Origin of the sequence: Catenulispora sp. EB89 (genome assembly GCF_041261445.1) — a bacterium.
Lineage (GTDB): Bacteria > Actinomycetota > Actinomycetes > Streptomycetales > Catenulisporaceae > Catenulispora.
In genome coordinates this window covers 1-230,686 of the sequence record NZ_JBGCCU010000010.1, presented here as the reverse complement: position 1 = coordinate 230,686, position 230,686 = coordinate 1, and the positions used below count along the sequence as shown (strand labels likewise).

At 70.5% G+C, this 230,686-nt stretch carries 185 protein-coding genes, 7 pseudogenes and 1 riboswitch (1 of these 193 cut by a window edge); of the genes and pseudogenes, 75 read left to right on the top strand and 117 right to left on the bottom strand.

Annotation, left to right across the window (positions count from 1 at the left end; translation table 11 throughout):
* Positions 1 to 237, top strand: the 3' end of a protein-coding gene (locus ABH920_RS23070; RefSeq protein ID WP_370351154.1) for a beta-galactosidase. It extends 1,917 nt beyond the left edge of the window; the window shows 237 of its 2,154 coding nt (coding positions 1,918-2,154); its start codon lies beyond the left edge, outside the window; it ends in the stop codon at positions 235 to 237.
* Positions 234 to 548: a glyoxalase/bleomycin resistance/dioxygenase family protein gene (locus ABH920_RS23065; protein WP_370351153.1), complete on the top strand. Its 315-nt coding sequence runs from the start codon at positions 234 to 236 to the stop codon at positions 546 to 548. Before ABH920_RS23070 ends, ABH920_RS23065 begins: the two co-directional genes overlap by 4 nt.
* A 26-nt stretch (positions 549 to 574) precedes the next feature.
* Here the strand turns inward: ABH920_RS23065 and ABH920_RS23060 are convergent, their stop codons facing one another.
* Both ABH920_RS23060 and ABH920_RS23055 read right to left on the bottom strand, forming a co-directional pair.
* Positions 575 to 721, bottom strand: coding sequence for an alpha-L-fucosidase (locus ABH920_RS23060; RefSeq protein ID WP_370351152.1), 147 nt, complete (start codon positions 719 to 721; stop codon positions 575 to 577).
* Positions 722 to 729: 8 nt separating this feature from the next.
* The gene (locus ABH920_RS23055; RefSeq protein WP_370351151.1) at positions 730 to 2,220 is read right to left on the bottom strand and encodes a glycoside hydrolase family 43 protein; all 1,491 of its coding nucleotides are present in this window, start codon (positions 2,218 to 2,220) and stop codon (positions 730 to 732) included.
* 390 nt (positions 2,221 to 2,610) lie between these two features.
* Here ABH920_RS23055 and ABH920_RS23050 point away from each other — a divergent pair, with 390 nt between their 5' ends.
* The 3 genes and pseudogenes from ABH920_RS23050 to ABH920_RS23040 all read left to right on the top strand — a co-directional run bounded on the left by ABH920_RS23050 (position 2,611) and on the right by ABH920_RS23040 (position 7,770).
* Positions 2,611 to 3,627, top strand: a complete 1,017-nt coding sequence (locus ABH920_RS23050) for a LacI family DNA-binding transcriptional regulator (RefSeq protein WP_370351150.1) — start codon at positions 2,611 to 2,613, stop codon at positions 3,625 to 3,627.
* Between the two features lie 107 nt (positions 3,628 to 3,734).
* Positions 3,735 to 5,413, top strand: a pseudogene (locus tag ABH920_RS23045) (TIM-barrel domain-containing protein); the annotation flags it as partial.
* A 32-nt stretch (positions 5,414 to 5,445) separates the two neighbouring features.
* A complete protein-coding gene (locus tag ABH920_RS23040) occupies positions 5,446 to 7,770 on the top strand; it encodes a prolyl oligopeptidase family serine peptidase (protein WP_370351149.1) in 2,325 nt (774 codons plus the stop codon).
* A 43-nt stretch (positions 7,771 to 7,813) separates the two neighbouring features.
* Here ABH920_RS23040 and ABH920_RS23035 read toward each other — a convergent pair whose 3' ends face one another.
* From ABH920_RS23035 to ABH920_RS23015, 5 genes are all read right to left on the bottom strand, one after another.
* Positions 7,814 to 8,386: a hypothetical protein gene (locus ABH920_RS23035; protein ID WP_370351148.1), complete on the bottom strand. Its 573-nt coding sequence runs from the start codon at positions 8,384 to 8,386 to the stop codon at positions 7,814 to 7,816.
* A 32-nt stretch (positions 8,387 to 8,418) separates the two neighbouring features.
* Positions 8,419 to 10,338: a beta-galactosidase gene (locus ABH920_RS23030; protein ID WP_370351147.1), complete on the bottom strand. Its 1,920-nt coding sequence runs from the start codon at positions 10,336 to 10,338 to the stop codon at positions 8,419 to 8,421.
* 47 nt (positions 10,339 to 10,385) lie between these two features.
* Positions 10,386 to 11,366, bottom strand: coding sequence for a carbohydrate ABC transporter permease (locus tag ABH920_RS23025; protein WP_370351146.1), 981 nt, complete (start codon positions 11,364 to 11,366; stop codon positions 10,386 to 10,388).
* Complete coding sequence (locus ABH920_RS23020) at positions 11,363 to 12,379, bottom strand: ABC transporter permease (RefSeq protein ID WP_370351145.1); 1,017 nt, start codon at positions 12,377 to 12,379, stop codon at positions 11,363 to 11,365. The genes ABH920_RS23025 and ABH920_RS23020 overlap by 4 nt, the downstream gene beginning before the upstream one ends.
* Before the next feature lie 104 nt (positions 12,380 to 12,483).
* On the bottom strand, positions 12,484 to 14,160 hold the full coding sequence (locus ABH920_RS23015; protein WP_370351144.1) for a hypothetical protein: 1,677 nt from the start codon (positions 14,158 to 14,160) through the stop codon (positions 12,484 to 12,486).
* Between the two features lie 504 nt (positions 14,161 to 14,664).
* Here ABH920_RS23015 and ABH920_RS23010 point away from each other — a divergent pair.
* Positions 14,665 to 17,145, top strand: a complete 2,481-nt coding sequence (locus ABH920_RS23010) for a glycoside hydrolase family 3 C-terminal domain-containing protein (protein WP_370351143.1) — start codon at positions 14,665 to 14,667, stop codon at positions 17,143 to 17,145.
* A gap of 54 nt (positions 17,146 to 17,199) precedes the next feature.
* Here ABH920_RS23010 and ABH920_RS23005 read toward each other — a convergent pair whose 3' ends face one another.
* The 5 genes and pseudogenes from ABH920_RS23005 to ABH920_RS22985 all read right to left on the bottom strand — a co-directional run.
* Complete coding sequence (locus tag ABH920_RS23005; protein ID WP_370351142.1) at positions 17,200 to 19,350, bottom strand: cellulose binding domain-containing protein; 2,151 nt, start codon at positions 19,348 to 19,350, stop codon at positions 17,200 to 17,202.
* Between the two features lie 268 nt (positions 19,351 to 19,618).
* Positions 19,619 to 19,915, bottom strand: a complete 297-nt coding sequence (locus tag ABH920_RS23000; protein WP_370351141.1) for a hypothetical protein — start codon at positions 19,913 to 19,915, stop codon at positions 19,619 to 19,621.
* 19 nt (positions 19,916 to 19,934) lie between these two features.
* Positions 19,935 to 20,855 (bottom strand): NADP-dependent oxidoreductase, encoded by a 921-nt coding sequence (locus ABH920_RS22995; RefSeq protein WP_370351140.1) that lies wholly within the window; start codon positions 20,853 to 20,855, stop codon positions 19,935 to 19,937.
* A gap of 120 nt (positions 20,856 to 20,975) precedes the next feature.
* Positions 20,976 to 21,374 (bottom strand): annotated as a pseudogene (locus ABH920_RS22990) (RICIN domain-containing protein); the annotation flags it as partial.
* Between the two features lie 176 nt (positions 21,375 to 21,550).
* A pseudogene (locus ABH920_RS22985) lies at positions 21,551 to 21,874 on the bottom strand (cellulose binding domain-containing protein); the annotation flags it as partial.
* A 19-nt stretch (positions 21,875 to 21,893) separates the two neighbouring features.
* Here ABH920_RS22985 and ABH920_RS22980 point away from each other — a divergent pair.
* Positions 21,894 to 22,202, top strand: coding sequence for a hypothetical protein (locus ABH920_RS22980; RefSeq protein WP_370351139.1), 309 nt, complete (start codon positions 21,894 to 21,896; stop codon positions 22,200 to 22,202).
* 43 nt (positions 22,203 to 22,245) lie between these two features.
* Entirely contained in the window at positions 22,246 to 24,141 is a 1,896-nt protein-coding gene (locus ABH920_RS22975; protein ID WP_370351138.1) for a cellulose-binding protein, read from the top strand.
* A gap of 69 nt (positions 24,142 to 24,210) precedes the next feature.
* Here the strand turns inward: ABH920_RS22975 and ABH920_RS22970 are convergent, their stop codons facing one another.
* The 11 genes from ABH920_RS22970 to ABH920_RS22920 form a co-directional block, all read right to left on the bottom strand.
* On the bottom strand, positions 24,211 to 25,416 hold the full coding sequence (locus ABH920_RS22970; protein ID WP_370351137.1) for an alpha/beta hydrolase family protein: 1,206 nt from the start codon (positions 25,414 to 25,416) through the stop codon (positions 24,211 to 24,213).
* A 171-nt stretch (positions 25,417 to 25,587) separates the two neighbouring features.
* Positions 25,588 to 26,373: a hypothetical protein gene (locus ABH920_RS22965; protein WP_370351136.1), complete on the bottom strand. Its 786-nt coding sequence runs from the start codon at positions 26,371 to 26,373 to the stop codon at positions 25,588 to 25,590.
* Positions 26,336 to 26,896, bottom strand: coding sequence for a SigE family RNA polymerase sigma factor (locus ABH920_RS22960; RefSeq protein ID WP_370351135.1), 561 nt, complete (start codon positions 26,894 to 26,896; stop codon positions 26,336 to 26,338). Before ABH920_RS22960 ends, ABH920_RS22965 begins: the two co-directional genes overlap by 38 nt.
* Before the next feature lie 173 nt (positions 26,897 to 27,069).
* Complete coding sequence (locus ABH920_RS22955) at positions 27,070 to 28,446, bottom strand: cellulose binding domain-containing protein (RefSeq protein ID WP_370351134.1); 1,377 nt, start codon at positions 28,444 to 28,446, stop codon at positions 27,070 to 27,072.
* Positions 28,447 to 28,612: 166 nt separating this feature from the next.
* Positions 28,613 to 30,346: an amylo-alpha-1,6-glucosidase gene (locus ABH920_RS22950; RefSeq protein ID WP_370351133.1), complete on the bottom strand. Its 1,734-nt coding sequence runs from the start codon at positions 30,344 to 30,346 to the stop codon at positions 28,613 to 28,615.
* A 63-nt stretch (positions 30,347 to 30,409) separates the two neighbouring features.
* Positions 30,410 to 31,240, bottom strand: a complete 831-nt coding sequence (locus tag ABH920_RS22945; RefSeq protein ID WP_370351132.1) for a carbohydrate ABC transporter permease — start codon at positions 31,238 to 31,240, stop codon at positions 30,410 to 30,412.
* Positions 31,240 to 32,253 (bottom strand): carbohydrate ABC transporter permease, encoded by a 1,014-nt coding sequence (locus ABH920_RS22940; protein ID WP_370351131.1) that lies wholly within the window; start codon positions 32,251 to 32,253, stop codon positions 31,240 to 31,242. Before ABH920_RS22940 ends, ABH920_RS22945 begins: the two co-directional genes overlap by 1 nt.
* A gap of 25 nt (positions 32,254 to 32,278) precedes the next feature.
* Positions 32,279 to 33,559 (bottom strand): extracellular solute-binding protein, encoded by a 1,281-nt coding sequence (locus tag ABH920_RS22935; RefSeq protein ID WP_370351130.1) that lies wholly within the window; start codon positions 33,557 to 33,559, stop codon positions 32,279 to 32,281.
* Positions 33,560 to 33,721: 162 nt separating this feature from the next.
* On the bottom strand, positions 33,722 to 34,741 hold the full coding sequence (locus ABH920_RS22930; RefSeq protein WP_370351129.1) for a LacI family DNA-binding transcriptional regulator: 1,020 nt from the start codon (positions 34,739 to 34,741) through the stop codon (positions 33,722 to 33,724).
* A 373-nt stretch (positions 34,742 to 35,114) separates the two neighbouring features.
* Positions 35,115 to 37,025, bottom strand: coding sequence for a molecular chaperone HtpG (gene htpG, locus ABH920_RS22925; protein ID WP_370351128.1), 1,911 nt, complete (start codon positions 37,023 to 37,025; stop codon positions 35,115 to 35,117).
* A 58-nt stretch (positions 37,026 to 37,083) separates the two neighbouring features.
* The gene (locus ABH920_RS22920) at positions 37,084 to 37,749 is read right to left on the bottom strand and encodes an HSP18 transcriptional regulator (RefSeq protein WP_370351127.1); all 666 of its coding nucleotides are present in this window, start codon (positions 37,747 to 37,749) and stop codon (positions 37,084 to 37,086) included.
* A 98-nt stretch (positions 37,750 to 37,847) separates the two neighbouring features.
* Between ABH920_RS22920 and ABH920_RS22915 the strand changes: the two genes are divergently transcribed.
* On the top strand, positions 37,848 to 38,375 hold the full coding sequence (locus tag ABH920_RS22915; RefSeq protein ID WP_370351126.1) for a hypothetical protein: 528 nt from the start codon (positions 37,848 to 37,850) through the stop codon (positions 38,373 to 38,375).
* Positions 38,376 to 38,388: 13 nt separating this feature from the next.
* Here the strand turns inward: ABH920_RS22915 and ABH920_RS22910 are convergent, their stop codons facing one another.
* Positions 38,389 to 38,805, bottom strand: a complete 417-nt coding sequence (locus ABH920_RS22910; protein WP_370351125.1) for an ArsR/SmtB family transcription factor — start codon at positions 38,803 to 38,805, stop codon at positions 38,389 to 38,391.
* 85 nt (positions 38,806 to 38,890) lie between these two features.
* Here ABH920_RS22910 and ABH920_RS22905 point away from each other — a divergent pair, with 85 nt between their 5' ends.
* Positions 38,891 to 40,171 carry an MFS transporter gene (locus tag ABH920_RS22905; RefSeq protein ID WP_370351124.1) on the top strand — a complete coding sequence of 427 codons (1,281 nt, stop codon included), beginning with the start codon at positions 38,891 to 38,893 and terminating at the stop codon, positions 40,169 to 40,171.
* Between the two features lie 360 nt (positions 40,172 to 40,531).
* Here the strand turns inward: ABH920_RS22905 and ABH920_RS22900 are convergent, their stop codons facing one another.
* A complete protein-coding gene (locus ABH920_RS22900) occupies positions 40,532 to 42,247 on the bottom strand; it encodes a cellulase family glycosylhydrolase (RefSeq protein WP_370351123.1) in 1,716 nt (571 codons plus the stop codon).
* Positions 42,248 to 42,432: 185 nt separating this feature from the next.
* On the opposite strand from ABH920_RS22900, the gene ABH920_RS22895 reads away from it, so the two are divergent.
* Positions 42,433 to 44,115, top strand: coding sequence for an alpha-L-fucosidase (locus ABH920_RS22895; RefSeq protein ID WP_370351122.1), 1,683 nt, complete (start codon positions 42,433 to 42,435; stop codon positions 44,113 to 44,115).
* Between the two features lie 13 nt (positions 44,116 to 44,128).
* On the opposite strand, the gene ABH920_RS22890 is transcribed toward ABH920_RS22895, so the two are convergent.
* The 8 genes and pseudogenes from ABH920_RS22890 to ABH920_RS22855 all read right to left on the bottom strand — a co-directional run bounded on the left by ABH920_RS22890 (position 44,129) and on the right by ABH920_RS22855 (position 52,045).
* Positions 44,129 to 44,908: a maleylpyruvate isomerase N-terminal domain-containing protein gene (locus ABH920_RS22890; protein ID WP_370351121.1), complete on the bottom strand. Its 780-nt coding sequence runs from the start codon at positions 44,906 to 44,908 to the stop codon at positions 44,129 to 44,131.
* A 127-nt stretch (positions 44,909 to 45,035) separates the two neighbouring features.
* Positions 45,036 to 45,131 (bottom strand): annotated as a pseudogene (locus ABH920_RS22885) (2-deoxy-D-gluconate 3-dehydrogenase); the annotation flags it as partial.
* Positions 45,132 to 45,145: 14 nt separating this feature from the next.
* Positions 45,146 to 46,222, bottom strand: a complete 1,077-nt coding sequence (locus ABH920_RS22880; protein ID WP_370351120.1) for a zinc-binding dehydrogenase — start codon at positions 46,220 to 46,222, stop codon at positions 45,146 to 45,148.
* 167 nt (positions 46,223 to 46,389) lie between these two features.
* Complete coding sequence (locus ABH920_RS22875) at positions 46,390 to 46,731, bottom strand: L-rhamnose mutarotase (protein WP_370351119.1); 342 nt, start codon at positions 46,729 to 46,731, stop codon at positions 46,390 to 46,392.
* Between the two features lie 136 nt (positions 46,732 to 46,867).
* Positions 46,868 to 48,805, bottom strand: coding sequence for a hypothetical protein (locus ABH920_RS22870; protein WP_370351118.1), 1,938 nt, complete (start codon positions 48,803 to 48,805; stop codon positions 46,868 to 46,870).
* A 33-nt stretch (positions 48,806 to 48,838) separates the two neighbouring features.
* Complete coding sequence (locus tag ABH920_RS22865; protein ID WP_370351117.1) at positions 48,839 to 49,801, bottom strand: carbohydrate ABC transporter permease; 963 nt, start codon at positions 49,799 to 49,801, stop codon at positions 48,839 to 48,841.
* Positions 49,791 to 50,660, bottom strand: coding sequence for a carbohydrate ABC transporter permease (locus ABH920_RS22860; RefSeq protein ID WP_370351238.1), 870 nt, complete (start codon positions 50,658 to 50,660; stop codon positions 49,791 to 49,793). The genes ABH920_RS22865 and ABH920_RS22860 overlap by 11 nt, the downstream gene beginning before the upstream one ends.
* 44 nt (positions 50,661 to 50,704) lie before the next feature.
* Complete coding sequence (locus ABH920_RS22855; protein WP_370351116.1) at positions 50,705 to 52,045, bottom strand: ABC transporter substrate-binding protein; 1,341 nt, start codon at positions 52,043 to 52,045, stop codon at positions 50,705 to 50,707.
* Positions 52,046 to 52,472: 427 nt separating this feature from the next.
* Between ABH920_RS22855 and ABH920_RS22850 the strand changes: the two genes are divergently transcribed.
* Positions 52,473 to 53,201, top strand: coding sequence for a FadR/GntR family transcriptional regulator (locus tag ABH920_RS22850; protein ID WP_370351237.1), 729 nt, complete (start codon positions 52,473 to 52,475; stop codon positions 53,199 to 53,201).
* A 31-nt stretch (positions 53,202 to 53,232) separates the two neighbouring features.
* Here the strand turns inward: ABH920_RS22850 and ABH920_RS22845 are convergent, their stop codons facing one another.
* The 3 genes from ABH920_RS22845 to ABH920_RS22835 all read right to left on the bottom strand — a co-directional run bounded on the left by ABH920_RS22845 (position 53,233) and on the right by ABH920_RS22835 (position 56,167).
* On the bottom strand, positions 53,233 to 54,261 hold the full coding sequence (locus tag ABH920_RS22845; protein ID WP_370351115.1) for a methyltransferase: 1,029 nt from the start codon (positions 54,259 to 54,261) through the stop codon (positions 53,233 to 53,235).
* 230 nt (positions 54,262 to 54,491) lie between these two features.
* A complete protein-coding gene (locus tag ABH920_RS22840) occupies positions 54,492 to 54,956 on the bottom strand; it encodes a winged helix-turn-helix transcriptional regulator (protein WP_370351114.1) in 465 nt (154 codons plus the stop codon).
* A 65-nt stretch (positions 54,957 to 55,021) separates the two neighbouring features.
* Positions 55,022 to 56,167 carry an FAD-dependent oxidoreductase gene (locus ABH920_RS22835; protein ID WP_370351113.1) on the bottom strand — a complete coding sequence of 382 codons (1,146 nt, stop codon included), beginning with the start codon at positions 56,165 to 56,167 and terminating at the stop codon, positions 55,022 to 55,024.
* A gap of 108 nt (positions 56,168 to 56,275) precedes the next feature.
* Between ABH920_RS22835 and ABH920_RS22830 the strand changes: the two genes are divergently transcribed.
* Positions 56,276 to 56,950 (top strand): TetR/AcrR family transcriptional regulator, encoded by a 675-nt coding sequence (locus tag ABH920_RS22830; protein ID WP_370351112.1) that lies wholly within the window; start codon positions 56,276 to 56,278, stop codon positions 56,948 to 56,950.
* A 106-nt stretch (positions 56,951 to 57,056) separates the two neighbouring features.
* On the opposite strand, the gene ABH920_RS22825 is transcribed toward ABH920_RS22830, so the two are convergent.
* The 12 genes and pseudogenes from ABH920_RS22825 to ABH920_RS22770 all read right to left on the bottom strand — a co-directional run bounded on the left by ABH920_RS22825 (position 57,057) and on the right by ABH920_RS22770 (position 72,682).
* A complete protein-coding gene (locus ABH920_RS22825) occupies positions 57,057 to 59,693 on the bottom strand; it encodes a glycoside hydrolase family 48 protein (RefSeq protein WP_370351111.1) in 2,637 nt (878 codons plus the stop codon).
* Positions 59,694 to 59,986: 293 nt separating this feature from the next.
* Complete coding sequence (locus tag ABH920_RS22820; RefSeq protein WP_370351110.1) at positions 59,987 to 60,613, bottom strand: hypothetical protein; 627 nt, start codon at positions 60,611 to 60,613, stop codon at positions 59,987 to 59,989.
* Between the two features lie 65 nt (positions 60,614 to 60,678).
* Positions 60,679 to 62,760 (bottom strand): cellulose binding domain-containing protein, encoded by a 2,082-nt coding sequence (locus tag ABH920_RS22815; RefSeq protein ID WP_370351109.1) that lies wholly within the window; start codon positions 62,758 to 62,760, stop codon positions 60,679 to 60,681.
* A 36-nt stretch (positions 62,761 to 62,796) separates the two neighbouring features.
* On the bottom strand, positions 62,797 to 64,443 hold the full coding sequence (locus ABH920_RS22810) for a PHB depolymerase family esterase (RefSeq protein ID WP_370351108.1): 1,647 nt from the start codon (positions 64,441 to 64,443) through the stop codon (positions 62,797 to 62,799).
* A 234-nt stretch (positions 64,444 to 64,677) separates the two neighbouring features.
* Positions 64,678 to 65,241 carry a dihydrofolate reductase family protein gene (locus ABH920_RS22805; protein ID WP_370351236.1) on the bottom strand — a complete coding sequence of 188 codons (564 nt, stop codon included), beginning with the start codon at positions 65,239 to 65,241 and terminating at the stop codon, positions 64,678 to 64,680.
* A 75-nt stretch (positions 65,242 to 65,316) separates the two neighbouring features.
* Positions 65,317 to 65,706: pseudogene (locus tag ABH920_RS22800) on the bottom strand (SRPBCC domain-containing protein); the annotation flags it as partial.
* Complete coding sequence (locus ABH920_RS22795) at positions 65,703 to 66,092, bottom strand: ArsR/SmtB family transcription factor (protein ID WP_370351107.1); 390 nt, start codon at positions 66,090 to 66,092, stop codon at positions 65,703 to 65,705. The pseudogene ABH920_RS22800 and the gene ABH920_RS22795, both read right to left, overlap by 4 nt.
* Before the next feature lie 55 nt (positions 66,093 to 66,147).
* The gene (locus ABH920_RS22790) at positions 66,148 to 68,730 is read right to left on the bottom strand and encodes a GH32 C-terminal domain-containing protein (RefSeq protein ID WP_370351106.1); all 2,583 of its coding nucleotides are present in this window, start codon (positions 68,728 to 68,730) and stop codon (positions 66,148 to 66,150) included.
* A 32-nt stretch (positions 68,731 to 68,762) separates the two neighbouring features.
* On the bottom strand, positions 68,763 to 69,791 hold the full coding sequence (locus ABH920_RS22785) for a carbohydrate kinase (RefSeq protein ID WP_370351105.1): 1,029 nt from the start codon (positions 69,789 to 69,791) through the stop codon (positions 68,763 to 68,765).
* On the bottom strand, positions 69,791 to 70,549 hold the full coding sequence (locus ABH920_RS22780; protein WP_370351235.1) for an ATP-binding cassette domain-containing protein: 759 nt from the start codon (positions 70,547 to 70,549) through the stop codon (positions 69,791 to 69,793). Before ABH920_RS22780 ends, ABH920_RS22785 begins: the two co-directional genes overlap by 1 nt.
* Positions 70,550 to 70,611: 62 nt before the next feature.
* On the bottom strand, positions 70,612 to 71,634 hold the full coding sequence (locus ABH920_RS22775; protein ID WP_370351104.1) for an ABC transporter permease: 1,023 nt from the start codon (positions 71,632 to 71,634) through the stop codon (positions 70,612 to 70,614).
* Positions 71,635 to 71,641: 7 nt separating this feature from the next.
* Complete coding sequence (locus tag ABH920_RS22770) at positions 71,642 to 72,682, bottom strand: substrate-binding domain-containing protein (RefSeq protein ID WP_370351234.1); 1,041 nt, start codon at positions 72,680 to 72,682, stop codon at positions 71,642 to 71,644.
* A 274-nt stretch (positions 72,683 to 72,956) separates the two neighbouring features.
* Here ABH920_RS22770 and ABH920_RS22765 point away from each other — a divergent pair, with 274 nt between their 5' ends.
* On the top strand, positions 72,957 to 74,027 hold the full coding sequence (locus tag ABH920_RS22765; RefSeq protein ID WP_370351103.1) for a LacI family DNA-binding transcriptional regulator: 1,071 nt from the start codon (positions 72,957 to 72,959) through the stop codon (positions 74,025 to 74,027).
* Positions 74,028 to 74,758: 731 nt separating this feature from the next.
* Here ABH920_RS22765 and ABH920_RS22760 read toward each other — a convergent pair.
* The 5 genes from ABH920_RS22760 to ABH920_RS22740 form a co-directional block, all read right to left on the bottom strand.
* A protein-coding gene (locus ABH920_RS22760) for an IS3 family transposase (protein ID WP_370351102.1) occupies positions 74,759 to 76,002 on the bottom strand; the annotation gives its coding sequence in 2 pieces (ribosomal slippage) (positions 74,759 to 75,720 and positions 75,720 to 76,002; 1,245 coding nt in all).
* Between the two features lie 190 nt (positions 76,003 to 76,192).
* Positions 76,193 to 77,707: an alpha-N-arabinofuranosidase gene (locus ABH920_RS22755; protein WP_370351101.1), complete on the bottom strand. Its 1,515-nt coding sequence runs from the start codon at positions 77,705 to 77,707 to the stop codon at positions 76,193 to 76,195.
* Between the two features lie 4 nt (positions 77,708 to 77,711).
* Positions 77,712 to 78,611, bottom strand: coding sequence for a carbohydrate ABC transporter permease (locus tag ABH920_RS22750; RefSeq protein ID WP_370351100.1), 900 nt, complete (start codon positions 78,609 to 78,611; stop codon positions 77,712 to 77,714).
* Positions 78,611 to 79,645 carry a carbohydrate ABC transporter permease gene (locus tag ABH920_RS22745; RefSeq protein ID WP_370351099.1) on the bottom strand — a complete coding sequence of 345 codons (1,035 nt, stop codon included), beginning with the start codon at positions 79,643 to 79,645 and terminating at the stop codon, positions 78,611 to 78,613. The genes ABH920_RS22750 and ABH920_RS22745 overlap by 1 nt, the downstream gene beginning before the upstream one ends.
* A gap of 11 nt (positions 79,646 to 79,656) precedes the next feature.
* Positions 79,657 to 80,964: an extracellular solute-binding protein gene (locus ABH920_RS22740; protein WP_370351098.1), complete on the bottom strand. Its 1,308-nt coding sequence runs from the start codon at positions 80,962 to 80,964 to the stop codon at positions 79,657 to 79,659.
* A gap of 176 nt (positions 80,965 to 81,140) precedes the next feature.
* Here ABH920_RS22740 and ABH920_RS22735 point away from each other — a divergent pair, with 176 nt between their 5' ends.
* Both ABH920_RS22735 and ABH920_RS22730 read left to right on the top strand, forming a co-directional pair.
* Positions 81,141 to 82,142, top strand: coding sequence for a LacI family DNA-binding transcriptional regulator (locus ABH920_RS22735; protein WP_370351097.1), 1,002 nt, complete (start codon positions 81,141 to 81,143; stop codon positions 82,140 to 82,142).
* Positions 82,143 to 82,192: 50 nt separating this feature from the next.
* On the top strand, positions 82,193 to 84,625 hold the full coding sequence (locus ABH920_RS22730; RefSeq protein ID WP_370351096.1) for a beta-glucosidase: 2,433 nt from the start codon (positions 82,193 to 82,195) through the stop codon (positions 84,623 to 84,625).
* Positions 84,626 to 84,692: 67 nt separating this feature from the next.
* Here the strand turns inward: ABH920_RS22730 and ABH920_RS22725 are convergent, their stop codons facing one another.
* Positions 84,693 to 85,679 (bottom strand): expansin EXLX1 family cellulose-binding protein, encoded by a 987-nt coding sequence (locus ABH920_RS22725; RefSeq protein ID WP_370351095.1) that lies wholly within the window; start codon positions 85,677 to 85,679, stop codon positions 84,693 to 84,695.
* A 496-nt stretch (positions 85,680 to 86,175) separates the two neighbouring features.
* On the opposite strand from ABH920_RS22725, the gene ABH920_RS22720 reads away from it, so the two are divergent.
* Entirely contained in the window at positions 86,176 to 87,330 is a 1,155-nt protein-coding gene (locus tag ABH920_RS22720) for a condensation domain-containing protein (protein ID WP_370351094.1), read from the top strand.
* Entirely contained in the window at positions 87,323 to 88,426 is a 1,104-nt protein-coding gene (locus ABH920_RS22715) for a glycoside hydrolase family 99-like domain-containing protein (RefSeq protein ID WP_370351093.1), read from the top strand. Before ABH920_RS22720 ends, ABH920_RS22715 begins: the two co-directional genes overlap by 8 nt.
* Before the next feature lie 25 nt (positions 88,427 to 88,451).
* Here the strand turns inward: ABH920_RS22715 and ABH920_RS22710 are convergent, their stop codons facing one another.
* The 3 genes and pseudogenes from ABH920_RS22710 to ABH920_RS22700 form a co-directional block, all read right to left on the bottom strand.
* Positions 88,452 to 89,603, bottom strand: coding sequence for a BBE domain-containing protein (locus tag ABH920_RS22710; RefSeq protein WP_370351233.1), 1,152 nt, complete (start codon positions 89,601 to 89,603; stop codon positions 88,452 to 88,454).
* A gap of 18 nt (positions 89,604 to 89,621) precedes the next feature.
* Positions 89,622 to 90,044, bottom strand: a pseudogene (locus ABH920_RS22705) (FAD-binding protein); the annotation flags it as partial.
* Between the two features lie 14 nt (positions 90,045 to 90,058).
* Positions 90,059 to 92,476, bottom strand: a complete 2,418-nt coding sequence (locus tag ABH920_RS22700) for a SpoIIE family protein phosphatase (RefSeq protein ID WP_370351092.1) — start codon at positions 92,474 to 92,476, stop codon at positions 90,059 to 90,061.
* A 161-nt stretch (positions 92,477 to 92,637) separates the two neighbouring features.
* Here ABH920_RS22700 and ABH920_RS22695 point away from each other — a divergent pair, with 161 nt between their 5' ends.
* Entirely contained in the window at positions 92,638 to 94,494 is a 1,857-nt protein-coding gene (locus tag ABH920_RS22695) for a sigma-70 family RNA polymerase sigma factor (RefSeq protein WP_370351091.1), read from the top strand.
* A 52-nt stretch (positions 94,495 to 94,546) separates the two neighbouring features.
* Here ABH920_RS22695 and ABH920_RS22690 read toward each other — a convergent pair whose 3' ends face one another.
* The 6 genes from ABH920_RS22690 to ABH920_RS22665 form a co-directional block, all read right to left on the bottom strand.
* Positions 94,547 to 94,948 carry a DUF1003 domain-containing protein gene (locus tag ABH920_RS22690; protein ID WP_370351090.1) on the bottom strand — a complete coding sequence of 134 codons (402 nt, stop codon included), beginning with the start codon at positions 94,946 to 94,948 and terminating at the stop codon, positions 94,547 to 94,549.
* Positions 94,949 to 95,072: 124 nt separating this feature from the next.
* Positions 95,073 to 95,786 (bottom strand): SigB/SigF/SigG family RNA polymerase sigma factor, encoded by a 714-nt coding sequence (locus ABH920_RS22685; RefSeq protein ID WP_370351089.1) that lies wholly within the window; start codon positions 95,784 to 95,786, stop codon positions 95,073 to 95,075.
* 447 nt (positions 95,787 to 96,233) lie between these two features.
* A complete protein-coding gene (locus tag ABH920_RS22680; protein WP_370351088.1) occupies positions 96,234 to 96,758 on the bottom strand; it encodes a hypothetical protein in 525 nt (174 codons plus the stop codon).
* Positions 96,755 to 97,336, bottom strand: coding sequence for a hypothetical protein (locus ABH920_RS22675; protein ID WP_370351087.1), 582 nt, complete (start codon positions 97,334 to 97,336; stop codon positions 96,755 to 96,757). The genes ABH920_RS22680 and ABH920_RS22675 overlap by 4 nt, the downstream gene beginning before the upstream one ends.
* Before the next feature lie 122 nt (positions 97,337 to 97,458).
* Positions 97,459 to 99,099, bottom strand: a complete 1,641-nt coding sequence (gene atpA / locus ABH920_RS22670; protein ID WP_370351086.1) for a F0F1 ATP synthase subunit alpha — start codon at positions 99,097 to 99,099, stop codon at positions 97,459 to 97,461.
* Between the two features lie 224 nt (positions 99,100 to 99,323).
* Positions 99,324 to 99,758 (bottom strand): hypothetical protein, encoded by a 435-nt coding sequence (locus ABH920_RS22665; RefSeq protein ID WP_370351085.1) that lies wholly within the window; start codon positions 99,756 to 99,758, stop codon positions 99,324 to 99,326.
* Between the two features lie 315 nt (positions 99,759 to 100,073).
* Between ABH920_RS22665 and ABH920_RS22660 the strand changes: the two genes are divergently transcribed.
* Together ABH920_RS22660 and ABH920_RS22655 are read left to right on the top strand one after the other, a co-directional pair.
* Complete coding sequence (locus tag ABH920_RS22660; RefSeq protein ID WP_370351084.1) at positions 100,074 to 101,234, top strand: glycosyltransferase; 1,161 nt, start codon at positions 100,074 to 100,076, stop codon at positions 101,232 to 101,234.
* Positions 101,231 to 102,769, top strand: a complete 1,539-nt coding sequence (locus ABH920_RS22655) for a glycoside hydrolase family 130 protein (protein ID WP_370351083.1) — start codon at positions 101,231 to 101,233, stop codon at positions 102,767 to 102,769. The genes ABH920_RS22660 and ABH920_RS22655 overlap by 4 nt, the downstream gene beginning before the upstream one ends.
* A gap of 52 nt (positions 102,770 to 102,821) precedes the next feature.
* On the opposite strand, the gene ABH920_RS22650 is transcribed toward ABH920_RS22655, so the two are convergent.
* Positions 102,822 to 103,799: a YihY/virulence factor BrkB family protein gene (locus ABH920_RS22650; protein ID WP_370351082.1), complete on the bottom strand. Its 978-nt coding sequence runs from the start codon at positions 103,797 to 103,799 to the stop codon at positions 102,822 to 102,824.
* A gap of 13 nt (positions 103,800 to 103,812) precedes the next feature.
* Positions 103,813 to 104,103: a hypothetical protein gene (locus tag ABH920_RS22645; protein ID WP_370351081.1), complete on the bottom strand. Its 291-nt coding sequence runs from the start codon at positions 104,101 to 104,103 to the stop codon at positions 103,813 to 103,815.
* Between the two features lie 169 nt (positions 104,104 to 104,272).
* Here ABH920_RS22645 and ABH920_RS22640 point away from each other — a divergent pair, with 169 nt between their 5' ends.
* Together ABH920_RS22640 and ABH920_RS22635 are read left to right on the top strand one after the other, a co-directional pair.
* The gene (locus tag ABH920_RS22640) at positions 104,273 to 105,139 is read left to right on the top strand and encodes a patatin-like phospholipase family protein (protein WP_370351080.1); all 867 of its coding nucleotides are present in this window, start codon (positions 104,273 to 104,275) and stop codon (positions 105,137 to 105,139) included.
* 290 nt (positions 105,140 to 105,429) lie between these two features.
* The gene (locus tag ABH920_RS22635) at positions 105,430 to 105,903 is read left to right on the top strand and encodes an Hsp20/alpha crystallin family protein (RefSeq protein WP_370351079.1); all 474 of its coding nucleotides are present in this window, start codon (positions 105,430 to 105,432) and stop codon (positions 105,901 to 105,903) included.
* 157 nt (positions 105,904 to 106,060) lie between these two features.
* Here ABH920_RS22635 and ABH920_RS22630 read toward each other — a convergent pair whose 3' ends face one another.
* Positions 106,061 to 106,825 carry a class I SAM-dependent methyltransferase gene (locus ABH920_RS22630; RefSeq protein ID WP_370351078.1) on the bottom strand — a complete coding sequence of 255 codons (765 nt, stop codon included), beginning with the start codon at positions 106,823 to 106,825 and terminating at the stop codon, positions 106,061 to 106,063.
* 58 nt (positions 106,826 to 106,883) lie between these two features.
* Positions 106,884 to 107,855 carry a phosphotransferase family protein gene (locus tag ABH920_RS22625; protein WP_370351077.1) on the bottom strand — a complete coding sequence of 324 codons (972 nt, stop codon included), beginning with the start codon at positions 107,853 to 107,855 and terminating at the stop codon, positions 106,884 to 106,886.
* A gap of 335 nt (positions 107,856 to 108,190) precedes the next feature.
* On the opposite strand from ABH920_RS22625, the gene ABH920_RS22620 reads away from it, so the two are divergent.
* The 8 genes from ABH920_RS22620 (at position 108,191) to ABH920_RS22585 (ending at position 118,853) form a co-directional block, all read left to right on the top strand.
* Positions 108,191 to 109,777 carry an ABC transporter substrate-binding protein gene (locus ABH920_RS22620; protein WP_370351076.1) on the top strand — a complete coding sequence of 529 codons (1,587 nt, stop codon included), beginning with the start codon at positions 108,191 to 108,193 and terminating at the stop codon, positions 109,775 to 109,777.
* 86 nt (positions 109,778 to 109,863) lie between these two features.
* A complete protein-coding gene (locus ABH920_RS22615; protein ID WP_370351075.1) occupies positions 109,864 to 110,820 on the top strand; it encodes an ABC transporter permease in 957 nt (318 codons plus the stop codon).
* A gap of 32 nt (positions 110,821 to 110,852) precedes the next feature.
* A complete protein-coding gene (locus ABH920_RS22610; protein WP_370351074.1) occupies positions 110,853 to 111,656 on the top strand; it encodes an ABC transporter permease in 804 nt (267 codons plus the stop codon).
* Positions 111,653 to 113,530 (top strand): ABC transporter ATP-binding protein, encoded by a 1,878-nt coding sequence (locus ABH920_RS22605; protein WP_370351073.1) that lies wholly within the window; start codon positions 111,653 to 111,655, stop codon positions 113,528 to 113,530. Before ABH920_RS22610 ends, ABH920_RS22605 begins: the two co-directional genes overlap by 4 nt.
* Before the next feature lie 8 nt (positions 113,531 to 113,538).
* A complete protein-coding gene (locus ABH920_RS22600; protein ID WP_370351072.1) occupies positions 113,539 to 114,465 on the top strand; it encodes an alpha/beta fold hydrolase in 927 nt (308 codons plus the stop codon).
* The gene (locus ABH920_RS22595) at positions 114,462 to 115,616 is read left to right on the top strand and encodes an aromatic ring-hydroxylating dioxygenase subunit alpha (RefSeq protein WP_370351071.1); all 1,155 of its coding nucleotides are present in this window, start codon (positions 114,462 to 114,464) and stop codon (positions 115,614 to 115,616) included. Before ABH920_RS22600 ends, ABH920_RS22595 begins: the two co-directional genes overlap by 4 nt.
* Before the next feature lie 52 nt (positions 115,617 to 115,668).
* Positions 115,669 to 116,904: an NAD(P)/FAD-dependent oxidoreductase gene (locus tag ABH920_RS22590; RefSeq protein ID WP_370351070.1), complete on the top strand. Its 1,236-nt coding sequence runs from the start codon at positions 115,669 to 115,671 to the stop codon at positions 116,902 to 116,904.
* Between the two features lie 14 nt (positions 116,905 to 116,918).
* Entirely contained in the window at positions 116,919 to 118,853 is a 1,935-nt protein-coding gene (locus ABH920_RS22585; RefSeq protein ID WP_370351069.1) for a prolyl oligopeptidase family serine peptidase, read from the top strand.
* A 45-nt stretch (positions 118,854 to 118,898) separates the two neighbouring features.
* Here ABH920_RS22585 and ABH920_RS22580 read toward each other — a convergent pair whose 3' ends face one another.
* Entirely contained in the window at positions 118,899 to 119,543 is a 645-nt protein-coding gene (locus tag ABH920_RS22580) for a hypothetical protein (RefSeq protein WP_370351068.1), read from the bottom strand.
* A gap of 21 nt (positions 119,544 to 119,564) precedes the next feature.
* Positions 119,565 to 120,089, bottom strand: coding sequence for a TetR/AcrR family transcriptional regulator (locus ABH920_RS22575; protein ID WP_370351232.1), 525 nt, complete (start codon positions 120,087 to 120,089; stop codon positions 119,565 to 119,567).
* A 14-nt stretch (positions 120,090 to 120,103) separates the two neighbouring features.
* Between ABH920_RS22575 and ABH920_RS22570 the strand changes: the two genes are divergently transcribed.
* Positions 120,104 to 120,256 carry a hypothetical protein gene (locus ABH920_RS22570; protein ID WP_370351067.1) on the top strand — a complete coding sequence of 51 codons (153 nt, stop codon included), beginning with the start codon at positions 120,104 to 120,106 and terminating at the stop codon, positions 120,254 to 120,256.
* A 9-nt stretch (positions 120,257 to 120,265) separates the two neighbouring features.
* On the opposite strand, the gene solA is transcribed toward ABH920_RS22570, so the two are convergent.
* Positions 120,266 to 121,447 carry an N-methyl-L-tryptophan oxidase gene (gene solA, locus ABH920_RS22565; RefSeq protein ID WP_370351066.1) on the bottom strand — a complete coding sequence of 394 codons (1,182 nt, stop codon included), beginning with the start codon at positions 121,445 to 121,447 and terminating at the stop codon, positions 120,266 to 120,268.
* A gap of 155 nt (positions 121,448 to 121,602) precedes the next feature.
* Here solA and ABH920_RS22560 point away from each other — a divergent pair, with 155 nt between their 5' ends.
* Positions 121,603 to 122,826, top strand: coding sequence for a PucR family transcriptional regulator (locus ABH920_RS22560; RefSeq protein ID WP_370351065.1), 1,224 nt, complete (start codon positions 121,603 to 121,605; stop codon positions 122,824 to 122,826).
* On the opposite strand, the gene ABH920_RS22555 is transcribed toward ABH920_RS22560, so the two are convergent.
* The 14 genes from ABH920_RS22555 to ABH920_RS22490 form a co-directional block, all read right to left on the bottom strand.
* Positions 122,816 to 124,102 carry a M24 family metallopeptidase gene (locus tag ABH920_RS22555; protein WP_370351064.1) on the bottom strand — a complete coding sequence of 429 codons (1,287 nt, stop codon included), beginning with the start codon at positions 124,100 to 124,102 and terminating at the stop codon, positions 122,816 to 122,818. The two genes, ABH920_RS22560 and ABH920_RS22555, sit on opposite strands and share 11 nt — an antisense overlap.
* 168 nt (positions 124,103 to 124,270) lie before the next feature.
* Positions 124,271 to 126,673 carry a carbohydrate binding domain-containing protein gene (locus ABH920_RS22550; protein ID WP_370351063.1) on the bottom strand — a complete coding sequence of 801 codons (2,403 nt, stop codon included), beginning with the start codon at positions 126,671 to 126,673 and terminating at the stop codon, positions 124,271 to 124,273.
* A 92-nt stretch (positions 126,674 to 126,765) separates the two neighbouring features.
* Positions 126,766 to 128,436: a beta-1,3-glucanase family protein gene (locus ABH920_RS22545; RefSeq protein ID WP_370351062.1), complete on the bottom strand. Its 1,671-nt coding sequence runs from the start codon at positions 128,434 to 128,436 to the stop codon at positions 126,766 to 126,768.
* Positions 128,437 to 128,889: 453 nt separating this feature from the next.
* Positions 128,890 to 129,969, bottom strand: coding sequence for a Zn-dependent alcohol dehydrogenase (locus ABH920_RS22540; protein WP_370351061.1), 1,080 nt, complete (start codon positions 129,967 to 129,969; stop codon positions 128,890 to 128,892).
* Between the two features lie 317 nt (positions 129,970 to 130,286).
* Positions 130,287 to 131,060 (bottom strand): hypothetical protein, encoded by a 774-nt coding sequence (locus ABH920_RS22535; protein ID WP_370351060.1) that lies wholly within the window; start codon positions 131,058 to 131,060, stop codon positions 130,287 to 130,289.
* Positions 131,061 to 131,063: 3 nt separating this feature from the next.
* Positions 131,064 to 131,609: a SigE family RNA polymerase sigma factor gene (locus ABH920_RS22530; RefSeq protein ID WP_370351059.1), complete on the bottom strand. Its 546-nt coding sequence runs from the start codon at positions 131,607 to 131,609 to the stop codon at positions 131,064 to 131,066.
* Positions 131,610 to 131,807: 198 nt separating this feature from the next.
* Positions 131,808 to 132,986 carry a peptidase S8 gene (locus ABH920_RS22525; RefSeq protein WP_370351058.1) on the bottom strand — a complete coding sequence of 393 codons (1,179 nt, stop codon included), beginning with the start codon at positions 132,984 to 132,986 and terminating at the stop codon, positions 131,808 to 131,810.
* A 600-nt stretch (positions 132,987 to 133,586) separates the two neighbouring features.
* On the bottom strand, positions 133,587 to 134,471 hold the full coding sequence (locus ABH920_RS22520) for a hypothetical protein (RefSeq protein ID WP_370351057.1): 885 nt from the start codon (positions 134,469 to 134,471) through the stop codon (positions 133,587 to 133,589).
* A gap of 143 nt (positions 134,472 to 134,614) precedes the next feature.
* Positions 134,615 to 136,411, bottom strand: a complete 1,797-nt coding sequence (locus ABH920_RS22515) for a methyltransferase (RefSeq protein WP_370351056.1) — start codon at positions 136,409 to 136,411, stop codon at positions 134,615 to 134,617.
* 87 nt (positions 136,412 to 136,498) lie between these two features.
* Complete coding sequence (locus tag ABH920_RS22510) at positions 136,499 to 137,689, bottom strand: 4-hydroxybenzoate 3-monooxygenase (protein WP_370351055.1); 1,191 nt, start codon at positions 137,687 to 137,689, stop codon at positions 136,499 to 136,501.
* A 484-nt stretch (positions 137,690 to 138,173) separates the two neighbouring features.
* Entirely contained in the window at positions 138,174 to 140,708 is a 2,535-nt protein-coding gene (locus ABH920_RS22505; RefSeq protein WP_370351054.1) for an NlpC/P60 family protein, read from the bottom strand.
* 165 nt (positions 140,709 to 140,873) lie between these two features.
* The gene (locus ABH920_RS22500) at positions 140,874 to 143,807 is read right to left on the bottom strand and encodes a BTAD domain-containing putative transcriptional regulator (protein WP_370351053.1); all 2,934 of its coding nucleotides are present in this window, start codon (positions 143,805 to 143,807) and stop codon (positions 140,874 to 140,876) included.
* A 122-nt stretch (positions 143,808 to 143,929) separates the two neighbouring features.
* A complete protein-coding gene (locus ABH920_RS22495; protein ID WP_370351051.1) occupies positions 143,930 to 144,532 on the bottom strand; it encodes a hypothetical protein in 603 nt (200 codons plus the stop codon).
* 176 nt (positions 144,533 to 144,708) lie between these two features.
* The gene (locus ABH920_RS22490) at positions 144,709 to 145,695 is read right to left on the bottom strand and encodes a LacI family DNA-binding transcriptional regulator (RefSeq protein ID WP_370351231.1); all 987 of its coding nucleotides are present in this window, start codon (positions 145,693 to 145,695) and stop codon (positions 144,709 to 144,711) included.
* A gap of 303 nt (positions 145,696 to 145,998) precedes the next feature.
* Between ABH920_RS22490 and ABH920_RS22485 the strand changes: the two genes are divergently transcribed.
* Positions 145,999 to 150,129, top strand: coding sequence for a discoidin domain-containing protein (locus ABH920_RS22485; RefSeq protein WP_370351049.1), 4,131 nt, complete (start codon positions 145,999 to 146,001; stop codon positions 150,127 to 150,129).
* A gap of 109 nt (positions 150,130 to 150,238) precedes the next feature.
* On the opposite strand, the gene ABH920_RS22480 is transcribed toward ABH920_RS22485, so the two are convergent.
* A complete protein-coding gene (locus ABH920_RS22480; RefSeq protein WP_370351048.1) occupies positions 150,239 to 150,973 on the bottom strand; it encodes an SDR family NAD(P)-dependent oxidoreductase in 735 nt (244 codons plus the stop codon).
* Positions 150,974 to 151,112: 139 nt separating this feature from the next.
* Between ABH920_RS22480 and ABH920_RS22475 the strand changes: the two genes are divergently transcribed.
* On the top strand, positions 151,113 to 151,754 hold the full coding sequence (locus ABH920_RS22475) for a TetR/AcrR family transcriptional regulator (protein ID WP_370351047.1): 642 nt from the start codon (positions 151,113 to 151,115) through the stop codon (positions 151,752 to 151,754).
* Positions 151,755 to 151,785: 31 nt separating this feature from the next.
* On the opposite strand, the gene ABH920_RS22470 is transcribed toward ABH920_RS22475, so the two are convergent.
* The gene (locus ABH920_RS22470) at positions 151,786 to 152,742 is read right to left on the bottom strand and encodes a helix-turn-helix transcriptional regulator (RefSeq protein WP_370351046.1); all 957 of its coding nucleotides are present in this window, start codon (positions 152,740 to 152,742) and stop codon (positions 151,786 to 151,788) included.
* 91 nt (positions 152,743 to 152,833) lie between these two features.
* Between ABH920_RS22470 and ABH920_RS22465 the strand changes: the two genes are divergently transcribed.
* The gene (locus ABH920_RS22465) at positions 152,834 to 153,406 is read left to right on the top strand and encodes a DUF664 domain-containing protein (protein ID WP_370351045.1); all 573 of its coding nucleotides are present in this window, start codon (positions 152,834 to 152,836) and stop codon (positions 153,404 to 153,406) included.
* Positions 153,407 to 154,054: 648 nt separating this feature from the next.
* Here the strand turns inward: ABH920_RS22465 and ABH920_RS22460 are convergent.
* Positions 154,055 to 154,927 carry a hypothetical protein gene (locus tag ABH920_RS22460; RefSeq protein WP_370351044.1) on the bottom strand — a complete coding sequence of 291 codons (873 nt, stop codon included), beginning with the start codon at positions 154,925 to 154,927 and terminating at the stop codon, positions 154,055 to 154,057.
* Positions 154,928 to 155,183: 256 nt separating this feature from the next.
* Here ABH920_RS22460 and ABH920_RS22455 point away from each other — a divergent pair, with 256 nt between their 5' ends.
* On the top strand, positions 155,184 to 156,974 hold the full coding sequence (locus tag ABH920_RS22455) for a hypothetical protein (protein ID WP_370351043.1): 1,791 nt from the start codon (positions 155,184 to 155,186) through the stop codon (positions 156,972 to 156,974).
* Positions 156,975 to 157,029: 55 nt separating this feature from the next.
* On the opposite strand, the gene ABH920_RS22450 is transcribed toward ABH920_RS22455, so the two are convergent.
* The 6 genes from ABH920_RS22450 to ABH920_RS22425 all read right to left on the bottom strand — a co-directional run bounded on the left by ABH920_RS22450 (position 157,030) and on the right by ABH920_RS22425 (position 162,777).
* Positions 157,030 to 157,428, bottom strand: a complete 399-nt coding sequence (locus ABH920_RS22450; RefSeq protein WP_370351042.1) for a hypothetical protein — start codon at positions 157,426 to 157,428, stop codon at positions 157,030 to 157,032.
* Positions 157,429 to 157,432: 4 nt separating this feature from the next.
* Complete coding sequence (locus ABH920_RS22445) at positions 157,433 to 157,594, bottom strand: hypothetical protein (protein WP_194915845.1); 162 nt, start codon at positions 157,592 to 157,594, stop codon at positions 157,433 to 157,435.
* Between the two features lie 96 nt (positions 157,595 to 157,690).
* Positions 157,691 to 159,019, bottom strand: coding sequence for a PQQ-binding-like beta-propeller repeat protein (locus tag ABH920_RS22440; RefSeq protein WP_370351041.1), 1,329 nt, complete (start codon positions 159,017 to 159,019; stop codon positions 157,691 to 157,693).
* Between the two features lie 142 nt (positions 159,020 to 159,161).
* Positions 159,162 to 160,622: a catalase gene (locus ABH920_RS22435; RefSeq protein ID WP_370351040.1), complete on the bottom strand. Its 1,461-nt coding sequence runs from the start codon at positions 160,620 to 160,622 to the stop codon at positions 159,162 to 159,164.
* 113 nt (positions 160,623 to 160,735) lie between these two features.
* Entirely contained in the window at positions 160,736 to 161,920 is a 1,185-nt protein-coding gene (locus ABH920_RS22430; protein WP_370351039.1) for a Gfo/Idh/MocA family protein, read from the bottom strand.
* Positions 161,917 to 162,777, bottom strand: a complete 861-nt coding sequence (locus tag ABH920_RS22425; protein ID WP_370351038.1) for an aldo/keto reductase — start codon at positions 162,775 to 162,777, stop codon at positions 161,917 to 161,919. Before ABH920_RS22425 ends, ABH920_RS22430 begins: the two co-directional genes overlap by 4 nt.
* A gap of 198 nt (positions 162,778 to 162,975) precedes the next feature.
* Here ABH920_RS22425 and ABH920_RS22420 point away from each other — a divergent pair, with 198 nt between their 5' ends.
* On the top strand, positions 162,976 to 163,863 hold the full coding sequence (locus ABH920_RS22420; RefSeq protein ID WP_370351037.1) for a LysR family transcriptional regulator: 888 nt from the start codon (positions 162,976 to 162,978) through the stop codon (positions 163,861 to 163,863).
* Here ABH920_RS22420 and ABH920_RS22415 read toward each other — a convergent pair.
* Together ABH920_RS22415 and ABH920_RS22410 are read right to left on the bottom strand one after the other, a co-directional pair.
* The gene (locus ABH920_RS22415; RefSeq protein WP_370351036.1) at positions 163,840 to 164,091 is read right to left on the bottom strand and encodes a hypothetical protein; all 252 of its coding nucleotides are present in this window, start codon (positions 164,089 to 164,091) and stop codon (positions 163,840 to 163,842) included. The genes ABH920_RS22420 and ABH920_RS22415 overlap by 24 nt on opposite strands.
* A 17-nt stretch (positions 164,092 to 164,108) precedes the next feature.
* A riboswitch (guanidine-III (ykkC-III) riboswitch) is annotated at positions 164,109 to 164,182 on the bottom strand.
* 18 nt (positions 164,183 to 164,200) lie between these two features.
* Positions 164,201 to 164,719, bottom strand: a pseudogene (locus ABH920_RS22410) (NAD(P)H-dependent flavin oxidoreductase); the annotation flags it as partial.
* 124 nt (positions 164,720 to 164,843) lie between these two features.
* Here ABH920_RS22410 and ABH920_RS22405 point away from each other — a divergent pair.
* Complete coding sequence (locus ABH920_RS22405; protein ID WP_370351035.1) at positions 164,844 to 165,143, top strand: hypothetical protein; 300 nt, start codon at positions 164,844 to 164,846, stop codon at positions 165,141 to 165,143.
* 197 nt (positions 165,144 to 165,340) lie between these two features.
* Here the strand turns inward: ABH920_RS22405 and ABH920_RS22400 are convergent, their stop codons facing one another.
* Positions 165,341 to 165,757, bottom strand: a complete 417-nt coding sequence (locus ABH920_RS22400) for a cold-shock protein (protein ID WP_370351034.1) — start codon at positions 165,755 to 165,757, stop codon at positions 165,341 to 165,343.
* A 223-nt stretch (positions 165,758 to 165,980) separates the two neighbouring features.
* Between ABH920_RS22400 and ABH920_RS22395 the strand changes: the two genes are divergently transcribed.
* Positions 165,981 to 166,208: a DUF5999 family protein gene (locus tag ABH920_RS22395; RefSeq protein ID WP_370351033.1), complete on the top strand. Its 228-nt coding sequence runs from the start codon at positions 165,981 to 165,983 to the stop codon at positions 166,206 to 166,208.
* Positions 166,209 to 166,258: 50 nt separating this feature from the next.
* Here the strand turns inward: ABH920_RS22395 and ABH920_RS22390 are convergent, their stop codons facing one another.
* A complete protein-coding gene (locus ABH920_RS22390) occupies positions 166,259 to 166,897 on the bottom strand; it encodes an ABATE domain-containing protein (RefSeq protein ID WP_370351032.1) in 639 nt (212 codons plus the stop codon).
* A gap of 383 nt (positions 166,898 to 167,280) precedes the next feature.
* Here ABH920_RS22390 and ABH920_RS22385 point away from each other — a divergent pair, with 383 nt between their 5' ends.
* The 8 genes from ABH920_RS22385 to ABH920_RS22350 all read left to right on the top strand — a co-directional run bounded on the left by ABH920_RS22385 (position 167,281) and on the right by ABH920_RS22350 (position 173,832).
* Positions 167,281 to 168,201, top strand: a complete 921-nt coding sequence (locus ABH920_RS22385; protein ID WP_370351031.1) for an ABC transporter permease — start codon at positions 167,281 to 167,283, stop codon at positions 168,199 to 168,201.
* A 116-nt stretch (positions 168,202 to 168,317) separates the two neighbouring features.
* Positions 168,318 to 169,007, top strand: coding sequence for an ABC transporter ATP-binding protein (locus ABH920_RS22380; RefSeq protein ID WP_370351230.1), 690 nt, complete (start codon positions 168,318 to 168,320; stop codon positions 169,005 to 169,007).
* 29 nt (positions 169,008 to 169,036) lie between these two features.
* A complete protein-coding gene (locus tag ABH920_RS22375; protein WP_370351030.1) occupies positions 169,037 to 170,134 on the top strand; it encodes an LLM class flavin-dependent oxidoreductase in 1,098 nt (365 codons plus the stop codon).
* Between the two features lie 63 nt (positions 170,135 to 170,197).
* Positions 170,198 to 171,271 (top strand): ABC transporter substrate-binding protein, encoded by a 1,074-nt coding sequence (locus ABH920_RS22370; RefSeq protein WP_370351029.1) that lies wholly within the window; start codon positions 170,198 to 170,200, stop codon positions 171,269 to 171,271.
* Positions 171,268 to 171,780, top strand: a complete 513-nt coding sequence (locus tag ABH920_RS22365) for a hypothetical protein (protein WP_370351028.1) — start codon at positions 171,268 to 171,270, stop codon at positions 171,778 to 171,780. Before ABH920_RS22370 ends, ABH920_RS22365 begins: the two co-directional genes overlap by 4 nt.
* Positions 171,777 to 172,307 (top strand): acyl-CoA dehydrogenase family protein, encoded by a 531-nt coding sequence (locus ABH920_RS22360; protein WP_370351027.1) that lies wholly within the window; start codon positions 171,777 to 171,779, stop codon positions 172,305 to 172,307. Before ABH920_RS22365 ends, ABH920_RS22360 begins: the two co-directional genes overlap by 4 nt.
* Before the next feature lie 232 nt (positions 172,308 to 172,539).
* Entirely contained in the window at positions 172,540 to 173,073 is a 534-nt protein-coding gene (locus ABH920_RS22355; protein WP_370351026.1) for a ricin-type beta-trefoil lectin domain protein, read from the top strand.
* A gap of 159 nt (positions 173,074 to 173,232) precedes the next feature.
* Complete coding sequence (locus tag ABH920_RS22350) at positions 173,233 to 173,832, top strand: RICIN domain-containing protein (RefSeq protein ID WP_370351025.1); 600 nt, start codon at positions 173,233 to 173,235, stop codon at positions 173,830 to 173,832.
* Positions 173,833 to 173,925: 93 nt separating this feature from the next.
* Here ABH920_RS22350 and ABH920_RS22345 read toward each other — a convergent pair whose 3' ends face one another.
* The 3 genes from ABH920_RS22345 to ABH920_RS22335 all read right to left on the bottom strand — a co-directional run bounded on the left by ABH920_RS22345 (position 173,926) and on the right by ABH920_RS22335 (position 177,207).
* The gene (locus ABH920_RS22345) at positions 173,926 to 174,996 is read right to left on the bottom strand and encodes a beta-propeller fold lactonase family protein (protein ID WP_370351024.1); all 1,071 of its coding nucleotides are present in this window, start codon (positions 174,994 to 174,996) and stop codon (positions 173,926 to 173,928) included.
* 143 nt (positions 174,997 to 175,139) lie between these two features.
* Positions 175,140 to 176,579, bottom strand: coding sequence for an alkaline phosphatase family protein (locus ABH920_RS22340; RefSeq protein WP_370351023.1), 1,440 nt, complete (start codon positions 176,577 to 176,579; stop codon positions 175,140 to 175,142).
* 154 nt (positions 176,580 to 176,733) lie between these two features.
* Positions 176,734 to 177,207 carry a MarR family winged helix-turn-helix transcriptional regulator gene (locus ABH920_RS22335; RefSeq protein ID WP_370351022.1) on the bottom strand — a complete coding sequence of 158 codons (474 nt, stop codon included), beginning with the start codon at positions 177,205 to 177,207 and terminating at the stop codon, positions 176,734 to 176,736.
* A 144-nt stretch (positions 177,208 to 177,351) separates the two neighbouring features.
* Between ABH920_RS22335 and ABH920_RS22330 the strand changes: the two genes are divergently transcribed.
* Both ABH920_RS22330 and ABH920_RS22325 read left to right on the top strand, forming a co-directional pair.
* On the top strand, positions 177,352 to 178,230 hold the full coding sequence (locus tag ABH920_RS22330) for a class III extradiol ring-cleavage dioxygenase (protein WP_370351021.1): 879 nt from the start codon (positions 177,352 to 177,354) through the stop codon (positions 178,228 to 178,230).
* Positions 178,231 to 178,280: 50 nt separating this feature from the next.
* Positions 178,281 to 179,216 carry an NADP-dependent oxidoreductase gene (locus tag ABH920_RS22325; RefSeq protein WP_370351020.1) on the top strand — a complete coding sequence of 312 codons (936 nt, stop codon included), beginning with the start codon at positions 178,281 to 178,283 and terminating at the stop codon, positions 179,214 to 179,216.
* Positions 179,217 to 179,284: 68 nt separating this feature from the next.
* Here ABH920_RS22325 and ABH920_RS22320 read toward each other — a convergent pair whose 3' ends face one another.
* The 6 genes from ABH920_RS22320 to ABH920_RS22295 all read right to left on the bottom strand — a co-directional run bounded on the left by ABH920_RS22320 (position 179,285) and on the right by ABH920_RS22295 (position 186,562).
* Positions 179,285 to 179,842, bottom strand: coding sequence for a cysteine hydrolase family protein (locus ABH920_RS22320; RefSeq protein WP_370351229.1), 558 nt, complete (start codon positions 179,840 to 179,842; stop codon positions 179,285 to 179,287).
* A 151-nt stretch (positions 179,843 to 179,993) separates the two neighbouring features.
* Entirely contained in the window at positions 179,994 to 181,661 is a 1,668-nt protein-coding gene (locus ABH920_RS22315; protein WP_370351228.1) for an MFS transporter, read from the bottom strand.
* A 110-nt stretch (positions 181,662 to 181,771) separates the two neighbouring features.
* Complete coding sequence (locus tag ABH920_RS22310) at positions 181,772 to 182,221, bottom strand: MarR family winged helix-turn-helix transcriptional regulator (protein ID WP_370351019.1); 450 nt, start codon at positions 182,219 to 182,221, stop codon at positions 181,772 to 181,774.
* A 41-nt stretch (positions 182,222 to 182,262) separates the two neighbouring features.
* Positions 182,263 to 183,714: a sensor histidine kinase gene (locus tag ABH920_RS22305; protein ID WP_370351018.1), complete on the bottom strand. Its 1,452-nt coding sequence runs from the start codon at positions 183,712 to 183,714 to the stop codon at positions 182,263 to 182,265.
* Positions 183,695 to 184,372, bottom strand: coding sequence for a response regulator transcription factor (locus tag ABH920_RS22300; RefSeq protein WP_370351017.1), 678 nt, complete (start codon positions 184,370 to 184,372; stop codon positions 183,695 to 183,697). The genes ABH920_RS22305 and ABH920_RS22300 overlap by 20 nt, the downstream gene beginning before the upstream one ends.
* 3 nt (positions 184,373 to 184,375) lie before the next feature.
* Entirely contained in the window at positions 184,376 to 186,562 is a 2,187-nt protein-coding gene (locus ABH920_RS22295) for an MMPL family transporter (protein ID WP_370351016.1), read from the bottom strand.
* A gap of 253 nt (positions 186,563 to 186,815) precedes the next feature.
* On the opposite strand from ABH920_RS22295, the gene ABH920_RS22290 reads away from it, so the two are divergent.
* The 6 genes from ABH920_RS22290 (at position 186,816) to ABH920_RS22265 (ending at position 193,357) form a co-directional block, all read left to right on the top strand.
* Positions 186,816 to 187,958 (top strand): extracellular solute-binding protein, encoded by a 1,143-nt coding sequence (locus tag ABH920_RS22290; protein WP_370351015.1) that lies wholly within the window; start codon positions 186,816 to 186,818, stop codon positions 187,956 to 187,958.
* 16 nt (positions 187,959 to 187,974) lie between these two features.
* The gene (locus tag ABH920_RS22285) at positions 187,975 to 189,729 is read left to right on the top strand and encodes an ABC transporter permease (RefSeq protein ID WP_370351014.1); all 1,755 of its coding nucleotides are present in this window, start codon (positions 187,975 to 187,977) and stop codon (positions 189,727 to 189,729) included.
* Entirely contained in the window at positions 189,722 to 190,843 is a 1,122-nt protein-coding gene (locus ABH920_RS22280) for an ABC transporter ATP-binding protein (RefSeq protein WP_370351013.1), read from the top strand. Before ABH920_RS22285 ends, ABH920_RS22280 begins: the two co-directional genes overlap by 8 nt.
* Positions 190,844 to 190,847: 4 nt before the next feature.
* Positions 190,848 to 191,555: a GntR family transcriptional regulator gene (locus ABH920_RS22275; RefSeq protein WP_370351012.1), complete on the top strand. Its 708-nt coding sequence runs from the start codon at positions 190,848 to 190,850 to the stop codon at positions 191,553 to 191,555.
* Between the two features lie 90 nt (positions 191,556 to 191,645).
* Entirely contained in the window at positions 191,646 to 193,016 is a 1,371-nt protein-coding gene (locus ABH920_RS22270; protein WP_370351011.1) for an acyclic terpene utilization AtuA family protein, read from the top strand.
* The gene (locus ABH920_RS22265) at positions 193,016 to 193,357 is read left to right on the top strand and encodes a DUF4387 domain-containing protein (RefSeq protein WP_370351010.1); all 342 of its coding nucleotides are present in this window, start codon (positions 193,016 to 193,018) and stop codon (positions 193,355 to 193,357) included. The genes ABH920_RS22270 and ABH920_RS22265 overlap by 1 nt, the downstream gene beginning before the upstream one ends.
* Before the next feature lie 42 nt (positions 193,358 to 193,399).
* On the opposite strand, the gene ABH920_RS22260 is transcribed toward ABH920_RS22265, so the two are convergent.
* Positions 193,400 to 193,990 carry a TetR/AcrR family transcriptional regulator gene (locus tag ABH920_RS22260; protein ID WP_370351009.1) on the bottom strand — a complete coding sequence of 197 codons (591 nt, stop codon included), beginning with the start codon at positions 193,988 to 193,990 and terminating at the stop codon, positions 193,400 to 193,402.
* 88 nt (positions 193,991 to 194,078) lie between these two features.
* On the opposite strand from ABH920_RS22260, the gene ABH920_RS22255 reads away from it, so the two are divergent.
* Positions 194,079 to 194,831 carry an SDR family NAD(P)-dependent oxidoreductase gene (locus ABH920_RS22255; protein WP_370351008.1) on the top strand — a complete coding sequence of 251 codons (753 nt, stop codon included), beginning with the start codon at positions 194,079 to 194,081 and terminating at the stop codon, positions 194,829 to 194,831.
* Between the two features lie 22 nt (positions 194,832 to 194,853).
* Here ABH920_RS22255 and ABH920_RS22250 read toward each other — a convergent pair whose 3' ends face one another.
* Both ABH920_RS22250 and ABH920_RS22245 read right to left on the bottom strand, forming a co-directional pair.
* On the bottom strand, positions 194,854 to 195,438 hold the full coding sequence (locus ABH920_RS22250) for a hypothetical protein (protein ID WP_370351007.1): 585 nt from the start codon (positions 195,436 to 195,438) through the stop codon (positions 194,854 to 194,856).
* A 75-nt stretch (positions 195,439 to 195,513) separates the two neighbouring features.
* Positions 195,514 to 196,416, bottom strand: a complete 903-nt coding sequence (locus ABH920_RS22245) for a LysR family transcriptional regulator (RefSeq protein WP_370351006.1) — start codon at positions 196,414 to 196,416, stop codon at positions 195,514 to 195,516.
* Between the two features lie 48 nt (positions 196,417 to 196,464).
* On the opposite strand from ABH920_RS22245, the gene ABH920_RS22240 reads away from it, so the two are divergent.
* The gene (locus ABH920_RS22240) at positions 196,465 to 197,781 is read left to right on the top strand and encodes an MFS transporter (RefSeq protein WP_370351005.1); all 1,317 of its coding nucleotides are present in this window, start codon (positions 196,465 to 196,467) and stop codon (positions 197,779 to 197,781) included.
* Between the two features lie 156 nt (positions 197,782 to 197,937).
* On the top strand, positions 197,938 to 199,911 hold the full coding sequence (locus ABH920_RS22235) for a hypothetical protein (protein WP_370351004.1): 1,974 nt from the start codon (positions 197,938 to 197,940) through the stop codon (positions 199,909 to 199,911).
* Positions 199,912 to 199,979: 68 nt separating this feature from the next.
* Here ABH920_RS22235 and ABH920_RS22230 read toward each other — a convergent pair whose 3' ends face one another.
* On the bottom strand, positions 199,980 to 200,543 hold the full coding sequence (locus tag ABH920_RS22230; RefSeq protein WP_370351003.1) for an NADPH-dependent FMN reductase: 564 nt from the start codon (positions 200,541 to 200,543) through the stop codon (positions 199,980 to 199,982).
* 140 nt (positions 200,544 to 200,683) lie between these two features.
* Between ABH920_RS22230 and ABH920_RS22225 the strand changes: the two genes are divergently transcribed.
* From ABH920_RS22225 to ABH920_RS22190, 8 genes are all read left to right on the top strand, one after another.
* Positions 200,684 to 201,334, top strand: coding sequence for a TetR/AcrR family transcriptional regulator (locus tag ABH920_RS22225; RefSeq protein WP_370351002.1), 651 nt, complete (start codon positions 200,684 to 200,686; stop codon positions 201,332 to 201,334).
* 123 nt (positions 201,335 to 201,457) lie between these two features.
* A complete protein-coding gene (locus tag ABH920_RS22220; protein WP_370351001.1) occupies positions 201,458 to 201,898 on the top strand; it encodes a nitroreductase family deazaflavin-dependent oxidoreductase in 441 nt (146 codons plus the stop codon).
* A 129-nt stretch (positions 201,899 to 202,027) separates the two neighbouring features.
* Complete coding sequence (locus ABH920_RS22215; RefSeq protein WP_370351000.1) at positions 202,028 to 203,671, top strand: amino acid permease; 1,644 nt, start codon at positions 202,028 to 202,030, stop codon at positions 203,669 to 203,671.
* Positions 203,668 to 204,513, top strand: a complete 846-nt coding sequence (locus ABH920_RS22210; protein WP_370350999.1) for an urea amidolyase associated protein UAAP1 — start codon at positions 203,668 to 203,670, stop codon at positions 204,511 to 204,513. The genes ABH920_RS22215 and ABH920_RS22210 overlap by 4 nt, the downstream gene beginning before the upstream one ends.
* Positions 204,510 to 205,196 (top strand): urea amidolyase associated protein UAAP2, encoded by a 687-nt coding sequence (locus tag ABH920_RS22205; RefSeq protein WP_370350998.1) that lies wholly within the window; start codon positions 204,510 to 204,512, stop codon positions 205,194 to 205,196. The genes ABH920_RS22210 and ABH920_RS22205 overlap by 4 nt, the downstream gene beginning before the upstream one ends.
* Positions 205,193 to 208,852: an urea carboxylase gene (gene uca, locus ABH920_RS22200; protein WP_370350997.1), complete on the top strand. Its 3,660-nt coding sequence runs from the start codon at positions 205,193 to 205,195 to the stop codon at positions 208,850 to 208,852. The genes ABH920_RS22205 and uca overlap by 4 nt, the downstream gene beginning before the upstream one ends.
* 41 nt (positions 208,853 to 208,893) lie before the next feature.
* On the top strand, positions 208,894 to 210,684 hold the full coding sequence (locus ABH920_RS22195; RefSeq protein WP_370350996.1) for an allophanate hydrolase: 1,791 nt from the start codon (positions 208,894 to 208,896) through the stop codon (positions 210,682 to 210,684).
* Positions 210,681 to 211,385 carry a TetR/AcrR family transcriptional regulator gene (locus ABH920_RS22190; RefSeq protein WP_370350995.1) on the top strand — a complete coding sequence of 235 codons (705 nt, stop codon included), beginning with the start codon at positions 210,681 to 210,683 and terminating at the stop codon, positions 211,383 to 211,385. The genes ABH920_RS22195 and ABH920_RS22190 overlap by 4 nt, the downstream gene beginning before the upstream one ends.
* 43 nt (positions 211,386 to 211,428) lie before the next feature.
* Here the strand turns inward: ABH920_RS22190 and ABH920_RS22185 are convergent, their stop codons facing one another.
* Positions 211,429 to 211,617, bottom strand: a complete 189-nt coding sequence (locus tag ABH920_RS22185) for an antitoxin (protein WP_370350994.1) — start codon at positions 211,615 to 211,617, stop codon at positions 211,429 to 211,431.
* A gap of 143 nt (positions 211,618 to 211,760) precedes the next feature.
* Here ABH920_RS22185 and ABH920_RS22180 point away from each other — a divergent pair, with 143 nt between their 5' ends.
* From ABH920_RS22180 to ABH920_RS22165, 4 genes are all read left to right on the top strand, one after another.
* Positions 211,761 to 212,486 (top strand): alpha/beta fold hydrolase, encoded by a 726-nt coding sequence (locus tag ABH920_RS22180; protein ID WP_370350993.1) that lies wholly within the window; start codon positions 211,761 to 211,763, stop codon positions 212,484 to 212,486.
* A 91-nt stretch (positions 212,487 to 212,577) separates the two neighbouring features.
* Positions 212,578 to 212,856, top strand: coding sequence for a hypothetical protein (locus tag ABH920_RS22175; RefSeq protein ID WP_370350992.1), 279 nt, complete (start codon positions 212,578 to 212,580; stop codon positions 212,854 to 212,856).
* A 455-nt stretch (positions 212,857 to 213,311) separates the two neighbouring features.
* Positions 213,312 to 214,823 carry an arabinofuranosidase catalytic domain-containing protein gene (locus tag ABH920_RS22170; protein ID WP_370350991.1) on the top strand — a complete coding sequence of 504 codons (1,512 nt, stop codon included), beginning with the start codon at positions 213,312 to 213,314 and terminating at the stop codon, positions 214,821 to 214,823.
* 324 nt (positions 214,824 to 215,147) lie between these two features.
* Positions 215,148 to 216,596, top strand: coding sequence for an APC family permease (locus tag ABH920_RS22165; protein WP_370350990.1), 1,449 nt, complete (start codon positions 215,148 to 215,150; stop codon positions 216,594 to 216,596).
* 1,319 nt (positions 216,597 to 217,915) lie between these two features.
* On the opposite strand, the gene ABH920_RS22160 is transcribed toward ABH920_RS22165, so the two are convergent.
* Entirely contained in the window at positions 217,916 to 218,368 is a 453-nt protein-coding gene (locus tag ABH920_RS22160) for a hypothetical protein (protein WP_370350989.1), read from the bottom strand.
* Between the two features lie 179 nt (positions 218,369 to 218,547).
* Between ABH920_RS22160 and ABH920_RS22155 the strand changes: the two genes are divergently transcribed.
* Positions 218,548 to 221,172 (top strand): glycosyl hydrolase, encoded by a 2,625-nt coding sequence (locus tag ABH920_RS22155; protein WP_370350988.1) that lies wholly within the window; start codon positions 218,548 to 218,550, stop codon positions 221,170 to 221,172.
* Between the two features lie 158 nt (positions 221,173 to 221,330).
* On the opposite strand, the gene ABH920_RS22150 is transcribed toward ABH920_RS22155, so the two are convergent.
* The 3 genes from ABH920_RS22150 to ABH920_RS22140 form a co-directional block, all read right to left on the bottom strand.
* The gene (locus tag ABH920_RS22150; RefSeq protein ID WP_370350987.1) at positions 221,331 to 222,146 is read right to left on the bottom strand and encodes an alpha/beta fold hydrolase; all 816 of its coding nucleotides are present in this window, start codon (positions 222,144 to 222,146) and stop codon (positions 221,331 to 221,333) included.
* Between the two features lie 141 nt (positions 222,147 to 222,287).
* Positions 222,288 to 223,412, bottom strand: a complete 1,125-nt coding sequence (locus ABH920_RS22145; protein ID WP_370350986.1) for a hypothetical protein — start codon at positions 223,410 to 223,412, stop codon at positions 222,288 to 222,290.
* Between the two features lie 101 nt (positions 223,413 to 223,513).
* Positions 223,514 to 224,389 carry a LysR family transcriptional regulator gene (locus tag ABH920_RS22140; protein ID WP_370351227.1) on the bottom strand — a complete coding sequence of 292 codons (876 nt, stop codon included), beginning with the start codon at positions 224,387 to 224,389 and terminating at the stop codon, positions 223,514 to 223,516.
* 88 nt (positions 224,390 to 224,477) lie between these two features.
* Here ABH920_RS22140 and ABH920_RS22135 point away from each other — a divergent pair, with 88 nt between their 5' ends.
* Entirely contained in the window at positions 224,478 to 225,404 is a 927-nt protein-coding gene (locus ABH920_RS22135; protein ID WP_370350985.1) for an MBL fold metallo-hydrolase, read from the top strand.
* Between the two features lie 194 nt (positions 225,405 to 225,598).
* Complete coding sequence (locus ABH920_RS22130) at positions 225,599 to 227,206, top strand: Na+/H+ antiporter (protein WP_370350984.1); 1,608 nt, start codon at positions 225,599 to 225,601, stop codon at positions 227,204 to 227,206.
* A 151-nt stretch (positions 227,207 to 227,357) separates the two neighbouring features.
* Here the strand turns inward: ABH920_RS22130 and ABH920_RS22125 are convergent, their stop codons facing one another.
* Positions 227,358 to 227,969: a hypothetical protein gene (locus ABH920_RS22125; RefSeq protein ID WP_370350983.1), complete on the bottom strand. Its 612-nt coding sequence runs from the start codon at positions 227,967 to 227,969 to the stop codon at positions 227,358 to 227,360.
* A 59-nt stretch (positions 227,970 to 228,028) separates the two neighbouring features.
* A complete protein-coding gene (locus tag ABH920_RS22120) occupies positions 228,029 to 229,048 on the bottom strand; it encodes an SDR family NAD(P)-dependent oxidoreductase (RefSeq protein WP_370350982.1) in 1,020 nt (339 codons plus the stop codon).
* Between the two features lie 84 nt (positions 229,049 to 229,132).
* On the opposite strand from ABH920_RS22120, the gene ABH920_RS22115 reads away from it, so the two are divergent.
* Positions 229,133 to 230,170 (top strand): AraC family transcriptional regulator, encoded by a 1,038-nt coding sequence (locus tag ABH920_RS22115; RefSeq protein WP_370350980.1) that lies wholly within the window; start codon positions 229,133 to 229,135, stop codon positions 230,168 to 230,170.
* The last annotated feature ends 516 nt before the right edge of the window (positions 230,171 to 230,686 follow it).

Genomic DNA, 230,686 nt, shown 5'->3' with positions numbered 1-230,686 from the left:
TGGCGCGACCTGCCGGAGTCGGTCACGGCGACGAGCGGGACGGCGCCGGACGGGCGGCGGGTTCAGGTGGTTCACAACTGGAGCTGGGAGCCGGTGCGGGTGACGGCGCCAGTTGAGCTGGACGATGTCCTTGGGGGCAGCTCCGTCGCTGGCGGCGAGACGATCGAGCTCGGGCCTTGGGACGTGCGGGTCTTCGTCTCGGTCGGCACCGCATCGGACAAGTCAGGAGGCCGATGACCACCCCGAATGCCATACACGCGACCCTACTAGTCCTGTACTCCCCGCAGATGGAGGAGTGCTACCGCTTCTACAGCGACCTCGGATTGCACTTCACCGCCGAACAACATGGCGGGGGTCCGCGACACTACGCCGCCGTCCTCACCGGCGGCGTAGTGTTCGAGATCTACCCGGCCCGCTCGGACCGCCAGACCGGCGCTTTGCGGCTGGGCCTGGCCATCGACGGGTCCGCCGCGACACCCGCGCTCAACCCCGGTCACCATCTGCTGACCGACCCCGATGGCCGCACCGTCGAGATCCACGCCGCCTGATCACGGCCGATCGCTCTCCGAGCCGGTCAGCGTCTTCCCTTGTCGTGGATGAAGATCCCGAACTTGGCGTCACGGTACCAGTCAGGGACCTGATATCCCGCCAGCGACTCCCAGCCGGCACCGAACGGCCCCTCCCGCACAGTCTGGTCGAGGTCACGCAGTATCTCAGGCACGGTCGTCATCAGAATCCGCCCGAAACGTAGTCGAACCAGTCGAAGCGCACGATCCCGGCCGTGGCGTACATGCCGATGACCCGGCCGGTGAAGCCGCCGGCCACCTCGGTGGAGAGGTAGCGGCCGTCCAGCGCGGCCAGGGTCGTCTGTTCGCCGTCCGGCTCGGCCACCGCGAAGGACACGGTGTCCGGCCCGCTGCGGGCGTCCTCGGCCTGCTTCTCGTCGATCCGCACGCTCAGGACGAGCGGTCCGTCCGGCACCGGCTGGGACGCCACGACCGTGCGCAGCGGCCCGATCCGGGCCACGACCCGCACCTCCCCGTCGCCGGTCTCGATCTCGTAGTGATGGTGCTCGTCCAGCCGGACGGCCAGGCCGCCCCGGCCGACGGATGCGTCGATCAGGACGTCGGCCCGGCAGGTCTGGTGCTGCTGGCGGCGCCCGACGAAGACGACGTCGGAGGCGTCCAACGAGCTCCCGCGGGCGCGCAGCGTCAGCCAGCCGGGCCGCTCGGTCGTCGTGCAGAACTCCTCGCGGCGGTCCCGCAGCGAGATCCACTGCGGTCGCAGAGCGTTGTCCTCGAAGTCGTCGAGGACCGACTCGTCCACGTCCTCCTGCAGCGGCCAGGGAATCCGGGACGGGTCCGAGACCGCCTCGCCGACGACCGGCCAGCCGTCGACCCACTCCACCGGTGCGAGGAAGGTCTCCCGGCCCAGGACGTGCCACCCGGGGGTGCCGCCGCCCGGACGTACGCCGAGGAACACCGTCCACCAGGAGCCGTCGGGGCCCTGCACCAGGTCGGCGTGGCCGGTGTTCTGCACGGGGTGCTCCTGGCCGCGGTGCGTCAGGATCGGGTTCGCCGGGCAGGCCTCGAACGGCCCGGTCGGCGCCGGTCCGCGCGCGATCGACACGGCGTGCCCGCGTTCGGTGCCGCCCTCGGCAATCATCAGGTACCAGTACTCGCCGATCCGGTACAGGTGCGGTGCCTCGGGGGCCTTCGCGCCGCGCGTTCCCGACCAGATCCGGTGCGGCTCGCCGAGGGTCTTCCCGGTCTCCGGGTCCAGGCGGACCTGGGAGACGCCCGCGACCGTGCACCAGCAGCTGCCGTCCTCGTCCCAGGCCAGGTCCGGGTCGATGCCGGGTACCCCGGGCAGCATGACCGGCTCGGACCAGGGCCCGGCCGGGTCGGTCGCGGTGACCAGGAGGTTGCCGCCGCCGGTGCTGGCGTTGGTGGTGATCAGCCAGAACCGGCCGTCGTGGTGGCGCAGGGTCGGGGCGTAGATCCCGCCGGAGGACCAGGCCTGGGTCAGCGGCAGCTGGCTCGGCCGGTCCAGCGCGTTGCCGATCTGCCGCCAGTGCACCAGGTCGCGGCTGTGGAAGACCGGGACCCCGGGGAAGTACTCGAAGCTGGAACACGCCAGGTAGTAGTCCTCGCCGACCCGGCAGACGCTCGGATCGGGATGGAACCCGGGCAGGACGGGGTGCGGTGCGGTGTCGCCCACGGTGGCAGCAGCCTTTCGCCGGAGAGCCTCTGGGAAGCGCCTTGGAAAGTTTCCAGGATTGTGCGCCGATAATTTCTCAGGCACGCTAGCCGGGTGCCGAAGCATCGGTCAACGCTCGGCGCGAGAATTCTGTCGAAGCGCTTCGATATCGTCCTGGACAGGCTACAGCCGCCGAGGCTACGCTTCCAGAGCACGGTTTCGACGCCACGTTCCGACCTGACGTCGAAGCGCTTCACCGACACCTGCCATCACCGGGTGCCGCGACCGCGCGCCCATCGCGCCATCGCGCCATCGCGCCACCACGCCGATCCGCCGCCGGATGCGGCAGTTCCCTTATCCACACGGCCCGCGTCCGCCGACACCGTGCGGGCACGGCCGCCAGGAGGACCCATGGTGACCATCGCCGAGGTCGCCCGCCAAGCGGGCGTCTCGTCGTCGACGGTTTCGTACGTGCTGTCGCGAAAACGCTCCATCTCCGAGGACACCCGGCGCAAGGTGGAGGCGGCGATCGCCGAGCTGGGCTACCACCCGCACGCCGGCGCCCGCGCGCTGGCCTCGAACCGCTCCAACACCCTGGCGCTGATGGTGCCGCTGCGCAGCGACATGTACGTGCCGGTGATCATGGAGATCGCGATGGCGGTGACCACCGAGGCCCGCGAGTTCGGGCAGGACGTGCTGCTGCTCACCAAGGACGAGGGCACCGGCGGCGTGCGCCGGATCTCCGGCAGCGGCGTGGCCGACGCCATGATCCTGATGGACGTCGAACTCGACGACGACCGGATCCCGGTGCTGCGCGAGACCGACACCCCGGCGGTGCTGATCGGACTGCCCGCCGACGCCGCCGGCCTGACCTGCGTCGACCTGGACTTCGACGCCACCGGGGCGGCGTGCGTGGACCACCTGGCCGACCTCGGGCACCGCGACGTCGCCCTGATCGGCGAGAGCGAGGCCGTCTACCGCCGGCACACCGGCTTCGCGGCCCGGACGCTGGCCGGGTTCCAGCGCCGGGTGGCCGAGCGCGGGATCCGGGCCGTGCACCGGCCGTGTGAGGGCACGTACGAGTCCACCGCCGGGGTGCTGGCGCGGATCCTGGAGGAGCGGCCGAGCACGACCGGGTTCGTGGTGCAGAACGAGGCGGCGATCGCGCCGTTGCTGAGCCTGTTGCGGCTGTCCCGGCGGCTGGTGCCGGAGGACGCGAGCGTCGTGGCGATCTGTCCCGACCAGGTGGCGTTGCAGTCGTCGCCGCGGTTGACGAGCGTTTCGATCCCGGCGCAGGAGATGGGCCGACACGCGGTGCGTCAGGTGATGACGCAGTTGGAGGGGGATCGGCGCTCGTCGCTGATGCTGCTTCCGCCGCTGCTCACCGTGCGTGAGTCCAGCGCGGCCGCACCGGCCTCGGCTTCTTGACGTTCCTTGTGCTTTGAGCGTCCTGACGTTCTCCGTGTCTGGAAAGGTGTGCAGTACCCGTGTCTGAAGAGAACCCGCTGGCCTCGCTCGCCCACGAACGAGGCGAGTTCCGCCGCACCGCCGACGGCTTCGAGCTGCTGGCCGAGCAGGACGCGCACTTCTGGTGGCCCGGGCCGCGGCTGCGTACCGCGCACGGCAGCGGCTACGCGCGGCTGGAGCAGCGCTTCGCCGCGTATCCGGACGAGAAGCTGTTCGGCCTCGGGCAGCACCAGCACGGGATGCTCGACCAGAAGGGCGCGGTGATCGAGCTCGGAACAACCCGGCGATCGGGCGCGTGGAGTTGGCGGCCAACGGCACGCGGTGGGTCGCCGACAGCGCGCGGCAGCTCGACTACTGGATCACCGCCGGATCGGCGGCCGACGTCCAGCGGCGCTACGCCGACGCCACCGGGCACGCGCCGATGCTGCCGGAGTGGGCTGCGGGGTTCTGGCAGTGCAAGCTGCGCTACCGCTCGCAGGAGGAGTTGTTGGCGGTGGCGCGCGAGTACCACCGGCGGGGGCTGCCGTTGGACGTGATCGTCGCCGACTTCTTCCACTGGACGCACTTGGGCGAGTGGCGCTTCGATCCGGCGGAGTGGCCGGATCCGGCCGCGGCGGTGAAGGAACTGGCGGGGTATGGCACGCGGCTGATGGTCTCGGTGTGGCCGTCTGTCAGTCCGCTGTCGGAGTACCACGCGGAGATGGAGCGTCGTGGGCTGCTGATCGGCACCGAGTTCGGGCCGGTCGCGCATGCGGACTGGCCGGACAAAGGCATCGACAAGACGGTTCAGGTGGCGTTCTACGACGCGACCAATCCGGACGCGCGCGCCTTTGTGTGGGAGAAGGTGCGCGACTCGTATTTGGCGATCGGTGTCGAGGTCTTCTGGGCGGATGTGTGCGAGCCGGAGCTCAAGCCCGGCTACCCGGCCAACCTGCGTTACTACGCCGGTACTCGCTTGGAAGTCGGCAACATGTATCCGCGGGAGAACTCGCGCATGTTCTACGAGGGCATGCACGCCGAGGGGCGCGCGGACGTGGTGACGCTGAACCGCTCGGCGTGGGCCGGGTCGCAGCGGTACGGAGCGATTCTGTGGTCCGGCGACATCAACACGGACTTCGCCACCTTCCGCCGCCAGATCCCAGCCGGCCTGAACACCGCCCTGAGCGGCATCCCGTGGTGGAACACGGACATCGGCGGTTTCCACGGCGGCGATCCGCGGACCCCGGAGTACCGGGAGCTGATGGTGCGCTGGTTCCAGTTCGGTGCGTTCAGCCCGATCTTCCGGCTGCATGGCCTGCGGCGTCCCTCCGAACCGTTCGGGCCGTCGATGACCGGTGCGCCGAACGAGATCTGGTCCTACGGCGAGGAGGCCGAGGGGATCATGGCGGACTACATCCGGTTGCGCGAGCGGCTGAAGCCTTATGTCCTGGGCACGATGCGCGAGGCGCACGACAGCGGGCTGCCGCCGATGCGGCCGTGCTTCCTGGAGTTCCCATCCGACGCGCGGGCATGGGAGGTGGACAGCGCGTACATGTTCGGCAGGGACCTGCTGGTGGCGCCGGTGCTGGAGGCGGACGCGCGGGTGTGGGACGTGTACCTGCCGGCGGGGGCTTCGTGGCGGGACGCGTGGACTGGTGAGGAGTACGAGGGCGGGCGGATGGTGACGGTTGACGCGCCGTTGGAGCGGATTCCGTTGTTCCTGCGCGACGGTGCCGAGTTGCCGATCGCGGCTGCGAAACTCGACTGACACCGGCTCGTCGGTGCGACAGGATGGCCCGCATGTCTCACCCTGCGGCGGGCCCCATCGCCGAGTCGGCTGACGTGCTCACTGCGGAGGTGGTGGTGGACATGGCCGTGCCTGTGGCGCCGGCCATGTCGCCGGACGGTCGGTTGGTCGCGTATGGCGTGGTCGCCAATAGCGGTGGGGACGGATATCCGCTTAGCTCCATCTGGGTCGCCGCTGCCGATGGGAGCACGGCTCCGCGTCGCCTGACCGACGGCACTGCCCACGATGCTGCTCCAAAGTGGGCACCGGACTCGGCTTCTCTGTTCTTCATCTCCGACCGCGCGGAGCCGGGCGCTGCTCAGCTCCATCGGATCTCTCTGCCTGGCACCGGGGACGTCGCCGATGCAGAGCCCCTGACCCTGACCCTGGCCCTGACCACGTGGCACGGCGGCATCTCCGACTACTACCCGCTCGCCGACGGCCGGACTGTCGCGCTGCTCGCCGAAGACGAGCAGCTTGAGGCCGGGAGTCACGACCCAAAGGTCTGGGGCCGACACCTCCCGGTCACCCGGCTGCGCCTGCTCGACCTGGCGACCGGCGTGGTGCGCACCGTCTGCGAACTCGGAGACCGCCATGTCGTGGGACTGAGTCAGCGTCCGGACGGTGGTCCGTTGGCGGTGCTGAGCTGGGCCACGCCCGAAGTCGACCCCGGTGTCATGACGGCGAGGCTGCATCTGGTCGCGCCTGACCTGGGCGCCGTCCAGGACCTTGGCCCCGTCGGATTCGAGGCCCAGTCCCCGGTGTGGTGGATCCACGACGGCGTATGGCATCTGGCGCACCTGGCGGTGACCCCCGGGCACCTTGTCGGCGGGGTCGCTGTGCTCGACATGAATCCGCCGGTGAGCGGCCCGGCCGACTCGACTGTCGCACACCGCAATCTCACGGCTGGCATGTCCGTCTGCCCCACCGAGCTGCTGCAGGTCGCCGCCGGGCCGCCGCTGGCGCTGTTCGCCGACGGGCTCGATACCGCGCTGTATCGGCTCGATCCGTCTTCGCAGCGGTTCCACCGGTTGTCCGGCACGCTCGGCATGCTTGCTGGGCTCACCGCTAGTCGCTCCGGACAGAGCCTCGCTGTGCTGATGAGCGCCGGGCTCGAGCCCAAGAACGTCTACGCGGGGCCCACCGGCGGGGCACTGCTCCGGCTCAGCGACACCAGCCCCGAACTGCGCGGGATCCGCTGGGGCAGCCAGGAACGGCTCAGCTACCAGGCCCCTGATGGGCTCCGCCTGGACGGCCTGCTGATCCTGCCGCCCGGCCGGACGCGTGCCGAGGGCCCCTTCCCGCTCGTGACGTTGGTCCACGGCGGCCCGTACTACCGACACGCTGACGAGTTCACACTCACCGTGGTCGACTGCGCCCAGTGGCTGGCGAGCGCCGGCTACGCGGTCTTCCTGGCCAACCCCCGCGGCGGATCGGGCCACGGCCACGAGTTCGCCGCGGTGGTGGCCGGCAAGGTGGGTGGCGCGGCCGGCAGCCCAGTCAGCGAGGCGGCGCCCGGCACGGTCGGCACTGCGGTCGGCAGCCCGGTCATCGGGGCAGTCGACGGCGCGGTGACTGGCATGGTCGGCGGGATGGTCGGCGGCACGGTTCCCAGCACGGAAGGCGGCACAGTCGGCAATCCGGTCGGCGCAGTCGGCGGCGAGGTGCCCGACCCGGTGGGCAGCTCGGTCAGCGGGGCGGTCGGCGACAACGCGGCTGGCACGGTCGGCGGGACGGTGCCCGGCGCGGTCGGCGGCAAGGGTGCAGTCTGCGACACGGCGCCCGGCGCAGTGGGCAGCCCGGTCAGCGGGGCGCTCAGCAGCCCGACCGACGCCACCGAGTTCACCGACATCCTCGCCGGCATCGACCTGCTCGTCGCCGAGGGCGTCGCCGATCCGGCGCGCCTGGGCATCTCCGGGTGGAGCCATGGTGGCTTCATGGCGGCGTGGGCCGTTGGGCAGACCGGGCGGTTCAAGGCCGCGATCGTGGGTGCCGGGATCAGCGACTGGGGGATGCAGGCCGGGACCGGCGAGTGCGGGGTCATCGATGCGGCGCTCGGCGGCGGCACCGGGTGGGACGGGCCCGGGCCGCATGTGCATGACCGGAACAGTCCGATCTCGTACGCGGCGCGGATCCGTACCCCGGTGTTGATCCTGCACGGTGAGGAGGACGCCAACGTCCCGCTCAGCCAGGCCGTCCACTTCCATCGGGCGCTGCGGCACTTCGGGGTCGAGCACGAGCTCGTCGTCTACCCGCGCGAGGGTCATGGGCTGCATGAGCGGGCGCATCAGCTCGATGCGTTGGGGCGGATCCGCGCTTGGTGCGATCGGTGGTTGTAGGTCTGGGCAGGTGACTGGGCAGGTGACCGAACCGCCTACCGGCTCAAGCGTCCTCGCCGCGCGCCCGCCGCAGGCGAGCACGTCGCCCCGCGATGTACGGCTCGATGTCCGTCACGCGCACCAGCCGAAGGTGCGTGATGTCCACATCGGCCGAGGCCTCGATGACGAGTCCCGCCTCGCCGTCGCGGCCCGCGGCCAGCCAGCCGCCGTTGTCGTCGGCGTCGCGCCACTGGCGGAACTCGCAGGGCTCGTCGTCGATGGTCACGACCACCGGCGCCCCGGGGTCTGCGCGGAGGCGGCTTCGCAGGGTTGGGAAATCCTGAGGTTCGGTCGTGGACATAAGCGCTGCCAGCCTGCGGCCGATGACGGCCTCCGTGGGATCGTCAGTGGTCGTCTTCACCTGGATGAAGGCGCCCGCGCCCTGGCGATCGCCGTGGGCGAGACCGGCCGACGCCAGCTGGTCGTTCACCCACTCCCAGTCGCCGGTCTCCCACGGGCCCGTCCAGCCGTCCACGCCGAACAGCGTCAGCGCCCCGGCCTCGGCGCGGACGCGCGCCTCGCCTTCGTCGATGCGCTCCCAGAACTCCTGCGGACTCAGCTTCCCCGTTATCCTCATGCCTCCAGTGTCCGCGGCGGGCAAGCGCTTTTCTACACTGCGGCCGTCGTTGCCAAGCGGATGTCGACGGTCCCCCGAGCGTGATCGAGGACGAACACGAACTCGCCCCGCCGTACCGCCTCGACCCCCTCCGGGAGGCCTGGGAGAACCGATTCGACGCCGGCCTGTGAGCAGGCGAGGTCCAGCAGGCGCGCCAGGACGCGCTCCTCGGGCAGCGTCGCCACGTACCAAGCCGTGCCCGCGCCGTAGGTGTTGCCGACAATGGCGGGGATGCCGGCCAGGGGGCCCGAGGCGATCTCGGCGAGCGCCGTCCCCGCACCGGCCGTCAGCCACTCGGCCCAGGACTGCGCACTGAAGTCACCGAACACCTCCGAGTGCAACGTCAGGGGCTCGTCGTCCGGCAGCGGCCAGTACTCCTCGATCCGCAAGCCCAGCAGGTCGCGGAACGGCGCCGGGTAGCCGCCGAGCCGGATGCGCTCGTCGGGGTCCGCGACGCCGGAGAAGGGACCGAGCACCAGATGCCCGCCGCCGCGGACATAGCCGATGACGTTCTCCGCAGCAGCATCAGAGACCTGGTACAGGTTCGGCGCCACGACAAGCTTGTACCGGCTCAGATCAGCTTCGGGATGCACGAAATCGACCGTCACGTTCGCCTTCCACAACGGCGTGTAGTACTCGCGAATGCGGTCGACGTAACGGAACCCGCTGTGCGGCTGATGGTCCAGCTCGACCCCGCGCCAGGAATCCCAGTCCAGCACAATCGCGACCGAGGCGGCGACCGCGGTGCCCAGCACGTCTGCCAGATCCCCCAGCTCCTTGCCCAGGTCGCACACCTCGCGAAAGATCCGCGAGTCAGGACCCGCATGCGGAAGCATCGCGCCATGAGTACGCTCAGCCCCCTGCTTCGAGGCGCGCCACTGGAAGTGCAGGATCCCGTCGGCGCCGCGCGCCAGCGCCTGCAGCGACCACAAGCGGTTCAGGCCGGGGCGTTTGGGGGTGGCCACATGGCGGAATCCGGCGCGGCCCGGTGTCTGCTCCATCATCAGCCACGGTTTGCCGCCGCCGACGGAGCGAATCAGGTCCTGGGCCATCGCACCGTCGCATGCTGCCAGTGGGCTGTTGGGGTCGGGGTAGGCGTCGAGCGAGGTGAAGTCCTCCTCGGCGCCCCATCGCCACAGGTCTGTGGCCTTGAAGAACATCATCGAGTTGGTCGTTATTGGCACCGCGGGGTTGGCGCCGCGCACGATGTCCCGCTCCGCGTTGAACCGCTCCAGCAGCAGGTCGGAGGCGAAGCGCTGGTAGTCGAGGTCCTGGGTGGGGTTGATGACGTACTGCACCTGGCGCGGCGGGATGACCTCCTCCCACTCGCAGTAGCGCTGCGACCAGAACGCGGTCCCCCACGCCTCGTTCAGCGCGTCGAGGTCCCCGTACCTGGCCTGCAGCCAGTGCCGGAAGCGCTCAGCACACTGATCGCAGTAGCACACCGTCCCGAACTCGTTGCCGATGTGCCACATCCGCAGCGCCGGGTGGTGCGCGTAGACGGAGGCCAGATCGGCGCTGATCGCGTCCGCGAAGGCCCGGTACACCGGGGACGACGGGCAGTACGCGTTGCGCGAACCGTACGTCCGCACCGTCCCGTCCGGGTTGCGCGGCAGCGTCTCGGGCCAGCGGTGGCCCATCCACGGCGGCGTCGACGCGGTCGGCGTGGCCAGCCCCACGCCGATGCCGTTGGCGTGCAGCAGGTCCAGGACGTCGGTGAGCCAGCCGAAATCGCGCTCGCCGGGCCGCGGTTCGAGCAGGGCCCAGGAGAACACGCCGACCGTGGCCAGGTTCACCCCGGCCTCCCGCATCAGCCGCACGTCCTCCTCCCAGACTTCGCGCGGCCACTGTTCGGGGTTGTAGTCGCCGCCGAACAGGATGCGGCCGCCGGTGGCGTCGCCGAGCGATGGCATGGTGATCGTTCCTTTCGCGGGCCCGTGGCCGGGCATCGTTCAGCGGTTCAGCCCTTGATGGCGCCGGTGAGCATGCCCTTGGTGAAGTGCTTCTGCAGGAAGGGGTAGACGACCAGGATCGGAATGAGCGTGAGCACGACCACGGCCATCGAGATCCCGAACGGAGACGCGGCCTGGTGCTGCACAGTGTCCCCGGCTCCGGCGGTGTCGACGCCCGGCATCTTCGCGCCGAGGTTGACGTACTCGTACAGCACATACGACAGGGACCACTTGGAATTGTCGAACGGCATGTACAGCAGGGTGTTGAACCACGAACCCCAGTACCCGACCGCGTAGAACAGCGTCATCACCGCGGTCACCGCCTTGGTCGTGGGCAGCACCACCGACCACAGGATGCGCCACTCCCCGGCGCCGTCGATCCGCGCGGCGTCGATCATCTCCTGGGCGGTGGCCTGGTAGAAGCCCCGCATGATCAGGATGTTGAAGACCGACAGGCAGCTGGGCAGGATCAGGGCCCAGTAGTTGTCGTAGCCGTGCAGCTCGCTGACCACCAGGAAGCCGGGGATCAGGCCGCCGCCGAAGAACATGGTGAAGATCATCGCGCCCAGGAAGAACCGGTGCCCGAAGGAGCGGGCCCGGGACAGGCCGTACGCGCACAGGATGCTGAGCACCATCGACACCGCTGTGCCGACGACCGTGATCCCGACGCTGACCAGCACCGCGCGGGTGACGACGCCGTTGGAGAAGATCTCCCGGTAGGCGCCGAGGCTCAGCCCGTCCGGCACCACCACCAGGCTGCCGCCGGCGCGGGTGATGGCGCCCTCGCTGGAGAAGCTGGTCAGGACGATGGCGTACAGCGGCAGCGCGATGGCCAGCACGACGACCGTGAGCACCATGCCCTTGCCGAACTGGCCGACCAGGGTCGGCCGGTCCTCCCAGACCGCGCGCCCCTTGGCACGCTTGCGCGGGACGTTGCCGGCCGGCGGCTTGCGGCGGCCGGAGGTGGAAGCTGTCGACAGTGTGCTCATTTGCGGTACAACCCGTCCTCACCGAGCTTGTGCGCCATCTTGTTGGCCGCGAAGATCAGAATCAGCGAGATCACGCCCTTGAACAGGCCAGCCGCCGCGCCGTAGCCGAAGTTGCCGTTGCCGATGCCGTAGAAGTAGGCGAACGTGTCCAGGACCTCGGCGTGCTGCGCCCCGACCGCCTGGCGCTGGATGAGCATCTGCTCGAACCCGACGTTGAGCGCGTTGCCCAGCCGCAGGACCAGCATCAGCACGATCATGCCGCGCATCCCGGGCAGCGTGATGTGCCACGTCCGGCGCCACCGGTTCGCGCCGTCCACCGCGGCCGACTCGTACAGCGCCGGGTCGATGGCGGCCAGTGCGGCCAGGAAGACGATGATCCCCCAGCCAGCCTCCTTCCACACCGCCTGGAAGGTCACCAGGTACTTGAACGCCGATCCGCTGGACATGATGTTCCAGGTCGCCATGTGGTGCTGGCGCAGGAACTGGTTGAGCAGGCCGGCGCCGCCGAGCATCTGGTTGAAGATGGTGATGACCAGCACCCAGGAGAAGAAGTGCGGCAGGTACACCACGGCCTGGATGAAGGACCGGAGCTTGGTGCTGATCACGGTGTTCAGCAGCAGCGCCAGCCCGATCGGGACCGGGAAGTACAGCACGATCTGCACCAGGCTCAGCACCAGCGTGTTCTCGAACGCGTGCCAGAACGCCGGGTCGCCCATCAGGTCGGTGAAGTTCTTCATCCCGACGAAGTCGCTGTGGAAGAACCCGTAGATGGGGTCGTAGTACTCGAACGCCGAGATCGTGCCGAACATCGGCAGGTAGGCGAAGACCAGCAGCACCAGCATCGCCGGGGCGATCATGAACAGGAGCGAGCGGTCGCGCCGCAGACGGGCCCACCGGCTCAGGCCGCCCGGCCTGGCCGGCGCCGGACCGGTCTGCTCCCACGCCCCCGGCGGCGACTCCCGCCTCGGCTTCGTTTCCTCCGGCACGGCCGCACCGTCCGCCATCACCGCCATCTGCCCCACTCCCATCCCTGTACCAGTGACTCACCGCGAAGGCGGGCCCGGCCGCCGCGACGTCGCCCCCTCAAGCGCGCCCGGCGGCCGGACCCGGGGGCCCGCTAGCTCAGGCCCTTGTCAATGACGTTCTGCTGGTACCAGGTGCCCAGGGCGTCTCCGCCGCCGCTCTTCCACGTCGAGTACGCGTCCTGGTAGTAGGACATCGGCTGCTTGCCGTGTGCCACGGCCTGCGTCGCGTCCCACAGTTCGGAGGCACCGGCGATCTTGGAGTACTGATCCGGCACCGTGATGTTCAGGTTCCAGAACATCGGTTTGTAGGCGTACTTGGCCGCGTCGGCGCACCAGGTCTCGTAGGCCTTGGTGACGTCGGGGTAGCCCGCGTTGTAGACCGCGGTCTGCGGAGTGCTGAAGAAGCCGTAGATGCTGTCGGCCGCGGTGTTGGAGCCCTCGGTGGTGCGTACCGGCCCGTCGGCGCCCATCGTGTAGTGGATGCCCTCGACTCCGTAGTTGAGCAGGTTGTACTCGGAGGAGCCGAACGGCGCGGCGAAGAAGTTCGCGATCCGCAGGCACTCCTTGATCTGGGCCGGGCTCAGGTTCTTGTTCAGGTAGCTCAGGTAGCCCGAGGAGCCGCCCAGGGCGATGGTCGGGGTCGAGCCGTCGAAGGAGAACACCGGGAACACCGCGCGCTGGTAGCCGGCCTTGCCCGCCGTGCCGCTCTTCGCGTCCGAGCCGCTCATGCCGGACGCGCCGCCGCCCTCGATGAAGACCTTGCCGGCCATGAACCGGCTGGGATTGGTGGTGTTCACGCCGGCGATGGCGTCGGGGTGGACCAGCCCGGCCTTTGCGATCTTGTTGGCCCAGGCCAGGCACTCCAGCATGGCCGGGTGCTCGCCGGCGTTCTTGATCTTGCCGTTCTCCAGGTACCAGCCGCCAAGCGGCACCTTGAAGACCTGGTACAGGTACACCAGCAGGTCGTCGAAGGCCCACACGCCGCCCTTGGGGTTGTTGATCTCCTGGCCCAGGGCCATGAAGTCGTCGGCGGTCTTGACGTTGGGCGTGATGCCCTTGGCGTCCAGCAGGTCCTTGCGGTAGTACAGGGCGCCGGCGAAGCCGAGGCTGTCGGCGTTCGTCGGGATGCCGTAGAGCCGGTTGTTCCAGATCCCGCACTGCCAGGCGCCGCTGGGGAGGGCAGCGAGGTTCGGGTATTCCAGGATCGCGTCGCCGCCGAGGTACGTCGTCAGATCGGCCAGCCGGGTGCCGACCAGGCCGCCGGTGTTGAACTGGCTGTTGAGCCAGCCCGGGACGGCCAGCCAGTCCGGCAGCTTGTTCGCCGCGATCAGCGGCGGGATCACCGTGTTGTAGGTGTTGCCGTTGGCGGGCTGCGAGACGAAGTTCGCGCCCAGCGCCTTGTTCACCGCGGTGTAGAAGGAGTTGCCGGCCGGCGGGACCGGGTTCCACGACGGCGCGACGCCGGTGTACTTGCCGCCCGAGCCGACCGCGCCGGTCACCGTCTTGACCAGGTTGGTGGGGTAGGCCAGGAAGCCGGGGTTGGTCATGGCGCCGTTGGCGCCGGCCACCGATGGGATGTCCGGGGTGACCGCGCCGGACAGCGGCTTGTACGTCGGCAGCACGGCCTGGATCGCCGCCTTGGTGCTCGCCCCGCCCTTGCCGCCGTTGTTGCCGCAGGCCGCCAACAGCGGAGACAGCCCGATCGCGCCGGCCACGCCGGCGGACGCCGTGAGGAATCCGCGGCGCGGGAACGCGTTGGTGCTCGACATTGAACTCTCCAGTCAACGAAACGAGACGAAACGAGATGGTTGGTGCCCCACGGCACGCCCCGCCGGCTGCCGGCGGGCGTGTCAGGGCCACGACAGAGGTGGTGGTGCGGCTGTCGGCTGGTGCGGGCTCAGGGCTGACGCACGATCAGCGAGCACTGTCGAAGCGCTTCAATATTGCGTTGAGGTTAAGTCAGCCCAACCAGCGGCGCAAGGGTCGACGGTCACGTTTCGGTATCGGTGGAGCGGCCAAATCGGTTTAAACATCCCATGCCTCGGTCAGGAATCCTCGCCACGAATCGCCGCCGGGAATTGGTCTAAGCCACTTTGAGCAGCAGCGAAGCCCTCAGATCGAGCGGCGGCCAGGGTTGACAGAGGCTTCGATAGATGGGACTTTCGAAGCGCTTCGACATGCGAGCCCTGCCGGGCCTCGGCCGGACCGCTGTCCGAGGCCATGTAACGGTTCCCCCGCGGTGTCCGCACCGCCGCCGACGAAAAGGCCGTCCCGTGACTGAAGTCCCCGACACCGCCGTCCCCGACACCGCCGCGCGGGCGGCCGCCCTGCTCGCGCAGCTGTCCGTGGCCGAGCGGATCGCGTTCCTGCACCAGCACCAGCCCGCGATCGAGCGGCTGGGCCTGGACGCGTTCCACACCGGCTGCGAGGCGCTGCACGGCGTGGCCTGGATCGGGCGCGCGACGGTGTTCCCGCAGGCGGTCGGGCTGGGCGCGACGTGGGACCGGGACCTGGTCCGGCGCGTGGGGGAAGCGGTGGCGACGGAGGTCCGGGCGTTCCGTCAGGACACGGAGAACGCCTTCCGGGCCAGCGACGTGGCGGACAAGCACCCGATGGTCTCGCTCAACGTCTGGGCCCCGGTGGTGAACCTGCTGCGTGATCCCCGGTGGGGCCGCAACGAGGAGGGCTACAGCGAGGATCCGCACGCCACCGCCGAGCTGGCCACCGCCTACTGCCGCGGGCTGCGCGGCGACCACCCGGCGATCTGGCGCACCACCCCGGTGCTCAAGCACTTCCTGGCGTACAACGTCGAGACCGACCGCGACATCATCGACATCACCGTGCCGCCGCGCGTCCTGCACGAGTACGAACTCCCGGCCTTCCGCGGCCCGATCGAGGCGGGGGTGGCCGCCGGGGTGATGCCGGGCTATAACCTCACCAACGGCGTCCCCAACCACGTCCATCCCCTGATCAACGACGCCCTGCGCGCGTGGAATCCCGAGCTGGTCGTCTGCTCGGACGCCCAGGCCCCGTCGAACCTGGTCGACCGCGAGAAGTACTTCGCCACGCACGTGGAGTCGCACGCCGCCGCGCTCAAGGCCGGCGTGGACAGCTACACCGACAACGGCGCGGACGCGCGGCCGACGATCGAGCGCTTCACCGAGGCCCTGGCGCAGGGCCTGATCACCGAGGCCGACATCGACGCGGCGGTCGGACGGCTGCTGGCGATGCGGGCCGCCACCGGCGAGTTCGACGTCGCCGCCGACCCGTACGCAGGTATTCGCGCCGACGTCATCAGCAGCCCGGCGCACAACGCGCTGGCGTTGGAGGCGGCGCGCGCGGCGGTCGTCCTGCTCAAGAACGAGAACGAGGCGCTTCCGCTGGCCCGGCCCGAGTCCGAGGCGGCCCCGGCCCGGAGTTCGGCCTCGGCCTCGGCCCACCCCGGACCGGCTGTCGCAGTGATCGGCCACCTGGGAAACAGGGTGCTGACCGACTGGTACAGCGGCGAGCTGCCTTACGCCGTCAGCATCGCCGACGGCCTGCGCACCGCCTTCGGCGACCGGGCCGTTGCCACGGTGGACGGCGCCGACGTGATCTCCCTGCGGGCCGGCGAGACGGTGTTCGGGCCGTTCTGCCACCAGGACTGGGGAACCAGCGTCCAATGCCCGGTCCCGGTGCGCACCCTGCAGGCGGTGGAGAACGGCAAGTACCTGACGCTCACCGGCAAGGGCGACACCGAGGTGCGGGCCGACGCCGCGGCCCCGGACGGCTGGGTGGTCAAGGAGCTGTGGGAGTTCCACCCGGCGGCCGACGGGCAGACCCTCGTGCGCTCGAACGCCAGCGGCCGCTACCTGCGCGTCGAGGACGACGGCCGGCTCGTCGCGGACGCCGCCACCGCCGAGGACGCGACGGCGTTCGTGGTCGAAACCCTCACCTCCGGCCTCCGCCAGGCCGTCGCCGCGGCCGCCTCGGCCCGGCACGCGATCGTGGTGCTGGGCAACGACCCGCACATCAACGGACGCGAGACGATCGACCGCGACGGGCTCGCGCTGCCTGCAGACCAGGAGGCGCTGCTGCGCGCGGTCGTCGAGGCGAACCCGGACACCACGCTCGTCGTGGTGTCGAGCTATCCGTACGCGATCGGCTGGGCCGCACGCCACGTGCCCTCGATCGTGTGGACCGCGCACGGCGGCCAGGAGCTGGGCAACGCCGTCGCCGAGGTGCTGACCGGCGCCCACAACCCGGCCGGCCGGCTGCCGCAGACCTGGTACGCCTCCGACGCCGACCTGCCCGCGCCCGACGACTACGACGTCATCGGCTCGGGCTGGACATACCAGTACTCGCAGCGGGAGCACCTGTACGCGTTCGGCCATGGCTTGTCGTACACAACTTTCGAGTACGGCGACCTCGTGCTGAAGGTCCGCGAAGATCAGCTGGGATCCTTCACGATATTGGCTGAGGCGCGGATCACCAATAGCGGTGCGACCGCAGGGCAGGAAGTCGTGCAGCTTTACTCGCATGCCCTTGAGGCCTCGGTGCCCACTCCCCTGCGTCGTCTGCAGGGCTTCGAGCGGATCGAGCTGGCGCCGGGGGAATCGCGCGCCGTCGTGTTCGAGGTGCCGGCGGAGCGGCTGGCGCACTGGTCGGAAGACGTCGGCGCGCTGCTTGTCGAGAGCGGGGAGTACGAGTTCGGTGTCGGCCGGTCCAGTGTGGATCTGCCGTCGAGCGCTTCGGTGAAGCTGTCCATCGCGTAAGAACATTCCCGGGAGTGGCGCCTGGTCGCGAAACCAGGCGCCGTCTCCCTCCGGTCAATTGTTCGCGCACACCGTCCCGTTGAGCGCGAACACCGTCGGCGCCGGGTCCTGTCCGGTGTCGGTGCCGTTGAAGCCGACGCTCACCGTGCCGCCGGCGGCCGCGATGGTGCCGTTCCACGCGGCGTTCGTCACGGTCACCGCCGAGCCGGTCTGGCTCCACGTGCCGTTCCAGCCGCTCTGGACCGCCTCGCCGGAGTCGGGCCAGGAGAACGTCAGGGTCCAGCCGCTGACCGCGGTCGCGGCGCGGTTGGTGACGGTGATCGCGGCGCCGAAGCCGCCGGACCAGGAGCTGCTGATCGCGTAGTGCACCGCGCAGCTCGCGTTGGCCGGTGGCGGCACGGTGAACGTCACCGGTGGCGAGGGCAGCGACGGGTTGCCGTGCGAGTCCACCGCGACCACGTCGTAGGTGTAGGCGGCGCCGATCGTCAGGCCGCTGAGGTTCAGCGTGGTGGCGCTGGTGGTGCCGGCGAGCGTGCTCCCGCCGCCGCTGGTCTGCTGGTAGACCTGGTAGTTCGCGACCGGGTACGTGCCGGCCGTGGCCGCGGGCCAGGTCAGGGTGGCGACGCCGCTGCTGGTGCCCGAGGTGCTGGACGCCAGGCCGGACACGGCCGGCTGCCCCGGCGCGCCCGGCGCCGTCACGCCGCCCCCGCCGCTGCCGGGGACCTGCACGACGGTGAGCGTGTAGGGCGCGACCGTCACGGACGAGGTAGAGCTCTGCGTCGCGCTGGTGATGGAGTTCCCGTTGTTCGCGAAGGTGAAGACGGTCGGGCTGCCGGTGGGGGTGAATCCGTTGTAGGCGAGGTTCACGGTGTAGGAGGTGCCGGGATCCTCGTTGTCGATCAGCAGATCCAGGTTCCCGCCGGCGCGGCGCACCGCGTGCACGCGCACCAGCGCGTTGGAGGACGTGCTGTTCACCATGGTGTCGCCGGGGCCGCCGAGCTTGGAGAGCATCTCGATGCCGTAGTACGGCGCGAACGGCGTCTCCACCGCCGGCTCGGTGACGCCGCTGTTGTTGCCGCCGCTGGAGAAGATGCCGTAGTCGCCGTAGTCCTGGGCGCCGTTGACGATGCTCGGCGGGTTGGTGCCGGGGCCGTTGTGCTCGTCCCACCAGTCCACGTTGGAGACGCCGTTCTCCAGCCAGGTCATGTACATGTCGGCGGCGAACAGGGCGTTGGGCTGGGTGTCCATGTCCACGTTCGAGTTGGCCTCGGAGACGAGGATCGGGACGGCGGACGGGTCCACCTTCGCGTACTGGCTGATCTCCGACTTGACGGTCGAGACAATGCCGGAGATCTGGCTGGTCGCGGTGAGCATCGCCGCGGCGCTGGAGCCGCCGGGGTAGTAGTGCACGATGACGCAGTCGGTCTTGACGCCGAGCGCCGTGAGGACGGTCTGGTTCCACGGCAGCGGGCTGGTCTGGGGGTTGGTGACGTTGTCGGGCCAGCCGCCCGGGGTCGTCAGGACCGCGCAGACGTGGGCGTTGGCGCTGACGGCCTTCATCGCCGACATGTAGCTCAGGACGTTGGTCGCGTAGGTGCCGGGACCGCAGCCGTAGGTCTGCGCGGGCTCACTGCCGACGGTCACCGGGGTGCCGGAGGAGGTCTGGCAGTGCGCGTCGGTCTCCCAGTTCGCGCCGTAGGTGCCGTTGCCGTAAACCTCGTTGCCGACCTCCCAGTAGGAGACGCCGTACTTGTTGGTCACGGTGGCGTTCTGGACCCACGAGGCGGCCAACGCCGGCGTGCCGGTGCCGTAGTTGACGGCGATGACCGGGCTCGCGGCGGCGGCCTGCGCGGTCCCCATGAAGTTGGCGAAGCTGGTGTTCGGGGCGTCGTAGCCGCCCTGCGCGACGTTGGTCTGCCAGTTGTAGATGTCGGAGTAGGAGCCGCCCGGGTACCGCAGGGCATTGATTCCGGCGGCCTTCAGCAGGCCGGGGATCGGGGTGTCGTTCATATTGCTGTCGTAGACGGCCGTGTTCAGGCCGATCGCGCCGCCCGGAATGCTCCCGAGCCCGGCCGTACCGTTCACCGTCACCGACACCGCACTCGCGGCGGTCGCGGCGGTCGCCTGCGGCACCGCCCCAACCGTGACGGTCCCGATCACGCCGGCCAGCGCGAGCAGCACGCCGACCGGCTTCCTGGGGATCATTCTGCTCACATTGCTCGCCTTCCACCGAGGTGACGGACTGTGTCGGCCGGAGCGTAGCTCCGCCGGCGAGAGGCGTCGGGCGACGTACGGAAGACCGCCGAGCGGCCGGATCGTCGAACGAAATCGAACGAGCATGTCAGGGCCGGTAGTGGCGCGAGGGCGCGCGGCGCAGGTCAGACGCTCGTTGCGCGAAAGTTTCGTGGAAGGCGGGTTGGGGGGCGGTCAGGCAGCCAGGGGCATGAGCCGCTCAGCGACCTGATATGTCGGATCAGTCGCCGAGGAACAGGAGATAGTGATGCGGCCTGCGCAGGGCCACTTCACACAGGGCCCGCACTTCAGCGACCCACGCGCCGCCACGCTCGGCGGGGAGCCGGTCCAACTCCCCGAGCAGTGCCGGGATCTGCCGGTGGTTGAAGACCGCGTCGCCAACCGGATCGAGTGCGCCGAGCAGGGGAAACGCCACTCGGTCAAGGTTCGCGAGTGTGGTCTCCCACGGCAGCCCGCACCCCGCCCTCGCTACCAGCTCGCCTTGCAGCTCCCGGTTCACCCTCATGGAGATCACCACGTGATACTACTTGCGCCCCTCAGGGCACGATCACAAGCTTCCCCCGCACCCGCCCCGTCCGACTGACGTCGAACGCCGCCGCCACGTCCGTCAACCCGAACGTCTGCGCGACCTCGACGGTCAGCAGGCCCCGATTCGCGAGATACGCCAGCTCCGCAAGTCCTGCGCCGTCGGGCCGCACCCAGATCCACCGGCCGCCGTGCGCGGCCACAGACGGGTCGGCGATCGACACCTGTCGTCCGCCGGCCGCCAGCACCGCGAGCGTCGTCTCCAGCTGGCCGCCGACGCAGTCCAGCACCGTGGTCACGCCGTCCGGCGCCAGCGCGCGCACCCGCTCCGCGAGGCCGTCGCCGTAGGTGACCGGCTCCGCCCCGAGCGCCTGCAGGAAGTCGTGATTGCGTTCGGACGCCGTGCCGATGACGCGTGCGCCGCGCGCCCGGGCGATCTGCACCGCGAGGCTGCCCACGCCGCCGGCCGCCGCGTGCACCAGCAGCGAGTCGCGCGCGCCGACGCGCAGGGCGTCCAGCGAGCGCAGCGCGGTGAGGCCGGCCAGCGGCAGGCCGCCTGCTTGAGCCCAGTCCAGGGCCGCGGGCTTGCGTGCCACGTCGCGCGCCGAGACGGTCACCAGCTGTGCGAACGTGCCGGCCTGGACCACGTCCTTGCGGGCGTAGGCCATGACCTCGTCTCCGGCCGTGAACTCGGGGGTGTCGGGGCCGGCGGCGCGGACCACGCCGGCGACGTCCCAGCCGGGGATGGCGGGGAAGACGGTGTCCATCATGGCGTCGAGGCCGCCGGCCATGACCTTCCAGTCGACCGGGTTCACGCCGGCGGCGCGGACCTCGATCAGCACCTGTCCCGGGCCGACTTTGGGGTCGGGTACCTCGCCGACGGTCAGGCGCGAGTTGTCGGCGGAGTACCCGGAATAGGTAGCGGCTTGCATTTCTGACCGATCTCCATCGCGCCGCGGAGCGAAACCCGGGTTACGCCGGTCGGCGTGCCGCTCGCGTTCGACACGCCGGCGCCCCGCGTCAGGGCAGTCGGTCGAGACCGGCTTCCGCTCTCACCCCAACGTCCAGTGCTGGTTCGAGGCGCCGCTGCAGGTCCACAGCTGGACCAGCGCCCCGTCGGCGGTACTGGCCCGGCTCACGTCCAGGCAGAGCCCTGACTGGACGCCGGTGACCGTGCCGTTCGAGTTGACGTTCCACTGCTGGTTCGGCCCGCCGTTGCACGACCAGGTCTCCACCTTCGTGCCCGGTGAGGTCTGGTTGTCGTACGCGTCCAGGCAGAGCGTCGTCCCGTTCATCGTGACAGTCAGCTGGCCGGACGAGGTACGCGTCCAGGTCTGGTTCGCGCCGCCCCAGCAGTCGTAAATCTGCGGCTGCGTGCCCGGCGTGGTCGAGGAGTCGGGGACGTCCAGGCACTTGCCGGCGCCGACCGCGTGCAGTTCGCCGGTCGTGCCGCAGCCGCCACCGCCACCGCCACCGCCACCGCCACCGCCCGAATTGTCGACGGTGATGTTGGAGTTGCCGCTGCTCTGGTAGCCCTCGGAGTTGTCGGCGGCGGCTGCGAGCCTTCGCAGGACACGCCGTTGAGCGCGAAGTCCGTGGGGACGGGGTTGCTGCCGGTCCACGTCCCGTTGAATCCCAGGCTCACGCTGCCGCCGGAGGGGATGGCTCCGTTGTATGCGGCGTTGGAGACGCTAACCTGCGCACCCGACTGGGAGACGTTCCCGTTCCACAGCTGGGTGATCGTCTGCCCGGCGCCGAACGACCACGTCAGCCGCCAGGTGGTCACCGGATCCCCCTGGTCGGTGACGCTGATGTTCGTGCTGAACCCGCCGGACCACTGGCTCGACACGGTGTAGACGACCTGGCATCCGGCGGAGGCGCGGGCGGCGGTCGTCGCGACGGCCACGCCCGCGACCGCCAGGCCGGTCGCCACGACGGCGGCGAGCGCCATGCGGCGGTCGAAGAGGCTCATGGACACGCCCCTTGAAGACCTCGGCGGAGATGGGATCACTCGACGCGGTGTCGGCATGCCGCACCAGTGCGTGAAGCTGCCACGAACGCCAGGGCGCCTCAACACCGCACCCGGCGCCGACCCCGCCGAGCGATTCGCGATCATGCCGATGACCTGGCAGGACAAGCGGTATCGCAGCGTTCGAAGAGCCGATGCCCAGGTCGCGACGGGCGAAAGTTTCACCATCGACCGCGATCATCGACATCCCATGAATCGTCAAAGATTTCTCGATCGGGGCGGCAACCTTCTGCGGGATTCAAGCCACTAAGGGGCCGAACGTACGTCCACCCGCCCTGAAGGGGAGCCCTCCCGTGTCACCCACCGACCCGACCGCCGTCCGGCCCCACATCCGAACCGGCCTGGTCCGCCAGCCCGCGATACCGGGCGCGGTCGCGCTCGTCGTCGCCGCGGGCGTCGCCGGCGCCCTGACGACTACCACCGGCACCGCCTACGCCGCACCGGCCGCCGCCGCGACCACCGCCACGGTCACCGTGGACGCCGGCACGTCTCTGGGCACGGTGCCCGCCGGCGGCGTCGGCCTCAACACGGCCGTCTACGACCCGAACATGACCGATCCGGCGGCGGCGTCGCTGATGAAGGCCGCCGGCATCCAGCAGTTGCGCTATCCCGGCGGGTCCTACGGCGACGGCTACCACTGGAAGACCCACACGCTCGACGGGCCCAACGCCTGGACGCTGCCCAACACCGGCTTCGACCAGTTCATGGCCACCGCGAAGGCGGTGGGCGCGCAGCCGATCCTGATCGCGAACTACGGCTCGGGCACCGCGCAGGAGGCCGCCGGCTGGGTCCGGTACGCCAACGTCGACAAGCACTACGGCGTGAAGTACTGGGAGATCGGCAACGAGGTCTATGGCAACGGGCACTACAACAACGGCAGCGGCTGGGAGACCGACAACCACGCCGACAAGAGCCCGACCACGTACGCCACCAACCTGGTCGCCTATGCCAAGGCGATGAAGGCTGTGGATCCGACGGTGAAGATCGGAGCGGTACTCACCACCCCCGGCGGCTATCCGGACGGGACGAAGGGCCCCGGCGACAGCGCCGACTGGAACCACACGGTGCTGTCCATCGCCGGCAGCTCGATCGACTTCGTCATCGTGCACTCCTACCCCGGCGGCGCCACTGCGGCGGACCTGCTGAACACCCCCGAGAAGATCGGGGCCATCACGGACACGCTGCGCTCGCTGATCGCCACCTACGCGGGGGCGCGCGCCTCGTCCGTGCAGATCGCCGTCACCGAGACCGACGGCGACAACTCCCCGGCCAAGACCAGCCAGGCCGCGGCGCTGTACGCGCCGGACACCTTCATGACCTGGTTCGAACACGGGGTCTTCAACGTCGACTGGTGGGACCTGCACAACGGCCCCGGCCCCGCGCAGTCCCTCGACGGCCAGACCGACTACGAGGACGAGGGCATCCTGTCCAGCGGCACGTGCTCCAACGGGACGTGCGAGCCGGCGCTGGAGACGCCTTTCCCGACGTACTGGGGCATCCGCTCGCTGACCGCGCTGGCCGCGCCCGGCGACACGATGGTGAAGGCGGCGTCGGGCAGCGCGACGGTGGCCGTGCACGCGGTGCGCACCACCGGCGGCGGGCTGAACGTCATGCTGATCAACAAGGACGCGGCGAACCCGGCGACGGTGTCGCTGGCGTACAGCGGGTTCACGCCGGCGCCGGGGGCGGTCACGACCGTGTCGTACACCAAGGGCGGGACCGCGCTGACGACCGCGACGGTCGGGACCGCGGCCGCGCAGACGCTGCCGCCGTACTCGATCACGACGCTTCAGCTGAAGCCGAACGGCGCGCAGGCCGCGCCGCCGACCCCCGCGGCTTCGTCGGCGCCGGGAGCCGGGCCGGTGGGCGCCACGACCGCTGCGTCGTCCGGGGCACCGGGTGGCCACTCGACGCATCCGAGCGCGCCGGGATCCCATGCCTCTTCCTCCGCCGGGGGCTCGCAGTACCGAGGCGTCGCCGGCGGTGCGGCGAAGACGGCGACTTCGAGCGGATCGACGACGGCTGCCGCCGACGGCTTGCAGGAGCACGGGGACGCCGGCGGCATGCTGGCCTTCACCGGGGCGGGCAGCGGCATCACGTACACCATGATCGGCAGCGTGATCGTCATCGCCGCCGGCGGCGTGCTGGTGACGCGTCGGCGCCGCACCAAGGCCGCGCACCGGGGGTAATGAGCCAGTGCAGCACCGCGTTGATTCTTCGGGAGTTGCCGAACCCCCGAAGAATCACGCGGCGCCGTTCTAGTTCTGGAAGAGCACTTCCGGATTGTTCGGCGTGGGGCCGTCCAGCAGCGGACTGTGGATCCTCTTCAGCGTCTGGTCGAAGAACGCCGTCACGTACTCGCGGGTGATCGCGATTCCCCGTGTGGGGTCCAGGGGCGGCGTCGGGAACCCGGCCTCCTGCTCAAGCAGGTCCACGTCGGTGAAGCTGGGGTGATCGGCGCCGGTGACCGCCAGCCACTTCTTGGAGCCGCCGAGGGCGGTCCAGGTCTGCCCCCACGTGGGGTCGCCACCGCCGGCCGAGTGGACGCCGGCCCTGCCCAGCATGAGGAACGGCCGGTTGATCTGGCCGGGCGTCGGGACCGGGTAGAAGGCGCCGTCCATGTCCACCCCGGCCCGTACTCGCGGGTCGGCGATCATCGTGGTGGCGGCCGCCGCTCCGCCGATGGAGTGTCCGGCCATGCCGATCTCGTGCTTGTCGATGAGGTGCGCCAGGGGCCACGCGGTATTGCCGTGCGTCAACCGGTCGATCACGAAGGACACGTCCAGCGCGCGGCTGGCGGTGACCGTGTCCATGTCGAGGCTCGGGTCGTCGCAGATCGCGCACGGCGGCGTCTGGCCGTTCGCCAGCGTCTCGCCGCTGTCCCCGTGGGTGTCACCGACGAGCGCGACGACGTAGCCGTGGCTGGCCAGGTCGGTCGCCAGCGAGGTGAGCACCATGCGCGGGTCCCCGAATCCGGGTGAGAGGACCACCAGCGGATACTTGCCGCGCTGCGGCCGCGCGCCGTCGAAGGCGTGAGTGGTGATGCTGGAGACGTTCTGCGGGGTGATGCCGGAGCTCGCCGGTATCTTGTCCTGCTGGATGTGCCCGGCTGCCTCGGCGAGGGTCATATAGGGGGCCGGAGTCCCGGTCCCGGGCACGGCCGGGTAGACCATCGTGACGGCCAGTTGACGGGGCCCGGACGAGGGCACCCACGGATCGAGACGGTCCCAGTCGGTGAGGTGGATGACGTCCTCGCCGGCGGCGTAGGGGCCGGTCGGCGCGGGGAGCGTGCCTTGGAAGGAGCGCGCGGGCGCGGTGGCCGCGGCCGGTGCGGAGTCGAGCGTGTGCGTGGCCACCGGTGTGGCCGACGGTGTGGCCGTGGCGGCGAACCCGGCGCCGGTCCCGGTGACCAGGGTGGAGAGCGCCAGGACTGTCACAGCGCTGATACGGCGATTGCGTTTCATGGGATCGACGCTATGTTCCACACCCCCGCGTCCGAATCAGCCCACGGATGTCACTGATCTGCGGCGCGTCGGCCCCGGGGAGTACCGGAGCCATCCGAAGTCGTCCGCCGGGAGTATGCGACGAGCCGCTGGACGTGCTGTGAATCCGAGCCCTTCCGGTCGCTGGAGCTTTCAGTTGCTGTCTGCGAAGCCCCCGCGGATCTCTCCGGTCCGGCCGCCCGCGGTCGCGTCGATGAGGAAGGTGTCCCTGCTCGCGTCACGCTTGCCGGTCGCGTGGTTGAACTGCGCGGCGAAGATCTCCCGCGCCGCCGGGATCGTGTGGCCGGGCTTGAGGGTCCAGCGGTAGACCAGGTAGCCGTCGGAGGGCGTCACGGTGACCGTGAAGTCCTCCGGCGGCGCCGTCCGCCAGTCCCCGGTGCTCTGCACGCCGCCGGTCTGTGCGATCCGCAGTTCCACGGTCAGCGCGCTCAGCGGTTGGGCGACGTCGAGGGTCAGGTCGTTCTGGGACCAGTAGACGGTGCTGTGCGCGTCGACGCTCGCGCGCGCCGTGATCAGTCCGTTCAGTCCGTCGACGCTCGGCGGGGACGAGCGGTGCGGCGTGGACGGCTCGGGGGACGTCGGCGGCTGCGTCGTGGCCGAGGCGTGGGGCTGCGTGGTGGCCGGGGCGGTCGGCGTCACGGTCACCGGCGGCGGGTGCTCGGGGGCAGCCTGGCGCACGCCGGCCGCCAGGGCGAGACCGCCGAGGCCGAGCACGCCGACGCCGGCGAACCCGACGAGCGCCACCTTGAGCCACGAGGCCTGCCGGCGCCGCCGGTACAGCCGGGCCCGATCCGCCCGCTCGGCCCGATCGGCGTGCGGTCCGGCGGCCATGCCCTGCTCGATCCGGGCCAGCATCGCCTCCCGGTCCGGCTGGTGGGCCTCAGCGGCCTGGCGCAGATGCTTGCGAGTGTCGTCCACTGAATCCCCCTTCCGCCAGATCTCCGGCCGCCTGGACGCCGAGCAGCCGGCGGAGCTCGGCCATACCCTTCGACGTCTGGCTCTTCACCGTACCGACCGATATCCCGAGCGCTTCCGCGGTCTCCTTCTCCGACAGATCGAAAGCATGCCGCAGGACCACGCAGGAACGCTTGCGGAAGGGCAGCCGTGCCAGCGCGGCGCGGACGTCCACGCCGCCGGCGACGTCCGGTTCCTCGACCCGCTCGGTCCGGCCGGCCCAGAGCAGCCGGATGCGGCTGCGTTCGCGGATGGCGCGGCGGGTGCGGTTGCGCGCCAGGTTCGCCACGACGCCGCGCGCGTAGGCGACCGGATGGTCCGCCGCGCGCAGCCGGTCCCACCGGTGCCACAGCGCGAGCATGGCGTCCGCGGCGAGGTCGTCCGCGCCCTCCGACTCGCCGGTCAGCAGGAAGGCCAGCCGGCTCAGCTCCGCGTAGTGGCGCTCGAAGAAGTCGTGGAACTCCGCCGACGCGTCGTCGAAGACCATCTTCGCGAGGAAGCCTCTCAGGGAGATGAACCGGGGGAAAGTTGATGAACGTTCAACCGCTTTGCGGAACGCCAGCCTAGCAGGACGACCGGTAACACCGGCATCGGACAGGTGGCCGTCCGATGCCGGTGGCGGTGATGGAAGCGGTGCTGTTCCGCGTCAGTCGCGGCGGCTCACGGACTGGTGCAGGTCAACGTCGGGGTGGACGGCATGCCGTCGGCCAGGAAGCCGAAAGACGTCGACGCGGACGGTTGGAGCGCGCCGTTGTAGGCGGCGTTGGCGACCGACACGGACGAACCGCTCGTGGTGAGCGTGCCGCTCCAGACCTGGGAGATGGTCTGGCCGTTGGCGAGCGTCCAGCGGACCGTCCAGTCGCTGATCGCCGCGCTGCCGGCGGTCACCGTGACCTGTCCCTGGAAGCCTCCCGGCCAGGAGTTGGTCGTCTGGTAGGTGGCACTGCACGCGCCGGGCGGCGGCGGGTTGCTGGACGGGTTGCTGGACGGGTTGCTGGACGGGTTGCTGGACGGGTTGCTGGACGGGTTGCTGGACGGAGTGGTGCTCGGGGTGGTGCTCGGCGTGCTGCTCGACGAGGTCGGCGGCGGTCCGGACTGGAACTGGGTGAAGAAGTTCCAGACCACGCCCGAGGTCCAGGTATGCCAGCCGTCGCCGGTACTGCCGTCGATGGGCCCGGGATCGTGCCCGGCTCCGTCGAACGCGGCCCACACCACCGGATACCCGGGCTTACATCCGGAGTACGCGGTGACGATGTGCGTCAGACTGCCGTACGCAGGCTCCGGCGGATTCTGCGGCGTGCACTGATTGTTGCGCACGAAAGTGTCACGCAGCGCCCGGCCGTCCGCGATCGGCAGCACGTTGTCCCGGATGCCGTGCAGGCCGACGTAGGCCACCGGCTGCGTACCGCCGTCGCATCCACTCAGGTTCGCGCCGGAGTAGACGGCGACCGCACGGAACACCGTCGGCCGCGAACACGCCAGCTCGTAGGTCATCGCGGCCCCGTAGCTGAAGCCGGCGGAGAAGATCTGCCCGGTGTCGATGCAGAGCCCCGACTGGAACTGGTTGAGCATGTCGTCGACGAACGTCACGTCCTGGCCGCCCGGGTTGGCCCAGCCGTTGTTGTTGCCTTGCGGCGCGACGAAGATGGTGCCGTTCCCGGCGGCGTCGGCCAGCTTCCGCAGGCCGTAGTAGGACCAGTTGTAGCCGTCGGTCCCGCCGGAGTCGACATCGTTCATCGTCCCGCCGAGCCAGTGGAACCCGAAGACCAACCGGTAGGGGTGGCCACTGTCGTAGCCGGTGGGCAACCGCAGGATGTAGCTGCGGGTCTGGCCGCTGCTCTGGATCGTGTGCGTACCGCTGGCCAGGGTCGGGGTCTTGCCGCATCCGGCGGACGCCGCGGCGGGTGCGGCGAGTGCCGCCCCCGGCGACGAGGCCGCAGCCGCGCTGAAGCTTCCGTAGGTCACCAGGGCACTGAGCAAGGCGACCACAAGCACGGCGAGTGCGGCCGGCCCGAAGGCGGCTCTGCGCTTTCTCATCTCTCACACTCCATCGAACCGATTCGTGGCGGGAGTTCGACCGGATAGTATGATCCTGATAAGAGGCGGTCAACTAATGTTTCGTACTCTTACAGGGTGATGGCTCCTCTACCTTGGAACCTACACCGACCACGAGAGTTCGTTGGCGAAAGTTTCAGACCAATGACTAACCCTGCTTCCGCGACTCGGAGGCGGCAGCAAGGATCAGATAGGCGCTGGCCGTCCAGGTATAGGCGCGGTCGCGCAGGCCGGTGCCGGACAGGGCGTCGAAGTTCTCTGCGAAGCCGGACTTCTCGCACAGCGCGCGGAAGCGGCTGCTCACCTCGTCGGCGAGCTCGGCGAAGCCGGCGCGGCGCAGACCGTCCTCGATCAGCACGGTCGACGGGGCCCAGATCGGGCCGCGCCAGTAGCCGTCGGCCTCGTAGTGCTCCGACGAGAGTTGTTCGGTGGCGGGGCCGTACTGCGTGAGGTGCGCTTCGATGTCGCGGGCCAGCGTGTCCCGGACGCCCCCGGGCAGGGCGTCGCCGAGGACGATCGCCATCAGGTCCAGCAGGCTGGTGCTGGCGGTGGCCCGTCCGGTCGCGGCGCCGCGCGCGACGAACCGGCCGTCGCGCCACAGCTCCTTCAGCATCGCGGTGCTCACTTCTTCGCGATGGCGATTCCAGGCCTCGGCGTCCTCGGCGAGGTCCAGCTCCGAGGCGAGTGCGGCGAGCCGGTCGAGCTGCAGGATCAGGAAGGCCGCCAGATCCGAGGTCTGGACGACGCGGTCGGCGTCGAACGTGGTCGCGTTGTCCCAGCCGCTGTCGTTGCCGTGTTGGTAGTGCGGCAGCGCCTGGCCGGGGACGCGGCGTGCGGACAGCCAGAAGCGCGTCCACGCCGAGAGCTTGCCATAGACGTCCACGACCTCGGCCCGGCTCAGTTCGCGGGGAAGGCTCGCGCGCAGATGCCCCAGGGCCCAGCCGTGGATCGGCGGCTTGACGTAGTTGTAGAGGACTTCGGAGTGGGTCACCGAGTCCGGCAGCGCACCGCTCTCGTCCTGGTGGTCGAACGGGATCTGGAACTGGCTCCATGCCAGCTCCGGCGCGCCGGCGGCCAGGGCTATCGCGTTGAAGCAGTGGTCCCAGCTCCAGACCTTGTCCATCCAGTGCTTGGACATCAGGACGCCGGGCCGGGACAGGAATCCGGCCGGCCGGACCGTCGCCGACCACAGGACGTACGCGGCCAATTCCGCGGCCGGGGTCTCGGCGCTGCGCCACGGCGCGATCGCGTCCACGAACTCTGCGAACCGTGTCGCGGCAGCCTTCACGACGCCGTCGAAAGCCACACCCCGGCGGTAGCGCGGCCGGGCGCTGTCGAACTCCTCGACGGCGATCTCCCAGGCCCGGTCGGCGGGGAGAAGCAGACCTCGATCGGCAGTCCCCAGAGCCTGCTCGCCGAAGACTTCGACAGGCTCCCCCGACAGCACGGTGATCCGATAACGGCGTCCGGTCTGGTAGAGCGTATAGATGTAGGACCCGTCGACCGGATCGCGATAGAAGTAGGGCCCGCTGAACGGCGTGAGCTTCGGATCGGCGGCGCTCAGGCGCAGGCCCAGGCCCGTGCCGTCGCCGCGTACCCGCACCGTGTCGTCGGTCTCGTAGCCGAGCTCGATCACAGAGCCCTGCCACGCCCAGTCGAGCCGGGCCGGTGTGGCGGCGACGGCCGCCTCGACGCGGGAGCCGGACGGATCGGTCGGCGTGAAGCACAGAACCGCGTGCAGTCCGTTCTGGTGCGAGACGAGGTGCAGGTCCTCGGCGTAGGTCGCCTCGGCGATCACCGGCGAGATGCCGAACCAGGACCCGTGGTGGCTGAAGGGGATGTCGCGGACGTCGAACATCGGAAGGGCACCGGCGATGGTCATAGTGGTCTTTCTGTGTACGGGGTGCGGACGGCTGCGTCGGCGGGCTGGATCCTGCTGGCCCTGCTAGTCCTTGACCGCTCCCGCGGTCACGCCGGCGGCGACATACCGCTGGGCGACGACGAGCAGGACGGTGGCCGGGACCGACGCCACGACCGCGGTGGCCATGATGGCGTTCCACTGCTGGTTGTTGTTGCCGATGTAGTGGTAGATGCCCAGGGTGATCGGCTGCGCGCCGCCTTCGCTGTCGAGGGTGTTGGCGAACATGAAGTCCGACCACGCCCACAGGAAGGCGAACAGCGACACGGTCACGACGGCGTTGCGGCTGACCGGCATGACGATCGACCAGAACGTGCGCAGCTGCCCGGCGCCGTCGGTCTTGGCCGCTTGCAGCAACTCCCCCGGGATGCCCGACATGAAGGCCGCGAACACCAGCGTGCCGAACGGGACCGCGATCGTGGAGTCGGCCACGATCAGCCCCGGCACGCTGCCGAGCAGGCCCAGGTTCAGGTAGATGGCGTAGAAGCCCATCGCCATGATGATGCCGGGGATCATCTGCGCGATCAGCAGCGCGAAGCTGAGCACGCCGCCGCCGCGCGGCCGGAGCTTGGCCAGCGAGTAGCCGGCCGGCGCCGCGACCGCCACGGTCAGGACCACCGTCCCCAGGCCGATGAACAGACTCGTGCCCAGATACGGCAGCTGCTGGTGCAGCACCGCGCGGTATCCGTCGAGGGTGCCGTGGACCGGGAACCAGTTCGGCGGGGTCTTGCGCATGTCCTGGTCGCGGGTCAGGGACTCGTTGACCATCCAGTAGACGGGGAACAGCATCAGCGCGGTCAGCACCAGGCCGACGCCGGTCTTCCACCAGGTCGTACGGGGACGTCGAAGAGTGCGCATCACGCCTCCCGCTGCTTGCGCTGGGCCCGGATGTAGACCAGGCCGAAGGCCAGCGCCATCACGACCAGCAGGTTGCCGACCGCCGCGCCGGGCCCGAACTCCGGCAGCAGGTTGCCGAACCCCAGCTGGTAGGACCACGTCGCGAAGGTCGCCGAGGAGCCGGCCGGGCCGCCCTTCGTCATGATCCAGATGATGTCGAAGACCTTCAGGGTGTAGACCAGCCCGAGCAGCAGCGTGATCGCCGCGACCGGGCGCAGCAGCGGGAACGTCACCTTCCAGAACCGCTGCCAGGCGCTCGCGCCGTCCAGCTCGGCGGCTTCGTACAGCTCCGGGGAGATCGCCTGCATACCGCTGTAGAGCATGACCAGGTTGAACGGGATGCCGATCCAGACGTTCGCGATGATCACCGAGGCCAGCGACCACTTCGGGGACGTCAGCCAGTCGATCGGGGCGATCCCGACGCTGTGCAGCACCTGGTTGACAACGCCGGAGTCGCTGTTGAGCATCCACGACCAGGTCGAGGCCGACACGATCAGCGGCAGCAGCCACGGCACCAGGAACAGCGCGCGCAGCGTCGCCGACAGCCGGAAGTGCCGGGTGAAGAACACCGCCAGCCCCATGCCGATCCAGAACTGGAACAGGATCGACACCCCGGTGAACACCAGCGTGTGGATCAGCGCCGGACCGAAGGCGGGGTCGCTCAGGACACTGCGATAGTTGTCCAGGCCGGTGAACGGGGCGCCGCCGTGGACGAACGAGCGCACCGTGTAGTGGTGCAGGCTGAGCTCGATGTTGCGGTACATCGGGTAGGCGTAGAAGGCCACCAGGTAGACCGCGACCGGGGCGAGGAACGCCCAGCCCGCCCAGTTCGCGGAGGTCAGGCGGGGACCGGAGGCGGGGCCGCGGCGCGGGGCGGTGAGAACCGCCCCGCGCGCGCCCGGCACGCCCTTGGTATCCCGCACGGCCCGCGCGCCAGGCTGTGCCGCGGAATTCAGTGGCGTCGTGGAGTTCATGAGCACGTGCCTTCGATGTCCGGCGTCACTTGGTCGCCGCGGCGGCGGCGTTCTGTGCGGTGGTCAGCGCGGCCTGCGGGGAGGCCGAGCCGCTGAGCGCCGCCTGCACCGCGGTCCACATCGGCTGCGAGATCTTCGGGTACTTCGTCCCCAGGTCGTCGCTGGTGCGGCCCTTGGCGGCGGCGACCGCGGCGATCCACGGCTGCAGGTCGGGGTCGGCCGCGACCTGCTTGGCCTGCACCGCCGGGGTGGCGGCGACGTAGGACAGCGTGGTGTCCGTGACCTGCGCGTTGTCGGCGCTGGTCAGACAGGCCACGAGCTTCTGCGAGGTGCTGTAGCGGTCGGTCTTGTCCTGGACCGGGATGGTGACGAACTCCCCGCCCGTCGGCGCCGCGGCGGTTCCGCCGTTCATCGCCGGGATCGGGATGATGCCGTAGTCGAACCCCGCCTTCTTGGCGTTGGCCAGCTGCCAGGTGCCGTTCTCGCTGAACGCGTACTGGCCGGTGGCGAACTCCTGCCAGCTGGTCGTCTGAGTGTTGTTGATGACCGAGTTCGGCGCGTAGCCCTGCTTCAGCCAGCCGGTCCACAGCGACAGCGCCGCCACGCCCTGCGAGGAGTCGAGCTGCTTCAGATTCGCCCCGGCGCCCCAGAACCACGGCAGGAACTGGAAGCTGCCCTCCTCGGTGCCGATCGCCGAGAACGTGATGCCCTTCTTGCCGGCCGCGTGGACCTTCGCCAGCGCCGCCGTCAGCGAGGACCAGTCCTTCACCGAGGCGATGTCCACGCCGGCCGCTGTCAGCACCGCCTTGTTGTAGTACAGCGCCAGGGTGTTGGCGCCGATCGGGACGCCGTAGGTCTTGCCCGCCAGCTGTCCGGCCGCCAGCAGGTTCGGCGCGACGCCGGAGGTGTCCAGGTGCGTGGTGCCGGTGTCGGTGATGACGCCGGCGTCGGCGAGCGTGGAGACCACCGGGTTGTCGACGATCAGCACGTCCGGGGAGCTGCCCTGCTGCGCGGCCAGCAGCACCTTGGTGGTCAGGTCGGTGGTGTCGAAGCCCGTGCGCTTGACCGTCACCCCGGCCTGGGTGCCGCACTTGGTCAGCAGCTGGGACCAGGCCGAGCCGCTGTCGAACTGCGGGTAGGGGTCCCAGACGGTGAAGGTCCCGCCGGCCGCCGCGCCGCCGGACCCGGAGCCGGAACCCCCGGCGCCGGTGGAGCTCTTGGACGCCGAGCAAGCCGCGGCCGCGCCGGTGACCGCCAAGGCCAATCCGACCGCGGCGAGCCGCCGGGTCATGGACTGTGATTTCATAGTCGTTCCCTTTCGATCCGCCGCCACCAGGCGGCTGATGGACTCCGCATTGCCGTGCGGAGGATGGGATTTCTGGGTCGCGCGAGTGCCGGGAGAACGCCCGGTGTCAGTTGTCTGAGACACTGGCTGACGGTCGCCTGCCGGATGACTGTCAGTGCGGTGTCAGTGCTCTGACACGGGGACGGGCCCGGTGCTCGCGCGCAGGGAGACCGGTGGTGCGAGCAGGACGTGCCGGGGCGGCGCGTCGGGGGTGGCGAGCAGTTCCAGGAGCAGTTCCACCGCGACCCGGCCCATTTCCGCGGCCGAGACGTCGGCCGCGGTCAGCTGCGGCGTGACCGCCGTGGCCCAGCGGCTCAGGGCGATTCCGGTGACGGAGAAGTCCAGCGGGACCTTGCGGCCGTGTGCGGCCAGGCCCCGGTAGAGACCGCCGAGCGCCGCCTCGTTCACCGTGACCAGGGCGGTGGTGTCCGGGTCGGCGGCCAGGACGCGGCCGACGGTGTCCTCCCCGGAGGCCGCGTCGTCGCCGCACAGGTAGGCCGTGCCGACGACGCCCTGCTCCTGGCAGGCGTCCTCGAACCCGGTCAGGCTGCGGTGCGCGGACTCGTATCCGGCCCGGAACAGCCGCTCCGAGCGGTTGACGAAGGCGACGCGCCGGTGGCCGAGGTGCGCCAGGTGCTGCACACACGACCTGACCAACGCGGTGTAGTCCATGTCGACCCACCGGGTGTGGTCGGGCTTGCCGGTGCGGCCGATGGTGACGAACGGGAACCCGGCCTCGGCCAGGTAGTCGACCCGCGCGTCGTCGAGCCGGATCTCCATCAGGACCGCGCCGTCCACCCGCCGCTCGGCGACCAGGCGCCGCAGCCCCCGCTCGTCGTCGCCGACCGACGCGGCCAGCAGCACGTCGTACCCGAACCCGGCGGCCGCCTCGACCAGCGAGCCGATGAAGTCCAACTGCATGTCGGTGTAGTGGCTGCTGGCCGGCGGGAACACCAGGCCCAGGGTGTGGGTCTGGCCGGAGGACAGCGCCCGCGCGGTGGCGCTGGGCTGGTAGTCGAGCTCGTCGATCACCGCCTGGATCCGCGCCCGGGTCTCGGGCGAGATCGACCGCTTCCCGGACAGCGCGTAGGACACCGTGCTGCGGGAGACTCCCGCACGACGAGCGATCTCACCGATGTTCACGCGATTCTCCGATGGCGCCGAGGGACGAGGTGGGGCAGGGCGAGGCGGGTTGAGGCGGGGTGGTGTCGAATATCGAACCGGTTCGACCGGCGAGTTGAAGCGAGAGTAGGCGCGTCGGCTTCGTGTGTCAATCATGTGAACGACGGCCGAGCTGCCTCGCTGGTGGACCGCCGGTGGCTCGGTCGGCCGGAGGCGTTGACAGGCGGGAATCAGCACCCTAGGTTCTGACGAACCGGTTCGACGAGATGGTCGACCGCCGGGAGGTGACGTGTGCGAATGTGGGGGGGGGCGGGCGCGGGCGAGCGCAGCCCGGTACGGCGAAACAGTGCGGGGCACAACCGGCTGTCCGCCGGCCGTGCCCCTGACGGTCAGTTCACAGACTCCGGCTGAGCCGCTCGGTGAGCTGCCGGGCGAACCGCGCCGGATCCGGCAGGTCGCCGCCTTCGGCGAGCAGCGCGGTGCCCAGGATGATCTCGGCGAGCTCGGGCAGAGCCGAGTCGTCGGGGTTCTTCTCGTGCGCCGTTCGCAGGCCGCTGATCAGCGGGTGGTCGGGGTTGATCTCCAGGATGCGCTTCACCGGGGGCATCTGCTGGCCCATGGCCCGGTACATCTTCTCCAGCATCGGCGTCATGTCACCGGTGTCGCCGACGACGCAGGCCGCCGAGGTGGTGAGCCGGGAGGACAGCCGGGCCGCCTTGACGTGCTCCCCGAGCGTCGCGGCCAGCCAGGGCAGCAGGGCGGCGAAGTCGGCCTCGCGCTTGCTCTTCTCCTCGCCGTCGCCCTCGTCGGTGTCGGCGTCCAAGTCCACCTGGCCTTTGGCGATGGACTGGAAGCGGTGGCCGTCGAATTCGGTGATCTGGTCGACCCAGACTTCGTCGACCGGGTCGGTGAGGATCAGGACCTCGTAGCCCTTGGCGGTGAAGGCTTCCATGTGCGGGGAGTTCTCCACCGCGGTGCGGGTCGCGCCGGTGAGGTAGTAGATGGCGTCCTGGCCGTCCCTCATCCGGGCCACGTATTCGCGCAGGGTGGTGGTCTTCTCGGGGTCGTGGGTGGAGTCGGCGGAGATCAGCTCCAGCAGGGTCTCGGTGTTGTCGGTGTCTTCGATCAGGCCTTCCTTGAGCACCCGGCCGAACTGGTCCCACAGTTTGGTGTAGCCCTCGGCGTTGTTCGCCTGCATGTCCTTGATCGTGCCGAGGACTTTTTTGACCAGGCGGCGGCGCACCCCGCGGATGTGCCGGTCGTGCTGCAGGATCTCGCGGGAGATGTTCAGCGACAGGTCGTGGGCGTCCACCACGCCCTTGACGAAGCGCAGGTAGTTCGGCACCAGGGCTTCGCAGTCGTCCATGATGAACACCCGCTTGACGTACAGCTGCACCCCGCGCTTGGTTTCCCTGGCGAACAAGTCGAAGGGGGCCTGGGAGGGGATGAACAGCAGCGCGTCGTAGGCGAAGGTGCCCTCCGAGCGCATGTGGATGATCTCGGCGGGGTCGGTCCAGTCGTGGCTGATCTGCTTGTAGAACTCGTGGTACTCGGCCTCGGACACCTCGGCACGGGCCCTGGCCCACAGCGCCTTCATCGAGTTCAGCGTTTCCATCTCGGTGATGGTCACGCCGTCTTCGGCGCCGCGTTCGACCGCCATGCGGATGGGCCAGCGGATGAAGTCCGAGTACTGCTTCACGATGGCGCGGATCTTCCAGTCGGCCAGGTAGTCGGCCAGGCCGTCCTCGCCGTCGGCGGTCTTCAGGTGCAGCGTGACCTCGGTGCCGACCGGCAGGTCGGCGGCTGTGGAGATGTCGTAGGTGCCCTCGCCGTCGGACTCCCACAGCGTGCCCTCGGTGGTGCCGGCGCGGCGGGTGCGCAGCGTGACCTTGTCGGCGACCATGAACGCCGAGTAGAACCCGACGCCGAACTGCCCGATCAGGCTCTGCGCGGCCTCAGCGTCCTGGGCGGCCTTGACCTTCTCCAGCAGGCTCGCCGTCCCGGATTTGGCGATGGTGCCGATCAGCTCCACCACTTCCTCGCGGGCCATGCCGATGCCGTTGTCCCGCACGGTCAGGGTGCCCGCGTCCCGATCGACCTCCAGCGTGATGTGCGGGTCGGAGGTGTCGGCATCGAGGTCGGAGTCGACCAGCGACTCCAGGCGGAGCTTGTCCAAGGCGTCGGAGGCGTTGGAGATCAGCTCCCGCAGGAAGATGTCCTTGTTCGAGTAGATCGAATGGATCACCAGCTGCAACAGCTGGCGGGTCTCAGCCTGGAACTCCAGGGTCTCGGTGCTGCTGGCCACCGGGCGTTCTCCTTATGGGGTGTCGTTGATTCGCTGTCGGTATTTTGCCGTCTATATTTCACGGCGGGGTGAGCCGACGGGCCTGATCAGAGGCGGCCCGCACCTCCTCAGTGCTGCGGCCCACGGCGCCGACTTGCTCGGCGAGCACGGGGTGGCCCACCTGCAGGTGCGTACGGGCATCGGCCAGCGGGCCGAGCAGGTCGGCCGGGTCGTCGTGGCTCAGGGCGTTGCGCAGCGCGGCCAGGTCGCCGGCGGCGCCGGTGCCGAGGTCGTCCAGGGCCCCGATCTGCCCGGCCAGCTGCCGCAGGTCGGCGGCGTTGCCCCGGGCCCAGGTCGCCACCGCCTTGTCCCCGGCACGCTTGTCCCGCTCGGCACTGACCCGCTGCTCACCGGTCCCCGCCGCGCCGTCCGGAGAAGGCCGCAGCCGCAGGTAACGGCGCTCCGCGGCCTGGCGGCTGGCCACGCCCAGGGCCGGGGCCAGGTCGGCCCAGCTGGTGCCGAGGGCGCGGGCGGCCTCGATCAGCTCAGGTTCCCAGCCTGCCAGCTGCGCGCGCAGCTCACGGAGCAGCGTCAGTGCGGCCAGCGCTTGGTTCGCGTTCAGCGCTGTCGGCGTACCATCGGGTACCTGCACGGCTTGCATCGCCTGCGTGATCTCGCCGAGGGCCGCATCGGTGTCGAACACGTCCGCCGGTGCTGTGGCATGGCGGAGATCTGCGTCTCGCAATGACGTCATCCTTTCAGCGACGCCACTGCTTGTCGTCGCTTCGATGACACCTTATATCAGGGCCCGTCGTCGCGTCGACACGCTAGGAGAATGACGCTATGAACGAACTGGCGGAGCTTGAGGAATGGATCGCAGTGCTCGACGCCTGCGTCGAGCCCATCGCCACGCGGCCGGTGGACCTCACCGACCCCGACTGGGTGCGGAAGATGCGGGAAGGCCCGCATCCACTGGACGAGGCGGGGATCCGTCCGGCGGCTGAGGCGGCACTGCGGGACGTGCTCTCTTCCTACGTGGAGGGCCCCGAGCAGGTCCGGGCCTTGTTGCGCGCGCTTCTGGAGCGGTATCACTCGTTCTGCTGGGCCACGACGCTACCCTTCGAACCCACGCCCCAAGGCTTCCGTCAGCAGCTGCTGGAGATGTCCGTCAAGGATCACGGCGGCGACACACGGGACATGATGGTCACCCTGAACGGTCTCTGCGAACAGGCACGGGACACCGGTGTCGACATCCGGCCGCTCCTCCTGGAGGTAGCCGACTTCTCCAGCGACGTCGACAAGTACGGGATGGGCTCCATGCGGAGCATCCTGCTTCGAGCGGCCGGACGAGAGCCCGTCGGGCTCTGGTAACCGCTCGGCCCCGCTAGATCTCCTGCGGCTCCCAGTCCGCCACCAGGTCCAGCAGCCCCGGGAACCGCTCTTCCAAGTCCTCGATCCGCACCTGGCTGCGCCGCTCCAGCCCGTACTGGCGCTGCCGCGTAATCCCCGCCTCGCGCAGCACCTTGAAATGGTGCGTCAGCGAGGACTTCGGACGGTCGAAGCCGAACCAGCCGCAGGTGTGGTCGAAGGCCTCGGCGTCCAGCAGCAGGCGCTGGACGATCGTCAGGCGCAGCGGGTCCGACAGTGCCGCCATCACCTGCTCCAACCGGATGTCGTCGCGCGCCGGCTCGGCGAGCGGCTCGGGCGTGTCGGGGGCGGCCGGGAACGTCGCGAACCGGGGCGCGGCCTCGGATGGCGTGCCGGGCGCCTGCCTCGCGGCGCGTGCCTTGGTGCCTGTCACGGCGACCTCCTCGCTCTCAGTACGAGTTCTATCGTACAGTGTCGCCTGTTCGAAAAAACTCGTACTATCTCCGGGGGTAAACCCGATGGCTGACGTCCTCTCCACCGCCGCGTGCCGGTCCCGGCAGCGGCCCGAACGCGCCGCCGCGGCATCGGTCCGCTCGATCCTGACCGCCGCCTGGCCGATCACCGCGGTGTTCGTCCTGTCGAACGCCGCGACCCCGCTCTACGTGCTCTGGCAGCGCTCCATGGGCTTCTCCAAGGGCACGCTCACCGTCATCTTCGCCTTCTACATCGTCGGCCTGTTGGCATCGCTCCTGGTCAGCGGCGTCGCCTCGGACCGGCTGGGACGCAAGGCGGTCCTGATACCGGCCCTGCTCCTGGCGCTCGCCGCCTGCCTGGTCTTCGGCACGGCCACCTCCGTGACCGCGCTCATGGTCGCCCGCCTGTTCACCGGCTTCGCGGTCGGCGCCGTGGTCAGCGCCGGGATGGCCGCGGTGTCGGACGTCGCCGGGCCCGAACGCCGCCGCCAGGGCGCGCTGCTCGCCTCGTGCGCGATGGTGTTCGGCGCGGGGCTGGGCCCGCTGGCGGCCGGGATCCTGGCGCAGACCGTCGCCGGGCCGACGGTCACCGTCTTCGCGGTGGAGGCGGCGCTGCTGCTGACGGCGCTCGCCGCGGTGCTGCGCCTCCCGCTCCCCCGGCCCGCGCGCGCCGCGAGCACTGAGAGCGCCCACAGCAGCACCGCGCACACCACAGCCGGCAGCTGGATCCGCATCCCCTCGGTCCCACCCCACGGCCGCCTGCCGCTGCTGCACGGCGTCGCCGCCTTCGCCCCCGGCATCACCGCGACCTCCTTCGTCCTCTCCCTCGGCCCCTCCCTACTGGCGAACCTCCTGCACTCCGGCAGCCGCATCCTCGCCGGCTGCACCGCGTTCGTGATGTTCGCCGCCGCGACCGGAGCGCAGTTCGCCGTCCACCGCCTCAGCCGCCGCCGCATCCTGCTGGTCAGCCTCGGCGCCACGACGCTGGCGATGGCCGCCCTGGCGGGCGCGGTCACCGCCGGCTCGGCACCACTGCTGTTCACCGCCGCCGTCCTGGCCGGCGTCGGCCAGGGCCTGGGCCAGCTCGCCGGCCTGTCCCTGCTGAACGCCACCATCCCGGCGCACCGCCTGGCCGAGGCCAACGCGGCCCTGAACGTCGGCGGCTACCTCGCCGCCGGAACCCTGCCGGTCGCGGCCGGCTACCTCAGCGACGCGGTCGGCCTCAGCACCAGCGCCTCGGTGTTCGCCGCGGTGCTCGCGGCGCTGGCGATCGGCGGCGCGGCAGTCGTGGTCGCGACCCGGCACAAGGTCGAGGAACCGGCCTGACCCGCGCGAAATCAGTAGTCTTCTTCACGGCAGCGGCCGTCGAGCGCCCAGGCGAAGAACCCAAGCGTGCGATCGGTTGAGGTGCGGGAAGTGGACGAAAGGGTAGGCCAGCAACAGCCGGTCCGGAGCCCGCCGGCCCTTCGAGATCGCCGCCGGTGAATCCGCCGCCGTGCACCCACACCAGGGCGTGCCGCACTTCACCGCGCGATCGCCGCGCGTCCCCGGAATCACCCGATCCTCGATCCCGACGTCCGGCATCCCCAACCCCTCGGGGTCGGCGAAGAACTCGGTGAGCCGCGCCGTGTGGTCCGGGCGCGCGCCTGTCCTCAGCTCCAGACGCGCGCGGTGGCTCGGGGTGGGTCAGGACAGCGTTCCGGTGACGGTGCTGCCGGACTTGGTCAGGTAGTACGTCGCGGTGGCGCCGCTCCAGAAGTGGAACGTGAGCGTCACGCGCTTGCCGTCGGTGAGCGAGGCCAGGTAGGCGGACGGCAGAACGATGCCGTTGTTCGCGTAGTCGGGCGAGAACGAGGTGCCGTACGCCTGGTACGCGGTCCACGTGGCCTGGCCGGCGTTGGTGCCGTCGGCGTAGACGGACTGCATCATGGACAGCGTGTCGCCGTTGAACTGCGTGGGGATGGTGAAGGCGCTCGCCGTGCCGACCGTCGCGGTCGCCGCCGTCAGCGCGGGCTGGGCGTTGGTCACGACGTTGACCTGCCACGGCAGGCCCCGGGAGAAGTGCGCCGACAGCGTCGCGTCGATGCCGTAGGCCGGGGCGCCGGCCTGGTTCGCCTGCGTGGTCAGCTTGGTCAGCAGCGCGGCCTTGAGCGTGAGCTGGGTGCCGCTGACGGTGTAGTCACAGCCTTCGCGCAGCCGCTTGGTCCCGTCGTAGAGCCCGGTGAAGCGCAGGCCGTTCAGGGTGAGCGTCAGGCTCTGGTCGGCGACCGGAGCGGCCTTGGGCACGTACACCGTGTCGTTGGACGCGGTCCCCGACCGGGTCTTCCAGCTCGACTTCGCCGCGTCGTACGTCGCCGGCTCGATCAGCTGCAGGGTGTTGCGGTCCAGGATGCGGCCGCCGTCGTCCCAGTAGCTCAGGGTGATGCCGGTGGTCCGCGCCTCGTAGCCGAGCAGCTCGTAGTACTTCAGCATCTCGCCGGTCTCGAGGCCGCCGAAGCCCTTGTAGTCGTTGTACAGGCCGACTTCGCCGGCGTAGACCGGGATGCCCTTGGCCACGAACTCGTCGTGCATCAGGTTGAAGGCGTCGAGGACGTTCTGCTGCGAGGTGGCGTCGAAAGTATCGACGCCGGCGATGTTCACGCCGAACGGCCAGTAGCCGTAGTAGTGGAACGACGCGATCAGGTTCGGGTCGTTCAGCGAGGCGATCTCGGTGGCCAGGGCGTCGTCCAGCGGCTTGCTGGCGGTGTCGCCGAGCGTCGAGAGCATCAGGTAGCGCTTGGCGTTCGCGCCGCCGGAGGCTCGCACGATGGTGAAGAAGTCCGTCTGGAGCTGGTTCAGCAGCGTCTCGCCCTGGGCGTCGGTGACGCCGGAGAACGACTGCTCGTTGTCGGCCTCGAAGACCACCGAGCGCGGCTCGTCCTTGAGCGCGGTCGCGATCTGCGTCCAGACCGCGTCGTAGTGCGGCCGCACGGTCGGGTCGGTGGGCATGTTCGTGATCCACTGCCACGAGTCGTGGTGCACGTTGACCACCACGGTCAGGCCGTCGGCGCGCGCCCAGTCCACCACCTGCTTGACCCGGGCCATCCAGGTGGGGTCGATCGTGTAGTCGGGGGCGGCGCCCTCGTGCCCGCTCCAGGTCACCGGCAGCCGCACGCTCTTGTAGCCGAGCGACTTGATCTTCTGGAGCAGCGCCTGAGTGATCGGCGGGTTGCCCCAGGAGGTCTCGGTGGGAATGGCGTCGAGGGTGTTTCCGATGTTGTAGCCGGGCTGCATGTCGGCGACGAACCGCGTCGCGGCGTTCGACGGCGCGGCAGTGCCCTGCGAGGCGGTCGCGGCGTTCGCCGGGAGCGCGGCCGCGGAGACGCCGGCGAACAGCAGGCCGGCGAGGCCGACGATGGTCACGCCGGACCGCCATCGGGTTCTGGAGAAGACAGCAAGCCGCATGAGAACTCCAAGGTGAGCATGGGGACTTGAGAGACAGAAAGCTTTCGCTAGTATGAAGAGAAAGTTTCTCTCTGCCTTGCGCGACGGAGGCTACTAGCCGCTCGGCGGCACGGCAAGCTTCCCGACAGTTTCGGAGACCCCTGATGACGAACCCGTTGGTCCCGCTACGGATCCCGAAGCTCGACCAGGGCATGTGGCAGCAGCCTGACGCGACGATCCAATGGCTGCGCGACACCCGCCTGGGCATGTTCATCCACTGGGGCGTCTACGCCGGCCCGGCGCACGGCGAGTGGTACATGCACTCGGCCGCGATCACGCCCGCCGCCTACCAGAACTTCGTCACGCAGTCCTCACCGCAGCAGTTCACCGCCGACGCCTGTCGGCCCGCTGACTGGGCCCGGCTGGCCCAGCAGCTCGGCGCCGGCTACACCGTGCTGACGGCCCGGCACCACGACGGCTTCGCCCTGTGGCCGAGCAGCTATCCCTTGAGCTGGAACGCCGGACAGGCACCGCTGAAGCGCGATTTCGTCAGGGAATACGTCGCCGCGGTGCGCGCCGCAGGACTGCGGGTCGGCCTCTACTACTCCCCCATCAACTGGCGCTACCCCGGCTACTACGACGTCACCGGCACCGACCCGGCGCACCGCGAGAACGCCCGGCTGATGAAGGAGGAGGTGTACCAGTGCGTCAAGGAGCTGGTCACCCAGTACGGCGCGCTGGACGACTTCTGGTGGGACGGCGGCTGGCTGGCCGAGCAGGGCACTGACGCCGACGCCTCGTTCTTCTGGGAGCCGGGCCGCTACCGGGACTCCGGCAACGGCTGGCCGGTGGACGCCGCCTACGGCGCGACGGAGACCGGCACCGGACTGCCGTTGGGACTGACCGGCTTGGTGCGCCAGTCCCAGCCGACCGCGACCGCCACCCCGCGATCGGGCTGGATCGGCGACTACGACGTCGACGAGGGCGGCGCGGTGCCCACCGGCCGGCTGCGGTCCGGGCACCTGGTGCAGAAAGACGTTCAGCGTCGGCAGCACCTGGGGCCCAATCAGGCCGCGCTGATGCAGCAGCTCGGCACGTTCATGAAGGCCAACGGGGAGGCGGTCTACAACACGCGCGGCGGACCGTGGGACCCGGTGGACGGCCAGTACGGCTTCACCTTCAGCACGAACACCGTCTACGTCCACCTGCTACCCGGCTACTCCGGAAGCACGTTCACCACGCCTGCTCTCGGCGACGCCCACGCGGTACGGGCCTACGACGTGGTCTCGCACGCGCCGCTCCAGCTCAGCATCGGCACCGGTGGTAGCGCCGGCGCCGGAAACCAGGCCACGATCACCGGCATCGACCGCACCCGCTACCCGGATGACACCGTCATCGCGATCGTCCTGGACCGAGCCGTCATCCCCACCGACATCGCCCGCACCCGCGCGACCAGCGCCGACAGCATCGAAACCGCGCACGGCAACCTCGCCGCCAACGCCGTCGACGGCGACACCGCCACCCGCTGGTGCGCGGCCGACGGTGCCACCGGCCACTGGCTGAGCGTCGACCTCGGCAGCGTCACCCCCGTCACCGGGGCGCGCCTGGCCTGGGAATTCGACGGCCACCGCTACAGCTACCGGATCGGCGCCTCCACCGACGGCTCGTCCTGGACCACCCTCGCCGACCTGACCGCGACCGCCGGTACCGCGCAGGTCCAGACCGTCGGCTTCGCCGCGACCACGCGCCACCTCCGGGTCACGGTCACCGCCCTCGACGCCGGGTGCTGGGCCTCGATCCGCTTGTTCGAGGTCTACGACCGGCCGTTCTTCGACCCGTCCCTATAGAACCTGTGCCCGGCTAGAAATCCCAGGCGCGGAGCCGTTCGACAACGCTCACGTCGCCGCCGAGCTCCAGCTGGTCCATCGGGATCCGGTCGTAGCACGCGAGGACCACGTCGCTCGCCGTGCCTCGGATGAAGGCGGTCGCCTCCGAACCCGCGTCGGCGTCCGACAGTTGGCGCACCTTCGAGCCGTCGGCGGACAGCGTGAGGCGCCAGGAGTGGCCCTCGGTGACGTGGACATCGAGGGTCGCGGGCTCGTGCGGCCAGGGCGTCTCGGTGGTGCCGCAGGTGGTGTTGAACTCCTCGACGCCGTCGATCGCCGCCTCCGTCGGCAGCGCCGGCGGCTCCGCGACACCGGCCGCGAGCTGGGCGTCGTAGGTGTGAACCGCTGCCTCCTGCACCTGGTGCCGGGCGACGGCGCCGGAGGTCTCCGGCGACTGGGTGTCGCCCCACCAGGTCCAGCAGCCCCGGTCCGGACCGGCCTCGCGCAGCGCGTCGACCAGCTGCCGGGTCGACTCGGCGAGCCAGTCGAGCAGGGCCTCGCGCTCCTCCGGCGCCGACTCGGCCGCCGTCTGCCAGGTCCCGGCCGGCGGCTCGTCGGCCGGGCCGGCCGCGACGATGGCGGCCCACCGGCGCTGCACGCCGCCCAGGTGCCGCGCCAGGACCATCAGCGTCCACCCGGGGCAGCCCGCGACCTCCGCCTCGAGATCAGGCGCGGACTGCACCGCGGCGCGGAAGGCGGAGGACCGGTCGTCGATCAGCTTGAGCAGCTCAGGCAGCTCGGGAGTCGTATACACGACGGATGTCTACCAGCGATCTCCCATCGCGGCCAATGATTAAACGCTGATCAGACCCAGGGACCGTAAGGAGGACCACAGGGCTTCGGGAACGCTCGCCCGGTACAGCTCGATATTCCGGGCGACCTGAGTGCCGAGCGGCGGGGGTGCGCGCGATGGTGCCGGCGTTGTTGACCAGGATGTCGACCGGACGCTCGACGACGGCCAGGCGCCCGGTGAGGTCGAATCGGTTCGTGCTCATGCCAGGCCTTCCGAAGAGGAGTCGGTGCAGTCCACCAGGACCTTGACGTCGTGGCCGGCTTCCAGCGACTGGAAGGCGCCGAGCGCGTCGGCGAGTGGCACGACCCTGCTTATCAGCTGCTCGGCCGGGACGGTGCCCTCGGCGACCAGGCGCACGGCGGTCTCGAAGTCCTCGCGGTCGTACAACCGGGCGCCGATCAGCGTCAGTTCCCGCCAGAAGAAGCGGTGCAGGTTCACCGGCCGGGGCCGGGGGTGGCTGGCGACCAGGCACAGCCGGCCGCGCACCGCGAGCACGTCCACCGCGGTCTGGACGCCGGCCTCGGCGCCGGAGACTTCGAACGCGACGTCCGCGCCGGCGTCCCCGGTCCATTCGCGGACGCGCTCAAGCACGGCGCCGCCGCCATCGCCGGCGCCGTCGGCGGAATCCGCGCTGGGGTCCCACGTCCGCAGCCCCAGCCGTTCGGCCAGCCGCCGACGGTGCGCGTTCGGCTCCACGACCCGCACGTCGCCGCCGGCGGCCCGCGCCACCACGGCGATCAGCACGCCGACCGGTCCGGCCCCGACCACGACGACCCGGTCGCCGTCGCGCACGCCGGCGCGGGCGACGTCGTGCACGGCCACGGCCGTGGGCTCCACCAGCGCCGCCCGGTCCAGCGGCAGCGACTCCGGCAGCCGGACCAGCGTCGAGGCGGGCACGGTCCAGCGCTGCTGCAGCGCGCCGGGCGAGTCGATGCCGAGGAAATCAAGGTTCTGGCACACGTGCCGATGCCCGCGGAGGCAGGCCGGGCAGGTGCCGTCCCAGCGCAGCGGCATCACCGTGACCGGATCGCCGGGCGCGAAGCCCGCGACGCCGGGGCCGACGCGGAGCACCCGCCCGGACATCTCGTGTCCGATGACGGCCGGCGTCTTGACCCGCGCGTCCATGTCGCCGTGGAAGATGTGCAGGTCGATGCCGCAGATCCCGACGTAGGCGGGGGCGAGTTCCACCTCTCCGGGCCCCGGGGCCGCGGTTTCGGCCGGGCCGGTCGTCAGGGTGCGGGCGGCGGTGTACCGCACGGCCAGCGGCGTCGTCATGGTGTCAGCGTCCTTCTTTGCGGAGAGCAGACGGCGCGGTGCCGTCGGTGGTGACGGGAATCGGGCTCTGCCCGGGGCCGGGGGCGTCGGTCACGGCCCCGGACAGAGGTCTGGTGCGGCGGACGGTCAGCCGAGGTTCCACTGCTGGTTGTGCGCGATGTTAGCGGTCACACGCGTGGTTCGTCGCTGAGATGCCAGATCTCCGGCAGGTCCGACCAGCGGCTGCCGTCGGCGGAGTCCGGCCACGGGACCTGGCAGGGGTCGGTGAAGGTCCACCACCGCTGCGTCTCGGGATCGGCCTTGATGATCCCTTCCAGGTCGGCGGCGAAGTCCGCGCCGTGGTACTCGTAGTAGGCGAAGAGCAGGTCGCCGTGGAGATAGATGCTGTATTTGCGGATGTGCGCCGCGCGCAGTGCGGCCTCGACACCCGGCCAGACTTCGCGGTGCAGGGCGAGGTATTCCTCGCGCAGCTCGGGTCGCAGCCGGGCGACTTGGGCTATGCGCTGCATGTCAGGGCTTTCCTGTCGAAGGGGCGCGTCTGCGGGCAGGCGGCGACGAGTCCGACGCTCGGGCAGCTGATGCTCCCGCGCGGGTCCCAGAAGTGAAGCCGCGAATCCAGAACCACAGGGTTCTGATACTCCGAGGTCACGCCGAGCCGTCCGTCCGCGCGGGCTCGGCGTCGAATGGCGTGCGGTAGGACGGCTGCCGCGTACGCAGCTCCAGGCGCAGCGTCAGCCGCACCCGCGTGGAGCGCGGCAGCTCGACGGTGAGCCACGGCCCGCCGACCTCGGCCGACTCCGACGTCTCGATCGGCGGCCGGTGTCCGTAGTCGTAGAGGTCGCCGATCCACGACGAGTCCTCGCAGGCCGTGTACTCGACGGCGGCGATGGTGTGCTCCGCGAACGGGCCAGCCTGCACGATCACCGTGCGCGCCTGCTCCGGGTCGAGGTTCACCAGCTCCACGACCGTGGCGCGCGGATCGATGCTGGACACCAGTGCCGCGACCGACGGCGGCAGGCCCGGGCGGCGCGATTCGGCGTCGTAGTAGCGCACGCGCGCCTGCTGGAGGCCGCCGTTGTACAGCACCTGCGGCCCGCCCCAGGTGAGCTGGACCAGGGCCTCGGTGGCCACCGGGTTCGACTGCTGCCACAGGTGGATGTCGGCCTCGGGCACGTCCAGGTCGCGGTAGCGCTCCATGCGGGTCAGGCGGTGGCGCGTCTGGGCCTGCGCGGTGGCCAGGATGCGCTCGGGGTAGCCGGGGTCGTCGCCGGCCAGGAAGGCGAACCAGGGCTCTTCGTGCCCTGATTCCTCCTTGCTGCGGAACGGCCGGATGACGCTCCAGTCGATGCCGGAGGCCTCGCGCAGCTGCTCGATGCGCTCGCGGTCGGCGTCGGAGGCGGTGTGGTGCCACAGCGCGGCGGGCACGACCAGCGGCATCGGGTTGTAGTCGAACCAGCCCTCGTCGCCGTGCCGGTACGGGACGTGGAAGGTCGGGGTCCGGACGTCGTCGAGCAGCTGGATGGTCCACTTGGACTGCAAGCTGGAGTCCGCGTCGGCGAAGGCCATCGTCTTGCCGCGCGCGATGAGCTCGTCGAGCGCCGGGCCGACCAGGTCCAGGTAGGAGTCGTCGCCGGTGACGGTGGCCGCGGCCAGCGCCGCGACCGCCGCGGCGGGTCCCACGCTGTGCCAGCCGTGCGGCCAGTTCCAGCCGTAGTGGCCGCCGTACCAGCGGCCCTCCAGCAGGCCGCCGACGGTTCCGTCCGGGGCGACGTTGTCGGGTATGACGCCGTCGTTGGCGGCAGCCCGCTCGCGCCAGGCGCCGACGTACTCGACGATCCAGTCCCGGTAGCGCTCCTCACCGGTGAGGATCAGGGCGTTGAGGGCGAGGTTGGTGGCCGCCAGGTTGACCGCGGTGTCGCCGACCCCTGTGCGCAGCCGCATCTGCTCGCCCAGACGCGGATCCTGGTCCAGCGGCGGGGTTTCGGCGCCCGCCGGCAGGATCCAGTTCAGGGGGAAGCCGTACATCTCGGCTTCCTTGGGCAGCCACGGGTAGTACTCGCCGTCGAACAGGCCTTCCCGGTCCGGGTCGCTGCCGTTGTGCGGGCGCCGGATGATGCGGTGTTCGGCGTCGTAGTTGCGGTGCACCGAGTCGACGTAGAGCTCTGCGAAGCGGACCGCGCGCTCGCGCCAGCGCTCGGGGTCGGCCATGCACAGGAAGTAGAACAGGAGCAGGCTCTCGCCCTGGTGGAACCAGTCGTATCCGCGCTCGTACTCGTCGCGCAGCATGCCGAGCTCCGTGAGCTGGCGGGTCACGCCCTCCCAGTGCCGCTCGGAGGCGGCCAGCAGGTCGTCGGCGCCGCCGAGCAGATACAGCTGCGGCCAGTTGAAGAAGACCTCGTAGAAGTCGTCGCCGCCGTCGCGGGTGGAAAGCGTCCCGTGGTATCTGAGCTCGCCGCCGGGCCCGGTGAAGTCCTCGGCGAACCGCCGCCACGACCGGTCCAGCAGATCGAAGAGCTCGCGCTCGGCCAGCGCCCAGCCGGGAGGCTCGAGCACCGGGACAGAGGCTTTGATGACGGGATGCATGAAAGGTATCTCCGTTTGGACGTTGCAGGATGTTCAGCTCTTGGTGGCGCCGGCGAGCATGCCGGTCACCAGGAAGCGCTGGGAGAACAGGAACACGATGAGCACCGGGGTGATCGCCAGCAGCGTCGCCAGCGCGAGCTCCGGACGTTGCACGGCCAGGCTGCCGACGGTCGGGTTGAACTGCGGCACGTCGTCCAGCAGCGTGCCCAGGCCCACCTGGACCGGGAGCTGGTTGCTCTGCGGCAGCATGACGTAGGGCAGGAAGTAGTTGGTCCAGTTGGCCACGAAGCTGAAGAACCCGACGAGCGCCACGATCGGCGCGGCCAGCGGCAGCGCGACCCGGCGGAAGACGCCGAGCTCGCTGCAGCCGTCCAGTCGCGCGGCCTCCAGCAGTTCCCTGGGAAGCGCGGTGCTGAAGTAGATGTAGGCCAGATACACGCCGAACGGATAGAACGCGTACGGGAGGATGATCGACCACATCGACCCGATCAGGTGTACCGCGTTGACTTCCAGGAACAGCGGCACGACCAGCGTGGCGTTCGGCATGAGCATCACCACGAGGGTGGCGATCAGCAGCATGCGGCGGCCGCGGAACTCGGTCATGGCCAGCGCGTAGCCGGCCGGGATCGCCACGGCCAGGGTGATCACCAGCGCCGCGAACGAGTAGAGCGCGGAGTTGCGCAGCCACTGGAACATGGCGTCGCCCTGGTAGGACGTCAGCGCGTCCCAGTTGGCGCGCAGCGCGTGCCAGGACCCGAACGCCAGCGGGTTGCCGTGCACGAGCTGGTCGTCGGTCTTGGTCGCCGCGAGCACCAGCCAGAGCACCGGCAGCACGAAGAAGACCACGAACAGTCCGAGCACCAGCGCGGGCAGCGGGTTGCCCGGCTTGCGGCGGCGGGCGGCGGCACTGCGGCGCGGTCCGGAGCCGGCGCGCGGGGCGGCCGTCTCGGTCCGGGTCCGGAAGGTCGACACGCCGGGGTGTCCCTCAGTCGGCATCGAAGAACCCCGATCTGGCGACGAACACGGCGGCGACGACCAGGCCGACGAGCAGGAGCTCGACCGAGATGGCCGCGGCGGTGTTGACGTCGTTGTTCTGGAAGGCGAAGTCGTAGGAGAGCTGGTTCAGCGAGTAGTCGCGGCCCGCGACGCCGACGCTGGCCTGCGCGAGCAGCTGCGGTTCGACGAACAGCTGGGTGCCCCCGGCGAAGGCCAGGATCACCATGTAGATGATCCACTTGCGCAGCATCGGGATCTGGATGCGCCGCGCCGTCTGCCAGGCGCTCGCGCCGTCGATCCGCGCGGCCTCGATGACCTCGTGCGGGATGTTGTTGAGCGCGCCGTGCATCACCACGATCCACCCGCCCGCGCCGGTCCAGAACGCGATCAGGGTGAACAGGACCGGCAGCTGGCCCGGGGCGACGACCTGGCCGAAGGTGTCGAAGCCCATCGCCCGGAGCAGGAAGCTCACCGGGCTCACCGTGGGGTCGAGCACGAACAGCCACACCATCACGCCGGCCGCGCCGGCCAGCGCGCCCGGGATGTAGTACAGGAACCTCAGGGCCTTGCTCACACCGCGCGCGGACATCCTTTGCAGCAGCAAGGACAGGCCGACGACGAGGATCACCAGCGACGCCAGCCAGAACACCAGGTACAGCGCGACGTGCTCGACGGCCGGGACGAAGCGGAAGTCGGAGGCGGCCCGGGAGAAGTTCGACAGACCGGTGAAGCGGGCGTTCCCGTCGGTGAAGGCGAAGTACACGGCGTAGCCCGTGGGCACCACGCCGAAGGCGATCAGCAGCACCACGTAGGCGGCGACGAAGCCGTGGCCGGCCCGGCCGGGCCACAGCGCGCGCAGGCCGCGCCGCGCTGTGGTCCGGCCGGTGGTCGCGGAGGGCGTGCTCACTTCGACGCCACCTGGTATCCGTCGGTCTTGGCGTAGTTCACGATCGAGTCGTGCCAGGCCGGCAGCAGGGAGGTGATGGTCTTGCCGGCGTTGACGCCCGGGGTGACCGTGGCCGCCCAGATCGCCTCCTGGCTGAACTGGCCGTAGCCCCAGCCCGTCCACACCTGGTCGGCCGCGGCTGTCAGCGGCGCGGTGATGTCGTCGGCGTAGTAGCCGGAGGCCGACTGCGCGGCCAGCCAGGTCTTGGCCGCCGCCGTGTAGGCCGGGTAGCCCGGGGCCAGCTTGCCCTGGTAGTCGTCCGAGGTCGTGGCCCAGGTCAGGAAGTCGGTCGCGGCCTTGAGGTTCTTGCTGTGCGCGGAGACCAGCCAGGTGCCGCCGCCGACGTTGCCCACCGAGGGGCTGGAGTCGCCGGCCCACTGCGGCATCGGCGCGACACCGATCTGGCCGGCCGGGGTCTTGAAGGTGCCCTGGAACAGCGCGCCGCCGTACCACGACGGGCCGGGCATCATCAGGATCTTGTCGGCCTCGTTCTTGTCGAAGTCCGAGCTGAACACGCTCGAGGTCGACATGGTCTTGTCCAGGATCAGCGTGTCGAGCAGCCCCGCCATCTTGGTGCAGTTCGCGCTGGTGGTGTCGACGGTGACGGCCTTGGCGCCGGTGATCTGGTTGGCGCCGCACTTGCCGGCCCACATGTAGACCTCGGGGGTGAAGGTGTCGCCGGCGGCGCCGACCAGGTAGCCGGGGTGCTCGGTGGCGACCTTCTGGCCGAGTGCCTGGTACTGCTCCCAGGTCGTGGGGACCTGGTAGCCCCACTGCTTCATGAGCTTGTCGTTGTACCAGAGGACGGTCTGCGACAGGTCGTTGCGCAGGCAGTAGACGGTGCCGTCCACGGTGCACGGGGCGTTGGCGTTGGTGGCCCAGCCGTCCAGCGTGGCCTGCGGGATCAGGCCCTTGTTCAGCGGGGCGGTGAAGCCGGCCGGGACCGCCCAGGCGGCCTCGTTGTTCTCCGCGCTGAAGACGACGTCCGGCCAGCCCGAACCGGTCCGGTTGAACAGCGAGACCTTGGTCTGGAGGTAGTTGGAGCCGTTGGCGTCCCCGTCGTAGGTGACGATGTCCATCTTCACCTCGGGGTGTTGCTTCTGGTACAGCTGCGCGGCGGCCAGTCGGGTCGAGTCGACCCAGACCGTCAGCGTGCCGCCGGTCTGCGCGGCGGGCTTGAAGGTGCCGCCGCTACCGGCCGTGCCGGCCTTCCCGGAGCTCGAGCCGCCGCAGGCGGCGGCACCGAGCGCGAGCACGGCTCCGACCGCCACGAGCGCGGCGCGGAATTTCACTGTCATGAACGACTCCCCTGCACTGGGGCACCGCCGAGCTGCGACTGGGCGGACCGGAAATGGAGATATGTGTCCTACTCATCGGGTCGACGTGACTCGGTTTCGGGCCGCCGCGCCGATGTTGCCGACCGGTTACCGGTAACACACCTAAGGCGGTGACCTGTGGCACACATAACAGCTGCGCAGGGAGGTGTGCGTCAAGGGGGCCGGGCGCATCTCTTCAAGATTCTTTTACGCGCGCGTCATCTGGACCGGACTTATGCCCGACTTGCTCACCGTTTGAGCGCCGTCGGTCGTCATATATGTAGGATCCATCTAGTCCCGAACGAGACCCACATGTATGCTCCTTGGCACTTGATACCAAGCAGCAGTGAGGGAGGCCACGGTGGACGGCACACCCGTCCTGGCGGAGGACGGCGCGTCCACGGGAAAACTGGAAGAGGCCCGGACCGACACCTACCGTCCGGGCTATGAACTGATCGCGGAACAGATCCTGCAGCTGATCGCCGAATCACGGCTCCAGCCGGGCGACCGCATGCCGACCGAGAAGGAGCTGGCCGAGCGCCTCGGCGCCAGCCGGACCGTGGTCCGCGAGGCGATCAAGATCCTGTCGGCCGTCGGCCGGGTCCGCGCCCAGAAGGGCCGCGGCCTCTACGTCGCCGACGACGAGGGCATGCTGGGCTCCTCCCGGTGGGGCGGCTTCTTCCTGCCGACCGACCTGGACCACGTCTACATGCTCTTCGAGTTCCGGCGGGTCCAGGAGACCGCAGCCAGCAAGCTGGCCGCGACCCGGGCGACCCCGGCCGAACTCCGCGCCATCGAGTCCGCGGCGCAGCTGTGCGAACAGGGCCACCTGACCGACCAGACCGCCCTGTTCGACCGCGGCGACGACGAGTTCCACCTCGGCATCGCCACCGCCTCGCACAACCCGTTCCTGCTCGCGGCGGTCCGCGAGGCCCGCCGCCTGCAACGCCAGTCCAGCACCATCGGCCTGCACGGCGCGCTCGGCAGCCACGCCGCCGAGGCGATCACCGAGCACGCCGCGATCTACGAGGCGATCCGCCGCGGCGACCCGGAGGCGGCGGCCGCGGCGGCGGGGGTGCATCTGGACAAGACGTTGGAGGACTATCGGCGGGAGATACAGCGGCGATTGTTCGGCTGATCTCTTCGACTGACCACGACGATTTGCGTGCTCAGCGCAGGCCGGCTTCGAGGATCGAGTACGGGCTGGGGGTGGCCACGGCTCGGTCGAGGGTGAAACCGGCGCTGTCGAGCAGGTCGCGGTACTCCTGCTCGGTGCGCTCCTTGCCGCTGAGGATGCCGAGCATGGTCAGGTCCATGGACTTGATGGGGTGGGGCTGGTCTCCCGGGGGGACCAGGCCTTCGAGGATCAGCACTCTGGTTCCCGGCTCGGCGGCGGTGGCGATGGAGCCGAGGATGCGTCGGCAGTCTTCGTCGCTCCAGTCGTGCAGGATCCAGCCGAGGATGTAGATGTCCGCCGTCGGTACGGCGGTGAAGAAGTCGCCGGCGACGAACTCCACGCGGTCGCCGAGGCGGGCGGCTGTCTCCGAGGAGCGTGCGGCCTCGATCGTCACCGGTCGGTCGAGGACGATGCCGCGGCGCGTCGGATCGTCGTCCCGGCTGAGCAGGTCGGCCAGCGTCTTGCCGTCGGCTCCGCCGATGTCGGCGATCGTTCGGCCGGGCGGGAGCCGGTAGCCGTCGAACATGCCGGCGCGCGCGGTGCCGCCCAACGTCGCCATGGCCTGGCTGAACAGGCTCGCGCGGGCGGGGTCGGCGGCGAGCCACTCGAAGTAGGGCATGCCGTGGTACTTCTCGACCGCGGGCTGGCCGGTGCGCAGGGTGTGCCGCAACTCGCTGAACGGCAGGTAGTGGAACTCGATCCCGGCCCGGGCGAGACCGTGCAGTGAATGCGGGTGCTTCTCCGACAGGGTGGCCCCGAGCGGTGTGAGGTGCACGGTCTCGCCGTCCGTGGTGAACACCCCGACCGTCGCCAGGGCGCGGACGGCCCGGCGCAGGGCGTCGGGGTTCGCGTTCGTGCGCTCGGCCAGCACGGCCACGGTGGTGGGACCCTGCTCGTCGAGGATCGTCGGCACGCCCAGATCCGCGATCGCGTACAGGGCCTGGGAGATCTGGAAACCGCCCAGCAGCTGCATCATCACAGCGGTCGGCGGCGGGCTCGGCACAGCACTCTGCTCGGACATCTCGCATCACTCTCGTTCGCTGGGAGTCACCGAGGCCACCGTCTCGTGCGCACTCTGCGATGCGCCACCCGGAGCTGACCCGGTGGGAGGTGGCCGAGGTGGACCGGTCCCGCGTTCGTGGAGATCACAGCCACACCGACCCCGATGCGCGACGGTGAGATGCCTCCCGGGTCGTTGAGCCGAAGCGTCCGAAGCGCCCGAAGCGTCCGAAGCGCCGACCGTTCAGCCGCTCAGTTCAGGCTGTCGGTGACGACCGGGACCAGGTTCGACGCGGCGATGGGTTCATGGCAGGCGCTGCAGGCGAGGTAGGGGTCTGTCTCGTTGCCGCAGGTGGTGTGCAGCAGCGGCCGGTGCGGGGCGTGGCTGCCATCCGCCCCGGGCGCGCGGACCTCGGCCCACCGGGTGATCGCCACGATCGCCGGCACCACCAGCTCGCGGGCGGCATCGGTGAGTTCGTACTCGAACCAGGGCTTGTCCTCCCGGTAGGCCCGCTTGCTGAGCAGGCCGGCCGCCGTGAGGTCGGTGAGCCGGCTGGTCAGGATGTTCGCCGAGATGCCGAGGGTCCGCTTGATCTCCCCGAACCGGGTCGTGCCGAAGAAGATCTCGCGCAGGATCTGATAGTTCCAGCGCTCGGAGATGACCGCGAGGAAGGTCTGGCCGGGCTCGAAGACGACGGGCCCTGAGTCTTTCGTCACGGTATCTCCCGGTTGCGGGTCGGTACTAGTTAGTGAACTGTACCCACCAGGGCCGCCGCCCGGGCTCACGCCGGCGGTTCCTGCCCGGTGAGCAGCTTGAGCAGACCGTCGGGAGTGTCGTCGCCGAACATCTGCCGGTGGTTCTGAGCGGATTCGGCGGCGAGTTCGGCGGCGCGGGGGAAGAGGTCCTGCTCGTACTGCGCCAGGGCCGCCTCGACGTCGCCGGGGTGGGCGGCGATGGCCCGGGCGAGTTCGGAGCCGTCGAACATCGCGAGGTTGGCGCCTTCGCCGGCGAACGGCGACATCAGGTGGGCCGCGTCGCCGACGAGGGTGACGCCGGGGACGCGGTCCCAGCGGTGGCCGATCGGCAGGGCGTTGATCATGCGCAGAACGGGGGCCTCGTCCCCCTCGGTGATCAACGCGGTGAGCCCCGGCGCCCAGTCGGCGAACTCCGCCGCGACCCGCGCGGTGACCGTGGCCGGATCGGCGGCGCTGATGTCCTCGATCCAGCTCGGCGGCACGGACAGCGCGACGTAGGTGTGCAGCACGCCGCCGGGTTCCCGGTGCCCGAGGATCCCCTTGCCCGGAGCCAGCGCGAACAGGGCGCCGCCGCCCATCGCCTTCGCCGCCTCAGGGTGGCGCCGGTCGGCGTCGTGCAGGTAGGTCTCGATGAAGGAGATGCCGACGTATTCGGGCTCGGCGTCGGACAGCAGCGGGCGGATCTTCGACCAGGCGCCGTCGGCACCGACCAGGAGCTCGGTGGTGGCGGTCGTGCCGTCGGTGAAGGCCAGCTCGTGCCGGCCGTCGCCGAGGGACCGCACGCCGGTGACCTTGCGTCCCCACTGGATCGTCCCCTCGGGCAGCGAGTCGAGCAGGATCCGGCGCAGGTCGCCGCGCAGCACCTCGGGGCGGCCGCCGCTGCCGTCGTCGGGCTCGTCGAGCAGCACCGTGCCGTCCGGGTCGAGGACGTGCGCGGCCTCGCCGCCGACGTGGATGATCGCCCGGAACTCGTCGGTGAGGCCGGCCGCGGCGAGCGCCAGCTGCCCGTTGTAGTCGTGGATGTCCAGTTGCCCGCCCTGGGTCCGGGCCGCGGCCGAGGGCTCGGCCTCGTAGATCGTGGCCGGGATGCCGTTGACGTGCAGAACGCGGGCGAGGGTGAGGCCGCCGAGTCCGGCGCCGACGATCGTGACGGGAGTGACGGAAGTGGCCATGGTGCTTCCTCTCAGATCGGAGACGGTCCGACCCGCGGCCGGCGCCTCATGACTGGTACACCGTACCAAGAAGTTTGGTACACCGTACCAGCCGTGCCAGGATGAGGCATGGCCAAAACCACCGGCACCGCCGCGCGGCGCTCCGACGCACTCACCCGCGAGCGGCTGGTCGCCGCGTCGATCGAGCTCCTGGACGCGCACGGCGAGGCCGGCCTCACGTTCCGCGCCCTGGCCGCGCGCCTGCAGACCGGGCACGGCGCCATCCAGTGGCACATAGCGACCAAGGACGAGCTGCTCCAGGCCGCCACCGAGGAGGTCGTCGAGCGGGCCCTGAGCGAGGCGCCGGCGGACGCGGCGAGTCCGCAGCAGAGCATCCGCGCCATCGCCCGCCAGCTGTTCGACGCGATCGACGCCCACCCCTGGGTCGGGACACAGGTGTGCCTCGAACCGTGGCAGGAAGCGGCGCTCCGGATCTTCGAAAGCCTGGGCGCGCATCTCCCGGCACTTGGTGTGCCGGAGCCGGCGCAGTTCGACAGCGCCTCGGCACTGCTGAGCCACATCCTCGGCCTGGCCGCGCAATACGCCGCGGCCGTCCGCCAACTCGCACCCGGGACGGAGCGGTCGGCCTTCCTGTCCGCCCTGGCCGCGCGTTGGACACAACTGGACCCCGCGCAGCACCCCTTCCTGCACCGGGTGGCCGCGCAACTGGCCGACCACGACGACCGGGAGCAGTTCCTGGCCGGCATCGACTTGCTGTTGGACGGGATGACCGCGCGTCGGTAGTTGCCCGCCGGTAGTGGCGCGCGGCTGACGAAAGCAGCACGCCGGGCGGCACGGAAACCCGTACCGCCCGGCGATCGGCCCTACCCGCTCACGATCAGGTCACCGCTCAGGTCGCGGTGACCGTGACCGTGGGCGCGACGTTGGTCCCGGAGTAGCTGGCGCCGAAGCCGAAGCTGGTGCTGGCCCCGGGCGCGATGACGTTGTTGTACGGGGCGTTGGTCGCGGTCACGACCTTGCCGACCTGCGTATCGCTGGCGTTCCACATGTTCGTGACGGTCTGGTTGCCCGCCCACGTCCAGGTCACCGTCCACGACTTCGTCGCCGTCGTGCCCGTGTTCGTGATGGTCACGTTGGCGTTGAAGCCGTTGCCCCAGTCGCTGCTGACCGTGTACGTCGCGGTGCACGCCGGTCCGCCGCCGCCGGTGGAGCCGGCGCTGGTCGTCGCGGTGACCGCGGTGGACGCCGCCGAGACGTTCCCCGCCGCGTCGTACGCCGAGACCGTGTAGCTGTACTGCGTCGAGGCCGTCAGCCCCGAGTCGGTGAACGTCGTCGTGGTCGACGTCCCGGCCAGCGTCGTGCCCCGGTACACGTTGTAGCCGGTCACCGCGACGTTGTCGGTCGACGCCGTCCACTTCAGCGAGACACTGCTGCTGGTGGTGCCGGTGACGGTCAGCCCGGTCGGCACGCTCGGCGGGGTCGTGTCGCCGCCGCCACCGCCGCCGTTGACGATCAGTTCGGCGTACACCGCGTACGCCATGGCGATGTCCGCCTGCGCCCAGAAGCGGTGGTAGGTGAACACCGGCGCGGCCCCGCCGTTGAGGTAGGCCTGCACCTTCGGCCAGGCCGGGTCGCTCTTGTACCAGGAGCGGATGGAGATGAACGTCGCCCCGGGCGCGACCGGGTCGCCGTTGGGCATCTTGCCCGACCAGCCGGACGGCACGTACACCGTGTCGTTGAACTGGCTGTAGTCGGTGCGCGTCTCGGGCGTGGTGATGCCCGCGGTGTCGGCGAACGTCGCCATCACGTCGAGCAGGCTCTTGGCCAGCACCGCGGACGCGGTGTCGCCGGACTTGGCGGCGTAGTACGTCAGGGTCTTGACGTAGGCCGCCGCGACGCCGACGTCGCTGCCGTACTCGGCGACCGAGACGTGCAGCCCGGAGTTGCCGCCCGGGCTCGCCGGGTTCCAGGTGTCCGGCTGGCCGGTCCAACCGAGGGTGGAGGGGATCGAGAAGGTGGTCGCGGTGACCGTGGTGACGGAGGAGGCCCAGGCGACCCACTTGCGCAGGATCGTCTTGGCGGTGGCGTTGCCGGTCACGTAGTAGTACTCCGCGAGCCGTTCCATCGACCAGGCCTGCATGCCGAACCAGTTGTTGCTCGGCGGGTCGTGGTAGACCGGCTCCCAGTCGTAGGCCATGCCGTAGAACGTCGAGTCGCCCGACGGCGGCACCGCGTACTGCCCCTCCCAGCTGTTCGTGCAGCCGCCGGCGATGGCGCCTTCGGCCGACTGGAGCCACTGGTAGAACTCCATCTGCCGCGTCAGGCTGGCGGTCCAGTCGGTCTTCGCGGTCGGGGACATGGGAGTCAGCGCGGCCACGTTCGACATCGCCCAGACCGCCAACGGGTTCTGGTACCCCTGGTGCGCGGCGCCGTCGCCGATCCGCCAGGCCCAGCCGCCCCCGGGCTCGGCCCCGCCCCAGGCGTAGTACCAGGCCAGCAGGTAGTGCTCGGAGCCGCGGCCGGTGCCGGCCGCGCAGGTGGAGGCGTTGGTGCAGTTGCCGATCTGCTTGAAGTACTTGTCGAACAGCGAGTACCGCAGGAAGTCGCCCATCTTGGCGGCCTTCGCCACCGAGGCGGCGATCTGGCCCTGGTTGCCCTGCGCCGAAGCCCAGTGGTAGGCCCAATACGCCGCCTGGACGGCACGCGCGTCGGCGTCGGGGGCGGTCGTGTACTTCCACTGCTTGGAGTAGGCGCCGGACTGCGCGACGAACAGGTCGAGGTAGCCGTTCGGACCGCCGTACTTGAACTGGTCCGTGGTCGGCTGCGGGATCGTCTTCCACACCGATTCGGCCGCGCCGCGCTGGTAGCTGTTGATGAACGACGGCCCGGTCGCCGTGGGCCCGGCCTCTCCGCCGGTGCCCGGCGTGTTGCCGTAGCCGTACTTGTTGTCGACGTCCATCAGCCAGTGCATCCCGTAAATGTCCGAGGTGCCGTACGTCGACGTCAGCTCGTTCGCCAGCGGGTCCTGGCCGACCGACACCGAGGTGTTCAGCGGGCTGGGGTAGCTGCTGGGGTCCGGCCACTCCGGGGCGTAGGTCGCCGGGGAGCTCGGGTTGTAGGAGCTGTTCGTCGGCTGGTCGACGTGCTGCGGGATGATGTAGTGCTCGGCCGTCGTCCAGGCGTTGTTGAACGCCGTCCAGTCGCCGGTGACCCGGCCGTACGTCGCCTCCAGCCACATCCAGAAGCTGAACGCCTCCGACGTCGTCTGGTGCCCGTAGTCCGGCGCCTCGACGATCAGGGTCTCGACGCTGTGGTAAGGGATCCCTGACGCGCTGAAGTAGCCGTTCGCAGGATCCTTGATCTTCTTGTACTGGGTGAGGAACTGCTGGGTGTAGGCATCCGTGGCGGCCGACGTCGCGTCGGGGGCGGCACTGGCCGCCCGCGAGACGGCGGGGGCGATGGCCGACGCCAGGAGGGCGCCGCCGGCCGCGGTCGCGAACTGCCTGCGAGACAGCTGTTTGGTCATGTTGGACCTCTGCTTCGGGGACCTGCCGAGATGCGGACCGGCAGAAAGTGGGCTGCTGGTGGCGCCGGGGGTGCTGCCCCGGCGCTGGTGTCGGCGTTGACGTCAACGGCTCGAACACCGGTGATGTTCGGCTCGGCGACACACGCTGTCAACACGCTCGGAGCTTCGCAGCCGTCTTAGTGAAGCGAGAAAGCGCAGGTAGGAGCCATGATCAAGAGTTGGGCCAGGGCGGGCGGGGCCGCGTCGGCGGTGAAAGTTACACCCGCGCAACTCCGGCGGGGGAGGCTCGCCGGTCAGGAGGCGAAAGTGCCGATCACGATGGAGGTCCACCACGCCGCCTGCGACAGCAAGCCGGAACCCAGGGCGCGCAGCAGAAGCGGACGGGGCAGGTCCGGGACCCCGGCGTCGCCGGCGAGCGCCGGAAGGCGGTCGCGGACAGTGCGGGCGTAGACGCCGTTGAGCCCGAGGATCAGGACCGCGTAGAGGTTCAGGAGGGTGGCCGCGTCGCCGAACTTCGGGTCCAGGAAGACCCCTGAGACGCCGAGCCCTGTGAAGCCGGCCCAGATGAGGACGTCGGCGCGCGCGGAGAAGCGCAGCATCTCCGCGATCGTGCGGCGTCCGGCCAGCACCGCCAGGCCGCAGGCGTCGACGGCGAGCACGGTGCCGAAACCGACCGCGAGGCTGACCAGGTGCACCGCGAGCGCGACGCGGTGGCCGGCCGGCCCGGTCCGCGTCTGATGAGCCGCGACGATCATCGCCGACCAGCCCAGGCACACCGCGACCGCGTGCCAGGCGGCGCGGTCGGAGTCGAAGGCGCGCGTCGACGGGAACGCCGAACGCCACACCGGCCGGGCCCCGAGGCCCGGCACGGCATGGTCGGTGGACGACGGCGTCTCGGTCACGGCTTTCACGGAGGTCACGGACGCATGATATTAGGTAAGGCTCAGCTAACAAGCGCTGGGCTCAGCCTCGCCCGGCCCGCAGGTCAGGTACATGCGGCCCCGTTGACGGTGAAGCTGGCCGGAGAGCTGTCGTTCGAGGTGAACGTGCCCTGGAACCCGAACGAGGTGTTCGCCCCCGGCGCGATCGAGCCGTTGTAGGCGGCATTCGTAGCGGTGACGGCGGCGCCGTTCTGGGTGGTGGTGGCGCTCCAGGCGTTGGTGATCTTCTGGTCGCCGGGGAAGGTCCAGGTCAGGGTCCAGCCGTTGATCCCGGTCGTTCCGGTGTCGGTGATGGTGACGTTGGCCGTGAAGCCTCCCGGCCATTCATTCGTTCTGGCGTAGTCGACATGGCAGGTGCCGCCGCCTGTGGTGCTGCCGGAGACCGTCCACGTGAAGCTCGCCGATCCGGACGCGCCGGTGGAATCGGTCGCGGTCACCGTCACGGTGGAAGTTCCAGCCGTCGTCGGCGTCCCGGTGATCAGACCGGACGAGGAGATCGACAGCCCGGCAGGAAGCCCGGCGGCCGTGTACGTCAGCGTCTGTCCGGACCCGGAGTCAGTGCCCTGAATCTGCACGCTGCCGACAGCCTTGCCGACCGTTCCGGCCTGGTTGCCCGGGCTGCTCACCGTGACGGTGTTGCCGCCGGTCACCGTGCCGCCGGGGATCACGTACGTCACCAGCGACCGGCCCGGCACGGTCGCGCTGAACGCGCCGCCGGCGACCGTCGTCGTGCTCTGAGCCGCGACGGTGTTCGAGGTGTTGGTCAGGTACGGCGTCACCGTGGCGCCGTTGGCGACGCCGGTGTTGGCCAGCGCGTAGTTGATCGTGTCGGAGCCGCTGCCGGTGTTGAGCGCCACGATCGCCAGCGAGCCGTCAGGGTTCTTGAACGCGCTCAGCTGGACCGCGCCGCTGGAACTGCTCGCGCCGATGCGGACGGCGCCGGGGTGGATATAGCGGCTGTAGTTGGCGAAGGCCCACAGCCGGCCGGTGGGGATCACCGAGTTGCCGTTGATCTCCAGCAACCCCTCGTTGTCGCCGTTCTCGGAGGGCGTGGTACTCCCCCACCAGTACATGTACGCGCTCAGGTTCGCCTGAGTCAGGCCGGTGTAGATGTGCTGGGCCCAGGTCATGCCGGAGGCGTCGGAGCCGTCGTCCCAGGCGCTGCTGAAGCCTTCGAAGGTCGACCATTCGGTCTCCCACGCCGGCTTGGTCCAGCCCGGCAGCGGCGAGTTCGGCTCGCCGCTGTAGCCGTGGCTGGTCGCCACGGCGGTGTCGGCCAGCGCGGTCGGGTCGGACTCGATCGCGGCGGCGTACTGGCCGGCCTTCGGCCAGCCGGTGGCGGCACAGCAGGAGACCTGCGTGGCCAGGCCGGAGTTCTTCACGGTCGGGCCGAGGACGTCGAGCACGCTGGCCATCTGCGCCGGGCTCATCGTCATGCTGTCGTAGTTGGCGGTGTAGTCGGGCTCGTTCGACGGGCCGACGTAGGTCAGCGGCACGCCGGCGGCGGCGTAGTCCTTGGCGTACTGCACCAGGTAGTTCGCATAGGCCTGGCGCCAGTCGCCGCTGGAGCAGGAGGCCCCCGCCGAGCCGCAGACCTGGCCGCCGTTGTCCGCGGAGTTGTTGGTCTTCATGTAGCCCGGGGCGCTCCAGGCGTCGGCGTAGACGTTCGTCACGCCGTAGCGGGCCTTGATCTGCTGCGCGAACCACAGCTGGCCCTGGTCCTGGTTGGTCTGCGACATCGGTACGTAGTTCGGCGCCGCGTTCGGTCCGCCGGGGTTGTTCGGCTCGATCGTGTTGCCCTGGTCCGCGCCGATCTCGTTGCGCAGGATGGTCAGCCCGGCCCCGGTGGTCGGGCTGTAGAGGTCGGCCAGCGCCTGCTGCTGGGCCGCCGACGGGGCGTTCATGACGCTGGCCGCCTCGCCGAACGCCTCGGAGGCGCCGAAGCCGGCGATGGTCTGGTAGGTGGTGGCTCCGTTGATCGAGGCGCTGTCGGCCGCGTAGGCCGGTGCCGACGGGACCACGATCGTCAGTGCGCACGCGCCGAGGACGCTCAGGCTTGCCGCGAGGGACACGATCTTGCGGCGGTCGGTGCGGTCGGTGCGTCTTGTCAGTACGAGCATGCTCATGCTCCTTTCCGCTATGGGTTCGAGTAGATTTCGGCGCTATCCGAGGGTCCACTGCTGGTTGCTGCCGCCGTTGCAGGTCCAGAGTTCGACCAGCGCGCCGTTGGCGGTGGAGGCTCCGGTGACGTCCAGGCAGAGCCCTGATTGCACTCCGGTGATGGTGCCGTTGGGGTTGAGGGTCCACTGCTGGTTGGTCTGGCCGTTGCAGGACCACAGGATCGCCTTGGTGCCGTTGCTGGTGCCCTTGTTGTTGGCGTCCAGGCACAGGATGCTGCCGCCGACCGTGACGGTCAGCTCGTTCGAGGAGTTGTGCGTCCAGGTCTGGTTGGCCTGGCCGTTGCAGTCGTAGATCTGCTGCTGGGCACCCAGGGTGGTGGTCGAGTTCGGGTCGTCCAGACACTTGCCCGCGCCCACCGCGTGCAGCGCGCCGGTGCTGCCGCCGCCGGTCGTGCCGCTGACCGTCCAGGCGAAGCTCGTCGAACCCGAGGCGCCGGTGGTGTCGCTCGCACTCACGACGGTGGTGAAGCTTCCGCCGCTGGTGGGAGTGCCGGAGATCAGGCCGCTGGACGAGATCGACAGGCCCGGCGGCAGACCGGTCGCACTGTAGGCCAGGGTCTGGCCGGACGCCGAGTCGGTGGCGTGGATCTGCAGGGCGCTGATCGGGGTGCCGGAGGCCGCGCTCTGGTTGCCGGGGCTGGTGACGCTGACCGTGTCGCCGCCGGTGGAGCTGCCGTCCAGGCCCATGAAGTGGATGGCGTAGGCGGCCATCGGCGTGCCCTGGATCGGGAGCTGGTGCCCGGCGCCGACGATGCTGTAGGCCTCGACCTGCGTGACGCCGGCGCTGTTGTTATAGCGGGTCCGGTTCCAGTTGGCGACCGGAGTGTCGCTCGACGACGGGGTCTGACTCACGCCGAGCACGTTCGTCCACTGCTTGATCTCTTCGCCGAGGTTGTTGTAGTTCAGGGTGGTGTCGGCGGTGCCGTGCCACAGCTGCATCCTGGGGCGCGGTCCGGTGTAGCCGGGATCCGCGCCGCGGGCGAGGTCGCCCCACTGCTGCGGGGTCATGGAGACCTGGCCGCCGGCGCAGGGGCCGTTCCAGCCGCGCACGGTGCCGGTGTAGAAGCAGTGGTAGGGGACGCCCATGAACGCCGCGCCGGCTTTGAACACGTCCGGGTAGTCGGCGAGCATGACGTTGGTCATCATCCCGCCGGAGGACTCGCCGGTGACGTAGACGGCGTTGGGGTTCCCGCCGTCGTGCTGCTCGGTGTACGTGACCATCGACATCAGCCCGACCGGGTCGCTGCCGCCGTTGCGCATCAGGGCCTGGTCGGAGGAAACGTCCCAGCAACTGCCGCCGGGGTTGGTCGAGGGGTAGATGACGACGAAGCCGTACTGGTCGGCCAGGGAGCCGAAATCGGTGCTGGAGTACAGGTACGGGCCAGAGCCCTGACAGCCGTGCAGCGCCAGGAGGATCGGCGGGTTCGGCTTGACGTTGTTCGGCACGTAGAGGTACATCGCCAGGTTGCTGGGGTTGGTGCCGAAGTTCGTGATCTGTATCAACGAAACGGCGGGGGTCAGCGAGGCGGCGGCGGCCTGCGGCGCGGCGGGCAGGCTCACACCGACTGCGGCCGCGACCGCCACGAAGAGACCGAGCAGGCGGGATTTCAGGGGGCGGGATCGCAGCATGGGACCTCTTAGTCCGGGGGCGGATGTTAGCGCTAACAGGGAGTTAGCCCGGCCCTGGACTGGCCGTCAACGACGGCATCGGCACGCGGATGCGGGACCTGCGTCGAACCGATTCGGAGAAGGCGGAGCGACCTGCCGGTTCGCCGCGCGGCGGGGATGGCGGCGCGGCGACACACGGCGGAAACTTTCACCCCGCTCAGAGCGGCGGGCGGTGCGTGATCAGCGGGCTGTCTTTCACTGCCCGACCGTGCGGTAGCGGAGACGCACAACGCCGTTGCGGAATCGGCGCTCGTCCAGGAGCTCCAGGTCGACGCGCATACCGGTCGGCAACCCCGGCTTGCCCCCGCCGACGACGACAGGCAGGACGAACAGCTGGCACTCGTCGACCAGCCCGGCTTGGAAGGCCTGCGCGGCGAGGTTCGCACCTCCCACGATGAGGTCGCTGGTGGCCGTAGCCTTCAGGTCACGCACTCGGTCGGGATCGAAACTGCGTTCCAGCCTGGTATCGGCAGTCGACACCTTGTCGAGGGTCGTGGAGTACACGACTTTGCTCGCCGCCCGCCACGCGGTCGCGAAGCCGCCCATAAGGTCCGACAGCGCCGCCAAAGCAGGGTCGGTCTCCCACACGGACATCGCCTCGTACAGGCGCCGGCCGTAGAGGAACGTGCCCGCAGAGCGCAGGAGTTCGGTGTGGACGGCGAAGACCTCGTCGTCGACGGGGAACCAGTCGAAGGCGCCGCGTTCGTCTTCGATGTAGCCGTCAAGCGACATGTTCGTCGCGTAGATGAGCTTTGCCATGCCTCTGGCGTTCGCCAGCGCGGCGTCCAACTTGGTGAACGCCTGGCGCCAGCCCTCCTTGGCGTGGGACCTCAGATGTCCGGGGAGCCACTGGCGGATCTCCAGCCGCGTCCGTCCGTCGGATTCGTCGTAGAACTCGACCCGCATCCGCGTCTCGAAGGGCTCGACACCCTCCGGCAGCCGGCCGCTGACGTACATGACGCCGTCCAGGAGCTCGCCGTCGGCGACATCGGTGAGGTCGACGCGGACGCGCACGCGGAGCTCGGGCTCGGCCGCGTTGACCTCGGTCCACCGCAGAAAGCCACCGGGGCGCACATCGAACTCGATCTCATCGCGCGGCAACGAGTTCCCCACGGGCCCCCACCACGCCGCCAGATGCTCGGGCTCGGTGAAAGCCCGGTAGAGGAGCCGCCGCGGCGCGTCGAACACGCGCGAGACGACGACCTGCGGCGTGTCGGCATTCATTCGGTCTCCCCATGGTCCTCGGCCACCCGGTCCACAGCCACCCGGTCCACGGCCCGCTCGGCAGCCTGCACCGCGGCGAGGTGCACATCGAGGCGGTCGAGGGACTCGTCCCAGAACCGCCGGTAGCGCTCTATCCAGTCGGCCGCCTCCCGCAACGGCGCGGCCTCAAGCCGACTCGCCCGCCACTTCCCCGACTTCGACCGCGAAATGAGCGCCGCACGCTCGAGCACCTTCAGGTGCCGCGACACCGCCGGCATCGAGATCGACAGCGGAGCGGTGAGCTCGGTGACCGTCGCATCGCGCACGGCCAACTCAGCGATGATCGCCCGCCGAGTCGGGTCGGACAAGGCGGAGAAGACCGCGCTGAGCTGATCGGTGCCAGGCATCGGGAGGTCCCTTCATTTAACCGATGCGTTAAGCGTACCAGGTGCCGGTACCGCCTCACGGCCAGATCGAGGCCAGCCCCCACACATGCAGCCCCGCGACGGTGCCGCGCCCACCGTCGGCGAAGGCGTCCAGACCGGTGCTCGACGGGTCGGGGAAGATCTGCGCGGTGAGCACGCGGGTCCCGTCGGCGGTGTAGACCTCGACGGACGAGGCGTCGACGAGGATGTGCAGCGCGAGCGCCCCGTCGTGCAGCGCCACCGGCGCCGACGCCACCGACGGAAAGGCCGGGTCGAAGCCGACGTCGCCCGAGGCGGTGCGGTCCACGAACAGGCGGCCGGTGGTCGCGTCGTAGCCGATGCGGGTGCGCTGGCCGGTCGGCCCGGTCCGCACGTCCAAGCCGAGCTGGCGCGCGCCGTGTGGCACGAGGCTGACCTGCGCCTCGAACTCAGCGCTGGCGTCGGCTGGGATCGGGACCGTCGCGGAGTCGGCGCTGGAGTCGGACCTGGTCCCGACCGGGATCGGCGCGGTCGCGGCGCCGAGGTTGATCGCCGAGCTCGAATACTGCGACTGGCGCAGCGCGCTGAGCGAGATCGGCTGCTGCGTCAGCTGCACCCGCCCGTCGATGGTGCGCAGGCTCAGGCGCCTCGGCAGGGTGTCCGCGCTGCGCCAGGGCGCGGTCGGGATGCTCTGGCCGTACTGCCAGTCGTTCATCCAGCCCACCATGATGCGGCTGCCGTCCGGGGTGTCGTTGAACGTGCTGCTGGCGTAGAAGTCGGGGCCGTAGTCGATCCAGTGTGCGCGCTGGATCGCCGACAGGGCCGGGGCGGGGGCGGCCGTGAAGTCGTCGGCGAGGATGTGGCCCCAGCCGCCGGTGTTGTGGTCGACGATCTGGATCTGCGCCGGCTTGCCGATCAGGTCGCGCAGGTCCCAGGACGTCCAGTCCAGGTTCTCGCTGTTGGAGCCGGTGGCCGAGCGCACGACGCGGCCGCCGACGACGAGGTTCACCGAGGTCTGATCGTCCCTCGGCTCGGCCTTCTGGTCGGAGAACACGATGTCGCCGACCATCAGGTGGCCCCAGCCCCCGGTTGCCGAGTCCACGACCTGGATCTGCGCCTGACGGCCGGCGTAAGCGCCGACGTCCCAGTTGGTCCAGTCAAGCGCCCCGCTGTTGGTGCCGGTGGCGCTGGCCACAACCTTGCCGCCGATCAGTAGGTTGACGGCGGTGGGTCCGGCAGCGCCGAAGGGGTGGTCGCCGCCGGCGACTTGTAGGGCGATGTAGTGGGTGCCGATGGTGAACGTCGGTGAAGTAATAGTCCCGGTGCCGGGGTCACCGGCTGGCGAGAACGTGTCGAGGACCCGCGGCGTCAGTTGGTTCGGCAGCTGCTCGGTGAACGGACCGGAGCTGGCGAAGTCGCCGGTGGCGGTCCAGCCTTCGTCGGCGTAGCTGGTGCCAGCCGACCAGTCCTGGAACAGGGTTCCGGGCGGCGGGCCGCCGTCGCCAGCACCCGGGACGTAGGGATGGTCGCCGCCACCTACCAAGAAGTTGAGGTAGGGCTTGGTGACGGTGAACGTCGGCGAGGTCAACTCGCCGGTGGAGGCGTCGCCGCCGTTGAAGGAGTTCACCAGGCCGGGCGGGGTGAAGCCGGTGACGGGCTGCTGGCCGGGGAGCGTGCCGGCGGCGGGGCCGGTGCCGAAGGCGGTGCCGGTTGCCGTCCAGTCACCGTAGCCGGAACCAGAACCGGAACCAGAACCTGGCGTGTCGAAGTCTTGGAGAGTGACACCCGGAGGCGGCGTGTAGGGCCGATCGTCGCTGGTGAAGCTGGTGCCATCGAAGCCACCGACGAAGTACTGCACGCCGGACCCACCAGCCACCGCGCCAGGATTGGTCCCGACGACGAGCACCCACTTGGTATGCGCCGGATCCCCGTCCACGGGCAGCGGGAACAAGTCAGGGCACTCCCACGCGCCGCCGACCGCCCCGGCCGGGCCGAAGTCCGACAGATGCGTCCAGGACTTCAGATCCTTCGAGCTGTAGAACGACACCTTGTGCTGATCCGAAAGCGCGACGGTCATCAGCCAGGACCGCGTGGGCTGATACCAAAAGACCTTCGGATCGCGGAAGTTCTGCGACCCGATGTCCAGCACCGGGTTCCCGCTGTACTTGGTCCAGGTCATGCCGCCGTCGAGGCTGTAGGCGAGCGACTGGGCCTGCTTGCCGGTGGCCTTGTAGGCGCTGGTGTAGATCGCCACGAGCGGCAAGTTCGCGGCCGTGCCAAGCCCGGAGGAATCAGTTCGGTCGAACACGACGCTGCCGGAGAAGACCATCTCGTTGTCGTCCTGCGGAATTGCCAGCGGCAGCTGCTTCCAGTGCACGAGATCGGTGCTCACGGCGTGACCCCAGGACATGTTGCCCCACGTGTCACCGCTCGGGTTGTACTGGAAGAAGAGGTGGTACTGGCCCTTGTAATAGATGAGGCCGTTGGGGTCGTTCATCCAGTTCTGCTGAGGCGAGAAGTGGAACTGCGGACGGTAGGGCTCGTGGTAGACGGCGTCGGCCGAGGCCGGCGCGCCGGAGACAGCAGTCGCGAAGAACAGGGCAAGGCAGGCTGCGAGAAGGCTGATGCGGCGTCTGGGCATTGGTACCTCCTTCGTAAAGAAGAGCTGCTGGCTTAGAGAAAAGCCGCTGCTGGCGTATCGAGTTCGGCTCTGGTGGGTGGGTCGGATCCGCGGCGTCCGCAGGTGATGGCTGCGGCGAGTGCGGCGTCGGTGAGGAGTGCGGTGAGCGTGTCGAGGTCAACGGCCCGCAGGGTGTCGCGTTCCGACGCGCCGAGGAAGTGCCGGTCATGCAAGCCGGCTAGCAGAGCGCTCATATACGCATCGCCAGCCCCCACCGTGTCGACCACCTCGACCGGGAACGCCGGCACCTCCACCACACCCACCCCACAAGCCGCGACCGCGCCCGCCGCGCCAAGCGTCACCACGCAGACTGCCGCGCCCTCCGAGACTCGGCGCCGCGCGAAGGCGGCCGGCGACGTCCCCGGCAGCAACCATGCCAAGTCCGCGTCGCTGAGCTTGACCACATCGGCCAGCCCGAGAAGCGTGCTGATTCGGCCACGCGCGTCGGGGACCGCAGCCATGTGCTCGGGGCGCACATTGGGGTCATAGCTGATCGTCGCCGTACGCCGAACCCGCCGCACCAACGCCGCGATCTCATGCGCGCCCGGCGGCAGCACCGCGGCGAGCGAGCCGACGTGCAGCGCGGCCAGTGACGCGGGCTCGACCCGCGCGAGCTCGGCCTCGGTCCACTGCCAGTCGGCGGTCCCATGGAGCCGCAGGTCGTAGTGCGGACCCTCGGCGCCATGAGAGACCAGCGCCACCGACGACGCCTCCCCCGCCGCGACAACCCCGCGCATATCAACCCCCGCCTCAGCGAACCGCCGCCGCATGATCCGCCCCGGCGGATCACCCGAAACCCGCGCCGCCATCCGGACCGGCACGCCGAGCCGCGCCAAGCCCACAGCCACATTCGCCGGTGAACCCCCCGGCACCCCTTGATACAGATCCTGAACATCCGTGCGTCCACCCGATCCCCCGACCGGGATCAGGTCGATCAGCGCCTCGCCGACCACGGCTATCGCAGAAATCGCAGCTTCCGCAGCGACCGCAGCAGCGGCGACAGCGCCCTGTTCCCGTCCCATCACCCGGCCACCAGGTTGCCGGGAGCGGCGCCGGTCATGATCGCGACCGCGTCCGACATCTCGATCTCGCCCGGCCGCACCACCGCCACGCGCCGCCCCAGGCGCTGGACGTGCACCCGGTCCGCGACGTCGAAGACCGCCGGCATGTCGTGGCTGATCAGCACCACCGGCAACCCGCGTTCGCGCACCTGGCGGATCAGGTCCAGGACCATCCCCGTCTCCTTGACTCCCAGGGCGGCCGTCGGCTCGTCCATGATCACCACGTGCCGCGCGAACGCCGCGCTCCGCGCCACCGCCACGCCCTGCCGCTGGCCGCCGGACAGCGTCTCCACGGCCTGCTTCATCGAGCGGATGCCGATCTTCAGCTCGGCCATGTGCCCGGCCGCCTCGCTCTGCATCCGGTCGCGGTCGAGCATGCGGAACACCGTGCCGAGCACCCCCTTGCGCCGCTTCTCCCGCCCCAGGAACAGATTCGAGGCGATGTCCAGCGCCGGGGCGACCGCAAGATCCTGATACACGGTCTCGATCCCGGCGCGGCGCGCGTCGGCCGGGCCGTGGAAGCGCACCGGCTTGCCGTCCAGCAGCAGCTCGCCGGAATCCGGGGTGAGCGCGCCCGACAGCGCCTTGATCAGGCTGGACTTGCCGGCGCCGTTGTCGCCGATCACCGCCAGGATCTCCCCCGGCAGTAGTTCGAAGTCGCAGCCGTCCAGGGCGGTGACGTGGCCGTAGCGCTTCACCAGGCCTCGGGCTTGCAGCACGGGCTCCGCGGGCTGCCCGGCTGCTGCGCCTCCTGATTCGGAGGACGTCGTCGTCTGCGCGGTCACTTGCGCCTCCTGCGAGCGAGCTGGTCCACTGCCACGGCCGCGATGACCAGGATGCCGGTGATGAGGATCTGGTAGACCGAGTCGACCCCGGTCAGCTGCAATCCGTTGCGGATCACGCCGACCAGCAGCGCCCCGTACAGCGCGCCGACGATCGAGCCGCGGCCGCCGAACAGGCTGATGCCGCCGAGCACCACCGCGGTGATCGAGTCCAGGTTCTCCGTCTGGCCGGCCTGCGGGTCGCCGACGCCGGTCCGGGCGACCAGCAGCAGCGCCGCGACGCCGTACAGCGCCCCGGCGATCGTGTACACCGTGATCAGCTGGCGCCGGACGTCGACGCCGGCCAGCCGCACCGCGTCCGGGTTGTCGCCGACCGCGTACAGGTGGCGGCCGGCCGCGGTGTGCCGCAGCACGTACCAGGCCACCGCGAACAGCGCCAGCATCAGCACCGAGCCGTAGGTGACCCGGGTCTGACCGAGCGGGAACGTGTCGCCGAGCTTGGTCAGCACCGTGGGCAGCCCGGTGACGGTCTGCTCCTTCGACGTGATGTGCGTCAGCGCCATCGCGATGTTCAGCGTCCCCAGCGTGACGATGAACGGCGGCAGCTTGGCCAGCGTCACCAGCGAGCCGTTCACCGCGCCGAACAGCGCGCAGACCCCGATTCCGGCGGCGATCGCGAGCCAGGCCGGCAGGCCGCCGGCGACCGCGAGCTTGGTCATGACGATCGACCCGAACGCCATCACGGCGCCGTTGGACAGGTCGATCCCGGCGGTGAGGATGATCGCGGACTGGCCGACGGCCAGCGTCCCGACCACCATCACCTGCTGCAGGACCAGCGACAGGTTGCCGCCGGTCAGGAACCGGTCGGAGGCGAAGGAGAAGTACAGGCAGGCCAGCAGCAGGGCACCGAGCGGGCCGAGGGTGGGGACCCGGAGCAGGGCACCGACCCTGCTCCCGGGCGCTTCGGCCGGCGGCGCCGCGGAGGCGGCGCGCTCGGCGGTCGTGGTACTCACAGAACTCATCGCGGCCTCACGATCCCCAGCAGTTGGACTGGCCGAAGGCCGTGTCCTTGGAGTCGACGCCGGTGATCGGCGACGGCGCGATCAGGTCCACGCCGGTGTCGGTGTAGCCGCTGGGCTTCTTGCCGGTCTTGGCGAAGTCCCTGACGGCGTCCACCCCGAGCGAGGCCATCTTCAGCGGGAACTGCATCGAGTCGGCGACGAACTCGCCCTGCGCCAGGGCGCTGACCCCGGTGCAGGAGCCGTCGATGGTCACGATGGTCGCCGACTTGTCCTTGCCGGCCGCCTTGAGCGCCTGGTAGGCACCCATCGCGGCGGGCTCGTTGATCGCGTATACGAGGTTGATGTCAGGGGCCTTCTGCAGGCAGTTCTCCATCGCGGTCTGCCCCTTGGCCTGGTCGCCGCCGGTGTCCGCCTCGCAGGCGATCGACGGGTCGCCCTCGGCGATCCCGAAGCCGGCCAGGAAGCCGTCGTGCCGCTGCACGCCGACGTCCACGCCGGGCGTCAGGTCCAGCATGGCGATCTTCACCGGCCTGCCGGCCTCCTTGGCCTTGGCGAACTGGCCGATCAGCTTGCCGGCGGTCGTGTTGTTCGTGGCGAACAGCGCGTCGGCGGAGTTCTGCGGGTCCGGCGGGGTGTCCAGGGCGATCACCACGACGCCCTGCTGGCGCGCGCGGTCCAGGGTCGGCGCGATCGCCTTGGGGTCGCTCGGGGTGATCAGGATGCCCTTCACCCCGGCCGCGATCATGTTCTGCACCGCGGTGACCTGGCCGGAGTTGTCGCCGTCGTAGGCGCCGGCCGCGGTCAGCAGCTTGACGCCGTCCTTGGCGGCCTCGGCCTGCGCGCCCTTCTTCATGGTGACGAAGTAGGGGTTGGTCTCGGTCTTGGTGATCAGCCCGACGGTGATCGAGCCGGAGCCTCCGGAGCCTCCGGAACCAGAGCCGGCGCTCGACGAACCGCCGGAGCCGCAGGCGGTCAGACCGGCGACGAGGCCGGCGGCGACCGCGAGCGAAATTATCGCTTGGGAAGTGAGCCGCGATGACATGGGGATGCTCCCTGTTCGGATGGGGTTTCGGGTCGGTTTCGGGACCTGCTGCTGTGCGGTGGGCAACGCGGCGTCCGGCTGTGTGGGTGGGGCCGACCTGCGCGTTCTCGGTGGAGAAAGGAAGGGAAACGTTTCCACAAGGTCTCTGGAAACGTTTCCCTGGAAACGTTTCCTGGTACCGTAGGGCTGATGTGACGCGCTGTCCAGGGGTAGGCGAGAATCGAAGTCGATCGTGACTGTTCCGTTTCCGACACCGCCGTGGGCGAGGCAAGGGGGAACCGTGGCCGAAGGCCGTCGGCAGACCGGGGCCGGGCGCAGCGTCACCATGCGCGACGTGGCCGAGCGCGCCGGCGTGGGCCTGGCCACCGTCTCGCGGGTGGTCAACGGCGGGGCGAGCGTCGCCCCGGACCTCGCGGACAAGGTGCGCGAGGCGGCCCGCGACCTCGGCTACCGCCACGACGCCACGGCCAGCAGCCTGCGCCGCGCCGACCGGCGCACCGACACGGTCGCGCTGGTCCTGGAAGACGTCGCGAACCCCTTCTCCTCCGCGTTGCAGCGCGCGATCACCGACGCCGCCTCCGAGCGCGGCATCCTGGTGCTGTCCGGAAGCAGCGACGAGAACCCGCTCCGCGAGCGGGATCTGGTCGAGACGTTCACCGCGCGCCGCGCCGACGGCCTGATCGTGGTCCCCACCGGCCGCGCGGACGACGCCCTGCGGGCCGCGCAGAGCTTCGGCACACCGCTGGTGGCGGTGGACCGGATGGTCGACCTGACCGGCGTCGACACCGTCACCGTCGACAACCGCGAGGGCACCGCGGCGGCCGCCGAGCGCCTGCGCGCCGCCGGGCACCGCCGGGTCGCGTACTTCGGCGACCAGCCGAGTATCTGGACGGCTGGAGAGCGCCTCGCAGGGTTCTTCGACGTCTTCCCGCAGACCCCGGCCGGCTCGGTCGGCCCGGCCGGGCCGGCCAACGCAGCCATCCCGGTCGTCCGCGGCCTGACCAGCATCGAGCAGGCCGAGCAGGCGGCGCGCGAGGCGCTGGCCGCCCCCGAGCCGCCGACCGCGTTCGTGTCCGGCCAGAACCTGATCACCATCGGCATCCGCCGCGCATTGCAGGAGGCCGGACTGGAGCACCGGATCGCGCTGGTGGGGTTCGACGACTTCCCGCTGGCGGACCTGCTGACGCCGGGGGTGTCGGTCATCGCGCAGGACCCGGCGCAGCTGGGGCGCGAAGCCGCGAGCCTGCTGTTCGCGCGGCTGGACGGCTACGAGGGGGCGGCGCGGCACACGATCGTGCCCACGCGCTACATCGCGCGGGGCTCCGGGGAGATCCCGGCTCCTGCGGGCTGAGCCGGCACATGTCTGGAGGGGACTGTTTTCCGGTGCTCTTGCTTGATGTGTGGGTGTGGGTGTGGATGGCTGGGGTGCGGTGGGTGCGTCGGGTGCGGTTTGTTGGTGGGTTTTAGGAGCTTTTTACGGCTTCGCCTAAGGTTTGGTGACCTCGCAGGGGGACGCAGTTCGGTGGTGTGCCGCAGGTTGCGCTGGCGGCCGGCGGGTGTTGCTGGGCACGACCGCGCACCGGTCCGAGTCACTGCGCACGCGTTGCGTAGGCGGCGATCGTTGGGCGTGGTGGGTGCCTAAGATCAAAGGCAGGCGCCTCCGGCGGGGGCACTCGAGGCTCTGAGGGATCCCCAACCCCCCGCCTCGGCGGCGGTCCGAGTGTTGGTCACCTCGTCCCGGATCCCTCGTCGCTGTCGTCGCCCTAAAGGGAACCATCCCGGCCTGGCGGGGTAAAGCCGCATCACACGCTGCTGTGGTTGGCTTTCGTCCGGCTTGACCCCGCCAGTCCGGGCTGGTTGTGCAAGCACCGCCGACAGCGACGAGGGATCCGGGACAACCCCACCTGTGGGAAGGATTCCCGCGTCTTGGGCACGCCACGTCACCGCCCGCAGGTGTGCGCAGTGACTCGGACCTGTGCGCGGTCGTGCACAAGAACGACCGCCGGCCGCCAGCGCTACCAGCGGCACACCACCGAACTGCGCCACCCAGCGAGGTGAACCGCCCCGGGAGGGGTCCAGACTCTAGTGTTGGGTTGTGAGCTGGGTTGTTGGCTGGTTTTGGTAGAACTCTGTTTCGTATTCTGCGGGTGGTTTGTGTCCTATCTCACCGTGGAGTCGGCGGTTGTTGTACCAGTCGGTCCATTCGGCGGTGGCGAGTTCGATGTCGGTCAGGGTGCGCCAGAGGCCGTGTCGGTTGATCAGTTCGGTCTTGAACAGGCCGATGGCTGATTCCATGAGCGCGTTGTCGTAGGCGTCGCCGACTGATCCGATGGAGGCGGCGATGCCTTCGACGGCCAGGTGTGCGGCGAGCCGGAAGCTCGTGTATTGCGATCCGGCATCGGAGTGGTGGATCAGTCCGTGGCGCGGCTCGCCGGTGCGGTCGCGTTGCCACAGGCCCATCTCCAGCGCGGCGAGCACCAGGGGTGTGGTCTTGCTGGTGGCAGCGGACCAGCCGATGATCCGCCGGGAGAAGGTGTCCAGGACGAAGGCCACGTAGACGGTGCCGGCGTGCGTGGGCACATAGGTGAAGTCGGCAACCCACACACGGTTGGGTGCCGGGGCGACGAAGGCGCGATTGAGCAGGTCCGGTGCCCGGTCGGCGGCCGGATCCGGCACGGTGGTGCGGATTTTGCGGCGGCCGCGGGTCGCTCCGGCCAGGCCCAACTCGCGCATCAACCGCTCCACGGTGCAGCGGGCGACCTGCTCTCCTTGCCGGTTCAGTGCGGCCCAGATCTTGCGGGCGCCGTAGACGCTGTAGTTGTCGGCGTGGATATCGGCGATGAGTTTCTTCAGCTCGGTGTCGCGGATGGTCCGGGCCGAGGGCGGGCGTTTCTTGAAGTGGTAGTAGGTGGAGGGGTCGATGCTGCAGCCGTGCTGGGTGAGGGTGGTGCAGATCGGCTCGACGCCGCCGAAGCGGTCCCGGTGCTCGTCGATGAAGGCTACGAGCGTCTTAGTGGCCGGTCGAGCTCGGCCGCGAAGAAAGACGCCGCGGCTTTGAGGATCTCGTTGGCCCGCCGTAGCTCGGCGTTCTCCTGCTCCAGCGCCTTGATCCGGGCGGCTTCCTCGGTGGTCACACCGGGGCGGGCGCCGGCGTCGATCTCGGCTTGGCGGACCCAGTTGCGCAGCGTCTGCGCGGTCCCGATCCCCAACTTCGCCGCGATCGACTTGATCGCGGCATCCCGGGACGGGTACTGGTCGGTCGTCTGCAAAACCAGGCGGACTGCCCGGTCCCGCAGGTCGGCGGGGTATGGCTTGACATGAGGCATAACGACTTGATCCTTACAAACCGATCGAGTCTGGATCAAATCCGGAGCGATTCAAGGTCACCAAACCTTAGGCGAAGCCGCAAAAAGCTCTTAAAACCCACCAACAGAACCGCACCCGCCACACCCCAGCCACCCACACCAAGCAGCAGCGCCTGTTTCCCCGGGTCGCCGCAGCTCGAATCAGTAAGACTCAGCGCAGCGCGATCGCCGTCCACGACACCGGCGGCAGCTCGATGCTGAGCACGCCGTCAGCGAGCGTCACACTCGAGTTCGCCTTCGGAACCACCCGCTGCGGCTCGGCCAGCGTGTTCTTCGCGTAGACATCCGCATCGGCGAGCGTAACCGCCTCGACGACCCGTGCCGAGCCGAGACCGCGCACGTCGACCGCCACCTGCACGGCCTGCGTCAGGTCGCGGTTGACCAGGAACACCGCGACCCGGTCCTCGTCCACCGTCGCGACGGCGTCGATGACCGACGCCTCGCCATGGCGCGCCGTCGTGTACATCGGCGCCTCGATCAGGGGTCTGATCACCTCCCCCGCAGCGAGCCGGCTGGTGATCGAGAAGGGGTAGAACGTGGTCTGCCGCCAGGCCGGGCCGCCGGGCTCGGTCATGATCGGCGCGATCACGTTGACCAGCTGCGCGAGCGAGGCCGAGGCGACCCGATCGCTGCGTTTGAGCAGCGTCATCAGCAGGTTGCCGACCACAACGGCGTCCGCCACGGTGTAGACGTCCTCCAGCTGCCGGGGAGCGTGCCGCCACTCGGCGTTGACCGCCTCAGAATTGGCCTCCTGGGATTCCTGGTGCTCCTTGAGGTACCAGACGTTCCACTCGTCGAAGGAGACGTCGATCTTCTTGCTGGAGCGCTTCTTGTAGCCGACGTGGTCGGCGGTCGCGACGACGGTGTCGATGAAGTAGTCCATGTCGACCGCTGAGGCGAGGAACGAGCCGAGATCGCCGTCGTGTACCTGGTAGTACGCATGGCACGAGATGTAGTCGACGTGCTCGTAGCTGTGCTCCAGGACCGTGCGCTCCCAGTCGCCGAAGGTCGGCATGCCGGACCCGGACGAGCCGCAGACGACGAGCTCCAGGTCCTTGTCAGCCATCTTCATCGCGGCGGCGGTGCGCGCGGCGGCCTTTCCGTAGTCCTCCGCGGTCATGAAGCCGGTCTGCCAGGGTCCGTCCATCTCGTTGCCGAGGCACCACATGCGCACGTCGTGCGGCTCCGGCGTGCCGTTGGCGACGCGCAGGTCCGACAGGGCGGTGCCGGACGGGTGGTTGGCGTACTCCAGCAGGTCCAGCGCGGGCAGGATGCCGCGCGTGGCGACGTTGACCGCGAGCATCAGCTCCGCGTCGGTGAGCTTGAGCCACCGGGCGAACTCGTCGAGGCCGACCTGGTTCGACTCCAGCGAGTGCCAGGCGAGGTCGCGGCGTACCGGGCGTTTCTCGCGCGGGCCGATCGAGTCCTCCCAGCGGAATCCGGAGACGAAGTTGCCGCCCGGGTAGCGGATGGTCGTGCTGCCGAGCTCCCGGACGAGCTCCACGACGTCCATCCGGAACCCGTCCGCGTTCGCGCTCGGATGCCCGGGCTCGTGGATCCCGGTGTACACGCAGCGTCCGAGGTGTTCGACGAACGAGCCGAAGGTGCGGCGCCGCACCGGAGCGATGACGGCCTGCCGGTCGAGCGTGATGTGTGCGCGGGGCAAGGCCTCATCCCTTCACGGCGCCGGTGAGACCGCCGACGATCCGCTTCTGGAAGATGGAGAAGAAGACCAGCGCGGGCAGCATCGCCAGCGACGTGAACGCGAGCACCTTCGCAGTGTCCTGCGAGTACTGCGAGGAGAACGCCTGGACGCCGAGCGGCAGGGTGAAGTTGGCCTGCGAGTTGAGGATGTACAGCGGCAGGACGTAGTTGTTCCAGCTGCCGATGAACGCCAAGATCCCGACCGTCACCACGCCCGGCAGCGACAGCGGCATCACCATGCGGAAGAAGAACCCGAGCCGGCCGGCCCCGTCGATCGTGGCGGCCTCCTCGATCTCCTTCGGGATGGCGCGCAGGAACGGCACCAGGATGATGACGGTCGTCGGCAGCCCGAACGCGATCTCCGGGATGATCACGCCGGCCAGGTTGTCGACCAGGCCGAGGTCCTTGATCACGATGTACAGCGGGGTGATCGCGATGACCAGCGGGAACATCAGGCCGGCGGCGAACAGCGAGTACATCGCGCCCTTGAGTTTGAAGTCGTAGCGCGCGAGCACGAAGCTCACCATCAGGCCGAGGATGACGATGCCGACGGTGCTGGCGAGGGCGACGACGACGGAGTTGGCGAACTCGCCCCAGAACGTGTTCGACTTCAGGACGTTGGCATAGTTGCTGAAGACCCAGGGATGCGGCAGGCCGGCCGGGCTGGTGGTGATCTGAGCGTTGGTGCGGAATCCGCCGAGCACGATGTAGAGCACCGGCGCGACGCAGACCGCGATGAACACCAGCGCGGCGAAGTAGACCGCGGGGCTGCCCCACTTCGCCGGTCTGTCCCGGTCGTCGCGCCGTCTGCCGGGCGCCTTCGGCTTCGCGGCCGATCCGAGCCAGTCGGCGGTCCGCGTGCTCATCAGCTGACTCCTTCGGTGATGGCGCCCCGGAGGTCCCGGCGCAGGACGAAGCGCTGGTAGACCAGCGCGACGACGAGCGTGATCAGGAACATCACGACGGCGACGGCGCTGCCGTACCCGTAGTTGCCCGCGGACCGGCCCTGGGCGACCATGTAGATCGCCATGGTCGAGGTGCCCGCGGTGCCCGAGACGTACTGGCCCCAGATGATGTAGACGAGGTCGAACAACTGCAGCGAGCCGATGATCGACAGGAAGGCCCAGATGCGGATCGTCGGCCCCAGCAGCGGCAGGGTGATGCGGCGCTGCATCTGCCAGTAGGAGGCGCCGTCGATCTGCGCGGCCTCGAAGAGCTCGTCGGGGATCGACTGCAGGCCGGCGAGCATCAGGATCACCGCGAAGCCGATGTACTTCCAGGAGATGATGGCCATCAGGGTCCAGATGGCGAGCTTCGGATCGGCGATCCAGTCCTTCTGCCAGGAGCCGAGGCCGATGTGTTTCAGCAGGTCGTTGAGGGCGCCGGTGCTCTGCAGCATCAGCGACCAGCCGGTGCCGACGATCACCTCGGAGATGACGTAGGGCACGAATATCAGGACCCGGATCACCGCGCGGCCGCGGATCCGCTGGTTGAGCAGGACCGCCAGGAAGATCGCCAGCGGTCCCTGGATGACCAGCGAGAGCACCAGGATCAGCAGGCTGTGCCAGAGCACCTGCTGGAACGCCGGGTCGGTGAGGATCAGCCGGTAGTTGTTCAGGCCGACCCAGTCGGTGGCCGCGCCGTAGCCCTGCCATCGGTAGAAGCCGTAGTACGCGGCGAGCACGACCGGGAAGATCACGAACGCCACGAAGACCAGGATCGGCGGTCCGGACAGGAGCGCTATCTCCAGTCGCATCCGGCCGCGGCCCCGGCGGCGCCGCGCGTCCGGGACTGGGGCCGGGGCCGAGGCCGGGGACGGCGGAGTGACCGCGCCCCCGGCCTCGGCCGGGTGCTTCGCGTGGCGCTCGAGGCCCGTGTCGGTACCCACGGTGTCGCTCATCGTCTTGGTACTCAGCCTCTCGCGGCGGCGCTGTTGGTGGCCGAGACGATGCCGGCGGCGCTGCCCTGGCCGGCCATCAGGTTCACCACGGCGGTGTTCATGGCGTTGCCGACGTTCTGCCCGAACTGCGTGTCAAGGTATTGCATCGCGTAGGCGGCCTTGCTGAACGCCTGCAGCGTCGAGACGTTGTAGGGATCGGTGACCGCGTCCTGCGCCGCCGGGTTCACCGGGATCGCGTCGAAGGCCTTGGCGTAGGCCTCCTGCTCGGGCTTGGTCGCCAGAAACTCCAGGAACTCGAAGGCCTCCTTCGGCGCCTTCTTCGACACCGAGTAGCCGTCCGCGCCGCCCATGATGGCGGTCGGGTCGCCCTGGCCGCCGGCCACCGCCGGGAACGGGAACCAGCCCAGGTCCGGCAGCGGCTTCTGGTCCGGGGTCAGGCTGGCGATCACGCCGGGGTCCCAGTTGCCCATCAGCTCCATGCCGGCCTTGTGGTTCGCGAGCAGGCCGGCCGAGGAGCCGGCGCCCTGCTGCGCCGAGGTGGTCAGGAAGCCCTTCTGGAACGGGCTCGTCTTCAGGAACGCGGCCACGTCGTCGCCGGCCTTGGTCCAGCACGGATCGCTGAACTTCAGCGACTTGGCCGTGCTGGTCATCGTGGCCTGACTGCACTCGCGCAGCGCGAAGTTGTAGTACCAGTGCGCCGCCGGCCAGGCGTCCTTGGCCCCGACCGCGATCGGCGCGACGTTGATCGCCTTGAGCTTGGCGACGTCGGCCTCCAGCTCGTCGATCGTCGTCGGCGTCGAGGCGATTCCGGCCTGCTGAAACAGGTTCTTGCTGTAGTAGAAGCCCTCCGGCTGGGTGTCCATCGGGACCGCGTAGACCGTGCCGTCGATCGACTCGGCCGCGAGGGCCGCCGCGCCGATGTTCGCCTTGTCGGTGGCGGTCAGGTTCAGCGCCTGGACCTGGTCGGCGTTGACCATCGCCTGCATCTTGCCGCCGCCGCGCTGCAGGAAGATGTCCGGCGCGGAGTTGGAGTTGAGCGCGGTCTGCAGCTTGCCGTCCATGTCCTCGTTCTGGATCGTCTGGACGTTGATCGTGACGTTCGGGTGCAGCGTGTGGTAGTCCTTCGCGGCGGTCAGGAAGAACTGCTGACCCGGGCCGGTCGTCGAGTTCTGCCAGATCGTCAGCTTGACCTGGCCGCCGCTGGAACCGCTGCCGCCGCTTCCGCCGCCGTTGCTGCTGCCTCCGGCACAGCCGGCGGCGGCCAGAGCCGCGCTCAAGCCGACCAGGCCGGCCATCACGGTGCGTGTTTTCCTCGTCACTGTGGAAACTCCTTGTCCGTAGTCATGGTCAACACCTGGCCCCGGGGCAACGGGGGCGATGGGATTCATGAGAGCTCCGGGGACACCGGGTCCCCAGGGGATGGCGATGAGTTTGCGCGCACGTTTCCGTCGTGTCAATCGTTGTCGATAACGTTTTCTATCGCTAACGTGGCGGCGTGCAGCAACCCAGAGTCACCATCAGGGACGTCGCCGAACAGGCTGGCGTCTCGGTCGCCACCGTGTCCAAGGTCATCAACCAGCGCTACGGCGTGGCCGCGGACACCACGGCGCGCGTCCAGGCGGTCATCGACGAACTCGGCTACGAGGCGAGCCTGGTCGCGCAGAGTCTGCGCAACCACCGCACGAACGTGATCGGCATCCTGGTCGCGGACCTCGAACCGTTCAGCACCGAACTGCTCAAGGGCGCGGCGGACGCGATCCGCGGCAGCGGTTTCGAGCTGGTCGTCTACAGCGCCGGCGGCCGCACCGGCGACGTGGTGGGCTGGGAGCGGCGCTACCTCTCGCGGCTGTCCGGCACCCTGGTGGACGGCGCGGTGCTGGTCACCCCCACCGTCGTGGACGTGAACTACGGCGCACCGGTCGTCGCGGTCGATCCGCACGCGGGCTCCTCGAGCTTCCCGACCGTGGACGCCGACAGCCTGCGCGGCGCGCACCTGGCGACCGAGCACCTGCTGGCCCTCGGGCACCGGCGGATCGCGATGCTGACCGGCCGCAAGGACCTGGAGTCGGCGAAGCTGCGCGAGCAGGGCTACCGCGAGGCGCTCGCGGCGGCCGGCGTGCCGTTCGAGGAGTCGCTGGTCCGGGTCGGCGGCTACGACGCGGACGTCTCGGCGCTCGCCGCCCACGAGTTGCTGACCTTGCCGCACCGCCCGACCGCGGTGTTCGCCGCCAACGACGTGACCGCGATCGCCACCATCGCGGTGGCCCGGGACCTGGGGCTGCGGGTACCCGAGGACGTCTCGGTCGTCGGTTTCGACAACATCCCCGAGTCCGCGCTGTGCGTCCCGCAACTGACCACCGTCAACCAGCCGATCCGCACGATGGGCGAGCGCGCGGTGGAGATGCTGATCCGGCTGATCCGCGGGGAGCCCGTGGAACGCACCCACCTGACGCTGGCCACGGAGTTGGTCGTGCGCGGGTCCACCGCCCCGGCCTGATGGATTCCCCTTTCGCACCAACGATGCTCCCCGATTAAGGAAAGCCGCACATGGCCATAGAACACACCGCCGTCGTCGAACTCTGGCGCGACTCCGCCGCCCCGGCCGCCGACCGGATCAAGGATCTGATACCGCGCATGTCGGTGCGGGAGAAGGTGGCGCAGCTGTACGGGGTCTGGGTCGGCGCCGATGCCACCTCCGGGCAGGTCGCGCCGTTCCAGCACTCCTCGGAGGCGCCGGCCGCGGACTGGTCCGACGTGCTGCGCGACGGCGTCGGGCAGCTGACCCGGCCCTTCGGCACCGCGCCGGTGGACCCGGTGACCGGGGCGCGCGCGGTGGCCAACACCCAGCGCGAGCTCGCCAAAGCGGGCCTGGGGATCCCGGCGCTGGTGCACGAGGAATGCCTGACCGGGCTGGGAGCCTGGCAGGCCACCGTCTACCCGGCGCCGCTGTGCTGGGGCGCGAGTTTCGACCCGGAGCTGGTGCGGCAGGTCGGCGAACGGATCGGCACGACGATGCGGCGGCTCGGCGTGCACCAGGGTCTGGCGCCGGTGCTGGACGTCGCACGGGACCTGCGTTGGGGGCGGGTCGAGGAGACCATCGCGGAGGATCCGTACCTGGTCGGCACGCTCGGCGCGGCATACGTTCAGGGCCTTGAGTCCACCGGCGTCATCGCGACCCTGAAGCACTTCGCCGGATACAGCGCTTCGCGCGCGGGACGCAATCTCGCTCCGGTGTCGATCGGTCCGCGGGAGCTGGCGGACGTGATCCTGCCCCCGTTCGAGATGGCGCTGCACGCCGGGGCGCGCTCGGTGATGAACTCCTACGCCGACAACGACGGCCTACCGGTGGCCGCCGACCCGGCGCTGCTCACCGACCTGCTGCGGGGAACTTACAGCTTCAGCGGGACGGTGGTCTCGGACTATTTCTCGGTGGTCTTCCTGCAGCGCCTGCACCGCACCGCGGGCTCCAAGGGGCAGGCCGCCGCGCAGGCTCTGGCCGCCGGCATCGACGTCGAGCTGCCGACCCTGGACTGCTTCGGCGGCCCGCTGATCGCCGCGCTGGAGGCCGGCGAAGCGGACATGGCGCTGGTGGACCGCGCGCTGGAGCGGGTGCTGCTGCAGAAGTGCGAGCTCGGGCTGCTCGACGCGGACTGGTCGCCCGAGCCGCCGATCCTCACCGAGCAGGACCCGCGCCTGGACGACGAGGAATCCCGGGCGTTGGCCGGACGCTTGGCGCGGCGCGCGATAGTCCTGCTGCGCAACGAGAACGGCGTGCTGCCGCTGGCTCCGGGCCAGCGCGTGGCGGTCGTCGGACCGCGTGCGCACGTCGCGGACGCCGCGTTCGGCTGCTACTCGTTCCCGCGGCACATCGGCGTGCACCATCCGGATGTCGCGCTGGGCATCGAGGCGCGCACGGTTCTTGAGGCGCTGCAAGCCGATCCGGCCGGTTATCAGGTCACTTACGCGCAGGGCTGCCCGGTCCCCGATACCGCGAGCTCCGTCCGGCTGCGGGCCGAGCGCGCGGCCGCCGAGGGCGGGTCGGCGGCCGACGTCGCGAGCGTCACCGACGACGCGGCCGTGCGGGACTTCGGGGACCGGCAGATCGCCGAGGCGGTCGCGGCGGCGCGCTCGTCAGAGGTGTGTGTCGCAGTGCTCGGCGACGTCTCGGGCCTGTTCGGCAACGGAACGTCCGGCGAGGGCTGCGACGCCTCCGACCTGCACCTGCCCGGACGGCAAGGCGAGCTGCTGGAGGCGCTGCTGGAGACCGGGACGCCGGTCGTCCTGGTGCTGCTGGTGGGCCGACCGTACGAGCTGTCCCGGTACGCCGACCGGCTCGCGGCCGTCGTCTGCGGCTTCCTGCCCGGCGAGGAGGGCGCGAACGCGCTGGCGGACGTGCTGTCCGGGCGCGTGGACCCGGCCGGGCGGCTGCCGGTGGGGTTCCCGGCGGAGGGGGCGAATCAGCCCTCGACGTACCTCACGGCCACGCTCGGCCTGCGCAGCGACGTGAGCACCGTGGACCCGACGCCGTTGTACCCGTTCGGCCACGGCCTGTCGTACAACCCGGCGGTCTGGACGGAGACTGAGCTGCCCGAGGGCCCGACCTGGCCGACGGACGGCACGCTACGGCTCGCGGTGACCCTGCGAAACGACGGCCTGTCCCCCACCAGCGAAGTGGTCCAGGTCTACCTGCACGATCCGCAGGCCGAGGTGGCGCGTCCCGTGCAGCAGCTGATCGCCGCGCCTCGGGTCGATCTGGCACCGGGGGCGACCCGCACGGTGACCATCGACCTGCCCGCCGACGCGACCTCCTACACCGGGCGCGCCGGCCATCGGATCGTCGAGCCGGGCGAGGTGGAACTGTGGATCGGCGCCTCCAGCCGGGACATCCGCGGGCGACTCGCCGCCCGCCTGGTCGGGCCGCCCCGGCAGGTCGGCTTCGATCGTGCGTTCCAGCCGGGGGTGAGTGTCGTCGAGGGCTGACGGTGCGTTCGTACCCCCGAACTCCGCCGGGCCGGGACGGTCGCCCGGCCCGGCGGACTCCACCCGCTCAGTGCTGCGCGAACTGGGCCTGGGCGGGTTGGACCACGTCCGGTTCGACGGGGAAGGCAGCGGTGGTCAGCTGCTCGCCGAAGATGTCGGTGATCCTGATCGCCTTGCCGCAGCCGACGCCGCTCGCCGACAGGAAGTAGTTGTAGCTGGCGCGCGGCAGCTGCTGCCAGCCGCTGCCGGTGCTGATCTCCAGGCGGCCGACCGGGTTGCGTTCGCCGATGACCTGGATGCCGCACCAGTACTGGCTTGAGCCGGCCTTGTAGCGGATGGAGATGTTGTTGCTCGTGGCGGGGCTGATCAGCTGCCAGCTGATGGAGATCCGGCCGGCCTTGGGGTCGGCGATCTTGGCGAAGGCCTGCTGGCTGAGGTCGAGTTGGCCGGGGGCGCAGGGATAGGGGCACTCGTTGGTGATCAGGACCGTGACCGTGGCGCCGTTGGCCGCGCGGACCAGGATGTGGGCTCCGCACGCTTCGGAGTTCTGGTAGTCGAGCTCGTTCATCGCCGCGATCATCATGTCGGCGGCGGGGCCGAACAGGCAGGCGCCGTTGCCGTCGGCGGCGGCGTATTCCGTGGCGACGCCTTGGTAGGCGACGCCAGGCTGGATCCGTCCGGCCAGGGACGTGTTCGTCTCGCTCGTGGAAGCGCTGTGGGCGGGGGTGGCAGAGGTCTGCGAGGTCGTGGCGGTGCCCGTGGGTGACTTGTGCGCCGAGGCGGGGCTTGCGGATGAAGGTGCCGTGGTCCCCGTGGGCACTGCCGACTGTGCGGAGGTCGGGGTGGCGGTCGGTCCGGCGCTCGTCGGAGTCCCGGACGTGCCCGGCGCCGTTGCACCAGGCACCGCGAAGCCCGGGTCCGCCTGGTGCTGCGCGGACGAACACGCAGCCAGGCCGGCTATCAGTCCTACGACCACGAGCAACGCCGCGGCGGATTTCGGCAGCCGCCTGGTGCGCGGCTTGTGGTGCGGCGTGGTCAGATGCGTGGCCTTCACAGGCCCCCCTTCGAGCGATCGGATACCTTGCGCCAGTCATGTGGTCCGGGAGGGCCGAAAGGTTGCCGTGAAACTTTCACCGTCGGCGGCACCGGGCCCGGAGGTCACGGCGCCGCGCTCGTACGCGGCTCGTGCGCCGCTTGCACGCTACGCGCCGGAGCCCTTAGGTGAGAACGGAATCCGCGTGCCGCCTGGAGGGGAGACCGGGTGTGGCTGGCACTGTGCAGGAGATTCCGGTGGCGTTCGAGGGTGACGGCGCCGGGGTGGGCGAGCTGACGTGGGGACAGCTCGGCATCTGGCGCCGAACCCGGCAGACCGGCCGGACGATGAACCTGGTCGTGGCCGTGCCGATGGCGGACGGCACGCCGGTGGCGGAGCTGGTCGGGATGCTGCGCTTCCTGGTCGGACGGCATCCGGCACTGCGCACGCGGCTGCGGTTCGTGCCGGATCCGGACGGAGGGCGGCGTCCGGTGCAGGTCGTCGCGGGCTCGGGGTCGTGCCGCTGCGGGTCGTCGAGATCGGGGACGATGAGGACGCCGCCGGGGTCGTGGACGAGCTGCGGTCGCGGTACGAGCTCGAGTCCTTCGACTACGAGCACGAGTTCCCGGTGCGGATGGCGGTCGTCACGCGGTCCGGGACGGCGGCGCATCTGGTGATCGGCTACAGCCATGTCTTCGTGGACGGGGCCGCGATCCGTGCGCTGGCGCGGGATCTGGAGCACTTCAACCGGGCCTCCGGGGCGTCCGGGGTGGCGACCGCGCCGCCGCCCGCGCCGCCCAGCGCTCTGGACGTGGCACAGGCGCAGGCCACGGCTGCGGGGCGTCGGCAGAGCAGCCGCGCCGTCCGGCACTGGGCCGCGCAACTCGACCGGCTGACCGACTGGCCGGCCCCCGACCCGCCGCAGGAGCAGGAGCCGCGCCATTGGGAGCTGGTCGGCTACTCCCCCGCGATGGAACTGGGGATGCGCGCGGTCGCGGCGCGCACCGGGGCGGGCACGACCCACGTGCTGCTGGCCGCGTACGCGGTGGCGGTGGCCCGGGTGTTCGGGCGGGATCCGGGCGTGGCGCAGATCGTGGTCGGCAACCGGTTCCGGCCGGGTTTCGCCGAGCTGGTCTCGCAGGTGTCGCAACACGGGATCTGCGTGGTCGACGTCGCGGGCGCCGGGTTCGACGAGGTCGTGGCGCGTGCCGAGAAGGCCGTGACAGGAGCCTGCTTCGCCGGGTACTACGACCCGGTCGAGTGCGACGCGCTGTTGGCCGAGGCGGGCGCTCGCCGTGGGCGGGCGCTGGACATCACGTGGCATCTCAACGACCGGCGGGACAAGACCGGGGCGGGCGAGGGCGACCGCTTCGTGCCCGAGGTGTGGGACGTGGCCCGGGTGCTGCCGCTGAGCAGGTGGTACTGGGGGCGTAAGACGCCGGTGTTCGACGGCTCCTTGTTCATCCAGGTCGACTCCGAGCCCTTGGTTCCCGAGCGGCATGTTCCCGGGGCGGCGCCGCCTGCGGTTCACCTGGAGATCTGGACCGACACCCGGGCTTTCGCGCGGCGGCAGATCGAGGCGCTGGCGCTGGAGATGGAAGCGGTCGTGGTGGCCGCCGCGCTCGGCGTCGGCGGAGCGCCCGGGCGGCACGAGGTACCGGCGCATGGCTGACGAGGCTGATGAGGGTACTGATGGCGGGGCCCACGACGTCTCTCCTCTTGAGGTCGTGGCCTTCTTCCTCCCGCAGTTCCACCCGATCCCGGAGAACGACCGCTGGTGGGGACCGGGCTTCACCGAGTGGACGCACGCGGCGGCGGCGCGTCCACTGTTCGACGGCCATCTCCAGCCGCGCCTACCCGCCGACCTGGGGTTCTACGACCTGCGGCTGCGCGAGAGCCGCCGGGCCCAGTGGGAGCTCGCCGCCGAGTACGGCGTGAGCGCGCTGTGCTACTGGCACTACTGGTTCGGCGGCGTGCGGCTGCTGGAGCGCCCCGAGACGGACCTGCTGAACGACCCGGGCCTGCCGCACCGGTACTGCCTGGCGTGGGCGAACCAGTCCTGGACCGGCGTCTGGCACGGCCGCGGCGACGAGGTGCTGCAACGCCAGGACTACCCGGGCGAAGCCGACGACATCGAGCACTTCAAGTGCCTGCTCCCGCACTTCACGGACGAGCGCTACCTGACCGTCGACGGCCGCCCGGTGTTCTACCTCTTCCGCCCCGACGACATCCCCGACCTCCCCCGCCTGGTCGCACTGTGGCGCCGGATGGCCACCGATGCCGGCCTGCCCGGCCTGTACCTGGTCGGCGACGCCGACGGCGCCTGGGTGCACACCCCCGACCCGCAGCTGGACGCGGCGGTGTTCAACCCCGCGCCGCCGCCCGCCGGCCACCCGCTGGAGGCGGCGTTCGGCGGCACGCCGCTGCACGAGGCGCCCCGGACGTACCGCTACGACGGGATCTACGCGGACTGGCTGTTGGACGGGTGCGGCGCGCCGATCCGGCGGCATCCGTGCGTCGTGCCAGGCTTCGACAACACCCCGCGTTCAGGGCGACGCGGTGTACTGCTGCACGATCCCGATCCGGAGATCTTCGAGGCCGCGGTGACGAAGGCGGCACGCCGGGAGCAGGAGATGCCGGGGCCGCGGATGGTGTTCGTCAAGTCGTGGAACGAATGGGCCGAGGGCTCGGTGATGGAGCCGGACCGGCACTTCGGGCGGGGGTTCCTGCGGGCGCTGCGGCGGGGGCTGGACGCTGCGGGCCGCTGATGCCACCCCCAGCCCGACCGCACCCTCAAACCACCGGAATCGACTGCTCGTGATGGAAGACATCCGCCGGATCCCACCGCCGCTTCACCGCGACCAGGTTCCGCGGGTTCTTGCGGAAGTTGTCGAGGAAGTACAGCCACAGCGCGTGGTCGACGTCGCCCTTGGAGTGGGTGCCGAGGACGTTGTCCGGGTAGTTGTAGTACGCGCCCGCGACCGTGCCCGTCGGGTCGTTGGCCGGGTCGGGGGTCCCGCCGTACTCCACGTAGACCTCCCGGTAGAAGTCGTTGATCCACCGCAGGTGTGCGTCGGTCTGGACGTCGTACGGGGGCTGGGCTCCCTCGCCGGGGCGCGAGGCGTTGAGCCAGTACGTCTGGTACTGGAGCTTCATGATCGCGTCGCGCTGCGGCACCGCCGTCGCGGTGGAGGCGACCCGGTTGATGGCCCCTCCGTAGCTGTCCACCTGGAGCAGGCTCTGGCTCATGTCCGACTCCGAGACGCCGTTCGGAGTCGTGTGGAGCCAGTGGTAGATCGCAGCGACCTGATTCGACGGGAAACCCCTATTCATATACGCGGACTTGTACTTCCCGAACTGGTTCGGCCCCGAGCTGTTCATGGTCTGCAGCGCCTCGAGATACGTGACGTTCTGCACGCTGTCGTTCCCCACGACCGACGTCGTCCACCCCGGATGCCCGCCGAGCGGGTACCGCAGCGGCGCGGGTTCGACGATCGCCCCGAAACGCGTGCGCGCCTCCCCATACCGACGCTCGACCTCGGCCCGGTGTTCGAGCAGCGTCGCCCCTGCGGGGGACACGGCTTGCACGACCATCCCGATCTGCCCGGCCGACACGTGCATCAGCTTCAACAAGCTGAAATCGGTCTCGGGCAGGCTCTGTACGAACTCCGCGTATTCAGCGAGCAAGTTCGCGAAGGATTGCGCATCGATCGCCGTCCAGTCCCATGACAGGGTGTAGATCGAGGCGAACTCCGGGGCGTCGGGCAGCGCGTCGAAGTAGTAGCGCAGAATGACGCCGAAGTTTCCGCACCCAGCCCCTTGCAGAGCCCAGAAGAGATCTCGTTCGTCACTCGACGAACTCGCCGCCGACACGTGATGCAGCTCAGCACTCTTCGACGACGCGTTCCACGTCACGATGTCGACCGCACTGAGATGATCGACCATCAAACCGTGCATTCGCGACAAAAGCCCATACCCGCCACCGGTGATGTGACCGCCGGCACCGACCGAGTAGCAGCTTCCGGCAGGAAGCGTCTTGTTGAAACCGTTCAACAACGTCCGGTAAACGGTCCAGTTCTCACAACCCGCCTCGACGAAGAAAGCAGCACGACCCTCATCCCAGCCGACACGGCTCATCGAGGACATGTCCACAACGGCCCTGGTAGTGCCGTTGTATGCGAAGTCCTCATAGCAATGCCGCCCGGACACGACCTTGACGTCGCGCCCGAAGCGGGAAATCGCCTCGCCGATCTGCGCGACCGCCTCGGCATCATTCCTCGGGACAAAAACAGCCTCAAGCTTCGGCGCGAACCACCGCCGATTGAAGCCTTGCCGATCGCTGAGCACAACGGCACGCGCACCAACACTCGCAGACGGGCTGGACATGATCGCGACTCCATTCACTCAGTGGGCATCAGGTTCTGCTCGGCCCAGATCGTCTTCCCGGTAGGCGTGTGCCGGGTCCCCCAGCTCCGCGCGAACTGGGCGACGAGCATCAGGCCTCGACCGCCCTCGTCGAACACGCGCGCACGGCGCAGGTGCGGAGCGGTACTGCTGCAGTCGGACACCTCGCAGATGAGAGTGTTGTCCTGGATCAGCCGCAAAGTAATCGGTGGTGCCCCGTAACGGATCGCGTTGGTCACGAGCTCGCTGACGATCAGCTCGGTGGCAAAGCTCAGGTCCTCCAAACCCCACGCGGACAACCGCCCGCTGACGTCCTTCCGGGTCTGGCTGACCGCGACCGGATCCGACACCACGTCCCACGCCGCAACCCGCCCCGCGTCCAACGCCCGGGTACGCGTGAGGAGCAGCGCGACGTCGTCCTGCGGTCGGCCGGTGATCAACGTGCTCAGCACGGCGTCGCACGACTCGTCCAACGGCCCGTCGGCAGCGTTGAGGACGTCGCACAGCTTCGCCATCCCCTCGTCGAGGTCACGCTCCCTGGTCTCGATGAGACCGTCGGAGTAAAGGGCCAGGACGCTGTGCTCCGCCAACTCGACGACCGTCGCCTCGAAGGGCAGGCCGCCGATGCCGAGCGGCGGCCCGACCGAGATCGGCAGCACCGTGGCCGGGCCGCCCGGCGGCACGATGACCGGCGGCGGGTGGCCGGCGCTGGCCAGGGTGCAGGTGCGGGACACCGGGTCGTACACGGCGTAGCAGCAGGTGGCGCCGACCTCGCTGCCGACGCGCGCGGCACCGTTCCCCGTGGTCGCGGCCCCGGCTCCGGCCTCGGCTTCGTCGGACAACCGCACGACCAGGTCGTCAAGATGCGTCAGCAACTCGTCGGGCGGCAGGTCCACGTCGGCCAGCGTCCGCACCGCCGTGCGCAGCCGCCCCATCGTCGCCGAGGCCTGAATACCGTGCCCGACGACGTCGCCGACGACCAGCGCGACCCGCGCCCCGGACAGCGTGATCACGTCGAACCAGTCGCCCCCGATCCCCGGCTGCGCCCCCGCCGGCAGATACCGGGTGGCGACCTCGACCGCGCTGTGGTCGGGAAACCGCCGAGGCAGAAGGCTGCGTTGCAGCGACAGAGCCGTCTCGCGCTCGCGCGTGTATCTGCGCGCGTTGTCGATCGCCACCGCCGCGCGCGCCGAAAGTTCCTCGGCGAGAAGCAGGTCGTCGTGGTCGAACCGTTCCATCCGGTCCTGACGACTGCGGCGGTAGAACACTGCGACGCCCAACGTCGCGCCTCGGGCACGCAGCGGCACGGCCAGCATCGAGTGGTACCCCTGCTCGCGGATCCGAGCGGCGCGCACCGAGTCCGTACGCATCCACTCCACGAACTCGGCGTCCTCGGCGTTGCTCAGAACTCCCGCACCGCCGGCGAGGGCGCGCGCCGGAGGTGTGAACTCGGGATAGCTGTCCGCGACGCCGATGTCGAGCACGGTCTTCAGCGCCGGGCTGCTGCCGGGGGCGAAGCGGTGCGCGACGCGGCGCAACGTGACGGTGCCGTGCAGAGCCTCCTCCCCCACTTCTGCATCGCTCTCCAGAGCCGTGAGGAGGTCGACGCTTGCGAAGTCCGCCAGCTCCGGAACCGTCACCTCCATCAGCTCCCGCGCGGTCTGCGCGACGTCCAGCGTGCTGCCGATGCGGCTGGCGGCCTCGTTGAGCAGGACGAGGCGTTTGCGGGCCCAGTACTGCTCGGTGATGTCGTGGGCGACGAGCGCCACTCCTCGCACCTCGCCGCCGGGGTCCTTGAGCGGCGCGAAGTCGACGGACCACGCGTGCGAGCGCCGTTGTCCGCCGGTGCGCTGGAAGCTTTCCAGGCGGCAGGGTTCACCGCTGTCGACGGCACTGCGCAGGCCGTCGGCCAGGGCCGACGTCTGCGGCTGCGTGGTGATGTCGTGGATGGGGAGGCCTCGGATCGCGGCGTCCGGCAGGCCGACGACGGTTTCCATGGACTGGTTGGAGCGGCGGTATCTGAGGTCTGCGTCGTAGAGGGAGACGGAACAGCGCGGTAGTTGGTCGAGGGCCCAGTGTGCGAGGTCGTCGTCCTCGGGGCGCGGCTGCGTGCCGTCCAGGGGGCTGACGACGCGCCAGGCGTCCGGGCCGGATCCCGGGGCGCCGTGGTGCGCGACGACGACCACGTCGACGCGCCGGCCGTCGCGGTGGCGCAGCGCGAGCTCGCCGCTCCAGCGTTCGGGGTCGGTGCCGACGGCGTGCAGGAAATCCGCCTTTGAGGCGGGTTCGGCCATCAGTTCGGCGGCGGGGTGGCCGACGATCTCGGCGGCCGGGTAGCCGAGCAGGCTTTGCGCACCCTGGTTCCAGCGCGTCACCCGGCCTTGGGCGTCGACGACGCACTCGGCTGTCGCCATACACCGAATTGTACCGATTGAGGACGATATCCTCCGGCCGCGTTCCGTCGCTCGGGTGAGGGTATGCTCGCGGATCGCTCAGGAAGTGATATCCGCTGCGGTGGTGCCGGGTCTCCAAAGGTGAACCGACGCTCGCTCATTCCTGCAAAGGCGGAGACCCCATGGCGGACAATCTCGATCCACACCTGATCCTCGCTGCTCAGCGTGGCGACCAGCAGGCGCTCGACGCGTTGATCGCCGCGTACCTGCCGCTGGTCTACAACATCGTCGGCCGTGCGCTGCAGGGGCACGCGGATGTGGACGACGTGGTCCAGGAGACGATGCTGAGGGTGGTCAACGGCCTGGCCGGGCTGCGTGACCCGGCGGCGTTCCGGTCCTGGCTGGTGTCGATCGCCATCCGCGAGGTGCGGGACAGCCGGAATCGGAGCCGGAGCCGGAGCCAGAACCAGAGCCGGCAGCGGCCGGTCGGTGGTGACAGTGGCTACGGCGGCGGTCTGGAGGAATTGCAGGGCGTCGCGGATCCCGGGGCGGACTTCGTCGACCTGACGATCCTCCGGCTCGGCCTGTCCGACCAGCGGCGGGAGACTGCGGAGGCGACGCGCTGGCTGGACGAGGCGGATCGCGACCTGCTCGCGTTGTGGTGGCTGGAGGCCGCGGGTCAGATCACGCGCGGCGAGCTGGCGGCGGCGTTGGAGGAGACGCCTGCGTACGCCGCGGTGCGGGTGCAGCGGATGAAGGCGCAGCTGGAGACGGCTCGGGCGGTGGTGCGCGCGGTGTGGGCGACGCCGCGGTGCGGAGGGTTGGACGCGGCGATCCGGGACTGGGACGGGCGTCCGTCGCCGCTGTGGCGCAAGCGCCTGGCCCGGCATGTACGGGAGTGCGGTGAGTGTTCGGAGTTCCAGCGGGGATTGGTGCCGGCCGAGAGCTTGCTGGCCGGGGTCGCTTTGCTGCCGCTGCCGCTCACGCTCACGGGTGCGTATCTCGGCGGCCGCGCCTGGCGGAAGCCGGCACGGCGGCATCCGAACGTCGGCCGGTCCTTGCTGCCGACGAGCAAGCTGGTCGTCGCCTCGGCGGCGGTCGCGGTTCTGGGGGTGAGCGCCGCGATCGCGATGGCGGGCAGTGGGTCGACGACGTCGCCGAATGCCGGTCCGGTGGCTGACCGGTCCACGGTCGGCGGGGTGGCCGGGACGTCGGCTGCTTCGCCGGCTCCGACCAGCCTCGCGACGCCGACCCCCGCTTCATCGACGCCAGCGCCGGGCACCCCGACACCGGCGGCTTCCGCGACGAGCACGTCCCCCTCCCCTTCCCCTTCGGTGCGCCCTTCGGTGACCCCGGCGGGGCCGGTCTACGGCCAGACCGTCGACACGGTCGACGCAGCGCCCGACCGCCTCGCCAAGCCCGGACCGCTGCCCCGGCGCCCCGAAACCGTGCCGATCACCGCCACCGGCAACTACTCGCAGCCGTTCAAGGGCTCGCTCGGCGGCACGTACCTGATGTTCTGGAACGGACAGAGCGTCACGATCACCGGCACAGGCTACTTCCGCGTCCGCTACGAGATCGCGTGGTTCAACCGCGTCGGCGGGATGGTGATGCCGACCTGGACGGGCCTGCGGGGCAAGCTGTTCCACGTCGCCTCCGGCGGCGGGCGGCGCATGGACGACAACGGGGCCGGCCAGCCCACGGACGTCACCTGGATGGGCAACCCGAAGGCCGGCTACATCACGCTGCCGCCGGGCGCGCAGCAGATGTGGAACAACGAGTTCTTCTACCTCGACGGCACCGTCACCCTGCACGAGACCGAGGGCTACGCCGACTACAACCTCAGCGTGACGCCGTTCACGTGGGCGCAGGTCACCCAGGACATCGACGCCGCCCCCGACGGCCACGGCATCGTCCGCTACGGCCTGGTGCGCGACACCGGCACGGACGCGGCGCCGGTCCCGCAGTACCTCACGCGGGCCACGCCCGCCAAGCCGACGGATGTGCCTCAGCGTTCGGAGGTGGGTGCAGGGTCCTGACAGCCGGTACTCGGCGAACGGACCAGCCCGCGGCGGCCCGTTCTGTGCGGCACTATCGCGTTTCCGATCCCGCCGGCAGCCGGTTGTGGAGCTCGGTGGTCATGGCGTGGATGGCCCGGGTCAGGTCGGTGTTGGACTTGAGCTCCAGTTCCGACTCGACGAAGTCGTGGTCGGCCTTGGCCTGTTGGAAGGACGCCTGCCGGTTCTGGCCGATCATGACGAACGTCGACAGGAAGATCGCCTCCAGGGACACCACCAGGGTCAGCGTGGGCCAGGGGTTGGTCTCGACGAACAGCATCCAGCCGACGAAGATCACCGCGTGCAGGTAGACGAACATCATGGAGCCGGCGAACTTGGTGATCGCGTCGGCGATGCGCAGCTGGACGTCGGCAGCCCTGGTGGCGTGGTGCGCGGCGACGGCTGGATGGTGTCGGGACGGGTCGGAAACGCTCATCGAAGGGTTCTCCTCGGAAGTGGCCGCCGGGGTTTCGGCGGGCGCGGTCGACACCGCTGCCGGCCGCGCCCGGGACCGGCGGGGCTGTGAAAGTGCAGGACTGCGGGACTGTAGACCGGCGGGATCAGCCGGCGTGCGCTCTGAGCCGGCCGAGGATCTGGGCGAGGAGACGGGAGACCTGCATCTGCGAGACTCCGAGCTCCGCGCTGATCTCGGTCTGCGTCATGCCCCGGAAGAAGCGCATGAGCAGGATCTTCTTCTCCCGTTCGGACAGTGTCGCCAGCAGCGGCCGCAGGGTCTCCCGGTCGATGACGTTCTGGATGCCGCGGTCGTCGGCGCCCAGCAGGTCGCTCAGCAAAGAGCCGCCTCCGTCCTCGACGGCGGTCGGCACGTCCAGGGACGCCAGGGCGTGCAGCCCGGACGCCTCGATCGCGTCGACGACCGCGGCCGCGTCGACGCCCAGCGGCACCGCCAGTTCCTGGACGGTCGGAGCCCGGTGCAGCCGCTGCGAGAGGTCCTCGGTGGCGTCCCGCAGCTCGCCGGCGAGTTCCTGGACCCGCCGCGGCACGTGGACCGCCCAGGTCGTGTCCCGGAAGTAGCGCTTGAGCTCCCCGAGGATCGTGGGGGTGGCGAAGGCGAGGAACCCGGCGCCGAAGTCGGGGTCGAAGTGGTCGACCGCCTTGACCAGGCCGACGTAGGCGGCCTGCAGGAAGTCCTCCGCGGACTGGCCGCGCACGCCGTAGCGGGACGCCAGGTGGCGCGCGTAGGGCATGTACTCGGTGATCACGGCGACCCGCAGAGCGGCCCGTTCGGCGTCGCCGGGGGGCAGGCGGTGCATCCGGTCCAAAGACCGCAGCGCCGCGGCCCGCTGATCGGTCCGGTCGCGGCCGTTGCGATCGAGACCGCGGACGATCCGCGGCTCCGCCGCGCACCCGCCGAGCCGGCTCCGCCGGTCCGTCCGCGAACGGTGCGGTTGATCTCGTGAAGCGTGTGGTCGGACCTCGTGTGTCGGTGTGCTGACAGAGGTTGTGCCCATGGAACGCCCTACGCTTTCGCATATGGGGCGTCGGCTGCGTGGGAGGGCTTTCGCGGCCAAGGTGAAACCGGTGCCTGCCCCGACCGCATACGGCGCGTCGGAATTCACGGCGCCAAAGTCTGGGGCGTATGAAGTTACTGTCAGAGTAGCGCCGATCGGTAGGGCGCGTATACAGCGTCCATACTTCGTGCCCAGCGTGCAGCGATGCCGCGCCTCGCGGGGTGAGACGCGGCATCGGTCCAGGGGTGCCTACTCGGGGAGGACGACGCCGAGGAAAGCGCGGTAGCGCCGCAGGGCCTGGCGCAGGTCCTCGGTTCCGGGACTGCCCTGCTGCCAGGCGGCCGCCAGATCGGTCCTGCGCGCCTGGAAGGAGCTCAGCAGGGCCGCGGCGATCTCGGCGACGAAGCCGTCGGCGTCACGCACGGACTCCGCCGGGTCCTCCACGAAGCCGACCTGGATCTCGGTCCAGCGGCTGCGGAAGGCTTGCTCCGCCTTGTGGCTCAGGAGCGGTTCGTGGACGACAGGGGTCGAAGTCGTCTCCGTCGTCGTGTCCGTCGGCCCCGCCGTCGACGTGTCCGTCGGCGCCTCCGGCTCCTCGGGCTCCGCGGCCATGGGCGTCTCCGTTGTCACCTCCATCGGCGTCTCCGGCTCCGGTGCCGGCACCGACTCCGGCACCGGCAGCCGCTCCTCGGTGAGCACACCCCCGTCGTCGGCCCACCGATGGGTCGGTTCGGTCGGGAGGGTGTCCTGGTTCATGACCGGCTCGGCGCTCACAAGGTGGCCTCCGATTCCTTGGTCCCGCGCGGAACCACGGCGCCGGGCTCGGTGAGCAGGTCGTCGAGGAACGTTTGGTACTGCATCAGGGCTTCGCGCTTCACCTCGGTCGGTATCGACGTCGAATCGGTTCGCACCCGTTCGCTGACCCACAGCGCCTGGCGGTAGTTCGCCAGGACGCCTCCGTGCCGGACCGAGAGCAGCGCCAGCTGCTCGCCGCGGTCGTCGACGGGGTAGCCCCGGGCCTCGATCAGCCGGGCGATCAGCTGCTCGGCGCCCGAAAGGGCGGCCGACGGGTCGTCGAGGAAGCCGCTGCGGATGTTCTCCCAGTACGTGGTGTAGAAGTCCCGGTCGGCCGCGCTGATCGGTTCCAGGCGCAGCCGGCCGTACATCTGGCTGCGCCGGGCCAGTTCCCGGTCCGCGGCCTGCTGGCCGCCGTACTCGGCGCTCGCCCGGGCGTATTCGGGCCCGAACGAGGTCCGCATCCGGCGCTTGGCGTTCTCTCGCCGTCTGGTGTACACCACGACGGCGATGACCAGGACGATCACGACGATGGTGATGATCGCGACTGTGATCATGGGGCCTCCTCAAGGGGCTTGTCGCCCATGAGTACCCGAATCGCAGAATCCAAACAGAGCGGCGCGAAAACCCCACACGGCCCCGGATCGCCGGGCCCACGGCGGGTCCGGCGATCCCGCCGTCACCGGGCCTTGACGTGCTTGGCGACGGTGAGCTGGCCGACGTCGTCCTCGTCCATCGCGTCGACCTTGCTCTGGTCGGCCAGCAGTGTGCCGTCGCCGAGCTCGAAGCCGCGCTTGAACTGCGCGACGCCGTCCTTGAACGCCGTGACGGTGTCGTCGGAGAGCTGACCGGTCTCGCGGATCGTGGCCAGCACACCGGCGTGGTCGGTCTTCAGGAAGGAGATGAACTCCTTCTCGAAGCGGCGCACGTCGGCCACCGGCACATCATCGATCGAGCCCGAGGTGCCGATCCAGATCGAGGCCACCTGCTCCTCCACCGGATACGGCTCGTACTGGCCCTGCTTGAGCAGCTCGACCATCCGCTGGCCGCGGGACAGCTGGGCCTTGGAGGCGTCGTCCAGGTCCGAGGCGAAAGCAGCGAACGCCTCCAGGTCACGGAACTGGGCCAGGTCCACGCGCAGCGAACCAGACACCGAACGCATCGCCCGCACCTGCGCCGAACCACCGACCCGGGACACCGAGGTACCCACGTTGATCGCCGGACGGACACCGGAGTTGAACAAGTCGGTCTCGAAGAAGCACTGACCGTCGGTGATGGAGATGACGTTGGTCGGAATGAACGCCGAGATGTCGTTCGCCTTGGTCTCGATCACCGGCAGACCGGTCATGGAACCGGCACCCATGTCATCGGACAGCTTCGCGCAACGCTCCAGCAGACGCGAGTGCAGATAGAACACGTCACCCGGGTACGCCTCGCGCCCCGGCGGACGACGCAGCAGCAGCGACATCGACCGGTAGGCCTCAGCCTGCTTGGTCAAGTCGTCGAAAACGATCAGAACGTGCTTGCCGTCATACATCCAGTGCTGGCCGATGGCCGAGCCGGTGTACGGCGCCAGGTACTTGAAACCCGCCGGGTCCGAAGCCGGGGAGGCCACGATCGTCGTGTACTCCATCGCGCCGGCCTCCTCCAGCGCGCCCTTGACGGCCGCGATGGTGGAACCCTTCTGACCGATGGCCACGTAGATGCAGCGGACCTGCTTCTTCGGATCGCCCGACGCCCAGTTCTGCTTCTGGTTGATGATCGTGTCCACAGCCACCGCGGTCTTGCCGGTCTGCCGGTCACCGATGATCAGCTGACGCTGGCCACGGCCGATCGGGGTCATCGAGTCGATGGCCTTGATACCGGTCTGCAACGGCTCCTTCACCGACTGCCGAGCCATGACACCAGGCGCCTGCAGCTCCAGGATGCGGGTGCCCTCAGCCTCGATCGGACCCAGACCGTCGATCGGCTCACCCAGCGGGTTCACCACCCGGCCCATGAACTTGTCACCCACCGGGGTGGACAGGATCTCGCCGGTGCGCCGCACGGACTGGCCTTCTGCGATTCGCTCGTAGTCGCCGAGCACGACCACGCCGATCTCGCGGACGTCCAGGTTCAGGGCGATGCCCAGGGTGCCGTCCTCGAACTTCAGCAGCTCGTTGGTCATGGCCGAGGGCAGACCGTCGACCTTGGCGATGCCGTCACCGATCACCGTGACGGACCCGACCTCGTCCCGTGGCGCCGTCGTCGTCTTGTAGGAGTCGACGAAACGCTCCAGCGCGTCGCGGATCTCCTGCGGACGGATCGTGAGTTCCGTCATGAGTGTTCCTGTCCTCTTGGGTGGGACGCGCTTCGTTCACAGAAGTACAACCCGGCCAGATCGACCACTACATAAGGGCGCGAGCGGGTGTCGAACGTTAGAACGTGCCGCAGGTGTGCAAAGCGTCACCAGGGTCCAGGGGACCGCCCGGATCAGCCGGGCGTACCGCCACTCTAGCCCCTCGGCGGCCGGAACATCCGCCGAGGGGAAGGCCGCGCTCCTCGTCAGCCGTCCTTGCCCTCGGCGCGCTGATTGGCGATGTCGATGCGGTTGCGCCGGCTGTCGGCGACGACGAATCCCAGCGCCAGCGCCAGCACGACGATGGCGACGATCCACATGAAGTTCGCGGCGAAGCCGATCAGGCCGCAGAGCAGAGCCACCGACAGCGCGCCGATCATGACGGCGTCCGGGCCCCTCTTCTGGCTGAGCAGCCGCTTGAGCTGTTCGTTCAGCCTGAGCTCCCGGCCGGAACGGGGCGGTCGGGGAGATTGCGAGGACTGCGAGGACTGCGGAGGGACGCCGCCGCGCACCCGCGTTTCGTTGTCGGGCGTGGTGACCTGGCGATACTCAGTCGTATGAAGGCTACGGGCGCCGATGACGTCGTTCCTGTCGGGTCTCATCGTGAGACCACCGATCTCCCTCCGGTCGCGAAGGGACAAAAGCTCTACTTGGGCTTATTTACACCTTACGCCTGTTAGACCTCGATATACCGAAGACTGCGGTATCAACGGAACGGTCCGTCCGACGCACGCAGGCCTGCTACCGTGGGATGCGATACCGCCCTTCAGCGACGGTGCAACCTGCCGGAACAGCGGAGCAGTCTGCTCCGCGCCCTTGGTACCCGGCCAGGGCCCGTGGTCGTCCCGACACCGCGATCGCCTCGGACATCCCATCTCGAGCGCAGGCTCGTCAGCCGTGCTCGGTCCACGCCTCGATCGACGCTGTCACCTCCCCGAACCAGTAAGGGCTCCGCCATGACCGCTTTTGGATTCCTCAGTACGTACCCGCCCACCCAATGCGGTGTGGCGACCTTCAGCGCGGCGCTGCTGAAGCACCTCACGCCCCAGGGCTCGGGCGACCGGGCCGCCGTCGTCCGGATCGTCGACGCCGCGCAGCCGGCGGTCTACCCGGACGTGGTCGCGCAGCTGGTCAACGGCTCGCCGGAGGGGCCGGCCGCGGTGGCGCGGGTGCTCGACCGCTTCGACGTCGCCATCGTGCAGCACGAGTACGGCATCTACGGCGGCCGTGACGGCGCGGACGTTATCCAGGTCCTGACCCACCTGAACGTTCCGGCGATCGTGGTGCTGCACACGGTGCTTTCCGCCCCCTCGCCGCACCAGCGGCAGGTGCTGGAGCGGATCGCGGACGCCGCCGCGGCGGTCGTGGTCATGTCCGACACGGCCGCCCGGCTGCTGAACGAGTCCTACCTCGTCGACGCCCGCAAGGTCTCGGTGATCCCGCACGGCGCGCCCGGCGTCCGGCGGCTGTCCCCGCCGGCGGCGTTCGACCCGTTCGCCCCGCCCGCGCCGAGCCGCCCGCGCCCGACGATCCTGACCTGGGGCCTGATCGGACCCGGCAAGGGCATCGAATGGGCGATCGAGGCGTTCGCCGGCCTGGCCGGCGTCGATCCGGCGCCGCGCTACCTGATCGCGGGCCGGACCCACCCCAAGGTCCTGGCCCGGGACGGCGAGGCGTACCGGGACTCCCTGAAGGCCCGAGCGCAGGCCCTGGGCGTGTCCGCCGACGTCGAATTCGATCCCGCCTACCGCACCACCGCCGCGCTGACCGACCTCGTCCGGCAGGCCGACGTCGTGCTGCTGCCCTACGACTCGACCGAGCAGGCCACCTCGGGCGTGCTCATCGAGGCCGTCGCCGCCCGCCGCCCGATCGTGGCCACCCGGTTCCCGCACGCGGTGGAACTGCTGGCCGACGGCGCCGGCCTGCTGGTGCCGCACCGGGACGTCGCCGCCACGACCGAGGCCCTGCGCTCGGTGCTGACCCGCCCCGGGCTGGCGGCGGCGATGACCGCGGCGTCCGGCCGCGTCGCCCCGGCCCTGGAATGGTCCGCGGTCGCGGCCTCCTACCGCGCGCTGGCCGCCTCGCTGATCGGCGCTCGGGCCAAGGCCACCGCGTGACCGGGACGGCGGTCCGCCGAGAGGAGCCGACGATCGAGACCCTCGATGCCGCACCGCACAACGGCGTCCGGGCGGACCTCGTGGTCCGAGGCGGAGCGCGGCTGCGCCACGACCCCCGCCGGGTCGTCACCGACCTGTTCGTCCCCGGCGAGGAACTGCCCGGCAGCGTCTCGCGCGCGGCGATGGTGTTCGAGCGCATCATGGCCCTGGACGACGACACGGTCGACCGCGCCTACACCCGCACCCTGGCGGACTTCTCGACGCGGCACCGGGATCTGGAGAAGACGTTCGCAGAGCACTCCGAAACCGTCGGCCATCGCATAGCGGCCGGAGCGCAGGTCTCGGACCGGCGTCGTCTGCTCATCGGCGCCTACTTCACCCGCGAATACGCGATCGAGGCCGCTGCCCTGACCAACCCTTCCCTGGTCGAACACCCCGATCAGAGCGGTCTGGCCCCGGGGTGTCTCCGCTTCGTGCTGAGTGCGCGCGCCATCGGCGAAGGACACTTGTCCTGCGTCGAGTTCCGCACCGGCGTGATCGGGCCGGACGGGACCGTCGCGGTGGACGAGCCGTCGCGGTTCGCGAGCGCCGGCCGGCCCCGCGCGTCGCGGTACGACCGGAGATTCTTCGAGCACGGGCTGGCCGCAGCAGGGGACGACAACGAAGTCCACTCCTACCTCCTGCACCGCCTTCCGGCACAGTTCACCGACGCAGACCTCGAACACGTGCTGGCCGACGTCCCGGCGGGTCTGATGGCCCGCAACGGCGCGCACGCCGCGATCGAGAGCATCCGGCTGGTCGCGGCGTGCCAGTACGTGCTGGAATTCCCCCAGGACACCGACCTCTCCGAGCGGGTGCTGCGGCCGATCAGCCCCACTGATTCGCGCGGAATGGAAGACGCCCGCTTCGTCCGCTTCGTCGACGAGGGCGGAGCCGCCGGTTATCGCGCCACCTACAACGCCTTCGACGGCTTCACCACCGCACCCCAGCTGATCGAGACCGAGGACCTCCGGGTGTTCCGCGTCTCCCCGCTGCTCGGCCCGGCCGCGCGGAACAAGGGCATGGCACTGTTCCCCCGGCTCGTCGGCGGAGTCCACATGGCTCTTTCCCGATGGGACCGCGAGAGCACCTCCGTCGCCACCTCCGCGGACGGACGCGTCTGGGGCGACGCGCAGCCGCTGAGGAGACCGGAGCTGAGCTGGGACCTTGTCCAGCGCGGCAACTGCGGGTCGCCCATCGAGACCCCGGAGGGGTGGCTGGTGCTGACCCACGGCGTCGGTCCGATGCGCGTCTACGGCATCGGCGCGATGATGCTGGACCTGGAGGATCCCCGGAAGGTCGTCGGCAGCCTCAACGGGCCGCTGCTGACCCCGGACGCCGAAGAGCGCGACGGTTATGTGCCCAACGTCGTGTACTCGTGCGGTGCGATCCGCCACGGTGAGAACCTCGTCATCCCCTACGGCTTCAGCGATGTGGGCATCGGTTTCGCCACCGTCCGGCTCCCGGAGCTCATCGACGCGATGCGGAACGGATGACGCCGCGGGCTTCCGCGTCACCCGAGCCGCACCGATCTGGAAGGCAGGCTCGTCATCGCCCGGCATCGTCGACGGTGACGTCCACGGTGACCTCGTCGTGCCGTTCCTCGACCTTGGCGTAGGCGGTGAAGGACTCGCGGTCGGCTTCGGTGTAGGGCGGCGGGAGCAGGCTGCGCGGCCACAGACCCCTGGTACGCACCATGTCGGCCTCGACCACGAAGAGCGTGAGCTGTGCCTGGATGTGCAGCCAGGACAGCAGCCCGAGGACGAGCCCGAACACCCCGTACAGCGTGCTGGCGTGGCGCAGCTCGTGGCCGATCAGGTAGCCGCCCGCGGCCTGCAGGATCTGCCAGGCCACCGCCGCGAGCACCGCCCCGGTGCGCAGCGCGCGGGTGGGCACCTCGGCGGCCGTGGTGATCCGGAAGCCCAGCCAGAACAGCGCGATGTTCAACGCCAGCGACGTCGCGAACGCCGCCGCGCGCACCCCCGCCTGCACCAGCACCGGCAGGTGGGAGACGCCCTCGGCGATGCCGGACAGCGCGGTGGTCGTCAGGACCCCCAGGCCGATCACCCCGATCGCCGCGAAGCTGCGGAACTGCGACCCGGGGAAGCCGGGTCGGCGCTTGTACGGCACGGCCCAGACCGTGTTGAAGGCGTACTGTGCCGCGTTCGCGACGCCCCGGGCGCCGACCAGCGTGCCGAGCAGCCCCAGGACCAGGCTCAACCCGGTCCGGTGCAGGCCGGACACGTTCGTCCGCAGCGCACCGCCGATCACCGGGAAGTCCGCGAGCGCGGAACCGAGCGCCTTCTGCTGAAGCGCCGGATGGCCGTGGAGCACGACGCCCAGGACGACGACCAGCACCAACAGCAGCGGGAACACTGCCAGGAACGCGTAGTAGGCGATGACCGCGCCGAGGGAGCCGGCCCGGTCATCGCTGAACTTCCTGCCGACGGCGACCGGGAACCCCGCCCAGGGGTGCCGCTGCTGGTAGGAGTCGAAGCGCCGCACGGCTGCGCGGATCCGGTTCACCGTTCCCGCGGGACTAGGCGGCGGTGCGGAACAGCCGCACCACGACGCCGCCGACCAGCAGGTAGGCCAGCGCTGCCAGGCCGTAGTCGACGAAGACGGTGAGCTTCGCGTTGTCGAAGGAGAACAAGGACTTGAAGCCCCAGGCCAGCTTGGCGGCCACGTCGCCGATGTCCTTCACGACCGTGGAGGTCGTCGAGGCGTCGGCGAAGACGAGGATGATGTGCACGATCAGGATGATCGCGATGACGGCGAAGAGCGCTGATATGAAGCGGGCGATGCCTGATCCGGAGCGGCGTTCGTCCATGGTGGACGCCTTCTCTCGTGGGGAGCGGAACACTCTCGTGAAGAGCGTCACAGTTTCCTCACCATGGCCTGATCGCGCGGTTCGAAACGGGGGCACGGATTCACTTCGGCGGTGTCGGGTACGCGGAGGCTCCGGCGCCGAGCGCCGCCCAGGTAGGAGGGACATCTGCATGCCGACAACGGGAAGAGCGGGGCCGGTGGCGTTCGTGCTCGGCGGCGGAGGTCCGCTGGGCGCCTACGAAGTGGGCATGCTCAAAGCCCTGATGGAGCACGGGATCCGGCCGGATCTGATCCTCGGGTCCTCGGTCGGGGCGCTCAACGGCGCCATGATCGCCGCCGATCCCCGGCCGGCGGCGGTCACGCGCCTGGAGCAGCTCTGGATCTCGCTGCGCGAGCACGGCGTGTTCGCCGACACGCTGTTCGCCCAGCTGGGGACCGCGCTGCGCAGCCGGACCCACGTGTTCTCCAACGCCGCGTTGCGCGGCCTGATAGAGCGCGAGTTCGGCACCGCGCAGATCGAGGACCTCACGGTGCCCTTCGAATGCGTCGCCGCGTCGATCGAGCGGGCCGCCGAGCACTGGTTCACGCGGGGCCCGCTGGTCGAAGCCGTCCTGGCCTCCTCCGCCGTACCGGGTCTGCTGCCGGCGGTCCTGGTCGGCGGCGAGCACTTCCTGGACGGCGGGCTGGTGGACGGCGTCCCGGTCGGCCGGGCCCTGGCCTCCGGCGCCCGCACCGTCTACGTGCTGCACGTCGGCCCCATCGACCAGCCGCTGCAGGCCCCGCGCACGCCGCGGGAGGTCGCCGTGGTCGCGTTCGAGATCGCTCGCCGGCACCGGTACGTGCCCGCGCTGAGCAATCCCGTGGCCGGTGTGGACGTCCTCGTGCTGCCCACCGGCGCCCCGGACTCGGCCGCCGATCTGCGGCCCCGCTACGGGCGGCGCGGGCTGGGCCTGGTGCGGGAACGGATCGAGCGCGCCTACGAGGCTTCGATGCCCTTCCTCGCGGAACGCGTGGAGCCCACGGAGCGCGCGTCGTAAAGCGGCCCGTTCGAGAGACCGGCTCAGAAAACATCGATTGTTTGTTTCATTTTCCGAACGTGGGTATGCGGACCCGGCGACACACCAACCGTCGTATGACCGAACGCTATCCATCTTCGAAGGAGTCACTTATGTATATCGGAGCCGGCACAGTTGTCCTCGTTCTCCTCATCGTCGTGGTGGTCATGTTCCTGCGGCGCGGATAAGACGCACCTGCGGTTGTTCGGCGACTACTGCTCCGGCCATAAGGCGGATGCAGTGAAGATTGTCAGTGGTAAAGGAGAAGCACCATGAACTCACCCTTTTCCCGTGATCCCGGAGGCGAAGAACGATCGGACCGGACCTGGGGCCTGCCCTGGGGTCCGCCGGCAGAGCTCGAAGAGCTGGTGGACCGCCTCGGCAGATGGGCCGAGCGGGCCACCGGGGGCCGAGCGCACGGCACACGCTGGACGCCCACGGTTGAGGAGAACGAGACCGCGGACACCTATCGGGTCCGGGTGGAGCTGCCCGGGATCCCGCGCGACCACATCCTCGTCGAGGTCGAAGGCCACCAGCTGTGTGTTCGTGGCGACCTGGACGAGGCCGCGGCGGGGGGAAGCAGCTACCTGGCGGCCCGGGCGGGGAGCTTCGCGTACCGCACGACGCTTCCGGCCGACGCGGACCGCGAAGACGTCCGTGCCGATCTGGCCGACGGCGTGCTGACCGTCACCGTGCCCCGCGCCGGACAGACATCGCGCGTGACAGTCCCGATCAGCGGTACGTGACGGTTCGGCGCCACGCCGGTTCGGGCCTCCGGCGCCGGCGCAGGTCGTGATCTCGTTCCAGCCCTTCCACGAGCGCTCCCCCGAGTTCGCCGCGGTCGCCGGGCATCACCTGGCGACCTGGGCGGCGATCTGAGCGGCGACCTGGTCGCGGCGGTAGTTACCCGATCGCTTCGGGCCTCCGGCGCGCGAGCAGCGAGAAAGCGTTCGGGAGCCGGCCTTCCCATGCCGCCGCGGCGACGTGGTCGGGGCGCCAGAAGGGTTCGGCGTACTCTGCGACGTGCAGTAGTTCCAGGCCGGCGGAGAGTACCGCGTTGATGATCTCCGCCAGGGTGGCCTGCGACTCGACCGCTCCGTGGGCCGGGAACGTGTCGTTGACGTGCGAGCGTGCGAAGTAGCCGCGGTCGGGGCGGATCCGGGGCTCGTCCTCGTCCCAGGTCCACAGGGGCACGGCCGGGTGCGCCTCGTAGACGAACAGGTGCCCTGAGGGGCGCAGTACGCGCGCGACGTCCGCGGCCCACGCGCGCAGGTCCGGGAGCCAGATCAGCGCCCCTTTGCCGGTGTAGACGAGGTCTGCGCAGGCGTCGCGCAGCGGCGCGCCCGGCAGCTCCGCGACCACGTAGTGGCAGGCCGCGCCCAGCTCGTCCGCGCGCCGTTGCGCCGCCGTCGCCGCGACCTGGCTGAAGTCGACGCCGATGACCTGGCGCGCGCCAGCCTTGACCAGGGCGATGTCGTCGAGGCCGTGGCCGCTCTGTAGATGAACGACGTCGGGCGGGGTCGCCAAAATGGGCCGCAGCAGGTCCAGTTCGGCGGCGAACAGCGAGCACTCGTCCCTGGCTTGGGCCAGATGTTCTTGGTATTCGAGGACGTGCTTCTCCGACGCGGCTTCCCACGCGATCCGGTTCCGCCGGCTATCGCTCTCCATGCGCCTACTGTTTCCGCCCGGCTGTGGCAGCGTCCACAGACTTTCTCCCGCCGAAGCCTCACCAGGAGTCGGGCACTCCGTGGGCAACCCAGCGGCGGATCTCTTGTGCCGCCTGGTCGGCGACGCGATGCCCGGCGGGGCGGGTCACCAGATCACTGAGGGCGAACATGTCCATGACCCGCCCGAGGAAGAGCCAGTCGTCGCCGGCCCGCAGGTCGGCGGGCAGGTGGTCGGCGAACGCCGCGCGGAAACCGGCTCGGAACGGGCCGGGGGTGTCGGCGCGGAACCTGACCATGTTGGCGGCGTCAGCATACGGAGATCCGGAGAAGCTGAACTCCCAGTCCAGGATCGCGTCGACCCGCCAACCGCCGCGGGCGCGGGTGACCAGGATGTTCTTGGGGTTCAGGTCGGAGTGGACCAGGCGGGCCTGGTCGTCGACGCCGACCAGGGCCGGGGCGTGGATCGAGCAGAGCTCAGCCCAGGACGTGCGCGTGTCCGCGTCCAACCGCTCCTCGGCCGTGGCCGTCATGCACTGCTCGGCGAACTCGGGGAGCTGCTGCGACCACGAGGGACCCGGCGTGACGCCCAGCCGGGCATCGGCGAAGAACCCAGGCCGGCCGAACCGCACCGAGGAAAGACGAGCGGCGACCCGCCCGACCTCGGCGCCGAGCCGTTCCAACTCCCCGGCGTCGGTCTCGGCATCGCTCCCGGCACCGGTCCCGGCACCGCCGAGCACCTCGCTCAGCGGCGTCCCGGTCACGTACTCCAGCACCATGGCCGACCGGGCGCTGCCGTCCATCGACCCGGCGTCGAGGACCTTGAACACTTGGGGAACGGGAACGTGCGGCCGAGCAGCATCCATGACCGCGGCCTCGATGCCATGATCGGCGGCGCCGAGTCGGACGACGACCTGACCGCCGGCCAGCGTGAGCAACGAGGTCTCATGGGAGAACCCGCCGGCCAAGACCCGCGCCCCGACCACCGAATCGCCTAGCGCCGCCGCCACCTGACGCAACTCCTCGGACACCATCGCCCCAGTATCGCGTGCGAGGCGGCCGCGGCAAGGCTGCGCGGCACCACTTTGGTGGTCATCCGGGTGGCGTAGCGCAGGTAGCGCGCCTCTTGCGCGTCGCGGACGACGCGATCCAGCTGCGCCTGGGCGCCGTGACTGACGCTAAGACCGCGTTCCAGCTGTGCCATCACCGTCTCCGACCACGGCCACCACCGCCGCCACCGCTACAGCTGTAGCGGTGAACTTCTTGATCTCGCAGCCCTTGATGCGTGCGCAGGTCAGCGGCGCGTTGCGACACTTGCGGCGTCAGCAGCACCAATGTTTCCCGAACCGACACTCTGCGGGAGTCGGCTGTGACCGGAACCAGTTACTCACGACGTAGCTTCCTTCGCGACGCGTCCGCTGCCGGGCTCATGCTCGGCCTGGGCGCGTCCTCGCTCGCCGGGTGCGGGCGGCAGCCGTCCATGGCCCAGAGCACCGCGGCACCGACCGGCGCGCCCAAGCCCGGCGGGACGTTGCGCATCGGGATGGTGGGGGCCGGCAAGGGCGAGTCGTTCGACCCCTCGGCCGCCTCCTCCGCACTCATCAACGTCGCCATGACCTGCGCCGTGTTCGATCCGCTGATCACCTACGGGCCGGACATGCGGCTACGGCCGGCGCTGGCGACGTCCTGGACCTCGGACGCCTCCGGCTCGGCCTGGACCTTCGAACTGCGGCCGGGCGTCGCCTGGCACGACGGGAAGCCGTTCACCGCCGACGACGTCATCTACTCCCTCCAATGGATGGAGACGCCCGGCAGCGGACTGGGACCCGCGGTGGCCAACGTCGACACCGCGAAGGTCTGGAAGAAGGACCCGAACACGGTCGTGGTGCCGCTCAAGAGCCCCGACACGCGGTTCCCCGAGACCATCGCGCTGGCGTGGATCGTCCAGGCCGGCGCGAAGGACTTCACCAAGCCGATCGGGACCGGACCGTTCACCTTCGTCTCGCTCGACCAGGGTCAGCAGAGCGTCTGCAAGCGCAATCCGGTCTACTGGGACACCGGCAAGCCGTACGTGGACGAGCTCCGGCTGCTCTCCCTGAAGGACGACACCGCTCGTCTCAACGCCCTGCTGAGCGGGCAGACCGACGTGATGGCCCAGCTGCCGTACGCGCAGGCCAAGTCCTCGATCTCCGAGGACTTCTGGCTGCTGCGCAGTCCCGGGCTCACCGCACAAGCCTTCTACACGGCCATCGATCAGGAGCCGTTCACCGATCCGCGCATCCGTCAGGCGCTGCGGCTGCTGGTCGACCGCCAGCAACTGGTCGATGTCGCCCTCAACGGATTCGGCACCGTGGCCAACGACCTGTACGGCAGGGCCCTGCCGTACTACGACGTCGCCCTGCCGCAGCGCACCCGCGACCTCGCCAAGGCCAAGGACCTGCTCGCGCAGGCCGGGCACGCCTCGGGCCTGACCCTGCGGCTCCAGACCTCAGCGGCGGCACCCGGGATGGTCGAGGCCGCTACGCTCTTCCAGCAGCAGGCCAAAGACGCCGGTGTCACCGTGCGGATCTCGCAGGTCGACCCGGACGCCTACTTCGACCCGACCCGCGACTACCTGACCATGCCGTTCGCGCAGACCGTCTGGCAGGGGATCACGAGCCTGGGCTCGTTCTACCAGACGGCGCTGTTGAAGGGCGCGCCCGGCAACGAGACCCACTGGACGAGCCAGCACACCGCCGACCTGATCAACGCCGGAGTATCCGCACCCGACGACGCCTCGGCACGGATGGCGTGGGACGCCGTCCAGCAGGAGCAATACGACAGCGGCGGCTACATCTGGTGGGGCAACTGCGACAACCTCGACGCCGCCTCGAAGAAGGTCGGCGGCATCGTGCCCGGGGTGTCCCAGAACCTGGGGCTGCCGACCTCGCTCGCGGAAGCGTACTTCGTCGCATGAGCCGCCGACCGCCAGGCTCTCCGAGCCGCACGGCCCACGGGCCCCTGACACGATCTGGATTCCTGTCGTCGCACCCGCTGGCCCGGATGGCGCTCCGGCGCGTCGCCGCCGGCGTGGTCACGCTGCTGGTCCTGTCCGTCCTGGTCTTCGCCGCGGCCTCGGTGCTGCCCGGCGACGCCGCGAGCGCCGTCCTCGGCAAGCAGGCCAACGGCCAGGCGCTGGCCGACCTGCGGCACCGCATGGGTCTGGACCAGTCGATCCCGGTCCAGTACTGGCACTGGCTGACCGGGCTGCTGCACGGCGACCTCGGCGACTCCGCCGCCGGATTCGCCTCCGGCGGCCAGGTCAGCGTCTGGAGCCAGGTCTCCGGAAAGCTCGGCGACTCGGCGGTCCTGGCGCTGTGCGCGTTCGTCCCGATCGCCGTGGTCTCGGTGCTGCTCGGCGTGTATTCGGCGCTGCGCGCCGGACGCTGGCAGGACCACCTGATCTCGGTGACGACCCTGGTGCCCTCGGCGCTGCCGGAGTTCGTGCTCGGCACCGTGCTGCTGGCCGTCTTCTTCGGCTGGCTGGACGTGCTGCCGCCGGTGTCGGTCGTGGCTCCGGGCAGCAGCCCGCTGGCCACTCCGTCCGTGCTGGTGCTCCCGGTGCTGACGCTGGTCGGGGTGACGGCGGGACCGGCGGCGCGGATGGTCCGGGCCGGAATGCTGGAGGCGCTGGGCGCCGACACGGTGGCGGTGGCGCGGCTCAACGGCATCGCCGAGGGCCGGGTCGTGCGCCGGTACGCGCTGCGCAACGCGATCGCGCCGAGCATCCAGGTCTTCGCGCTCGTTGCGCAGTACCTCGTCGGCGGCCTGCTGATCGTCGAGTACCTGTTCGGCTACCCCGGTATCGGCAAGGAGCTGGTCGACGCGGTCAGCATCCACGACAACACGGAGGTCCAGTCGGTGACCATGCTGCTGGCGGCCTTCTACATCGCCACCACGATCGTCGCGGACCTCGCGGTGATGGCGGCGGTGCCCAAGCTGCGGACCGGTGCCGCATGAGCAGCCGGACGACTCAGGTCAGGACTCGGGTGGTGACTCGGGTGATACCCAGGACCGTCTCCGGACGCGTCGGGCTGGCGCTGCTGCTCCTGGTGGTCCTGATCGCCCTGACCGGGACCTGGTTCGCGCCGCACGACCCGAACCGGACGCTGGCCGCGCCCTACACGCCGCCCAGCGGCCGGCTCCCGCTGGGCGCCGACTTCCTGGGCCGCGACGTGCTCTCCCGGGTCCTGAGCGGCGGACGCAGCGTCCTGCTGTACTCGGGCCTGGCGACGCTGCTGGCCTATGCCGGCGGCCTGACGATCGGCCTGGTGGCCGGCTACTCGCGGTCGTGGCTGGACAGCGTCCTGATGCGGGCCGTGGACGTCCTGCTGTCCTTCCCCGCTCTGGTGTTCCTGCTGCTGCTGGCGACCGCCGCCGGACGCGGCATCGGCTCGGTGGTGATCGCCAGCGCGGTGGTCCAGCTGCCGCCGATCGCACGCATCGTCAAAACCGCCGCGCTGGAGCAGTCGGTGCGCGGTTACGTCGAGGCTGCGGTGGCCCGGGGCGAGAGCACCTTCTCCGTGCTGCGCAGAGAGATCCTGCCGAACATCTCGCGCACCCTGGCCGCCGACATCGGGCTGCGGTTCACCTGGTCGGTGCTGCTGATCGCCAGCGTCAACTTCCTCGGGCTGGGGCTGCAACCGCCGGCGGCGGACTGGGGCCTGATGGTCTCGGAGAACCGCGGCGGCGCCGCGCTGAACCCGTCGGCGATGCTCATCCCGGCCGCCCTGCTGGGCGTGCTGACGCTCGCGATCAACCTGCTCGGCGACGACATGTCCGGAGGAGACCGATGAGCGGACCAGCGGTTGACGGCGCTCCCATCCTCACCGTCCGGGACCTGCGGATCCAGACCGCCGCCGGCGCGGAGATCGTCGGCGGTGTCGACCTGGCACTGGAGCACGGACAGACGCTCGGCATCGTCGGCGAGTCCGGGAGCGGGAAGACCACCATGGCGCTGGCGCTGCTCGGCTACGCCGCACGCGGCGCCCGGATCGCCGGCGGCGAGGTCGAGGTCGACGGCGAATCCCTGCTCGGCCTGTCCGAGAGTGCGTTGCGCGAGGTGCGGGGACGGCTGATCTCGTACGTCCCGCAGGACGCGGGGCCGGCGCTCAACCCGTCGCTACGGATCGGCGCTTCGATCGGCGACGTGATCAGGACCCGCGGCGTTGAGGGGACGTCGCGGATCAGAGGACTGCTGGCGGCGGTCGACCTGCCGGACACGGACGCCTTCGCCCGCCGCCTGCCGCACCAGCTGTCCGGCGGACAGCAGCAGCGGGTCACCATCGCGATGGCGCTGGGCTGCGAACCACCGGTCGTGGTCATGGACGAGCCGACCACCGGGCTCGACGTCGTGACGCAGCAGAGCGTGCTGCGGGAAGTACGACGGCTGCGGGAGGAGCGCGGCGTCTCCATCGTCTACGTCTCGCACGACCTGGCCGTCGTCTCGCAGATCGCCGACCGGATGGCCGTCATGTACGCGGGGCGCGTGGTGGAGGAAGGGCCGACCGCGGACCTGCTGAACAACCCGCGGCATCCATATACCAGGGGCCTGATCCAGTCGATCCCGAACCACCGGCAGCCGACCGCCCTGGTCCCGATGGAGGGCACCGCGCTCGGCGTCGAGGACCGGCCGACCGGATGCCCCTTCGCGCCGCGCTGCCCGCAGCAGACCGACGCCTGTGTCGAGGCGCTGCCGGAGCTGATCGACCTCGGCCCCGGCCCGGGCCCGGGCCCGGGCCCGGAGCTTATCGACCTCGACCCCGCCGTCGACCCCACCCTCGCCCCCGGCGGCCGACACCTGGTCCGCTGCCTGCACCACGCCGCCACACCGCCGGTCGAGGCCGGTCCGGCGCTGGGCTCCCACAAGGAGGCAGCGGCCCGGGCGGCGGCGTTGAGCGTCACCGGACTGCGCGCCACGCACCGGGGCCGCGCCGAAACCGTCGTCGCGGCCGAGGACATCACCTTCGACGTCGCGGCCGGCGAGTGCGTGGCCCTGGTCGGGGAGTCCGGCAGCGGCAAGTCGACGATCGCGCGCTGCCTGGTCGGTCTGCACCGCCCGGAGGCCGGGACGATCACCCTGGCCGGGACGGAGCTCGCCGACCGGATCCGCAAGCGCACCGTCGAGCAGCGGCGCGGCATCCAGTACGTCTTCCAGAACCCGTTCCAGTCGCTCAACCCCCGGCGCCGCATCGGCGAAGACCTCGCGCGCCCCGGCCGCGTGCTGCGCGGCCTGTCCGCGGCCGACGCCCGGGCGGAGGTCCCCGCGCTGCTGGAGCGGGTACGGCTGCCCGCCCGGCTGGCGGACCGCTTCCCGCACCAGCTCTCCGGCGGCGAGCGCCAGCGCGTCGCCATCGCCCGCGCCCTGGCCGCCCGGCCCGACGTGCTGGTCTGCGACGAGGTCACCTCGGCTCTGGACGTCTCGGTACAGGCGGCGATCATCGAGGTGCTGGCGAGCCTGCGCGCCGACCTCGGCGTGGCGGTGCTGCTCATCACCCACGACATCGGCGTCGTCGCGGTCGCCGCCGACCGGGTCCTGGTGCTGGAACACGGTCTGGTCTGCGAGAGCGGCCCGACCGGGCAGATCCTGCGAGCGCCGCAGCACCCTTACACCCGGCGGCTGATCGCCGCCGCGCCGACGCTGGCCCGGCACCCCGGAGGAGAGCCGTGAGAAGGAACGTGAGTGTCACCACGGATGAGGGATTCCGGTTGTCCTGCACGGTTTCCGGCAGCGGCGGACGGCTGCTGATCGGGCTGCACGGCGGCCCCGGCGGCGACGGCGGCGGGTACCTGGATCCGCTGCACCGGTTGGCCGGCGCCGACCGCACCGTGGTCACCTTCGACCAGCTCGGGACGGGGAAGTCCGACGTCCCGGGCCCGGAGTACGAGTGGACGGTCCGAGGCGCGGCCGCGGACGTCGAAGCCGTCCGCCGGTACTTCGCCGCCGAGCTCGGCGACCGGCCCGGCGGCGGGCTCGGCGGGACCGAGATCCTGGGCCATTCCTGGGGCGGGATGCTGGCGCTTCAGTACGTCCTGGACCGCCCCGCCCGAGCTGACCGGCTCGTGCTGTCCAACACGGCGGCCAGCACCGCGCGGATCACCATCGGCTTCCTGGACCAGCTCCGCGCGACCCTGTCGGCGTCCGAGACGGCCGCCGCGATCACCGCCGACATGCTCGGCGACCACGATGCGCCGGCGTACCGGTCGGCCGTCACGCGCTGGCTCGCACGCTTCGCGACGGAAGGGGACATGGACGCCGCCGAACTGGCCACGGCCGAGGCCCTGTCCCCCGGCCCGGCGGGCCGCGGGCTGTGGGGCTACCGGCTCTGGTTCGCCGACGGCGCGCTGCGCGACTGGGACGTCGAGGCGCGCCTGGCCGAGATCGCCGTCCCGACTCTGGTCGTCCACGGCGGCCGGGACATGTCCGACGCTTCCACCAACCGCGTCATGGCCGAAGGCATCCCCGGCGCGGAGTGGCTGACCCTGAACCACAACGGCCACACCATCTTCGAGGCCGCCAACGCCGACTGCTATCTCGCCCTCATCCGCGCGTTCCTGGACGGCTGGCCGCTCAGTGCAGAAGAAGAGTCAGGAGACCAAAAATGACCGCCGCCTATAGCGAAACCGTCCAGCAGCACATCGCCGCCCGCACCGGCATGCCCCGCGAGCTCTACACCTCGCCGGAGCTGTACGAGGCCGAACTCGCCGCAGTGTTCCAGCGCAGCTGGCTGTACGCCGGCCACGTGTCGGAGATCGCCCGGCCGGGACAGTACCTGACCGTGGCCAGCGGCGACGAGAGCGTCATCGTCGCGCGCGGCAACGACGAGACGATCTCAGCGTTCTACAACGTGTGCCGCCACCGCGGCGCGCGCCTGGTCGATGAGGGCTGCGGCAGCGCACGGCGCTTCGTGTGCCCCTACCACCAGTGGACTTACCGCCTGGACGGGTCGTTGCTCGGCGCGCCCAGGATGGGCAAGGACTTCGATCCGGCGGAGCATCCGCTGCCGACCGTGGCCGTCGAGGTCTGGCAGGGCCTGGTCTTCGTCAACCTCGCCGCCGACCCCGGGCCGGGCGTCGGTGCCCTGTTCGCCGACGGCGAGGCCGTCGTCGCGCCGTTCGCGCTGGCCGAGGCGCGGGTCGCGCACACCGAGGACTACCTGGTCGCGGCGAACTGGAAGCTGGTCTGGGAGAACGCCCAGGAGTGCTACCACTGCATGGCGAACCACCCCGAGTTCCTGAAGGCCTTCGACCTCGCCTCGATCAACGAGCCCGACTGGCGGGAGTGCGACGTCCAGCGCAGCGACGACCGGCGCGTGCAGTACGCGAAGCTGCCGCTGCGGTCCGACGCGGTGTCGCTGACCGTGGACGGCCGGCCGGCGGTCGCCAAGCTGCTCGGCGAGTTCGCCGCCGGGCGCGAGCCGTACACCGTCGCGATCCACCTGAAGCCGACGGTCGCGGTGGTGTGCAGCCCTGACTACGCGATCATCCTGACGGACTCCCCCGACGGGCTCGGCAGCACCAAGGTGCGGGTCAGCTGGCTCGTCCACCCTTCCGCCGAGGCCGGCACGGACTACGACGTCGACAACCTCATCAAGGTCTGGGACCAGACCAACCGGCAGGACTGGAAACTGTGCGAGCGCGCGCAGCTGGGTGTCAGGTCGCAGTCGTACGTGCCGGGGCCGCTGGCCGCCGACGAGGCTTCCGTCCTGGACTTCTACCGGGCTTACGCGCAGCTCCTGGCCGACGCCGGACTTTAGAACCTTGGAACCTCGACCGACGACGAACCGACGACACGAAGAAGAGGTACTGATGTCTGACCACTCCGACTACGAGGTCGCCGACGTCATCGTCGTGGGGGCGGGCGTGCTCGGCACGTCGGTGGCCCACCATCTGCTCACCCGCGGCGCGGGCCGGGTCGTGGTGGTCGAGGCCGGGACCTCGGCGGCGGCCACCTCGGGCGCCGGGGCGGGCTTCGTCGGCCTGTGGGCAGCCGGATACGCGCACTTCTTGACCGAGACCGAGCTCGCCCTGGAGCAGTACGGCATCGACTTCTACCGGTCGCTGGCCGAGGCCGACCCCACCGTCGAGTGCAAGGTCAACGGCAACCTCTACCTGGCCACCACCGAGGAGGGCTGGAAGAGCTGGGTCGAGCCGGTCGTCGGGCACCGGCTGGCCCCGGCCGGGACGCGTGAGGTGTCCCCGGCCCAGGTGGCCGAGGTGACCGGCGGCGTCGTTCCGGCGGAGGCGGTCTTCGGCGGTGCTCTGCACCCCGGCGGGATCCAGATCAGCGCGGGGCGCGCCACCCGGGCGCTCGCCGCGCGGGTCGCCGAGCTCGGCGGCGAGCTCAGGGAACGGACCCGGGTCACCGAGCTGCTCGTGAGCGACGGCGCCGTGGCCGGGGTGCGCACCGATGCCGGGGACATCCACGCGCCGAAGGTGGTGCTGGCGTGCGGGGCATGGACGAACGAACTGCTGGCGGCGGTCGGGTGGCGGGTGCCGCTGCTGCGGATGGTGGCGACGCGGGTGGTGTCCCCGCCGTCCGGGGTGCCGGGCACGATGCCGACCCTCATGGTCCCGGACCTGTACGGGCTCTGGGTCCGGGAGCATCGCGGCGGCCTCACCTGGGGCAACGGCGACGGGTACGCGCCGTCGTACGAGATGGGCAGCGCGGTGGGTGTCACAAGCCGGCCGGGTTTCCCAGAGCTGGTCGAACGGCTCGACAAGGCGCTGGTGCCGAAGCTGCGGGCTCTGGTGCCGGCGCACGACATCTCGATGTCGTGGTGGCTTCAGGGGATTCCGTGCATGACGCCGGACCGGAAGTTCCTCGCCGGTCCGGTGCCGGGCGTCGAGGGGCTGCACGTCCTCACCGGTGACAACGAGGCCGGGGTCACGCACGGTCCGGGGCTCGGGCGGTTGCTGGCGGAAGTGGTGCTGGACGGCGGATCGGACTGGGTGGACCCGTCGTCCTACCGGCTCGACCGGTTCGCGCCGGAGGACTTCGCGACGGAGAAGGCCGTGCTCGAAGCGATGCCGGCTCGGCGATAGGGATGACGAACGGGATGACGATGAAGCGGGCTGACACTGTCGCCGAGTTCTTCGACCGGGTCGAGGGCCGGGACGGCGACCTGGACAACGCGGTCGAGCTGGCCGTGTCGCCTGACGGCCGGGCGGTCGCGTTCACTGCTTTGGTGACGGCGAAGGGGGAGGCTGAGCCGGTCCGGCGGATCGCGGTGCTCGACCTCGACTCCGGTGCGCTGCTCGGCGGTCTCGACACCGCGCCGGAGGGCAGCGCGCCGTGCTGGTCGCCGGACGGTCGGCGGCTGGCCTGGATCGGCGCCGGTCCGGAAGGCGAGATCGTCGTCGGGAGTTCTGAGCTGGTGGTCGAAGCGCGCTATGCGGTGCCCGGGTTCCCCGAGAGCATCGGGTGGCGCCCGGACGGCGGGGCCTTGTCGGTCTGCTCGGCCGAGCCCGGCGCGTCCCGGTCGGACGTCCACGGCTCGGGCTATCTACCGGGGGACGCCTCGCTGCCCAGCTGGCTGCCTGAGGTCTCCGGAGCCGGATCCCCGTCCGGCGGGCGCCGCGTATGGCTGGTGGAGCTCGCGGGCTCCGAGGCGACCTGCGTTTCGCCGTCCGGGACCACGGTCTGGCAGGCGGCGTGGGCCGGGCCCGGGTCCGTGGTGTGCGTGGCGTCGGAAGGGCCCACCGAGTCGGACTGGTACGGCGCCGAGTTGGCCGTCCTGGACGTCGCCTCCGGCCGGCTGCGCAGTGTTCTGCGACCGGAGGCCCAGATCGGCATCCCGGCGGCGAATCCGTCAGGCACGCTGGTCTCGGCGGTGGCGGGTTGGATGAGCGACCGCGGCCTGTACGCCGGGCGCCTCACGGTCGTCGACGTGGCCACCGGAGGCGTCACCGAATTCGGGGACGACATCACGGCCCAGATCTGGACGGACGACGACCATGTGTTGTTCGCCGCGCTGCACGGCCTGGACACGGTGATCGGCGAGTACACGGTCTCCTCGGGAGCGTGCCGGACCCTGTGGCGGACGTCGCAGACCTGCGGCGACCTGCTGCCCGACCTGGCCGCGTCCGGGGGCACGACGGCCCTGGTCGCCCACGGCTACGGACAGCCGCGCGCCGTCGCGACGCTCGGCGCGGACGGCGCCGCGGAACGCCGGCTGTCCCTGGCGCACGCGGGCTCGCGGTATCTGGCCGCCGCCGGCGGCACGTCCGAACCGGTGGCGTGGCAGGGGCCGGACGGCCGCACGATCGAGGGCATCCTGGTCACCCCGTCCGGGCCCGGCCCGCATCCGCTGGTCGTCCACCTCCACGGCGGCCCGGTGTGGGCCTGGCGCGACGAGTGGTCGATGCACTTTCCGCTGACGCCGCTGCTGGCCGCGCACGGCTACGCCGTGCTGCACCCCAACATGCGCGGCGGCATCGGGCGCGGCCAGGACTTCGTCCGCGCGGGGCTGCACGACATGGGCGGCGCCGACGCCACCGACATCCTGGCGGGCGTCGACGCGCTCGTCGCGGCCGGCCGCGTCGACCCGCGGCGGATCGGCGTCACCGGCAACAGCTACGGCGGCTTCATGTCGGCGTGGCTGGTGGCGACCTCAGACCGCTTCGCCGCCGCGGTGATCCGCTCGCCGGTGACCGACTGGGTCAGCCAGCACTTCGCCTCCAACCTCCCCGGCTTCGACCGCCTGTGCCTGACCGGCGACCCGTCCGATCCGGCCTCGGACTACCGCCTCCGCAGCCCGCTGTATCTGGCCGCGCAGGTCCGGACGCCGGTCCTGCTCGTCGCCGGCGCGAAGGACCTCGCGACCCCGCCGGAGCAGGCCGCGATATTCCACCGCGCGCTGGTCGAGCACGGCCGCGAGAGCACTCTGGTGATCTACCCGGAGGAGGGACACGGGGTGCGGCAGCGACCGGCCTTGATCGACCTCAGCGTCCGCATGCTCGAGTTCTTCGATCGGCATCTGGCGGACGACTGACAATGGCAATGGCAATGGCAATGGCAAAGGTCTGAGCCCGCCGGACTACAGCACGTCCCGCCAGAACCGCACCGTCGCCTGCGGAGACTCGGGCACGCGGTCCGGGGCCGGCTCGTCCGCACCCTCGTCCGCACCCTCGTCCGCGAATTCGGCTAGGACCCATTCGGCCAGGTCGGCGCCGTAGTAGATGGTGTCGGTGTGGTAGACGGACAGGACCGGATGGCCGTGGGTGCCGCGGCCGGCCGGCAGGAAGCGATGCGCGTACACAGGCACCAGCACCGGGACCTCGGCCAACTCCTTCCGAGCCACCGACAGCGCGTCTTCCAGAGCCTCCGGCCGTGGACCCCATTCCTCAAGCCAGAATCCGTAGTGCTCGACGTAGTTCTCCACGCACTCAAGCGGCCAGGCCACCTGCCTGCGCAACGCCGCACGGTCGCCGTCACGCCAGTCCGGCCACGGCTCGGCCCAGGCCCGCAGGACGCCGGGCGGGTCGTCGTACGGCACGCTGACCGGCAGGCCGGCGGCGAGAAACGCCCGGTGGTCGTCGGCGAACCGGAACCCGAACTCGTCCTCGATCCGGGCGAACTCCTCGTCGGTCAGGCCCGGCTCGATCTCGCACTCGGCCGCACCCCACCGCCGCAGGCGGCGGGCAGCCTCCGCGCCGAGTTCGATGCCTGTCTTCGTGCTCATCGGCACACCATAGCGGTGGGCTCAGGCTGCCGGAACAGATCGCGGGAGCACGCCCTCCATCAGCAGCTCCACAGCGCGGTCTGCGGACTGCGGGGCGGTGCGGGTGGCGGCGGTCAGGAACATGAGCAACTCCGCGATGCCGATGTCGGGCCGTGCGGCGCCGGCGTCCTGGGCCCGGGACAGCAGCGGCGCGGCGGCCTCGTACAACGCCTCGTGCCACGCGGTCGCCTGGGGCGGCTCGACGTCGGCGGGACCCGGATGGTCGGCGAGGAACGCCTCCCGGAGCAGGCGGCTGGTGGCGACGTGCGCTGCGACGGCGCGCAGCCACGTCGTCAGGGCCGCACCCGGGTCCGGGGCCGCCGAGAGGTCCCGGGCGCTGTCGCAGAGCTCGCCGATCCGCTGCTCGTACACGGCCTCGATCGGCCGCGCCCGGGTCGGGAAGTGCCGGTAGAGCGTGGCGTTGCCGACGCCCGCGAGCCGGGCGATCTCGTCCAGCGAAGCGGCCGCGCCATGGCTGCTCAGCACGCTGTCGGCGGCCGTGAGCAGCCGTTCGCGGTTGCGTGCGGCGTCGGCGCGAATGGGTCGCCAACCTCTACCGGCTCAACGGCGCCCCGGGCTCCGGCGGCACCGAGACCCGCGGCATGGACCTGGTCCGCGTCGTCGACGGCCGGATCGTCGAGCACTGGTTCTTCGTCGAGCCGGACCGGGTCTGACCGTTCAGCTCACCCGACCAGCCGGAAGGCCGGCTCGAACCCCGGATCGGTGAGCGCCGGCCGGTCGGCCCGGAAAGCATCGATCGGGTACGGCGTGCTCCCGGTCGTGGCCAGGTCGGCGAGGATCTGCCCGATCAGGGCGGCGAACTTGCCGGCGTGGCCGGAGCCGATGCCGATGGCGATCCGCGGGTGGCCGGGCAGCACGTCCAGGACGAAGTCCCGGTCCGGCGGCATGTCGTAGACGCAGGTCTTGCTCAGCAGCTCTGGTCCGGCGCCGGTGGGCATCAGCTCTGCGATGAACTCCGCGACTCTCGCGGTCTCCGCCGGATCCGGCACGTAAGACCGGGTGTCCCACGTGACGAACCGGCCGCTGAGGTCCCGCGCCACCTTGATCGCCGTCTCGCCGTACATCGGGAACCCGTACCAGACTTGTTCGGCGTGCCAGATCCACACCGGGAACCGCTCCATCGCGAAGTCCCGCAGCACCGACGGCACGAAGTAGCACACCTGCTCCTGGCTCAGGCTGATCGGCCAGTGGATCCCGAGCCGGGGCAGCAGGTTCGGGGTCCAGGAGGCGACGGCCAGCACCACCGACTCGGCCGTGAAGCGGCCCCGGTCGGTGACCACGGTGACGTGGCTGTCCGTCGAAATCAGATCCGTGACGGCGGTCTCGGGCAGGAACTCGACGCCGAGCGCACGGGCCAGGGCGATGTGCACCGCGTTCGCCTTGCGGATGTCCAGGATCCCGCCGTCGGCCTGGTAGAGCCCTTCGACATCGTCGCCGATCCGCCACTGCGGCCAGCGCTTGCGGATCTCGACGGCGTCCAGGACCTCGTAGCCGACCCCCGAGACGTCCATCGCCGCGCGATAGTTGCGCAGTTCCACCTCGGCGGCCTCGGTCCCGGACACCGCGAGGTCCAGGCCGCCGGTCTTGTGCACGAGGCGGACGCCGCTCTCCTCCTCGACCTCGGCCCAGGCGTCGTACGCCGCCTGCGTCAGCGTCGCGTACTTGGCGGCGTGATAGGTGTGGCGGATGATCCGGGAGTGGTCCTCCGACGCGCCGAAACCGTGGCCCAGGGCGAACTGCTCGATGACCAGGACCCGGCGCGCGCCGCCCCGGGCCAGCCGGTAGGCGGTCGCCGTCCCCAGCGCCCCGGCCCCGACGACGATGTGGCTGTATGACTCCTCCATGCCTCCATGATCTGGGGAACGCACGGGCCGCCCTACCGACAGCTGTAGCACGTATGCGCGGAAAACCCGCGACAACTGTTGATCGCGGAGCCGATCCGGGTGAGGATGATGGCCCAACGGCGAACGGCGAACGGCGAACGGCAGGAGGCGGGACGATGGCCGGGGACGACGTCCAGTCGGTGGTGGACGCGCTCGCGGTGCGGCTCGGCCGCTCGGTCGCCGTCGACGACCAGGCGATCCGGCTGATCGCGGCCAGCAAGCACTTCGGCGACGAGGACCCCATCCGGATCCGCTCGGTCCTGGACCGCGAGATCCCGCACCACCTGCAACGCTGGGTGCTGGGGCACGGCATCGCCGACTGGACCGCGCCGGGCCGCATCGGAGGGCACCCCGACTCCGACTTCGGCCTCCTGCCCCGCCTGTGCGTCCCGGTCCGCTGTCACGGAGTCCTGCTGGGCTTCCTCTGGCTCATCGACGCCGACCGAGACCTTGCCGACAGCACCGTCCAGACCGCCGTGGACGCCGCGGAGACCATCGGCGTGATCCTCTACCGCCGCATGCTGCTGCACGAGCGCGAACGGTCCGTGGCCGAGGCCGCGCTGCGGAACCTGCTCTCGCCCGACGCCGAGGACCGCCGCCGCGCCGCCGAGGAGATCCAGAGCGACGGGCTGCTGTCCGCGAGCGCCACCGTGGTCGTGCTCGCCGTGGAGATCGACGGCGAGTCCGACCGGGACAGCTCCCTGGCGCTGGAGACCGCGGTCGAGCACGTCCAGCGCCGGCAGCCTCCGGCGACGTTCCTGACCCTGCTCCAGCACCGCCGGGCGGTGATCGTCCTGGGCTCGGCCCGGCCGCCGCGCGAGGGTGCCGCCCGCGACGTCGCCGACCGGATCCGGGCCCGCTTCACCGAGCTGGCCGGCCCGGGGCGCCGGTGCGCGGTCGGGGTCAGTGCCGCCCGGCCCGGCCTGGAATCGGTCGCCGACGCCCACCGCCAGGCCGCGACGGCGGTCCGCGCCGCGCTCCTGCTGCCGATGTTCGGCGACGTGGCGTCGTGGTCGGCGCTGGGGCCGTTCGCGATGCTGCTGCGCGTGGACTTCGACCAGCTCGCCGAGGAGCTGCCGTTCCCCGGCGTCCGGGACCTGCTCGCGGATCCGGCCAACGATCTGCTGGCCACCAGCGCGGAGGAGTTCCTGGACCGGGCCGGCGACGTCGCCGCCTCGGCCGACGCGCTGCACGTCCACCGCACGACGATGTACCACCGGCTGAAAAGAGTGGAGGCCGTCACCGGGCTGAACCTGGACGACGGCCTGGACCGGTTGACGCTGCACCTGGCGCTGAAGCTGACGCGGATCAACAGCGCGCACCGCACGGCTACGCGGTGATATCCAGCGCCTGACGGGGAAGGGAGCACAGGAGCCTGGCCCCGGTGTCTTCGAACACGACGGTGTCGACCATCGCCAGGTGGGCGCAGCTCTCGAAGTTCGTGACCAGCCCGGCCTCGATCACGGCCTCGGTGCGGTCGTCGGAGCTGTCCCAGCAGAACTCTCCGACCCAGTCGGGCGGGAAGGAGACGCCGAGTTCGTAGCCGCCGGCCCACCCTTCGATGCCCTCCTCGCCGAGGCCTTCGGCGGCGAAGTAGTCCCGGAACGCTTTGTGCAGCTGGCGGAACGGCAGGCCGACGCGCGCCATCTGGAGCAGCACGTCGTGGGCTCCGGCGATGATCTGCGAGAGCCGGGTGACCGGTCCTGAGGCAGGCCCCATGGTGAAGGGGCGGGTGGCCCGCGCGTGGTAGTGGTGCACGGCGGCGGCGACGTCGGCGTGGAAGTACTCCCCCGGCCCGATCGGGCGGCGGGTGCTCACTCCGTGCAGCAACGGCATCGGCGGACCGGCGGCGACGGTCTCGTGCATGGCGGTCGGCTCTCCGCCGGCCGCGATCACGCCAGCCATGTAGGCTCCCCAGGCTTCGAGCTCTGTCATTCCCGGCCTGGCCTGTCGATGCAGCTCACGCAGTCCGGCGTCGCACGCGCTCTGAGCCTGTTCGATCACGGAGATCTCGGCCGCGGACTTCAACCGCCGCACCGACCGGATGGTCAGGGAGGCGTCGAGGACCGTGCAGCCCCGCCCGGCGAGCTGTGCCTCGATCGCCCGCATGCCGGCGGGGTTGGGGACGCTGCTCCAGCGCTCGACTCCGACCCTTCCCTTCGCCCAACCCCGCGACGCGAGTTCCCGCCCGAGGAAGGCGGCGAACTCCTCTGGAGAGGCGTCGGGGCCGTCCAAGGACTCGGGCGCACCGACGAAGTCGTCCACCCAGGTGGTCAGGCGCACCAGCATCTCGTGCGCGGGCGATTCGACGAAGAACAGCCGGTCGTGGCCGAGGTGGACGACCGCGCAGTGCACGGAAGGGAAGCGGGTGCTGCTGTGCGATCGGTACCAGCGCCCGCTGTAGCCGGTCAGCCAGCACAGGGCGTCGGGCGAGGTGAGGATCAAGGTGTCGATCCCGTCGGCTGCCATCCGCGCGCGCAGCCGGTCGAGGCGCGACCTGTACTCCTCGACGGTGAACGGGAGAGTCCGCGGGCGTTCGGCGAGGCGTTCCTCTTCCGCGTGGACGAAGCGGCCCAGTACGCCGGGCGTGATCGGCGTGATCGGCGTTGACGGCATCGCGGTCGGACCTCCATCCGATGAGAAGACCGATCTTCGCCTGCTCCGGGCCGCACCGCACGCTGCGCGTGTCGGATTCGTCGGCGGTTCCGGACTGCGGTTGTCGAACGCGAACGACCCGGTGGCTCGTACCCTCCCCTGGAAGGTACGAGCCACCGCCTACCTACCTCACGGGTACGAGACCACGTTCACCGGTCCCGCGTTCCCGGAGCTGACAGCCGCGCCCGTCCCGTTGATCACCGATTGGATGCCTCCGTAGTTGTTGAGCCACACGGTCAGGAGGTCGTGGAACGCGACACCGGAGGTGTTCGGGGCCTGGATGGCCATCGCGCTCTCGATTGGCGGTCCTGCGGTGAAGTTGGAGTAGACGCCCATGCCGTAGCCCTGGAACGTGGTGACATTGTTCGGGATGTAGAACGCCGGATAGCCGTTCTGGCTCGGGGTGGCCATCCAGGATGCCTGGTTCGGCACGTCGTAGGGGTTCTCGTTCTGGAAGAAGATGACGGTGCCGCCCTGGCCGTTCCAGACGGTCTCGTATTGCTGGTAGTGCTCGACGGCCAGACCGTAGGCCGTGACATTGTTGCCGTTGACGGTCAGGCCGGTCGCCGCGGTGTCGGTGGTCCAGGAGTTGGAGCCGGCGCCGTGGTCGGCGCGCCAGGACCAGATGTTGTCCAGGATCGAGTTGTTGCTGTTGTCGATGAACGCGTCGGTGACCGATCCGGCGGTGGCGCCGCCGACGCGGAAGAACACGTCGTCCACGGTGACCGGGTCACCGGCGTGGCCGGTGGTCGAGCCCTGGGTGCCGACGGTCAGCAGGGTCGGGGAGGTGGTCGGTCCGGCGTCGAAGATCAGCCCGGAGACGTTGACGCCGTTGACGTCGGCCACGTTCATCGTGGTCTGGCCGGCGCTGGGGACCAGCGTCGCGAACCCGAGACCGACGATCTTGGTGTCGGCCCTGGTGACGTTGATCGTCTGGTTGTAGCTGTAGACGCCGGGGGTGAACAGCAGGTTGTCGCCTGCTGCCAGTGCCGCGTTGATCTGGCTGACGGTGCTCGACGCGTCGATGACGTAGAACGTGTTGAGCGACAGCGAGGTGCCGGGGGTGTTGCCGTTGGTCCACGTCGGACCGCTGGTGTTGGTCCGCAGTGAGGGGACGAACACGTTGTAGTTGCCGGCGGAGTCGGTGTAGAGGTACGGGGCCTCCTCGGTGGTCGGGCTGGTGCCGAGCGTCGTGTACGGCTGCGGTCCGCCGGCTGACACCGGCGTGGTGCCGAAGCTCTGCGCCGGAGCGCCGGGGTCGCCGCTGAACACCTGGTTCCACACGCCGTTGGTCCAGCTGCCGATGGTGGTGTTGCGCACCAGGTACTGCTGTTGTGAGCCGTTCTCGATGGTGCCGTTGAGCTGGGAGTCGGCGATGAAACCGCCGCTGGACCAGCCCGGCGTCCCGCCGCAGTAGTCCATCAGCGTCAGGTTGCCGTTGACCACGACCCGGCGCATCGGCGAGGCCTGCGACGCGGCCCAGACGTCCTCACCGGCGTTGCAGCCGGTCAGGCCGGTGACGTTGATGGTCAGGTTCGAGATCGAGCGCCAGAAGTTGTTCGTGGCGTAGCACTGGTTCAGCGCGCCGTTGGTGCACTGGTTCCAGGAGTCGATCGTTCCGTTGATCACGACCTGGCCCGGGTTCTGGCCCAGGCCCTCGACGCTCTCGTAGTACCCGAGCTGGAAGTCCAACGGCGCCGCGGTGGAGCCGTAGGTGCCCGGCTGGAACAGGATCTCGTAGCGCTGGTTGCCGAACTGGTTCGGGGCCTGCTGCGTGCCCAGGGCGTTCAAGGTGCTCGCGATCGAGCTGACCGACTCGCTCGGGCTGATCACGATCACGTTCGGGCCCAGTCCGCCGCCCGTCGGCGGAGGCGGCGTGCCGGACGGGCTCGACGACGGAGAGGTCGAGGGAGACGTCGACGGCGACGTGGAGGGAGACGTTGACGGAGACGTGGGCGAGGTCGGGGTGCTCGGCCCGGAGGTCGGACCGCCCGGGCCGGACAGCGTGACGTCGTCCGCCGAGTAGTTGCCCTGGCCGTACCAGCCGTGCAGCCAGACGGTGACGCTCGTGGTGGCCGCGCCGGTGGTGAAGCTGGTGCTCAGCTGGGTCCACGAGCTGCTGCTCGTCCAGTTGCTGGTATCGCTCGTGCCGGTTCCGGTATCGCCGAGGTAGACGTAGCTGCCCTCGACCCAGGCGGTCAGCGTGTAAGCCGAGTTCGGCTGCACGCTCACCGCCTGCGAGCACTGCGCGTCGTCGCTGTTCGTCGGCGTGGCGAGCAGGGCGTGGGAACCGGAGTGCACCGGGCTGGTGACCACGGAAGCGTCTCCGGCCGAGCAGGACCAGGGCGCGAGCGTCCCGGACTCGAATCCGGGGTTCTGGACGAGATTCGCGGTGGCCGCCGGGGCGCCGGCCGACGCCGCCGTCGACGTCGTCGCGGCGGCCGCCAGGCCGGCCAGGGCGAGGGCGCAGACCGCCGCGATCGCGCCGGCCCGCTGCCGTACGTGACGGCTCAATGCGTCTTTGAATGGCATGGACGATCCTCAGTGTCGATGTGGCGTTTTCCGCTGGACACGGCGCGGATGCGTATCAGGGCGAGCACACCCGCGCCGCCTCATGCGGCTGGTCAGCAGGCCCCGGAGTTCTTCCACACGGCCCACGACTGCGGGGCGTTGGGCACCGCGTCCGTGGAGTACCAGGTGGAGGTCCACAGGGTGCCCGCGTACGTCACCTGGTTGCCGGGGACGTACGAGGTCGTCGCGCTCCAGGCCGGAACGCCGGCGCAGCCGCCGCCCGAGCCGCCGGAGCCGACCGTCCAGGTGAACGAGGCGCTGCCCGAGGCCCCGCTGGAATCGGTCGCGGTGACGGTCGTGGTGAAGGTGCCCGCGGTGCTCAGCGTGCCGGTGATCAGTCCCGCCGCGCTGATGCTCGCGCCCGGCGGCAGACCGGCGGCGGTGAAGGTGAGCGAGCCGCCGCTGGAGTCGGTGCCGCTGATCTGCAGATTCGCCGACGCGCCGACGGTGCTGGTCTGGTTGCCCGGCGAGGTGACGGTGACCGTGTGCGGTGGCGGCGGAGTGCCGCCACCGCCGCCGACCGTGATCGTCCACAGCGCCGGGCTGCCCGAGGCGACGTAGCCGGACTGGTTGGCGTTGTTGCCCACGACGTCGTCGTACGGGAACGCATAGCCGAGGCCGTCGGTGTTGGCCGCGTGCACGATCCGGGAGTAGTGGTTGGTGATCGTGTTCTGATAGAACGTCGAGACGTTCTCGCCGTCCGGCTGGTTGGTATCGATCAGCAGGGTGCTGCGATTGAACGCCGCACACAGGCGCGCGGACACGGCGCCGATCTCGCCGGCGGTGTTGGCGAAGGGCCCGGTGCTACAGCTGAAGATGTCCTTTGCCGCCGGCTGCGCGTAGCTGACGAGGCCGGGGAAGTTCAGCACGCCGCCGGAGACCTGCCCGGTCACGCTGCCCCACGAAGCCTGCGTGTCGACCGTCAGCGACGTGCTCTGGTACTTGGACCAGACCTGGTCGATGTAGGGCTGGAAGTAGCCGGAGAACAACGAGGAGTTCATCACGATCCCGTTGTTCGGACTCAGGGCCCGCAGATTCGACCCGCCCGAGGTGACGATGAGCTGGTTCCAACCGGCGCCGTCGGCGTTGTGCTGCGCGATCAGGCCGGAGCACACGGTGTCCAGGCCGCCGGCCGGAATCCCGGTGACGTTCTGCACGGCGCCCGACGTGTCGGTCAGGCTGATGCCGATCGGGATGGAGACGAAGTCCACGTAGGAGATGTCCGCGTACAGCTGCGAGGTGTTGAAGGTGAACTCGCAGAAGTCCCACCGCAGATTGATGTTCGGATCGGACGGGTTGCTCACCGACGGCTCGACCAGGGCCGGGCCCGGGTTGAGCAGGAAGGTGAGCGGGCTGCCGATCGAGAACCACACCCGGCCGCCGGCGAGCTGCGGGATGGTGATGGTGGTCGTCGAGCCCGGTCCGCCCAGCGGAATCGCGCAGTTCGCACCCAGCGGGGTGCCGGTCGAGCTCGGCGAAGCGGGGTAGTACAGGGTATGCCCGTCCGATTCGAGCAGAACCAGGGCGTTGTTGCTGATCGCCTGCCCGGTCACGAACGCGTAGACGGTGTTCGAGGTTGTGTTGTTCTTCAGCGCGACCGACAGCGTGGACGCGGTGGCGGCCGAAGCGCGCGAGCCCACCACGTCGACACCGACGCCGCCGAGGAGCGCGGCACCTCCCACGAATGCTGAGGAGGCAAGGAACTTTCTGCGGCTGACCGTCATGGGCACTCTCCTCGGAGCTGGCGAGCATGAACCGTGAATCCGGAACCTGACATGGCGATGCCCGGGACCTGGGCCGGAGCCCGGTACTCGGCGACGCGGCGATCAGCGCGCAGGAACACCGCGCGGATCGGCTGAGCGCCCACTCCCCCGCCGTGCGGCGCTGCACGAGTGCGTGAGTGGGTGACGGACGGGCGATTCCGGAAACGTTTCCGAAACGCCGGTTGGGTCAGAGTATGGAAACGCTCGGGCCGTCCGTCAACCGCTCTCGCGTGATTTCTTTTCGATCGCTGTCACACAAAAGAGATCGTGGATCAACGGGATCGCACGACTATTCTCATGGGTCTTGTCTCCGACGTCGTTTCGGGCGACTCAGCGGGCACACGGACGCCCCCGGGCCGGCGACGATCGCGGCACGGGGGCGTCAGAAGATTCTCAGAAGATTTACGGGGCGGATCAGACCTCGATGATCGTCCGGATCGCCTCGCCGGTCCGCATCAGGTCCAGCGCCTGGTTGACCTCGTCGAGCTTGAGCCGGGCGGTGATCATGCTTTCCAGGTCCAGCCGGCCGGCGCGCCACAGCGCGATCATCCGGTCGTACTCGCGGCGAGGGTCGGCGCCGCCGTAGTAGGAGCCGAGGATCTTCTTGTTCTCGGAGAAGAGCTGGAACATGTCGAACTCGACCCGGTCCTTGTTCTTGCCGGCGCCGACGACCGTGACGGTGCCGCCGCGGCGGGCCAGGCCGTAGGCCTGCTTCACCAGCGCCGACTGGCCGACCACTTCGAAGACGTAGTCGAAGCCGGCCCCGCCGGTCACCTCGGCCTTGGCCGCGTTGACCTCCTCGGGCTTGACGGCCCGGGTGGCGCCGAAGCTCAGCGCGGCCTTGTGCTTGCTCTCCACCGGGTCGATGGCGACGATCTCGGCGGCCCCGGCGATGCGCGCGCCCTGGATCACGCTGATCCCGACGCCGCCGGCGCCGATCACCGCGACCGAGGAGCCCGGCTGCACCTGCGCGGTGTTGAACACCGCGCCGACACCGGTGGTCACGCCGCAGCCGATCAGCGCCGCGATCTCGTACGGCACGTCATCGGGGACCTTCACCGCGCACTGCCACGGCACCACCATCTCCTCGGCGAACGTGCCGTTGCCGGCGAAGCCGTAGACCTCGGCGCCGTCGATCCGGAAGTGCGGCTCGAACATCATGCCGACGAAGATGTTCACGCACAGGTTGCCCTGGCCGCCGCGGCAGAAGGAGCACTCGCCGCACGACGGGTTCCAGCACACGATGACGCGGTCCCCGACCGCCACCCGCGTGACGCCCTCGCCGACCGCGACCACGTCCCCGGCGCCCTCGTGGCCGGGCACGAAGGGCGCGGGCTGGCGCAGCACCCCGGTCATCGCCGACAGGTCCGAGTGGCACACCCCGGTGGCCCGCACCCGGATCCGGACCTCGCCGGGCCCGGGGCCGACGACGGAGACGTCGTCGCGCACCTCCAGGGCCTCGCCGCCGATCTTGAACAGGACTGCTGCACGCATCATGACCCCTTGCCCGAGTAGGTCTAGCTCCTGTGAATGAGCACGGCACTGCCGAGCGCGACGGCGTCATCGCGCCCGCCCGAGGTGGAGACGCCGTCCACCGCCCCGCGCTGGCGCCCACATCTTCACAGGCGTCGTATGGCCTTGCCAATGGATCCCCGCGAACGTCGGGAAAACTCCGATGGTCGCGTCACAGCGCCAGGCAGGACCGTGTCACGACCTCGCAGGCGATGGGAGCACGGCCGAAACCCTGGGGAAACACCGAGGGGTGAAGCCTCGCCGGGAGTCGAGTTCGCGGCGAGAAGCCATCGGCTCCTTCAGCAAGACGAGTACTTGTCGGGCGAGCCGAGGTCGATCGTGCAGAGCGTCCTGCCGTTCGTGGAGAGTACGACCTTTATGGGCTCCGGCGATGACTTGCCCGGGGCGGCGATGGCGGCTCCCGGCGTGAAGAACACCAGGCCGAGCTGGCCCGACGCCGCCTCGACGATCGTGGCGACGTGGGTCTCGCCGTCGCCGCCGGTGACGGTGGCGAGCGTCGGCTTCACCGCGGCGAGCGTCATTCCGTAGGCGTTGCCGTCCGTCCCGGGAGCAGCCACGATGCTGTTGCCCACGACATGGAGAGGCCCGGGCTTGAGACCCGCCACGTTGCCGGCCGACGGCGGGTAGGGGTCGCCCCAGTCGAAAACCTGGTCGGACGTGCAGCCTCCGGTCTTGAACAAGGTGCTGTCGGTGTAGTCGACACAGATCTGCTTGTCCGTGAACCACACGGTCGCGCCGGATGAACCGGGCACGGTGAAGCGCTGACCGGTCGCCAACTTGATGACCGGCGAGTGCAGGCCGCCGGCCGGGTCGGCGTTCTTCCCGACGGCCGTTGCCCCGGCTGCGGAACCCGATCCGTTCGTCCCTCCGACCGCCAGTACGGCACCCGCCGCCACGCCGATGGTCGCCAGCGCCGCGCCGGACAACGTCAGCCGGGCCCTGGTCTGCTTCCGCCGCGCACCGGCGATGACGGCTGCGGCGGAAAGCGTCGGGTTGTACTCGTCGCGGTAGTCCAACGCCGCGATGACGGCGTTCTCTTCTTCGGTTTCCATGAGTCAGCTCTCCCGGTCCGAGTACTTCAGTGTCAGGATTTCCGAGCCCCGCAGTTTCATGAGCGCCCGGTGCATCGTGCTCTTCACCGTGCCCGGGGCGATGCCCAGTTCCGCGGCCGTCTGGGCCTCGCTGAGATCCGCGTAGTAGCGCAGGACCACGACGTGCCGCTCCCGTTTGGTGAGCGTGGCCAGCGCACCCAGCACGACCGTCCGCTGCGAGTGCTCGTGCGCGAAGTCGTGCGCCGTGACGTGCTCCGGCACGGTGCCGGGCCGCTCCCGGTCCCGGCTCCACCACGTCTTGTGCTGGTTGACGAGGATCTTCCGGACGTACGCCATGGGATCGTCCGAGCGGATGCGGTTCCACCGCCGGTACGCCTTCTCCAGCGCCGCCTGCGCGAGATCCGCGGCGCGGTGCGGTTCACCGCTGATCAGCTCGGCAATGTGGATCAGACGTCCACCGTTCGCCGCGACGAACGCCGTGAAATCGGCGTCGGTTTCCTCGCGGTTGAACCCGCGGGTGCGACCTGAGCTTTCGATGTCGTCTTCCACATCTCCTAGAGTCCTCGGGCCGGCGTTCGGTTCTGTGGCCGGCCTGAAAATCTGCGAAGGACCGCGCGCACCGCGCGCTGAAAGCCGAACGGCGTGGTGACGGCAAGGGATACCGTCGCCACGCCGCTCACTGTTCGCCGGCAAGTGCCGTGCGAATCAGGGCATGCGAATCAGAACTTGCGAATCAGAGCGAGCGAATCAGAACCCGCCGACACCGTTCGGCGTCCCCAGCCCGGTCGGGCCGTCCCAGCCGACGCGCGCGTGGCACAGCTGGGTCGGCGAGCACGTGCCGTTGGAACCGGTCGTGACGTCGAAGAAGGTGCTCGCGGAGTCGTGGGTGTAGGGGTAGTTGTTGTTGATCGTGGCGGCGTTGCCGGCCAGCGCGTACACCGAGGCGATGATCGGGGAGGCCACCGAGGTGCCGCCGTAGACCTGCCAGCCGCTGCGGCCGCCGTAGGGGGTGGTGTCGTAGACCGCGACGCCGGTCGCCGGGTCGGCCACGGCCGAGACGTCGGCCACGGCGCGCCGGGGGCAGCCGGTGCCGTAGGGGGCCTGGCCGCTCAGCGCCGGGTTGTAGGCCGAGCAGCCGGAGCCGGCGCCGGACCACGCGGTCTCGGTCCAGCCGCGGGCGTTCGAGGCGCGGGTCAGCGAGGTGCCGCCGACCGCGGTGACGTAGCGCGAGGACGCCGGGAACTCCACGCCGTAGCCGCCGTCGCCGGAGCTGGCGGTGATCATGATGCCGGGGTGGTTGTAGTACGGCGCCGAGGTGTCGGGCAGGTCGCTGCCGCCGTAGCTGTTGGAGATCGTGCTGGCGTGCAGCGCCGCCGCCTCGTTCACCGCCGCGCCCAGGTTGGCGTACGAGGCCGAAGTGGCCTCGACCAGCAGGATGTGGCACTGCGGACAGACCGCCGAGACCATGTCCAGGTCCAGGGATATCTCAGTGGCCCAGCCGGCGTCGGTCGGCGGGTAGCTGGTCCCGCCGCTCTGGTTCACCTTCCGGAAGCAGCCGCTGGCCGAGGTGCACGCCGACAGGCCGTACGTGGACCGGTAGACGGCGAGGTCGGCCTCGGCGGTCGGGTCGTTGTAGGCGTCGACGATGGCCACGGTCTGGCCCGCGCCCCGGGTGCTCGACGGCAGCTTGTACGCGGACTGCAGGTCGGCCGGGCCGTAGCCGGACGGGACCAGGGCCGGGTGCGCGCCGGGCGCGGCGTGTCCGGCCACGAACAGCGGGTGCGCGAAGGTGGTGGCCGCGGCCGAGGCGGCCCCGGCCGGGGCGGTCCCCGCCGAGGTGTTCGCGTCGGCGAACGCCGGCACGGCGGCGGTGGCGAGCAGTAGCGCGGCGAGCAGCGAGAACAGAAGTCTGATACGAGCTGTCACTGAGATCCTCCGAGAGATGAATCTGGGGGACGACCGGGCTGGTGGCCGGGCCGCGGTGCGGTGTGACGAGTTCGAAGCGGCCGCGGACGGACCGCGGAGCGTGCGGCGTGCGGCGTGCGGCGTGCGATGTGCGGCGTGCGGCACGGGCGTGCTCCGGCGGGAATCCGACACCGGTGTCGGCGGGTCCGGCGGCGAGGTCGGGGGGCGCGCCTTCGAACACCGCTCGCCGTTTTCCGGCACGCCGGCGTCCCGGCGGACTCGCGATGCTTTCCGGGCGTCCCGAAGGAACCGCCGGCGGACCGGCGGTGATGTGGGGATACGGACCTACGGGGAAGGGCCAGGCCCGTGGCGGTCCTCGCCGGCGCGGTGCCCGACCCTCAGGTATCGCAGGGTTCGTATTTAAACGGAACGTAGCAGCGCGGACCCGGAGGGTCAATGGCGTGAATTACGACGCGCGATAGTACCGTTGCCCGAAAACCCACGGGTTTCTCACGGTTTCCCCCGGCCGCCGAACCGGCGGCGGCCATGACGAAAGCCCTGGCAGCCAGGCTGACCAGGGCTTCGTGTTCTCGATGTGGTGCGCCCCCGGCGACTCCGCGGTTACTGCAGGGCGGACGCGTAATCGCTGTACCGGACGCGGCCGGTGGGGCTGGTCAGGATCGCGGCGGCCACCGTGGCGGGGATCGGCGCCCACCCCGCGGGCATCTCCGCCGCGAGCGCCGGGTTGAGCGTGTAGATGCGGGCGAAGTTGGTCAGCCACAGCGCCGGGGCCATCGACATGCCGACGTCCACCGACGTCCCGTTCTTCGTGTTGGGCGCCAGCTGGGCCTCGCCGGAGATCTGCTGGCACACGAAGCCGAACGCGGCCTCCACCAGGTACGCCGACCGGTAGAGCGCGATCAGGGAGGACGTCGCGCCGTTGGCCCGCATCCACCGGCCCATGTAGCCGCCGGGCGCGATCACCGTGTTCACCAACCGGGTGGGGGCGGTCCGGTAGGCCGGGCTCTCCAGCCAGCCGTCCTTGGTCACGAACAGGCCGTAGCTGGCCAGCACTGTCGGCGTGAGCACGCCGTTGACGACGGAGTACAGCGGATGCCCGGTGGTGTTGGTGAGGATCTTCACGCTCGCGTCCACCAACGCGGCGGGCACCGGATCCCCGCCGACACCCTGGCCGGCGATGAACTCCAGGTACTGCTGCTCGGTGAAGGACGTCGACCTCCGCAGCCCGATCCGCGCGGCGAGCACGTCAGCCGCCTGCTGCCCGATCGCCTGGTGGAGCTGGGAGGCGACGGTCGTCTCGGTCGGCGCCAAGGGCAGATACCGGGACGGTCCCGTGAACGGGATCGTGAACCCGGTCGGCGAAGCGGTGCGGACGGCCCCGGCCGCCTGGGTGGCCGGGGCCGTCGCCACGGTGAGCAGAATCGTTCCGGCAAGTGCCAGCGCGGTGGTCCTGAACCGCCGTCCGGCCGGTCGCATACGTGTCATGCAAGGACTGTGGGCTCGGCGACGTGCCAGGTCGGCACCAACACGCCGTCCTGGCGCGCGCCTTCACCCCAACGGCAGCACCTCGCCGGCAGCACCTCGCAGGGCCCGGTCCTCGCGCTGCCGAGCCTCCTTACACGGATGCCTTACGCGCGGGATGCCTTACGCGCGTGCAGCAGGCGTCCTTCCAGCGGCAGCGGCGAATGCGCGACGAGTTCGAGCCCTGCTTCGCTCAGCAGCCGCGCGTAGTGGCCGGTGTGGCGCTCGCGGCCGCCCACGTTGCACAGCATGTGCAGGTCCCAGGAGCCGGCCAACGACGGCACCGTCCCGACCGGGAGCACCCGCTCCAGGACGAGCAGATCGGCGTGCTCCGGCATGGCCTTCGCGCAGTGCCGCAGGATCTCCCGGCAGCGCTCGTCGTCCCAGTCGTGCAGCACCCGGGACAGCAGGTAGACGTCGGCGCCGGCGGGCACGTCCGCGAAGTCGCCGACGTGGTACCCGCACCGGTCCGCGCACCCTGCGGCCTGCATCGCCTGCCGGGCGGCCGGCACCACGTGCGGCCGTTCCAGCAGCGCGCCGCGCAGCGCGGGATGCGCGGTCAGGATCCGGCCGAGCAGCGCGCCGGTGCCGCCGGCCACGTCCACGACGGTGGCCGGGCGCCTGCGCGCGGCGGCGTTCGCCACGGCGGCGGCGAACACCGGGTGGTCCGCGACCGGGTCGAACATCAGCGCGCTGGCGGCCATCGACTGCTGGAACAGGTCCGTGAGGCCGGGGTGCCGGGCGAAGTGCTCGAAGTGGTGGGTGCCGAAGACGTGCTCGAAACCGTCCCGGCCGGTGCGGACGGTGTGGGTCAGGCCGGTGAAGGACTGGTAGAAGGTGCCAGCGTACATCAGGGCCAGGGACCGCATCGAGTGCGAGTCGTCGGCGCGCAGCAGGGCGCCCAATCTGGTGAGCCGCCAGCTGCCGCCGTCGCCACTGCCGTCACTGCCGTCGCTGCCGCTGCCATCGCTGCCGCCGTCACCGCTGCTGCCGTCGATCCCGTCGCCGCCACCGCCGCTCCCGGCGTCCCGGCGCACCACCCCCATCATCGCCAGATACCGCAGCAGCCGGTTCAGGCTGTCGGCGTGCAGCCCGGTCTGCTTGGCCAGGACGTCGAGCTCGGTCCCGAGCTCGGTATCCAGGGCGTCCGGGACTCCCAGTTCGGCGAACGCGGCCAACGCCTGGGTGGTCCACGCCCCGGTCATCAAGCGCAGCAGCTTCTCAGCATCCTGGTCCGCCTGCTGCTCGACCAGGTGGACGGCCAGCACGTCCCGGAAGTCGCCGCTCGCGTAGAGCTCCATCCGCCGATGGCCCGACCTGGAATCGGGCGGCGTGGCGAAGTAGAACACCGTGCCGTTCTCGTGCAGGTTGTAGCCGCCGCCGTCCGGGGTGGCGCCGTGCCGCATCAGGATCGCGCGCAAGCCGGTCAGCAGCAGCGGATCGGCGCGGTCCACGTCGAACGCCACGTGCGCCTCGTGCTGCCGGGCCCGCTCGACGTCCGCGACCTCCGCCAGGCCGGAACCGGGCGGCACCGGCAGCGCGAACACCTCGACCGTCCGGGGCTCGCCGCCGCGGCCCCGGACCGGCGGACGCAGGATCCGGACGTCGAGGGCGGCCGGGTCGCGGCGGTGCCGGGCCGCCAGCCGCTCCTTGACCACGACGCTGGGCGTGGGATCGACGTCGGCGGCCAGACCGCACGCCGCCAGTTCGGCGTGCAGCGTTTCCCAGTCCGGCGGGAAGACCAGGACCGCGGCGTGGGTGAAGCGGCAGCGCTCGGTGAGCGACCGCAGTTCCGATCCGTCGAGCCCGGGCAGGAGCAGTGCCAACAGCGACGCGGTGTCCTGGTCGCGGACGAGATCGGCCGTCGTGCGCAGGTGGGCCGTGTCGGGAAAGGCGGTCAGCATGAAAGGACGCTTCCTCGTTTCTGGGGTTGCGCGGATCGCGCGTCCGCCTTGGACGCGCGTGTTCTTCAGGAGATTGGGGGGGAGCGCTCAGACGCCTACATAGTTCTCGGCGAACCAGTCCTGGTGGCTCCGTGAGGTGCGCAGCGATTCCAGCCGCGAGTATCGCAGGGCATTGGTGAAGCCGTCCGCGCCGAGACCGTCGGCGCCGGCGGTTCCGTGCAGCAGCCGGACCATCCATCCGGAGAACTCCTGGGCTCGCCAGATGCGCTCCAGGCAGCGGTGCGAATACCGTTCCAGCGGCTCGGGATCACCATGTACGAGGTCTGCGACAATCGCCTCGGCCAGGAGCTCCGCCTCCAGCACCGCGAGGTTCGCACCCTTGGCCGCCGAAGGGCTGATCAGGCTCGCCGCGTCGCCGGCCAGCAGCAGCGATCCGTACCGCAGCGGCTCCAGGACGTCGGACTCGAGGTCGACGACGGCGCGCTGCACGATCGGCCCGCGGTTCAGCGGTCCGAACCGGTCGGCGCCGAGGCGCACGGACAGCTCCTGCCAGATCCGGTCCGGCGACCACGCCTCCGGGCCGGCGCCGCGCTCGCACTGGAGGTAGTACCGGGTGACGTCGGCGCTGCGGGCCATGTGCCCGGCGAAGCCACGGCCGTGCACGCCGTAGCCCACGGCGTCCAGGCTCGGCGGCGCCTCGGCGAGCAGCCCCAGCCACGACACCCCGTGGTCCACGCGGTGCCGCCGGACGGCGCCCGGCGGGATGGAGCGCCGCGCCGCCCCGTGCCGGCCGTCGCAGCCCGCGACGTAGCGCGCCGACCAGGTGACCGGCATCCCGTCCGGATCGTGCGCCAGCACTTCGGGCCGCGTTCCGTCGGCACCCCGGACGGCCTGCGCCTCGATACCGAACACGATCCGCCCCCCGCGTTCGGCGTACCGGGCAAGGAGATCGGCGACCAGGTCCTGCTGCGGGTAGACGGTGTGCGGCTCCCCGGAGCCGAGCCCTTCGTACTCCAGGCGGAAGCGCGTCGTCTCGGTGCGGAACTCGCAGACGCCGTGCGTCCGTCCGCGCCGCCGCACCCCCTCGGCCAGGCCGTGCCGCTCCAGGATCCGCACCGTGTTCGGGGCCAGGTACCCGGCCCGGGCCCGGGTCCGCACGTGCTCGCGGTCGGCGCGTTCGAGGACCACGCAGTCGACCCCGGCGTCGTTCAGGATGTTGGCCGACACCAGTCCCGCCGGGCCGGCACCGAGGACGATCACGCCCTGACCATTCGTCACGAGCGACGATGATAACCAGGGCAAAAGGAAACAAAGGCTATTGGTTCACTCAAAAGCATTAAGGTGGCCGACTATAACGTCGCTATGCCTTTTGATGCCTATATAAGCCAAGGAATTACCGGTGCGGTCTGCTGACCGCGGTGCTGGATCGGGCGCCGCGTTCGACAAACGACACCGATGCCAGCGGCGTCGGGCTCCACGCGCCCTGCGGGGCCCGACCGCCCCCTCGGCGATCGGGCCCCGCGGGCCACCGGGAAAGGAACCCGGTGGGATCAGGGACAGGAAGCGTGGCGCCCCGGCGTCAAGACGATCAAATGCACCGGACCCGGGCTCTGACCGTAGGGCGGACAGGCCGCGTTCGGGGCCTCGGAGCAGACAAGGCCGCCGCGGTGCTTATGTGATTTCGCATAGGATTCTCCTCAAAATCGGTCGAGTCAGTCACTGAAGTCAGTCAGTCAGTCGAGACCATGACGAACACCGCATCTCAGGTCTGTGTCTCGGGATCCAGCGCGGGCGGCACGGTGCAGTCGATGACCCCGTCGAGCCAGGCCCCGCCCTTGACGTAGATGTTGCTCACCCACGCCTTGTACGCCGGCAGGTACGACCAGGCGTCGTTGCTGACGCCCTCCGCCGTCACCGCGCCGGCGTGCTTCTGGCAGCCGATCTGCACCGTCGTCGGGCCGGCCAGCGTGGTGACCGTGCTGCTGTCGGTGCGGGGGTGGGAGTGCAGGTTGACGTTCGTCCCCCAGGTGCTCCACTGCCCGTCGGTGCCGGTGCTGGTGCCGCCGCCGGTGTCCGGGTCGAGCGCCGGCGGCTTGGTGCAGTCCATGATCCCGTCGAGCCAGGCCGCGCCCTTGATGTAGATGTTGCTCACCCAGGCCTTGTAGTCCGGCAGGTAGGACCAGGCGTCGTTGGTGATGCCCTCGGCGGTCACCGACTCGGCGTGCTTCTGGCAGCCGATCTTGACCGTCGTCGGCCCGGCCAGCGTCGCCTTGACGTCGGACCCGGCGGAGGGGTGCGCGTGCAGGTTCACGAACGTGCCCCAGGAGCTGTAGGAGCCGGCCGAGGTGCCGCCGCCGCAGTCCGGCACGCCGTCGAGCCAGGCCGCGCCCTTGACGAAGATGTTGGACACCCAGCCGTTGACGTCGGGCAGGTGCGCCCAGGCGTCGTTCGTGACACCGGCCGCGGTCACCGACTCGGCGTGCTTCTGGCAGTCGATGTGGATCGCGGTCGGTCCGGCGAAGGAGGTGAGCACCGAGGCCGAGGCCGACGGCTGGGAGCGGACGTTCACACTCGTCCCCCACGTCGAGTGCTCGCCCGAGCCGCCGCTCCCGCCGCAGTCGGGCACGCCGTCCAGCCAGTAGCCGCCCTTGATGTAGATGTTGGAGACCCAGCCGTTGTAGTCGGACAGGTGCGCCCACACGTCGTTGGTGACGCCCTCGGCGGTCACCGACTCCGCGTGCTTCTGGCAGTCCACGGTGATCGGTGTCGGCCCCGGGAAGCTGACGACGACCGAGCCGCCGACCGACGGCGTCGAGCGCACGTTGACGTTCGAGCCCCACGTCATGTGGTTCCCGCCGCCGGTGCCGCCGGCCGCGAAGCGCAGGCCGCCGGCGTAGTCGGACATGTCGTGGCTGGTCAGGTCCGACACCATCACGTGCGTGTCCGACTCCCGCGCCTCGACGATCTTTCCGGCGCCGAGGTAGACGGCCACGTGGTGCACGTTCGAGACGCCCCAGAACACGAGGTCGCCAGGCTGGAGCGCCGAGGTGTCGGTGCCCAGCCGCTGACCGGGCATGCTGAAGATGCCGGCCGCGGTGCTGTCGCCCATGACGTCGTAGCCGACGGCCTGCGACCAGGCCCAGCGCACCAGGCCCGAGCAGTCGAAGCCGATCCGGTAGGGGTCGTTCTTGCTGCGGACCGGGTCGGTGGCGTCGACCATCCCGTAGGTGGGGCCGGGTGCGGAGCCGTGGCCGCCGCCCCACGTGTACCAGGTCCCCGCCTTCTCCTGGGAGCAGGCCGCGGCGATCGCGGCGCCGGCGGCCGCGGACGTCGGCGTGCCGTGCGCGCTGCAGTCGTTCGGCGGCGGGGGCGGCGGGGGCGTGAACTTGCCCGGGTCGCGCTGGGCCATGAGGAACGCCTCCAGCAGTGGCGAGCCGGTGTACTGGTCGTTCCAGGTCCGGCCGCCGTCGTAGGAGAACTGCGCGGTCCAGCCGCTGGTGCGCGAGTTGCCGCCGTCGTGCAGCTCGCTGTGGCCCAGGTTCTGCTTGTCGTCGAAGCGGATCTGCGGGCTGGCCACCGACAGGCCGACCGCCGAGTCGCCGCCGACGACCCCGTCCTCGACCGCGCCGATCGCGGCCCACTTCGTGTCCTCGCCGGAGTCCACCGGCAGGCCGTTGAGGAAGTCCGAGCCCGGGATCATCTGGAAGCACTCGTTGCTCCAGCTGGCCGCGTGGCTGACCCGGCACTCCTGGCTGGTCGCCCAGAGCGTGCCCTGGTGCGGCGTGCCGAGGGTGACCACGTTGTCGACCGGGATCGACGGCGGGTAGCCGGAGCGGTGGGTGCGGGTCCCGCCGATCGCGTCCCGGATGATCAGGCCGCCCATGGAGTGCGCGACGACGGCCACCTGGCCGCCGCCCCACGCGGCGTCGTGGTTGTAGATGTACCAGGCGAGCTGGCGGCCCAGGTCGTTGATCGACTGCGTGCCGTCGCCGCTGGCGAACCGGTCGGTGCAGTTCGTGTCGCTGGTGTAGTAGGCCATGGTGTGGATCTGGCCCTTCCACCCCCACTGGTGGAACAGGTCGATCGCCGGGCCCCACATGTCCTGCGCACCGCAGTCCGGGCCGGAGAACAGCTCGTAGCCGTGCAGCAGGAGCACGGGTTTCTCGTTACCCGTCGGCGGCCCGTCGGCCGAGGCGGCGGTCGGCGCGAGAAGCGGCGCCGCGAGGCCCAGGAGCGCGGCGGCCAGCCACAACCCCAGAGCCCGCGCCCATCCGCGCCGGTTTCCGTTCTTGTTCATGTCTTCCTTACGGGTGGCATCGCAAGCAGGCAGGACCCTGTCCCCGCAGGGTCCTGAAGACAAAGTACGAACAAGCGCTTACGGATTGCTTACTGATCGGCCACGGTGCGCGTGCCGCGTGCTTTCGGCGCCTGCCGCAAGGGCTTCGGCGTCGACTTCAGCGGCTCAGCCGGCTGTGGTGGCGGCCGCGGCGCGAGCGGTCTCGAGCGCTTCCTGCGCCTCGGCGAGGAACGATCCCCAGCCGCGCCGCCGCCACAGCTCGACGGACTCCTCCAGGTGCGCCACGGCCGCGACCGGATCGCCGGCCGCCAGATCAAGGCGGCCCAGGACGAGCAGCGCGTCGGCGAGATGGTGGCTCATCTTGTTGCGGCGGCTGATCGCTTCGGCGGTCTCCACGGCCGCCCTGGCCCGCGAATCGCCGATCGCCGCGTAGTACTTCGCCAGGTACAGCAGGGAGAAGGTCTCGGTGTAGCGGTCGTCGAAGGCCCGGGCCATCACCATCGCGCGGATCAGCAGGTCCTCGCCGCGCTCGCCGTCGCCGACGCGGCAGTAGGCCGCGCCGAGGAACTGGGCCGCAGCGGCCTCGAAGCGGGTGTTACCCAGAGCCCTGGCGATCTCCAGGGCCTGCGACAGATGCTCGATGGCCAGGCCGAGGTCGTCGTCCTCGCTGCGCGCGATCGCGATGATCTGGTGGGCGCGCGCCCGGCCGCCGGGGTGCTCGCTCTTCTCCGCGCGGGCCAGGGCGTCCCCCGCCACGGCCAGCGCTTCCGGCAGCCGGCCCTGGGCGACCAGACTCCAGGCCGCCATCACCAGGGCGTCGGCGGCGCCGCGGTCGACGCCGAGCGCCTCGAACTCCGCGAACAGCCGCATGGCCCGCTCGTGCAGGACGACCATGGTCTGGCTGCCGTCGTCGGGCCCGGTCCAGGTCGTCACCTCGATCAGGCCGCGGGTCAGCACGGCCGCGCCGAGCCGGTCGCCGGCCGCCCGGCACAGTTCGCGGACCGCGAGGTCGACGGTCTGCCACTCGTCGTAGAACCCACGGACGTCGTTGTGCTTCTCCTGGCAGGCCGCCAGGTCCCACGCCGCCGACACCAGGTTCAGCGCGCAGGCCTGCCGGGTGATCGCCAGCAGCGCCGGCCGCTCGGTGTCGAACCAGGCCAGCGAGTCGGCCAGGAGCGCGCCGGACACGCCGGGAAACGGCCGGCGCGGGGCGGAGCCGTGGATCGGGGCGTAACAGGGTCCTGGGATCCGGTCGGCGGCCCGCTCGGCGAACCACAGCCAGCCGCCGACCGCGCGGACCACGGCGGCCAGCTGGTACGCGGCGCCGTCCTCGGCGTCGGACTGCTCGCGGGCGTAGAGGCGGACCAGGTCGTGGAACCGGTAGCGCAGCCGCGGTTCGACGCCGGCGACCTCCAGCAGGTGGGCGTCGACCAGCGACTCCAGGTGCCGCTCGGCCTCGTCGAGCCCGAGGTCGGCGACCGCGGCGGCGGCCCAGGAGGCGAAGTCGGGGACGTCGAGCAGGCCCAGGAGCCGGAACAGCCGGCGCGCCGGCGCCGGCAGCCGGTCGTAGCTGAGCCCGAAGCTGGCCCGGATCGCCAGGTCGCCGACCTGTAGCTGGTCCAGCCGGTCCCGCTCGTCGCGGACCAGCGCGGCCATCCGGGCCAGGCTCCAGCGCGGCCGGCCGGCGAGCCGGGCCCCGACCACCCGGACCGCGAGCGGGATGTGGTCGCAGGCGCGCAGGATCTCGGCGGCGGCCTCGGGTTCGGCGGCCACCCGCTCGGCACCGACCAGCCGTTCCAGCAGCGCCAGCGCCGAGGCCGGGGACAGTACGGACAGGTCGACGAGCTCTGAGTTGTCCAGGGCGGTGAGCGCGGTACGGCTGGTCACGAGCGCCGCGGCACCCGACGAGCCGGCCGCGCCCGCCGCGCCGGGCAGCAGCGGCCGGACCTGCTGCTCGTCGGCGGCGTTGTCCAGGACGACCAGGATCCGACGGCCGGACAGGACGCTGCGGTAGAGCGCGGAGCGGTCGACCGGCGTCTCCGGGATCTGCCCGGGCTCGACCCCGAGCGCGCGCAGGAACCCGCTCAGGACCAGGCCCGGGTCGGCGGGGTCGGTGCCGGCTCCGCGCAGGTCGACGTAGAGCTGGCCGTCGGGGAAGTCGGCGCGGGCCTGGTTGGCCAGGCGCACGGCCAGCGCGGTCTTGCCGATCCCGCCCATGCCGGCGATCACCGGGAGGCGCCCGGCGGCCAGGGCCTGGCGGATCCGCACCGTCCCGCGCTCGCGCCCGACGAACGCCGCGGCGTCGGGCGGCAGCTGGGCCGGGACGGGGAGCGGCCGCGGCGCCACGTTCTGCACGTCGCCGTCCAGGGCCAGGACTTCGGAGTACGCCTCCCGCACCTGGGCCCCGGGCTCCACCCCGAGCTCGTCGACAACCTGCTGCCGCAGCGCCTGGAAGAGCCGCAGCGCCTCGGCCGGCCGGCCGTCGGCGGCCAGCAGCCGCATCCGCGCGGCCTGCACCGGCTCGTCGAGCGGGGTGTCCCGGGCCAGCGCGTCCAGGTGCGGCAGGGCGGCCTCCGGACTCCCGTCCGCGAGCGACGCCTGGGCCCAGGCCAGCACCGCGGCGCGGACGTCCTCCTCGACGGTGCGCAGCAGTGGGTCGGTATGGCTCACCCGCACCGCGTCGGCGAACACCGGCCCGCGCCGGAGCGCGACCGCAGCGTTGAGGTCCCCGCGCGCCACCGCCCGCCGGAACCGGCCGAGGTCGACCGCCTCGGGAGGCAGGCGCAGACTGTAGCCGCTGCCGTCGAAGTCCAGGACGAGGCCAGGGTCCTCGAACGTCCCGAGCCAGCTCCGCAGGCGGGAGACCCCGGTCTGCAGCGCGCCGAGCCCGACCTGCGTGGCCTGGTCGGCCCAGACCAGGTCCAGCAGCCGCCCGGCACTGAGCCGCTGCCCCTCGGCCAGCAGCAGGACCCCGAGCAGGCCCTTGAGCACCGGCGATCGCGGCAGGCGCTCGGGACCCGCGGCAGAGTGCTGCCCGCCGCCGTTTTCAACCTCGACCTCGACCCGCAGCGGCCCGAGCACGCCGAAGTACACCCTCACGACCGCAGTTTGTCATAAGCCTGGTGTCAGGGCGTACGCAAAGATGTGGTCTGCCCCGTGCACAGACCACGGTTCGGACGCTACGGGAGGGCGCTTACAGATCGCTTACCGATTCGGCGGTCTCAGTCGGTGGGCCATCCGGCCGGGTTCCCGCAGGTCTCCCGGCTGATCCCGGAGCCGGTCTCCGGCCAGGCCCCGAACTTCTTCTCGTGGACGTGTGCGAACAGGTAGCACATGCCCTCGAAGTCAGCGTCCAGCACGGCCAGCCGTGGATCGGCATCGACGGCGGCGTGGTAATCACGGCCGACGGCGAGGATGAAGCCGCGGGCGTAGAGGAAGCCGTCGTCGGATCCGTCGGTGACGTCGTGGACCTCCTCGCGGTCGAGGTCGTAGAGCTTGCGCTCGACGACACGGTCGAGCGCGGTGAGCTCCGGTGAGGAGAGCTCGGCGGCGAGGTCGCGGAGCCGCTGGATGAAGGCGTCGCCGGCGGCGTCGACGGTGGCCATGAGCTGACCGCCCAGCAAGTCGTCGTGGTCGTCGTGGTCGTCGTGGTGGTCGGCGCCGGTTTCGGCGGCACGCGGCACCGGCGGGCGAGTGGCCAGGGCGTGGCGGGCCGCGTTCACGGATTCGTCGGCCCCGGACCAGGCCTGCTCGATGAGCGCCCAGAGGCGTTCCTCCTCGTCGGGGGTCGGGAGGATCGGTTCGGGGTGTGTGGTGTTCGACATGGGCTGCACGTTAGGGGGCCGCACCCACAGCCTTCGCTCTGCTCAGCAACCTTGACGAAGGTTGCGACCTGAACGTGTCCGGTGTCGACGCCGGCTGGGTGGTGATGGAGACCGGCGAGGATGGTTCGTCGACGACCGGTCGACAGTGCGTCCGGCAGCAGCCATGGACAACGTTGTCAGCGGTCCGCGATCTCCCCGGACCCCCGAGGAATCAGCCGCGTGGGCACCTGCAGCCGCTGCACCTTCCCCCGCTCCCCGCGCATCCGCCGGAACAGCAACTCGGCGGCCATCCGTCCCAGCAGGACCGGGTCCTGCGCCACCACGGTCACCGGCGTCGGCAGCATGTCGGCCAGCTCGAAGTCGTCGAACCCGACGACGGCCGCCCGCCGGTCGCCGGCGGCCAGGGCGCGCAGCACCGCGACCGTGATGCGGCTGTTCCCGCACATCAGGGCGCTGACCGCGTCCGGGCCGGACAGCATGCGGTCCAGCGTCAGACTGATGCCCACCGGGTCCGGCTTGCCCATCTCGACCCAGCCTTCGCGCACGCCGTAGCCGGCCTTGGCCATCGCCTGGCGGTAGCCGGACAGGCGCTCGGAGGCGGTGTAGATGTCCGGCGAGTCCCCCAGGAAGCCGATGCGCCGATGTCCCTGCCGGATCAGGTGGTCGACCCCGGTGACGGTGCCCCCGAGGTTGTCGGACAGCACGGTGTCCACGTCCAGCCCGGTCGCGGGCCGGTCGACGCTCACCATCGCCGTGCCGGCCGCCAGCTCCGGAGCCAGCCAAGCGTGGTCGGCGGCTGTCGGGACGATGATCAGCCCGTCCACGCGCCGCGCGCAGAAGTCCAGCGTCAGCTCCCGCTCACGCCCCGGGTCCTCGTCCGAGGACCCGGCCAGCATCAGCGAGCCCTGAGACCGCGCGACCTCCTCCACGGCCCGGCTCAGCTGCGCGTAGAACGGGTCGGCCAGATCCTCCAGGACCAGCCCCACACTGCTGGTACGGCTCCCCTGCCGCAGCATCCGCGCCCCGTCGTTGCGGCGGAACCCGAGCTGCTCGATCGCCTCGCGCACCCGCGCCGCCGTCGCCGCGGTGACCCCGGCCTCGTCGTTGACCACCCGCGAGACCGTCTTGAGCCCGACCCCGGCGGCCGTCGCGACGTCCTTCATCGTGGGCCGTGCCGACGGCTCCGACGTGTCCTGCCGCACCTGGACCACCCCTTCTTGGCTTCGGTTGTGGCACCAGGGTAGCCGGACGGCTCCGATAACGTTGTCAGGTTCGCCTCAAGGGCTCCGCCTCGTGCGTGGAGTTCCGTAACTATCCGCTCCTCGCCGGAGAACCTGCACGTCAAACCTCTAACACCGGCGACCGGAGTCAAAGGGGAACCTTGACACTGGACTCGACGCCCTAGTTAAATCCCCCTCACGCGGCGACAACGTTGTCATTCGACCCTCGAGAATGGACGTCCGTACATGGCACCACAGGCCGATCAGCCCTTCCACGCTTCGCGGCGGAGCGTCATCACCGCAGGGGCGTCGCTGTTGGCGGGCTTCTCGCTCGACGCCGCCTTCCCCGCCACCGGATTCGCGGCCGCCGACCCCACCGCCGCCGGCACCGCGGCCCAGTCGGTGAACGCGTCGCGCCCGACGCCGACGCCCGGCGAACTGGCCCTGTACCGCCCGGTCGAGGTCTCCTCCACGGACTACGCACCCACCCCCGGCGCCTTCGCCGTCGACCGGGTGTCCTCCGCCGGAGTCCGGGGCACCGGCTGGCGCGCCGCGACCGGCGATCCGCAGTGGATATCGGTCGATCTGCAGTCGGTCTGCCAGGTGACGTCGGTCCACCTGACCTTCGAGGCCGCCGCGGGCGACCCGGTGTTCGTCAAGCCGACCTCGGGCAACTGGTCCGACGGCACCACCGGACAGGAACTGCTCTCCAGCTACGCGGTGGCGTTCCAGGTCGAGGTCTCCTCGGACAAGAAGTCGTGGACGAGCGTGTACCAGACCTCGTCGGGCACCGGCGGCACCGTGCAGATCGATCTGGCCACCCCGGTCTCAGCACGCTGGATCCGGCTCACGGCGACCAAGCGCTCCGACGCGAACCCGCTCGGCCTCAACGGTTTCGAGGTCTACGGCACCGCCCCCGGCCCCCGCCCGCACGCCACCGGCTGGACCGACTGGGGCCGGCACGACCACCACGCCCCGGACCTGAAAGTCGCCGCCGACGGCACGGTGCCGCTGGAATCCGGCTGGGTCCTGACGATGGACGACTGGGCCCCGGGCGACGGAACCGCCCTGTCGCAGCCGACCGTCGACACCGGCGGATGGCTGCCGGCCACCGTCCCGGGCACCGTCCTGGCCTCGCTCGTCGAGCAGGGGCACCTGCCCGATCCGGTCGCGGGGTTCGACAACCTGCGGATCCCCGAAGCGCTCTCGCGCCACTCCTGGTGGTACAAGCGCGACTTCGCCCTCCCGCACGGCCTCAACGCCGGCACCGGCACCGGCGCGGGCACCGGCCGACGGATCTTGCTGGAGTTCGACGGCGTCAACCACCACGCCGACGTCTTCCTCAACGGCACCCAAGTAGGCAGCCTCACCTACCCGTACGCCCGCGCCGCGATCGACGTCACCTCGCACCTGGTCCCCGGACCGCAGTCGCTCGCGGTGAAGATCACCCCGATGCCCGTCCCGGGCAGCCCCGGCGACAAGGGCACGGCCGGGCAGTCGTGGGTCGACGCCGGCGCGCAGATGATGAACCAGAACTCCCCCACCTACCTGTCGGTCTCGGGCTGGGACTGGATGCCGGCCGTCCGCGACCGGGCCAGCGGCATCTGGAACCACGTGCGGCTGCGCGCCACCGGGGACGTGCTGGTCGGCGACCCGCGCGTGGACACGGCGCTGCCCGCGCTGCCCGACACTTCCAGCGCCGAGCTGACCGTCGTGGTCCCCGTGCGCAACGCCGCCTCCGCCGCGCGCAGCGCGACCGTGACAGCGTCCTTCGACGGCGTCCGGATCGCGCAGACCGTCACGGTTGCGGCGGGTCAGAGCCTCGACGTCACGTTCGCACCGGCCGCGTTCCCCCAACTGAAGCTGCACAATCCGCAGCTGTGGTGGCCCAACGGCTACGGCGAGGCGAAGCTGCACGACCTGTCGCTGACCGTCGCGGTCGACGGCCAGACCAGCGACCAGCGCACGACCCGCTTCGGCATCCGGCAGTTCGACTACGAATACAAGACCCCGCTGCCCTTTGTCGCCACGCCAGACGCCTACACCCAGACCGTGCAGCTGGGAGCGCAGCAGGCGCGCTACGTGCGGATCAACTGCGAGGCGCGCGCGACCGGTTGGGGCTTCTCCATCTGGACGCTGGCCGTCCTGAACAGCGCCACACCCGGCACCGACCTGGCGGTGCACAAGCCGGCGACAGCGTCGAGCCAGGACCCCTCCAACCCGGCCGCCAACGTCACCGACGGCGACGCCGGCACGCGCTGGTCGTCCGACTACGCGGACGGCCAGTGGATCCAGGTCGATCTGGGCTCCGCGCAGGCCTTCGACCAGGTCGCCGTCACCTGGGAGCAGGCGTACGCGCGCACCTACGGCGTGCAGGTCTCGGTGGACGGCACGACGTGGACCGACGCGGCCAGTGTGGACAACACCGCGGTCCCGCTGCCGTTCAACGGCGGCGACGCGAGCCTGGACGTCGAGTCGTTCCCCGCCGTGTCCGGCCGCTACGTGCGGATCAACTGCGGCCTGCGTGAGACCAGTTGGGGCAACTCGCTCTGGACGCTGTCGGTATTGAACAGCGCCGTGCCCGGCACGGACCTGGCCCTGCACCAGCCGACGACAGCGTCGAGCGAGGACCCGTCCAACCCGGCGGTCAACGCCACCGACGGCGACAGCGGCACCCGCTGGTCCTCTTCCTACGCCGACGCCCAGTGGATCCAGGTCGACCTCGGATCGGCGCGCACCTTCGACAAGGTGGCGATCCTGTGGGAGGCGGCGTATCCGAAGACGTACGTGGTCCAGGTCTCCGACGACGGCTCGGCGTGGACGGACGTCAAGACGGTCGGCCTCGCGCCGGAGTCGTTGAAGATCAGCGTGAACGGTGTCAGGGTACTGTGTCGAGGCGGGAACTGGGGCTTCGACGAACTGCTGCGCCGGATGCCCGCCGAGCGGATGGACGCGGCGGTCCGGATGCACCGCGACATGAACTTCACGATGATCCGCAACTGGGTCGCCTCCAGCGACCGCGAGGAGTTCTTCGCGGCCTGCGACGAGTTCGGGCTGCTGGTCTGGAACGACTTCCCGAACGCGTGGGGCATGGACCCGCCGGACCACGACGCGTTCAACACCCTCGCCGCCGACACGGTGCTGCGCTACCGCATCCACCCGAGCATCGTCATCTGGTGCGGCGCGAACGAGGGGAACCCGCCGCAGGCCATCGACGCGGGCATGCGGACGGCCGTCACGAACGGCGCGCCCGGCACGCTCTACCAGAGCAATTCGGCGGGCGGGAACATCACCGGCGGCGGTCCGTACAACTGGGTGGAGCCGGCGCGGTACTTCGATCCGACGACGTACGGCAGCCGTAGTTTCGGCTTCCACACCGAGATCGGCATGCCGGTCGTGTCCACGGCGCAGAGCATGCAGAACATGGCCGGGGACGAGCCCGCGTGGCCGATCGGCGGTCCGTGGTACTACCACGACTGGAGTCAGTACGGGAACCAGGCGCCGGGGCAGTACGTGGCCGCCATCGAGGCCCGCTTGCAGCCCTCGGACAACCTCGCCGACTTCACGCGCAAGGCGCAGTTCGTCAACTACGAGAACGCCCGGGCGATGTTCGAGGCCTGGAACGCGAACCTGTGGGCGGATGCCAGTGGACTGATGCTGTGGATGTCGCACCCGGCGTGGCACAGCACCGTGTGGCAGACGTATGACTACGACTTCGACGTCAACGGGATGTACTACGGGGCGCGCAGCGCGTGCGAACCGGTTCACGTGCAGGCCGATCCGGTCGACTGGCAGGTCGTCGCGCTGAACCACACGCCCGCCGCGCTGCCCGGCGCGACGGTCTCGGCCCGGCTCTACGACCTGTCCGGGCGGCAGCTCGGGGCGACGCAGAGCTCTGCGATTGATGTCAAGGCGGCGGACAGTGCGAAGGCGTTCGTCGTGCCGTTCGGTGGCGCGCTGCCGGATCTGCACTTGCTGCGTCTGACACTGCAGGACGCCGCCGGCCACACGCTGTCGGAGAACACGTACTGGCGATACAACGCGCCGTCTGCGATGCAGGCGTTGAACGCGGCGCAGCAGACGCGGATCGCCGCCTCGATCAGCGGCACGAAGAGCAGCGGTGACGGGCGTCGGCAGGCGACCGCGACCGTTCGCAACCACGGCTCGTCGGTCGCGGCCATGGTGCGGCTGTCGCTGCTGGACTCGCACTCCGGTGAGCGCGTGCTGCCGACGCTTTATGAGGACAACTATCTCTGGCTGCTGCCCGGTGAGTCGCGCACGCTTTCCGTTTCCTTCCCGGAGAGTGCGCTGCCTTCGGGGAAGCCGGAGCTGCTGGTCGAGGGGTACAACACGCAGCGGGTGACGGCTAAGGCCTGATCTCGCGGGGCTTGGCTCTGCTTCTGGCCGGAAAGCCTTCGCTGTGAAGGCTTTCCGGCCACGGGACGTGCCCCTGCCTTCGGTTCGGTGCGGTGCGGTTCAGTTCGGTTCAAATGACGGTGGTGCCGCCGTCGGTGACCAGTTCCATGCCGTTGACGTAGCTGGAGTCGTCGGAGGCGAGGAACAGCGCGACGGTCGCGATCTCTTCCGGGCGGCCCATCTCTCCGCGCGGGATCAGGGATTCGAACGCTTTCTTGGTCGCCTCGTCGAAGAGCTCTTCCTGCTTGGCGGTGGCGACCTGGCCGGGGGTGAGCACGTTCACGCGGATGCGGCGGTCCTTGAGCTCGTTGAGCCAGACGCGGGCCCAAGCCTGCTGGACGGCTTTGCTGCCGGCGTACACGCTCCAGCCGGGGAAGCCCCGGAGTGAGGCGTTCGAGCCGGTCATGAAGATCGAGGCGCCGTCGTTGAGCAGCGGCAGCGCCTTCTGCACGGTGAACAGCGTGCCGCGTGCGTTGAGCGAGAAGGCGTCGTGGAACTGGGCTTCGGTGATCTCGCCGAGCCTGGCCTGCTCCCCCGTTCCGGCGCTCGCCCAGAGGACGTCGATCGAGCCTTTCTCCTTCCCGACCGTCTCGTAGAGGCGGTCGAGGTCGTCGAGGTCGGCCGCGTCGCCCTGCACGGCGGTCACGTTCCGGCCGATCAGCGCGACGGCTTCGTCGAGCGCGTCCTGGCGCCGACCCTGGATGAAGACGTGCGCCCCCTCTTCGACGAACAGCCGGGCGCCGGCCAGCGCCATGCCGGTCGATCCGCCGGTGATCACCGCTACCTTGCCATCGAGCTTTCCCATGGTCACTCCATTGAACGACGGGTATTCGGAGCAGCGCGGATGTTATGTACACCGGGCTGTGTACTTAACGTATCGAGGAGTCGACCGGGGACGCAAGTTATGTACACCGATCCGTACCCGGCGGCGCTAGACTGAGGACATGGAAGTGGGCACGGAGGAGTTGGAGAAGGGCCCCCAGGGCCGACGCCGGGGCCGGGGCGCACGCGAGCGCATCGTTACCGCGTCCCGGCAACTGTTCCGCGATCAGGGCATCAACCGCACCGGGATGGACGAACTGTGCGCGATGGCCCAGGTCTCGAAGCGGACGGCCTATCAGCACTTCGCCGGAAAGGACGAACTCGTCTCCGAGTACCTGCGGCAGTTCGATCCCGACGTCATGCCCTCGGTGTTCAACCGGACCGATCTCACGCCCCGCGAACGGCTGCTCGCCGCATTCGAGCTGCCCGCGTCCGGGACGGAGGAGCTGACGCCGATGTGCCCGTACATCGCGGCGGCCGTCGAACTCCACGACCCCGAACACCCCGCGGCCCAATACGCACGCGAGTACAAGGCGGCCATCGCCGGGCGACTGGCCGAAACCGCCCGCGAGGCCGGGGCCGCCGACCCCGAGCGGCTCGGCGAACAGCTTGCGCTCCTGCTTGACGGCGCGGCGGCTCGCACCTTGGTTTTGAACGCCGAATCCTTTCCTACGGCCGCCGCCATCGCCGCCGTGCTCATCGACAATGCGATCGCCGGCGCGGCTCGGGAGAGCGAAGACGCCGTCGATACGACGGCCGGATAGCCCGGATCCCGGCTAGCCCGGATCCCGGATTTCAGGCTGTGGCGGCGATCAGGCGTTGGCCCAGCTCATGCGCGACGTGGCGGAGCTCGGGGCCGCCGACGATCCGGTACGGCACCGGGATCGCAGTGAGCTGCTGGACGTACCAGTAGGGGTTGCCCGTCGTGCCGGTGAGCCGGCAGGAGTCAGGGTCGAGGGGGTGCAGCGTGCCCAGGACCCGCGGGCACTGTGCCGCCACCTCCTCGATCGGCGCCTGGATGACCAGCTCGGTGGGGTATTTCCAGCCGGCGGCCAGGTGCTCCTCCAACGCCGCGACGGGATCGAGATCGGCGGGCGGCGGGTCGAAGGCGGTGTGGAGCAGTTCGACCGTCTGGATGCGGTCGACGCGGTACGCGCGGCGGGCGTCGGAGGTGTGCGACCAGCACAGGAGGTACCAGCGGGCGTGACGGACGACGACGGCCCAGGGGTCGACGTCGATGTCCCGGTGCCGGCCGGCCTCGGACCGGTACGCCAGGCGGGTGCGCCGGGTCTGTGAGCAGGCCTGGACGAGGGCGGTGACGGTGTCCGGGTCGGGGCGGGCGGCGGTGCGGTCGGGCGCGGCCGCGGTGGCCTGCCGGACGGCTTCGGCACGCACGGCGACCTGCTCGGGCAGCGCTCGGGTGATCTTGCCGAGGGCGCGGCCGACCAGCCCGGCGGGGTCGGCGGCGTCGTGGTGGCCATCGAGCGCCGCCATGACCAGGCTCAAGGCCTCGGCCGCGGTGAAGGTCAGGGGCGGCAGCCGCAGGCCGCGGCCGGCGTGGTAACCGCCGTAGGGTCCGCTTCGGGACTCGATCGGGACGCCGGCGTCGCGCAGCGTACCGATGCCGCGGCGGACGGCGCGTTCCGACACACCCAGGTCGGCCGCCAGCTGACCGGCGGTGATGCCGGGGCGCGCCTGGATGAGCTCGAGCGCTAGCAGGGCCCGGGCCAGCGGGCTCGCCTCAGGGGGCACTCGCCTCTCCTTGAATCTCGCGCGCGAAATCTCGCAGCGACGCCGATATCCCGGACGGAAAACGTCAGGAATCGGTCCTACGGTAGCGCGCATGACCGAACACCCCACGCCGGCGACCGTCACCGAACCGCCGATGACCGCCAGCGAGATCGAGACAGTGCTGTACCTGCTCGACCGCTCCCGCGCCCAACTCGCCTGGAAGTGCGCCGGCCTCGACGCAGCCGCACTGAACCGGCCCCTACCACCGTCGCGAATGACACTCGGCGGCCTCCTCAAGCACCTGGCCCTCGTCGAGGAGCGCTACACGATCGACTTCACGGGCGAGGCGCCCGGCCCGCCCCTGAACGTGGCCGACCACAGCGACCCCGACTGGGCCTGGCGCACCGCGGCCGACGACGCGCCCGAGGCCCTGTACGCACTGTGGAGCACCGCCGCCGAGCACTCGCGCACGGCAATGGCCGCGGCGCTGGCCCGGGACGGCGGGCTGGATCAGCTCGCCGAGTTCACGACCGGCGAGGACGGCGCGCGACCGAACCTGCGCCGGATCGCGGCCGACCTGCACGACGAGTACGCCCGGCACGTCGGCCACGCCGACTTGCTCCGGGAGGCGCTCGACGGGCTCGTCGGGCAGGACCCGCCGACGATGCCGGAGAAGACCTGGTGATCAGATCCGATGTGTGCTCGCCGACGCCGGCAGCCTGGCCACACCGGCCCGATTGCCGCGCCGCCGACGCCAGCCACTAGCCGCCGGAAGACACCGCACCGCAGCATGGTCGCTGCCCCGACCACCAGCGCGCGCCGGTGCCTGGCCGTCCCGTTCTCGCCGCCGGCCACCAGCACGCGCTGGCGCCCACCGCCAGCCGCCAGCTCAAGCCGGCGCCCGGTCGTGCCGGCCGCCAATGCGAGCCGGTGCATGGCCGTGCCCGTGCTCGCCGCCAGCCCGAGCTGGCGCCCACCGCCAGCCGCCAGCTCAAGCCTGTGCCCGGTCGTGCCCGCCGCGAGCGCAAGCCTGTGCATGGTCGTGCCCATAGCCGCCGCCGGCCACCAGCACGCGCTGGCGCTCACCGCCAGCCACCAGCCACCAGCCACCAGCATGGTCGTGCCCTCACTCCCCCCGACCTCCAGCACGCACCGGTGCGTGGCCGTCCCGTTCTCGCCGCCAGCCGCCAGCGCGAGCCGGTGCCCGGTCGTGCCCGTGCCCGCCGCCAGCCCGAGCTGGCGCATGGGCGTGCCCGCTAGCCGCCAGCGCAACCAGCGGCGCTCCACCAAACTGCGTCCCCCGCGAGGCCGCAAAAATCGCCTGTCCCCCAGCTCAGCCCGCGTCCGCCCCGCTCGGCAGCCGCACCACGGCAGTCCCGGCCTGCGATTCGCCGAACTCCCAGCCGGCGATCAGGGAGCTGCCGATCTCGTCCAGGACGTAAGTACCCACAGGCCACCTCTCGGTGCCGCAGTAGTAGGCGCCGCAGCAGCGGGCGCCGTCGGCGTCGAGGCAGAGCATGCGGAGGTGGTCGCGGAGGGCGGGGTGCGGGAGTGCGCTCAGCGCCTCCTCCCAGCGGGGCTCGGCGGTGTCGACGTAGCCTTCGTCGTCGAAGGGCACCAGGTGGTCGGGGCCTTGGTTGGTGTAGGTCGCGGCCTGCATCGCGTGGGCGAGGGTGCCGTCGGTCGCCACTCGGAACAGGATGGTCAGCCAGGAGTTGAGCTGTGTGGCGCGCTCGTGGGTCAGGTCGACGGCGTGGCGGGCGAGGAGCGGGGCCAGGTCCGCGCCGCGTAGGGTCAGGTCGGTGGCGCCTTCGATCGCGGCGGCTTGGAGGTCGGCGACGAAGTCGTCGCTGAAGGGGCGCGGGCTCTTGTGGCCGTCCTCGCCCCAGGGGCCTGTCGCGTCGAGGAGTTGGCCGTCGAAGTGGAACAGCGACTCGCTGAAGTCGATCCGCCACATCGCCGGGGAGAACGGGTACTCGTCGGCGCCCGGGAATGGCAGGTCCGCGGGCTCGGGGTCGGCCAGGCCCTCGGGTGTGGCCCAGGTGTTGGGGAACAAGAACTCGTCGATGGAGTCGTCGGCGTAGTAGACCGCGTACACGGCGGCGGGGTCCTCCTCCGGCTTTCCGCCGAGGAGCAGCTGGAAGGCCTGGCCGAGGGTGGCGTCCCACGCGCCGGGTTCCGTCGCCGAAGGCGCTGTCGATGTCATGAGATCCGCTCCGCTCCTGGAGGTCTGCTGCTCGGGCGCAAGGAATGTATCGACCGCCGGTGACAGAGAGGCTGCGGGCCGCTGATCGAGCGTCCCCGCGTCCGGAGCGCGGGCCGTTGGCAACAGGAAACCACCGGTTCCGGCGACATCGAGACCGTTTCGACATTGCCCGAGCCAGGTGAGGACCGGTGTACTTGCAGTGCGCCGGCGGCACGGGCAACGGCGTTATCAGGACACAGATTCAGGGGGCGTGGATATGACCGAGGAGCCGCGGGACGGTATCGGGGAGGGCCCGCAGCCGCCCCAGACCGATCAGACGCTGCACATCGACCAGCCGGCACACATCGGTCAGACGCCGCAGGCCGATCAGCCGACGCCGACGCCCAGCAGGCCGACCGCTTACATCCCGCCGCATTTCCTGGGCTCGCCGCCGGCTCAACCCGCCGAGTCCCTGCCGCCGGCGCCACCCGTCGCGCCCATGCCCGGCATGCCAGGCATGCCCGGCATGCCCATTCCCATGCCCGTCGCGCCCCCGCCGCTCCCGCCCCTCGGGCCGGGGGACCGGTGGCGCGCCGCGGCCGCGGCGCTGCTGAACCTCAGCGGCCTGGGCCTGGGCCACGTGCTGATCCGCCGCTGGCGGGGAGCGCTGGCGTGCTGGCTCGCGACCGGGCTGCTGCTCCTGATCGCCCTGCCCGCCAAGCCGAACGGCGTCCCGGTCGCCGTGGTCGTCATCTACCTGCTGTTCCTGCTCCTCGCCGCGGCCCGGGCCGCCGTGCTCAGCCGTCGCAGGACACTGATCTGGCCGGCGAGCCCGCAGCTGGCCTTCGGCCTGGCGATCGTCCTGCTCGTGGTGCCGATCTGCGGGACGATCCTGTACGACAACGCGCGCCAGGAGGCCGTCCAGCGGATGCTGCTGAGCCGCCTGGCGCAGGCCGACGCGACCATCGCCACGGCCGAGACCCAGTCGTCCTCCACCGCCGAGCCCGAGTACCTCACAGCCCTGGGGACCTACCAGGACCTGCTCGACCACCACCGCACGTCGCGCGCCGCCAAGCAGGTGCCGTCCCGGCTCGCCGCGTTCTACCAGCACGTCAGCGCCCCCTACAGCAACCACGACTACTGCGGCGCGATCGAGCCGCTGACGTTCCTGCGCTCGCTGCCCGACGCGACGATCAGCACGAGCGACCTCGGGCCGCTGGCCGCCTCCCCCGACGATCCGCTGGCCACTTCGCTCTACGAGTGCGGCGTGAGCGCCCTGGGCGCCAACGCGGACCCGACGGCGGCGCAGGACCTCAACCTCCTGCTGTCCACGTTCCCCAGCTCGGCGCAGGCCGGCAAGGTCGAGCCCGCCGTCGCCGCCGCGATCGGCGGGGCCGCCAGCGGTCTCACCGGATCCGACCCGTGCTCCGCCACCGCCACGCTCACCGGGCTCGGGACCCAGGTCAAGGCGCTCACCAGCAACGCGGGCGCCGTCTCCGACGCCCTGAAGAAGGACGTCGCCACCGACGGCGGCGACATCGAGTCCGGCAGCTACGACTGCGCGGTGTCCGACTACAAGAACGGCAAGTTCCCCGACGCCCAGAGCGCGATGGACACCTTCGTCAGCACCTACCCCGACGACCCCAACAAGGCGCTGGCGCAGAAGTTCAGCATCGCCGCGCAGATCGCGCAGCAGGACGCCGACGCGGGCAAGGTCGTGCCCACCCTCACCAGCGGCGGAAGCGTCAGCATCACCATCGCGAACGACAGCCCCGACCCGATGCAGATCCTCTACACCGGCCCCGCCACCGGCACGATCAACATCGACGCCTGCTCCAGCTGCAAGGCCTATGGCAGCGATACCGAAGGGCAGCAGAACGCGTGCAGCGACACCAGCATCGACTACCCGAAGACGTCGTTCACGCTGCCGCCGGGGACCACGTACTTCCTGCAGAAGAGCACAGGCACGAGCGTGCGCTCCTACTCCCACAGCGAGCAGTACGACGCCGACAGCACCTACGCCGTCTGCGCCTTCGAGACGAGCATCTTCGGGAACCTGGGGCTCTGAGGGATCTATAGAGCCCTAGGCATCCGCAGAGCTCTGAAGGATGCGGCCCGGGACGCTACTCGGGCCGCTTGATCCACGGCGAGAGCCACTGCTTCATCCACGCCGGTGCGCGCATGTGGTCGTGCGCGCACTGCTCGGCCCACAGGGCGGCGTGCTCGGGGTCCAGCGTGAGCACGATGCCGTCGGCGGCCAGCAGGACGTCGGCGACCCGGATCGCGGTGGTGGTGTTCGAGGTCGCGAAGGTGCGGTACCGGATCAGGTCTATGACCAGGTGCACGGCCCGGTCCAGCGGGTCGGGGTACTCCAGCTCCCAGCCGCGGGTGCGCGGCGACCACACGACGCCGTAGGCGACGGAGAGCACGACGGGCAGTATCGCCGGGTCGCGCGGGACGCCGTCGCCCCCGCAGACCTGGTTCACGCGGCAGATCTGCTCGGGCGTGAGCCGGAAGGTCACGACGTCACGACCAGGTGGCCTCGGCGTCGGCGATGGCCTGGTAGGCCTCGCCGTTGCGGTCGTCGGAGTCGGCCAGCAGGTCCTCGAACACGGTGTCGGGCATCGGCTCGGCGCCCAGGAGCGGGTCCGGGTCGGGCAGTCGGCGCACCACAGCAGCTTCGGCCATATCCACTACCGTAGCGAACCAGGCTGCGCCTGTCCCTACCACCACCCGTTCGAGGGCGCCACGAGCCGGTGTCCGGTCACCCGGCGCGCTCCCCGCTCACACCGTGCTGAGCGCGGCGATGGATCCGCCCCAGCCCCCGGCGTAGAGGACGTTGCCGACGACGGCCGGCGCGCCGTTGATGCCGGTCCGGCCGGGGATCTGGTAGTTCCAGAGCAGGGCCCCGGTGCCGGCGTTCCAGGCGTACAGCGGGCCGCTGCCCTCGCCGTAGTAGGCGTCGCCGTTCACGACGACGGGTCCGATGCCGGATTCGGAGGCGTTGGTGGACGCCACCCACGCGGCCGTGCCGGTGGCGCTGTTCACCGCGGCGATGGAGCCGCCGATGCCCCCGACGTAGACGGTCGTGCCGACGACGACGGGCCATCCGTTGATCCCGGTGCGGCCGGGGATCTGGTAGTTCCAGAGCTGTGCTCCGGTGCCGGCGTTAAAGGCGTACAGCGGCCCGCTGCCCTCGCCGTAGTAGGCGATGCCGCCGACGACCGTCGGCCCGATGCCCGATTCAGATGCGTTGGTCGAGTCGACCCACTGCACCGCGCCGGTCGTGGCGTTCAGCGCGGCGATGGAACCGCCGACGCCGCCCAGGTACACCGTGCCGCCCACGATGGTCGGCGCACCGTTGATCCCGGTGCGGCCGGGGATCTGGTAGCTCCACAGCAGAGCGCCGGTGGTCGCGTCCCAAGCACGCATGGGGCCGCTTCCGGAACCGTAGTAGACCACGCCGTTGACCACTGTCGGGCCGATCCCGGTCTCGGAGGCGTTGGTCACGGCGACCCACTGCACGGCGCCGGTCGTGGCGTTCAGTGCCGCGACCGAACCGCCGAACCCGCCCAGATACACGGTGTTGCCGACGACCGTCGGCGCCCCTTCGATGCCGCTGCGACCCGGGATCTGGTAGCTCCACAGCTGCGCGCCGGTGGTGGCATTCCAGGCGTACATCGGACCGTTTCCGGAGCCGTAGTACACGATGCCGTTCACGACCGTCGGCCCGATGCCCGATTCAGAGGCGTTGGTCGCGTTGACCCACTGGACCGCGCCGGTCGTGGCGTTCAGCGCGGCGACGGAACCGCCGACCCCGCCGACGTACACCGTGTTGCCCGCGACGGCCGGCGCACCGTTGATCCCGGTCCGGCCGGGGATCTGATAGCTCCACAGCAGCGCGCCGGTGGCGGCGTTCCAGGCGGAGAGCGGGCCCGAGCCCTCGCCGTAGTAGGCGATGCCGTTCACGACCGTCGGCCCGACGGCGGCCTGGGAAGCGTTGGTGGGATTCACCCACAGCAACGCGCCTGGAGTCGCGAACGCTTGTCCAGGGATGAGCAGTACTGCGCACAGCGCGAGAATCAAGGCACGAAACCACGATCTCTTGACCATGACCATTCCCCCCACGGTTTGCGGATGTCAGCGCTCGGCGGCGTCGCATCGCGCAGGCACCAGCACCAGCACCAGCGCGGCGACGGCCGCCACCCGTTGCTGACGGACAGCGCACGGGTGAGCGGCCGGACCGCGCCTCAGCTCACTTCCGCCCGGCCCGAACGCCCTCCTCGATCCGCCGACCGATCTCGGCGTCCACGTTCCGCCAGTACTCGAACGCGCGCTCCAGCACCGGATCGCTCACCCCGTCCAGCAGATGCCCGACCACGTTGCCGACCAGCCGCTCCCGCGCGGCGTCGTCCAGCACCTCCCGGACCAGCGTGCCGGCCTGCCCCCAGTCGTCGTCCTCGGCGTGCAGCGCGGCGGCGGCGCGCACCATCTCGCCGTCGACCGGCCAGCCCGCGGGTTCGGCGGAGCGCGCGGGGTCGGCGTGCGGGCCGCCCTTGGAGTTCGGGGCGTAGACCGGGTCCGAGGCGTAGTGGTAGCGCATGCGGCCGGCGGTGCTGTAGTTGTGCGGCGGGGTGATCGGGGCGTTGACCGGCAGCTGGGTGTAGTTCACGCCGATGCGCGCGCGGTGCGCGTCGGGGTAGGCGAACATGCGGCCGAGCAGCATCTTGTCCGGACTCGGGCCGATGCCGGGGATCAGGTTGCTCGGCTCGACCGCCAGCTGCTCGATCTGCGAGTGGTAGTCGACCGGGTTGCGGTCCAGCGTCATCCGGCCGACCTCGACCAGCGGGTAGTCCTTGTGCGGCCACACCTTCGTCAGGTCGAAGGGGTTGAAGCGGTACCCGGCGGCGTCCGCGTAGGGCATGATCTGCACCTTCAGCGTCCACGACGGGTGGTCGCCGCCGCTGATCGCCGTCCAGAGGTCACGGACGTGGTAGTCGCCGTCCGACCCGGCGAGCCGGTCGGCCTCGTCCTGGGGCAGGAACTCGACGCCCTGGTCGGTGAGGAAGTGGTACTTCACCCAGAACTGCTCGCCGGCCGCGTTGACCCACATGTAGGTATGGCTCGAATACCCGTTCATATGCCGCCAGCTGCGCGGGATGCCGCGGTCCCCCATCAGCCAGGTGACCTGGTGCGCCGACTCCGGCGACAGGGTCCAGAAGTCCCACTGCATGTCGTGGTCGCGCAGGTTGTTGTCGGCGCGGCGCTTCTGCGAGCGGATGAAGTGCTGGAACTTCAGCGGGTCGCGGATGAAGAACACCGGGGTGTTGTTCCCGACCATGTCGTAGTTGCCGTCGGCGGTGTAGAACTTCAGCGCGAAGCCGCGCGGGTCCCGCCAGGTGTCCGGGCTGCCGTGCTCCCCGGCGACCGTGGAGAACCGCGCGACCAGGTCCGTCGTGGTGCCCGGCTGGAACACGACGGCCTTGGTGTACGCGCTGACGTCCCCGGTGACCTCGAACCGGCCGAACGCGCCGCCGCCCTTGGCGTGCGGCTGCCGTTCGGGGACGCGTTCCCGGTTGAAGCCGGCCATCTGCTCGATCAGGTAGTGGTCGTGCAGCAGGATCGGGCCGTCCGGGCCGGCGGTGAGCGAGTGCTCGTCGCTGGCGACCGGGATCCCCGCGTCGGTGGTCGTCGGGTTGGGCTGCGCGTCTGTCATCGGACGTCGTCTCCTTCGCGTAGGGACTGCTTCCCACCCTCATGGACTGCGATGGATGCGGCAAACGGAGAGAACAGTCACGCGGCGGCCGCGAGCGTCCTACCAGCGTGATTTCAGACGCTCCCCCACGGCTCGACCTCGGTGACGACACCCGATCCCGTCGCCGCCGCTTGGTCGACGGCCAGCGAGACCAGATGGTCCTGGCACGCCTCGGCCAGCGGATACGGCGCCGGTCCCGCGTCCCGGGCCCAGTCGGCGGTCGCGGTCAGCAGGGTCGCGATCGCGATCTCCTCGTCCATCAGGCGCAGCCCGGCGAACGGGTTGTGCCAGACGACGTCGCCGTCGAACGACAGGTGCTCGGTGTCGTGGCCGTCCAGGTTCAGGTCGTGGCCCAGCTGCGAGCGCACGATCGTGGACCTGAGCACCGTCCGCGGCCCGCCCCAGCGCACGACCGTGTCGTCGGCGAGCTCGCCGAGGCTGCCGCGGACCAGGATCCGGCGCAGCCGCAGGCGGTTGTGCCACTGGTTGTCGGTGAAGTCGTACAGGCCCGAGCGGCCGTCGCCGAAGTCGAACGTCGCGAGCGTGGTGACGGCGTCCTTCGGGGTCTCCTCACCGGTCCAGCCGTCGCGGTTCAGGGGGTCCAGCAGCGGCGCGGTGAACTGGGAAGCGGTGACGCGGACCGGTCCGAAGCCCGCGCCCAGCAGGCCTCTGATCATCGAGACGGCGTGGTAGCCGTGCGTGGAGCTGACCTGAACAGAGGTCGGCTGCCCGATCACGCCCCGGCGCACGAGCTCGCGCCGCGCGGCGTGCCCCGGCAGCAGCAGGTACTGCTCGGCCACCTGCACCATCTCCCGGCCGCCGACCCGCGCCCACAGCGCCCGCAGCCCGTCGGCGTCCGGCGCCGGCGGCGTCTCGGCCAGCACCCGGACCCCGTCGCCGACGAGCGCCGCGGTGATCTCCGGCGTCGCCGGCCACGGCACGCAGACCACCACGAAGTCAGGGTGCTGTTTCGCGATGAGCTCGGCGGGCGAGAGGTACGCCGGCACGCTCCACCGGCGCGCGACCTCCTCCGCGGCGTCGGCCCGCCGCACCGCCGCGCCGACCAGCGTCAGCCGCTCGGGCAGCAGCGCGGCCAGGCGCGCGAAGAAGTCCGCGCGCCAGCCGCGGCCGACGATGCCGAAGGTGACCGGAGCCGCCGGGACGGCCGGGACAGCCGGAACCGCCGGAACCGCGAGGGCCGCCGGAACGGCCGACGCGGCCGCAGCAGTCGGCGCGCCCGAGGCAGCCGGGTCGCTCATACAGCGTCCAGCCGAGCGAACTCCCCCGCCGACAGCACCAGATCCGCCGCCGCGACCGAGTCGCGGATCGTCTCCGGACGCGAGGACCCGGGGATCGGGATCACGACCGGCGCCTTGGCCAGCATCCACGCCAGGCACGCCTGCTGCGGGCTCACCCCGTGCGCGGCCCCCACCTCGGCGAACGCGTCGAACCGGGAGCCCAGCCCGGCGGCCTGCGAGATCCCGCCGAGCGGACTCCACGGCAGGAACGCCAGCCCCAGCACGGCGCACAGCTGAAGCTCCTCCTCGCTGCTCCGGAACCGCGGCGAGAACTGGTTCTGCACGCTCACCAGCCGGCCGCCCAGGATCTCGTTGGCGAGCTGGATCTGCTGCGTGCTCGCGTTGGAGATGCCCGCCTGCCGGATCTTGCCCTCGTCCAGCAGGTCGCGGATGGCGCCGATCGAATCCTCGTACGGGACCTTCGGGTCGGGCCGGTGGAACTGGTACAGCCCGATGGCCTCCACGCCGAGCCGCTTCAGCGAGGCCTCGCACGCCTGCTTCAGGTACGCGGGCGAACCGTCCTGCGTCCAGGTGCCGTCGCCGGGCCGCAGGTGTCCGCCCTTGGTGGCGACCAGCACGTCCGAGGTGTCGCCGCCGTAGGAGGCCAGCGCGCGGGCGATCAGGCTCTCGTTGTGGCCGACCTCGTCGGCGAACAGGTGGTAGGCGTCGGCGGTGTCGATGAGCGTGACGCCGGCTTCGAGGGCGGCGTGGATCGTGGCGACGGAGCGCTGCTCGTCGGGGCGGCCCTCGATGGACATCGGCATGCCGCCGAGCCCGATGGCGCTGACGGCGGTGTCGCCGATGCGGCGGGTCTTCATGGCTGTTCCTCTCCCGGTCCTGCGTCTCGCGTTCGTTCTGCGTCTCGCGTTCGTTCTGCGTCGCTCTGCGTCGTTCAGCGTCGCTGTGCTTCCCCTCAAGCCTCGCCATCGGGAATTAGTACTGTCCAACACGAGTTCCCGATGTCATTGAGCACCGGCTCTGCTGAATGCTCCTGAGCTCCGTGGCTGATGATTTCCGTGGCTGATGAGATGGGGACCGGCGTGGAACTGCGCCAACTCGAGCACTTCGTGGCCGTCGCCGAGGACTGCCATTTCACCCGCGCGGCCAAGCGCCTGCACATCGCCCAGTCCGGGCTGTCGGCGTCGATCCGGTCGCTGGAGCGCGAGCTCGGCGCGCCGCTGTTCCTGCGCAGCACGCGCCAGGTGCGGCTCACCGCAGAGGGCCAGGCGCTGCTGGTGGAGGCGCGCAAGACGCTGGCGGCCGGCGACGCCGCCAAGGGCGCGGTCGCGGCGGTGCGGGGGCTGCTGCGGGGCACGCTGTCGGTCGGCTCGTTGCAGTGCCTGCACGCGGTGCACGTCCCCGCGTTGCTGGCCGGGTTCGTGCGGGAGCACCCCGGGCTGGAGGTGAGCCTGCGCCACGGCGGCTCCGGCGATCTGATCGACCGGGTCCGCACCGGAAGCCTGGACATCGCCTTCGTCTCGCGGCCCCGGCAGATCCCGGAGGAGGTCGTGGTCAGCGCGCTGGACCGCGAGCCGCTGGTCCTGGGCTGTGCCCTGGACCACCGGTTCGCCGACTGCGACGAGGTCAAGCTCCAGGACCTCGGCGACGAGCGGTTCGTCGACTTCACCGCGGACTGGGGAACGCGCGACCTGGCCGACCGGGTCCTGGCCGAGGCCGGCGTCGAGCGCCGGGTCGCGCTGGAGGCCTCGGACGTGCACTCGCTGCTGGACCTGGTCTCCTTCGGCCTGGGCGTCGCGCTGGTCCCGCAGTCGTTCACGGTGAAGACCGACCGCGTGCGGTTCATCCCGCTGGCCGGGGACGTGCCGCTCTGGGAGACCGTGGCGGTGACGGCCGATCCGACCGGCAAGGCCGCGGCGGCGCTACTGGCGAAGGTCGGCGCCTGAGCCACGGACCATCGCGAGCAGACCCGCACCCGACACCAGTGCCCAGACGCCTTCCAGCAGCAGGAATCCCCACTGGCTGCCCGCTATAGCCGCGACGGTCAGCACAGTGGAGCCCACGAAGTTGAGAAGGAGATAGCGGGCTGATCGCTGCTTCAGCCAGCCCCTCTGCGCGGCCACGAACGCGGCCAACACGAGCATCGAACCGATGATCTGCACTACCTGTTCCACGACGAATCAGCTCCCAAGGAGCGTCGTCTTGGCAGTCCGGGTACGGCGCACATCTCGTCCGGGATCGCCCGGCAGAATCCAGGACGACCGGTGCCTATTGTCTCACATGCGCCTGACCGGCCCACCACATGCCGCCCTCGACGTCGCCGTCGCGGAGCACCTGCTGCCTGGCGCGCTTGCCGGAGGCCAGGTCGGCGACGTCGGCGAACGTGGCCTCGGGCAGGCACCGATGCGGGCGATGTCCTGCGAGACGGTGTCGCGGGCGACTCGGGCGGTGTTGCCGCGTTCGTCGTTGGCGACGATCCGCGCCTTCGCATTGGGATGGATCGGCGCCTCCTCGGTCGCCTCGAAGCGGGTACCCATGTTGATCGCGCACGCCCCGAGGGCCGGCGCCGCGACGAGCCCGGCGCCGGTGGCGAAGCCGCCCGAGGCGATGACCGGGATGGTCAGCCTGCGGTCCGCGGCCGGGATGAGGACCAGGCCGGGGACGTCGTCCGGCCCGGGGGTGCGGCGCCGGGTTGCGGCCGGCAGTTTCCACGATCTTGGCGCCGGAGTCGATGATCACCGCACGGTAGTCGTCGCAGGGCACCGGATCGATGGTCGGAAGGATGGTGAGGTTGACGCCGAACGCCGGCATCCGCATCCCGTCGTGGTGACGGATTCGGGTCCGGTGCGAGGATGCGGGAGTGTATAGGTACCTGACTGTTCGCTCGGACTGCCGCTACAGCGAGAGCGTCCCCGCGCGTGTGCTGGTGGAACTTCTGGATTCGGTGCCCGGGCTTCGGAGGACCGACCTGGCCTGTTACGAGGCTGAGGGCAGCCTCGACTGGCTCCATCTCGCCCTGATCGCGTGCGACAGCGCCGGTAACTATGCCGTCCACAGGGGAAAAGTTCCTGAGCGGGTCAACATGGTGGAGCTGATCTGTTCCTCCGACCGCCCCCGCGCCGGCGAAAACGCACAAGCGCTGGCGGTAAGGCTGGCCGACGCACTCGGTTGGGAGGTCGCTGACCCCGATGCCGACGAAGTCCTGCAAACAGGCCCGACTGAATGACTCCCGGCAGAGATGCCTCCGGCAGGACCAGCGACCGGGATCGTGCGGATGCAGGGCGACCAAGTCACCCTTGCTCATGACGCCGATGCCGAGCGGCGTCAGCGCGGCGGCCGGCGCCGTCGCGGTGCCCGGTCCGGCGAAGGGCGCCACGGGTTTCACGAACCCGCGGCGCCGTTCTGTCAGCGGTCAGCGATCCGTCAGCGATCCGCCCAGCCGTGCGACTGCGCCAGCGCGACGACCCGCTTCCTGATGTCAAGGATCTGCGATCCGAGCAGCGCCGGTTCGGTCCGGAGCAGGATCTCGGTGAGGTCGCGCTCCAGGTCCGCCGCTGACAGCACGTCGCACATGTCGTCGCCGTCGTCGGCCGGTGCCCCGGCGCGCCTGGCGTCGGGCCGGAAGCGGGCCGGCTCCGTGGACACCACGGTCACGTTGGACGCCTTCGGCCCGCGATCGCCCTGGTCCGGGGTGAACTCGACGATCCGGCCCGCGACGATCATGCTCTTGTCGTCCAGCAGATCGTTCACGTGGACGAAGACATCTTCGCCTCCGGAATCCGGCGCCACGAACCCGTAGCCCTTGATCCGATCGAACGAAACGATCGTTCCCCTCGCCACTCCGACCACCCACATTCCTCGACAGCCACCGGTGAGCCCCCCGGGTCCACACGTTACCGGCCGCCATTGCCTCTATTCATTAGTAAACTTTCCTAATATCTTGGGACGAGGCCCCCCGGCCGGCGCGACAGCACCCACGAAGATGCACCACCCCCGCCCCGCAGCCGTAACCTCTGAGGATGGAACCGGCGGCCACGCCGCCCCGACCCTGGCGAGAACCGACATGAAGACGACCAGCAGGAGACCCGCTCCCCCACACCAGACTTGCACCCACCAGCCCGCTTGCCCCCCGGCGCAGGCCCCGGACCACGACGCGGCCAGCATCGTCACCACGCACCCGAAGCAGGGCTGGTCGCTGCTGTGCAACGGCATCGTCACCTTCGACGACACCGGTGAACTGCTCCCCGACGGCCGCTCGGTCACTCCGCACCGGCCGACGGACGTCCACTGATTCAGCTGTTTGCACACAAGACCTCGGCAATCCGCCGAACCCCCGCCGCCTCAGTGGTATCCGGGGTGCCGCTGCCGGTACTTCGCCGAACTCGCCTTCTCCCCGCACGACGCCATCGTGCACCAGCGCCGCGAACCCGGCCGCGACCGGTCGACGAAGAACAACGAGCAGTCGTGCGCCGTGCACTCCCGGATCCGCAGCGCGTACGGGCCGGTGAGAAGGTCGATCGCGTCACGGGCGATCAGCGCGAGGATGCCGGCCAGTGATGAGCCGTCGCAGGGCACTGCGGTGAACCCGTCCGCGCCGAGCAGCGCCGTCGGAGGCGCGGCCGCCGCGACCGCCGCCGCGTTGACGGTCTCGATGTCCGCGGCCGGGTGCGTGGTGCCGTCGACGCGGGCCCGGGCCAGGCGGTAGAGCGCTTCCCGGAGCGCGTGGGCGCCGCCGAGGAGGTCCGGGGTGATCTCGTCCTCCGGTTCCGGCAGTCCCGCGACGCGGCACCAGGTGCGCAGTTCGTCCGGCCCCGGCAGGAGTTCGCGGTCGCCGAGGCGCCGCTTGGCCACGGTGGCGACGAAGTCCAGGCAGATCCGGCCGGAGCGGAACGGGAATCCAGCCCGGCGCAAGTCCTTGGTGGTCACCTCGCCGCCCACCCGCACACCGCTGCGCGTCTGCGTGACGAATGCTTCGCTCATCGAGCCTGTCCGCCCCCTGATTCCGTCGAACGGCGAACCGTTCTCGTGGTGAACATCCAGGTTAGCGCTGCATCTCAGCATGCGTGAGTGGTTTGACAACTCACGCGAGCGCCGTGAAACTAACGCACCATGAGGCATCGGACCCGGCGTCTGGTCCGCCGGCACGTCGTGGACAACATGACGTACACCGGCAGCACCTGTATGCGCTGATCTTCGCTTTCCGCGCTCCCTTCCTCTTTTCTGCGACTTCTCTCGCGACCTCCCACGGCGTCCGCGACGTCCGCATCGGTCTGACCGAAACCGCCCGGCAGCACGCCGCGCGGGACCGTGCACCCTGCCCGTCGGCGACGACGACGCGCATCCGATCCCCAGGAGGTAGAACCGTGACCGCTGCCCCACCGCACATCGCAGAGCTCGAAGCAGCCACCGCGGCACCGGCGCCGGGACTGGCACACGCACTGGTGCCGGCACCGGCGCCAGCACTCGCACTGGCCGCGCGTGACCTGGTCACCATCCGCCCGGCCCGCCACCGCCCCGGCCCGCGCGTCCCCCGCCCCGCACGCCGCGCGCTCGGGCCGCTGCTGGTGCTGTTCGGCTGGTACGTCGCCGGCGCGACCGGCGTGCTGTCCGCCACCACCCTCGCCTCGCCGGAAGACGTGCTCAAGCAGGGCTGGGAACTGGTCCGGAAAGGCCAGCTGCCCTCCGCGATCTACGCCTCCGGGCAGCGCGTCGTGATCGGCTTCGCGATCGGCGCGGTCATCGCCGTCGCCCTGGCGCTCGTCGCCGGGCTGTTCCGGCTCGGCGAAGACCTCGTGGACGCGACGGTCGGCATGGTCCGCACCATCCCGTGGGTCGGGCTGATCCCGCTGTTCATCATCTGGTTCGGCATCGACGAGGCCCCGAAGATCGCCCTCGTCGCCCTCGGCGTGGCGATCCCGCTCTACTTCAACCTCCACGGCGGGATCCGCTCCGTCGACCCGCAGCTCGTCGAGGCGGGCTCGACGCTGGGACTGAACCGCTGGGGCCTGGTCCGGCACGTCATCCTGCCCGGCGCCCTGCCCGGTGCGATGGTCGGCCTGCGCTACGCGCTGGGCAGCGCGTGGCTCGCGCTGGTGTTCGGCGAGCAGATCAACGCCACCAACGGCATCGGCTACCTGATGAACAACGCCGAGGAGTTCTTCCAGACCGACGTCATCGTGGTCTGCCTCGTGACGTACGCGGTCCTGGGGCTGCTGTGCGACCTGGTCGTGCGCGTCCTCAGCGGCAAGGTGCTGGCGTGGCGCCCGTCGTTCGAGGGGGCGTGATCGCCGTGACCGGCGCCGAAATCCTCGCCCCCGACACCCGCGACGCCGACGCCGACGCCGCCACCAATGCCGCCGCCCCCAACGACGCCAATACCACCGCCACCGCGCCGAACGCCGTGACCGTCAGAGGCCTGACTCGCGCCTTCGACGGCCGCGTCGTCATCGACGGGCTCGACCTCACCATCGCCCCCGGGGAGTTCGTGGCCCTGCTCGGCCACAGCGGCTGCGGCAAATCCACCCTGCTGCGCGTGCTCAGCGGCCTCGACACGGAGATCTCCGGCGAGGTCACCGTGCCACGCGAGCGGGCCGTGGCGTTCCAGGCGCCGCGGCTGCTGCCGTGGAAGCGGGTGTGGCGCAACGTCGTGCTCGGCCTGCCCGGCCGCCCCGACCGCGGACTCGCCACCCGCTACCTCGACGAGGTCGGCATCGCCGCGCGCGCCGGGGACTGGCCCAAGACGCTGTCCGGCGGCGAGGCCCAACGAGTCGCGCTGGCCCGGGCGCTCGTGCGCGAGCCGGCGCTGTTGCTGCTCGACGAGCCCTTCGGCGCCCTCGACGCGCTGACCCGCGTCAAGGCCCAGCACCTGGTCGCGGACCTGTGGCAGCGCCACGGCTGCGCGGTACTTCTGGTCACGCACGACGTCGAGGAGGCGGTCCGGCTCGCCGACCGCGTCCTCGTGATGCGCGACGGCGTGATCGCGCACGCCGGCCCCGTCGATCTGCCGCGCCCCCGCGACATCACCGACCCCCGCTTCGTCCGGCTGCGCGCCCGGCTGCTCGCCGAACTCGGCGTCGAGACCGGCCACTGACCACGTATTCGAGCTGAAGGGAGCGGGCCATGCCCGTCGAGTTCATCAGTGCCATCAACGCCAACCGCGCCTCCGACGTCGACCCCGGCGCCGGCAACGGGTTCGACCACGAGTTCGCCCTCGAATACGCACGCGTGCTGGACGAAGGAGGGTTCGACTACACCCTGGTCCCGTACAGCTCCAGCTGGATCGACGCCAACCAGTTCGCGCAGTTCGTGGTCAACCACACCGAACGCCTCAAGCCGATGCTCGCGCACCGGCCCGGCGTGATCTTCCCGACGCACGCCGCGCGCGCCTTCGCCACCCTCGACCAGATCGGCCGGGGCCGGCTGGCGATCCACATCATCGCCGGCGGCCAGGACGTCGAGCAGCGGCGCGAGGGCGACTACCTGTCCAAAGCCGAACGGTACGCGCGCGCCGACGAGTACATCCAGATCCTGCGGCGTGCCTGGACCGAGACCGAGCCGTTCGACCACGAGGGCCCGTACTACCAGTTCGAGGGCTTCCGCTCCGAGATCCGGCCGTATCAGGACGCGATCCCGGTCTCGGTCGGCGGTTCCTCCGAGGAGGCGTACCGGGTCGGCGGCCGGCAGGGCGACATCTTCGGTCTGTGGGGCGAGCCGCTGGCGGAGACCAAGCAGCAGATCGATTCGGTCAACGCGCAGGCCGACGCGGCGGGCCGTCCGCATCCGCGCATCTGGGTCTCCTTCCGCCCGATCGTCGCCGCCACCGACGACCTGGCCTGGGAGCGGGCCCACGAACTGCTCGGCCGGATCGAGACCGGGTACGCCGACCGCGCCGCCCAGCGCCACTACCCGAGGGCCGGGACGGCCGTGCCGCAGAACGTCGGCTCGCAGCGGCTGCTCGCCCTCGCCGCGCGCGGCGAGCTGCACGATCGCGCGCTGTGGACCGCGCCGGCCAAGGCGACCAACGCCGCCGGCAGCTCCACCGCCCTGGTCGGCAGCCCCGAGACGGTCGCGGCCGCGCTGCTGGACTACGTCGACATCGGCTGCGAGCTGCTCTCGATCCGCGGCTTCGACCCCTTCGACGACGCGATCGGCTACGCCAAGCACGTCCTGCCGCTGGTGCGCCAGGAGCTCGCGCACCGCCGGCCCGCCGCTGTCTGATCCCAGATCCCCCGTCCCTCTGTTCCGACATCTGTCCGACCCATCAGAAATCAGGAGCCATATATGTCCGCGCTGCGCAGGCCGTCACGCCTGGCCGCCCTGATCGCCGCCACCGCCGCCACCGCCGCGACCGCCCTGGCCGCGTCGGCCTGCGCGAGTTCCACCTCCCCGGCCGGCACCGCCAAAGCCGCCGACGCGCAGGGCGCCGACCCGTCCTCGGTCACGCTGCGCGTCGGCGTGACCGGCTGGAACAACTTCGAGGCCGCGCTGAAGGTCGCGGGCCTGGACGACACCCCCTACCACGTCAGCTGGTCCGTGTTCAGCGGCGGCAACCTCCAGCTCCAGGCCATCCAGTCCGGCGCGCTCGACGTCGCCGACAGCAGCGAGATACCGCCGGTCTTCGCGGCCGCGGGCGGCACGGTGAACTTCAAGGTCGTGGCCGTGCAGAAGGCAAACACGCTGCTGCAGGAACTGGTCGTGGGCAAGGGATCGGCCGTCACGAGCGTGGCCGGGCTCAAGGGCCGCAAGGTCGGCTACGTGCAGAACACCACGGCGCAGTACTTCTTGGACAAGCTGCTCGTGCAGGCGGGGCTGTCCTGGAAGGACATCACTCCGGTACCGCTGACACCGAATCAGGGCGTCGCGGCGCTCAGCTCGGGCTCCATCGCGGCTTTCGCCAGCTACGGCAACTCGATCATCACCGCGCACGCCGGCGGCGCCACCACCATCGGCTCCGGCGAGCAGATCCTGTCCGGCAACTTCCCGTGGGAGGTGTCGAACTCTCTGCTCGGCGACGCCGGGCAGAAGGCGGCGCTCGTGGACCTGCTCGTCCGGATCAACAAGGCCTACGCCTATATCCGCGACGGCCATCAGCAGCCTTTCGCGCAGGCCACGGCGACCGCCACCAACGAGCCGGTGAGCGAGGCGCTGAGCCAGCTCACCGCGGACGAGGCCCAGCAGCAGACCCGCATCGTGCCGACCAGTACCGCCGCGATCGCCTCGGAGCAGGCCGTCTCGGACGTCTTCAGCGGTATCAATGCTCTGCCGAAGACGGTCACGGTGCCGTCCTTCTGGTCCACCGACCTGGACGCCGCGTTCGCCAAGGCCCTCGACGCCGCCGGGGAGCCGACGTCATGAGCATTCTGGACGACCTGAACCCGGTCACGGCCGCACTGGCCGCCGACGCGGACCACTACGACCGCTCGGGCGAGTTCCCCGCCACCGGTATCGAGGCCGTGCACAAGGCCGGGCTGCTGACCGCGCTCGGCGAAGGCGACCCCTCCGTCGCGCTCGTCTCCGCGATGACGCTGCTCACGCACCTGCGGCAGGCACAGCGTCCGCATTTGCCGCAGGAGCTTTACCAGCAAGTGCTGAAGAGCTCAGCAGAACGTCCGACGCTGCTCACCGCGGCGCGCGGCGGACTGCCGGCGACCGTCGCCAGGCGCACCGCCGAGGGCTGGTCGGTCAGCGGCCGCGAGCGGTTCGTCACCGGAGCCGACGGGCTGTCCAACTATCTCGTCTGGGCCGGGACCGACGAGCCGGCGCCGCGCATCGCGACGTTCGCGGTGCCCGCGGACCGCCCGGCATCACGGTCCACCACGACTGGGACCAGCTCGGCCTGCGCGCCAGCGGCAGCCACGACGTGAGCTTCGTTGACGTCGAGATCCCGGCCGGGCACATCCTGGACCCGGTCGAGCGCGGGGCCGGAGCCGAGCAGGACAACAAGGGCCTGGCCGCGCTCGGGCTGACCGTCGCGGCGATCTACCTGGGCGTCGCGCACGCGGCGCAGAAGGCTTTCCACCGCTTCGCGCATGAGCGCATCCCCGCGAACCTGGGGCACCCGATCGCGCGCACCGACCGCTTCCGCGACGCGGCCAGCGAGATCGAGGTGAACCTGGCCGGGGCACGGCAGCTGCTCTACTCGGTCGCCGACCAGTACGACCGCGGGGAGGACCCGGAGCCGAAGGCCGCGCAGTCCGCGCGGATCCTGGCCGTGCGTCAGGCGAACGCGGCCGTGGCGCTGGCGGTGCGGTTGCTCGGCAACCCCGGGCTCAGCCGGGGGTTGCCGCTGGAGCGGCACCTGCGCGATATCCAGTTCGCCGCGGTCCACGCGCCGCAGGACGACATCGTGCTGCGGCAGCTGGGGACGGCCGCGTTGGACGCCGGGGCGTGACTGCGCTTCCCGAAATCCTCAAAATCTCAGAGTCCTGACTCCTAGCCGCAGCGCAGCCGCAGGCGCGCAAAAGCACCGCCTGTCGCGTCAAGCCGGCAAAACGGCAGCTCCTCCACAAGATTCACCCCCGCGCCGACTCCCAGCCGTCGTTGACAATCCTGAACCAGGGTCCGTATGCCTGACTACGGCGCATATTGTCGGCGTCGACATCCATTTCGAAGGAGTCACCTCGATGACCAGTGGACGCATTCGATCCGCGCTTCAGCCCGCACACCGCTCGCGGTTCGCGATCATCGCGGCCCTGTCGCTCGGTGCCGTGGTGACCGGCGCGGGGACCAGCTCCGCCGCCGTCGCTCCGATCACCGGGCCCGTCTACGGCCTGCACGGACTCTGCATCGACGACACGGCCTTCGGCACGGCGGACGGCACCCCGGTCCAGATCTACCAGTGCAACAACGGCAGCAACCAGCAGTGGACGCTCACCAACCCGCAGTTCGGCCAGAACACCACGCTCACCGTCTACGGCAAGTGCCTCGACGCCCAGGGCGGCGGTACCTCGGACGGCACTCCCGTCGTCCTGTCGACCTGCACTGGCGCCTCCGACCAGGCATGGACCCTGGAGTACGCCGGGGCCTGGGTCAACGTGAAGTCCGGAAAGTGCCTCGACGACACCGCATACGGCAACTCAGGGACCCCGCTGCAGATCTGGGACTGCAACAACGGCAACAACCAGTACTGGCACGCCGCCGGGCTGCCGACCGGCTGAGCCTCCCGCAGACCGCAGGGTGGCCCTCGTAGCGAATATGGGGAGCCCGATGCTTGAACATGGGGAACCGCTCCCGATCCGGGTGACGTGCCGCCGGCCATAACTTGTCAGTGACCGGCCGGTCGTCCACTGTCTCCCGATCGAATGGACACAAGTCCCATGAACAAGATCTTCGGGCTGCTCGCCCCCGCGGTGGCGCTCACCGCCGCCGCGGTCGCGGGCACCGGGGCGGCCGCGGCCCAGGCCGCGCCGGCCCCCGCCTCGCACGCCGGCTCGCACGTCGTCAAGCCCTTCGACGGCGTCTTCGAGCCGATCCGGAACGTCGGCAACAACCTGTGTCTGGAGCCTACCCAGCCGGCCGGGCCGAACTCGCCGGTCCTGCAGGAGCCCTGCGCACAGCCTGGCACCCCCGGCAACGATTTCATCCTGCAGGGCTGGCAGACCATCCAGCTCAGCGGCAGCACGTACAAGTTCATCAACAACGGGAGCGGCGCCTGCCTGTTCGCGTTCACCAGCGCCCACAACGGTGCGCCGATGGGCCTGGACACCTGCCGCAACGTCAGCAACGAGGAGTTCGACGCGCACACCACGCTGCCGAACGTCAGCGTGCTGGAGTCGAAGATCGGCTTCAGCGACACCGGGTTCTGCATGGACGTCCCCGGCGCCTCGACCAACACCGGGCTCCAGCTGCAGCTGTTCAACTGCAACGGGACGCTCGCACAGCGCTGGGTCATCGGCTTCCCGCCGCCCGCGCCGTGATCGCAGGGTACTGATCAGCTGATCGACACCCGTTCCCGCAGCTTTCCGACAACGGAGCTGCGGGAACGGGCGTCAGGCCTCTGACATCAGGCGTCAGGACGCGGGAGCGAACACGATGTCCACCGGCGCGGAGTCCAGCGCGGAGGTACCGGGCCCGCCCGGAATCTGCGCGACCACCTTGCCCGAGGCGGTGTCGATCACCGACACGCTGCCGGACAGCGTGTTCCCCACCCACACCTGCGTGCCGTCAGGCGTCACGCCGATGGCCGTGGGCAGCGAACCGACAGTGATCGTCGCGGTGGTGCGGCCGCTGTGCGCGTCGAGCACCGAGACGCTGTTGGAGTTGATGTCCGCGACGTAGAGCTTCGAACCGTCCGGCAGCACGCCGACCGACCAGGGCTCGGCGCCGGCCGGGAACGTGTGCTGGACCGACCGGGTCCGGGTGGAGATGGCCAGGACCTGGTCCTCGTCCGGGGCGGTCGCGTACAGTTCGGCGCCGTCGGGGCTGAGCGCCAGGCCCTGGACGTCGGCGGGCGTCGGCACGACACCGACGGTCCGCCGCGACTTGGTGTCGATGACGGAGACGCCCTGCTCGGTCCCGACGTAGGCCCGGCTGCCGTCGGCGCTCAGGACGATCCGGCGGGGCGCGGTGCCGACGGTGATCTGGCCGGTGACCTTCAGCGAGGCGGTGTCGATCACCGCGACCTTGTTCGAGCCGCCGGGGCCGGTGTCGCCGCCGGTGACCGTGGCGTAGACGGTCTTGCCGTCGGGCGAGACCGCGACGTCCTGCGGGTAGGCCCCGACCTGGATCGTCGTGCTCTGCTTCGACGCGACGTCGTAGACGAGCACGCCGTACTGGCCGGTGTTCGCGACGTACAGCTTCTTGTGGTCCGGCGACAGGGCGATGCCCATGGCCGAGTCGTTGCCGTAGGTCGGGCCCTGGGCGCCGGTGCGGGTGTTGAAGGTGGCGACGGCGTAGCCGCCGGCCGCCGCGACGTAGACCTGGTAGCCCGGCGAGCCGGCTGCGGCGGCCGGCACGGCCGCGACCGGGACCTGCGCCGCCGCAACGGGGTGCGCCTTCGACGAGGCCGTCGTCGACGATCCGGCCGCGATCGCGATGGCGCCGACCGCGACGACGGCGACCGCCGCGACGGACGCCGCCACCCGCGGACCCCGACCCCGACCCCGGCCTCGGCCCCGAGACGCAGGCCGGGCAGCGGGCTCAAGCACACCAAGGTCGCCGTCGAAGGACTGCGAACTGTCGTTGGACATGAAGGATCCTCCTGTCAGTTCTTCGAGTCGCGCGCTCAGGCGCCGGGACGGGGACGCGGACGGCTGCCGTGCTGCTGTCCGGGCATCGACTGCTCCACGCCGGGCAGCGTCGGCGCGGGCAGCGTCGCGATCTCGCGGACCGCGCGGGCCAGCGGGCGCTTGGTGTCCGGCAGCTGCGGGGCCTGCCGGGTCGGGAAGCCGAGCGCCGAGGTCAGGTCGCTGAAGGTGTCGCGGCGCCACTGCGTGATGTTCGGGATCCCGACCCCGGTCAGCCGCTCCAGGAACTGCAGGGTGGAGGTGTGGTCGGAGGTGGCGCTGCTGATCCAGCCGCCGGCCGTCCACGGGGAGACGATGACGCACGGCACCCGGAAGCCGCCGCCGATCGGCACGCCGTCGACGAACTCGCCCGCGGTCCCGGCCGGCGGGGTGGGCGGCGGGACGTGGTCGAACAGGCCGTCGTTCTCGTCGTAGTTCAGGATGAACACGGTCTTGGCCCACACATCCGGGTTGGACGCGATGGCGTCGATCTTGCCGGCGACGAAGTCCGCGCCGGCCGCCGGGGTGTAGTCGGGGTGCTCGGACTGCCAGCTGGTCGGCAGGATCCAGGAGACCGTGGGCAGCTTGTCGTGCGCGGCGTCGTGCTCGAACCGGTCGGCGGAGTACGTGCGCAGCGCGTTCTGGTACAGCGGCGAGGAGACCGGCGCGTTCGCGATCTTGTCGAAGTACTCCAGGACGTTGGTGCCGTAGTTGTCCACCTCCTGGTAGACCCGCCACGACACGCCGGCCTCGGTCAGCGCCTCCGGGTACGACTTCCAGCGGTAGAGCTGGTTGTGCTGGTTGCTGATGATCGGACCGCCGTCCACCCCCGCGGGGTCGATCCACGCGCTCATCAGGTAGAGCCGGTTCGGCCACGTCGGGCCGAGCAACGAGCAGTGATAGTTGTCGAGGATGGTGAAGTTCTTCGCCAGCGCGAAGTGGAACGGGATGTCGTCCTCGGTGTAGTAGCCCATCGTGTACGGGCCGTTCACGCCGTCGGCCGCACGGTGCGCCGGCAGCCAGTTGTCCATCTTCCCGTTGTTCCACGCGCTGTGCTGCACGCTCCACGCGTGGCTGGTGGACGGGATGGCCTGCGCACTGCTGGCCGAGGTGTTCAGGTGGAACGGCAGCGTGTACCCGTCAGGGTTCTGCGGATCCGGCTGGTGGAACACGGACTTGCCGGTCCCGAGGGTGATCGCGGCCGGGTCGCCGAACCCCCGCACCCCCGGCAGCGTCCCGAAGTAGTGGTCGAACGACCGGTTCTCCTGCATCAGGATCACCACGTGCTTGATGTCGGACAGCCGGTTCGGCCGCCCGGTCCGCGACGGAGCCGCGGCCAACGCGCGCTGCACGTTCTGCGGCAGGAACTCCGCCGCCAAAGCCGCCCCGCTCAGCGCTCCAGCCGAGGTCAGCAACCTGCGTCGGGAGATATCGGGCATCGAGGGTCCTCCTTCGCCGTGGCGGTCGGGGCGAAACGCCCTCGCCGAGCCTGGTCGCAGCGCACTGCTACGACGCCACATAGTAGTGACGAGGCGGTTACGGCTGGCCGACGGTTTCGCTGCCGAGCGGTGGCGCGCGGCGCGGGGAGGGGCGCTACCCCCCTTCGAGTTCGCCGCGCACGGTCGCCGCGACACGCGAGAGCGCCACGCCGAGCTGACGCCGCTGGGCCGCGCTGAGCGGATCGAACACGAGCCGCCTCACCTGCGCGACGTGCTCCGGCGCGCTTTCCACGAGCTTCTGTTGCCCGGCTTCGGTCAACGTCGCGAGCGTGTAGCGACCGTTGGCGGGGTCGGGACGCCGGACGACCCACTCGCGGGCCTCGAACCGGTCCATCGTCTTCGACATGCGCGGCAGGGTGCTGTCGGAGCCCCGGGCCAGATCGCTCAGCCGGATCGTGACGTCGTCGGCCATGGAGAGCCGGGCCAGAACGCCGTACTCGAAGTTGGAGATGCCGGCGTCTCGTTGCAGCTGGCGGTCGAGGGCTGCCGGGAGGGCGATGACGACGGTGAGCAGGTCCTGCCACAGGGCCTGCTGGTCGTCGTCGAGCCAGGGCGAGGGTTGGTCCATGCGCCCCATCATACTTGCCTGGTCAACTCACGTGACTTGCCAAGGCAAGTCCCGAGGCGTAAGTTCTGACTTGCCTGGGCAAGTGAGAACCGAGTTTGGCCAGGCTCGTGACGACGCTGGACGACGCTGAAGGAGCCGATGGCGATGACCGGAGCAGACCGCTCGACGTCGCATTCCCGATCGCAGACACCGGCCGGGGCGTACGACGACCACCTCGCCAGGGTCCTGCCCCGGGCGCGGGAACAGCGCGTGTGGACTCCCGCCGACGGCCCGCTGCCGAGCCTGTTCGTCAGCCACGGCGCCCCGTTCACCCTCGACGACCCGCGCTGGCTCGGCGACCTGTTCGACTGGGCCCAGGCGATGCCCAAGCCACGCGCCATCGTCGTCGTCTCAGCCCACTGGGAACAGGCGCCGGTCGCGATATCGGGAGCCGCGGCGGCGACCCCGCTCTACTACGACTTCAGCGGCTTCCACCCCCGCTACAAGACGCTGCCCTACGCGACCCCGGACGCCACCGACCTGGCCCGGCGCCTCACGGGCCTGCTCGGCCGGACCCCGGTGCACGAGTTCACCGACCGCGGCCTCGACCACGGCGCGTTCATCCCACTCATGGCCATGTACCCCGCGGCGGACGTCCCGGTCGTGCAGCTCTCGATGCCCAGCCTGGATCCCGGTGCCCTGCTCGGCCTCGGCGCGCGCCTGCGTCCGCTGCGTGACGAAGGCATCCTCGTCCTCGGCTCGGGGTTCATGACGCACAGCTTCGCCGTGTTCCGGCGACCGGAGCTCGCGATCGACACCGCAGCGTTCGACGAATGGGCCGTGGACGCTCTCGTCCGAGCCGACGTCGACGCCCTCGCCGACTACCGCGCCAAGGCGCCCGGCGCCGCGATCGCCCACCCCACGGCCGAGCACTTCGTCCCGCTGCTGCTCAGCGTCGGCGCCGCCGACGACCCCGGCAGCGCGGTGAGCGCCATCGACCGCATGGTCATGGGCAACTCGACGCGCTCGGTGCAGCTGACCTGACTCATCGATCCATCACCAATCCCTCACCAATCCCTCCCGGAGGAAAACCCATGAAGGCAATACGTTTCCACGAGTTCGGCGGCACGGAGGTCCTGCGCTTCGAGGACGTCGAGCAGCCGGTCCCCGGCGCCGGGCAGGTGCTGGTGCGGGTGGCGGCCACCTCGTTCAACCCGGTCGACGACCACATCCGCGCCGGCGCCCTGGCCGAGATGCTGCCGATCGCCCTGCCGCACGTGCCGGGCATCGACCTGGCGGGCACCGTCGCCGAACTCGGCGCGGACGTGACCGGCCTGGAAGTCGGCGACAAGGTCGTCGCGATGCTGCCTTTGGACTCGGCCGGCGGCGCCGCCGAGTACGTGCTCGTCTCGGCCCAGGACCTGGCCCCGGCGCCCACGAGCATCGACCTGGCCGACGCCGCGGCGCTGCCGCTGACCGGCCTGGCGGCCTGGCAGGCGGTGTTCGAGCTGGCCGAGCTGAAGCCCGGGCAGACCGTCCTGGTCAACGGGGCCGGCGGCGCGGTGGGCAGCCTCGTGGTGCAGCTCGCGGTCGACGCCGGTGCGCACGTCACCGCGGTGGACGTGCCGGAGCACGCCGAGCGGCTGCGCGGCTACGGCGCGGACCGGGTCGTCGGTCCCCTCGACCTCGCCGCGGGCCCGGCCGCCGTGGGCGGTCCGTTCGAGGTCGTGGTGAACCACGTGCGCGTCTCCCCGGACGAGCTCGCGCAGCTCACGGGCTACGTCGCCGACGGCGGGGTCGCCGCCAGCTCGGCCGGCCCGATCCCGGAGGACCCGGCGCGCGGCGTGCGCAGCGCGAGCCTGTGGGTCCGCAGCGACGGCGCGCAGCTGGCCGAGCTGGTCGCCAAGGTGGACGCCGGCCGGCTGCGGATCCACGTCGCCGACCGGCGCCCCGTGGCCGAGCTGGCCGCCGTGCACGAGGACGCGGGCGCCGGGCGGCTGTCCGGCAAGACGGTGCTGATCGCTCCGTGATCGGACGCTGATCGGGCCCTGATCGACCCGGCCGGGCCGTCTGCCGATTCGGCAGGCGGCCCGGCCGCTCACGCGCCGAGCGTCTTCACCCACTCCTCAACAGTGACGACATCAGCCTGCCGCGGAAACAGCTTCTCGGTCAGCACCCGATGCACCTCCGGATTACCGTCCAGGCAGCCGTCGGCCAGCACGGTGAGCTGGTAGTCCAGATCGGCGGCCTGCGTGCACGTGGACAGCACGACCCCGCTGGTGGCGATGCCGCTCAGCACCAGGTGCCGGATGTCGCCGGACCGGAGCACGACGTCGAGATCGCTGCCCGCGAACGCGCTCACCCGCTTCTTGGTGACGACGACGTCCCCGGGAAGCGGCGCGACATCCGGATGGATCTCAGCACCGGCATCGCCCTCGACGAACCGGCCCGTCTGCGACACGGCGGCGAAGGTCTTGTTGCGCAGGCTGACCTCCGGGTGTCCCGGGCGGAACCCGACCACCACGTAGACGACCGGGACGCCGGCCGTCCGCGCGGCGTCGATCGCACCGCGCAGGCGCGGCAGGTAGTCGGCGTCCGGGAAGCGGTCCACGATGTCCCGCTGCACGTCCATCACGAGCAGGGCGGTGTCTGACACGTTCACTGAGCGTTCTTCTCCTGAATCCGTTATCGGCCCGCGCGGCGGGGTGCCGGTGTCAGAGGATGCATTTTCCTGGCAGCATCGCACCGGTCGGGCTGGTATACCAGGGTTCTGATTTAGATTCCCGTTGTTTCAGGATGGCGACAGCTCACTGTCCTTTCGTCGAAGCAGCCGGCTGGTCCGCGCCGGCCTGGCGGTGGCGGCCGCGCAGCACCGAGGCGAGCGCCCCGATCAGCGACATCGCCGCCGCCGCGCTGAAGACGATGACCAGTCCGTGGTGGAAGGGCCCGGAGACGAGTTCGGGGAAGAACCGGTTGCCGGTCAGGGTCTGGACGTTGTGCGCCGGCAGCGTGTGCAGGACGCCGCTCGGCGCGAGCAGGTGGGAGATCGGGTTGTTGCCCAGGAACGTGGCGAACAGCGTGCTCACCGGCGGCAGCCCCGCGACCTGTTGAGCGGTGTCGGCCGGCACGCCCTGCGCCTGGAGGCCGGTGTTCAGCGTGTGCGGCAACGTGCTCGCCAGGCCCGTGATCATCAGCGAGAAGAACAGCCCGATCGACAGCGCCGTGCCCGAGTTCTGGAACGTCGCGCGCATCCCGGAGGCCACCCCGCGCTGGTCCGGCGGTACGCTGCCCATGATCGCCGACGTGTTCGGGGCCGAGAACATCCCCTGGCCGATCCCGCTGAGCAGCAGCAGGGCGGCGAAGGCCGGATACGGGAAGTCCACCGGCAACAACAGCAGGCCGATGAACGCGGCCGCGACCAGTATCAGACCGCTGGTGGAGAACAGGCGCGCGCCGAACCGGTCCGACAGGTACCCGGACAGCGGTCCGGCGATGAGGAACCCGACGGTCAGCGGCAGCATGAAGATGCCGGCCCACAGCGGGGTGCGTTCGAAGGTGTAGCCGTGCAGCGGCAGCCAGATGCCCTGGAGCCAGATGATCAGCATGAATTGCAGCCCGCCGCGGGCGATCGCGATCAGCAGCGCCGCCAGGTTCCCGGCGGCGAAGGCCCGGATGCGGAACAGCCCGAGGTTGAACATCGGATCGGCGATCCGGGTCTCGGCGACGCAGAACACGACCAGGAGCAGGAACCCGCCGCTCAGACCGCCGAGGACCCAGGGGTTCGTCCAGCCCGTCGAGTGGCCGCCGTAGGGCTGGATGCCATAGGTGATGGCGGCCAGCAGCGATCCGGCCCCGGCGGTGAAGGTGATGTTGCCGACCCAGTCGATGCGGCCGGGTTTGCGGGTGCCGACCTCGCGCAGGCTGCGGTAGGACCAGATGGTGCCGATCACGCCGATCGGCACGCTGACCCAGAACACCGCGCGCCAGTCGATCGCGGCCAGCAGTCCGCCGGCCAGCAGCCCGAGGAACATCCCGGCGAGCGCGGTGATCTGGTTGACGCCGAGCGCCATGCCGCGCTGCCGCGCCGGGAAGGCGTCGGTGAGGATGGCCGCGGAGTTCGCGGTCAGCATGGATCCGCCGACGGCTTGCACGACGCGGAACCCGATCAGCCACAGCGCGCCGCTGCCGCCTTTCAAAGGGTCGACCGACAGCGCGAGCGAGGCGCACGCGAAGATCGCGAAGCCCATGTTGTACATCCGGACCCGGCCGAACATGTCGCCGAGGCGGCCCAGGGCGACCACCAGCACCGCGGAGACCAGCAGGTAGCCCAGGATCATCCAGAGCAGGTAGCCGATGTTCCCCGGGGCCAGCGGGTCCAGGCCGATGCCTCGGAAGATCGCCGGCAGCGAGATGATCACGATCGAGCTGTCGACGGCGGAGATCAGCACGCCGAGGGTCGTGTTCGACAGCGCGATCCACTTGTAGCGGCCGTCTTTGTCACTGCCGTCTTTGCTGTCTTTGTAGCGGCCGTCCTTGTAGCGGCCGTCCTTGCCCTGGACGCCGGACAGGTCCTTCGACACGGCTCTCACAGTCGCTCCGCGAGTCGGTTCAGCAGCGGCAACACGGCGAGCATCGCGTCGCGTTCGGTCGGCGTGAACTCGGCGTCGAGGACCGCCGCTATTCGCCGCACCGATTCGGACCGCCGGCCGATGAGCAAGGTCCGGCCCGCGTCCGTCACCGCGACGACCACGCGACGGCCGTCATCAGGGTGCTGACGACGGCTCACCAGGCCCCGCTCCTCCAGCGTCGCCAGAGTCACCGCCATGGCCTGCGGCCGTACCCGCTCGGCCTCGGCCAGCGAGCTGGGGGAATCCGGGCCCTCGCGGTCCAGGCGGGACAGGACGGAGATCTCGGAGAGCGCCACGTTCCCCACGGGGTGGGCCTGCCGCAGGCTCCGCGCGGTGCGGCCCACGACCAGCTGCAACTCCGCTGCGAGCTCCTGAGCGTCGGCCGCCGGCCGATCCGTCTCGTCCACAACTAGTTACTTTAGCTTAATTAATGTGAAGTAACTAAGCCCTACCGATCGACGGCCGGCAACCGCACGGTGAACGTCGCCCCGCGCTCGTCGCCCCGCGCGGGATCGGAGTCGGTGACGTCGATCGTCCCGCCGTGCGCCGTGACGATGTCGCGCGCGATCGACAGCCCCAATCCGGTACCCGCAGTCGCTCCCGGCCCGCGTTCCCGCGCGGTCTGGAGCCGGACGAACCGGTCGAAGATCCGCTCGCGATCCGCGAGGGGGATCCCGGGGCCGTCGTCGATCACCTCGACGACGGCGGTCTGGGGCCCGTCCATCGTGACCCGCACGCGAATCTGCGCCGTCGCGTGCCGTTCGGCGTTGTCCAGCAGGTTGCGCAGCAGGCGCGTGAGCTGGTCCGGATCGCCGGCGACCCGCACGCCGGCCTCGTCCTCGGCCCCGGCCCCGGCCTCGACTTCGACGGCGATGGGGATCCGGGACGGCACGGCCTCGACCGCAGCGACCGCGGCGACGGCCAAGCCGTGCAGATCAACCGGCTCGTGCCGCGCCACCAGCGTGTCGTCGTCGGCGCGGGCATGCAGCAACAGGTCGTCGACCAGGCGTTGCAGCCGCGCGGCCTCGGCGACGGCACGCGCCGCGAGCTCGGGCCAGGGCGCCCGGTCGGGGTGCGCGAGGCCCACTTCCATCGAGGTGCGGATGGCGGTGACCGGCGTCCGCAGCTCGTGCGAGGCGTCGGAGACGAAGCGGCGCTGCCGGGCGGCGGAGGTCTCCAGGCGCCCGAGCATGATGTTGAGGGTGCGGGCCAGCCGGCCGATCTCGTCGTCGCCGTCCGGTTCGGGGATGCGGCGGTGCAGGCCGCTGCCGGTGATCTCGGCGGCTTCGGCCCGCATCCGCTCGACCGGACGGAGCGTACGGCCGATCAGCAGCCAGGAGATGCCGATCGCGCCGAGCAGCACCACCGGTACGGCGTAGAGAAGGTGCCCTCTGATGTCGCTGGTCAGGATGCTGAGAAGCCGGGTCGGGCCGCCGGCGTAGACGACGACCGGCGTCGAGCCCACCACGTACCGCTGCGCGGCGACCTGTTCGTCCTCGTGCCCCACCAGGCTCGGTGACGGCTTGGGCGACGTGCTGCCCGCCGCGAGCGTGTACATCGCGGGCCGCCCGGCGACGTTCTGCGTGGCGGCCACGACCTGGCCGGAGGAGGAGTCGACGACCTGCGCCCACATCCCCGGGTCGCCGGGAGCCGGAGGCAGCGGCGTGGGCCAGCGGCCGTCGGTGGCCGAGCGGGCGACGGATTCGGCGTAGGCGTTCAAGGTGGTGGTCTCGTTCGACCGCACGGAACTGACGAGCGTGGCGACCAGCACGGCGGTCGCCAGCCCGACGGTCACGGTGATCGCCAGCGCGGCCAGCGCGGTGAGCCGCAGCCGCAGCGAGCGGCTGCGAGGACGGTGCCGGACGCGGCTGCGAAGGCGGCTAAGAGGTCTGCGGTTCAACGCGATACCCCGCTCCCCGTACCGTCTCGATGAGGCGGGAGCCGAACGGCTCGTCCACCTTCCGGCGCAGATGGTGGATGCGGACCTCCACGACCGCCGGGTCGGATTCGGAGTTCTCGTCCCAGCAGTGCGCCAGCAGCTCCGCCTTCGACACCGCACGTCCTTCGGCCCGCAGCAGGTACTCCAGCACCGCCAGCTCCCCCGGTGTCAGCGTGACGGTCTGCCCGGCGCGCCGGACGACGCGGGTCGCCGGGTCCAGCGTCAGGTCGCCGGCGGTCAGCAGCGCCGGGCGCGGCTTGCCGCCGCGCCGCAGCAGGGCCCGCATCCGGGCCAGCAGGACCGGGTACGCGAACGGCTTGGTGAGGTAGTCGTCGGCGCCGAGGTCCAGCCCTTCGGCCTGGTCGAGGTCGGCGTCCATCGCGGTGAGCATCAGGATCGGCGTCCAGTTCCCGGCCTCGCGCAGGCGCGCGCAGATCTGGTAGCCGTCCAGGCCGGGGAGCATGACGTCGAGGACGATCAGGTCGAAGTCGTGCTCGGTGGCCTGCCACAGCCCCTCGTCACCGTCGACGGCGAGCACGACGGTGTACCCCTCGGCCTGGAGTCCCCAGGTCAGGGATGCACCGGTGGATTCGTCGTCTTCGATGACGAGGACTCTCATGGCTCAAGCATGCACGGACGGGTGCGGGGTCGGCGCGTCCGCCGAGCCGTCGTCAGCGTCGGCTGCGTCCTGTGCGTCCAGCGCGTGACCCGGTGCCGAGGGCTTCACGCGCAACAGCCGGGCGGCCCACGCGGGCAGGTACCAGTTGGCACGGCCGAACAGCACCACCAGCGCCGGGGTGAGCAGCGTCCGCACCACCACGGCGTCGATCAGGACTCCGGCGGCCATGCCGGTGGCCATCATCTTGATGGTCACGTCCGGGGCCGACGACAGCGAGGCCAGGGCCAGGAACAGGATCAGCGCGGCACTCGTGACCAGGCGTCCGGTCCGGCTGACACCCTCGACCACGGCGTCATTCGTGCGTCCGGTGCGGTCGTAGGCCTCCCGGACCCTGGCAAGGATGAACACCTCGTAGTCCATCGACACCCCGAACAAGAACGCGAACAGCAACATCGGGACGAACGGACTGATCGACCCTGTCGCCGGGATGCCCCACAGGCTCTTCGACCCCCAGCCGAGCTGCCAGATCAGCACCAGCACCCCGTATGCGGCGCCGACCGACAGCACGTTCAGCGCGACCGCCTTGGCCGGCAGCAGCAGCGAGCGCATGCCCCGGGCCAGCAGCACGAAGGTCAGCAGCGCGACCACACCGAGCAGCACCGGGAACCAGCTGGACATGATGTGCGTGACGTCGGTCGACTGCACCAGGTCTCCGCCGATCATGGCGTTGTGCGGCACGGCGGCGTGCAGGTCGGCCAGCGCCGATCCGGCGTGCGAGGTGCCGATCTCGCTGGTCGGCAGCCCCATGATCACCGAGCTGCCGGAGTGCTGCCAGGCCGGGTTGTCGGCGACCAGGACGCCGTGCATCGACGGCAGCGCGCGCAGGGTCGCGGCGGTCGCCGCCGGGTCGGTGCCGGCCGGGAGCTCGATCGGGATCGAGGTCAGGACGCCGGTCGGGAAGCCGTCGTGTTGCAGCGCGGCCAGGCCCTGCTGCGCGGGTCCGTTCGCGGCCAGCGACGTCGAGGCCGGCGATGCGATGTTGATGGTCAAGCCGAACGCGCACAGCGTTCCCAGGATCGCCAGCCCGGTCACAGCCGCCGTCTTGGGCCGGGCCACGATGGCCTTCGCGGTCCGGGTCCACATCGCCCCGGGTCCGGTGCTCTTGCGACGACGCAGCCGGATCTTGTCCAGCCGCGGCCCGACCGTGGACAGCAGCAGCGGGATGGTCGTGAGCGCCACCAGCGCGGCGATCGACGGGATGAACAGCCCGGACAGCCCCACGCCCTGCAGGAACGACACCGGCACCACGATCAGCGCGAACAGCCCGAGCGAGGCGATGAGCGCGCTGAACGCCACCGAGTGTCCGGCGCGCTTGACCGCCCGCACGACCGCCTGGCGGTTGTCGGCGCCCCGATCCCGTTCCTCGCGCCAGCGGTTGACCAGCAGCAGCGAGTAGTCGACCGACAGGCCCAGGCCCAGCAGGGCGACGATGAACTGCACCGAGGGGTTGATGTGGATGCTGGTCACGTAAGTCAGGCCGTAGATGGCCAGCTGCATCGTCAGCACCGAGACCAGCGCCGACAGCAGCGGCAGCGGGGCCAGCGCCGAACCGAACACCCAGGCCAGCACGATCAGCGCGAGCCCGACGCCGACCAGCAGCTCGGTCAGCACGCTGGACCCGCCGCCGGTGCCGCCGGCGGAAAGCTGCTCGATGCCGGTCTGGTGCACGACGGCGCCCGGGACGTCCCCGGTGATCGCCGAGCCCATCGCGTCCAGCACCGGCGCGTCCACCGCGTTACCGCTGACCGGCGGGTAGACCATCACCAGCGTGGACGTCCCGCCGGAACCGACCAGCGCCTGGTCACCGGTGGTGGCGAAGGACAGGTCGCGGACCCCGGGCACGCCGGCGGCGACCTTGTCGGCGGCCGTGAGGCCGGCCTTGACCGCCGGGCTGTCGGCGGTGACACCGTGCGGCAGGTCGACCACCAGCACGCTGGGGTTCGCGCCGACGCCGCCGTACTCCTTCTGCAGCGCGACGTTGGCGTGATAGCTGGCCGTGTTGACGGTCGTCCCGCTCTGCAGACGGCCGCCCACGTTCGGCGCCATCAGCACCCCGACGATGGTCACGACGACCCAGGCCAGGGTCACCACCAGCCGGTGACGCAGGAGCAGCGCACCGAAGCGTTCCACGATCTCCACCTCCTAGAACCGCCTGATCCGCGGGCACGGACCGGCTACGGTCCCGGACGCTAGGTGGGGACACCTTTCGTTTCGCTTAAGCGCGGCTAGCCGACCTTTGCTATAGCAGACGCACCTTTCGTTTCGCCTAACATCGAGGGCTCGTGCAGGGACAACGTTTCGGGCACGTTAGAGGCACATTGCTATAGCAAATCTCCAAGCCGATCCTTCAAGTCCGATCCTTCAAGCCCGAGAGGAGCTCGTCATGTCCCCCCGCCGCTCCCGCTCCGCCGCCGCTCGCAGAGCCACCACGATCACCGTCGCCGCCCTCGCCTTCGGAGTCGCCGCAGCCGGCTGTTCCAAGAGCACCAGCACCCCACCGCAGAGCGCCGCATCCACACCGGCCGCCCCCGCCGCGGTCGCCGACCTCGTGACCAAGTCGCACACCGAGTCCGGGCTGATCCTGTACGGCAACACGCCGACCGCGGTCATGCAGCCGCTGCTGGACGCCTTCGCCAAGGCGTACCCGTGGATCAAGCCCGCGTACTCGCAGCTGTCCGACAACCAGGTCTACACAAAGTTCCAGTCCGAGCACGCCCAGGGCGCACGGACCGCCGACCTCCTCATCTCCGACGCGATTCCGCAGGCGCTGCAGGCCGAACAGAACGGCCTGATCGCCGACGTGACCCCGCAGGGCCTCGCGAACTTCCCTCACTACATCGACCAGGGACACGGTGTTTTTGTGATGTCACCGGATCCGGTGCTGACCGCCTGGAACACCAAGACCCTGTCCGGGGCCGACGTTCCCACGAGCTACGCGCAGCTCGCCGCCGACATCAAGGCCGACCCGGCGAAGTACCCGCTGGTCAGCTACTCCCCCGCCAACCCGCTCGGTTATAACGCCGTCTACGGCCTCGACCACGTCCTCGGCGCCGCCACCGTCGCCGGCTACCTCGCGACGTACGGCCCGCACACCAAGACCTTCGACGAAGGCCTGGACGGACTGACCTACCTGGCCGGCGGCGGCGCCTCCTTCGGCTGGCTGTCCAGCGGGCTGGCCCAGGCCGTCGTCCCGCAGTACAAGGGCCTGATCAAGTACGGCTACATGACGGACGCCACGCCCCTGACCCCGCGGCTGATCTCGCAGACCGCCGGCGCGGCCTCGGCGGCCTCGGCCCAGCTCTTCCTGGACTTCGTCTACAGCGATCCCGGTCAGCAGGTCATGTGCGCGGCCGGGATGGAGGCGTCGATGAACGGCTTCAAGCCCGCGACCGGCTGCACCGCCGACCTCACCGATCTGGCCACACACGTCGACCCGAGCACCGAGTTCCTGGTCCCCGTCACCCAGGACGTGGTCAACCAGCAAACGGCCATCACGGCCGGCTGGAACAAGGCCCTCGGCCACTGACCGGCCGCCGACCACCATGGCAACCCGCACCCTCGACGAAGCCGTCCCGGTCGCCGCCCGCGGCCGGAACCGGCGCCGGCACCTGCCGTCCGCACCGGGCCAGTACCTGGTGTGGGCCGCGGTCGCCGTGCTGACCCTGGCGCCGCTGGTCCCGCTGGTGATCACCTCACTGCGGTCCAAGCCCTACTACCTGCCCGGCGGCGTGTTCAGCACGGACGCCTACCGGCAGCTGTTCGCCGACTCGGCGTTCCGCAGCGCCGCCGTCAACACCCTGCTGTTCGCGGTCACCACCACCACGCTCGCGGTCACGCTCGGCGCCGCGTTCGCCGTCCTCATCACCCGCACCGACCTGCCCGGCAGACGCTGGCTGGGCCCGGCGCTGCTGGCCCCGCTGCTGATCCCGCCGCTCGGGCTGATCGTCGGCTGGGAATCGCTCTATGGGCCGGCCGGCTACCTCACGCAGCTGTGGCACAAGAACCTGCACCTGCCCGTCTGGAACCTGACCTCCATCCCCGGCATGTCAGTACTCGGAGCCGTCGTCACCCTCCCCATCGCTTATCTGACGTGCAAGGCGGTTCTGGAGGGCGCCGACGGAGCGTTGGAGGACGCGGTCCGGGCGTCCGGCGGCGGCACGATCCGCGTCCTGCGCACCGTGACCGTGCCGATGCTGCGCACCGCGCTGCTGGACTCCGGAATGCTGATCTTCACCCTGTGCCTGGAGGTCCTGGGCATCCCGCTGTTCCTCGGACGCCCGGCGAACATCAGCTTCATCGCCAGCTACCTCTACGACACCTGGTCCAACAGCACCGTCCCGGACCCGCCGATCGTCTCGGCCGGCGCGATCCTGCTGCTGGCCGTCGCCTCGGCGCTGCTGATCGTCCGCGGCAGGCTGCTGCGACACTCGGCCCGATACACCTCCGGCACCCGGGCCACGCCGCCCGCGCGCGCCCTGGAGCTGGGCCGCTGGCGCCGTCCGGCCGCGCTGCTCATGGCCGGATTCGTCGCCGTCACCTGCGTGATCCCGTTGCTCGGCCTGGGCCTGATGTCCTCGGTCACGTCGCTGACGACGCTGGTCGCGCCGTGGCACCTGTGGACCGGCGGCAACTGGAGTCAGACCTGGTCGGACCCCACGCTGCACCGGGCGATCACCGACAGCCTCGTCGTCGCGGTGATCGGCAGCGTGGCCACCGTGGCGCTGGTCGCGGTCGCCACGGTCGTCGCCGGCCGGTCGCGGTTCCGGCTGCGCCGCACGCTGCCCGCGCTGCTGGTCTATCCCCGCGCCACGCCCGGCATCGTGTTCGGCGTCGGATTCTTCTGGCTGTTCCTGATCGTGGACTGGCCCGGCGCGATGCTGCGCAACAGCCTGTGGGGCGAGCTGCTGGCGCTGAGCGTGCGCAACATGACCCTGGCGTACATCGTCATCGCCCCGGCGCTGGCCCGGATCAGTCCGGAGCTGGCGAAGGCGGCCTCGACGTCCGGCGCGGGCTGGTGGACCACGACGCGCCGGATCACCCTGCCGCTGCTGCGGCCGGCGATCCTCAGCGCGGTGGTGCTGATGTTCGTGACGCTGGTCAGCGACTACGACCCGGTGGTGTTCCTGGCCAAGCCCGGTACCGAACTGCTCGGCACCACCATGTTGCAGACCTGGGGCAAGGGGCTGCCGGGGCCGGTCGCCGCGCTGGCCCTGATCCAGGTCCTGCTGGTCGCCGTCGCGCTCGCGATCGGCCTCGCCCTCAACTCGTCCGTGCGGAGGAAGGCCCGCCATGCCTGAGATCTCGGTACGTTCCCTGACCCAGACGTTCGGGTCCTCCCGGGTCCTGGACGACGTCAGCTTCACCGTGCCCGACGGGCGGTTCGTCACCCTGCTCGGGCCGTCGGGCTGCGGGAAGACCACGACCCTGATGTCCATCGCGGGGTTCCAGACCCCGTCGCACGGCACCATCCGCCACGGCGACCAGGTGCTGTTCGACGCGCGGCAGCGCCGCAACGTCCCGGCCGAGCGCCGCGAGCTGGGGGTGGTGTTCCAGTCCTACGCGCTGTGGCCGCATCTGACGGTCGCAGCCAACGTCGGATTCCCGCTCAAGGTCCGCCACACCGACCGCGCCGAGATCAAGAAGCGGGTCGGGGAGGTCCTGGAACTCGTCGAGCTGAGCCACCGCGCCGACGCGCATCCGCATGAGCTGTCGGGAGGGCAGCAGCAGCGCGTCGCCTTGGCCCGAGCGCTGGCGCACGGCCCGACCGCGCTGCTGCTGGACGAGCCGTTCTCCAACCTGGACGCCAAGCTGCGCGACCGGGCCCGGGACTGGCTCGGCGCGCTGCACCGCGAGCTCGGCATCACGACCGTGTTCGTCACCCACGACCAGACCGAGGCGCTGGCGATGAGCGACCAGATCCTGGTGATGAGCGGCGGCCGGGTCGTGCGGGCCGGTGCGCCGCTGGACGTCTACCGGCGGCCGGGGAGTCGGTTCGTCGCCTCGTTCCTGGGCCGGTGCAACTTCGTGACCGGGACGGCGCGCCATGTCGGCGGCGACGGTTATGTGCTGGACGCGGCGGGGCTGGCCGGAGGCGTACGGTTCCGCAGCGATGTGGCGCCGGGGCCGGGGGCTGTGACCTTGGCGGTGCGGCCCGAGTCGCTGTCCGTCTCATCCTCGCCGCGCGCGCCGGGTGCCGGGGAGCCCGGCTGGTCGGGGCAGGTCACGCAGAGCATCTTCCTGGGTGAGCACTTCCTGCACACCGTGCAGGTCGGACCGCAGGTGCTGCAGGTCTTGGGTCCTCAGCCGCTGAGCGGCGGAAACGTCCAGGTCAGCGTGGTCGACGACGCCGCGAGCATGGTCACCGACGAGCCGGAGGCGTTTGACAAATTTGCTGTAGCAGAAATCGAATAGGACCATGACGCTCCCGGAACTCAGCTCGCAGTCGCTCGCCGACCAGGCCTACAAGGCGCTGCGGGCGGCGATCGTCCACGGCGACCTGCCCTGGGGCGACAAGATCACCGAGCGCGGTCTGGCCGCCAGCCTGGGAGTGAGCCCGACGCCGGTCCGGGAGGCGCTGCGCCGGTTGGAGCAGGAACAACTCGTCGAACGGACCGGGCCCCGGTCCCTGCGGGTGGCGACCGTCTCCCCGCAGGCGCGATCCGAGAGCGGAACCATCGAGGCGGCTCTGGAAGGAGTGGCCGCGCGCTTCGCCGCCGAGAAGGCCACGAAAGCGCAGCTCGAACGGATGCAGCAGCTCCTCGACGCCGCCGACGACGCCGCCGTCATCCTGCGCGAGGACCGCGACGCCGGCCGGGAACTGACGCCCGACCAGGTGGAGCGGATCTTCAACGCGGTCCGCGACTTCCACGCCGAGATCGAGCTCGCGGCCGACAACATCCAGCTGACGCGCACCCTGACCCAGGTCCGCGCGTTCAGCCGCTCCGAACGGCTGAAGATCGCCGCCGCCCAGCTCAACGCCGGCGCGACCAGCCAGATCCAGCGCTACGGCCAGCACCACCAGCTCCTCGCGGCGCTGCGCGACCGGAACAGCGACCTGGCCGAACAGCTCGCGCGGGTCCATGCCCTGTCCTCGGCGGGCGACCTCGCGGGCTGGGACGCCTAGACCAGGACCGGGGGCGCCGCTTCGTCCTCCTGACGCGGCCTCCCATCGCACCGTTGCTATAGCAAATTGCAAAGAACGGAGAACGACACCATGGAGATCAGAATCCTGGCCCCCACCGGGGCCCTCGGCGCGGGCTTCCCCGCCGCGTCGCTGGAACGCGGAGTCGCGCTGCGGCCGCACGTCATCGCGTGCGATGCCGGCTCCACCGACAGCGGGCCGTACTACCTGGGCGCCGGGCAGCCGAAGCTGTCGCGGGAGGCCGTCGGCCGCGACCTGCGGCTGCTGCTCAAAGCCCGTGACACGCTCGGGGTGCCGCTGATCATCGGGTCCTGCGGCACCAGCGGCCGCGATGCGGGTGTCGATCTGGTGGCCGACATCGCCCGCGAGATCGCCCGGCAGGAAGGGCTGGGGTTCAAGCTCGCCCTGATATACGCCGACCAGGACCCCGGCTACCTCACCATGCGCTACGACCAGGGCCGCGTCCGTCCGCTCCAGCCCGCGCCGCCGATCGACGTCAGCACCCTGACCGACAGCCATGTGGTTGGCATGATGGGCGTCGAGCCGATCCAGCGGGCACTGCGCGACGGCGCGGAAGTAGTGCTGGCCGGGCGCGCCAGCGACACCGCCCTGTTCGCGGCGCTCCCGCACGCGATGGGCGCCGACCCCGGCCTGAACTGGCACGCGGCCAAGACCGTCGAGTGCGGCGCGGCCTGCGCGGTGCCCCCGAGACCCGACGGGCTGTTCGTCCACCTGCGCGACGATCACTTCGACGTCCAGACGCTCGACACGTCCGTCCGGCTCACGCCGCATTCGGTGGCCGCGCACACCCTGTACGAGAACGCCAACCCGTATCTGATCACGGAGCCGTCGGGCGTCCTGGACACCACGAACGCCACCTACACCGCGGTCGACGAGTGGACGGTGCGCGTCGCCGGCGCCGAATACGTGCCCAGCGACACCTACACGATCAAGCTGGAGGGCTCGCGCCTGGCCGGCTACCAGACCATCGCGATCGGCGGCATCCGCGACCGCGTGGTCATCGAGCAGCTGCCGACGCTGCTGCCGATGGCGAAGGAGTACTTCCGGGCCAAGATCCGGGACGTGTTCGGCGGCCGCGTCGATCCCGACGACGTCGACATCGACTACCGCCTCTACGGCCAGGACGCGGTGCTCGGCACCAACGACCCCGACCGCGACCGGCCCGTGCACGAACTCGGCGTACTGATCACGATCACGGCGCCGACCCAGGCGATCGCGCACGCGATCGCCACCTTCGTCGCGCACGCCAGCTCCCACCTGCCGATCCCGGAGTACGAAGGCCTGGCCAGCACCATCGCGTTCCCGTTCTCACCGCCGGAGATCGACCGCGGCCCACTGTACGAGTTCACGCTGAACCACGTCGTCGAGCCCACCGACCCGCACGAGATGTTCCGCACCGTCCACGAAGAGGTGAAGCCCTGATGCGCCTGCTCGACCTGTGCTCCCTGATCCGCTCCAAGAACGCCGGGCCGTTCGTCCTGACCTTCGACTTCATGGGCCGCGACACCGCGAGCTACGAGGCGCTGCGAGGCTCCGGCGTGCTGACGCCCGAGCTGTTCGCCGCACTGTACGGAGGCGACCCCGCCGACATCCTGGTGGTGCACCACGACCGCGCCGAGGCGGTGAAGGTCTCCATGCCGCGACCGGTGCGCCAGGGCGACCTGCGCGACTCCGACTGCTACGGCGGGCAGTTGTATGCGCCGTTGGTCGATCTGGAGGTTCCGATGCCGATCGCGCCGATCACGACTTCCGAGCGGGCCTGACTCAGGGCCACACGCTCATCTCAGGGCCCTTCGACATACGTCCTACGGCCGAGGCAGGACGGCCATCGCCGTTTCGGCGATGGCACGCAGCGATTCGGGGCTGCTACCGCCCTTGCCCAGGGCCTCGATCCCGCGCAACACGGCCAGCAGCAGTCCGGCGAGACGGCCCGGGTCGGCGTCCGGGTCGATCTCGCCGGCCCGCTGCGCCCCGGCGACGCAGGAGGCGATCAGCTCCTCGATGGCCGCGAAGGTGCGGCGGGCCGTGGCCACGACTTCCGGGTCCTGGCCCGAGAGCTCGGCGGTGCCCTTGGCGAGCAGGCAGCCGCGCCGGCACACGTCTGAGGCGGTGGCGTCCGCGACCGCCGCGACATGTGCGCGCAAGCGCTCGTAGGCGCCGGCATCCGGGCCTTCCAGCTGCCGGCGCACGCCTTCGACCAGCGCGGCGCTGTGCTCGTCGAACGTACGCAGGAACAGCTGGTGCTTGTCGCCGAAAGCGCCGTAGAGGCTGCCCTTCCCCAGGCCGGTGGCGGCCGCGATGTCGTCGACCCGCGCCGCCGCGTAGCCCGTCGCCCAGAACTGGTCCCTGGCGACGCGCAAAACCTCGTCTTCGTCAAAGCTCCGGGGACGCGCCATGGCCCTACGATACCCGTTCTTGACCACCCGGTCCAGAATGGGCTACGTTCTGGACTAGGCAGTCAAGAACCTCGAAAGGACAGGCGTCATGAGCCCCATGGACGGAAAGACAGCCCTGGTCACCGGAGCCTCCGCCGGCATCGGACAGGCCATCGCCCAGCGCTTCGCCGACGACGGCGCCCGCGTCTACATCACCGGCCGACGCGCGGACGAACTCGAAGCCGCGGCGAAGGAGATGGGCCCCAACGTGGTCCCCGTCCAGTCGGACGTCTCCCGCGCCGCCGACCTCGACCGCGTCATGGACGTCATCCGCGGCGACGGCCGGCGGCTCGACGTCGTGGTCGCCAACGCCGGCCTGGGCGACGGCGCGAGCCTGACCGACGTCACCGAGGAGCAGTTCGACCACGTCTTCGGCGTGAACACCAAGGGCAGCCTGCTGACCGTGCAGAAAGCCCTGCCCCTGCTCGCAGAGACCGCATCGGTCATCCTCCTCGGCTCCACCACCATCCACCAGGGCGTCGACCGCATGGGCGTCTACGCCGCATCGAAGGCCGCCGTCCGCAGCCTCGGCCGCACCTGGGCCGCCGAACTGGCCCCGCGCGGCGTGCGCGTCAACGTCATCACCCCCGGCCCCATCGCCACCCCCGCGATCGAGGGCCTGGCCACCCGATTCGGCCAGAGCACAGAGGACCTCCACAGCGCGCTCGCCGGTCAGGTCCCGCTGCGCCGCATGGGCCGCCCCGAGGAGGTCGCAGCACTGGCCGCCTTCCTCGCCGGGCCGGAGAGCTCGTTCATCACCGGCGCCGAGCACTTCGTCGACGGCGGACAGGTGCAGGTCTGAGCGGCGGCATCCCGTGTGATGCCTAGGGGCTGGTCTGGTCGAGCCGTTGACGGCTCATCGTCACGCAGGATTCGAATCGATCGACATCAGCGCCGGGAAGCAGTTCGGCAGCGGCAAGCAGGTACTCCCAGTACTCGCGCGGCGTAAGTCGGCTGCGCCCCGCCCCGTATGTGACCATTGAGACGAACGCCTCGGCCAGGCGGCCGGTCCGTAGCTTGCGGATCAGGTTGTGTGCATAACCGCTCGGTACCCCGCCGGCTGCGGCAAAGGCCTGTTCCAACAGGCGGCGAGCCTGCTGTTCGGGCTCGGCGAGGTCCGGGTGCACGTCGAAGAATCCGGCGAGTTCCAGAAACACGCCAAGGTCGGCCGCCTCGTCGCCGGGCAGCATCTGCGACAGCGCTTCCTCACCTATACCGGCCCACCGCTGGTGCGCCTGCGAGCGTGGCACGCCGACCGCCGCGCACACGGCAAGTGCGGCGGCACGGTAGTCGCCCGCCTCCTCGGCGAGCGTTGCGAACACGGCTTCGGGCCGCGTGTCGCCGCCCTGCAGCGCGGTGTACGCGCGCCGGACCAGCACCTCGTCTTTGCCATCATCCCGGTCGTCCATGTGGCCATCGTTGCAGCGTCCGTGATGAGGCGAGCCTCCGAATGTCGGCGGCAGCCTCGAGCGTGCGGGCGACGCTCAGCTCGCGAGCACCACGTCGATCAGCGCCCGCGCGGCAGCCGAGGAGTGGCGTTCGGCAGGAGTGAGGAGTGAGACCTCGAATTCCTGCGTCGGCGCCACCGGGCGCAGCGCCACCGGACGTGATCCGACGGTCAGCGACGGGCTGAGGAATCCGTAGCCGAAGCCGGCGCGGACCAGGTCGACGGCGGTTGGGATGTCGGTCACCTCGACGGCGACCACGCGGTGCAGGCCCGCGCCCAGGAACAGGCGGTCCACGCCGTTCCGGATGCCCCAGCCGACTGGGAAGTCGACGAAGCGGGCGCCGTCGAGGTCGGCGAGCGGGATGACGTCCCGGGCGGCGAGTGGGTCGTCGGCGGGGCAGGCCAGGAGCATCGGTTCGGAGGCCAGCCGGTGCGCGGTGACGCCGGGCGGGTACTCGCCGGGAAGCGCAGCGAAGGCCATGTCGAGGTCCCCGTCGGCGACGCGGGCGGCTAGTTCGGCCGATCCTCTCTGCGCGGTGATGGGGATGATCCGCACCGCTGGACGCTCCCGGTGGTAGCGGGTCAGCATCGCGGCCATGTCGATCAGGTGCAGCGAGTGCATGATGCCGACCCGGACCGTGCCGCGCAGGCCGCCCTGCGCGGCGGCGACCGCGTCCCGCGCCACGTCGACGGCGGACAGGACGTTCCGGGCCTCGGCCAGCAGGGCGCGGCCGGTGTCGGTGAGCTCCACCTGGTGCGTGGTGCGGTCGAACAGCCGGCCGCCGAGCTCCCGCTCCAGGGACCGGATCGAGACCGACAGTGTCGACTGGACCAGGTGCAGCCGGGCGCCGGCGCGGGTGAAGCTGCGCTCCTCGGCGACGGCGACGAAGTGCTCCAGGTGTCTGAGCTCCACGTTATGTCTCTCATCGATGATCGTCATGATTTCTTTTCGTTGTACATAATAAGCGTCGGCGCGCACGCTTGTCGCATGACAGTGATTTCGAATGGGACCTCCGCGCCGTCGGGTTCGGCGGCGGCGATGGAAAAGACAGCGGGCCCCGACCACGCGCGCCGGCGCCGCCACCACTCGTTCGGGTTCTGGGCCGCCGCGGCCGCCTTCCTGGTGAACATGGGATTCTCCGCGGTGCCCACCCCGCTCTACGTCCTCTACCAGCGCCGCGACCACTTCTCGACGATCACGCTCACCGTCGTCTTCGGCGCCTACGCGATCGGGGTCGTCGCCAGCCTGTTCTTCGGCGGCCACCTGTCGGACCGCCTGGGCCGCAAGCGGGTCCTGGTCCCGGCGCTGCTGGTCAACGTCCTCAGCGGCCTGATCTTCGTCCTCGCGCCGAGCCTGGCCGGCCTGCTCGTGGCCCGTGTCGTCTCCGGCGTCTCGATCGGCCTGACCACCGCGACGGCCACCGCCTACCTGTCCGAGCTGCACCGCGGGACGCTCGCGGACGCCTCGCACTCCGCGCAGCGCGCACGCTCCGCCCAAACGGCACGCTCCGCGCAAACAGCACAGATCGTGGCCACCGCCGCCAACCTCGGCGGCATCGGCGTCGGCCCGCTGGTCGCCGGGCTCCTCGCGCAGTACGCGCCGCAGCCGCTCCGCCTGTCGTACTACGTCTTCGGCGCGACCCTCCTGGTGCTCTCCCTGTTCATAGCCCTCTCCCCCGAGACCACCGACCGCCCCGACCCGATGCCCCGCTACCGCCCGCAGCGCATCGCGGTGCCGCCGCACGCCCGCCCCATGTTCCTCGCCGCCACGGCGGCCGGCGCGGCCACGTTCGCCGTCTACGGCGTCTTCACCTCGCTGGCCCCGTCGTTCCTGGCCGGCACCCTGCACCAGACCTCGCACGCGGTGGCCGGCGCCGTGGCCTTCACCGCCTTCGCCGCCGGCGCGCTGGCCCAGATCGCGATGAGCCGTGCCGCACTTCCCACCGCGCTGCGCACCGGCCCGCTGCTGCTGATCCCCGGCCTGGCCCTGATGATCGCCGGCATGTGGCTGCCGGACCTCACCACCTTCGTGATCGGCGGCGCCCTGGCCGGTGCCGGCGCCGGCATCTCCTTCCGCGCCGCGATCACCGCCGCCGCCTCCACCGCCGCCCCGGAATCCCGGGCCGAGGTCCTGGCAGGGTTCTTCCTCGGTGCCTACGTCGGCCTGACCGTGCCGGTGGTCGGCCTGGGCATCGCGACCCAGCACGTCTCCGCCCGCAGCGCCATGGTGGTGTTCGCCGCGCTGGTCATCGCCGCCGTGGTGGCCTGCACGCGGGTGGTGGTGCGGGCGGCCGCGGACAAGTAGGGCCGACGACCACCTGAAGCGTTTGACCTGCCAGAGCCTTCGACCAGCTAGAGAGCATCTCTTGACAGCACTCCTGGCACACGAGTTCACTCCTGTCCCTGAGAGCGCTCTCCAGCGCAGGTATCACAGACATCCGCTACGAAGGCTAGGTGGAATGTGATTCAACGTAAACGTTTCCGCTTCCCGCGCACCCTCGGGCGCGCGGGCCGGGCTCTGACGATCACGGCGGCGGCGTTGGGCCTCGTGACCGCCTCCGCCCTCACCACGTCAAGCGCGTCGGCATCCGCGCCGCACACGGCGTCCGCGGCCGCATCCACCTCCGCGACCACCACCGCATCCACCTCCGCATCCACCTCCGCGAACGCCGCCCACCAGAGCCCTGCGACGCTCCCGCCCACCGGCGGCGCCCTCGGCCCGAACGTGATCGTTTTCGACCCGACGATGTCGCAGGCCTCGATCCAGACCACGCTCGACACGATCGCCACCCAGCAGGTCCCGAACCAGTTCGGCACCGAGCGCTACGCCCTGCTGTTCAAGCCCGGGACCTACGGCTCCGCCGCGAACCCGCTGGTCTTCCAGGTCGGCTACTACACCAGCGTCGCAGGCCTGGGCCTGACCCCGGACCGCACGGTCATCAACGGCTCGCTCGACGTCTACAACCAGTGCCTCGGCAGCCAGACCAACTGCAACGCCACCGACAACTTCTGGCGCTCGGTGACGAACCTGACGATCAACGTCGCCGGCGGGAACGGCTGCCAGGCCAACACCGAGTTCTGGGCCGCCTCGCAGGCCTCCCCGCTGCGCCGGGTCGTCGTCAACGGCAACGTGAGCCTCATGGACTACTGCGACGGCTCGCCGGACTACGCCAGCGGCGGCTTCATCGCCGACTCCCGCTTCACCGGCGGCACCGTCATCAACGGCTCGCAGCAGCAGTACATCACCCGCGACACCGCCCTCGACGGCTGGACCAACGGCGTCTGGAACCAGGTCTTCTGCGGGGACCCGAGCGCGCCGGCCCAGAGCTTCGCCGCGAACTCCGGAGACCCCGGCGGCCCGGCGCCCTACACGACGCTGGCCACGTGCCCGGTGACCAAGGAGGCGCCGTACCTCTACCTCGACGACTCCGGCCAGTACCGGGTCTTCGTCCCCTCGCTCCAGAAGAACTCGAGCGGACCGAGCTGGGCCGCGGGCCAGACGCCCGGGACCTCGCTGCCGCTGAGCAGGTTCTACGTCGTGAACCCGGCGAGCACCGTCACGCAGATCAACACGGCGCTGCTGCTCGGCGACGACCTGCTGTTCACGCCGGGCGTCTACAACGTCCCGCGGACGATCCACGTCCTGTGGCCGAACACGCAGATCGTCGGCCTCGGCTTCCCCACCCTGGTCCCCACCGACGGCAACGTGACGATGGACGTCGCGGACACCGGCGGCACCACGCTGTCCGGCCTGATCTTCGACGCCGGAACCGCCGAGTCGCCGGCCCTGCTCGACGTGGCGCCGCTGCCCTTCCCGGTGAGCCACGCCGACGACCCGATCTCCGTCGACGACGTGTTCTTCCGGGTCGGCGGCGCGACGGCCGGCACGGTGCGCGACGCCTTCGTGGACAACAGCAACGGCTCGATCCTCGACGACGTCTGGATCTGGCGCGCCGACCACGGCGCGGGCGCCGGGACCTGGACCTCCGACCAGGCCGACACCGGTCTGACCGTCAACGGGAACGGCGTCACGGCCTACGGGCTCGCGGTCGAGCACTTCCAGAAGAACGAGACGGTCTGGAACGGACAGCAGGGCACGGTGATCTTCTTCCAGAACGAGAACCCGTACGAGGTGCCGAACCAGGCCTCGTGGATGGCGAGCCCGACCCAGAACGGCTATCCCGCCTTCCTGGTCGGCAAGCACGTGAAGACCTTCCAGGGCTACGGCATGGGCAGCTACACGTTCTTCAACCAGGGGGTGGACATCCAGAACTCGATGGCGTTCCAGGCGCCGTCGAGCCCCGGCGTCCAGTTCCACGACATCCTGACGGTGTTCCTCACCGGCTCCGGCGGGATCCAGTCGGTCGTCAACGGCCAGGGCGCGCCGGTCAGCTCGACGTTCGTCGGGCCGAGCGACGTCGTCTCGTACCCGTAGCAGAGTACTGATTTCCCGGGCCAGGCCGCCGCGAGGCGGCCTGGCCCCTTTGCTCAGACCCGCTTTGCTCAGACCCGCAGGGTCTTCAGCGCCCCGGCCCACGCCTCGAGCTGGTCGAACAGGACCGTGGCGGAGGCGTCGTGCTGCGGGCCCGGGTGGAAGACGGAGAAGTTCTCGAAGTCGGTGAACATCGAGAACGACAGCTGCTGGCGCACCGTGGCCATCTGGAGCTCGCTGGAGATCGCCCGCAGGTGCTCGATCGCCCGGGCGCCGCCGAGGCTGCCGTAGGAGACGAAGCCGGCCGCCTTGTTGTTCCACTCGGCGTGCAGGTAGTCGATCGCGTTCTTCAGCACGCCGGACGTGGAGTGGTTGTACTCGGGGCTGACGAATATGAACCCGTCGAACGCGGCGATGGTCGCGGCCCAGGCCTTGGTGTGCTCCCCCGCGTACTGGCCCATGGCCGGCGGCAGGGCCTCGTCCAGGTGCGGCAGCGGGTAGTCGGCCAGGTCCACCAGCTCGTACTTCGCGCCGGTGCGCGCCGCGGCCTTCTCCATGACCCAGTCGGCGACGGCCTTGCCGTTGCGGCCGGGCCGGGTGCTGCCGAGGATGACGGCGATCTTCAAGTCGCTCATGGTGCTTCCGATCTGTGAGTGTGCTGAACAGGCGAGGCTTTCGCCGGCCGCCGGTGCGGGCGGGTCCGCGGCCGGGGTCGGCGCGCTCCACGATAAACGGACTTTACCCCGATTAACATTCCCGCCGGTAGAGTGACCCCATGGACCGCCCCGCTCAGCCTCTGGGTTCACCTGCTCTGTCCCTGGGTTCACCGTCGGTCGGCTCTCCCCCGACCGAACGCGCCGACGCCGTCCGCAACCGCAAGCACCTGCTGGCCACGGCCCGCGAGATGCTGGCCGAACAGTGCGGCGCGGACGGCCTGACGATGGACGGCCTGGCCGAGCGGGCCGGACTCGGCAAGGGGACGGTGTTCCGCCGGTTCGGCACCCGCGCGGGGATCTTCCAGGCGCTGCTCGAGGGCGACGAGCGTGACTTCCAGGAGCAGGTGCTGGCCGGCCCCCCGCCGCTGGGCCCCGGCGCCCCCGCGCCGGACCGCCTGATCGCCTACGGCCGGGCCAGAATCGCCTTCATGATCAGAAACCGTGAGATCGCCCGGGCCTCGCTCGACGGCCGGCAGCCGATCCCGGCCGGCGCGGAGACACCGATGTCCCGGACGCACATCCGCATGCTGTTGGGACAGATGCGGCTCGACGGCGCCGACCTGGACATGCTGGCCATCCAGCTCACCGCCGCCCTGGACGCCCCTCCGCTGCTGTACCTCTCGACCTCCGACCTCACCGAGCCCACCGGCATCGAGGACCGGATCGGCCAGGCCTGGCAGGACCTCGTCCGGCGCATATGCAGCGCGTAGTACCCGCGGTCCGCGTGTCCTCTGGCCTCGCCGGGTGAACCGGGGTAAAGTCCGTTTCGACACGACGAGGCCCTGCCACGCCCCGTGGCAGGCCGGTGGACCGACGGATCGGATGACGAAACCATGCCTCTCACCGGCGAGTACGACCCCAGCACCTTCGACTTCAGCCGCGACCAGGTCGAGCTCTACGAAAGCTCCGGAGGCACCGAGGGCACGGAGAACCAGGGCAAGCCGGTCATCGTGCTGACCTCGGTGGGCGCCAAGTCCGGCAAGCTGCGCAAGACCCCGCTGATGCGCGTCGAGCACGACGGCGAGTACGCCGTGGTCGCCTCGCTCGGCGGCGCGCCCAAGCACCCGGTCTGGTACTACAACGTGACCGCGAACCCGCACGTGGAGCTCCAGGACGGCCCGGCGAAGAAGGACTACCAGGCCCGGGAAGTCCACGACGAGGAGTACGAGGCCTGGTTCGACCGCGCCGTCGCCGTCTGGCCGGACTACGCCGAGTACCAGAAGAAGACCAGCAGGAAGATGCCGATCTTCGTCCTCACCCCGTTCGAGGCGTAGGAGACACAGGCGCCTGCGCCGGATTTAACACAGCGGGTACGACCGCGTCATGGAGCGGTGACCAGCCGATATGACTTTGGGTGATACCTGTCGACCGACAGGTATTAGCCAGTCCCGGTGAGGTCCGCGATGAGTCAGCACCCGAACGCTGCGCCACCCGCTCAACCCCTGTCCCCGTCCGGCCGCGAGGCCGCGACGGGCCTCGCCGAGGCCCACAGTCTGGCCGCCCTCGGGTACCGCCAGGAGCTGCGCCGCGGAGTCGGCTCCTTCTCCTCCTTCGCGGCGGGCTTCTCCTTCGTCAGCATCCTGACCACGGTCTTCCAGCTGTTCGGCCTGGGCTTCGGATTCGGCGGCGCGGCGTTCTTCTGGACCTGGCCGCTGGTGTTCGCCGGCCAGATGCTGGTGGCGCTGAACTTCGCGGAGCTGGCCGCGCGGTGGCCGGTCTCCGGGGCGATCTACCAGTGGTCCACGCGGCTGGCCGGGAAGGTGTTCGGCTGGTTCACCGGCTGGACGATGATCGTGGGACAGATCCTCACGGTCGCGGTGGCCGCCGTCGCCCTGCAGGCGGTGCTGCCGAGCATCTGGGACGGCTTCCAGATCGTCGGCGGCTCGCACGCCAACGCCACGCCGACCTCCTCGACCGGCGCGGAGAACGCGGTGCTGCTCGGCTGCGTGCTGCTGGTCGTCACCACGGTCGTGACCATCGTGTCGGTGCGGGTCATGGCCCTGGTCACGAGCGCCGGCGTGGTCGTCGAGCTGATCGGTGTCAGTGCGCTGATAGCCCTGCTGTTCTTCCTGCCCAAGCGGTCCGCGACCGTCGTGCTGCACACGACCGGCGCGGCCTCGGGCGGCTCGTACCTGTTCGCGTGGCTGGCCTCGGCCTTGATGGCCGCGTACGTCCTGGTCGGCTTCGACGCCGCCGGCGAGCTCAGCGAGGAGACCCGCGCGCCGCGCCGGACGACGCCGAAGACGATCGTGCGCGCCGTCGCCGTGTCAGGGCTCGGCGGCGGCCTGCTGATCCTGGCCGGGCTGATCGCGGCGCCCAGCCTGACCGACGGGAACCTGGCCTCCGGCGGCCTGGCCTGGGTGGTCTCGCAGCGGTTCGGGTCGGTGTTGGGACGGCTGCTGTTGTGCACGGTCGCGGTGGCGGTGTTCGCGTGCACGCTGGCCTGCCAGACGGCCGGGTCGCGGATGGTGTTCTCGATGGCGCGCGAGAACGCCTTGCCGTTCTCCCGGACCCTGGCGAAGGTGTCGCCGCGCACCGGGACGCCGATCACCGCGAGCCTGGTCGTGGGCGTCGGGGCGGTGGCGGCGCTGGTCGTGAACATCGGCCAGACGGCGCTGTTCACGGCGTTGTCGAGCCTGTGCATCGCGATGCTGTATCTGGCATACCTCGGGGTGACCGGCCCGCTGTTGTGGCGGCGGGTGACGGGATGGACCGCCCGGTTCGACGGCGAGCACGACGAGGACGGACGCCCCGCCTTCAGCCTGGGCCGGTTCGGCATCGCCGTCGGGGCGATCGCCGTGCTCTATCAGGCCGCGATGGTGGTCAACCTGCTGTGGCCGCGCACCGCCGTCTACGACACGACCGGGCACACCTGGTGGCTGCGCTGGTCGGGGGTGCTGTTCATCGCCGGAGCGACGGCCGTCGGCGGCCTCTACTACGCGGCGACGCACCGGCGGCACCGGGCTCCCAGCGTGATCGCGGTCGGGGCGGTCTCGGCGGCCGGGGCAGGCGGAGCGGCCGGAGCGGTGGCCGAGGCGGCGTCATGACCACCCGCCAGACGGACACCATCACCGCCGCCCGAAGCGACGCGCGGTCGCAGGCCGCATCGGCGACCGCGTCCGCCACGCAATCCATGCCCTACATCCCCGCGGCGACGTCTCCGTACGTTCCGTCCGACGTATCTCCGGACGCCCTCACCTGGGCCGAGACCGTCCCGCCGGCCGCCTACACGCACCGCACCGTCGCCCGCGGCACGCGGATCCGCCTGGAGGACCCCACCGGCGACGCCTGCGCCAACGTCTTCCTCCTGCGGGCCGACGCACCGTACGAACGCCTCAACATCGCCGACACCCTCAAGATCCCCTGGCAGGCCTACCTCGGCGCCGGCCACCCCCTGCTCTCCGGCGACGGCAGGGTCCTGGCCACCCTCGCCGCCGACACCTCGCAGCACCACGACGCCTTCTGTGGCACCAGCTCCGACGCCTGGAACACCGCCAAGTTCGGCGACGCCCGTCCCGAGGGGCCGACGCCCTCCGGGCAGTCGCTCCTCACCCTCGCCGCCGCGAAGCACGGCCTGACGCCGCGCGACCTGGGCCCGTCCCTGTCCTTCTTCCAAGGCGTCCGCGTCGCCGAGGACGGCGCCTTGACCTGGCAGGGTTCTGCCGGTCCCGGAACCTCGGTCGACCTGGTCGCCGAGCTCCCGCTCATCGTCCTGATCGCCAACGTCCCGCATCCCCTGGACCCGCGACCCGACTACCGCGTCGGCCCCCTGCGTATCCACGCCTGGCGGAGCGCCCCGACCGGGCCCGGCGACGCGTCCTTCGCCGCCAGCCCCGAGCGCACCCGCGCGTACCTGAACACCCTCGACGACTGGGAGTCCCGCTCGTGACCGTCCTGGACTGGTCCCATCCCCTGGTCCCCGGCACCGTCGTGCGCGACGACCGGGTCGCCGCGCGCGCCTCGTGGTCGGCGGTGGTGCCGGCCGGGCAGGTGCTGACGATCGTGGACGTCGGCGGCAACCAGAGCGCCGACTGCCTGCTGTTCGACGCCGCCGACCCGGCCGAGCGCTACAGCGTCCCGGACACGCTGACCTGGTCGGGCAACGCCTACGTCCGCACCGGCACCGTGCTGCGGTCCAATCACGGCAGTCCCCTGATGACGGTCGTCGGCAACGAGGTCGACCGGCAGGACACCATCGGCGGGGCCTGCTCCAAGGAGTCCAACACCCTTCGCTACGGCCACCACACCGCCGCCGACCACGCTTGCCGGGAGAACTTCCTGTTCGAGGGCGCCAAGTGGGGTCTGGGCGTCAGGGATCTGGTGTCGAACCTGAACTGGTTCATGAACGTCCCGGTCGAGGCCGACGGGGCGCTGGGCATCGTCGACGGTCTGAGCGCGCCGGGCAAGCGCGTGGCGGTGCGGGCCGAGCGGGACGTGCTGGTCGTGGTGTCCAACTGCCCGCAGATGAACAACCCCTGCAACGCCTTCGACCCGACGCCGCTACGCATGATCGTCACCGCTGCCGACGCCGCCCCGCAGAACGCCCCGCAAACCGCTCAGGAGGACGCGTGAACCCCCGCTTCGACACGGTCCTGATCGCCAACCGCGGCGAGATCGCCAGGCGGGTGATCCGCTCGGCGCGGGAGCTCAGGCTGCGGACCGTCGCCGTGTTCTCCGACGCCGACCGCGCCGCGCCGCACGTCCGCGAGGCCGACACGGCCGTCCGGATCGGCCCCGGGCCCGCGCGCGAGAGCTACCTGCGCGCCGAGGCGATCCTGGAACTCGCGGTCGAGCACGGCGCCGCCGTGCACCCCGGCTACGGCTTCCTGTCCGAGAACGCGGAGTTCGCCCGGGCCGTCGAAGAGGCCGGCCTGGCCTTCGTCGGCCCCACCGCCGACCAGATCGAGGCCTTCGGCACCAAGCACACGGCGCGCGCCCTCGCGGCGGCGGCCGGCGTGCCGATGCTCGCCGGATCCGGGTTGCTGGCCTCGGCGGACGAGGCGGTCGCCGAGGCGGTGCGGATCGGCTTCCCGGTGATGCTGAAGGCGACCGCGGGCGGCGGCGGGATCGGCATGGCGGCGTGTGCCACGGCCGAGGAGGTGCGCGAGGCGTTCGACCGGGTCAGTCGGCTGGCCGGGGCGAACTTCGGGGTGGGAGGGGTGTTCCTGGAGCGGCTGGTCCGGCCGGCGCGGCACGTCGAGGTGCAGTTGTTCGGTGACGGCGCCGGCCGGGTCGCGGTGTTCGGCGACCGCGACTGCTCGCTCCAGCGCCGGCACCAGAAGGTGATCGAGGAGGCGCCCGCGCCGGGCCTGCCGGACGATATACGGGCCCTGCTGCACGATTCGGCGCGGAACCTGCTGGCGAGTGTCGGATACCGGTCGGCCGGGACGGTGGAGTTCGTCTACGACCCGGTCCGGGCCGAGGCCTCGTTCCTGGAGGTCAACACCCGGCTGCAGGTCGAGCACCCGGTCACCGAGGAGGTGTTCGGGATCGATCTGGTGGCCCTGATGCTGCGGCTGGCGCGGGACGGGCGATCAGGGCTCGACGACGCCGTCTTCGGTCCGCACGAGCCGCGCGGCCACGCCGTCGAGGCCCGCGTCTACGCCGAGGACCCGGGTCGCGGCGGGCAGCCGAGCTCCGGGCTGGTCACCGCCGCGACGTTCCCCGGCCAGGGCACGCCGCCGCTGGCCGGGGTGCGGGTGGACGGCTGGCTGGAGACCGGGATGGAGGTCTCAGGGCACTACGATCCGATGCTCGCCAAGGTGATCGCGTCCGGTCCGAGCCGGGACGATGCGCTCGATGTGCTGCGCGAAGGGCTCCAGGGCTGCCGCGTGGACGGGATCGTCACGAACCTCGGCCTTCTCAGGGCCCTGACCGACGACCAGGCACTGCGTTCGGTGACGCATTCGACCTCGACGCTGGCCGAGGACGGACGCGTCGGCGACCCCGATCCGCGCGTGGACGTGCTGGTGCCGGGTTTGCAGACGACGGTCCAGGACCTGCCGGGCCGCATCGGGCTGTGGTCGGTCGGGGTCCCGCCGAGCGGGCCCTTCGACGCGGTGTCCTTCGCCGAGGCCAACCTGGCCGTCGGCAACCCGGCCGGGGCACCGGCGCTGGAGGCCACCGCCTCGGGGCCGACGCTGCTCTTCTCGGCGGCGACGATCGTCGCGGTCGCCGGCGCGCCGTGCGAGGTCCGGCTGGACGGGGAGCCGGTGCCGATGTGGGAGCCGGTCGAGGTCGCGGCCGGGTCGGAGCTGGCGGTCGGTGCGGTCGCCGGTCCCGGGCTGCGGGTCTACGTGGCCGTGCGCGGCGGTTTCGACGTGCCGCGCCACCTGGACAGCGCCTCGACCTTCACGCTCGGCGGGTTCGGCGGCCACGGCGGCCGGGCCCTGGTCACCGGCGACGTGCTGCGCCCCGGTTCGCCGGACTCCGACCGCCCGCATCCGGCTTTCCCGCCGGGCGAGCGGCTGACCCGGGTCGGGCCGCCGACCCCGGTGCACCGGCGCCCGGCGTTCACCGACGCCTGGGAGATCGCCGTCACCGAGGGCCCGCACGCCGCGCCGGAGTTCTTCACCCGCGCGGACATCGAGTCCTTGTACGCGTCCTGCTACACCGTGCACCACAACTCGGCGCGGACCGGCGTGCGGCTGCTGGGGCCCCGGCCCGCGTGGGCCCGGCAGGACGGCGGCGAGGCCGGGCTGCATCCGTCGAACATCCACGACACGCCCTACGCCGTCGGCGCCCTGGACTTCACCGGCGACACCCCGATCATCCTCGGGCCGGACGGGCCCTCGCTCGGCGGCTTCGTCTGCCCGGTGGTGGTGGCCGGCGGCGACCTGTGGAAGCTGGGGCAGCTGCGGCCCGGCGACACCGTGCGGTTCGTGCCGGTGCGGGAGGCCGACGCGGCGCTGCTCACCGACGACCGCGCGTGCCACACCGTGCTGCTGCGCGGCGGCGACGGGGACGACGGCGTACTGGGCCGGCTGCCGGCCCGCGACGACCGCCCGGAGGTGACCTACCGGCGCGACGGGGACGGCAACGTGCTGGTCGAGTACGGGCCGATGACGCTCGACATCGGGCTGCGGATGCGCGTCCACGCGCTACAGGAGGCGCTGGCCGCGCACGCGCCGCGCGGCGTCCTGGACGTGACGCCGGGCATCAGGTCCCTGCAGGTCCACACCGACTCGCGGACGCTGCGCGCGACCGACATGGCGGCGCTGCTGCGCGAGCTGGAGGCGACGATCCCGCCGACCTCGGAGCTGGTGGTGCCGTCCCGGACGGTCCGGCTGCCGCTGTCCTGGGACGACCCGGCCACCCGGGTGGCGATCGAGCGCTACATGGCCGGGGTGCGCGACGACGCGCCCTGGACGCCGTGGAACATCGAGTTCATCCGGCGGATCAATGGCCTGGACACGGTCGAGGATGTGCAGCGGATCGTCTACGACGCCTCGTATCTGGTGCTCGGGCTCGGCGACGTGTACCTGGGCGCCCCGGTCGCGACCCCGCTGGATCCGCGGCACCGGCTGGTGACGACGAAGTACAACCCGGCCCGCACCTGGACCGCCGAGAACTCGGTCGGGATCGGCGGGGCGTACCTGTGCGTCTACGGGATGGAGGGGCCGGGCGGGTACCAGTTCGTGGGGCGGACCGTGCAGGTGTGGAACCGCTTCCGCCGGGGCGGGCTGTTCCGGGAGCATCCCTGGGCCCTGCGATTCTTCGACCGGATCGAGTGGTATCCGGTGTCCGCCGAGGAACTGTTGGAGCTGCGCGCCGAGACCGACGCGGGCCGCGGCGACTTCGAGACGGTCGAGGGGACGTTCTCGATCGCCGAGTACGAGCGGTTCCTGGCGCGGGAGGCGGATTCGATCGCCGCGTTCCGGGCGCGGCAGAGCACTGCGTTCGATGCGGAGAAGAAGCGCTGGCACGCGTCGGGAGAGTTCGACCGGCAGACCGAGCCGGTCGCCGCGACCGCGCCGGACCAGGCGGGGTTCGCGGTGCCGGACGGGGCGGTGGTCGTGGCGGCGCCGTTCCTGTCGACGGTGTGGCAGCTGCACGTCGAGCCGGGGTCGGTCGTCACGGCGGGGCAGCGGATCGCGGCGGTGGAGGCGATGAAGATGGAGTCGGTGGTGACGGCCCCCTGCGCGGGGCGGGTGCTGGATGTGTACACGCGACCCGGGGAGCAGGTGGCTGCGGGGCAGGCGCTGGTGGCGATCGGGGTGGGGGCTTGAGCGGCTTGGGTTCGTTGAGCGCCTTGAACTCCTTGAGCCCCTTGAGCGCCCTTGGTTCGCAGGGTTCTGTTTCGCGGGTGCGCGCCGCGTACGCGCGAATCCGGGAGGCCGACCGGCCGGAGGTCTGGATCAGCGTGCGTCCGGAGCCAGAGGTCCTGGCCGAGGCTGAGCAGATCGATGAGCGGGTCGCCGCCGGAGAGCGGTTGCCGTTGGCAGGGCTGGTCTTCGCTGTCAAGGACAACATCGACGTACTCGGCTTGCCCACGACAGCAGGCTGTGCCGCGTATTCCTACCCGCCGACCCAGGACGCCACCTGCGTCGCGCGCCTGCGTGCCGCCGGTGCGATCGCCATCGGCAAGACCAACCTCGACCAGTTCGCGACCGGGCTGGTCGGCACCCGCAGCCCCTTCGGCCCGGTCCGCAACGCCTGGGATCCGGCGCGGATCTCCGGCGGCTCGTCGTCGGGCTCGGCCGTCGCGGTGGCGCTCAGCGAGGTCGATTTCGCGCTGGGGACCGACACGGCCGGTTCCGGGCGGGTACCCGCCGCGCTCCAGGGCATCGTCGGGGTCAAGCCCACCGTGGGTTCGGTGCCCACGTCGGGGGTGGTCCCCGCGTGCCGCTCGCTGGACTGCGTGACGGTGTTCGCCCCCGAACTCGCTCTGGCGCGCGCCGTCGCCGAGACAATGGCCGACCCGGCGCCGTTGCCGCTCGCTTCGTCGACGTCGTCGACGTCGCGGGTGTCGCCCGCGTTGCTCGCTTCGCCAGTGTTGCCCGCGTTGCCGGCGCTGCCCGCGCGCCCTCGGGTCGCCGTTCCGGTCGCGGCGCAGCTGACCGACCTGGCCGAGGGCTGGTCGGAGGCGTTCGCGGCGGCGGTGGCCCGGCTGCGCTCCTGCGGCGTCGAGATCGTCGAAGTGGACATCTCCCCACTTCTGGAGGCCGCGACCCTGCTCTACGGCGGCGCCTTCGTCGCCGAGCGCTACGCGGCCGTCGGCGCGTTCATCGAGAAGCATCCCGACGCCGACCTGGACCCGACGGTCGCGGCCATCGTCCTGGCCGGTGCCGCCCCGACCGCCGCCGACCTGTTCCGCGACCGCGAGCGCCTGGAACGGCTCGGCGCCGAGGGGCTGGGCGTCTTCGACACCTGCGACGCCCTGCTCACCCCGACCACCACCGGCCATCCCACGCTCGCCGAGGTCGCCGCCGACCCGGTCGGCGTGAACAGCCGCCTGGGCCGCTACACGAACTTCGCAAACCTGTTCGGCCTGGCGGCGCTCGCCGTCCCGTCCGGGCTGGTCGACGGCCTGCCGTTCGGCGTCATGCTCACCGGCGCGCCGCACTCCGACACCGCGCTGGCCGGACTCGCCGCACGCTTCGCCGCACCGCCGGTCCAGGTCGCGGTCTTCGGGGCGCACCTGCGCGGCCAGCCGCTCAACCGGCAGCTGGTCGGGCTCGGCGGCACGTTCGCCGAGGACGTGCGCACCGCGCCGGAGTACCGGCTGTTCGCACTGCGGACCGTCCCAACCAAGCCCGGCCTGGTCCGGATCGGCGCTGGCGCTAGTTCTAGTGCTAGTTCTAGTGCTAGCACCAGCGCTAGCACCGGACCTGGCACGGCACAGGGCGCGTCGATCGCCGGCGAGCTGTGGAGCCTGCCCGCAGCCGGGTTCGCCGAGCTCGTCGCGACCCTGCCACCCCCGATGGCGATCGGCCCGGTGGCGCTGGCCGACGGCCGCACCGTGCCCGGCTTCCTGTGCGAACCGGCAGCTCTCGACGACGCCGAGGACATCACCCCGACCGGCGGCTGGCGCGTCCATCTGGCCGAGGGGCGAGAATGACCATCGTGGAGAAGACGTCACGCGCAGGCCGGCCGCGCGCGGTCCCGGACACCGCCCCGCAGCTGCCGCCGCGCGAACAGATCCTGCTCGCCGCCGCCGCACTGTTCGTCGAGCAGGGCTTCGGCAGCACCTCGACCCGCGCCATCGCCGACGCGGTCGGCATCCGCCAGGCCTCGCTGTACTACCACTTCGCCGGCAAGGACGACATCCTCGCCGAGCTCCTGGACCGCTCCGTCCGCCCCAGCGCCGAACTCGCCCGCCACCTGGAACACCAGGCCGGCACCGACCCGGCAGCCGCAGCGGCGGCACTGTACGCACTGGCCGCGACGGACGCCGAGCTACTGGCACGCGCCCCGCACAACATCGGCAGCCTGTATCTGATCCCCGAGGTCCGCGACGAGCGCTTCGACGACTTCCGTGCACTGCGTCACGAACTACAGGAGATCTACGGCCGGCTCGGCGACCGGGCCGGCCACCTGGTCGCCGACGCAAACGCGGTGCCGCCGACGGTACTGGGAGCGCTGCTGATCCAGGTCGTGGAGGTGGTCATCCCACTGCGACGCTGGGGTGGGACGTCAGCGGAGGCAGAGGCGACGGTCGAGATCGAGCCCGCGGTCGTGGCCGAGGCGACGCTGCGAACGGCCGGGCTCGGTCCGGCGGAGATCCGGGCTGCGGCGGCGGGTGCTGCTGGATTGGGGTGACGGTGGCCGCATTCGGCTCATTAATGCCGGTGACTCGCCGTGCCTAGCGTTGGTTGTCCGTCGGAGGACGGTTGCCGACCTGGTCGGCAAGCTTCTGCTGGACCGTGTCGACCTGGCCCTGGAACTTGTTCCCGGTCTTGGCGTCGAAAGCGTCGCCCGCCTTTTCGATGCCTTGGTGAGCCTGATCCTCATGGCCCTTGAGCAGGCCCTTCAGCTTGTCGAGTATCGACATGGCCGTCCTCCTCGTGATCGTCTGGCAGTCCCAGGATCACCCGATTCATGCCGAACCGCATTCCGGGGCGGTCCCACCGAAGACCGGCGCCATACTGAATCATGGCGAATATACGGCTCCGCGACGTGGCGACCTGGTACGACATGCACGGCGACGGCGAACCGTTGCTGCTGCTCCACAGCGGCTTCGTGGATTCGCGGATGTTCACACCCGTTCTGCCCTTTTTCGTCGACGACTTCCGCGTCTACACCGTCGACCGGCGCGGCCACGGCCGCACCCCCGACGTCGAAGGTCCGCTCACCTACGAAGCGATGGCCGATGACACCATCGCTTTCCTCGACAAGGTGGTGGGCGCGCCCGCCCACCTGGTCGGCCACAGCGACGGAGCCGACGTCGCCCTGCTGGTGGCCCTGAAGCGACCCGACCTGGTCCGAAAACTAGTGCTCATCAGCGGAACCTTCCACCACGACGGCAACCTGCCCGGCACCCTCAGCGAGTTCGACGAGGAGACGCTGAGCCGCATGAGCACCCGCCACGGCGAGGTGTCCCCCGACGGCGCGGAGCATTTCCCCGCCATCGCCCGCAAGGTCCTCGACATGGCTGCGACGGAGCCCACTCTCACCCCCGAAGACCTGCGAACGGTCGCGGCCCGCACCTTGGTCATGGTCGGCGACGACGACACGGTCTCACTGGAACACACCATCGCGCTCTATCGCGGCATCCCGGATTCCGAACTGGCCATCGTCCCCGGCACATCGCATCTGCTGGTCATCGAAAAGCCCGACGCGGTGTACTCCCTGACCGCCGAATTCCTCACCACACAACCGACGCCGACGCTTATGCCCGTACACCGAGCCACGTCGACCTGAGACGCAGCGACGACTTGCCGAAGCGGCATGTTTGCAGAACTCTGATTCACGGCGGGGTGAGGTGCGCGCCGCCGTGACAGGAGGGGCTTCGATGCTCGTTACCACGAGGCGCCGCGCCGCTGTGGCGGTCGTCGCCGGCCTGATCTCGATGGCCGTGCCGACCACCGTGCACGCCGCGACGCCAACGGACTCATCGCACTGGAACTGCAGCGAGGTGGCTCCCATCAGCGGCGGACGTGTCGTCGGCGTGGACTGTTATGGCTCGGGTCGGGGCCCCGGTGTGATCTTCGCGGGCGCTGTCGCGTACCACTGCCAGGCCTTCGAGCCCGGCTCGCTCGTCAACGGCCTGGAGTGCACGGCCGTGCCGTAAACCGTGCCCTGACATCCGCCGGACATCCCATGAATCGGACCGCGTTCGTGCGATTTCCGACGACCATGGCGGCACGAGAAAAGTGTGAAGCTTTCACGGAAGCGGCAAAGGGTGAGGGCGCCTGTGAGCTGCACCGATGAAGGTCACAGCGACGTTGCATCGGCAATACAGACTGTTGACCCGCCTTAGAGCCAGGTTTACTGTGACCCGGCAGACATCCCATGTATCGCCCCTCCGTGGACGAGGCCCGGCGATTGCACATCCCGCCACAAGCGAGACCAGTGTTACCGCTAACACTTGCTGCGCCTCCGCGTGCCACACACGGTCGACGAAAGGAAGGGAAGATCCTAGTGTTCGAACGAGTACGTCAAGCCCGCCGCACCGGAAGGAGAACCGCGCGGCCGACGGACCCAGAACGCGACCACGGGGCCGACAGCAGACATCCGCAGGCGGCGATGAGGTATCGTCGCCGCAGCCTCATCGGCCTGCTGACCTCGGTAATCGTCCTCGCGACCTCGCTGCTGGTACCGATCACGACCAGCGTGTCGGCGACGCCGGCCGCGCGAGCGGCTGTCTCACTCCCGTGCGACATCTACGCGGCAGGCGCCACGCCGTGCGTGGCGGCGTACAGCACGACCCGCGCCTTGTTCGCCGCGTATGGCGGGCCGCTGTACCAAATTCAGCGCTCGTCGGACAAGACTTATCTCGACGTGGGCGTCGCGGCGGCCGGCGGCTACGCCAACGCTGCCGCACAGGTCTCGTTCTGTTCCGGGACCACGTGCACGATAACCAAGCTCTACGACCAGAGCTCGAAGCACAACGACCTGCCTATCTCCTGGATACAGTCGGACGTGGGTGCCGACGCGATGGCCCTGCCGGTGACCGTGAACGGGAACGCCGTCTACGGGGTGAAGGTCCTCAACACCTCCGCGGGCGCCGTCGGCTACCGCAACTTCAACACCACGGGTGTGCCGACCGGTTCCCAGCCGGAGGGGATCTACGAGGTCACGTCGACCTCGCTCTACAACAGCACCTGCTGCTTCGACTTCGGCAGCGCCGAAAACGGCTGGCGGGACGACGGCGACGGCACCATGAACGCGATCGAGTTCGGCAGCGCGTGCTGGTTCGGTGGATGCACCGGATCCGGGCCGTGGGTCGAGGCCGACCTCGAGCAGGGCATGTACAGCTCCATCACCGGGCCGAACAAGCCCGACAACCCCGGCATCAGCTACCCGTTCGTCACGGCGTGGGAGAAGAACAACGGCACAAGCAACTTCACCCTGAAATACGGCAATGCCAACAGCGGCAGCCTCACCACGACCTACTCCGGGGCCCTGCCAAGTGGCGGCTACTCACCGATGCGACTGGAGAACTCCGTTCTGCTGGGCACCGGTGGTGGCAACGACCACGGTGACACGGGAGAGTTCTTCGAGGGAGCCGTCACCGCCGGCTTCCCGTCGGACGCGACCGAGAACGCCATCCAGTCCGAACTGACCTCAGTGGGCTACGGGGCAGCGACACCGCCGACCCAGGGTTTCCCCAGCGGTTACCACCGGCTCGTCGTGGGCAATGACAGCCTCTGCCTGGACTCCTACGGCAACACCTCCACCGCGGGCGCTGCGATCGACCAGTACACCTGCAACGGCCAGACCAACCAGCAGCTCCAGTTCGTGCCGACTTCCGGCGGCTACGGCGAGCTGCAAGTGGAGAACTCCGGGCAGGACGTGACCGTGGCGAACAGCTCGACCTCCCAGGGCGTGGCCGACATCGTCCAGGAACCGGTCACCGGCAATGCCGCCGGCCAATGGCTGCCCGCGCAGCAGGCGGACGGCTCGTGGCAGTTCAAGAACCAGAACAGCGGACTCTGCCTGGACGTCTACGGAGCTGGGTCCACCAACGGCCAGCAACTGGACCAGTGGCCGTGCAAGAACGCCCCCGGCACCAACCAGGACTTCACACCCCACTGATCGCCAACCGGGACCTGGGCCGGCGCGCGAGCCGGCCCAGGTCCGGAGGCGTGCGGTCGGCGACCGCCGCAAAGCCATCGGCCGCCGCTTGAGGTGGTCGCCGAGATTATCCCCGAGCGTCTCACGATTGCCGTCCCGATCGGAATGGAAAGAGCTGATGGGTGGTGAGAGTTCGGGGATTGAAGCAGAGCACTGTATAGGGTGACCGGGCTGCTACCTCATCCTGAACAGGACTGGGGGCACGCCGGATTCCATCGTCGTTCAATGCTCGTAGCACTCCGAGGTACACGCCACCGCGACCCCCGCCGGCGACAGGAGTCAGTCGTGACCGAGGTGCAGCAGCGAACCGGACTGGCCCGGGATGCCGTGGGCCTGCGCGAAGTACTGTTCCAGAGCATCACCGCGATGGCGCCCGGCGCCGCCATCGCGGCCTCCATCCCCTCCGGCGCCGCGTTCGCCGGCGGCGCGCTGCCGCTGTCGGTGCTGCTGGCGATGGCGGCCTGCCTGCTGGCCGCGAACTCCATCGCCGAGCTGGCGCGGCATCTGCCCGCGGCCGCCTCGGTCGGCGCCTACGCCGGGCGCGGGTTGCACCCCGCCGCGGGCTTCGTCGTCGGCTGGATGTACGTGTTCGTCCAAGCGCTGGTGCCCACGCTGCTGCTGCTCCAGCTGGGCTTCACCGTGGCGCCGATACTGCACGACGAATGGCACTCCTACCCGGCCGACCTGTGGTGGCCGTGGGTCATCGTCGGCGCGCTGGTGATCGCCGCCGCCGGCTATCGCGGGATCCAGACCAGCACGGTGCTCGGCACCGTCCTCGGCGCCTTCGAGATCGCGGTGTTCCTGGTGCTGGCCGTGATGTTCGTGGTGAAAGCCGGCCATCACAACACACTGTCGGTGTTCGGCACGAGCCACACCCCCGAGGCGCACCGCGGGATGTCCGGTGTCATCGCAGGGTCCGTGTACACGATCCTGGCGTTCTCGGGCTTCGAGGCCGCCGCGCCATTGGCCGAGGAGGCACGCGATCCGCGCCGCACCATCCGCCAAGCGGTCCTGGGCGCGACGCTCGCGATCGGTGCCCTCTACGTGTTCACGACGTACGCCGCCGCGGTGGCCTTCGGCCCCGACAAGTTCTCCGCGTTCGGCGCCGACTCGTGGACCAGCATGGCCAAAGCCTCCTACGGACTGTTCTGGGTGCTCGTGTTCTTCGCCATCGTGAACTCGACGATCGCGAACGCCAACGCCGGATTGAACGCCTCCACCCGCACGGCCTTCGCCCTGGCGCGAGCCGGCGTCCTGCCCCGGCAGCTGGCCGTCCTGCACCCGAGGTTCCGGTCACCGGTGGTGGCGGTCGCGGCCCAGTTCGTCATCGCCGTCGGCGCGACACTGGCGGTCGGGTTCAAGTGGGGTCCGTCCTCTGCGTTCCTCCTGGTGGCGACCGGGATCGTCATCGTGGTCATCGCCATCTACATGATCGCCAACCTGGCCTGCATCGGCTTCTTCGCCCGCTTCCGCCGCGAGGAATTCTCCTGGCTGCGACACGGCCTGGTACCGCTGCTGGGCATCGCCGCCTTCGTGCCGCCGCTGCTGACGGCGGCCGGCGTGCCGGCCTTCTCCTTCGTCAGCAAGCTGACACCCCCGGCCTCGTACGCCGGCCCGGCGGTGGGGGTCTGGTTGTTGGTGGGACTCGGCATCCTGCTATGGCTCTGGAAGCGGCATCCCGAGCGGGTCGTGCAGATCGGGACGCTGGCCGACGACGCCGAAGACGCTCTCTGAGTCTTCGTTTTCGGCGCTGCTGACCTATGTGTGGTGTGGGTGCTGGTGGCGGGTGCGGTTTGTTGGTGGGTTGACAGTCAAGGGCTTTTTTTGACGGCTTCGCAGGGTTTTAAGAAGGATCCGCTGGGTGGCGCAGTTCGGTGGTGTGCCTGGGGATGCGTTGGCGGCCGGCGGTTGTGCGTGGACACGACCGCGCGCGGGTCCGAGTCACTGCGCACACGTTACGTGGGCGGCAATCGTCGGGCGTGGTGGGTGCCTAAGATCAAGAGCAGGCGCCTCCGGCGGGGGCACTCGAGACTCTGAGGGATCCCCAACCCCCCGCCTCGGCGGCGGTCCGAGTGTTGGTCGCCGAGTCCCGGATCCCTCGTCGCTGACGTCGCCCTAAAGGGAACCATCCCGGCCTGGCGGGGTAAAGCCGCATCACACGCTGCTGTGGTCGGGTTTCGTCCGGCTTGACCCCGCCAGTCCGGGATGGTTGTGCAAGCACCGCCGACAGCGACGAGGGATCCGGGACAACCCCCACTGTGGGAAGGATTCCCGCATCTCGGGCGCGCCACGTCACCACCCGCAGGTGTGCGCGCCCGAGTGGACCGTGTCCACACCACAGGCCGGGGTTGTCCCGGGTTCCCCGTCGCGTCGGCGGGCGTAGCCAAGCTGACCGGGCCGGTGGTGTCAAGTCGCACGAAACCGCACCACAGCAGCAGGGGTCCGACTTGATACCACCGGACCGGTCTGCTTCCGTCAGGCGACGACGCGACGGGGAACCCGGGACAAGGCGACCACAAGCAACGACCGGCACCCAACAGCGCGGCCCCCCTCCCCGGAGCGAGTGCCGCTCGCCGCGCAGGCGCCGCCGGAGGCCCTGTCTTTGACTTCAGGTGCCCACCACACGCGGCCGCCAGCCGCCAGACCAAACGTGTGCGCAGTGACTCGGACCGGTGCGCGGTCGTGCACACGAACAACCGCCGGCCGCCAACGCGTCCCCAGGCGCACCACCGAACTGCGCCACCCAGCAAGGTCACCAAACCTTAGGCGAAGCCGTAAAAAGCTCTTAAAACCCACCAACAAACCGCACCCACACATCAAGCAGGGGCGCCCATTTTTACGGCTTCGCCCAAGGTTTGGTGACCTCGCAGGGGGACGCAGTTCGGTTCAGCGCCACAAGTCGCGCTGGCGGCCGCCGATTTTCGCAATCACGACCACGCACAGGTCCGAGTCACTGCGCACACGTCGTGCGGGCGGCTGCCTGCCGCGTTCGGTGGGCACCAAGGCCCCGGATCTCAGCACCCTGATCGCAGCCCCGGCCGGCCGGCCCGCCCCTACGGATGCCCGCTGACCGGCGTCCCATTGATGAAGCATTGCCCGCCGCTGTAACAAAAGTCCCCATTAGGCGTCTGCGTCACGTGCACAGAACTCGGCTGCGAAGGCGCCGCCCCGTCGCCGCCCGAACCGAGCGTGCTGAGTCCGCTGATCCCGGCCACGATCGCCAGCAGCAGCTGGATCCCCGCCTCCGGGGTCCAGTTCCGCCAATACGCGTAAACCGCGTGCACCGCCAGCGTGCCGCCGACCAGGATCAGGGCCCAGCTGAAATAGTGCGTCGGTGGCTCCGGCGTGCGCCTGGACTCCCATCCCAGTCCCTGCATCGCGTCGGAGAAGGCGCCCCACACCAGGACCACGAAGCACACGGCGTCGACGGCGAGGACCGCCAGGAACCTTCGCAGCCCGGAGGTGCGTGGCGCTGACGACTCCGAAGGCAGCAAAGACAAGAACATGGACCAAGCATGGCAGCGCCCTTCGACCCCGGTCCACGGCGTCGGCCCAGACCAGCCCCCTAGTGAAACCCCACATTTATCGAATCTTGACCACCCGAAGGGCTGACCGCTGCCATGGCACATGGCACGCTGCGGGCTGGCACTGCATCACCATTCCTCGACAGTAGGGATCCCACGGCATGCGAACTGCCTCGCGCCTGAGACTGCTCCCGATCGGAGCGGCCTGCGCGGCTTTGGCGATGGTCCTGGCGGGCCCGCAGGCGTCCGCCGACAACGTCGGAGCCACCCAACCCCACAACCGGCCGCACGCGGTCAATTCCTCGACCACCGCTTCTACGGGGCACATTCGGGCCTCCGCGGTCGGCGGTCCTCCCGGCAACCCCGACGGCGGGGTCGACGATCCGACCGCCGCCGACAACGAGTACTTCGCGGCGCGCAGCGCGCCCGGGATCGTGGCGCCCGGCGCTTATGGCGCGGCGTGGCAGCAGATCCAGTCGATGCCGCACTACGGCCCGGACTGGAAGTCGGTCACCACGGCGGCCTACAACTCCGACGACCCGCTGTACCGCGACTACGACTCCAACTCCTCCGGCGGTGCCGGCAATGTGACCGGCCGGATCACGGGCATGGCCGCGGACAACGCCGGGCACGTCTACGCCGGCGGCGCGAACGGCGGCGTGTGGCGCTCCTCCACCGGCGGCGGGCAGTGGACGCCGATCTCCGAGGCGCTGCCCGCGGCCTCGACCGGCGATCTGGAGCTGGATACGTCCGGCCGGCTCTGGTACGCCACCGGCGAGGCGAACACGGCCTCGGACACCTTCACCGGCGCCGGCGTGTACGTGCTCTCACACCCGGTGCACGGCACGTTCTCCACGCACGACCGCGTCGGCGGCACCGAGCTGCAGTCCACCAGCATCCGCAAGATCCGCTTCATCGGCGACACGGTCTACGCCGCCACCACCCGCGGCCTGTGGTCGCACTCCCTGACCGACCTGCACGGCGCCTGGAAGCTGGAGTTCGCCCCGAACCCCAGCTACCTGCCCGGCGGTTCCCAGGCCGCGGACCCGGCCGCGCCGTACAAGAACATCGTCAACGACATCACCGCCGACCCGAAGGACCCGACCAAGCTGATCGCGGCCGTCGGCTGGCGCAGCGGTGACACCTACAACGGGTTCTACACCAAGACCGGCGGTACCTGGACGCTGATCACCAGCTCGCTCGGCGACCTGCCGACCGCGGCGGCGAACGTCGGCGCCGTGACCTTCGCCAACTCGGCGGACGGCTCGAAGTTCTACGCCATCAACCAGGACCCGACGAAGATCACCAGCGCGCAGTCCACGCTCGGCGGCGTCTACGTCTCCAACGGCACGCCGTTCGGCCCCTGGCACCTCGTGGCGGACTCGCCGAAGCTGGAGAACTCCGGCTCGGCCGAGACCGGCGCCACCTACAACCCCGGCGTGCAGGCCTGGTACAACCAGTTCCTGCAGGTCGACCCCACCGACCCGAACCACGTCTACATGGGCCTGGAAGAGGTCTACGAGTCCCACGACGCCGGCGCCACCTGGAACACCGTGGGCCCGTACTGGAACTTCACCTACCCCTGCTGGTCGATCGACCCGACCGAGCAGACCGGCACCTGCTCCCCCACGACCCACTCCGACCAGCACGCGGTCGCGATCGGCAGCATGGGCGGCAAGTCCTACGTCGTGGTCGGCAACGACGGCGGCGTCTACAAGCGCCCGGTGAACGGCGTGCTGGACTCCGGCGGCCACGCCGCCGACTGGCAGTCGCTCAACGACGGCACCATCGACACCCTGCAGTACTACTCGGTCGGCGTCGGCGCGGACCCCAGCGGCAAGGGCGTCGCGGTCTCCGGCGGCCTGCAGGACAACGGGCAGTCGATCCTGCGCAGCGGCCCCGCGGTCATGGGCTCCAACTTCGGCGGCGACGGCGGCGACACCCTCGTCGACCCGGCCAACGGCTGCAACATCGCCCAGGAGTACACCAACGAGGACATCTGGGTCACCAACGACTGCGGCCAGAACGTCTCCACCGACCCCTCGACGGCCACCGAGTACAACGTGCCGCCGAACGACGGCGTCAACGGCACCGCACGCTTCACCGCGCCGTTCACCGCGGACCTCAAGAACCCGAACACCTGGGTCGCCGGCGGCCAGCACGTCGCCGTCCAGACCAAGGGCTTCGCGATCCGCGCCACCTCGGACTGGACCGACGTCTACGACCTCGGTGCGGGCAACGACGCTTCCGCCGTCGCGGCCTCCGGCGGCAAGATCTACGCGGCCTGGTGCGGCGGCGGCTGCAACAGCGTCGGCTTCAGCCGCGGCATCGCGGTCGGCAACGCCGACGGCACCGGCTGGCACCAGCTGAACCTGCCGACCGACGGCACCTCGCTGCCCAACCGCTACCTGTCCTCGATCGCCATCGACCCGGCCAACGCCAACCACGTCTACGTCGCGGTCAGCGGCTTCTCCCGGAAGTGGACCGAAGGCCCCGGCGCGGACTTCGGCCACATCTTCGAAAGCCACGACGGCGGCACCACCTGGAAGGACATCTCGGCGAACCTGCCGGACGTCCCGGCCGACTCGATCCAGATCCTGCCGCACGGCGGCATCGCGCTGGCCACCGACCTCGGCGTGTTCTACGAAGGCCCGCACTCCTCTTGCTGGAGCATCCTGGGCAACGGTCTGCCGACCAACGCCACGCTGCAGCTGGTGCTCGGTCCGGACGGGAACCTGTACGCGGCCACGCACGGACGCGGGATCTGGAAGATCCGGACGCCTTAGGGGAACGAATCAGCAGTGATCTGTATCTGTACTAGGCATCAACAACGGTAGGCGCTAAGAGCGGCAAGGGTGCGGCGTCCTCTTCATGAGGGCGCCGCACCTTTTGCTTTTGCCCGCTTTGCTTTGCCCGCGCTGGGTGCTCTGCCTTCAGCGCCGCCTCACGCGAAGAACTTCGCCAGCACCGGGCCGACGACGTCCGGGCTGACCTCGTGCGTCTGGCCCTCGAGCGTCAGGCGCTCGGCGTCCGGGCAGGCCCCGGCGATGATCCCGGCCGGGTCGCGCAGCAGGTCCGGGCTGGCGCCGCCGTCCATGGCGAGGACCGGCACGGTGATCGTGGCGAGCAGTTCGGTCGGCACCGCACCGCCCGCGGGGTAGCCCAGGACCGCGTTGTCGTAGGTCAGGGACTTGGCGACGGCCGTGAACGCCTGCCACACCGGCGCCTGGCGCATCCCGGCGACCTGGTCCTCCGGCATGCCGACCAGCGCCATGAACAGGGCCGGCATGTCGTCGGTACGGCCCGCGTCGAGCGCCTGGTGCAGGTCGGTGGTGTACGCCAGCGCGGCGTCGCGGTGCCAGTCCTGGGTCACGTACGGCGCCTCGTAGCAGGCCGCCCTGGTCACGCCGATGCCCGCGGCGGCGGCCCGCAGCGTGAGGGCGCCGCCGGAGGAGAAGCCGGCGAGGCGGGCCTGTCCCCCGGCGGCCTGGATCAGGGCCGCGATGTCCTCGACCTCGCGCTCGGGCGAGTAGGTGTCGGCGTCGCCGCTCTCGCCCCGGCCGCGGCGGTCATAGGTGTAGACGGTGAACTCCGGGGCCAGCTGCTCGGCGATGCCGCCGCTGGGACCGAACGCGCGGTGGCACAGCGCGCCGTCGACGATGATCACGGCCGGGCCGTCGCCGGTCCTGGTGTAGGCGATGGAGGTGCCGTCGGCCGAGGTCACGGTGCTGCTGGCGGTGCTGCTGGCGGTGCTGGTCATGGGGTGGTTCCTTTCCGGAGGGCGGGTCGTCATCAGGTTGGACGACGGCCGGCCCCGGAACTCATCGGTCCAGCACGGTCGGTCCAGCACGGACTCATCGGTCCCGCATGGACGCGCGAATCCGTCAGGAACGCGAATCCGTCAGGAAGACGACGGAGCCTGCGTCGGCAACAGCGTGACCGCCCCGCCCGGCAACCCCACCTTGCTGATCACCTGCGGCAGCCCGAGCAGGCCGGCGAAGTCGTTCTGCGCGACCAGGTTGACCACCAGCGCGGCGCCCTGCGGATCCACTGGCTTGGCAGTCAGCCGCACCACGTTCTGCGAGCCGCCGATCACCTTCGTCTGCGGGTCCGTCAACAGCGCCGACCACGGCTGGTTCCGGACGTAGTCCAGGCCGCTGCCGACCGCCTTGGTGAAGCCCGTCGCGAACCCCTGCGCGCCGGACGCGTTGGGCGCGGCGGCGCAGATCTCCTCACGGATGTCGGACGTGCCGGTCGCGGTGACGCCGAAGGCGATGGCCGAGATCCCGCTGTTGTTGATCTGCTTGGCGTCGGTGATCACGTACGCGATCAGGGGCGAACCCAGGCAGTCGGCCAGCGAACTCACCATGGGATCGCCGGACAACGACTTGGACTGCGCGGGCAGCGCGGCGGCCAGGTCGGACGTCGCGGAGCCGTAGGCGATGCTCGACTTCGACACCCAGACCACGTTCAGCCAGCCGGTCATCCCCGGGCCGACGCCGTTCGCGTCCAGCTTGGTCAGGTCCATCTGGTGGTTGTCCTGGAAGATCCACGCGGTGACCCCGCCGCCGCGGTCCGCCTTGTGGTAGCCCCAGGCGGCGAGCTTCGCACCGATCGCCGCCGGATCGAAGGACCCGTAGAGCACCCCGATCGCGTTCGGCGGCAGGCCCAGGCTGATCGCGCTGGTCGCGGTGGCCGGGTCGAAGCCGGTCAGCGGCGGCAGGAGCGATTCGTACTGCGTCAGCTGGTCCGAGCCGGCGCCGACGAGCCGGGTGAAGGGGCCGTTCGCGGCCGGGGTGGTGCCGCCGGTGAGCTTGGCCAGCTGCGCGGTGTCGCCGAACTCGATGTAGCCGCTGGTCTGCGCGGTGTCGTGGACGTTCTTCAGCGCGTCCGCGAACGCGCCGGAACCTGCGCCGCCGCCCCCGGACGACCCGCTGCTGGAGCACGCCGCCGCCGAGCCCGTCGCCAGTGCCAGAACCGAGACGGCCGCGGCCACTCTGGCCAACCGCCGTGTGCGCCCACCCATCATCATCCATCCCCCTTGACAGTCTTCGGACATGCCGCGTCCACCCTAGCTGTCGGGGCCGGTGCTCACATCAGCCGGGATCGATCTGCGGCGCGCGGGCATCAGCCCTCTGACACAGCGCCGTAGGTCCGCACGGCGACCCGGACGAACGACCGGACCAGCGGATCGTCCCGTGCGTCGGACCACGCGACGACCAGCGCGCTCGGCGGCGCGTCGGCCAGCGGCACGAAGGTGAGGCCGGCCGGCAGCACCCCGACCCGCGGCGCCAGTCCGATCGTGCCGTTCCACAGCACGGCTTGCAAGCACTCGTGCACGGTCCGCACCACCGGGCCCTCGCGCGGCGGCCCGGCCGGCGCGGTGGCGTTCCAGAAGGCGCGCCAGATCGGGTCGGCGGTCTCCGGGAAGCGGAACCAGCGCCGGTCGGCGAGCTCGGCCAGCCGCAGGATCTCGCGGTCGCCCAGCGGGTCGTCGGCGCGCAGCACGGCCCCGACCGGATCGACCCGGAGCCGGCGGACACTGATACCGGTCTCGTCGAAGGGGGTGTAGGTGAGCACGACGTCCACCTGCCCGGCACGCAGGCCGGAGGTCGGGTCGGTGAAGTCGGCCTCGCGGATGTGGACGTCGACGTGCGGATGGCGCTCACGGAAGGCCTTGACGAGCTGGGCCGCGGCCGGATCGGCGCTGTCGGAGAGCATGCCGACGGTCAGGGTGGCGGCCCCGGCGGACGCGGCGACCTTGGCCTGCAACCGGTCGGCCTGGTCGAGCAGCGCGCGGGCGTCGCGGTAGAACCAGGCGCCGGTCGCGGTAAGCACGACGCCGGACGGCGAGCGCTCGAACAGCGCGACGCCGAGGTCGGTCTCCAGCTGCCGGATGGCCCGGCTCAGCGGCGGCTGCGTCATGTGCAGCCGTCGCGCCGCACGTCCGAAGTGCAGCTCCTCGGCGACGGCGGCGAAGTAGCGGAGCGTGCGCAGTTCCATGTCCATCACAGGCGACGATACCCGCGCGGTATCGCCCTTGCGGGATCGGACTTGGACGGCCCTCCCGCGCCGGTGTTGCACTCGGAGCATGGCTGACTCCGTGGATAGCACCTACCCGTTCCCCGACCCGGTCGTGCAGACCGCCGGCGCCCAGGAAATCGCCCGCGACCTGGTCGTCCTGCCCAACCACGACGTGGACCTGGTGCCGAACATCGGCGTGATCGGCGGCACGCACTCGGTCCTGGTGGTGGACACCGGGCTCGGGCCGCGCAACGCGCGCGACGTCCTGGGCTTCGCCCGCGACTACGCCAAGGGCCGCAGGCTCTACCTGACCACCACGCACTTCCACCCGGAGCACGCCTTCGGCGCGCAGGCGTTCGCCGACGAGGCGACGTACGTGGTCAACCGCGCGCAGGCCGACGACCTGACGCAGAAGGGCGCGGGCTACCTGGCGATGTTCACGCAGCTCGGCGAGCCGGTCGCGCGCGAGCTCGACGGCACGGAGCTGCCGACCCCCGACGTCGTCTTCGACGACGGCTACACCCTGGACCTCGGCGGCCGCACCGTGCACCTGCGGCCCACCGGCCGCGCGCACAGCCGCGGCGACCAGGTCGTGACGGTCCCGGACGCCGGCGTGCTGTTCACCGGCGACCTCGCCGAGGCCGGCCAGTTCGCGATCTTCCCCTGGTTCCCCCCGCACGACACGGACGTGTCCGGCCTGCGCTGGCTGCGCGTCATGGAGGGCCTGGCCGCCGAACAGCACCGCGTGGTGGTGCCCGGCCACGGCGCCATCGGCGACGCGGCGCTGCTCGCCGAGGTACGCGACTACCTCAGGGAGCTGCGCGACGAGACGTGGCGCCGGCGGGACACGGCGGTGACCGAGGAGACGGTGGTCGCCGAGGTCAGGGCGCTGATGGTGGAGCGGCATCCGGGGTGGCGGATGCAGGAGTGGATCGAGCGGGGGGTGGGGTGTTTGTGTGCGGAGCATGCGGCGGGGGGTGTGGCGGAGGACTGAGGGCGCGCGGTCTTGGGCGCGGTCCGGTCCCGCTCGCGGGGCGGGTCTTGTTCTGCCGCACAGTCCCGGTCGCGCCGCCGAGCCCCGCCCTCCCCCCGCTGGTAACGTACGCCGCCGCGGTGTGAGCCGCCCCGGGATGGAGATCACCTCTTCCGAGGACCCGCCCGGGCCCGCCCCACCGCCAGGAGGCCCGCGTGCTCGCGCTCACGGTCATCGTCGTGATCGGCGCCTGCGTGCTGGCCAGCGGCATCGCGGGCAACCGCCTCGGCGTCGCGCCGCCGGTGCTGATGCTGGCCGCCGGGGTGCTGGTCGGGTTCGTGCCGCGGTTGCGGGAGGTGAACCTGCCGCCGGACACCGTGCTGCTGGTCTTCCTGCCGGCACTCCTTTACTGGGAGAGCCTGAACGCCTCGCTGCGCTGGATCCGGCGCACCCTGCGCGGCCTGGTGCTGATGACCACGCTGCTCGTGTTCGTCACGGCGGCGATGGTCGCGGTGGTCGCGCACGCGTTCGGCGTCCCGTGGGGCCCGGCCTGGATCCTCGGCGCGGCGCTGGCGCCGACCGACGCCACCGCGGTCGCGGCGCTGGGCCGGGTGCTGCCGCGGCAGGCGATGAACCTGCTGCAGGCCGAGAGCCTGATCAACGACGGCACGGCGCTGGTCGTCTACGCCGTCGCGGTGTCGGTCACGGTCGGGACCGAGCACTTCAGCGCCGTGCACGTCGGCTGGCTCCTGATCCGCTCCTACGCCGGCGGCGCCGCGGCGGGCGTCGCGGTCGCCTTCGTCGGCGGACAGCTCCGCGCGCGCCTGACGGACCCGCTGCTGGAGAACGTCGCCATCCTCCTCATCCCCTTCACCGCCTTCCTCCTCGCCGAGGCGATCCAGGCCTCCGGCGTGCTGGCGGTGGTGGCGTGCGGGCTGATCATGGGCCAGCTCGGGCCGAAGGTCGGGACGCCGGCGGTGCGGCTGCTCTCTCAGGGTTTCTGGACGATCGGCACCTACGTCCTCAACGGCGCCCTGTTCGTCCTGGTCGGCCTGCAGTCCCAGTCCGCGGTCCGCAACCTCACCAGCTTCGATCTGGCTCGGGCGTTGTCCCTGGTGGCGGCGGTGTGCGGGATCCTGATCGCGGTCCGCCTGGCCTTCCAGTTCACCGTCATCTACCTCATCCGCGCCCTGGACCGCCGCCCCTCCCAGCAGGCCCGCCGCGTCAGCCACGGCTTCCGCGTGATCACCGGCCTGGCCGGCTTCCGCGGCGCGGTCTCGCTGGCCGCCGCGCTCGCCGTCCCGAACACCCTGAACAACGGCCTGCCGCTGCCCGACCGCGACGTCATCGTGTTCGTCACGGCCGGCGTCATCGCGGCCCTGATGCTCCAGGCCTTCGCGCTGCCGCCGGTGGTCCGCTGGGTCAACCTGCCGGAGGACACGGTCATCGACTCCGAGCGCCGCATGGCCAACCGCACGGCGTCCGAGGAGGCACTGGCGGCGATGCCCGAGATCGCCGCGGCCCTGGGCACCGCGCCGGAGATCCTGGACATGACGCGCCGCGAGTACGAGAAGCGCATGCGCGTCAGCCAGGCCGGCAACCCCGACGACGACTCCGACGACATCGACGACGACGCCGCCGAGCGCCTGCGCCAGTTCGACGACCAGTACCGCGAGCTGCGCCTGGCGCTGCTGGACTCCAAGCGCGCCACGGTGCTGCGGCTGCGGCACGAGCACCAGATCGACGACGCGGTGGTGCGGCAGATCCAGGCGCGGCTGGATATTGAGGAGGTGCGGCTCAGCCGGACGCAGATCGTGGAGTGAGGCCGAGGCGGCCGCTTGTTGGGTGGCGTCGAGTGGGCCGCGCGTCGGGTGGCGTCGAGCGGGCGGCGCGTCGGGTGAGGCCGAGCCCCCGGCCTTGTCAGGTGCCGAACTGGCGACCTCGTTCGGCCGAACGGGCGCAGCCGGGGCTTCGCTACTCCAGTTCCAACCGCGGCCGCCGGGCCGCGCCGAGCTCGCCCCGCGCGCCGGCCACCGCCTCGCCGAGCTGCCGCGCCAGGCTGGGCACGGTCGTCGTGGCGAGATAGAGGTCGGCCCCGGCGTCGAGGAGGCGCCGCACGGGGCTCGGGTAGCTGATGCCGAGCTCCGGATCGTCGAGTTCGGCGATGACGACGCGCGCCGAGGGGAACATCCCGCGCAGGTTGCCGAGCAGCTTCAGGCTGATCGTCGGGATGAGGAGCACGTCCGCGGTCTTGGGGGCGTCCCACATGTCCAGGACGATGTAGTCGCCGCCGAGCTCTTCCGAGAGCTTGGTGCGTGCGGTGTCCGAGAGCTTCATCGCGGTGGCGACGACGGTCACGCCCTCGCCGGCGGCGCCGCGGTTGTCGTCATCACCGGTGTCCGAGGCGGGGCGGGCCCGGATGACCGTGCCCTCCAACGGGGCGTGCCCGGCGGCGGTGATCGTCGCGACCGGCTCGCCACCGCGCGTGATCTCCAGCGTGCCGCCGGGCGCCAGGCCCGCGATGAGGTGCGCGATGTCGTCGGGTAACCGGGCAAGATCGATCTGTGCCCGCTGCCGGTCTTTCATGGCAATCAATCTACCCAGACGGCCGCGCCTCGCGTGTCTCCCGTGCCACCTGCGGCCGCCTACATCAGCTGCTCGCTGACGTCCCACAGGCGCGTCGCAGCATCCTGATCGACCGCGAACGGCAGCACGCCGGGGCCGTCCAGCGGCCGGTCCGACGCCGCCAGTTCCTCGGCGGTCATGACCGGGCTGATGTCGCAGTCCTCGCAGTAGACGCCGCCCAGGCCGTCCAGCGCCGGGCTGGTCGCGCACCACACCGTGGTCGCGGCGCCCTGCTCGACTGTCTTCACGTGGAGCCCGTTGCTCAGCACGCGGCGGCCGTCGACGTCCACGACGCCGGCGGCGCGCAGGGCGTCGTCGCTGAGGTGGCGGGTCAGGTCCGTGTCGAGGATCGCGCCGGGATGCACGGCGAAGGCGCGGATGCCCTCGGCGCGGCCGCGGCGGTCGAGCTCGACGGCGAACAGGGAGTTGGCGGTCTTGGACTGGCCGTAGGCGAGGAACGGTTCGTAGGTGCGGTGCTCGAAGTTCAGGTCGTCGAAGACGATCGGCGAGTAGCGGTGGCCGCGGGAGGACAGCGCGATGACGCGTGCTCCGCCGGTCCGGTCGGCTGCACCGGCCGCACCGGCCGCACCGGCTGCGGCGAGCGCTGGCCACAGCCGGGTGGCGAGGCGGAAATGCCCGAGGTGGTTAACCGCGAACTGCAGCTCGTTGCCGCGCGCGTCCCTGGTCAGCGGCGTGGCCATGACGCCGGCGTTGTTGATCAGGAGGTGCAGCGGACGGCCCTCGGCGAGGAAGCGGTCGGCGAAGGCGTCGACGGACGCGGGCTCGACGAGGTCGAGCTGCTCGACACGCACGCCGTCCAGGTCCTTCAGCGCGGCGCGGGCACCCTCGGTGTTCCGGGCCGGGACGATGACCTGCGCGCCGGCGTCGTGGAGGGTACGGACGGTGGCCAGGCCGATGCCGCCGTAGCCGCCGGTGACGATCGCGGTCTTGCCGGTGAGGTCGATGCCCTTGATCACTTCGTCGGTCGTGGAGGTGGAGCTGAAGCCGGACGGGAGGGGGCGTTGCGGGGTGGTGGTCATGACGGGCGGTCCCTTCTGGTGATGCTTACAGGACCACGCTAGGTCGGCAAGGATGTACGATGAATACTTGTGAGTTCGCAAAACTTGCGTGAGAGTACAGAGGCGAGGCCGACCGAGGTCGCTGAACCTGAACCGGTCGAGGTCGCTGAACCGGTCGGGCGCCCCGAGCCCGCCGAGCCGGCCGCCCCCGAAGACCCCCTCGGCGCCGCCCTCGCGGTCGCCGACGCCCGGGCCGCGATGTCCGGCGGGTTCGTCGCCGGCGGCCCCTGGGCCCTGCGGCTGCACGCTCCGGACCGGCTGAAGGTGACCTGCGTCGTGCGCGGCGGCTGCCTGCTGGTGCGCGAGGACACCGGCGAACAGGTGCGGCTGGCGGCGGGCGACGTGATCGTCTCCGACGGCGCGCTGCCGTACGTCATGTGCAGCGACGCCGGCGTCACTCCGATGGCGGGCAGCCAGCTCCCCGTCGACCCGCACACCGGCCTGCGGACCATCGGCGACGGCGCGGACCTCATGTGCGTCGCGGGCCACGTCGACCTGAGCCGCGACGGCGGCAGCCTGCTGCGCGACGCCCTGCCGCCGCTGGTCCACGTCCACAGCGACGCGCCCGAAGCCGGAACCCTCCGCCGCCTCACCGAGCAGCTGCTCGACGAGATGACCGGCAACCGCCCCGGCGCAGCGGTCGCCATGGACCACATCGCCCAACTGCTGTTCCTCCAGGTCCTGCGCATCAGCCTCGCCGACACCACGAGCCTCCCACCCGGCTGGCTCCGCGGCCTCGCCGACGAACGCATCGCCCCGGCCCTCCGACTGATGCACGGCGAACCCGCACGACCCTGGCAACTGGAGGAGCTGGCGCGGGCTGCGTCACTGTCGCGGACGGCATTCGCGGTACGGTTCCGCGAAACAGTCGGAGTTCCACCCCTGACATACCTGCTCACCTGGCGCATGAACCTGGCCGCCCGGGCACTACGGCACGACGGGACGCCGGTCGCAGTGCTGGCGCGCGAGGTCGGCTACGGCTCGGAGAGCGCGTTCAGCAACGCTTTCAAGCGCGCTATGGGGACTTCGCCTCGGAACTATCGGCACTCGCTTGGGGTGGCGACGGCGAGTGTGCGCGGGTGACGGAGTTCAAGGGCCTTTAGGCGCTGCTGCTTGATGTGTGGGGCTGGTGTGGGGCGGGGTGCGTCTGGTCTGTGGTTTTAGAGGCTTTTTACGGCTTCGCCTAAGGTTTGGTGACCTCGCGGGGGACGCAGTTCGGTTGTGCGACGCGGGTTGCGCTGGCGGCTGGCGGTTTTCATGGGCACGACCGCGCGCCGGTTAGGTCTCTGCGGCGGTGCGCTGGCGGCCAGCGGTTTTCGCGGACAAGACCACGCGACGGTTCAGGTCTCTGCGGCGGTGTGCTGGCGGCCGCCGGTTTTCGCGTCCACGACCACGCACAGGTCCGAGTCACTGCGCACACGTCATGTTGGCGGCTGGCGGCCGCGTTTGGTGGGCGCCTCGAGGGGCGGATTTCAGTGGTCGTTGCAACGGCGGCTACTGATTCGTGTTCAGGAGTTTAGCGAGGCGTTCGGCGGGGGTGTCCCAGCCGAGGGTTTTGCGGGGTCGGCGGTTGAGTTGGGCGGCGACGGCGGCGAGGTC

Bases quoted from the DNA above. Each gene is read 5' to 3' on its own strand.
- ABH920_RS23065 (WP_370351153.1), top strand. From the start codon at position 234: ATGACCACCCCGAATGCCATACACGCGACCCTACTAGTCCTGTACTCC.
- ABH920_RS23050 (WP_370351150.1), top strand. From the start codon at position 2,611: ATGGTGACCATCGCCGAGGTCGCCCGCCAAGCGGGCGTCTCGTCGTCG.
- ABH920_RS23040 (WP_370351149.1), top strand. From the start codon at position 5,446: ATGTCTCACCCTGCGGCGGGCCCCATCGCCGAGTCGGCTGACGTGCTC.
- ABH920_RS23035 (WP_370351148.1), bottom strand. From the start codon at position 8,386: ATGAGGATAACGGGGAAGCTGAGTCCGCAGGAGTTCTGGGAGCGCATC.
- ABH920_RS23030 (WP_370351147.1), bottom strand. From the start codon at position 10,338: ATGCCATCGCTCGGCGACGCCACCGGCGGCCGCATCCTGTTCGGCGGC.
- ABH920_RS23025 (WP_370351146.1), bottom strand. From the start codon at position 11,366: ATGAGCACACTGTCGACAGCTTCCACCTCCGGCCGCCGCAAGCCGCCG.
- ABH920_RS23020 (WP_370351145.1), bottom strand. From the start codon at position 12,379: ATGGCGGTGATGGCGGACGGTGCGGCCGTGCCGGAGGAAACGAAGCCG.
- ABH920_RS23015 (WP_370351144.1), bottom strand. From the start codon at position 14,160: ATGTCGAGCACCAACGCGTTCCCGCGCCGCGGATTCCTCACGGCGTCC.
- ABH920_RS23005 (WP_370351142.1), bottom strand. From the start codon at position 19,350: ATGATCCCCAGGAAGCCGGTCGGCGTGCTGCTCGCGCTGGCCGGCGTG.
- ABH920_RS22995 (WP_370351140.1), bottom strand. From the start codon at position 20,855: ATGCAAGCCGCTACCTATTCCGGGTACTCCGCCGACAACTCGCGCCTG.
- ABH920_RS22980 (WP_370351139.1), top strand. From the start codon at position 21,894: ATGGACACGCCCCTTGAAGACCTCGGCGGAGATGGGATCACTCGACGC.
- ABH920_RS22970 (WP_370351137.1), bottom strand. From the start codon at position 25,416: ATGAAACGCAATCGCCGTATCAGCGCTGTGACAGTCCTGGCGCTCTCC.
- ABH920_RS22960 (WP_370351135.1), bottom strand. From the start codon at position 26,896: ATGGTCTTCGACGACGCGTCGGCGGAGTTCCACGACTTCTTCGAGCGC.
- ABH920_RS22955 (WP_370351134.1), bottom strand. From the start codon at position 28,446: ATGAGAAAGCGCAGAGCCGCCTTCGGGCCGGCCGCACTCGCCGTGCTT.
- ABH920_RS22950 (WP_370351133.1), bottom strand. From the start codon at position 30,346: ATGACCATCGCCGGTGCCCTTCCGATGTTCGACGTCCGCGACATCCCC.
- ABH920_RS22945 (WP_370351132.1), bottom strand. From the start codon at position 31,240: ATGCGCACTCTTCGACGTCCCCGTACGACCTGGTGGAAGACCGGCGTC.
- ABH920_RS22940 (WP_370351131.1), bottom strand. From the start codon at position 32,253: ATGAACTCCACGACGCCACTGAATTCCGCGGCACAGCCTGGCGCGCGG.
- ABH920_RS22935 (WP_370351130.1), bottom strand. From the start codon at position 33,559: ATGAAATCACAGTCCATGACCCGGCGGCTCGCCGCGGTCGGATTGGCC.
- ABH920_RS22915 (WP_370351126.1), top strand. From the start codon at position 37,848: ATGAACGAACTGGCGGAGCTTGAGGAATGGATCGCAGTGCTCGACGCC.
- ABH920_RS22905 (WP_370351124.1), top strand. From the start codon at position 38,891: ATGGCTGACGTCCTCTCCACCGCCGCGTGCCGGTCCCGGCAGCGGCCC.
- ABH920_RS22895 (WP_370351122.1), top strand. From the start codon at position 42,433: ATGACGAACCCGTTGGTCCCGCTACGGATCCCGAAGCTCGACCAGGGC.
- ABH920_RS22880 (WP_370351120.1), bottom strand. From the start codon at position 46,222: ATGACGACGCCGCTGGCCGTGCGGTACACCGCCGCCCGCACCCTGACG.
- ABH920_RS22875 (WP_370351119.1), bottom strand. From the start codon at position 46,731: ATGCAGCGCATAGCCCAAGTCGCCCGGCTGCGACCCGAGCTGCGCGAG.
- ABH920_RS22870 (WP_370351118.1), bottom strand. From the start codon at position 48,805: ATGCATCCCGTCATCAAAGCCTCTGTCCCGGTGCTCGAGCCTCCCGGC.
- ABH920_RS22865 (WP_370351117.1), bottom strand. From the start codon at position 49,801: ATGCCGACTGAGGGACACCCCGGCGTGTCGACCTTCCGGACCCGGACC.
- ABH920_RS22855 (WP_370351116.1), bottom strand. From the start codon at position 52,045: ATGACAGTGAAATTCCGCGCCGCGCTCGTGGCGGTCGGAGCCGTGCTC.
- ABH920_RS22845 (WP_370351115.1), bottom strand. From the start codon at position 54,261: ATGTCCGAGCAGAGTGCTGTGCCGAGCCCGCCGCCGACCGCTGTGATG.
- ABH920_RS22835 (WP_370351113.1), bottom strand. From the start codon at position 56,167: ATGGCCACTTCCGTCACTCCCGTCACGATCGTCGGCGCCGGACTCGGC.
- ABH920_RS22830 (WP_370351112.1), top strand. From the start codon at position 56,276: ATGGCCAAAACCACCGGCACCGCCGCGCGGCGCTCCGACGCACTCACC.
- ABH920_RS22825 (WP_370351111.1), bottom strand. From the start codon at position 59,693: ATGACCAAACAGCTGTCTCGCAGGCAGTTCGCGACCGCGGCCGGCGGC.
- ABH920_RS22815 (WP_370351109.1), bottom strand. From the start codon at position 62,760: ATGAGCATGCTCGTACTGACAAGACGCACCGACCGCACCGACCGCCGC.
- ABH920_RS22810 (WP_370351108.1), bottom strand. From the start codon at position 64,443: ATGCTGCGATCCCGCCCCCTGAAATCCCGCCTGCTCGGTCTCTTCGTG.
- ABH920_RS22805 (WP_370351236.1), bottom strand. From the start codon at position 65,241: ATGGCAAAGCTCATCTACGCGACGAACATGTCGCTTGACGGCTACATC.
- ABH920_RS22795 (WP_370351107.1), bottom strand. From the start codon at position 66,092: ATGCCTGGCACCGATCAGCTCAGCGCGGTCTTCTCCGCCTTGTCCGAC.
- ABH920_RS22790 (WP_370351106.1), bottom strand. From the start codon at position 68,730: ATGCCCAGACGCCGCATCAGCCTTCTCGCAGCCTGCCTTGCCCTGTTC.
- ABH920_RS22785 (WP_370351105.1), bottom strand. From the start codon at position 69,791: ATGGGACGGGAACAGGGCGCTGTCGCCGCTGCTGCGGTCGCTGCGGAA.
- ABH920_RS22775 (WP_370351104.1), bottom strand. From the start codon at position 71,634: ATGAGTTCTGTGAGTACCACGACCGCCGAGCGCGCCGCCTCCGCGGCG.
- ABH920_RS22750 (WP_370351100.1), bottom strand. From the start codon at position 78,611: ATGAGCACGCGGACCGCCGACTGGCTCGGATCGGCCGCGAAGCCGAAG.
- ABH920_RS22745 (WP_370351099.1), bottom strand. From the start codon at position 79,645: ATGAGCGACACCGTGGGTACCGACACGGGCCTCGAGCGCCACGCGAAG.
- ABH920_RS22730 (WP_370351096.1), top strand. From the start codon at position 82,193: ATGGCCATAGAACACACCGCCGTCGTCGAACTCTGGCGCGACTCCGCC.
- ABH920_RS22715 (WP_370351093.1), top strand. From the start codon at position 87,323: ATGGCTGACGAGGCTGATGAGGGTACTGATGGCGGGGCCCACGACGTC.
- ABH920_RS22710 (WP_370351233.1), bottom strand. From the start codon at position 89,603: ATGGTCGATCATCTCAGTGCGGTCGACATCGTGACGTGGAACGCGTCG.
- ABH920_RS22700 (WP_370351092.1), bottom strand. From the start codon at position 92,476: ATGGCGACAGCCGAGTGCGTCGTCGACGCCCAAGGCCGGGTGACGCGC.
- ABH920_RS22695 (WP_370351091.1), top strand. From the start codon at position 92,638: ATGGCGGACAATCTCGATCCACACCTGATCCTCGCTGCTCAGCGTGGC.
- ABH920_RS22690 (WP_370351090.1), bottom strand. From the start codon at position 94,948: ATGAGCGTTTCCGACCCGTCCCGACACCATCCAGCCGTCGCCGCGCAC.
- ABH920_RS22685 (WP_370351089.1), bottom strand. From the start codon at position 95,786: ATGCACCGCCTGCCCCCCGGCGACGCCGAACGGGCCGCTCTGCGGGTC.
- ABH920_RS22675 (WP_370351087.1), bottom strand. From the start codon at position 97,336: ATGATCACAGTCGCGATCATCACCATCGTCGTGATCGTCCTGGTCATC.
- atpA (WP_370351086.1), bottom strand. From the start codon at position 99,099: ATGACGGAACTCACGATCCGTCCGCAGGAGATCCGCGACGCGCTGGAG.
- ABH920_RS22660 (WP_370351084.1), top strand. From the start codon at position 100,074: ATGACCGCTTTTGGATTCCTCAGTACGTACCCGCCCACCCAATGCGGT.
- ABH920_RS22645 (WP_370351081.1), bottom strand. From the start codon at position 104,103: ATGGACGAACGCCGCTCCGGATCAGGCATCGCCCGCTTCATATCAGCG.
- ABH920_RS22640 (WP_370351080.1), top strand. From the start codon at position 104,273: ATGCCGACAACGGGAAGAGCGGGGCCGGTGGCGTTCGTGCTCGGCGGC.
- ABH920_RS22635 (WP_370351079.1), top strand. From the start codon at position 105,430: ATGAACTCACCCTTTTCCCGTGATCCCGGAGGCGAAGAACGATCGGAC.
- ABH920_RS22630 (WP_370351078.1), bottom strand. From the start codon at position 106,825: ATGGAGAGCGATAGCCGGCGGAACCGGATCGCGTGGGAAGCCGCGTCG.
- ABH920_RS22625 (WP_370351077.1), bottom strand. From the start codon at position 107,855: ATGGTGTCCGAGGAGTTGCGTCAGGTGGCGGCGGCGCTAGGCGATTCG.
- ABH920_RS22615 (WP_370351075.1), top strand. From the start codon at position 109,864: ATGGCGCTCCGGCGCGTCGCCGCCGGCGTGGTCACGCTGCTGGTCCTG.
- ABH920_RS22605 (WP_370351073.1), top strand. From the start codon at position 111,653: ATGAGCGGACCAGCGGTTGACGGCGCTCCCATCCTCACCGTCCGGGAC.
- ABH920_RS22595 (WP_370351071.1), top strand. From the start codon at position 114,462: ATGACCGCCGCCTATAGCGAAACCGTCCAGCAGCACATCGCCGCCCGC.
- ABH920_RS22590 (WP_370351070.1), top strand. From the start codon at position 115,669: ATGTCTGACCACTCCGACTACGAGGTCGCCGACGTCATCGTCGTGGGG.
- ABH920_RS22585 (WP_370351069.1), top strand. From the start codon at position 116,919: ATGACGATGAAGCGGGCTGACACTGTCGCCGAGTTCTTCGACCGGGTC.
- ABH920_RS22580 (WP_370351068.1), bottom strand. From the start codon at position 119,543: ATGAGCACGAAGACAGGCATCGAACTCGGCGCGGAGGCTGCCCGCCGC.
- solA (WP_370351066.1), bottom strand. From the start codon at position 121,447: ATGGAGGAGTCATACAGCCACATCGTCGTCGGGGCCGGGGCGCTGGGG.
- ABH920_RS22560 (WP_370351065.1), top strand. From the start codon at position 121,603: ATGGCCGGGGACGACGTCCAGTCGGTGGTGGACGCGCTCGCGGTGCGG.
- ABH920_RS22555 (WP_370351064.1), bottom strand. From the start codon at position 124,102: ATGCCGTCAACGCCGATCACGCCGATCACGCCCGGCGTACTGGGCCGC.
- ABH920_RS22550 (WP_370351063.1), bottom strand. From the start codon at position 126,673: ATGCCATTCAAAGACGCATTGAGCCGTCACGTACGGCAGCGGGCCGGC.
- ABH920_RS22545 (WP_370351062.1), bottom strand. From the start codon at position 128,436: ATGACGGTCAGCCGCAGAAAGTTCCTTGCCTCCTCAGCATTCGTGGGA.
- ABH920_RS22540 (WP_370351061.1), bottom strand. From the start codon at position 129,969: ATGCGTGCAGCAGTCCTGTTCAAGATCGGCGGCGAGGCCCTGGAGGTG.
- ABH920_RS22535 (WP_370351060.1), bottom strand. From the start codon at position 131,060: ATGGAAACCGAAGAAGAGAACGCCGTCATCGCGGCGTTGGACTACCGC.
- ABH920_RS22520 (WP_370351057.1), bottom strand. From the start codon at position 134,471: ATGACACGTATGCGACCGGCCGGACGGCGGTTCAGGACCACCGCGCTG.
- ABH920_RS22515 (WP_370351056.1), bottom strand. From the start codon at position 136,411: ATGCTGACCGCCTTTCCCGACACGGCCCACCTGCGCACGACGGCCGAT.
- ABH920_RS22505 (WP_370351054.1), bottom strand. From the start codon at position 140,708: ATGAACAAGAACGGAAACCGGCGCGGATGGGCGCGGGCTCTGGGGTTG.
- ABH920_RS22495 (WP_370351051.1), bottom strand. From the start codon at position 144,532: ATGTCGAACACCACACACCCCGAACCGATCCTCCCGACCCCCGACGAG.
- ABH920_RS22490 (WP_370351231.1), bottom strand. From the start codon at position 145,695: ATGAAGGACGTCGCGACGGCCGCCGGGGTCGGGCTCAAGACGGTCTCG.
- ABH920_RS22485 (WP_370351049.1), top strand. From the start codon at position 145,999: ATGGCACCACAGGCCGATCAGCCCTTCCACGCTTCGCGGCGGAGCGTC.
- ABH920_RS22480 (WP_370351048.1), bottom strand. From the start codon at position 150,973: ATGGGAAAGCTCGATGGCAAGGTAGCGGTGATCACCGGCGGATCGACC.
- ABH920_RS22475 (WP_370351047.1), top strand. From the start codon at position 151,113: ATGGAAGTGGGCACGGAGGAGTTGGAGAAGGGCCCCCAGGGCCGACGC.
- ABH920_RS22465 (WP_370351045.1), top strand. From the start codon at position 152,834: ATGACCGAACACCCCACGCCGGCGACCGTCACCGAACCGCCGATGACC.
- ABH920_RS22460 (WP_370351044.1), bottom strand. From the start codon at position 154,927: ATGACATCGACAGCGCCTTCGGCGACGGAACCCGGCGCGTGGGACGCC.
- ABH920_RS22455 (WP_370351043.1), top strand. From the start codon at position 155,184: ATGACCGAGGAGCCGCGGGACGGTATCGGGGAGGGCCCGCAGCCGCCC.
- ABH920_RS22445 (WP_194915845.1), bottom strand. From the start codon at position 157,594: ATGGCCGAAGCTGCTGTGGTGCGCCGACTGCCCGACCCGGACCCGCTC.
- ABH920_RS22440 (WP_370351041.1), bottom strand. From the start codon at position 159,019: ATGGTCAAGAGATCGTGGTTTCGTGCCTTGATTCTCGCGCTGTGCGCA.
- ABH920_RS22435 (WP_370351040.1), bottom strand. From the start codon at position 160,622: ATGACAGACGCGCAGCCCAACCCGACGACCACCGACGCGGGGATCCCG.
- ABH920_RS22430 (WP_370351039.1), bottom strand. From the start codon at position 161,920: ATGAGCGACCCGGCTGCCTCGGGCGCGCCGACTGCTGCGGCCGCGTCG.
- ABH920_RS22425 (WP_370351038.1), bottom strand. From the start codon at position 162,777: ATGAAGACCCGCCGCATCGGCGACACCGCCGTCAGCGCCATCGGGCTC.
- ABH920_RS22395 (WP_370351033.1), top strand. From the start codon at position 165,981: ATGAAGACGACCAGCAGGAGACCCGCTCCCCCACACCAGACTTGCACC.
- ABH920_RS22390 (WP_370351032.1), bottom strand. From the start codon at position 166,897: ATGAGCGAAGCATTCGTCACGCAGACGCGCAGCGGTGTGCGGGTGGGC.
- ABH920_RS22375 (WP_370351030.1), top strand. From the start codon at position 169,037: ATGCCCGTCGAGTTCATCAGTGCCATCAACGCCAACCGCGCCTCCGAC.
- ABH920_RS22370 (WP_370351029.1), top strand. From the start codon at position 170,198: ATGTCCGCGCTGCGCAGGCCGTCACGCCTGGCCGCCCTGATCGCCGCC.
- ABH920_RS22365 (WP_370351028.1), top strand. From the start codon at position 171,268: ATGAGCATTCTGGACGACCTGAACCCGGTCACGGCCGCACTGGCCGCC.
- ABH920_RS22355 (WP_370351026.1), top strand. From the start codon at position 172,540: ATGACCAGTGGACGCATTCGATCCGCGCTTCAGCCCGCACACCGCTCG.
- ABH920_RS22350 (WP_370351025.1), top strand. From the start codon at position 173,233: ATGAACAAGATCTTCGGGCTGCTCGCCCCCGCGGTGGCGCTCACCGCC.
- ABH920_RS22340 (WP_370351023.1), bottom strand. From the start codon at position 176,579: ATGCCCGATATCTCCCGACGCAGGTTGCTGACCTCGGCTGGAGCGCTG.
- ABH920_RS22335 (WP_370351022.1), bottom strand. From the start codon at position 177,207: ATGGACCAACCCTCGCCCTGGCTCGACGACGACCAGCAGGCCCTGTGG.
- ABH920_RS22330 (WP_370351021.1), top strand. From the start codon at position 177,352: ATGACCGGAGCAGACCGCTCGACGTCGCATTCCCGATCGCAGACACCG.
- ABH920_RS22325 (WP_370351020.1), top strand. From the start codon at position 178,281: ATGAAGGCAATACGTTTCCACGAGTTCGGCGGCACGGAGGTCCTGCGC.
- ABH920_RS22300 (WP_370351017.1), bottom strand. From the start codon at position 184,372: ATGAGAGTCCTCGTCATCGAAGACGACGAATCCACCGGTGCATCCCTG.
- ABH920_RS22290 (WP_370351015.1), top strand. From the start codon at position 186,816: ATGTCCCCCCGCCGCTCCCGCTCCGCCGCCGCTCGCAGAGCCACCACG.
- ABH920_RS22285 (WP_370351014.1), top strand. From the start codon at position 187,975: ATGGCAACCCGCACCCTCGACGAAGCCGTCCCGGTCGCCGCCCGCGGC.
- ABH920_RS22280 (WP_370351013.1), top strand. From the start codon at position 189,722: ATGCCTGAGATCTCGGTACGTTCCCTGACCCAGACGTTCGGGTCCTCC.
- ABH920_RS22275 (WP_370351012.1), top strand. From the start codon at position 190,848: ATGACGCTCCCGGAACTCAGCTCGCAGTCGCTCGCCGACCAGGCCTAC.
- ABH920_RS22270 (WP_370351011.1), top strand. From the start codon at position 191,646: ATGGAGATCAGAATCCTGGCCCCCACCGGGGCCCTCGGCGCGGGCTTC.
- ABH920_RS22265 (WP_370351010.1), top strand. From the start codon at position 193,016: ATGCGCCTGCTCGACCTGTGCTCCCTGATCCGCTCCAAGAACGCCGGG.
- ABH920_RS22260 (WP_370351009.1), bottom strand. From the start codon at position 193,990: ATGGCGCGTCCCCGGAGCTTTGACGAAGACGAGGTTTTGCGCGTCGCC.
- ABH920_RS22255 (WP_370351008.1), top strand. From the start codon at position 194,079: ATGAGCCCCATGGACGGAAAGACAGCCCTGGTCACCGGAGCCTCCGCC.
- ABH920_RS22250 (WP_370351007.1), bottom strand. From the start codon at position 195,438: ATGGACGACCGGGATGATGGCAAAGACGAGGTGCTGGTCCGGCGCGCG.
- ABH920_RS22245 (WP_370351006.1), bottom strand. From the start codon at position 196,416: ATGACGATCATCGATGAGAGACATAACGTGGAGCTCAGACACCTGGAG.
- ABH920_RS22240 (WP_370351005.1), top strand. From the start codon at position 196,465: ATGACAGTGATTTCGAATGGGACCTCCGCGCCGTCGGGTTCGGCGGCG.
- ABH920_RS22230 (WP_370351003.1), bottom strand. From the start codon at position 200,543: ATGAGCGACTTGAAGATCGCCGTCATCCTCGGCAGCACCCGGCCCGGC.
- ABH920_RS22225 (WP_370351002.1), top strand. From the start codon at position 200,684: ATGGACCGCCCCGCTCAGCCTCTGGGTTCACCTGCTCTGTCCCTGGGT.
- ABH920_RS22220 (WP_370351001.1), top strand. From the start codon at position 201,458: ATGCCTCTCACCGGCGAGTACGACCCCAGCACCTTCGACTTCAGCCGC.
- ABH920_RS22215 (WP_370351000.1), top strand. From the start codon at position 202,028: ATGAGTCAGCACCCGAACGCTGCGCCACCCGCTCAACCCCTGTCCCCG.
- ABH920_RS22210 (WP_370350999.1), top strand. From the start codon at position 203,668: ATGACCACCCGCCAGACGGACACCATCACCGCCGCCCGAAGCGACGCG.
- ABH920_RS22190 (WP_370350995.1), top strand. From the start codon at position 210,681: ATGACCATCGTGGAGAAGACGTCACGCGCAGGCCGGCCGCGCGCGGTC.
- ABH920_RS22185 (WP_370350994.1), bottom strand. From the start codon at position 211,617: ATGTCGATACTCGACAAGCTGAAGGGCCTGCTCAAGGGCCATGAGGAT.
- ABH920_RS22180 (WP_370350993.1), top strand. From the start codon at position 211,761: ATGCACGGCGACGGCGAACCGTTGCTGCTGCTCCACAGCGGCTTCGTG.
- ABH920_RS22175 (WP_370350992.1), top strand. From the start codon at position 212,578: ATGCTCGTTACCACGAGGCGCCGCGCCGCTGTGGCGGTCGTCGCCGGC.
- ABH920_RS22170 (WP_370350991.1), top strand. From the start codon at position 213,312: ATGAGGTATCGTCGCCGCAGCCTCATCGGCCTGCTGACCTCGGTAATC.
- ABH920_RS22160 (WP_370350989.1), bottom strand. From the start codon at position 218,368: ATGTTCTTGTCTTTGCTGCCTTCGGAGTCGTCAGCGCCACGCACCTCC.
- ABH920_RS22155 (WP_370350988.1), top strand. From the start codon at position 218,548: ATGCGAACTGCCTCGCGCCTGAGACTGCTCCCGATCGGAGCGGCCTGC.
- ABH920_RS22150 (WP_370350987.1), bottom strand. From the start codon at position 222,146: ATGACCAGCACCGCCAGCAGCACCGCCAGCAGCACCGTGACCTCGGCC.
- ABH920_RS22145 (WP_370350986.1), bottom strand. From the start codon at position 223,412: ATGGGTGGGCGCACACGGCGGTTGGCCAGAGTGGCCGCGGCCGTCTCG.
- ABH920_RS22140 (WP_370351227.1), bottom strand. From the start codon at position 224,389: ATGGAACTGCGCACGCTCCGCTACTTCGCCGCCGTCGCCGAGGAGCTG.
- ABH920_RS22135 (WP_370350985.1), top strand. From the start codon at position 224,478: ATGGCTGACTCCGTGGATAGCACCTACCCGTTCCCCGACCCGGTCGTG.
- ABH920_RS22125 (WP_370350983.1), bottom strand. From the start codon at position 227,969: ATGAAAGACCGGCAGCGGGCACAGATCGATCTTGCCCGGTTACCCGAC.
- ABH920_RS22120 (WP_370350982.1), bottom strand. From the start codon at position 229,048: ATGACCACCACCCCGCAACGCCCCCTCCCGTCCGGCTTCAGCTCCACC.